Below are 230,686 nucleotides of genomic sequence, written 5' to 3' on the forward strand. Positions count from 1 at the left end.
GATGCCGGGCACTGTCCTCAGCTCGACGCGCCCCGCGAATTCCTCGACGCCGTCCTGCCCTTCCTCGACTGACCCGTAAGCTCACGGCGACCGCGGCACCAGCCGCACCCATCTCTCGACGACGCGGGGGTCCGAATCCGTGACAGCACCGTCAACGCAACCGCCGTACGGCACACCCGATCCCCGGGTGCCCTCGGGGGCACCGGGCGCGGGGATCGCCGTCCACGGCCTGAACAGGACGTTCGGTGACCACACGGCCGTATCGAATCTGTGGTTCACGGTGCCGCCGGGCTCGATCACCGGCTTCCTCGGACCCAACGGATCGGGCAAGACCACCACCCTCGGCATGATGCTCGGCCTCGTCCGGCCGAGCGCCGGGAACGCCTTCGTCGACGGCGTGCCGTTCACCTCCCTGCAGCAGCCTGCACAGGTCGTCGGAGCGGTGCTCGACGCGCGCAGCGCCCACCCCAAACACCGGGCGCTGACACACCTGCAGATCTACTGTGCCGCGATCGGCGTGCCCGACGAACGGGCGAGGCAGATGCTCGACCTCGTCGGCCTGGGGTCGGTCGCGCGGCGTCGCATCGGGGAGTTCTCCCTCGGCATGCGGCAGCGACTCGCCCTGGCGACGGCCCTGCTCGGACAACCGCGTTATCTCGTACTCGACGAACCGGCGAACGGACTCGACCCCGAGGGCATGGCCTGGCTGCGCGACTTCCTCCGCGCATTCGCCGCCAACGGCGGGACCGTGCTGATCTCGAGCCACATCCTGCGGGAGATCGAGCAGATGGCCGACCGCCTCGTGATCATCGCGAACGGTCACCTGGTCGCGGAGACCTCGATGACCGATCTGCGCGACGCCTACCGCTCGCGGGTGTTCGCCGCGGCCTCCGACCCGGCCCGCCTCGCGACCGCACTCGCCGCGGCCGGGCACACCGACGCGCAGGTGCAGCAGGACGGACGGCTCGCGGTCGTCGGTGTGACTTCCGACCGCATCGCCGAGATCGCCGCGATCGCGGAGGTGACGCTGTTCGGGACGAGTGTCGAGCACGTCGATCTCGAGCAGGTCTACCTGGCGATGACGGCCGGTCGCTACGCGGCCGCGCCGGTCGCGCAGTATCCGGGGCACGGAGCCCACCATCCGCCGGGCGGGCAGTATCCGCAGGGCCCGCAATACCCGAGTGCCCAGCAGCACCCGCAGGCCCAGCCGTATCCGAACGGCCAGCAGTATCAGCAGTACCCGACCGCACAGCAGTACCCGAACTCACAGCAGTACCCGAACTCACAGCAGTACCCGCAGTCGCAGTGGGGACAGCCGAACCGACCGCCGACCGGGCAAGGAGGTCCCACCGCATGACCGCGCTTCTCACCGCCGAGTTCCGCAAGGTCCTGAGCCTGCGCTACTGGTGGATCCTCGGCATCGCACCGCTGCTGGTGGGACTGTTCTGCGGGGCGCTGACGCTGCCGGTCGCGCGGCAACTCGAACTCGGCTTCGGTGACGGTTTCGCCGAGGCCGTCGCCGCCGCGGTCGGCATCTCCCTCTCGTTGTCGCTGGTGTTCCTGTTCGCCGCGATCTTCGGCGCGGTGGCGACGGGCAGCGAGTTCGCGCACCGAACGATCGTGACGACCTTCCTCACCGCGCGGGGACGCGACCGGGTCGTCGGGGTGAAGTTCGCGACCGTCGCCGTGATCGGGCTGCTGTACTGCATCGTCACGGAAGTCGCGGCGGCCGCGACGCTCGTGTTGTTCGGTGGGGGCTTCGACGGTGCCGACCTCGGATCGGTCGCCAAGGTGATGGGCATCGGTCTGTTCTGCGCGCTGATGTGGTCGCTCATCGGAGCGGGGCTGGGTCTGCTCACACGGTCGACGACGGGCAGTGTGCTCGCGATCTGCGCGTGGGTGCCGTTCGGGGAGCTGATGGTCTCGGTCGTCCTGCACGGTCTCGGTCTCGGCGCGATCGCGTCGTACCTGCCGGCGCAGGTGACCTGGTACGTGCTGTTCTCCGCGGTGTCGATGCCCGAGGACGTGACACTCGAGATGACGTGGCCGGCGGCCCCGCTGCTCCTGCTCCTCTGGACCGTGGTGCTGGGCGGCCTCGGCTGGTGGCGCGCCCGCACCGCCGACGTCGTCTGACACGTTCGATCACCTGCGTCACCGGCCCTCCCCGGGCGGCTCCGACGTGCCCTGTCGTCGCTCGGCGCTAATGTCGGTTCGATGGCACACGACCCGATTCCGCGCTCGCCGGGATGGATTTCCCGGCTCGTCGCCGAATGCCTGAAACACCGCAGAACAGCCGTCGGGGCGCTGGCCGTCACCGTCGTCGCCGCCCTGATCGACATCACCTTCCCACTGCTGACGAAGGTCGCGGTCGACAGCGCGACCGGGCAGGGCGACGTGCCCGCCGACGACCTGCGCCTGATCGGGCTGGCCGCGGCTGCGATCGCGGCAGGTGCGGTGATCCGGTTCGGCTGCCAGTACGGGCGCCGCATGCTCGCCGGACGCCTGTCGCTCGACGTGCAGCACGACCTGCGGTTGCGCCTGCTCGGCTCACTCCAACGTCTCGACGGCCACGGTCAGGACCGCATCCGCACGGGTCAGGTGGTCTCGCGGTCCATCACCGACCTGCAGCTCGTGCAAGGGCTGCTCGCGATGGTGCCGATGTCGGCGGGTGCGCTGCTGCAATTCGTGCTCGCGCTGGTGATCATGACGACCCTCTCGCCGCTGCTCACGCTGGTCGCGGTGGTCATCGTCCCGATCATCGCGGGTCTCGTGCGGGTCGTGCGCCCGAGGCTGTTCGCCGCGACCTGGTCGGCGCAGCAGCGCGCGGCCGATCTCGCCCAGCACGTCGAGGAGACGGTCACGGGCGTGCGGGTCGTGAAGGGATTCGGGCAGGAATCGCACGCGGTCGACCAACTCGAGGAGCACGGTCGCAGGCTGTACGCGGAGCGTCTGCGTGCCGCCCGAATCAACGCGTGGTTCTCGGCGCCGATGGGTGCGATCCCGCAGTTCGGGCTCGTCGCCACCATCGCTCTCGGCGGCTGGCTCGCCCTCGAGGGCGGAATCACCGTGGGCACCTTCGTGGCGTTCACCGCCTATGTGGCGACGATGACGGGGACGACCCGCACCCTCTCGCAGGTCGTGATCATGGCGCAGCTGTCCCGCGCCGCCGTCGAGCGGGTGTACGAGGTGATCGACACCGAACCCGACGTCGCCGATCCCCCGCATCCCGTCGAACTGCCCGACGGTCCGCTCGGGGTGCACCTGGAGGACGTGACGTTCGGCTTCGACGACGACCGGGACGTACTGCGCGGCCTCGACCTGGAGATCGCGCCCGGCGAGACCGTCGCGATCGTCGGCCCGGCCGGGTCGGGCAAGACCGTGCTGTCGCTGCTGCTCCCCCGCTTCTACGCGCCACACCGCGGGTCGGTGTGCCTGACCGCGGACGGCCGCGACATCGACGTCGCCACGCTCCGCGCCGACGATCTGCGCGGGGCGGTCGGCCTCGTCTTCGACGAGCCGTTCCTGTTCTCCGACACGGTCGCGTCCAACATCGCGCTCGGCCGGCCCGACGCGTCGGACGACGAGATCCGCACCGCGGCCGCGGCGGCACGCGCCGACGACTTCGTCGAGGCCCTCCCCGAGGGTTACGACACGGTCGTCGGTGAACGCGGCCTGACACTGTCCGGTGGGCAGCGGCAGCGGGTCGCGCTGGCGCGGGCACTGCTCGTCGATCCGCGGGTGCTGATCCTCGACGACGCGACCTCTGCGGTCGACGCCGAGACCGAGGCTGCGATCTACGGCGCGTTGCGGGCGGGTCGGCGCCGCACGACCCTCGTGCTCGCCCATCGGCGGTCGACGCTCGCACTCGCCGACCGGGTCGCCGTGCTCGACGAGGGACGCATCGTCGACATCGGGACGGTCGACGAACTCGAGGAGCGCAGTCCCGTCTTCCGGCGTCTGCTCTCGACCGACGACGACGCCGCACCGGCACCGGAACGCCCGGTTCCCGCCGGTGAGTTGTGGCCCGAGGAACCGGACGACGATGAGCCGTCCGGTACCGTCCGGAATCCTCCGGCGGTCGGTGGAGGTCGCGGCGGACCGGCGGGCAGTGGTGGCCGCGGCGGGCCGGTGTCCGGGGCGCTCGGCGCGGTGGCCCCGACCCCGGAACTGCGCGCGGCCGTCGACGCGCTTCCCCCGGCCACCGAGACCCCCGGACGCGATCCGGCCCTGCGGTCCGAGGCCCTGCGCCTGCCCGACCCGCAGTTCCGATTGTGGACGACGCTGCGCCCGGTGCGCGCACTGCTGGCGGTCGTCGTGCTGTGCCTGGCGGTGGAGTCGCTGACGAGCATCGCGTTCCCGTCGCTGGTGCGGTACGCCGTCGACCGCGGGGTGACCCCGGGCGATCCGTCCCGGCTGTGGCAGGCGACCGCCGCGGGTGTGTTGCTCGCGCTGCTCGGCTGGTTCGTGGTCGCGATCCTCACGGTGCTCACCGCGCGGGCGGGCGAACGGGTGTTGTTCGGGCTGCGCGTGCGCTCGTACGCGCACCTGCAACGGCTCGGGCTCGACTACTACGAACGCGAACTGTCGGGCCGGATCATGACGCGGATGACGACCGATGTGGACGCGCTGTCGCAGTTCATCCAGACCGGCCTGTCCACCGCGGTCGTGGCGGTGCTGACGCTCACCGGTATCTCGATCGCGCTGATCGCCACCGATCTGTCGCTGGCCCTGGTAGTGCTGGCGGTGCTGCCCGTGCTGGTCGGCGCGACCCTGTGGTTCCGGAAGGTCTCCGGGACGGCGTACGCGCAGTCCCGCGAACGCATCTCCCTGGTGAACGCGGATTTCCAGGAGAACGTCACGGGTCTGCGCGCCGCCCAGGCCTACCGCAGGGAGGAGACCGCGGCGCGGCGGTTCGCCGAGCGCGCGGAGGCCTATCGGCGCAGTCGCCTGCGGTCGCAGCGGGCCATCTCGCTGTACTTCCCCTTCATCACTTTCCTGTCCGATCTGGCGCTCGCGGCGGTCGTCTTCGTCGGCGCCCGCGAGGTGGCGTCGGGCGCGGTCGGCCCCGGTGTGCTGATCGCGTTCGTGCTGTATCTGAACCTGTTGTTCGCACCCATCCAGCAGTTGTCGCAGGTCTTCGACGGTTACCAGCAGGCGCGCGTCGGTCTGCGCCGGATCGGCGACCTGCTGCGGACCGAGAGCTCGCTCGAGTCTGCCGAGGAGGGCACGGTCGCCATCACCGGGCACCTCCGCGGCGACGTCGACCTGCGGCAGGTGGGCTTCCGGTACAGCGAGGCCGACCGTGACGCGTTGAGCGATGTGGACCTGTCGATCCCGGCCGGTTCGACGGTCGCCCTGGTGGGCCGCACCGGTGCCGGGAAGTCGACGGTCGTCAAACTGCTCGCCCGGTTCTACGACCCGACCTCCGGTTCGGTGCGGGTGGACGACACCGATCTGCGCCGTTACCGTCTGCGCGACTATCGGGGCCGGCTCGGGGTGGTGCCGCAGGAGGCGCACCTGTTCACGGGCACGGTGGCGACCAACATCGCCTACGGCCGGCCCGAGGCGACGCGCGAGGAGATCGAATCGTCCGCGCGCGCCGTGGGGGCGCTGGACATGATCGCGGGACTCGCCGGCGGCATGAACCATCCGGTGGGTGAGCGCGGCCAGGGTCTGTCGGCAGGGCAGCGTCAGCTCATCGCACTCGCGCGCGCCGAACTGGTGGACCCCGATCTTCTGTTGCTCGACGAGGCCACCGCGACCCTCGATCCCGCCACCGAGAAGGCGGTGCTCGAGGCGGGTGCGCGGGTGGCCCGCTCGCGGACGGCCGTGGTGGTGGCGCACCGTCTCGCGACCGCCGCACGCGCCGATCTCGTGGTGGTCGTCGACGACGGCCGTATCGTCGAGTGCGGGCCCCACGACGAGCTCCGCCGAGCGGGAGGTCTGTACACCACTTTGTGGCAACTCGCTACCGGTGGTCTCGTTCCGGAGGAGCCCGAGGTCCTGCTCACTTCGACGACGGAAGGATCGAACATGAGATCGTCCTCACGTTTGTAACGGGGTGCGCGCTGCGCCGATGCACCTTAGAGGGAATAATCGGCTCTCGAGAACCGTCATCGATGGAGACCCCATCGCACCAGATTGTGAGGTAGCCCACCGACATGCGCGGTCAGTTCGGATCGTCACATGCCACGGGCTAGCCTCATATTCACAGGCGCTCCGATCGGGTACCGAAGAAAGAAACGAGGCGAACAACTGCCGTGAGCAGCAGCTCTACATCACAGTTCGGACAGAACCAGTGGTTGGTTGACGAGATGTACCAGCGCTTCCAGGACGACCCTTCGTCCGTGGACGCGAGTTGGCACGAATTCCTCACCGACTATTCGCCGGAAGCCGCGGTGGCCGGAGGCACCAACGGCTCCGACACCGCCACGACCGAGAAGCCCGCGCCGAGCACAGCATCTGCGCCGAGTTCCTCCGCTTCGGCCCCCACCAAGCCTGCACCGAAAACCGAGACCGCGTCGGCGAAGCCCGCACCGCAGGCCGAGGCCGCGCCGGCCAAGCCTGCACCGAAGGCGGAGACCAAGCCTGCGACGCAGCCGAAGGCCCAGGCCGCGCCCGCGAAGCCGGCTCCCAAGCCCGCCGCGGCCCCGTCGGGCCAGGCCACCGAGGAGAAGAAGGTTCTGCGCGGCGCCGCTGCTGCCGTTGCGAAGAACATGAACTCCTCGCTGTCGATCCCGACGGCCACCAGTGTTCGCGCGGTGCCCGCGAAGTTGATGTTCGACAACCGCATCGTCATCAACAACCACCTCGCCCGCACCCGGGGCGGCAAGGTCTCGTTCACCCACATCCTCGGTTACGCGATCGTCCAGGCGGTCAAGGCGTTCCCGAACATGAACAACCACTTCGCCGAGGTCGACGGCAAGCCGAACCTCGTCGTGCCCGCGCACACGAACCTCGGTCTCGCGATCGACCTGCCCGGCAAGAACGGCCAGCGTTCGCTGGTCGTGGCGGCCATCAAGAACTGCGAGACGATGAACTTCGCGCAGTTCTACTCGGCCTACGAGGACATCGTGCGCCGCGCCCGCGACGGCAAGCTCACCGGCGACGACTTCTCCGGCGTCACGATCTCGCTGACCAACCCGGGCGGTATCGGCACCGTGCACTCGGTCCCGCGTCTGATGCAGGGCCAGGGCGCGATCATCGGCGCCGGCGCCATGGAGTACCCGGCCGAGTTCCAGGGTGCGTCCGACGCGCGGCTCGCCGAGATCGGCATCGGCAAGCTGCTGACGCTCACCTCCACCTACGACCACCGCGTGATCCAGGGCGCGGAGTCGGGTGAGTTCCTGAAGAAGATCCACGAGCTGCTCATCAGCGACGACTTCTACGACGGCATCTTCCACACCCTGCACATCCCCTACGAGCCGGTCCGCTGGCGCAAGGACGTGCCGGAAGGTCTCGTCGACAAGCACACCCGTGTGCTCGAGCTCATCGCCGCCTACCGCAGCCGCGGCCACCTCATGGCCGACACCGATCCGCTGCAGTTCGTGCGCGACAAGTTCCGGTCGCATCCCGATCTCGACGTCACGACCCACGACCTGACGCTGTGGGATCTCGATCGCGAGTTCAATGTCGGTGGCTTCCACGGCCGCCCGAAGATGAAGCTGCGCGACGTGCTGTCGGTGCTGCGCGACGCGTACTGCCGCCACGTCGGTGTCGAGTACACCCACATCCTCGAGCCCGAGCAGCAGCAGTGGCTGCAGGAGCGGGTCGAGGCGCACCACGTCAAGCCGACGGTCGCCCAGCAGAAGTACATCCTGAGCCGCCTCAACGCCGCCGAGGCGTTCGAGACGTTCCTGCAGACCAAGTACGTCGGTCAGAAGCGCTTCTCGCTCGAGGGCGCCGAGTCCGTCATCCCGATGATGGACGCGATCATCGACCAGGCCGCCGAGCACACGCTCGACGAGGTCGCCATCGCGATGCCGCACCGCGGTCGCCTGAACGTGCTCGCGAACATCGTCGGCAAGCCGTACTCGCAGATCTTCTCGGAGTTCGAGGGCAACCTGAACCCGGCCGCTGCGCACGGTTCCGGCGACGTGAAGTACCACCTCGGCGCCGAGGGCACCTACATCCAGATGTTCGGCGACAACGACATCAAGGTCTCGCTCACCGCGAACCCCTCGCACCTCGAGGCGGTCAACCCGGTGCTCGAGGGCCTCGTCCGCGCCAAGCAGGACATCCTCGACAAGGGCGAGGACGGCTTCACCGTCCTGCCCTTGCTCCTGCACGGCGACGCTGCGTTCGCCGGTCAGGGCGTCGTCGCGGAGACCCTCAACCTTGCGCTGCTGCGCGGCTACCGCACCGGCGGCACCGTGCACATCGTCGTCAACAACCAGGTCGGCTTCACCACCGCGCCGGAGCACTCGCGTTCGTCCGAGTACTGCACCGACGTGGCGAAGATGATCGGCGCGCCGATCTTCCACGTCAACGGCGACGACCCCGAGGCCTGCGTGTGGGTCGCGAAGCTCGCCGTGGACTTCCGCGAGAAGTTCCACAAGGACGTCGTCATCGACATGATCTGCTACCGCCGCCGCGGTCACAACGAGGGCGACGACCCGTCGATGACCCAGCCGGCGATGTACGACGTGATCGATACCAAGCGCAGCGTCCGCAAGAGCTACACCGAGGCCCTGATCGGCCGCGGCGACATCTCGCTCAAGGAAGCGGAAGACGCCCTGCGCGACTACCAGGGACAGCTCGAACGGGTCTTCAACGAGGTCCGCGAACTCGAGAAGTACCCGCCGGAGCCGTCGGAGTCGGTCGAGCTCGACCAGACCCCGCCGAAGCGTCTCGACACCTCCGTCGACCGGCCGGTGCTCGAGCGGATCGGCGACGCCTTCGCCGAGGCGCCCGAGGGCTTCACCGTCCACCCGCGCGTCAAGCCGGTGCTCGAGAAGCGTCGTGAGATGTCACGCAACGGCAAGATCGACTGGGCGTTCGCCGAGCTGCTCGCGTTCGGTTCGCTGGCCGAGGAAGGTGCCCTGGTGCGCCTGGCCGGTCAGGACTCGCGTCGCGGCACGTTCACGCAGCGCCACTCGGTCATCATCGACCGCAAGACGGGCGACGAGTACAACCCGCTCGCCTCGCTGGCCAACCAGGCCGGCAACGGCGGCCGCTTCATGGTCTACGACTCGGCGCTGACCGAGTTCGCGGGTCTGGGCTTCGAGTACGGCTACTCGGTGGGCAACCCCGACGCGCTCGTGCTGTGGGAGGCGCAGTTCGGCGACTTCGTCAACGGCGCGCAGCCCATCATCGACGAGTTCATCTCGTCCGGTGAGGCCAAGTGGGGTCAGCTCTCCGACGTCGTGCTGCTGCTGCCGCACGGCCACGAGGGCCAGGGTCCCGACCACACCTCGGGCCGCATCGAGCGCTGGCTGCAGCTGTGCGCCGAGGGTTCGATGACGGTCGCGGTTCCGTCGACCCCGGCGAGCTACTTCCACCTGCTGCGCCGCCATCACCTCGACGGCATCCGCCGCCCGCTGGTGGTGTTCACGCCCAAGTCGATGCTGCGCAACAAGGCCGCGGTCAGCAACATCGAGGACTTCACGCAGGGCAAGTTCCGCTCGCTGCTCGAAGAGGTTCCTTACGAGGAGGGCACGGCCGACCGGTCGAAGGCCACTCGTGTGCTGCTCACCTCCGGCAAGATCTACTGGGAACTGCTGGCGAAGAAGCAGAAGGAAGGTCGTGACGACGTCGCGATCGTGCGCATCGAGCAGCTGTACCCGGTGCCGCGTCGCCGCATCGCCGAGACGCTCGAGCAGTACCCGAACGCCACCGAGTTCTTCTGGGTCCAGGAGGAGCCGGCGAACCAGGGTGCCTGGCCGTTCCTCGGCCTCGCGCTGCCGGAACTGCTGCCCGACAAGCTCAGCGGTATCAAGCGCGTGTCGCGTCGCGCGATGTCGGCACCGTCGTCCGGTTCGAGCAAGGTCCACGCTGTCGAGCAGCAGGAGATCATCGAGAAGGCCTTCGGTCGCTAGAAGCTCCGTTTCGGATCCTTCGGGTCCTTGACGGTTCTCATGTGAGCCGGGTCGGTTCGTCCCCGCGAGGGGCGATCGACCCGGCTCACGCCTTTTTCCGGTGTGTTTCGGACCGGGCACGACGGGCACCCTCCGGAGGACCCCCGATCGTGTCCTGCGAGGAGCTACCGATGGCAAATCCGACCGTGGCCGACTACCTGTTGCACCGCCTGCGCGCGTGGGGGGTGGACCACGTCTTCGGATATCCCGGCGACGGCATCAACGGGATCCTCGCCGCCTGGACGCGCACCGGCAACGATCCGGTCTTCGTGCAGTCCCGGCACGAGGAGATGAGCGCCTTCGAAGCCGTGGGCTATGCGAAGTTCACGGGCCGGTCCGGGGTGTGCATGGCGACCTCCGGCCCGGGCGCGATCCATCTGCTCAACGGCCTGTACGACGCGAAACTCGACCACGTTCCGGTGGTGGCGATCGTGGGCCAGACCGACCGTTCAGCGATGGGCGGGTCGTACCAGCAGGAAGTGGACCTGCACACGCTGTACAAGGATGTGGCGTCGGCGTTCGTGGAGACGGTGACGGTGCCCGAGCAGTTGCCGAACGTCCTCGACCGGGCGATGCGCACCGCCATCGCGTACCGCACTCCCACGGCAGTCATCATCCACGGCGACGTGCAGGAACTCGAGTACTCCCCGCCCGGCCACGAGTTCAAGATGGTGCCGTCGAGCGTCGGCTTCGACCGTCCCCGGATCGCACCGGACGACGACGCGATCCGGCGGGCCGCGGAGATCCTCAACGCCGGGGACAAGGTGGCGATACTCGTCGGCAGCGGCGCCCGCGGTGCGCGGGTGCAACTCGAGCAGGTCGCGGATCTGCTCGGCGCCGGGGTGGCGAAAGCCCTGCTGGGCAAGGACGTGCTGTCGGACGAGTTGACGTGGGTCACCGGATCGATCGGGTTGCTGGGCACGCGGCCCACCCACGAGATGATGACCGGCTGCGACACGCTGCTCATCGTCGGTTCGTCCCTCCCCTACAGCCAGTTCCTGCCCGAATACGGCCAGGCCCGCTGCGTGCAGATCGACATCGACCCGAACATGATCGGGATGCGCTATCCGAACGAGGTCAACCTCGTCGCGGATGCCGCCGCCGCGCTCGACGCGCTCGTCCCGCTGCTGCAGCGCAAGGAGGACCGGTCATGGCGTGAGGGCATCGAGCAGAACGTGCAGCGCTGGTGGCAGACCATGGGACAGCAGGCGGAGGTCGAGACGGAGTTCGTCAATCCGCTGCGGATGTTCGCCGAGGCCTCACCACGACTGCCGGACGATGCGATCTTCACCGCCGACTCGGGTTCGGCCGCCAATTGGTATGCGCGCCAATTGCAGTTCCGCGGTGACATGCGCGGTTCGCTGTCGGGCACCCTCGCGACGATGGGTCCGGCGGTGCCGTACGGGATCGGCGCGAAGTTCGCGCATCCGGGTCGTCCGGTGGTCGCGTTCGCCGGCGACGGGGCGATGCAGATGAACGGCATGGCCGAGCTGATCACCATCCAGCGGTACTGGCAGCAGTGGACCGATCCGCGGCTCGTCGTCGCGATCATCCACAACAACGATCTCAACCAGGTCACCTGGGAGATGCGTGCGATGGGTGGGGCACCGAAATTCGCGGAGTCCCAGTCGCTTCCGGACGTCGACTACGCTGCCTTCGCGCGCAGTCTCGGACTGGGCGGCGAAACCGTGAAGTCCTCGGACGAGATGGGCTCGGCCTGGGATCGCGCGCTGGCCGCGGACCGTCCGACGGTGCTCGACGTGTACACCGATCCGGACATGCCGCCGATCCCGCCGCACGCGACGTGGGAGCAGTTCACCGATGTCGCCAAGGCCGTGCTCGCCGGTGACGAGAACCGTTGGGGCTTCGTGAAACAGGGCGTCAAGACGAAGCTGCAGGAGTACCTTCCCGGAAACGATCGCTGAGAAACCCACCGGCCGGAGCAGCGTCACCGGCCGATGAGTGGAGCGAATGTGCCGCCAGCGCAACGCCGGACAGCGCCGCGATGGCCAGTTCGACGAACTCGTCGCGGGTGAGTTCGGGATCGCGTAGCCACGCGATGGTCGTGTCCTCGACGAAGGCCACCCAGCCGCGCACGGCGAGCCGCACGGCGGGCGTCGGCTCGATCCCGATGGCGGGCAGGTGCGCGACAGTCCGGTCGACGAGCGCTGTGCGGGTGTCCTCGAAGGCCGCCCGCATGTCGGGGTCGCCGCTGGTGGCGCCGCGCAGGATCGAGACGTACATGTCGCGGCGCCGGGTGACGTAGTCGACGTACGCGACGAGCGTGCCGCGCAGCATCTCGATCGGTTCGAGACCTTCGTCCGGTGCGGTGTACTCGACGAGATCCTGGCCGACGCATCGCACGAGTTCGACGTGGTAGTCGTGCTTCGAGGCGAAGTAGTGGAACAGCAGCCCCTTCGATACCCCGGCCCGGTCGGCGACCTCGTCGACGGAGATCTGCTCGAGGGGCCGGTCGGCGAGCAGTTCGAGACCCTGTTCGATCAGCTGGGCCCGGCGTTGGGCGGGACCGAGGCGGGTCCGGCGGGGTCCGGGACTGTCGTCTGTCACGTCCACCATGCAAACACCGTTATTGAATTATGGTCAACAAGTGTTGACCAGGTCACTGGAACGCTCTAACCTCGAGTACATGAGTCTTCCGGTTACAGATACCGTCGCCGACGCGGAGATCCGTCAGGTCGACACGCTGATCATCGGCAGCGGGTTCGCCGGGCTCGGTGCGGCCATCCGACTGTCGCAGGCGGGCAAGGACTTCCTCGTGCTCGAACGCGCCTCCGAGGTGGGCGGCACCTGGCGCGACAACACCTACCCCGGCGCGGCGTGCGACGTGCCGTCGAACCTGTACTCCTACTCGTTCGCCCTCAACCCCGGCTGGACGCGCTCGTTCTCGCCGCAGCCGGAGATCCAGGAGTACATCCGCTCGGTCGCCGACCGATACGACGTGCGGCGACGCACTGTCTTCGGGTGCGACGTGCAGACGGCCCGCTGGAACACCGCGACGCACCGCTGGGACGTGGCCACCACGCGCGGGAAGTACAGCGCCAAGGTCGTGATCTCCGCGGTGGGCGCCCTGTGCGAGCCGTCGCTGCCCGACATCGAGGGCATCTCCGGTTTCGAGGGCGAGATCTTCCACTCGGCACGGTGGAACCACGACGCCGACCTCGCCGGCAAGCGCGTCGCGGTCATCGGCACCGGCGCCTCCGCCATCCAGATCGTGCCGGCCATCGCCGGCACCGTGGGCCATCTCGACGTCTACCAGCGCACGGCACCGTGGATCCTCCCCCGCTTCGACCGCGAGTACACCGCTCCCGAGCGGTTCGCCTTCCGGTTCATCCCCGGCTTCCAGCGCCTTTCACGCGCCCTGCAGTACACCGCCCGCGAGACGCAGGTCGTGGGTCTGGCCAAGGCGCAGGCCTTCATGAAGCCGCTCGAGCTCGCCGCGCGCATCCAGGTCCGGCGGCAGATCCGCGACAAGGAACTGCGCCGGAAGGTCACGCCGAACTACGGTATCGGCTGCAAGCGCATGCTGATCTCGAACAACTACTACCCCGCGCTCGACCGGCCGAACGTCGACCTCGTCACCGACGGCATCGAACGCGTCACCCCGCGCGGCATCGTCACGAAGGACGGCACCGAACGCGAGGTCGACGCGATCGTCGTCGCGACGGGCTTCCACGTCACCGACTCGCCGACCTTCGCCGGCATCTTCGGCAAGGAAGGCCGTTCGCTCGCCGAGGTCTTCGACGAGACCGGCATGCGGGGGTACAAGGGCAGCTCGGTCGCCGGATTCCCGAACCTGTTCTTCCTCGTCGGACCGAACACCGGACTCGGGCACACCTCGATGGTGTACATGATCGAGTCGCAGCTCGAATACGTCGTCGACGCCGTTCGCACGATCGATCGCAACCGCATCGGCACGGTCGAGGTCCGCGAGGACGTGCAGGACGAGTACAACCGCGACCTGCAGCGCGCGATGCGGTCGAGCGTGTGGAACAACGGCGGGTGCGCGAGCTGGTATCTCGACAAGCACGGCAACAACACCACGCTGTGGCCGGGATTCACCTTCGAATTCCGCCGTATCACCCGCAGATTCGACCTCGAGGCGTACCGTAGCGTCGCCGAATCGGATCTCCCCGTCGCCACCGACCGTCCCGCGCAGGAGCGCACGTCCCGAGAGGCAGCAGTTCGATGAGTGATGTCGCAGGCCGGGTCGTCGTCGTCACGGGCGCGGGTTCCGGGATCGGCCGGGCCCTCGTCCTCGCCCTCGCGGCCCGAGGCGCCCGCCTGGCGATCTCGGATGTCGACACCACAGGGCTCGAGGAGACCGCGCGTCGCGCACGGGAACTCGGCGCCGAGGTGAAGGCCGACCATCTCGACGTCACCCAGCGCGAGAAGGTCCTCGAGTACGCCGAGCAGGTCGCCGCCCACTTCGGCGCGGTCCACCAGGTGTACAACAACGCGGGCATCGCCTATCACGGCGACCTCGAGCGCACCGAGTTCAAGGACATCGAGCGCGTGATGGACGTCGACTTCTGGGGAGTCGTCAACGGCACCAAGGCTTTCCTGCCGTATCTCATCGCGTCGGGCGACGGCCACCTGATCAATGTCTCGAGCCTGTTCGGTCTGCTGAGCATCCCGGGTCAGGCGGCGTACAACTCGGCGAAGTTCGCCGTGCGCGGCTTCACCGAGGCGGTGCGGCAGGAGATGCTCGTCGCGCGGCATCCCGTGCAGGTCACGTGCGTGCATCCCGGTGGTATCAAGACCGCGATCGCGCGCAACGCCGCCGTCCCCGACGGCGACGACCAGGCGACCTTCGCGGAGTTCTTCGACCGCAAGCTCGCACGCACGACCCCCGAGGACGCGGCGAAGACCATCCTCACCGGTGTGCGGAAGAACAAGGCGCGTGTACTGATCGGCGCCGATGCGAAGCTGCTCGACGCCTTCGTCCGCGTTGCCGGACCGGCCTATCAGCGTGTCGTCGCCACCGTGACCTCCCGGGTCGTGCCGAGGGGATAGGCTGCGGCATGCCTCCGACACCGCAGTTGTCACCGCGGGTGGCGCGTACCGCCCTGCGTCCTCTCTTCCGTGCCCTGCTGTCGCCGCGCTGGTCGTTCGCCACGCAGCGCCGGTTGCTCGACCTCGCGGCGCCGTTGCAGTTCCTCCCGAAGGACACCGTGGTGCGCCCGATCCGTCTGGGAGGACGCCCCGCCGAGCGGATCACGGTGGGCGCCACCGAGCGGACCACGGCGATCCTGTACCTGCACGGCGGGGCATACACCGGCGGGTCGCTCGCCACGCACCGCTCGCTCGCGGCGCATCTCGCCGCCGCGTCCGGAGCGGCCGTGTACGTCCTCGACTACCGGCTCGCGCCCGAGCATCCCTATCCGGCGGCGTTGAACGACGCCGAGGCGGCCTATCTCGAACTCGTCAGCGAGCACGGCTTCGAGGTGTCGAGCATCGCGATCGCCGGCGACTCGGCCGGCGGTGGCCTCGCCGCGGCCACCACACACCGGCTCGTCGACCGTCACGGGATCACCCCGCCGGCGCTCGGATTGTTGTCGCCGTGGACCGATCCGGCCGCCCGCGACCTGCCCGACGTGAACGACGTCGTTCTGAACAAGGGCTGGGTGTATTCCTCGGCCGAGGCGTATCTCGCCGGAGGCGATCCCACCGATCCCGGTTACGCGCCCATCCACGCCGATCCCACGGGTCTGCCGCCGACGCTCATCCAGGTGGGCACCGCGGAGATGTTCCACCCACAGGTGCGGCAGTACGCCGAGAAGCTCCGGGCGGCGGGCGTCGAGGTCACCCTCGTCGAACAACCCGAGCTGTGGCACGTCGCGCCGTTGCAGGCGTCGCTCGTTCCCGAGGCCGCCGCGGCGATCTCCGACTTCGGTGTGTTCCTCCGCGACCGGATGGGCACCCGCGCGGGCTGAGTACTCGCGGGGTGCCGTTCACGCTCCGGCGTGTTCGTCGATCCATTCGCGGGCCACGGTCTCGGGATCGTCTCCCTCCTCGACACGCGCACGCAGTTCGGTGAGATCGCTCGTGGTCAGTTCACCCGCGATGGTCCGCAACGCGTCGAGTTGTGCCTCGTCGAGGGTGCCCTTGCGGAAGACCGGGACGACGTTCTGGGCCGGCAGGACCGGGGCGGGCGCATCGTCGGCGTTCGTGTCGTCCTGCGGGCTGCGGTCGGGTGCGTCGGGCACGGTGCTCACGGGCGAATCCGCGTCGATCTCCGCGAGGGCGGACGACGTCGTGGTGGTTCCGACGACCGTGTCGGGTTCCGACGCGACGGCGACGGACTGTGCATCCTCGATCCGTCGCACCTCGCGCGGGCGGCAGTCGGCGCGTTCGAGGGCGGTGAGTCCACCGGCGGTGTCGAAGTCCTCGGTCACCGCGAAGGTCAGGTCGGCGCAGCGGCCGGCGAGGTCGGCCACGCGGCTCACCGACCATTGCGTGAGCCGTTCGCGGTCGGCGAGCAGCACCGCGCGGTCCTGCGCCGAGGCGTAATCGGAGATGGTCAGTTCGTCGGGCAGTGCGCGCGCCAGCGCTTCGAAGACGTCCTCGGCGTCGGTCGCGTCGGCACCGGGATCGTAGGACGCGAGCAGCCGTCCCGTGTAGCCGGGGATCAGCGTGAGGCCGGCGGCGTCGAGCGCTGGGGTCGGATCGGCGACACCGGAGCGGACCTGCACGTCGATCCCGCTACTGCGCAGCGCTCCCGCGTACAGCTGCGCGAGCAGTTCCTCGTCGGGCCGCTCCCCCGCCCCGACGATCACCGTCGTCGACGGTGCCGCCTCGTCGAGAACGGGCGACGCACACCCCTGGAGCACGGCCGCCGCCGCGCATGCGGTGAGCACCGTCGCCGCGACCGGCCGGATCCGTCTCGCTTCGTTCGCCACGGCGGTCATTGTCGCCCACCGGTGCGCCACGGTCCGCACGTGCCCGACCGTCCGGCCCGCCGAGACGCCGAACGCCCCGGTCCGGAACCCTTGTGCGGTTCGGATCGGGGCGTTCGGTGCGATCTCGCCGGGAGCGAATCCCTAGTCGGTGACGCCTTCGGCCTTCGCCGCGGCCGCGACGGCCTCGGCGACGGCGGGCGCCACGCGCGGATCGAGCGGGCTCGGGACGATCTTGTCCGCAGCCAGTTCGTCACCGACGACCGAGAGGATGGCCTCGGCGGCGGCGAGCTTCATGCCCTCGGTGATGCGGCGGGCACCTGCGTCGAGAGCGCCCTTGAACACACCGGGGAAAGCCAGCACGTTGTTGATCTGGTTCGGGAAGTCGCTGCGACCGGTCGCCACGATCGCGGCGTGCTTGTGGGCGATGTCGGGGTGGATCTCCGGATCCGGGTTCGACATCGCGAAGATGATGGCGTCGTCGGCCATCGTCGCGACGATCTCCTCGGGCACGGTGCCCGACGACACGCCGAGGTAGACGTCGGCGCCGTCGAGCGCCTCGGCGATGCCGCCCTTGCGGCCCTCCGGGTTGGTGCGGGAGGCCAGATCGGCCTTGATCTCACCGAGATCGGTGCGGTCGGAGGAGATGATGCCCTTCGAATCGAGCACCACCACATCGCGCGCACCGGCGGCGAGCAGGATGTTCGTGCACGCCACGCCGGCAGCTCCGGCGCCGGAGATCACGATGCGCAGGTCGGCGATGTCGCGGCCCTGCACCTTCACCGCACCCTTGAGGGCGGCCAGGGCGACGATGGCGGTGCCGTGCTGGTCGTCGTGCATGACCGGGCAGTCGAGCGCCTCGATGACGCGCTTCTCGATCTCGAAGCAGCGCGGAGCCGAGATGTCCTCGAGGTTGACGGCGCCGAAGGACGGACGCAGCCGGATGAGGGTCTCGACGATCGCGTCGGGATCGGTGGTGTCGAGCACCAGCGGGATGGAGTTCAGGCCCGCGAACTTCTTGAACAGCGCGGACTTGCCCTCCATCACCGGCAGCGAGGCACGTGCGCCGATGTTGCCGAGACCGAGGACCGCGGTGCCGTCGGAGACGACGACGACCAGGCGGTTGGTCCAGGTGTAACGGTCGACGAGGGTCTCGTCGGCGGCGATGGCCCGGCAGACCTGGGCGACACCGGGGGTGTATGCAATGGACAGATCGCGCTGGTTCTCGAGCGGCGCGGTCAGTTCGACCGACAGCTTGCCGTCGACGTGACTCGAGAAGATCTCCTCGTCCGTCAACTCGAGCTTCTGAGGGGTAGGTGCATCAGACACAATTGACACGATGACACTCCTGCGTGTTCCGAGTCGACCTCTGGACTCGGTTGCTGCGAAAACACCGCAGTTCGATGCATCTCACACACGTGCATGCATCGAGTTGCAGCGCTTCGCCAAGGACATTGGATTGAAGCTTCCGGGCGCGATCACGACTGCCGCTGTACAACGCTGTACGGCTTCCGGAACGTGATGGAGCCGGGGCGGGTGGCCCTGGCATCGAGCCCTGGGTGATCTAGCCCTGGGTGGGTCTGCCATCCTTCGTCCGATTCCGGGGTATTCCGGCTTTCGGATTGCCGCAAGTTTGCCACCTTCGCAGACGAACAATCAAATCGGCATCGATTGCGAAGGTCTCACGGTTTTGTCGCCTCACCTGTGAGTTTACGTGCCGTGAACACCGCGCCGCGGGCGCACCGCGATGAATTTCCGCAGTTACACGATGGCTACCGACGGGTAGCCGAGACGGCACTCGGGGCCGTCATCCCCACCACTGAGTGATCATCAGAATCGATGCAGTGAAGATCACCACAAGGCTCGACAGGAGTGCTGTGCCACCCGAGCGTCGATCCGCCGTCACCTGGGCGATCACGGCCACGAGCGCGGCGACGACGTGCGCGGCGACCGAGGTGGCGCCCGGGCCGGGGAAACCGCGGTCGCCGGCGAGGTACTGGGCCCCGCACACCACGAACGTCAGGACCAGCACCGCCCCGCACACCACACCGGAGAGAGCGCGGAGGGCGCGGACGGGCAGACTCGCGCGGCGCGATGCGGGTTCGTACGGATCGGCGTAGTACCCCTCGTCCGGGTAATACGGTTCGTTGTAGTACTCACTGTCGTAGTAGTTTTCGTCGTTCGGCGACCCGTACTCCTCGTCCGGATACCGCGCACCCCGTCGCCTCATCCCTCGAGCACCTCCACACCGGTCGCGCAGTCGAGCAACGCCTCGTACGCCGCCGGAGCCGTGGTGAAGCTGCCGAGCCTGATGGTCTTGTTGTCGCCGTGATAGTCGGACGATCCCGTGACGACGACCCCGAGCGACCGCGCGAGATCGCGCATCGTCCGCACATCCTGCTCGTCGTGATCGGGATGATCGGCCTCGACACCGCCGAGCCCGAGTTCGGCGAGTTCCTCGATGTGGTCGAGGGCGAGGAGCCGCCCACGCGCACGTGCCCGGGCGTGCGCCACCACCGGCACACCGCCCGCGGCCGTCACCATCTTCACGGCGTCGGCGAGCGGGGTATCAGCCTTCGGTACGTAGTAACGGCCGCGCGGCGACAGCAGCTCGGTGAAGGCGTCGGCCACCGTGGGCACCACACCGGCGGCGACGAGCGCCCGCGCCAGATGGGGCCGGCCCGCGGCGGGGCCCGCCTCGGCGAGCACTGCGTCGATGTCGATCGGCAGACCATCGTCCGCCATCCGCACACCCATCGCCCGGATCCGCGACACCCGTTCACCACGGAGCCGCTCGAGTTCGGCGACGAAGACCGGATCGTGCGGGTCGAACAGATAGGCCAGCAGGTGCACGGCGACCGGGGCGCCGTCCTCCCCGCGTCCCGTGCAGGACATCTCCATTCCCCGGACGAGACGCAGGCCCGTCGGCAGGGCCGCTGCGGCCTCGTCCCATCCCGCGGTCGTGTCGTGGTCGGTCAGGGCCACGACGTCGAGACCCGCCCGGGCAGCGGCACGGACCAGTTCCGCGGGACGGTCGGTGCCGTCCGATGCGGACGAGTGGGTGTGGAGATCGATACGCACGCCACCAGTCTGTCAGGTCGGCGGGCTAGCATGATTGGAGCTGCCCCGCCCGGTCCCCGTCGACGGGCGACCGCCGCGCCGCGGGCCTGCGACCGGGCCGCGTCCCAGCGGCATGCCGTGAGGAAGGACAACATGCCGCACCAGCCTTCTCGTGCCACCCGTCGCGGCCCCACTCCCCCGGTCCCCACCGAGCAAGCGGTGGTCGACTGCGCGGTCTACGTCGACGGGCACCGCCTGCCCGGCCGCTACAGCCACACCGAGGCGGTGGCAGAGGTACGTCGGCGCGGTACGGGATTCGTGTGGCTCGGGCTGCACCACCCCGACGAGAAGCAGATGACGAACGTCTCGCACACCTTCGGACTCCACGAGCTGATGGTCGAGGACGCCGTCCACGCCCACCAGCGCCCGAAGCTCGAGCGCTACGACGACGTGCTGTTCCTGGTGCTGCGCACCGTCAGTTACATCGAGCACGAGTCGGTGACGACCACCAAGGACATCGTCGAGACCGGCGAGATCATGTTGTTCACCGGCCCCGACTTCATCGTGAGCGTGCGGCACGGCGACCACTCCGAGCTCTCGCACGTGCGCAAGCGCCTCGAACGCGACCCCGATCATCTGTCCCGCGGTCCGGCGGCCGTGCTCCACGCGATCGCCGACCACGTGGTCGACTCCTATCTCGCCGTCACCACGGCCGTGCAACCCGACGTCGACGACATCGAGGAACTCGTGTTCACCCCCGACACGCGGATCGCGGTCGACCAGATCTACATGCTCAAGCGCGAGATCGTGCAGTTGCGCCGCGCCGTCGTGCCGCTCGCCGAACCACTGCAGCAACTCATCCGGGCGCCGGGCAACCCGATCCCGAAGGACGTCCGGCGCTACTTCCGCGACGTCGCCGACCACCACACCACGGTGTCCGACCGCATCGCGGCCTTCGACGAGACGCTCGGCACGCTGCTCGACGCGGCGATCGCGAAGGTCACCGTGCAGCAGAACACCGACATGCGCAAGATCTCCGCGTGGGTCGCGATCGCCGCCGTGCCGACGATGATCGCCGGGATCTACGGCATGAACTTCGATCGCATGCCCGAACTGCATTGGCAATACGGCTATTACGTCGTGCTCTCCGCGATCGTCGCGATCACCGTGGGACTGTTCGTCACCTTCAGGCGCAACAACTGGTTGTGACCACCGAACTCGACCGCCCCTCGACACGCGCTGCGCAGGCTGCGCGATCTCCTCGGCGCCACGTGCTCGCCGTCGCCCTCGCGCTGATCCTGCTGCAGACGATCCTCCGGACCGTGGTGGCCGCGACCGGCGAGTTCTACTGGGACGACCTGATCCTCGTCGGGCGCGCGGGGTCGTATCCGCTGCTGTCCGACGCCTTCCTGCGGTACGACCACGACGGTCACCTGATGCCCGCCGCCTTCCTCGTGGCGGGGATCGCCACGGCGATCGCGCCGCTGGAATGGTGGCCGGCGGCGGCCTCGCTCGTGATCGGTCAGTTGCTCGCCTCGCTGGCGGTGCTGCGGGTGCTCTGGTTGCTGCTCGGCCCGCGACGCGCTCTGTGGGGACCGTTGCTGTTCTATCTCCTCACGCCGCTGACGCTTCCGGCCTTCGCGTGGTGGTCGGCCGCGCTCAACGCGTTGCCGCTGCAGGCCGCACTGGCCTGGGTGGCGGGAGATGCGCTGCAGCACAGCAGGACCGGCCGGCGCCGTCATATCGTGAGCGCCCTCGTCGTCACCGCTGTGGCGCTGGTGTTCTTCGAGAAGTCGGTCCTCGTTCCGTTCGCCGCGTTCGCGACGGTCGCCCTCGCACACCACGTCGACGGACTCGTTCGGCCGATCCGCAGCACGTGGGCGCAGGCCCGGCCGTTGTGGCTCGGCTCGGCGGCCGTGCTGGTCGTGTGGGCGGTCTGTTACTCGACGATCGTCGAATCCCGGTTCGGGATCCCGCCGTGGTCGATGGTGGCCGGGTTGACCCATCACGGCATCTCCTACGGGCTGTTGCCGTCGCTGCTCGGGGGTCCCTGGGAATGGGAGCGGTGGAATCCGAGCCCGCCCTGGGCCGATCCCCCGCTCGTGCTCGTCGTGGTCGCGTGGCTCGCTGTCGCGGGCGCCGCAGCGTGGACGGTGCGCCGGCGACGGCGGACCGGGCCCGTGTGGTTCGCTGTGATCGCCTACATCCTGGCCTCGCTCGCGGCGATGATCAGCACCCGCTTCGGCCCGGAGACCACCTACGAACTCGCGCGCACTCTGCGCTACTTCGCCGACTCCGCCGTGGTCGTCGCGATCGCCGCGGCGCTGATCCTGCGCGCCCCGCGACGAGGCACGACGTCCCGTCCTCGTGCCGTGCGTGCGGCCGCCTGGACCTGCGCGGCCGTGTTCACCGTCGGCTCCCTGTGGTCGACCGTGACGTTCGCGCGCAGCTGGTCGGACAATCCGACGGGCGATTATCTCGGGGCGGCGAAGGCGGCGCTCACGGCCCGGCCCGACGAGCCCGTGCTCGATCACCCGGTGTCGGTATGGATCCTGCTGCCCGTCACCTACCCGCACAACCTGGTGGGGTCCGTCTTCTCCGCGCTGCCCGTCCGGTCCGACATCCGCGACCACGCGACCGACCTGTGGGTCCTCGACGATCTCGGCCACCGCGCTCCCGCCGACCTGCTGCCGCTGCGCCTCGTCCCGCCCGGCCCCGAGCCCGACTGCGGCCATCGCGTCACCACCGACGCCGTCACGGCCGTGCCGCTCGATTCCCCCGCGGGCGACTGGGAGTGGACCGTGCAGGTGAACTACCGGGCCTCCGCCGACGGCACGATCGACCTCGGCTTCCCCGGCCGCGCATCCGTTCCGGTCCCCGTCACCGAAGGACTCGGGACGGTGTACGTCCGCGTCTCCGGGGACGGGTCGGCGTTGCAGGCGCGCTCGTCCACCCCCGGCACGACCGTGTGCCTCGGTGCCGGATCGCTCGGAGTGGTCGTGCCGCGGGGGTGACGGCGGGCCAGCGTGGCGCGTCCGAGCGCGCGGTCCGTGAGAACCGGGACGGTCACAGACGTGCTTGCGCCCGGCGCGGGTCGCTCAGGTCGATGCCCGCTTCCTCCCACGCCTCGCGCAGCGCCTCGGTTCCCTTCAGCCGCTTCCAGGCCGCCTCGGTACCGGTGATCGGGCGGGCCTCGAAGAAGTGGACCGGATCGGAGGGCTCGGGCAGTTCCAGCGACGGCACGTCGGCCGTCTCGAGCAACACCGCGGTGAACGGAGCGCCCGGCCACAGCGGCTCCCCGAGATCGAGCAGGGCGTCGTCGGTGAGGACCACGCCCTCCACGGCGGGCAGCGCAGCGAGCACCGCGAGGGTGCGGTGGACACCGGCGGTGACGCCCTCGTTGTCGCGCAGGCTGAGGACCAGTTCGGCCCGCGGCCCGCGCGTCGGGTCGGCCACCATGTCGGTCGGATCGCCCATCGGATGCCGTGAGCACCCCAGAGTGGCGTACCGCAGGAGCTCTGCACCACGGAAGCGGAGGACCTCGATCGGTTCGAGACCGAGGAAGGTCACCGACGCCGATTCCGGCTCCGGATCCCCCGGCACGGTCAGATGCTCGGTGAGGTGGCTGCGGACGGTGGCGAGAACTGCGTCGGTCACCCCTGCAATGTAGTCCCCGTCCCCGCACATGCGGTTCACACCCGGACCTGTGCACCGCGCGGTACCGTCGACGCGTGGCTCGCGACACCGGTTTTCCGGTCTCCGATGCCGGCGACGATTTCGCCCGGCAACGCCGGCGCGCCGAGTACGCCCGGCTGATCGCATGGCTGCGCCGCGAACCGGCCGACGTCAACACGGTGCTGCCCTTCGACGACGTCGTCGCAGCCCTCGGACGCCTCGGTGAACGGCGACTCGGGTTGCAGATCATCGAGGTCGCCTCGATCGTCGGCAGCGTCGACCGTGCCGACGACTTCGACCGTCGTTTCCGCCCCACCTCGGCACGCCTGCGCGCCAGGTGGGAACGCATCGCGGCCGCGCGGCGGCGCGGCGAGGCCATGCCCCCGATCTCCGTGTACCGGGTGGGACCGATGCATTTCGTGCAGGACGGGCACCACCGTGTGTCCATCGCCTACGCGCAGGGCGACCGCACCATCGACGCCTACGTCACCGAGATCACCACGAAGGTGCCCGCGGAGGGCATCACCGCCCGTCCCGATCTCGTGCGCAAGGACCACTTCAGGATGTTTCTCGGCCGCGTTCCCCTGCACGGCGCGGCCCAGGACACGATCCGCGTGTCCGACCCGTGGGGATACGCCGAACTGGCCGAGGCCGTCGAGGCGTGGGGTTTCCGCTTGATGCAGGATCTCGGCGAGTACCTCACCCGCGAGGAGGTCGCGCGGCGCTGGTACGAGGAGGAATTCGTCCCCGTCGTCGCGATGGCCCGGGAAGCGGGGATGTTGCGCTCACGCACCGACGCCGAGGTGTATCTGTGGATCGCGAGCGAGCGGTACCGGCTCGTGCGGCGGCACGTGTGGAGCGAGGAGATCGTCGACGAGCTCCGTAGCCGCGCACCCCGCTGACGGCTTCGGTGGATCCGACCCCGTTTTCCGGGGTCGGATCCACCGAAGCCGGTTTGTCAGAGGGTGACGTTCGCGCCGGTCTCCTGATCGAACAAGGCGATCTTCGCCCTGTCGAACCACAACTGCACGGTCCCGCCCTTGGTGGCCTGCGATTCCACCGACAATCGCGCGACCAGCGATTCGGCCGACATGTCGGCACCGGCGTCGGCGGCGAGTTCGTCGAGGTCCTTCGAGTGCACGCCCGGCCCCTCGGCCGTGAAGTACGCGAACTTGTCGGAGCCCATCGACTCGAGCACGTCGACCTCGGCGGAGAAGGTCACGCCCGTCTCCCGTTGGGTCGGGTCGAGCAGGTCGGTGTCCTCGAAGTGCTCCGGACGGATACCGACGACCACCTCGCGCGACGGATTGTTGCGACGCACGGTCTCCCACCGCTCGTCGGGCAACCGGAACTCGCCGAACGAGGTGCGGATCGAACCGTTCTCGATCTGCCCCGGAACGAAGTTCATCGACGGCGATCCGATGAAGCCGGCGACGAACAGGTTCCGCGGATGGTCGTACAACTCCTGCGGCGCCCCGACCTGCTGCACGATCCCACCGCGCATCACGACGACGCGGTCGCCGAGCGTCATCGCCTCGGTCTGGTCGTGCGTGACGTACACCGTCGTGGTCCCGAGACGCTTCTGCAGGCGCGCGATCTCGGTGCGCATCTGCACGCGCAGCTTCGCGTCGAGATTCGACAGCGGCTCGTCCATGAGGAACGCCTTGGGGCTGCGCACGATCGCACGACCCATGGCCACGCGTTGCCGCTGACCGCCCGACAGGTTGGCGGGCTTGCGGTCGAGATGCTGTGTGAGATCGAGGATCCGGGCCGCCTCGTCGACCTTGCGGGCGATCTCGTCCTTGGACACCTTCGCGAGGGTGAGCGGGAACGCGATGTTGTCGCGCACCGACATGTGCGGGTACAGCGCGTAGGACTGGAAGACCATCGCGATGTCGCGGTCCTTCGGTGCCCGCTCGTTGACACGCTCACCCGCGATGCGCAGCTCGCCGTCGGAGATGTCCTCGAGACCGGCGATCATGTTGAGCGTCGTGGATTTTCCGCACCCGGACGGGCCGACGAGAATGATGAACTCGCCGTCGGCGATCTCGAGATCCACGTCGCTGACGGCCTTCGCTCCGTCCGGATATTCCTTCGTCACCTTGTCGAGCACGATCTCGGCCACGATAGTTATCCCTTCACTGCGCCGGAGGTCAGTCCGGCGACGATTCGACGTTGGAAGATCAGGACGAACACGATGATCGGGATCGTGATGACGACGGCCGCCGCCGCGATCGAGCCGGTCGGTTCCTCGAACTGCGATGCACCCGTGAAGTTCGCGATCGCGGCGGGTGCGGTGATGGACCGCTCGGTGGAGGTCAGCGAGATCGCGAACAGCAGGTCGTTCCAGCAGAAGATGAACACCAGGATCGCCGCCGTGATGATGCCGGGAGCGGCGAGTGGGGCCACGACCTTCCGGAACGCCTGACCCGGTGTCGCGCCGTCCATCTTCGCGGCCTTCTCGAGTTCCCACGGGATCTCCTTGAAGAAGGCCGACAGGGTGTAGATCGCGAGCGGTAGCGAGAAGGTGATGTACGGCAGGATCAGCGCCGCCCACGTGTCGAACAGTCCGAGGCCGCGCATGATCTCGAACAGCGGGCTGACGAGGGAGATCTGGGGGAACATCGCGATGAGCAGCGCCACGCCCATCAGAATCTTCTTACCGGGGAAGTCGAGCCGGGCGATCGCGTAGGCGGCCATCGTCCCGAGGATCACCGCGATGACCGTGGCGATCAGGCCGATGCCGATGGAGTTGATCAGCGCGCTCGTGAACGCGTCGGTGCGGAAGATGCCGCGGTAGTTGTCGAGCGTCCACTGCTGCGGGATGAACCGGCCGTCCTGGATGGTGCCGGGCGGCTTGAACGACAGGCTCGCGATCCACAGCACCGGGACGAGTGCGTAGAGCAGGACGATCAGGTTCACCGCCGACCACGACAGGGTCCGTTTCCTGGTCTCGGCCATCATCGGCCCCCTTCGTCCGAGCCGGGCGCGGATGCACCGAACAACTTGATGAACACGAACGCGATGATCGCGACGCACAGGAAGATCAGGACGCTGATCGCCGACCCGATGCCGAGGTTGAAGGCCCGGAACAGATTGTCGTAACCGAGGATCGACACCGATCCGGTGCCGTTGGCACCGCGGGTGAGGACATAGATGTTGTCGAAGATGCGGAAGGCGTCGAGCGTGCGGAAGAGCAGGGCGACGAGGATCGCCGGTTTCATCAGCGGCACGATGATCCGCACCAGACGTGTCCACGCTCCGGCGCCGTCGACCTGCGCCGCCTTGAGCAGATCGTCGGGGACGAGTGCGAGGCCGGCGAGGAGCAGCAGTGCCATGAACGGCGTTGTCTTCCACACCTCGGCGAGCACGATGATCGCCAGGGACGGGATCTGGTCGGTGAGCGGGGCGCTGCCGTCGGGCAGCAGGTTCGCGAGATAGCCCGTGCCCGGGGTCCACGCGTAGTACCAGCTGTAGGCGGCGGCGACGGTGACGATGCCGTACGGGATCAGCACCACCGTGCGCACGATGCCCTTGCCGACGATGGTGCGGTGCATGACGAGTGCGATCGCGAGGCCGAGCACGAACTCGATCGCGACGGAGACCAGGGTGACGAGCGAGGTGACCATGAAGGCCTGCCACCAGAATCCGTCGCTGAGCACCGCGACATAGTTCGACAGTCCGACGAAGCGCCGTTCGTCGGGGAAGCGCAGATCGTAACGCTGCAGACTGAGCCAGACGGCGTATCCCACCGGATAGGCCGTGACGGCGAGCATCACGATCGCGGCGGGTGCGACGAGCAGCAGACCGAGTCGCCGTTCGGCCTTCTTCCCCTCGGACAGCGCTGCTTTCGTCTTCGTCGACGGTTCCTTCGGGGTCTCGTCGGTCGGTGTCGATTCGACGGCGGTCACGGGATCAGTCCTTCCGAATTGACCGCCTTGCGCACCTGCTCGGCGAGTTCCTCGACGGTGCGGGGCGGATCGATCTGGTCGACCGGGTTGAGGGTGGCCGTCACCAGTGTCGAAATGCTCTGGTAGGCCGGTGAAGCGGGACGCACCGCGGCGTTCTCGAGACCGGCGCGGACCTCACGCCAGGCCGGATAGGCCTCCTGGAAATCGGGGTCGTCGTACAGCGCCGCGAGCGTCGGCGGCACGCCGCCACCGATGGCGTTGTTGCGCTGGTTCTCCTCGTTGCGCAGGCACTGCATCGCTTCGAACGCGAGATCCGGGTGGGTACTCGTGCGGGCGACGGCGATGTTGAACCCGCCGATGGTGACCTGGGCGGGCTCGCCGGGGATCACCGAGGGGTACGGCGCGGGAAGGAAATTCTGCTCACCGTCGACGGTGAGGACCGTGTTGCCGGTGTTCTCCGAGGTGACATTGCCGTTCTCGTCGATGAAGGGCAGGGCCTCCTCGTTCTCCATGATGCCCGGCAGGACGAACGGCCAGTTGACCTGGAACGCGGTGCGCCCGCTCTCCATACCGAGACGGACGGCCGCCTCGTCGGCCTGGTTCAGGGAGGGATCGGCGCCGGGCGCGGTCGCAACGCGCTTCATGATGTCGAGCGCGGTCACCGCCGCGTCGTTGTCGGTGAGGGTGACGGTGACACCGTCCTCCCCCACCACCGAGCCTCCGGCGCTCGAGAGCAAGGTGTTGAACCACACCATCAGCCCCTCGTACTGCCGGCCCTGCACACCGATCCACGACGGCCGGCCCTCCTCGGCGAGGCCGCTCGCAATCTCGATCATCTCGTCCCAGGTCTCCGGAGGTTGCCCGTCCGGCATGAGATCCTTTCGGTACCAGAGCAACTGGGTGTTGGTGTTGAGCGGTGCGGCGTACAGCCGGTCCTGCCAGGTCGCCGATTCGAGGGGACCTTCGAGGGTGCCCTCGGAGACCGCGGCTGCAACATCGTCGGGCAGCGGCAGCGCCCACCCGGCCTCGGCGAACTCGGCCGTCCACACGACGTCGAGGGTCATGAGGTCGAGCCCCGGGTCGTTACCCGTCAGCCGCCGCGCCAACTGCAGTCGCTGGTCGTCGGCGTTCTTCGGAAGTGTCCTCTGCTGCACGCGATATCGGCCGCCCGCCTCCGCGGTGCACACCTCCGCGGCCTGCGCGTACTGCTCGGCACCGTCGGCGGCCGTGTAGAAGGACAGGACGACACCCTCGTCGTCGCTGCCGCACGCGGCCAGCCCCGACGCCAAGAGCACAGCAGCCGCGGAAGCTGTGACCGCTCGGCTCGTCCGCCGGCTCTTGCCCGACCGTCTCATGCGTGACTCCGCTCGCATCGGGGACCTCGTGATCCGACGATAACGCCCGTACCGGCCAGCCGTAGCAAAACGAGCAGGGCGTACATCCGGAACGGAATCGGCACGACGACGAGGTCAGAAGGAGGTCCCCGAGAAGGGCGCCTGGGGCCAGGAGAACAGCAGGTCAGCGGTGTCGACGGCCTCGGGCCGGTGCACCCGGGCGCGCCCCGCGTCGACCATCCGGTGCCAGCCCTGCCGGCCGAGCAGGAGCGCACCGAGGTCGGCGATGTCGATCATCAGGTCGGCCGGTCCCGCGGTGCGCGCCACGCCGTCGGCGGAGATCTCGAAGACACCGGCGTTGTCGGTCAGCACCGGATCGGTCACCTCCACGGTCACCGAGCCGAAGCCTCGGTAACTCCGCGCCGACAGCGCCCGATCGAGGTCGAGGATGCGCAACCACGTCTCGTCCGAGACCGAGCGGAAGTGCACGGCACGCGCGTCGCCGAGCATGAGCGGGAGTTGGTCGTCCTGCGGAAGTGCCGCGAACCGCAAGGTGTCGACCAGGTCGAGGTCGAGCAGGAACCGGATCAGGCCGGCGTACGCCGCGGGCGAGGGGGCGAAGAAGTCGTCGACCACGACGGTGCGGTTGCGACTGGTGAACCACCCCTGCGTGTCGACGGGGTGGTACCGGACGAAACCGTCCTCCTGTCCCGGTTCGCCGTGCACCGCCACGTACATCGGATCGGTGAGCGAGTCGGCCCGCCACCGGCGTGAGTTCCACCAGTACTCCGACCGATCGATCATGCCGGGGCGCGGCGGCAGATGACGGGAATGGATCTGCGCCAGCACGTCCCACGCCTCCGGATAGGTCAGCAGACGCACCGCTCCGGACTCGGGCACGTCGGGACGCAGTGCGGCACCACGCACGTCGACGTCGACGGACACCGAAGTCGAGGCGACGCCGTAGCCGAACCGGCCGTAGATGGTCGCTTCGGAGGCACGCAGCGTCGCGAGGATCTCACCGCGGTCGCGCGCGTCGCTCAACTGCCGGTGCACGAGTCCGGAGATCACGCCGCGACGCGTGTGGGTGGGCAGCACACCGATGTGGGTGACCGCCGCGTGCGGCACCCGGGCGCCGCCGGGCAGGGTGAGATTTCCGCTCGTGGCGTCGACTGTCCCGACGAGCATGCCGTCGAGGAAAGCACCCCACGTGCGGCCGGCCTCGAGGTAGCGGCTCACCGTCCCGTCGGGAACCTCGGGCCACGAGGGCAGACCCACCATCGCCGTGCGGAACAGCGCGGACGCCTCCCGCAGTTCGGCTTCCGACTCCAGAACTCTGATCTCCGGTTCCGTTCGCTCACCCATGGAACGACACTATCGACCGCGAACTTGCACCGCGGGTGAACGGCCGTGACGTTCGGTACACCGACTCCGGGCGGGTAGGTTTCCAGCGTGCGACGCGAGTGGGATCCAGCAGACACCGGGGTGCTGCAGCTGCCCTCCGGCCGACTCGTGCGGGGACGCGGGATGCGCAGACCGGTGTTCGGCGAGCCGTTTCCCGACTTCGGGGTGTATCTCCTCGGCCGCCCCCCGGCAGCACCGTTCGAGTGGGAGTCGCGGTGGATCCACTGGCCCGACTTCCGCACGCCACGCGACCCGGAGGACGCTCTCGCCATCCTGTACGAGGCGTGGATCCGCGCGGGAAGACAGCGGGTGGAGATCGCGTGCGGGCGTGGACGCGGCCGCACCGGCACCGCACTGGCGTGCCTCGCCGTCCTCGACGGGCTCTCCCCGGAGGAGGCGGTCGACTTCGTTCGGCGGCACTACCATCCGCGCGCGGTCGAGACGCCCTGGCAGCGCAAATTCGTCGCGCACGCGAAGGCGCATACCTGACAGCTCAGTTCTTCGTCCGGGCGAGGTCGACCTCGGCGGCCGAGACGGCACGTTCGGCGGCGACCACCCGCTTCTTCGCCTCGGCGGCGGCGCGGCGCGCGAAGGTGCGTTGCTGCTCTGCGTGTTCGAGCTTCGCCCGCAGCTCGGCGACCTCCTCCTCGTGACGGGCCAGCTCCTGCTCTGCCGCCGACGCGGCTTCGCGCGCTTCCTCGGCCGCGTTGTGCGCCGAGTCGAGAGCGGCAGCGGCCTCGTCGATCTCCGCCTCACGAGCCGCCTGCTCCGCCTTCTCGCGCTCCGTGGGTTCGCGCTCGCCCTTGCTCTTGCGTGCAGACTTGCCCGCTGCCGTCCGGTCGTCCTCGTCGTCCTCCTCCGACCCTCCGCGGACGACGGTGAGCGGCATGGCCGACAGGTCGCCGAAACCGTCGGACTCGACGATCGCGTCGAGTCGGCCCTGCCGGACCTGCTCCCCGATGCCGGGATCCGACAACGCGGCGTTGAGGGTGCGCCCCACCTCTCGCAGTGCGCTCTCCGAGACGGTGCGGCCGCGGTCGGCGGCGAGCCGACCCGCGTCGCGCTCGAGCGCGGCGACCACCCGGCGACGCTGCTCCGACAGTTTCCGCATCTCGCTGCCGGACAGTCGTCGTTGCGCGGTGCGCAGGGCGGATCCGATGTCGAGCAACGCCGCGAGTTCGTCGGCCCGTTCGCGGGCGAGCAGGTTGACCATCCAGGCCGCGACCGTCGGTTTGCGCAGTCTGCCGATGGCCGCCGTCAGCTCGCGGTCGCCCGCTTCGCGTGCCTGCGCCGCGAATTCGGAGCGGGCCGCCACGAAGTCTCCTGGGTCGAGGCCGTAGAGGGCATCGGCCACCGAATCGATGTCGGGCATGGGATCGACAGTAGTGGCGCGAGGCCGATCACGACGAGTGCCGTTCTCGGCGAACGCGCGACCGCGAGACGATCAGATGGCGAGCTTGGCGAGGATGTCGCGCGCCTTCTCGGCGGTGGGCGGCTGGCACAGCACGTCGTAGCGGCCGGCGACGAGCTGCATGGTGGACGAGAAGTCGCGCTGACCGCGGGTCGCGGCGTACGGGATGCTCGCCGAGATGAGGCCGAAGATGATGCCGCCGACGAGGCCGACGAGCAGCGGGCCGAGGAAGTCGGTGGAGAAGATGCCGAGCAGGAGACCGAAGAACACGCCGAGCCATGCGCCCGAGACGATGCCGCCGCCGATCACCTTCGGCCACGTGAGCCGACCGGTGACCCGTTCGACCTGCATGAGATCGACACCGACGATGGTGACGTCCTCGACGGAGAAGTTCTGATCGGCCAGGTGGTCGACCGCCCGTTGCGCCTCGGCATAGGTCGGGTACGAACCGACGGGCCAGCCCGTGGGAGGTGTCGGCAGACCGGGTACCTGGCGACCGGGTCCGAGGGGATTCGTCATGTCGTTTCGGCTCCTTCGCGATGCACGCCGACGGTCGCGGCGCCGGTCTCCATTCTGCCTCGACAGGGACCGGCACGCCGCGATGGTTCGCCCGATATGTTCTTTTCCCTGGTCGTTCCCGTCAGGAGGCCGGCGGCTCGAACTTCTGGGTGCGCTGCAACCCCGCGGCCCGGCCCTTCGCGGAGATCACGAGGGCCATCTTCCGGCTCGCCTCGTCGATCATCTCGTCACCGAGCATCGCGGCACCGCGGGCGCCGCCCTCGGCCGAGGTGTGCCACTCGTAGGCGTCGAGGATCATCTCGGCCTTGTCGTAGTCCTCCTGCCGGGGGCTGAAGACCTCGTTGGCCGCGTCGATCTGGCTCGGGTGCAGCACCCACTTGCCGTCGAAGCCCAGGGCGGCGGTGCGCTGCGCCGACCGGCGGAAGGCGTCGACGTCGCGGATCTGGAGGTAGGGACCGTCGATGGCCTGCAGCCCGTGCGCACGCGCGGCCATGAGGATCGTCATGAGGATGTGGTGGTAGGCGTCGCCGACGTCGTAACCCTCGGGCTGCTCACCGACGACGAGGGTGCGCATGTTGATGCTCGCCATGAAGTCTGCCGGACCGAACACGAGTGTCTGCACGCGCGGGCTCGCCGTCGCGATCTCGTTGATGTTCGTCAACCCGATGGCGTTCTCGATCTGCGGTTCGATACCGATCCGTCCCGCCTCGAGACCGTGGGCCTTCTCGACCTGCGTGAGGAGCAGGTCGAGCGCCTTCACGTGGCTCGCGTCGGGCACCTTCGGCAGCAGGATCGCGTCGAGATTCGCGCCGGCACCACCGACGACCGTCGCGACGTCGAGATAGGTCGCGTCCGTGGTCCAGTCGTTGACGCGCACGACCTTGATCTGGTCGCCCCAGCCGTCCTCGTTCAGAGCTTCGACGATGGTGCTGCGGGCCTGCTCCTTGGCCAGCGGCGACACCGCGTCCTCGAGATCGAGGAAGATCTCGTCGGCGGGAAGGCCCTTGGCCTTGTCGATCATCTTCCGGCTGCTGCCGGGAACCGCGAGTACCGATCTTCGGGGCCTGAACGAAAACGACATGACCTGACCAGACCTCCGAGTTCCGGGAACAGCGTGGGCACGCTCTAGCCTGGCAATCATGGCAGCAGTGAGCAAGGTTTTCGTCGCGCGGCTGGCCGGACTGGTCGTTCTCGGCCCCGACGGCGAGTCCATCGGCCGCGTCCGCGATGTCGTGCTGACCATACGAGTGGGACGTCAGCCGCCTCGTGCGCTGGGGCTCGTCGTCGAACTGCCCACCCGCAAGCGGATCTTCGTCCCGATGCTGCGCGTGACCGCGATCGAACCCGGCGCGGTCACCCTCGTCACCGGCAACGTCAGTCTGCGCCGGTTCACGCAGCGACCCTCGGAGGTGCTCGCCCTCGGTCAGGTCCTCGATTCGCGTGTGCGCGTCGACGACCCGGAGCTGCCGGACCTGATGGGTGTCGACGCCGTCGTGGTGGATCTGGGGCTCGAGCTCATGCGCACCCGCGACTGGGTCGTCGCCCGCGTGGCGGTGCGTCGCCATCGCGGCCGGCTCGCGCGCCGCTCCCCCATCCACATCGTGGAATGGCCGCACGTGCACGGACTCACCCAGCAGGCACTGTCGATGCCCGGACAGGGTGTCGCGCAGTTGCTCCTGCAGTTCGAGGACATGCGCCCGCCGGACGTCGCGAACGCCCTGCGCGACCTGCCGATCAAGAGACGCACCGAGGTCGCCGCGGCGCTCGACGACGAACGCCTCGCCGACATCGTGCAGGAGCTACCCTCCGACGACCAGACCGACCTGCTCACCCAGCTCGGCCTCGACCGGGCGGTCGCGGTGCTCGAGGCGATGGATCCCGACGACGTCGCCGACCTCCTCGGTGAGCTGCCCGCAACGGACGCCGAGTCGTTCCTGCAACGCATGGACCCCGAGGACTCCGAGCCGGTGCGCCGCCTGCTAGAGCACTCCCCCGACACCGCCGGTGGTCTGATGACCCCCGAGCCGGTCGTGCTGACGCCGGCGACCACGGTGGCCGAAGCGCTCGCCCGCGCCCGTAATCCGGATCTGAGTCCCGCCCTGGCGTCGATGGTCTTCGTCGTGCGGCCGCCCACCGCGACGCCCACCGGCAAGTACCTCGGCTGTGTCCATCTGCAACGATTGCTCCGGGAACCGCCTGCGAGCCTGGTGGGAGGGGTCGTCGACGACGACCTGCCGCGCCTGGCCCCCGACGACGCCCTGACCACCGTCACCCGGTACTTCGCGACGTACAACCTGGTCTGCGGTCCGGTGGTGGACGACGAGGGGCACCTGCTCGGCGCGGTGAGCGTCGACGACGTGCTCGACCATCTGCTGCCGGAGGACTGGCGCGAGGAGGACATCGAGGATGAGTGACCGCAGCACGCAGGGCCGCTCGCGCCTCGAGACCCCACAGGCGTCGAGGTTCCGCTTCAACTTCGACGCCGAGGCGGTGGGCCGGGTCAGCGAGTCGATCGCCCGGTTCCTCGGAACGGGCCGTTATCTCGCCATCCAGACGATCGTCGTCATCGTGTGGATCGCCCTCAACATCGCCGCGGTCGGACTGCAGTGGGATCCCTATCCCTTCATCCTTCTCAACCTGGCCTTCTCGACGCAGGCCGCCTATGCGGCGCCGTTGATCCTGCTGGCGCAGAACCGGCAGGAGAACCGCGACCGCGTATCTCTCGAGGAGGATCGCGCCCGCGCCGAGCAGACCAAGGCCGACACCGAGTTCCTGGCACGCGAACTCGCGGCTCTGCGACTCGCGGTGGGTGAGGTCGCGACCCGCGACTATCTGCGTCGCGAACTCGACGATCTGCGCGCCCTGCTGATCGACGACGAGAACGAGGACGACGCCGGCACTCCACGCACCCGCGGGCCCCGTCACTGAGGGACCCCGTCCTGTTGTCCGCCACGCCCCGTTGCACACAACCCGACACCCTTCTGTAACCTTCGTCACATCAGTCGGACGGACGATCGGAGGAGGGTGATCGCGTGCGGTGGAAGGTCGCGCTGGCGATGCCGGTGATCGTCGCTGCCGGACTCGCGGCGACAGCGTCGTCGGCGACGGTGGTGGCGGAGACGACGTCCGCCGAGACCGAGCCGAGCGCCGCTCCGGCGGTGGGCGTGCTCCCCGGCGAGGTGCGCGAGGCGCAACCGCTGCGCAGCCCGAGCGACCCGCTCACCCAGCTTCCGCCCGAAGCCGTGGCCGCGGCAGGGGGTGCGGCGGCCCTCGGCGACGGGCCGCTCGCGATCCCCGAACTCGTCTTCTACGCCTATCGCGCGGCCGAGATGCAGCTGGCCATCGACTCTCCCGAGTGCGGCCTGCCGTGGAATCTGCTCGCCGCCGTCGGGCGCCTGAACTCCGGACACGCGGACGGGGGACGCACCGACATCCTGGGCACGCTGACCGCGCCGGTCGTCACCCCGGAGGGGCTGCTCGGGCCGATGCGCCTGGCCCCCGCGGTGTGGGAGCAGTACTCGGCCGACGGCAACGCGGACGGCACCGCCGATCCACAGAACATCTTCGACGCGACCCTGGCCGCCGGTGCCCGGATGTGCGCGGAGGGCGGAAACCTGCGCGAGCCGGACGGGGAGGCGCGGGCGGTGGCGTCGGTCGATCCGTCACCGGACTATCTGGCGAACGTCCGGCACTGGTCCGGTGCGTATTCGAAGGCCGCCGAGGTGGCTCCCGCCGATCTCGCTCCGATCCCGGCGCGGCCCGTTCCGAACGCCGCGGATGTCGCGGCCCCCGCGCCGGCTCCGGCGGTCACCGCGCCCGCTCCGGAGGCGACACCTCAGCCGGCCCAGCAAGCGCCCGCCGACACTCCGGCTCAGCAGGCACCCGAACAGAACATCCCGGCTCCGCCGCCGATGCCGGAGTTGCCCGAACTCCCCTGCCTGGTGCCCGCCTTCTGCGAATAACTCCCGGCACACACGTGAGGTGACGCCACGCGCGACACGCGTGTCGTCATCTTTTTCTTTCACCCCACCCGACCTACCGGACCAGCACGGACGGGCCACAGCAGTACGCATACACCCCCGTTACATCACGTTTGAGTAACGGAAAGGCATCGAATGCTGTAGCCTCGGCCCGGCACGTAACGAAGGTGTCTCGTTCCGAGGCACCCGAGGGAGGGTTATCCATTGGGCCGCCACGCCAAACCGTCGGATTCGAAGCTTCGGCGAAATTCCGTCATCGCGATGACCGGACTCGTTCCGGTCGGACTGGTCGCCGCAGCCGCGACCACCGCGGGTGCGTCGCCGCGAGCGCTGATGGGTGCAGCTCACCACGAGACCGAGCCGACGGCGTCGTCGACCGACTCGGCCGACCTCGCGAACGCGATTCCCGAAGCGGTCGCCGCCGTGCAGACGATCATGCTCGAGCCCGAACCGGCACCCGTGCGCACCTTCAAGGCCGCCCCCCAGCCGGAACCCGAGCCCGAGGTCCTCCACGAGGGCCCCCTCGGCATCCCCGGCATCAACTACGCCGCCTACCGCAACGCCGAGCGCATCCTCGCCGAGGAGAATCCCGCCTGCGGCATGCACTGGACGCTCCTCGCCGGCATCGGCCGCGTCGAGTCCGGACACGCCAACGGTGGTCATGCCGACGCCAAGGGCAACCTGCTCGAGCCCGTCATTGGACTGCCGCTCAACGGCAGCCTGCCCGGCCAGGCCGTCATCCACGACACCGACGGCGGCGCCCTCGACGGCGACACCGTCTACGACCGCGCGGTCGGGCCGATGCAATTCATCCCCACCACGTGGAACCAGTACGCGGGCGACGGCAACGGCGACGGGGTCTCCGATCCCCAGAACCTGTACGATTCGACGCTCACCACCGCGAAGTACCTGTGCGACGGTGGCCTCGACATGCGCAACCTCGCGCACTCGACGAAGGCGATCCACCGCTACAACAACTCGATGGCCTACGTGGCGAACGTGCTCGCCTGGTCGACGGCCTACTCCACCGGCATCGACCCGAGCCCCGCGGATCTCCCCCGCATCCACTGAGGTCCGGAGAGGGTCGTCGGGTCACCCCGGACCGAAGGCGGTCGTCGGGTCACCGTCGACCCGTATCCGGTCGCGAGCGGCGTGCCGCCTACCATGGGCGTCATGGCAGTCAGTGAGTCCGACGTCCGCAGTGCGCTCGCACGGGTCCAGGACCCGGAGATCCGCAAGCCCATCACCGATCTCGGAATGGTCAAGAGCATCGAGATCGGCGCCGACAGCAGCGTCGATGTGGCGATCTATCTGACCACCGCCGGGTGCCCCATGCGCACCGAGATCTCGGAGCGCGTCACCAAGGCCGTCGCCGACGTCGCCGGCGTGGGCGAGGTCCGGGTGACCCTCGACGTGATGAGCGACGAGCAGCGCACCGAGCTCCGCAAGTCGCTGCGCGGCGACTCCACCGAGCCCGTCATCCCGTTCGCCCAGCCCGGTTCGCTCACGCGCGTCTACGCGGTGGCCTCCGGCAAGGGTGGTGTCGGCAAGTCGTCGGTCACCGTCAATCTCGCCGCGGCGATGGCCGCGCGCGGACTGTCGGTGGGTGTGCTCGACGCCGACATCTACGGTCACTCGATCCCCCGCATGCTCGGCACGTCCGCCAAGCCCACGCAGGTCGAGCGGATGATCATGCCGCCGATCGCGCACGACGTGAAGACGATCTCCATCGCCCAGTTCACCGAGGGCAACACCCCGGTGGTGTGGCGTGGCCCGATGCTGCACCGCGCGCTGCAGCAGTTCCTCGCCGACGTCTTCTGGGGCGACCTCGACGTCCTGCTCCTCGACCTGCCGCCCGGCACGGGTGACGTCGCCATCTCCGTCGCGCAGCTGATCCCCAACGCCGAGATCCTCGTCGTGACGACGCCGCAGCAGGCAGCCGCCGAGGTCGCCGAGCGCGCCGGTTCCATCGCGCTGCAGACGCGTCAGCGCATCGCCGGCGTGGTGGAGAACATGTCGTGGCTCGAGCTGCCCGACGGCACCCGAATGGACGTCTTCGGCAGCGGCGGCGGTCAGGCCGTCGCCGAGCGGCTCACCCGCGCGGTGGGCGCGACGGTGCCGCTGCTCGGCCAGATCCCGCTCGACCCGGCAGTGCGCGAGGCCGGCGACTCCGGTACCCCGATCGTCCTCGCGGCGCCCGACTCGGCGCCCGCGGTGGCGCTCGAGGAGATCTCCGACAAGCTCGCCGTGCGCAGGCGCGGACTGGCCGGCATGTCGCTGGGAATCGACACCACGCGTCACCTGTAAGAACCCGATATCGATCGAGCCCCCGCCGTGCTTCACGGCGGGGGCTCGATCGTAGGAAAGCTGTCAGGTGGCGTCGGGATCGATCGGCGGCTTCTCGTCCGGAGCGAGCGGCTTCGACAGGTTCGGCCGGGCCGCGCCGTTGGTGGGCGTTCCCGGAGCCGCCGAGGACGGCTTGTCGAAATTGCCGGTGAGAATCGAGTCGTCGCCGTCGAGCAGATGCTTCGTGATCACGGCCCGCGGTGTCATGCCGCGCAGCTGGTTCAGCTCGGACAGCGGTTGCCGCAGGTCGTCGAACTCCGGTCCGAATTCCTGCTCGAGCTGGTCGCGCGCACCCGTGGCGTAGTCGCGTACCTGACGCAGCGACTTGGCCACCCACGAGACGGCGCCGGGGAGGCGCTCCGGGCCGAGGACCACGAGGGCCGCCACGATGAGTACCAGGAACTCGCCCCAACCGATGTTGCCGAACACGCATCCAGGGTACGTGGTCTCGTCCGGATCGCAGCACCTACGTGGAAGGTCACATCACACGGCTGGGACGTTCTGTCCGAGACAGGGGCCGCTCAGTCAGAGACGGGGGTGACCTCTACGTCGACGAGACGGCCGTTGCGCACGAGCTGGACGGTGATCGGTTCGTCGATCTCCTGCTGCTGGACCGCCACGACGAGCTCGTCGGCGCTGGTGACTTCGCGGTCGCCGACCTTGACGATGACGTCGCCCTCGACGATGCCGGCGCGCTGGGCCGGGCTGTCCTGACGGACGTTGGCGACCTCCGCGCCGCTCGCGACGTCGTTGACCACCGAGCGTGCGTTCACGCCGATGTCGGGGTGCCGCATCTCGCCGGTGCGGATCAGCTCCTGCGCCACCTCGGTGACGTCGTCGATGGGGATCGCGAAGCCCAGGCCCACCGAACCGCCGGTCTCCGACTTGATCGCGGAATTGATACCGATCACGCGACCCTCCATGTCGATGAGGGGGCCGCCGGAGTTGCCGGGGTTGATCGAAGCGTCGGTCTGGACGGCGTCGATCACCGCGTCGGTGTCGGTGCCCTGCCCGCTGAGCCGCATGGGCCGGTGCAGCGCGCTGACGATGCCGCGGGTGACGGTCTTGCTCAGGCCGAGCGGCGAACCGACCGCGACGACGTCCTCGCCCACCTGGACGTCCTCGGAGCGGCCCAGCTCGGCGACGACCAGGTTGTCGACGTTCTCGACGGCGAGCACGGCCAAGTCGGTCTTGATGTCGCGTCCGACGATCGAGGCGGGCACCTTCGTGCCGTCATCGAAGGTGACCTGTACCTTCGCATCGGGATTGCCGGCGGCCATCGAAACGACGTGGTTGTTGGTGACGATGTAACCGGCACCGTCGATCACCACGCCCGAGCCGGTGCCGGCGTCGCCGCCGACGGTGGTCTGGATGGAGACGACCGCGGGCAGCACGGTGTCGGCGACACGCGCGACCGCGCCGGTGGGCAGTTCCTCGTCGGGACCCGACTGGCTCAGCGTCACTCCGCGACTGGTCAGCGAACCGTTGTCGGCGGTCGCGAGCGCGACGACGAGTCCGCCGACCATGCCGATCACGACAGCCACAGCGGCCAGGGTCGCGAGTGCGCGGGGTTGGACGCGGCGGTCGAACAACACCTCACGCAGGGTCAGTCCGGGAGCCGGAGGAAGTTCCTTCTCCTCGGTCTGCCCGGCCAGGGGCGGACCGAGCCGCACCGCTGAGTCGGGGTCGCGCCAGGGATCGGGTTCGGTGTCGTCCTCGGTCTCGGCCGCGGGCTGCGAAGGGGGACGCTGGAGCGTCTCGTCGACGTCGGACGGCCGTCCGTAGGCCTCGGCCAGGATCGCATCGGTCGGAGGTGCCTGCTGGACGCGCGGGTCGACGACGCGGGGATGGGCCGAGGAGTCGAACGATCCCTCGGCGCCGGCCGGGCGCCCGAAGACACGGGCCGATGCCGGGTCGACGGTGGGCCGGTAGACGGGCCGCGGTTCGAGACGGGGAGCGTCGTCGGGGCGCGCGATCGCTCCGTCGGGGAGACCCGACGAGGCGTTGCCGGACGAGCCTCTGCCGGACGAGTCTCCGCCCGAGGAGTCCTTACCCGACGAGGCATGGGGCAGCTCGTCGTCGCGACGACGATCGTCGCCGCCCCGCCGTCCGGTGTGCTGCGCAGATTCGGCCGTCACGCGTGCCCGTCTCCCCCGTCTAGGTCCGTCACGCAGCCCAGTATCACCGATGGCATCGGATCACCTGTTACCGCCCGTCCGGTCACCGGCGCCGGAGAATCGACCAGCGGCGCGCGGCGAAGCCTTCCTCCGCCTGAGGGCGCGGGGTCGGGTCGCACAGGTGGGACGGGATGTTGCTGAGCGTACCGCGCAGTGAACTCGGCATACGCGGTATGTGATCGGCAGCGGACCGCAGTGCGTGGCGGGCCTGCTGCTGGGCTTCGACCTCGGCGGCACACTCCGGACACATCGACAGATGCTGGGCGGCCCGCATGTAGGCCGCCATGCGCAGTTCGCCGTCGACGAATGCGGCAATTGCCTCGCTGGCGAGGTGTTCCGTGGAGCCGAACCTGCGAGGTGGTTGCACCATCGTCATCACTACCTCCCGGCGGCTACCCCGCATCGACGCGACCGTTTTCGACCTTTCCATGCTCGCGCAGGTACTCGCGGAGTGCCTGGCGGCCTCGGTGGATACGACTACGCACCGTACCGAGTTTCACCCCCAGTGTGGCACCGATCTCCTCGTAGGACAGACCTTCGATGTCACAGAGCACCACCGCGGCACGGTACTCGGGTCCGAGCGAGTCCAGAGCGGACTGCAGGTCGGCGCCGAGACGCGCGTCGTGGTAGATCTCCTCGGGGTTCGGCCCTGCGGCCGGTACACGATCGTAGTCCTCCGGGAGCGCTTCCATCCGGATGCGGTTCCGGCGGCGCACCATGTCCAGGAAGAGGTTCGTGGTGATGCGATGCAACCAACCCTCGAAAGTGCCGGGCTGGTAGTTCTGCAACGACCGGAAGACGCGGATGAAGGTCTCCTGCGTGAGATCCTCGGCGTCCTGGGCGTTGCCGGAAAGACGGTAGGCGAGGCGGTAGACGCGGTCGCCGTGCTCACGAACGAGTTCGTCCCACGACGGCATGGCCGCGTGGTCCCCGGTGGCGTCGAACGCCGCGGTGCCGCTCAGGTCCGCCTCGAGCGCCGCGGTGCCGCTCAGGTCCGCCTCGAGCGCCGCGGTGCCGCTCAGGTCCGCCTCGAGCGCCGAGGCGTCGTTCTCGGGAACAGTGTGGGCTCGGGTCATGTGGATCGGTGGATCCTCCTCGTCGGGACCGCAGTGGTACTTGCTTCAGGGCCTATCAACACTCGATCTGCAGGGAATATTCCTTCACAGGAGCGTTCCCCGAGAGCGGTGCGTCCTCGAAGTCGTGAACCGGTGCGATCGTCCGGTTCGCCGATTGTCAGTTTTCCTCGCGGCGATGTGGCCGCCGTATGAGTAACCTGAAACGTCCCTGAGAAAATCGGTTCGGGCGTGGTCATCCGCCTGAATCACACAACTGGCGGCACCACTCCGTGCGCGCCTGCCTGCGCGAACGAATCGCCGAGGATAGCCTCAGTGAGGTGCAGACCAACGCCGATCGCATCCTGACCCACGCCGAGAACATCGTCGTCGAGGACGACGAGCTCGCCGCGGCGCGTGACCGTGCCGAAGATCTGGGCGCCGACCCGGTGTCCCCCTCCGTCGGAGCCGCCCTCGCGATGTTCGCCCGCATGCTCGACGCCAGGACGGTAGTGGAGATCGGGACCGGTGCGGGTGTGAGCGGACTGTGGTTGCTGCACGGCCTCCGCGAGGACGGCGTGCTCACCACCATCGACAGCGAGCCGGAGCATCAGCGGGCCGCGAAGATCGCCTTCCGCGAGGCGGGTGTCGTGGCGTCGCGCACCCGGCTCATCAACGGCCGCGCGCTGGACGTGCTGCCGCGACTCGCCGACTCCGGCTACGACATGGTCTTCGTCGATGCGACCCCGGCCGACCATCCGCACTTCGTGCGCGAAGGGGTGCGTCTGCTCCGGCCGGGTGGGGTGATCGTGCTGCACAACGCCCTGCTCGACGGACGCGTCGCCGACCCCGCTGCCCGCGACGCAACGGTGCTCGCGGTGCGCGAGGCGACCCGCGCGGTGTCCGACGACGAGCGTCTCGCTCCGGTGGTCCTGCCGCTCGGCGACGGCCTGCTCTGCGCGGTGCGCCTCAGCTGATCCGCGCAGCCGCCTCCGGGCGGGCAGCACGCTCTCAGATCCAGATGCCCTTGCCGATGGCGACGACACCGCCGTTGCTCACCGCGAACCGCTGACGGTCGCGCTCGAGGTCGACGCCGATGATCTCGCCGTCGCCGACGACGACGTTCTTGTCGAGGATCGCTCGTCGCACGACCGCACCCTTGCCGATGCGCACACCGGGCATGAGCACGCTGCCCTCGACGGTCGCGCCGTCGTCGACCATGACGTTCGAGCTGAGCACCGAGTTGCGGACCGTGGCGGCCGACAGGATGCTGCCGGCGCCGACGATCGACTCCTGCGCCAGACCGCCCTGCACGAACTTCGCGGGCGGCAGGTTCTCGGCGGCACCGCGGATGGGCCAGCGCCGGTTGTAGAGATTGAAGATCGGGTGGACCGACACGAGGTCCATGTGAGCGTCGTAGAAGGCGTCGAGCGTACCGACGTCGCGCCAGTAGGCACGATCGCGTTCGGTCGCGCCCGGGACGACGTTGTCGTTGAAGTCGTAGACGTGAGCCTCGCCCCGCTCGACGAGCGCGGGGATGATGTCGCCCCCCATGTCGTGGTCGGAGTCGGGATTCTCCGAGTCGGCCCGCAGCGCCTCGACGAGGACCTTCGTGGTGAAGACGTAGTTACCCATGGACGCGAACGTGACGTTGGGGTCGTCGGGTGTCCCGGGCGGATGAGCGGGCTTCTCGAGGAACTGGGTGATCCTGCCGCTCTCGTCGCTGTCGATGCAGCCGAACGCGAATGCCTCGCTGCGCGGGACGCGGATACCGGCGACGGTGACACCGGCGCCCGACTCGATGTGCTGGCGCACCATCTGCTCGGGGTCCATCCGGTACACGTGGTCGGCGCCGAAGACCACGATGTACTCGGGATCCTCGTCGTAGACCAGGTTGAGCGACTGCAGGATCGCGTCGGCGCTGCCGGTGTACCAGCGTGGACCGAGCCGCTGCTGGGCCGGCACCGGGGTGATGTACTCACCGGTGAAGCCGGAGAGGCGCCAGGTCTGCGAGATGTGCCGGTCGAGGGAGTGCGACTTGTACTGCGTGAGAACGCAGATGCGCAGGTAACCGGCATTCACGAGATTGCTGAGCACGAAATCGATGAGGCGGTATGCGCCCCCGAACGGCACTGCCGGCTTGGCTCTGTCCGCGGTCAGCGGATACAGACGTTTGCCCTCGCCGCCGGCGAGAACGATTCCAAGCACATGGGGCTGGCTCCTCACACGCTTCAACCTATCCCCCGACCCAGGCCGCCGCCAGCGAAGCGCGATCTCGACGCCCTTCGGAGTGTCGGGGCCGGGTGGCCGGAACCTGCGCGGCCCGCTACTTTGAGGCGGTGAGGGTGGCAATGATGACGCGGGAGTATCCGCCTGAGGTGTACGGCGGGGCCGGGGTCCACGTCACCGAACTCGTCGAACAACTGCGTCGACTGGTCGAGGTCGACGTGCACTGCACGGGCGCACCGCGCGATACCGCGTTCGTGCACTCCCCCGACCCGGCACTGCGCGATGCCAATCCTGCCCTGACGACCCTGTCGGCCGGGTTGCGCATGGCGCACGCCGCGGCCGGAGTCGACGTGGTGCACTCGCACACCTGGTACACCGGGCTGGCCGGTCATCTGGCCGCCGAACTCCACGACGTCCCGCACATCCTCACCGCGCACTCCCTCGAGCCCCGACGGCCGTGGAAGGCCGAGCAACTCGGGGGCGGTTATCGCATCTCCTCCTGGTCCGAGCGCAACGCCGTCCGGTACGCCGACGCGATCATCGCGGTCAGCGACGGGATGCGCCTCGACGTGCTCGACGCCTATCCGTTCGTCGATCCCGCTCGGGTCCACGTGGTGCGCAACGGGATCGACACCACCGTCTGGCATCCGGGCCCGGCCGAGCCCGGCCACGAGTCCGTCGTCACCCGCATCGGTCTCGATCCGGATCGTCCGATCGTCGTATTCGTCGGCCGCATCACCCGGCAGAAGGGCGTCGGGCACCTGATCGCCGCGGCGCACCATCTCGACCCCGACATCCAGCTCGTCCTGTGTGCCGGCGCGCCCGACACCCCCGAGATCGCCGCGGAGACCGAACGGGCGGTGACCGCCCTGCAGGACGCCCGTGACGGGGTGCACTGGGTACGCGAGATGCTGCCCACCGAATCGGTCCGCGAACTACTCTCGATTGCAACGGTTTTCGTCTGTCCGTCGGTGTACGAGCCGCTGGGGATCGTCAACCTCGAGGCGATGGCCTGCGAGACCGCCGTGGTGGCGTCCGACGTCGGAGGCATCCCGGAGGTCGTGCAGGACGGGGTCACCGGGCGACTGGTGCACTACGACGCCTTCGACACCGAGACCTACGAGCGTGCGCTCGCCGATGCGATCGACGACGTCGCGCGCGACCGCGACCGTGCCGCCCGGTGGGGCCGGGCCGGACGCGACCGCGCTGTCAACGAGTTCTCGTGGGCGCAGATCGCCCGCCAGACCGTCGCCGTCTACCAGCAGGTGCTCACGACGCGCTAGGTTCGTCGGCCGTCTCGACCCGTCGCCACGAGGTGACGGTGACCGAGACCGTCACCTCGAACGGATCGGGCAGGGAGGCCAGCAACTCCGCACGCCGGTCGGACGTCACATGATGGGCGGACGGTCCCATCCCCGCGACGAGACCGAGCGCCTCGCACGGGAGTGCGGCCGTGAAGCGCACGTCCGTCCGTCCCGTTCGCTCGAAACGTCCCGACAGCGCGGACGAGAGCCGCTCCGTCTTCCGGTCGTCCACGCTCACCATGCCGGGCAACGCGACCAGTTCGCGCAGATGCTCCGAGGTGGGTGTAGCAACGACGAGCGTGCCTCCGGGGACGAGCACGCGATGACTCTCGGCGGCGTTGCGGGGCGCGAACACCGACAGCACGTGGGTGAGCGATGCCGACTTCACGGGCAGTCGTTGCCACGCATCGGCGAGGATCGCTCCGGTCCGGGGATGACTGCGGGCGATGCGCCGCACCGCGGGCTTGGAGACGTCGAGCCCGATGCCGCGCGCCGCCGGCAGGGCGTCGAGCACGGACGCGAGGTACTGCCCCGTACCGGCCCCGACCTCGAGGATCGCAGCGTCGGCGGCTGCGACTACCGCATCGGTGTCCACCGTATCGGCGGTGTCGAGGCATGCGTCGGCCACCGCGCGCCGGATCGGGTCGTAGTGCCCGGCACCGAGGAAATCGGCGCGGGCCGCGATCATGTCGGCGGTGTCGCCGGTGAACGGCGTCGAACCGCCGGCGAGCAGCGACACGTAGCCCTGGCGTGCGACGTCGAAGCTGTGCCCGCGATCGCACACCACGACGTTGTCGTCGAGGTCGAGCGCGGACTCGCAGTGAGGGCACGCGAGAAGATCGATCACGTCGGCGAGCATCGCGCCTCCGATCCTGCTCTCAGGACGACACCGGGCCCCGCGCGCCGAGGAGCGCGGGGCCCGGAGTGCCCTGAGAGGGGCCGATCAGCTGGTGACACTCTTGAGTTCGTCGCCGAGTGCCGCAGCCTCTTCCGGCGTGAGCTCGACGACCAGACGTCCGCCGCCCTCGAGTGGAACCCTCATGACGATTCCTCGTCCCTCTTTGGTTGCTTCGAGGGGACCGTCCCCGGTCCGGGGCTTCATGGCCGCCATCCTCTGCTCCCTCCAAATCTGCACCCGACCGCCGGGCGCGTGGGTTACCGTGTGGTTGCATCGCCGGTCGCGGCGACGCGCACCTTCTCATTCTTCCCTATCCGGAATACGTGCGCGTAGCTGACTCCTGGGTAAGACACTCCTCCGGGTTCTACGAGTCGAGTGACACCCAGCACGATTCGAGGTGATCGTCGACCATTCCGGTAGCTTGCATCAGCGCATACGCAGTGGTAGGGCCCACAAAACGGAAGCCGTGACGCTTCAGCTCACGGGCCATCGCCGTGGACTCCGGCGTCACCGCCGGAATCTCCTCGACCGTTACCGAACGTCGCGCGCGTCGCGGCGGTGCGAACGACCACAGCAGCTCGTCGAGATCGGTGGACAGTTCGAGCACGGCCCGCGCGTTGGCGATCACCGCCTCGATCTTGCGGCGGTTGCGCACGATGCCGGAGTCGGCAAGCAACCTCTCGACGTCGGCCTCCGTGAAGTGGGCGACCGCCTCGACGTCGAAGCCGTGGAAAGCCGCGCGGAAGGCCTCCCGCTTGCGCAGGATCGTCAGCCACGACAGTCCCGACTGGAATGCCTCGAGGGAGAGCCGCTCGAACATCTCGTCGCGGCCGTGGAGCGGCCGACCCCACTCGTAGTCGTGATAGTCGCGGTAGAGCGACGAACCGGGACCGTCGACGGCCCACGGGCACCGCACGCGGTCGTCGGTATCGGTTACAGGACCCTGCCCGTCTGCCGTCATCGTGACTCCCCCGTCGACTCCGACGAAGCCCGCTCGGCGACGTTCTCCCCATCGACGTCGGCTGCTCCGACGTCCTCTGCTCCGCCGCACTTTCCGGTGCCGTCGCCCTTTCCGGTGCCGTCGCCCTTTCCGGTGCCGTCGACCGGCGGCTCCTCTGCGCGGGCCTCGGCGTCGGCGAGGCGGACCCGCAGATCGTCGACCTCGCGGGCGAGACGATCGAGCGCCCAGTCGACCTCGCTCATCTTGTAACCCCGCACGGTCTGTTGGAACCGCAGGTCGCGGATGTCGGTGCCGGTGACGTCGGTGGCCGGCAACACCGTGACGGTGGTGCCCGGAGGCAGCGGCGCCAACGTCTCGCCCCGGCCGAAGACGGCGCTCGCGACGAAGAACAGCACCGCGGCGACGCCCGCCATCACGAGCACGTACAGCAGAACCGTGAGCATGCTCCGATCTTGGCACGAGCGGCCGACACCGGCCGGGACCGGTGCCGGACGGTCGGGTCAGCCGGTGACCGTCGCCATCGGGGGGCGGTCGGTGAGATCGACGGAGGTGTCGAACGGCACGAACGCATCGCCCTCCACCAGGAACTGGGTGAGCGGCGCACCCGAATCGGGGATCCCGCAGCGCGCGAGCATCGTGCCCACGATCTGCCGGCTCATCGCCCCGAGTTCGGACAGCGGCCGGTTGCGGTGCTTGCGGACCCCGAGGTTGACCTGCGCGATCGCGTGGAGACCGAACCGGTCGTAGGTGTCGAGCAGCAACCCGATCTCCACCCCGTAACCCGGTGCGAACGGGACCGACTCGAGCAGTTCCCGCGTCCCCGCGTACTCACCGCCGAGCGGTTGCAGCACGCAGGTCAGCTCCGGTCGCAGTGCCGCGAGCAGCGGCCGTGCGACAAGCTCGGTGACGCGGCCACCGCCGTGGGCGTCCTCGCCCCCACCGGTGCGCAGCGGGCGCCGGTAGTACCCCTTGACGAGGTGCACACCGTCGCCGAGCAGCAGGGGTCCGAGCAGTTTCGGCACGAAGGCCGGATCGGGATCGATCAGATCGGAGTCGACGAAGGCGATGATGTCGCCGGAGGTCGCCGCGAGCGACCGCCACAGCACCTCCCCCTTGCCGGGGACCGGTTCGATGCCCGGCACCGCTTCCTCCCTGGACATGACACGGGCACCCGCCGCCCGCGCCCGGGTGGCGGTCTCGTCGGTGGAACCCGAATCGAGGACCACCAGTTCGTCCACGAGACCACCGAGCAGCGGGTGGATCGTGTCGATCACACTCGCGACGGTCTCCTCCTCGTTGAGGGCGGGCAGCACCACGGTCACTGTGCGGCCGGCCTTGGCCGCGATCAGCTCGTCGATCGCCCAGGCGGGCCGATCCCAGCTGTTGGCTTCGTTCCACGTGCGTGCAGGTGCACTCATGCCAACCCCCTCACCGTGCGCGCCGGCGGGCGTGTGCCCGCGATCGCCGCGACCATGTCGACCACCCGACGTGTGGCTGCCACCTCGTGTACCCGGAACATTCGTGCGCCGGCCGCTGCCGCCAGAGCTGTCGCTGCCAATGTGCCCTCCAACCGGTCGGCGAGTTCGACTCCCAGAGTCTCCCCCACGAAGTCCTTGTTGCTCAGCGCCATAAGCACAGGCCACCCGGTTTTTACAAGAACGTCCACGTGCCGCAACAGAGCGAGTCCGTGATGGGTGTTCTTTCCGAAATCGTGGGTCGGGTCGATGAGGATCGAGTCGCTCGCGACGCCGGCGCGGGCGGCGGCATCCGCGGCCGCGACGACCTCCCGCACCACCTCCCCGACGACGTCGGTGTACCGCACACGGTGCGGGCGGGTGCGCGGGACGGCGCCGCCCGTGTGGGAGCAGACGATGCCGGCCCCGAGTTCCGCGGCGACCGCGACGAGCTCGGGATCGGCACCGGCCCACGTGTCGTTGATCAGATCGGCGCCTTCGCCCACAGCGCGACGCGCGACCTCGCTGCGCCAGGTGTCGACGCTGATGAGCACATCCGGATAGCGCTCGCGGATCGCGGCGACGAACGGCACGACGCGCCGGATCTCCTCGTCGCTGTCGACGACCTCACCCGGCCCGGCCTTCACCCCGCCGATGTCGACGAGGTCGGCACCCTCGGCCACTGCGCGGTCGACGGCCGCGAGCGCCATGTCGTCCTCGAAGGTCGCTCCCCGGTCGTAGAACGAGTCCGGGGTGCGGTTGACGATCGCCATGACGAGCGCCCTGTCGGTGGCGACGGGGCGCCCGCACAGGGTGGACGGTGCCGGACCGGGACGGGTCACGGGGGTCTGCTCGTCGACATCGGTCGCGGGGCCGCTCATGATCCCATCCTGACATGCTCAGCGACCGGGCAATTCTCCTCGCGCGACGCCGTCGACGAAGCCGTCGAAGATCGGCCGGTAACCCTCGCTGCGACTCGCGAGGACGTACACCTCGTCCTCACCGGTCTCGCTGTAGCCCTGCTTGCGCAGATCGACCTTCCTGCTCTTGAAGGTCGTCGTGTACTCGAGCTCGTCGACGATGCGGACGAACAGCGGAACCGCGTAGTCCGGCAACGCGTCGTGCAGCGACTTCGCGAGCGCCGCTCCGTCGAGCTCGGCGCCCTCCTTCAAGGTGATCGCGGCCATCCCGGTGCGGCCGTCGGCCCCGTCGACCTCGACGCCGTAGACGACGGCCTCGGCGATCGTCTCGTGCGACGACACCGCGGCTTCGACCTGCGTGGTCGCGACGTTCTCGCCCTTCCACCGGAAGGTGTCGCCGAGCCGGTCGACGAACGCGACGTGCATCCATCCCTGGTTGCGGACGAGGTCGCCGGTGTCGAACCAGACGTCGCCGTCGGAGAACGCGTCGCGGAGCAGCTTCTTCTCGGTGGCCTCGGGATCGGTGTACCCGTCGAAGGGTGCGCGGGAGGTGACCTTCGCGAGGAGCAGTCCGACCTCGCCCTTGCCGACCTTCTTCAACCGGCCGTCGTCGCCGCGACGTGCCTGGCCCGAATCGGGGTCGTACTCGACGACGGCGTAGGGCAGCGGGCAGATGCCGGCGGTGCGCTTCTGGTCGAGCGCGTTGATGAAGGCGATGTTGCATTCGCTCGCACCGTAGAACTCCGCGACGCGGTCGATACCGAAGCGTTCGGTGAACTCGTCCCACAGTTCTGCGCGCAGACCGTTGCCGACGGCGAGGCGGATCCCGTGGTCGGCGTCGTCCTCCCGCGGCGGCTGGTTGAGCAGGTAGCGGCAGATCTCGCCGATGTAGATGAAGGTCGTGGCGCCGTTGCGCTCCGCGTCGTTCCAGAAGTTGGACGCCGAGAACTTCCGGCCGAGCCCGAGCGTGGCGCCGGCGGCGAGCACCGAGGACAACGCGACCGTGAGGGCGTTGTTGTGATAGAGCGGCAGGCAGGAGTACAGGACGTCGGTCCGGCGCAGGCGCACGCCGAGGCTGCCCAGGCCCGACATCGATTTCAGCCACCGGAAGTGCGTCATGCGGCTGGCCTTCGGCAGTCCTGTCGTGCCGGAGGTGAAGATGTAGTAGGCCGTCTCGGACGCTTGCAGCTCCTCGGTGACTGCGGGATTCGACGCGTCGGCGTCGCGGGCGGCGGTGTCGAGATCGTCGAAGCGCAGCACGGTGCGGGCCTGCGGCTCGCCACCGAGAGAGTCGACGGCCTCCTCGCACTCCTCCCCGATCACGAGGGCGGCGCTGTCGAGCAGCGACAGGCTGTGCTCGAGCACCTCACCACGCTGGTTGATGTTGAGCATGCCGGCGGCCGCACCGAGCTTGACCGCGGCCAGCGCGACCAGCAGGGTCTCGGGCCGGTTGCCCATGAGTATGCCCACGACGTCGCCCATGCCGACACCGCGATCGGCGAGCACCGCTGCGTACCGGTTGACCTGCGCGTTGGCCTCGCCGTACCCGATGGAGGCTCCCTCGAACCGGATGAAGGGCCGCTCCGGGTGACGCTCGGCGAGCTTCTGGAAGACCGACCCGATCGTCTCGCGGGCGGTCGGCTTCCGGGTCATCCCGGCTGCTCCGCGCAGCACGATGGGGAGATCGGTAGCCATCCGGGGCAGTTTCGAGACGAGTCCGGGCAGGGACACGACGGGGACATTGCCTCGATCGGATCGAGTGGTCACGACAGATTTCCTCACGGCGACGTTGGGGACGGGCGGGCTCGCTCGGGCGACACCCACGGCGTTCCCCCGAACTTACCGAAGAGTAGATAAGCGCGCGGCGAAGTGGAACACCTCAGACCGTCGCGTACGGCGCAGCGCAACGGTCGAGCGCGTCGGCGAGGTCGGTGGTGACCGCGAGACCGTCGAGTGCGCGTTGCGCGACGAAGCCGGTGTCGACCATCGACCCGAGCCAGCCGAGCAGGCCGTCGAAGTGGCCCGTGGGATCGAGCAGGACGACCGGCTTGTCATGCATACCGAGATACCCCGCCGTCCACGTCTCGAACAGTTCCTCGAGGGTCCCGATGCCGCCGGGCAGGGTCAGGAAGGCGTTGGCGCGGTCCTCCATGATGCGTTTGCGCTCGCGCATCGTCTCGGTGACGATCAACTCGTCGGCGTCGACGTCCGCGACCTCGCGGTGCACGAGTGCCTTCGGAATGACCCCGATCGTGTGCGCGCCGGCCGCGCGGGCCGCCTCGGCGACCGCGCCCATCATCGATACGTTGCCGCCGCCGGAGACCAGCTGCCAGCCCCGTCGGCCTATCTCGGTACCGACAGCGGCGGCGAGTTCGAGGAACTTCTGGTCGACAGGGCCCGACGCGCAGTACACACAGACCGACAGAGCTTCGGTTACCATCCACTCCCGTTTCCGTACAGTTCGTTCTCGTCCTCGCCGCGATGCGCCTCGAGGATGATGTCCACCGTCTCCTCGACGCTGTCGGTGACGAAGAGCAGGTCGAGATCGGCGGGCGAGATCTTGCCGCCGCGGACCAGGGTCTCGCGCAGCCAGCCCACCAGACCGTTCCAGTACTCCGAACCGAACAGCACGATCGGGAACTGCGTGATCTTGCGGGTCTGCACGAGGGTCAGTGCCTCGAACAGCTCGTCGAGCGTCCCGAAACCCCCGGGCAGGCACACGAACGCCTGCGAGTACTTCACGAACATCGTCTTGCGCGCGAAGAAGTACCGGAAGTTCAGGCCGAGATCGACCCACTCGTTGAGGCCCTGTTCGAAGGGCAGCTCGATCCCCAGTCCGATCGACAGTCCCCCGGCCTCGCTGGCACCGCGGTTGGCCGCCTCCATCGCGCCCGGACCGCCACCGGTGACGACGGCGTATCCGGCATGGACGAGTGCGGCGCCGAGCTCGCGGCCGATCTCGTACTCCTCGTGACCGGCCGGGGTGCGCGCCGATCCGAAGACGGTGACGGCGCGGGGCACCTCGGCGAGCGCACCGAAGCCTTCGACGAACTCGCTCTGGATCCGCAGCACACGCCACGGATCGGTGTGCACCCAGTCGGACGGGCCGCGGCGATCGAGCAGCCGCTGGTCCATCGTCGTCGCCTCGCGGGCGAGAGAGCCGCGCAGTTGCACCGGGCCCTGGTGCACGACCTCGCGCCGGGAGCCGCGTTCGGAGGAGGAGTTGTCGCCGGACATGGCGGCCACGTTATCGGGTGAGATAGGAGCGCAGAACGGAGGTCACCTCGGTGATCCGCCCGACCTCGACGTGCTCGTCGCGCTTGTGCGCGAGGTTCGGGTCGCCCGGCCCGTAGTTGACAGCCGGGATCCCCAGCGCGGCGAACCGCGAGACGTCGGTCCAGCCGTACTTGGCCCGGAACTTCCCGCCCGCGGCCTCGACGAGCGCCGCCGCGGCCGGGTTCGACAGTCCGGGCAGCGCGCCGGGTGACATGTCGGTGAGTTCCATCGAGATCGCGAGACCGTCGAAGACCTCGCGGACGTGCGCGAGTGCGTCGTCGGGGCTGCGATCCGGGGCGAACCGGAAGTTCACGTCGAGCGCAGCGGCGTCGGGCACCACGTTGCCGGCGACACCGCCCTCGATGTGCACGGCCGACAGTCCTTCCCGGTACACACAACCGTCGATGTCGACCGACCGTGCCTCGTAGCGGGCCAGACGGTCGAGCACGGGAGCGAGCTTGTGGATCGCGTTGTCGCCGAGCCAGGAGCGCGCCGAATGCGCCCGCACACCGTCGGTCGTGATGCGCACCCGCAGGGTGCCCTGGCAACCGGCCTCGATCTCACCCGAGGTGGGTTCGCCGAGGATCGCGACGTCCGCGTCGAGCCAGTCGCGCAGTTCGGTCTCGATCCGTCCGAGCCCGTTGTACGCGGCCGCGATCTCCTCGCAGTCGTACATCACGATCGTCAGGTCGTGAGCGAGATCGGTGACGGTCGCCGCGAGGTGCAGGAAGACGGCGTCGCCGGCCTTCATGTCGGAGGTGCCGCAGCCCCACATCAGGTCGCCGTCGCGCCGCGACGGCACGTTGTCGGCGATCGGGACGGTGTCGAGGTGGCCGGCGAGCATCACACGGCTGCCGAGTCCGCGGTTCGTCCGCGCCAGGACACAGTTGCCGTTGCGCACGACCTCGAAGCCGTCGGTCTGCTCGCGCAGGGCCGTCTCCACGGCGTCGGCGATGAGCGTCTCGTTCTGCGACACGCTCGGGATGTCGACGAGCGCGGCGGTCAGTTCGACGGGGTCGGCGTGCAGGTCCAGCTGCGGTACGGGCATACCTGCACGATACGAAACGCGCCTGCTCCTCAGACCCCGCACACGATTTTCTCAGGGGGGACACAGGCGCAGGACCGCCTCGCGTACGCTTCTCACCCGTGAGTGCACACGGAGCATCAGCAGTAGGCATCGCGAACATCACGGAGGACGGGACCGTCCTCGACACGTGGTACCCGGCACCCGCCCTCGGCGAGCCGAGCGAAACCGGAACGACGCGACTCGAGGGCACGGACATCCCGTCCGATCTCGCCCTGCTCGCCGGTCACGACGAGGCGCGCGAGGTCCAGCAGGTCGTGGTGCGCACCGACATCGCGGACCTGTCGAAGGCGCCCGTCGACACTCACGACGTCTACCTGCGCCTGCACCTGCTGTCGCACCGTCTCGTCCAGCCGCACGGGCTCAGCCTCGACGGCATCTTCGGCATGCTCGCGAACGTCGTGTGGACCAACTACGGCCCGTGCTCGCTCGAGAACTTCGAGACCGTGCGCTCCCGTCTGCGCATCCGCGGACCGGTGACAGTCTTCGGTGTCGACAAGTTCCCCCGCATGGTCGACTACGTCGTTCCGGCCGGTGTCCGCATCGCCGACGCCGACCGCGTCCGCCTCGGTGCGCACCTCGCGTCCGGCACCACCGTGATGCACGAGGGCTTCGTCAACTTCAACGCCGGCACGCTCGGCAACTCGATGGTCGAGGGCCGCATCTCCGCGGGTGTCGTCGTCGACGACGGTTCCGACGTCGGTGGAGGCGCCTCGATCATGGGCACCCTCTCCGGTGGCGGCAAGGAGGTCATCTCCGTCGGCAAGCGCTGCCTGCTCGGTGCGAACGCGGGCGTGGGCATCTCGCTCGGCGACGACTGCATCGTCGAGGCCGGCCTGTACGTCACCGCCGGTACCAAGGTCACCGGCCCTGACGGCACCGTCGTCAAGGCCGCGACCCTCAGCGGCGCGTCCAACCTCCTGCTGCGACGCAACTCGGTGAGCGGCGCGGTCGAGGTCGTGCCGAACAAGGGCAGCGGAGTCGAACTGAACGCGGCTCTGCACGCCAACGACTGACTCTGCACCCACAACAGATTCGGAACCGAGAAACTGTGAGTGAAACCCAGCGGCCCGCGTCCGAGGCCGAACATCTCGGGAGCGGCCTGAAGGTCCGCCATCTGACCATGATGGGACTCGGCTCCGCCATCGGCGCGGGCCTGTTCCTCGGTTCCGGAGTGGGTATCGCCGCAGCCGGTCCGGCCATCATCGTCTCGTACCTGCTCGCCGGCGTGATGATCATCTTCGTGATGCGCATGCTCGGCGAGATGGGTGCCGCGCTGCCGGTGAGCGGTTCGTTCTCGCACTACGCGCGCATCGGAATCGGCCGCTGGGCCGGATTCAGCATGGGGTGGCTGTACTGGTTCATGCTGATCATGGTGCTCGGTGTCGAGATCACCGGTGCCTCCGCGATCGTGCAGTCGTGGCTGCCGGGCGTACCCCAATGGGTGGTCGCGCTGGTGTTCGTCACCTTCTTCGCGGTGGTCAATCTGGCGAGGGTCGCCAACTTCGGTGAGTTCGAGTTCTGGTTCGCGGCACTGAAGGTCGCGGTCATCCTCGGGTTCCTGGTGATCGGCATCCTGCTCGTGTTCGGTCTGCTTCCGGGCACCGAACCCGTCGGCACCACGCACCTGCTCGGCGACGGCGACGGTTTCGCGCCCAACGGGATCGCCGGTGTTGCGGCCGGTCTGCTCGCGGTGGCCTTCGCGTTCGGCGGCATCGAGATCGTCACGATCGCCGCGGCCGAATCGAAGGATCCGGAACGGTCCATCGCGACGGCCGTGCGCAGTGTCGTCTGGCGGATCTCGGTCTTCTACCTCGGGTCGATCTCGATCATGGTGCTCGTGCTGCCGTGGACCGCGGCGAGCGGTGAGACCTCCCCGTTCGTCTCGGTGCTCGACATCGCCGGCATCCCCTACGTGTCCGGCTTCATGGAACTCGTCGTGGTGATCGCGCTGCTGTCGGCGTTCAACGCCAACGTCTACGGCACCTCCCGCATGGCCTACTCGCTGGCACGCGGCGGCGACGGACCGGCCTGGCTCAGTAAGCTCACCCACCACGGAGTGCCCCGCAACGCGGTGCTCGTCTCGGTGTTCTTCGGCTTCGTCAGCGTGTGGCTCAACTGGCTGCTGCCCGACACCATCCTCGGGATCCTGCTCAACGCGGTCGGATCGGCGCTCATCGCGATCTGGTTGTTCATCGTCGTCTCGCATCTGCGGCTGCGCCGCAAGTTCGAGCGCGAAGGCACCATCCGCCTGCGCATGTGGCTGTTCCCCTATCTCAGCTGGTTCACGCTCGCGATGCTCATCGGCTTCATCGTGCTGATGCTGTCCGACAGCGCGGCCCGGGTCCAGCTCGCGTCGACCTTCGTGCTGTTCCTGATCATCACGGCGCTCGGCTTGCTCTGGCACCGCACCCACGACGACAAGATGGTCAGCCACCCGTCCGATCGGCCAGCGCAGTGAGCACGAGCTCGGTGATGTCGAGCGGATCGCTCGTCCGGTAGCTCACCCCTCCGGTCGCCGCGGCGATCTGCTCGAGGGTTGCGGTGTCCACGTCCTCACCGAGTCCGATCGTCACGATCCGTACCGGCCTGGACGGATCGTTCTCGTTCGAGAGGACCGCGAGCAGTTCGTCCTTCGACATCGCGGAACCGTTGTCGGCGCCGTCGGTCACCACGACGACACTGTTGGCCGCGCGCGGATCGTAGCTGTCCTGCACGTACCGGAAGGCCGCGAGGATCGTGTCGTAGAGCGCGGTGGTCTCGTCGGCCGTACCGGCCATCTGCGCGACGAGCGAGGTGAGCAGGTCGCGTTGGGTACCGTCGTCCACCACCGCATCGAAGCGCCGGATCGGTGCCGCCACGATGTAGTCCCCCGTTGCCTCGGCGCGGTCGTTCGGCAATGTGGCGTAGTCGCTCACTCCCCCACCGAAGAACCACAGGCCCGCTGAGACGTTCCCGGGCAGGACCTCGTTGGCGGCGATCGCGGCGCGCCGGACCAGTTCGATCCGACTCTCGTCGCCGAGATCACGGTTCATCGACGCGGAGACGTCCACCGCGAACACGGTGCGCACGGGAAGCGCCTGCAACGCCCACACGTTCATCGCCTCCTCGGCGACGGTCTCGTCGTCGAGTTCGAGCACCGGCACCGCTCCCACACCGCGGCCGTCGGGCAGGGGTCGTCCGCCTCCGTCCCGGAAGCCGTGACGGGTCAGCCTGTCGAGTCCTTCGGACGTGTGCAGCGCGTCGGTCAGCGCCGTGGCGGCCGCCGCCGCGGCGTCGTGCCGTTCTCCGCGCGCCGTCACGACCACCGGATAGTCCACGAGCAGCGTCCCGGTGACGGGTACCTCGATGCCCAGTTCGCGCTTGTGGACGCTGCGATAGGTCTCGACCTGCTGTTCGGTGCTCACCACCGTCCCACCATCGGCGACGGTCTCCTCGAGCAAGGTCGATCCGGTAGGTACCTCCTCGTCGCGAACCCCCTCCCGCTCGGCGAGCGGCGCCATGACGGGACGGACCGTGCCCATCGCGACGGGATCGTCGGCGGCCTCGGCCAGCACGGCGCGGATGGCACCTGCCGCGGGACCGGAGCGCAATGGATTGCCGAAGACGAGACCGGGATCGGACAGGGCCTCCTGCCAGTCGGCCGCCGGTTCGACGGTGCCCGGCGCACCCGCGATCACGAGCGGCGTGGTGGCCAGCGGTGTCGACACCGTGCGCACCGGGCCCGTGGCGGTCTCACCCGCCCACGACGCCCACCAACCGCCCGCCGGGAGCCACAGGTCGGGAACGTCGTCGGTCGCCAGTCGCGCCGACACCTCCCCCGGTTCCTGTTCGACTACCTCGAACTCCGTACATGCGGATACCGAGGTCCCCTCGATCACCGGTGCGAGGTCGGCGGTGACCGCCACGGTGTAGCGCTCGGAGTCGTCGCACCCACTCCGCCGCTCCACGAACAGGAAGGCGACGGATCCGGCAGCGAGGACGAGGATCACGGCGACGACGAACCAGCGCGCCCGACCCCCGCCCGGCCGTGCATCCCCACTCACGCCGCCACGACGGCTCGACGGATCCGACTCGGACGGTCCGGACTCCCCCGCCATGCGTCGGCCCCCTCGTGCTCACTCCGGGTGACGACCCTCGGTCGCCCGAGACCGATGATATAGACCGGCACGCCTCGGGAAGCCGAATCCGACGCGATATCAGCCCTGTTCGGAGCTCTCCAGTTCGAGTCGTCGAGCGATCAACGCCGCCTGCAGCTGGCGCAGTCCGGAGGGCCGGGTGGGGTCGAATCCGGTGAGTTGCGCGACCCGCTTGAGGCGGTAGTCGACAGTGTTCGCGTGGACGTGCAGGGTCTTGGCCGTGAGCTGGCGGCTCAGGTCGTGGGCGATGTGCGTTTCCAGCGTCTCGACGAGTTCGGGTGATTCGTCGAGCGGGTCGAGGACGCGTGCGAGGTGACGGCGCGCCGGTCCGGGCCGCGTGAGCTGGTATTCGAGGGCCAGATCCTGCATACCGTAGGCCCCGACCGCACGGCCGAGCCGTCGCACCAGATCGAGCAGTTCGTGGGCCTGCTTCGCCGCGGTGGGCACCTCCCGTACGGGGGCGTGGACGAGAGCGATCGTGACGGACACGCCCGCGACGGTCTCGATGCGCTGCCGGAATTCCTCGATCGCCTCGGTCGAAGGCGATTCGGGGAGCAGGACGGTGCCGCCCTCGGGGCCGAGCATCGCGAGGTGGCGGCCCTCGCAGATCGCCTCGAGTTCGGTCTCGACCCGGCGCAGGGTGCGCCGCGCGACGACCTCCGGCCGCACGTGCGGATTGCGTTCGTCGGGATGTCGGGTGAGCGAGACCGCGAGCACGGTGTAGGTGTCGGCGAGCACCAGCCCGGAGCGTTGCGCCACGGCCGCGGCGTCCTGCCCGCTCAGCAGCGCGGCGACCAGTTCCTGCGCGGCGACGTCGCGTTCACGGCGGATGGCGTCGAGTTCGGCGACGAAACCGGTGGTCGCGGCGACGGTGACCTTCTCGAGCAGCGCCATCCACAGGCGGGACGCGTCGGCGACGGAGGAGACATCGCCCTCCCGGGCCCGATCGGTGACCAGCTCCCACCCGAGACGGATGCCTTCGTGATAGATCCGGAGCATGTATTCGAGCCGGAAGCCGGCGCGGGCCCACTGGGCTGCGCTGCTGCGCAGGTCGGCGAGTTCCGCGTCGGAGGGTAGTTCTCCGGAGTCGAGGAGATGGATCGCGATGCGCAGGCAGCGCACGGTGACCTCGGTGACGTCACCGCGCAGCGATTCGCCCGGTCGCAGCGAACACGGCGCCACGTTGTCGGCGAAGTGCGCCACGAGTTTGCGAGCCACGGCGGGCAGATCGCGCAGCGGAACGGACGCGGGCTTCCCGTCCACCAGGAAGAGCGGAGCGTTGTCACCGTCCCCCCGACGATCGTGCCCGGTCACCCGGACCTGATCCGTTACAGACATCCCTCGAACCCCCATCGAAGTGAGTAGATCTACATACGGTGCAGTAGAGAATCCGCCTCGCAGTGTGACACATGCAACCCCTGTGACCGATTCTCCACGAAGTTCCGGTGACAGGAACCTGCCCGCGGGCGCCCCCCACCGACCCTGTCAGCCCAGTTTCTTCTTCTGCACCTTGCCCATCGCATTGCGTGGAAGGTCACCCACCACACGCACCTCCCGGGGCCGCTTGTGTACGGAAAGCTGTTGTGCGACAAGGTCGATCAGTTCCGACCCGTCGACTTGGGGGCCGTCGGCGGCGGGCACCACGAACGCGACGATCCGCTGACCGAGGTCGTCGTCGGGCAGGCCCACCACGGCCACCTCCCGCACCGCGGGATGACCGAGCAGAACGGTCTCGATCTCCCCCGCACCCACCCGGAACCCACCGGTCTTGATCAGATCGGTCGACTCGCGACCCACGATGCGGTGGAATCCGCCCTCGTCGACGGCCGCCACGTCGCCGGTGACGAACCATCCATCCTCGGTCCACGCGGCCGCGGTGGCCTCCGGCCTGTTCAGGTAGCCGTCGAAGAGCATCGGTCCACGCACCTGCAAGACGCCGATGCTCTCCCCGTCGTGGGGCACGTCGCGGCCCTGCTCGTCGCGCAGGCGCGTCTCGACCCGGGCCACCGGCGTGCCGACCCAGCCGGGACGGCGCTCGCCGTCGACGCGCGTGCTGAGCGTCAGCATCGTCTCGCTCATGCCGTAGCGCTCGATCGGAACCAGTCCCGTGAGCTCACGCAGTCGTTCGAAGACCGGCACCGGCAGCGGCGCGCTGCCGGAGACGAGCAGTCGCGCGCCGCTGAGCGCGCGGGCGGAGTCCTCGTCCTCGACGACGCGTGTCCACACCGTCGGCACCCCGAAGTAGAGGGATCCCTGCGCTTCGGCGTAGGCCTGCGGAGTGGGCTTCCCGGTGTGGATCAGCCGGCTGCCCACCCGCAGGGCTCCGACCACACCGAGCACGAGTCCGTGCACGTGGAACAGCGGCAGCCCGTGGACGAGCGTGTCGCGCTCGGTCCAGGCCCACGCCTCGGCGAGCGCGTCGATGCCCGCGGCGATCGCCCGGCGGCTCAGCAGCACACCCTTCGGAGCGCCGGTGGTCCCGGAGGTGTAGAGCACGAACGCGATTCGCGCCGGGTTCGGCTCGGGCAGGTGGTGCCAGTCGCGGGCGTGCAGGCGGACCGGCAGGCTCGGCAACTGCGGAACGTCGGGATGCTGCACCTCCGGCGCCGGACCGAGCCAGGCCTGCGCGTCCGAGTCCGTCAGGATGTGGGCGAGTTCGGCGGGCCCCGAGTCCGGTGGCACCGGCACCACGGTCGTCCCGGCGAGCAGGGCACCGGTCACGGCGACGACGGTGGTCGCGCTCGGAGTCGCGAGCACGGCCACCCGATCGGCGCGCGCCACCCGCGCCGCGACGGCGGTGGCCGCGCCGAGCAGATCGCTGCGGGAGAAGGTGTGGCCGTCGATACGGACGACGTCCGGGAGATCGTCGCCGCGCGCGACGGCCAGCGGATTCAGCGAACGAAGCAGTGCAGACACGACAGCCACGATTCCATATCGATGCCGCAGCCTCGCGGGGGCGGTCGGGTGTGGCGGTCAGGTGTGGATGTCGCCGCGCGCCGCGGACATCGATGTCCGCGCCAGATGTGCCGGGGGAAGCACGGTGGCCAGGACCGCGCCCAGCAGCATTCCGACGAGGACGGCCACGCCGTGCGCATCGCCCACGATCACGAGGACCACACCGAGAAGGAAGGTCGCCGCGGAGGCGACGAGCAGCGAGCGTGTCGCTCCGACGACCGGCCACAGTCCCGCGAGAGTCGCGGCCGCCGCGAGCGTCGCGCCGGTTGTTCCCGCGCCGTCGGACGGGAAGACGAAGGTGGTGAACAACCCCCACAGCACCTGGCCGACCAGGAACAACCCGAGTGCGCGGTACCACCCCCACACCCGCACGATCGCGATGGCGACCACCGCGAGCAACAGCAGGTTCACGACGGTGAGGAGCACGCCGCCGTCCTCGATCAGACCTGCGGTGAGGACACGCCACCACTCCCCCGAGTCCCGGGTGCGGACCGGCTGCCGCCGGAAGACGTCGAGCAGTCCCGGGAAGACCAGTCGCGCGAGCGAGGCCACCGCGACCACCGACCACAGGATCGTCGCCGCGACCGGCGGAGGCCACCAAAACGATCGCGTCGTCGCGTGCACGGAACTTCCCGCATGGGAGCGTGACGCGCTCACCGCAGCGATGGCCACCACGGCGACGTAGAGCACCCACAGCAGCGGATCCTCACCGGACGAACTCACGGGGCCAATCTACCGGCGAGCTGCTCGCTGAGCGGTGCGTCGGCGCGCTCTATCGGCGCAGTCGGGCAGCGGCGGCGTCGATGGCGTCGTCGGTCGCGGTGAGCGCGATCCGGACGTGCAGGACACCTCCGGGACCGTAGAACTCGCCGGGTGCGACGAGGATGCCGCGGTCGGCGAACCAGTCGACGGTCGCGCGGCATCCCTCACCGCGCGTCGCCCACAGGTACAGGCCCGCCTCCGAATGGTCGACGGTGAAGCCGGCGCCGCGCACGGCCCCGAGGAGCACCTCGCGACGCTTGCGGTACTTCTCGCGCTGCGCGTTCTCGTGCTCGTCGTCGTTCAGTGCCGCGGTCATCGCGGCCTGGATCGGCAGCGGCAGCATCATGCCGGAGTGCTTACGGACCTCGAGCAGGTCGGCGACGAGGTCGGCGTCGCCGGTGACGAAACCGGCCCGGTAGCTCGCGAGATTGGAGGTCTTCGACAGCGAGTGCACCGCGAGGAGGTTGGTGTGGTCGCCCCCGCACACGTTCGGGTGCAGGATCGACAGGGCCTCACACTCCCAGGTGAGCCCGAGATAACACTCGTCGGAGACGACGATCGCGTTGCGGCTGCGCGCCCAGTCGACGACCTTGCGCAGGTGGTCGGGTCCGAGCACCTTGCCGGTGGGGTTCGACGGCGAGTTCACGAAGACCAGCGACGCGACCTCGGGGCCGAGGCGGGTCAGCCCGTCGGCGCGGATGATGCGGGCACCGGCGAGCAGCCCGCCCACCTCGTAGGTCGGGTACGCCAGTTCGGGGATCACGACGAGATCGTCGGCACCGAGGCCGAGCAGCGACGGCAGCCAGGCGATCATCTCCTTGGTGCCGATCGCCGGCAGGATCGCCGAGTCGTCGAGACCGGTGATGCCGTAGCGACGTTCGAGCGCACCCACGGCCGCCCGCCGCAGTTCGGCGGTGCCGTGCGTGGTCGGGTAGCCCGGCTCCTCCGCGACGGAGACGAGCGCCTCCCGGATCACGGGGGCGACCGGGTCGACCGGTGTGCCCACCGACAGGTTGACGATGCCGTCGGGATGCGCCGCTGCCTTCGCCTTCGCGTCGGTCAGGGAATCCCAGGGGAAGTCCGGCAGGCTCTTCGCCACCGAACGGCGGACACGCGTGCTCACGAAAGTTCCACCGGTCCGTTCGTCACTCTTCGCCCATGGGAGGGAGATTCTTGACGAACGGCGGGTCGTAGTCGACCTTGCCGAGCTTCGCGGCGCCACCGGGCGAGCCGAGATCGTTGAAGAAGTCGACGTTGGCCTTGACGTACTCGGACCACTCGTCCGGGACGTCGTCCTCGTAGAAGATCGCTTCGACGGGGCACACGGGCTCGCACGCACCGCAGTCGACGCACTCGTCGGGGTGGATGTACAGCATGCGACCGCCCTCGTAGATGCAGTCGACGGGGCACTCCTCGATGCATGCCTTGTCCAACACGTCCACGCACGGTTCCGCAATCGTGTACGTCACTGCTGTTCTCCCTGCCTCTCTGTAAGCCCGCCGACCTGCGCGGTCTCGCCCGAGCGGGCACCCTCGGCGCCCACGGTCCTCCAGTATCCCCCGTGCCCGTGCCACACACCGGAGTAAGGGTCCCCTACTTCAGAGTGCAGACCGTCGAGGCGGGTCAGCCCGCGGTGACCGGGAGCTCGATCGGCGTGTACGCGGTGGTCCGTTGGCGCGCCGGCCGCCCGATGCCCTCGGCGATCGCGACCAGTTCGGCGACGGTCTTCTCCGAACCGTGCTGCGAGCCCGCCATGCGCGAGATCGTCTCCTCCATGAGCGTGCCGCCGAGATCGTTCGCCCCGCCCTCGAGCATGGCCTGCGTCCCGGCGACACCCAGCTTGACCCAGCTGGTCTGGATGTTGTCGATCCGGCGGTGCAGCATGACCCGGGCGAGGGCGTGCGCGGCACGGTTGTCGCGCATGGTCGGGCCGGGACGCGACGCGCCGGCCAGATAGAGCGGCGACGACTGGTGCACGAATGGCAACAGCACGAACTCGGTGAATCCGCCCGTGCGGTCCTGGATCCCGCGGATCACCTCGAGGTGGCCGACCCAGTGGTGCGGCTGGTCGACGTGCCCGTACATCATCGTCGAGCTCGATCGCAGGCCCACCTCGTGCGCGGTGGTCACCACCTCGATCCACTCGGCGGTCGGGAGCTTGCCCTTCGTGAGCACCCACCGCACCTCGTCGTCGAGGATCTCCGCGGCGGTGCCCGGGATGGTGTCGAGCCCGGCCTCACGCAGTTCGGTGAGCCAGTCCCGGATCGACGTGCCGCTGCGCGCGACACCGTTGACGATCTCCATCGGCGAGAACGCGTGGACGTGCATCGACGGCACCCGTGCCTTGACGGCGCGGACGAGATCGGCGTAGCCGGTCACCGGCAGTTCCGGATCGATACCGCCCTGCATGCACACCTCGGTGGCGCCGGCGACGTGCGCCTCCCACGCCCGGTCGGCGACCTCGCTCGCCGAGAGGGTGAACGCGTCGGCGTCGCCCTTGCGCTGCGCGAAGGCGCAGAACCGGCAGCCGGTGTAGCAGATGTTGGTGAAGTTGATGTTCCGGTTGACGACATAGGTGACGTCGTCGCCGACGGTGTCGCGGCGCAGCTGGTCGGCGAGCGCCACGAGTGCTTCGAGACCGGCGCCGTCGGCGTTGGCGAGGGCGATGTACTCCGCTTCGGTGCAACCGCCCGGATCCCGTTCGGCGGAGCGCAGCGCCGAGAGCACGTCGCTGTCGAGCCGCACCGGTGCTGAGGCGCCCAGCTGGAGCACCTGTTCGCGGACGGTCTCCCAGTCGCCGAAAGCGCTCCCGAGATCGGACCGGTGCTCGGTGTTGCGTCCGGTCACGTCGATCTCGGAGTTCAGATCGACGCGACCCGACGACTCCCAGTCGATGTCGGGTTCCTGCCAGGGCAGTCCGGACGGGATCACCTCGCGCGCGAGGCCCGTGGCCGGATCGGCGAGGGCGTGCACGTGCGCGGTGATGCGCGGATCGATCCACGGCTGCCCGGCGAGCACGTACTTCGGCTGCGCGGCGATCCGCTCGGTGAGCTCGAAGCCGGCCTCGGAGCTCAGGCGCGCCAGGGTGTCGAGATTCGGCCAGGGCCGTTCGGGGTTGACGTGATCGGGCGTCAACGGCGAGACACCACCCCAGTCGTCGACACCCGCCCCGAGCAGCGCGCGGCACTCGTCGAGCGAGACGAGATTCGGCGGGGCCTGGATGCGCATTCCCGGCCCGAGGACGAGCCGCGCGACGGCGATCGCGGCGAGGAACTCGTCGAGATCGGCGTCGTCGTGCTCGCGCATCGCGGTGTCGTCCTTGGCGCGGAAGTTCTGGACGATTACTTCCTGGATATGACCGAATGCCTTGTGCGACTTACGGATCGCGTGGATCGATTCGGCACGCTCGGTGAAGTCCTCACCGATGCCGACGAGGATGCCGGTGGTGAACGGCACCGCGAGTCGGCCCGCATCGGTGAGCACCCGCAGCCGCACCGCCGGATCCTTGTCGGGGCTGCCGTAGTGGCACTGCCCCTTCTCGGTGAACAACCGTTCGGAGGTGGTCTCGAGCATCATGCCCATCGACGGGGCGACCGGCTTCAGCCGCGAGATCTCGGCCCAGCTCATCACCCCGGGATTGAGGTGCGGCAGCAGACCGGTCTCCTCGAGGACGCGGATCGCCATCGCTCGCACGTAGTCGAGGGTGGAATCGTAGCCGCGCTCGTCGAGCCACTGCTTCGCTTCGGGCCACCGGTCCTCGGGCCGGTCGCCGAGTGTGAACAAGGCTTCCTTGCAACCCAGTTCGGCTCCCTGACGGGCGATCTCGAGGATCTCGTCGGGTTCGAGATACATGCCGTGACCCTCGGCGCGGAGCTTGCCGGGGACGGTGACGAAGGTGCAGTAGTGGCATCGGTCCCGGCACAGCCGGGTGATGGGGACGAAGACCTTGCGCGAATAGGTGACCGTGCCGGGTCGACACTCCGCGAGAAGGCCGGCATCGCGCACCCGCGCCGCCGACGCACAGAGATCCTCGAGATCGGCACCCCGGGCCTGCAGCAGGACCGCCGCTTCGTCGACGTTCAGTGCGACCCCGTCGCGAGCCCGGCGCAACGCTCGACGCATTCCCGAGGGAGTCGCCGTGGATCGGTGCGCAACGCCGGGACGCACGGTGGGGGTCGGGAGCATCGCGGACTGCGGGGTGTCGTCTGCGGAATCGGTCATGGGCCCGATCATGCGCCTACGAGCACCCCCATGCCACTTCGGGGTCTATCCGCGCGGGTAGTCGTCGTCCGCCGGGACTTCGCGGGACTGCTCGTAGGTGTCTGCCGGGTCGGCTTCGAGGGGCACGTCCGAAGGCAGGTCGTCGGCAGGATCGTCGTAGACGGGAATGGCCTGCTCGAGCCGGTCGGCCTCGGAATCGTTGTCGGACTGGATCTCGATGCCGAGCGCATTCGACTCCGTCATTGCGATCTCCTCCTGATAGGGCCCGATCGTGAGATCGGATCGGGCGAGTCCGGCCGGGTTCTACGGATCCCAGCCTAGCGTGGAACCGGACACGGGGCCCGATGGAGCAGGAGGTGCGGGTGGAGGACGACGAGAGTTCGCCGGCGGGGTCGGCCGACAACACGGCAGCGACGAGCGTGGTGATGAGGGAACCGTCGTGGCGGCCGAGCCCGAAGGCGCGTGTGCTGTGGGCCGTGAGTGCAGCGCTGATGTGGTTGCCACTGGTCGTCGCGCAGGTCGTGTGGGTGCTCGTCACGCCGGTGGGCGCCGGGTGGCACGTCGCCGCCGCGGCCGCGACCGTCGTCCTCGGTGGACTGCACGTCGCGGTGGTGCCGGTCTGGCGATACCGCGTCCATCGCTGGGAGATGGACGAGACCGCGGTCTACACGCGTTCGGGTTGGTGGACGCAGGAGCACCGCATCGCACCGATCTCCCGGATCCAGACCGTCGACACCGAGCGTGGACCGCTCGACCGGTGGCTCGGCCTGACCACCGTCACCGTCACCACCGCCTCGGCGGCGGGTGCGGTGGAGATCGTCGGGCTCGACAGCCGGGTCGCCGACGAGACCGTCGCTCGCCTGACCGCACTCGCGGCGAGCTCGGAGACGGACGCGACATGAACGACGCCCTCGTGGCCGGGACGGACGAGGAGGTGCCGTGGTCGCGTCTCGATCGCCGGATGCTGCTGATCCACCCGATCGAGGAGATCCTGCGCCTGCTGCCCGTCCTCGCAGGCTCGTTCGTCATCGGGTCCACCAGCGGCAATCCCGTGTGGGGCCTCGCGGCGACGGGCGTGCTCGTGCTGGTCGGTCTGCTGCGCTGGTTCACCACCACCTACCGCGTAGGACCAGAGCACGTCGAACTCCGCCGCGGCCTGCTGCAACGACGCGAGTTGTCGATCCCCCGCAGCCGCATCCGGTCGGTGGACGTCGAGCAACGCCTCCTGCATCGCGTGCTGGGCCTCGCGGTCGTGAAGATCGGCACGGGTCAGAGCGGGGGCGCCGATCGCAACCGGTTCGAACTCAACGGCCTTCCGATCGCAGCAGTCCCCGAGCTCCGTGCCGTTCTCCTGAGGGGTGGGCAGCAGGACGACGTGCCGGTCGAGACGACCTCGACCGCTGCCGTCACCGAGCGTCAGCTGGCGCGATTCGACCCGGCCTGGGTGCGCTACGCGCCGTTCTCCACGACGGGACTGCTCGCCGTCGCGGCCGTCGCCGGTGCCGCCTTCCAGTTCGGGCTCGGCCGGTCGATCGCCGAATCGCAGGTCGTCCGCCGCGCGGTGGAGACCGCGGAAGACCTCGGCCTGGTGGTCGCGCTCGTGATCCTCGTGCTGGTCGTCGTGCTCGTCGCCAGCCCGGCCGCGTGCGTGCGGTACCTGCTGCTCTACGGCGATCTGCGGGTGACCGACGACCAACGGGTCCTGCGCATCGCGCACGGCCTGCTCACGACCCGTCACACCACCCTCGACCGGGCGCGGCTGCGCGGGATCGCGCTGCACGAACCGCTGGCGCTGCGGCTCGTCGGCGCCGCACGGCTCGACGCCGTCATGACGGGCAGAACCGCGCAACAGGGCGGTTCGTCACTGGTCCTGCCGTCGGCGCCCGACGGGGAGGTCCGGCGGGTCGCGGCCGAGGTGCTCACCGGGGGGCTGCCGCTCGACGTTCCGCTGCGCAGTCACGGTCCCCGTGCCCGTCGTCGCCGCTACACGCGGACGCTGTGGCCGGTGGCCGTCGTGGTCGCCGCCGGGCTCGTCGCCCTGACCGTCACCGACCGGCACGTGCCGGTCGCCGTGATCGCCACGATGGTCGTGGTGCTGGTCGCGGGGGCGTGCGCGCTGGCGCAGGACCGCTACCGGGGTCTCGGCCACGCCGTCGTCGACGGACATCTCGTCGCCCGCAGCGGTTCGATCGACCGGCAGCGCATCTGTCTCGATGCGGACGGTGTGATCGGCTGGACGGTGCGGCAGACCTTCTTCCAGCGCCGTGCCGGTCTCGCGACCGTCGTCGCGGCGACGCCGGCGGGTGCGGGACGCTACGAGGTGATCGACATCCCCGTGGACGAGGCGTGGGCGCTTGTCCAGGAGGTCACACCGGGTATGGGAGAAGCATGGATCGACCGATGAAGCCGACATCCGGCAAAGGCCCCCTGCACGGCACTCCCCCGGCGACGCTGGCCGAGCTCGACGACGCGCTCGTCGACTGCCACGCGTGTCCGCGGCTGGTCGCATGGCGTGAGCAGGTCGCGCGGGAGAAACGAGCGGCCTTCCGCGACGAGGAGTACTGGGGCCGGCCCGTCCCGGGCTTCGGCCCGGCCGATGCGTCCCTGCTGATCGTCGGGCTGGCGCCCGCCGCGCACGGCGGGAACCGCACAGGACGGATGTTCACGGGCGACCGGTCGGGCGACGTGCTGTACGCGGCCCTGTACGACGCGGGACTGGCGTCGCAACCGACCGCGACGCACATCGGCGACGGCCTCGAACTGTTCGGCACGCGCATCACGTCGCCGGTGCACTGCGCGCCACCGGCCAATCGCCCCACCGTCGTCGAACGCGACACCTGCCGGCACTGGCTCGAACAGGAACTCGACCTGCTCTCCCCCACGCTGAGGTCGGTCGTCGTGCTCGGCGGGTTCGGTTGGCAGGCACTACTGCCGGTCCTGTCGGCGGCGGGGTGGACGATTCCGGTTCCCCGCCCCAAGTTCGGGCACGGCGCACATGTGCTGCTCGCTCCCACCGAGGCGCGGGAGCACCCGTTGCACCTGTTCGGTTGCTATCACGTCAGCCAGCAGAACACCTTCACCGGCCGGTTGACGAAGGAGATGGTGACCGAGGTGCTCAGGGACGCGGCGCGGGCTGCGTCCCTCCCACTGCCTGGGTGATCTCCCTGATGCGGGCCGAGAACAGGTAGCCGCCGGCGGGGGCGAGCGCGGCCACGGGCAGCAGCAGGGTCCGCCAGTCGCCGAGCGCGAGCTGGTCGCCGCCCGGACCGCCCACGAGGCAGACGAGGAAGACGACGGCCCAGGCCAGCAGCGGTAGGGTCGCGCTGCGCAGGGATCCGGTCTCGGCGCGGAGGGCCATCACCAGCAGCAGGTTGACGAGGCCGGCCAGCAGGATGGTGATCGGGAAGGGCACTCCGGCGATGTACACGCCGAGATAGAAGACCGACAACAGGGCGCACAGCGCACCGTCGAGCACGAGCAGCGCGACGAGCCCCCGGCGGGGTTGGACGTCCACCGGTGACGCGAGGGGTGCAGCGGTTGCTGGATCGACCGTCATGCTTCGATGGTGCGCTACCGGACTCGCCCGAGCGCAACCGGGGTCCGCGGAACCATCCGCGACCCACGCACGGGACGTCAGGGAACCGGCGGGTATCCGAGCATGGTGAGCAGCGCGCTCTGCTGGTCGGCGAAGGAGTACAGAGCGTGCCAGTAGTCGGCCCGGATCTCGTCGGCGTACGGCCTCAACGACTCCACGAACGCGACGATCTGGTTCTGGACGGACCAGTTGTACATCGACAACCCCCTCTGACGGTGTGCCTGCGTGGTACGCGAGGCCGGGTGACGCGAACCACCCACAGCCTCGTTGATGACTCGGGTCACACTAGCCGATGCCGGAGAAGAGGTCGTCCTCTCGTCCCGTGGAGTCGGTCAGGCCGAGCTGCCCGCGCACGAGCACGAAGTGCTCCTGGTCGAAGACGGGCTGGGCGACGAGGTTGGAGAGCACGAACTGCTCGCCGTCCTCCGCGACCAGCACCTGGGTCGTGTGCGCGGCCATCGCGGTCCGCTTCGCGTCGAGAACCGAGCGGACGTCGACGACGGTGGTGACCTCGTCGTCGGGCACGCTCGGCAGTTCGCCGGCCTCCGGTCGGCGCCAGCCGTCGGGCAGCGTGCCCATGGCGGCGATGCCGCGTTCGAGCGCGGACCGTTCGGCGACGGTCCAGTACACCTTCGCGGGGGTCCACGCCGCCCCGGCGGACGGATAGTCCTCGGTGCCGGCCGCTTCGACGGCCGCGGTCACCCGTTCGTGCACCGCGATGTGGTCGGGATGCCCGTAGCCACCGAACGGGTCGTAGGTGACGACCACGTGCGGACGCGTCTCGCGGATCACGGCGACGAGCGCCTCGATCGCCTCGTCGCGGTCGGCGTTGACCCAGGCGCGAGGATTGTCGGCGGACGGGGTGCCCGCCATCCCGGAGTCGCGCCAGTGCCCGGCACCGCCGAGAAAACGCGGTCGCTCGACGCCGAGCGCGTCGAGCGCCCGGGTGAGTTCGAGGATGCGGTATCCGCCGAGCTGATCGGCGCGGTCGGCGGTGAGCTGGGCCCACTCGTCGCCGATCACTTCGCCCTCCTCACCGAGCGTGCAGGTCACGACGGTGACCTCGGCGCCCTCGGCGACGTACCGGGCGATGGTGCCGCCGGTGGTGAGGGTTTCGTCGTCGGGATGGGCGTGGACGAGCAGAAGTCGTCGATCCGCAACGTCGGGGAGAGCTCCCGGAGCATTGGTCACGGTGTGGTCCTTCCCCACAGATGGGCGTCGCCGAGAATACCGGTGGCGACGGCGGCTGTCAGCGAGACGTTCTCGACGCCCGGACCGGCGGCGACAACGGCCCGGTCCTGCAGGATCGGCAGATTCACCGCGAGATCCCACAGCCTGGCCTGCGCGTCGGCGACGACCTTCGCCGGGTCGGTGGTGCCGTTCAGTGCAGCGAGCAGATCGGGTTCGAGACCGGGATCGCACGCACCCGAGAGGTTGCTCGGAGCCTCGAGCTGCGCTGCGAGCGCATCACGTTCCTCGACGTCGTCCTCGTCGAGCGTGGTGGTCGCGGGGTCCGACGACTGTGCCGCCTCCGCCGTCCCGGGGGCGTCGGGCTGCGCCGGGAGGTCGGACTCGGGCACGGTCGGCAGGTCCTCCCCCGCCACGGTGGGTGCTGCGGCCACCGGGACGCATCCGAATCGGGACAGCGCGGCGGTGGCAAGGTCTCCACCGGCACGCATCCAGCCGACGACCGCGTGCACGGTGCCCTCGACGAGGGCTTCGCCGTACAGCTCGTCGGGGGGAAGTTCGTCGACCGATGCGTCGATCCCGGCGCCACGCCACAGGTCGACGGCGGTGCGTGCGACGGCGCGGGCGGTCTCGTCACCCTCCGGCACGCCCACGACCAGCGTCAACGGCACGCCAGCCCGGGCCAGGGTGCCCTCGGGCAGGGCCGGCCCGTCGGGGGTTCTCGGTCCGGGAGTCGCGCTCGTCGGCGCCGCCGTCTCGGATGCCGCCGTCTCGGATGCCGCCGTCTCGGATGCCCCCGTCTCCGGTGCAGCGGCCTCCGGCGCTTCGGGGCCGGGTGCGCCGGGGTCCGTCGGCACCGGGGGCACCGCAGGCGGGACGGGTAGATATCCGGCCTCGGCGAGACGTCCGAGGGCCTGCTCCCGGGACAGACGCGCCGGCATCGTGTCGGTGTATCCCGGATCGGACGGCGCGAGCACCTGGGCCCGCGCCCGCACGACCCCGGTGCTGTTGGCCGTGGCGACAAGTCCGAGCAGCTCGGGGTCGAGCAGGTCGAGCATGCCTCGCCGGACGACCGGGTCGGCGAGTTCGGCGGTGCGCGTGTTGAGGGTCAGATCGAGGGTGCGCGGCTGGAGCTGGACGCCGGTCCGCACACCCGGCACGGCGGCGAGCTGCGCCTCGAGAGCGACACCGCCCGCGCTCTGGACCACTTGGGCGTCGTCGCTGCGCACCGATTCGGTCACCTGGGCGTCGGTGCCGGCGCGGCGCATGATCAGTTCGTCGGGTCCGGCCGGGGTGCCCCAGAACCGGTCGTTGCGTTCGAGCAGCACCTCGGCGCGCCCCCGATCGACGTTGTCGACGTGGAATCGCGCGCCGGACACGGGAATCGTCTCGGACAGGCCGGTGGAAAAGCCACCCGGAGTGTCCTTGACCAGGTGGGCGGGCAAGAGATTCGTGAACAGTTCGCGCCAGGCCGGATACGGCTCGCGCAGGGTGACGGTGACAATCTTGCCTCCGCCCGACGATCGGATGTCGTCGATGAGGCGGTAGCCGGCAGGATCGACGACGCCGGGCTGGGTGATCATCTGCCGCCACAGATACCGGAAGTCCTCGGCAACGATCGGCGCTCCGTCCGACCACTGGGCCTCGTCGCGCAGGCGGTAGGTGATGGTGAACGGCGCCTCGTCGGTGACCTCCGCGGACAGCAGCAGCGAGTCGTCCGGAACCCACAGTGCTGCAGCGGGATTCTCCGGATCGGGCACGGCCCGGAAGGCACTCGGGAGCACGAGTTCGGCAACGGCGTTCGCGACGGGCGACTGGTCTGCGAGCAGGTGGGGGTTGAAGCCCGAACCGACCTCGTCGATCGCGACCACCACCGTGCTGCGCTTCGGAGCGGGAGCCGGGGTCGTGGTCGGCTCCGTCTGCTCGATGGGCGGCGGCGGGTCGGCGGTGCAACCGGTGAGGACCAGCGCAGCCACGGCCAGGCCGGCCGTCGCCCCGATCAGTCGGCGACGAGCGCGCGTACGCGACACTCGGGCTCCTTCCGTGAGGCAGGTGGTACGTGGGTGGCCCCGGCCAGCATGCGCTCGCCGGGGCCACCCCACACCTGGACTACTTGTTACGGGCCTTCTCCCGCGACCGCGCACGCGCACGGTCGGTCTGCGAGAGGTGCAGCTTGCGCACGCGCACGTCCTCCGGCGTGACCTCGACGCACTCGTCCGCAGCACAGAACTCGAGCGCTGCCTCGAGGGTCAGCTCGATCGGCTTGGCGAGGGTCTCCATCACGTCGGCGGTCGAAGAGCGCATGTTGGTGAGCTTCTTCTCGCGGGTGACGTTGATGTCGAGGTCCTCGGCGCGCGGGTTGATGCCCACGACGTGGCCCTCGTAGGTGTCGCTGCCCGGTTCGACGAAGAAGGTGCCGCGGTCGGCGAGCTGGATCATCGCGAACGGGGTGACCGAGCCTGCACGGTCGGAGACGAGCGAACCCGTGTGGCGGGCGCGGATCTCGCCGGCCCACGGCGCGTAACCGTGGAAGATGGCGTTGGAAATGCCGGTGCCGCGGGTCTCCGTGAGGAAGTCGGTACGGAAACCGATCAGACCACGCGACGGGATGATGAACTCCATACGAACCCAGCCGGTGCCCTGGTTGGTCATCTGGACCATCTTGCCCTTGCGGTTCGCGAGCAGCTGGGTGATGGCGCCGAGGTGCTCCTCGGGGCTGTCGATGGTCAGCTCCTCGTAGGGCTCGTGGAGCTTGCCGTCGATGGTGCGGGTGACCACCTGCGGCTTGCCGACGGTCAGCTCGAAGCCTTCACGGCGCATCTGCTCGACGAGAATGGCGAGGGCGAGTTCGCCTCGGCCCTGCACCTCCCACGCGTCGGGGCGTCCGATGTCGAGGACGCGCAGCGAGACGTTGCCGACGAGCTCGGAGTCGAGCCGCGTCTTCACCATGCGAGCGGTGAGCTTGTGGCCCTTGACCCGGCCGACGAGCGGCGAGGTGTTGGTGCCGATGACCATCGAGATGGCCGGCTCGTCGACGGTGATGCGCGGCAGCGCCACCGGGTTCTCCGGATCGGCAAGCGTGTCGCCGATCATGATCTCCGGGATGCCGGCCACGGCGACGATATCGCCGGCGACCGCGACCTCGCCCGGCTGCCGCTCGACACCGACGGTCTTGAGCAGCTCGGTGATCTTGACGTTCTTGACGCCGTCGGCGTGCATCCACGCGACGGTCTGGCCCTTGCGCAGCTCACCCTGGTGGATGCGCAGCAGCGCGAGACGACCGAGGAACTCGGAGGCGTCGAGGTTGGTGACGTGGGCCTGCAGCGGCGCCGACGGATCACCCTTGGGTGCGGGGATGCACTCCATGAGGACCTCGAAGAGCTCGTCGAGGTTCTCGGCGTCGGGGACCTGGCCGTTCTCGGGCTGCTTCTTCGAGGCCTTGCCCTCACGACCGGAGGCGTAGAGGACGGGCAGCTCGAGGGCGAGCTCGGCGGCTTCGGCGGCCTCGTCGTCGAGGTCGGACGCGAGGTCGAGCAGCAGGGTCTGGCTCTCCTCGACGACCTCGGCGATGCGGGCGTCCGGGCGGTCGGTCTTGTTGACCACGAGGATCACCGGCAGCGACGCGGCGAGCGCCTTGCGGAGCACGAAGCGGGTCTGCGGCAGCGGGCCCTCGGAGGAGTCGACCAGCAGGACGACGCCGTCGACCATGGACAGGCCGCGCTCGACCTCACCGCCGAAGTCGGCGTGGCCGGGGGTGTCGATGACGTTGATGACAGTGACGGTGCCGTCCGGGTGGTGACGGTGCACCGCGGTGTTCTTCGCGAGAATGGTGATGCCCTTCTCGCGCTCGAGGTCGCCCGAGTCCATGACCCGGTCGACGAGTTCCGCACGTTCGGCGAACGCGCCCGACTGGCGCAACATGGCGTCGACGAGAGTGGTCTTTCCATGGTCGACGTGCGCCACGATGGCGACGTTCCGAAAATCAGCGGTGCTCACGCGATAGCTCTCCTGGCTGTAGTCCGGCCACACGGCACTGGACCCGGTCGGCACCTCGCCCGTACGGCGTTCGTCTCGATGGCCGCGACGCGAGATTGCGAGCTACCTGCCCCGTCCGATTCTCGGCGTGCAGGCACTGCGGCCGTCAATACACTTTACAGGCCGTTCGTCGGTCGCCGCTTCTACCTCATCAGATACCCGCAGGTCGGCGACGATCGGGGTGACGCTCGACACTCCCCCAGGAGACGTAACCGCCGAATCCGGCACCACATGCACCCCTGGGTCCGTGAGTAAGGGGATGCTAACCTTCGCCCGCCGGTGATTCGCCGCGCGCAGGACCGTGGAAGGCAGGCGGGACGTATGGGGAAGGTGAAGGCGAGCAAGGTCGCAGGCCTGAAGCCGAAGAAGAAGTGCTGCCGCAAGAAGACGCGGTGCCTCAAATGCCCCGTCGTCGTCATGCGCATGAAGAAGGTCGAGAACGACGGGCTCAGCAAGAAGGAACTGCGCAAGTATCTCGACAAGGCCCGCGCCGCCTGACCACCAGGCATGCGCCGTATGACCTCAGCGCCGCAGATGTTCGCGTAGATCGGGAATCCACGCACGATCGGCCGGGACGAGATCGACCTCCCCGAGTTCGTCCGCGTCGACCCACCGCAACGCCGCGTGGTCCAGCGGCTCGGGATCACCCGAGACGAGTTCGACCCTGTAGGCACACAACTCGCGACCTCCGGCCAACGGCACCGCGACCCCCAGTCGCTCCGCACCGCGCACCTCGACACCGAGTTCTTCCCTCAGCTCCCGCACGAGCGCCGCCTCCACGCTCTCCCCCGGTTCCGCCTTGCCTCCGGGCAACTCCCACAGGCCCGCGAGGTCGACGGGCCGCGTGCGCTGGGCGAGCAGCACGCGTCCGTCCCGGATGACGGCGCCGGCCACGACGTGCCCGTCGGGCGCCGGTGTACTCGCGGACGATGTGCTTGCAGACATGACGTGCATCGTCCCAGAATGAGTCATGTCCCAGCTGCTGACGGACGGAGAGATCGACGCCGCGCTGGCCGAGTTGCCGCACTGGCACCGCGCGGGACAGTCGCTGGTCCGCACCATCGAGGCGCCCACCTTCCCCGACGCGATCGCACTCGTCGACCGGGTGGCCGTCGTCGCCGAGGAGGCGAATCACCATCCGGACATCGACATCAGGTGGCGGAAGGTGACCTTCGCGTTGAGCACGCATTCCGCCGGTGGCATCACGGAGTCGGATCCGGCTCTTGCGCGTCGGATCGACGAGGAGGCACGGCGCTCGGGTCTGTAGTCACCCGTTCGTCCTGCCCCTCACGTCCCCGGGCCGCGAGGATCACGACGACGTAGACGGCGAGGACACCGACCACGTTGACGGCGCCGAGCCAGGCGAGCGGAGCGGGACGTTCGACATCCCAGATCGAGTTCTGCGCCGTACTCAGTACCCACGGAACGCCGATCAGCGTGACCGCGGCCCAGCACGCGGCGACGATGCGGGCTCCGAGCGACCGCGCCAAGGGTCCGTAGAGAAGCCACAGCAGCAAAGGGACCACCCACACCCAGTGGTGGACCCACGAGATGGGCGAGACGAGCAGGCCGAACAGCTGCACGATCAGCAGCGTGCCGAGACGGTCGCGCGTTCCGTCGGGCAGCGGTTCCAGCGACCGCCACGCCGCGAACGCGAGGACCGCGCAGACCACGACGCCGACCAGCCACACCGGCCCGAGTCCGACGTCCTCACCCGCGATACGACCCAGCGCTCCGCGCAGCGACTGGTTCCACACCGACACGACCGGCCCGATCCGATCCGCGTCGCCGAAGAGGGACCCGAAATAGGTGGCGGCTTGGGAGCCGAGCACGAGCAGGCTCACCAGGACGGTCCCCACGAAGACGACCGCGGAGAACACCGCCTCGCGCCAGCGTCGCTGCGCGAGGAAGTACAGGCCGGTGATGGCAGGCGTGAGCTTGATCCCGGCGAGCACGCCGACGAGCCCACCCGACAGCCACCACCGGGAACTGCGGGCCGCGAGCATCACGCCGAGGACGAGAAAGACGTTGATCTGGCCGTAGTCGAGGGTCGTGCGTACCGGCTCGGTCCATATGCCCGCAGCCGTCCACAGCATCGCGACACCGACCCACGACCGGCTCCGTGCCCGCGCGTCCACGACGAGTTCGAGCGAGATCCACACGACGGCGAACAGCGCCGCGACCGTCAGCAGCTGCCAGGCCACGCCCAGGATTCCGAACGGGATCAGGTGCAGGGGCAGGAAGACGAGCGCGGCGAAGGGCGGATAGGTGAACGGCAGGGGGAAGTCGGGGGTGTCCTCCGAATAGGTGAACCCGTAGAGGTCGCCCTGCAGCAGAGCGGCCGATCCGTCGACGTAGACGTGCAGGTCGACGAGGTTCATGCCGTTGGGAGTGATGAATCCCCAGGCGATCCGGACGACGACGGACAGCGCCAGTAACGCCGCGCACCACCACATCCGGTGCGAAGGAAACCCTCGTGGCACTGCGGTGCGGCCTCTCCCGTCGAACGTCCGTCCGGTGAACCGGACCCGGCGAAGGAGATTACCGTTCCGATAGGCATGCAAACGAACCGGAGTTCACTCCCGTAACGATTTCATCTACAGTCACAATCTTCTCAGGTCGAACGCGTTATGTTCGACAGGATCCGAGGGACGGAACACCCCGTGGTTAGAATCCCGAACCAGCGATGGGCGCGCCGTTCCGAAACGGCAGGCTTGTCCCGTGTGCGGGGGGTCCATAGAGTGTCTCCTCGAGCCGTCAGCATCCGGTCGTTCGTCCCGAACAACCGGATGCTTCAACGACAAGGATGGGGAACAGTGCTTCGTACTCGAGGAATGCGACGGGCGCTCACGCTGTGCGCACTCGCCGCCACCGCGGGATTGGCCGTGCCTACGCAGGCCGTCGCGCAACCGGCGCCACCCGTACTGCCGGACCTGGCAGGGCTCATCGAACTGCCCCAGTTCGAGATTCCCGCTGATCTTTCCGTAGAGTCGTTGACCGACCTGCTCGCCGGGGTCCGGGCGAACCCCGAAGAGGCCGAGGCCCTGGCTTCCCTCGCGCCCGCGATCATCGGTGCGGCCGCGGGCCCCGCCGATGTCGCCGACGCGGCCGACGGCAAGAACGACCTGCTGGCGCAGGCCAAGGAACTGCTCGCGAACTCCGAGCTCCCCGAATCGGTGAAGAGCACGCTCCAGCGCGTCATCACCTTCCTCGATGGCAGCGGCGGCGGCGGACCCGAGATCCCCGAGCCCGGCGCCGTGGTGATCTCGCAGTTCCTCTACCCGACTATCGGCAAGGGCTGCATCGGCGACAGCCAGGACTCCGTGGGCACCGCCCTCGCGGTCGCGGGTCCGTCGCACCTTCCCCCTCCCGGACCGGGCGCAGGCCAGACCGGCTTCGTCTTCACCGCGCTGGGCACCGCACCCGCCGCCGGCGAACAGCAACAGCCGCTCACCCTGAGCTGGGTCAACGTCTCCAACGGACGCACGGGCACGCAACCGCTCACCAACGACGCGAAGATCAACCCCGACGGCCCGACCACGCTGAGCGCGATCGCCGACACCGGTTCGGGTCAGGTCCTTGCCGTGATCTCCGGCGGAATCACCACGCAGGACGAGGGCGCCGATCCGCGTTCGTGCACCTTCCTGCCCACCGTGGGTCTCGTCGCCGTTCCCTGATTCACGTACTCACGGAAGGCCGCCGGGAGTTTCTCCCGGCGGCCTTCCGCCGGGCGTGATAGACCGGAGCATGGCCTTCACCGCGGCGCGCATCCCGTCGAAGCAGAGTCGTCTGCGGCACCTGGCCGGCGCCGCGTCCGTGAACTCCCGGCGCTCGCTCCTCTCTCACCGCTCGATCCTGTCGATCGCCTCGGAGCGGTCGATCCTGTCGATCGGTTCCTCGTACTCGATCCTGTCGATCGGTAGCTGCGGGTCGGTCCTGTCCATCGGCTCCGTCGGGTCGTTCGGTTCGGCGTTGTCCTCACTGTCGTTCGCGAGTCTCGGTTCGGCGTTGTCCGGGCTGTCGCGCTGGTCGCTGCTGGCGTGGCGCGGCGATCATGCCGCCCCCGACGAGCATCCGCCGCTCTCGATCACCGTCGACGAATCCGAGCCCGACAAGCATTGTCAGTCCTGACACCGGACGCCGGTCGAACGGCCACGCAGGACCGGACGGGGTGAGGGTACTAGGGATCGACGGCCCTGCCGTGTTAGACAACGATGGCAGCGTCGTTCGTATTGCGCCCAAATTGTTGTCGTAGGCCGCGTCACCCCGGCCCCGGACCGAGGAGCCGCATGGCCGTAGAGACACCGCTCTCCACCAGGGAGGTTCCTGCCCCGCGCGGCATCGTGCCGGTCCTCGCGACCGTCGGTATCAGCGTCGCGCTCATGCAGACCCTGATCGTCCCGATCCTCCCCCGACTGCCGGTGCTCGTCGGCGCGACTCCCGAGGACACGTCCTGGGCCGTGACGGCGACTCTGCTCGCCGGCGCGGTGGTCACCCCGATCAGCGGTCGCCTCGGCGACATGTTCGGCAAACGCCGGATGCTGCTGACCTCGCTCTCGCTGATGGTGCTCGGTTCGGCGGTCTGCGCGCTCGCGGCGACCCTCGTCCCGCTCGTGGTCGGGCGGGCGCTGCAGGGCGCCGCGATGGGCGCCATTCCGCTCGGGATCGCGATCCTGCGCGACGAGCTGCCCTCCCGACGACTCCCGGGCGCCATGGCCACCATCAGCGCCACGATGGGTGTGGGCGGTGCGATCGGGTTACCGGCCGCGGCCTTCGTCGCCCAGGCGACCGACTGGCACATGCTGTTCGTCGCGTCGCTGGTCCTCGGCCTCGTCGGTATCACCGCGATCCTGTTCGTCGTGCCCGAGTCGTCGCACCGCAATCCGGGACGTTTCGACATCGCCGGGGCGCTGCTGCTCTCCGTCGCCCTCGTGTTGTTGCTGCTGCCGGTCACCAAGGGCAACGACTGGGGTTGGACCGCCCCGGCCACCCTCGGGATGCTCGCCGGGGCACTCGTGGTGTTCGTCGGCTGGGGCCTGTACGAACTGCGGATATCGCGTCCGCTCGTGGACCTTCGATTGTCGGCCCGCCGACCGATCCTCATGACGAATCTCGCGTCGGTCGCGATCGGCTTCTCGATGTACTCGAACATCCTGGCGTTCCCGCAGCTGCTGATGGCACCGACGGAGACCGGCTACGGCTTCGGGCAGACGATGGTCACCGCCGGTATCGCGCTCGCCCCCGCGGGGCTCGTCATGATGGCGCTGTCCCCCGTCTCGGCGCGCATCACGACGCGGTTCGGCGCGCGCGTGACCCTCGGTTGCGGCACGGTGCTCGTAGGCCTCGGATACCTGATGGCGTACGTGCTGTACCAGGAGGTCTGGCACATCGTCGGCGCGTCGATGCTCATCGGCGCCGGCATAGGCCTCGCCTACGCCGCGATGCCCGCACTCATCATGGGTGCCGTGCCGCTACGCGAGTCCGCCGCGGCCAACAGCCTCAACACCCTGATGCGGTCCATCGGCACGACGAGTGCCGCAGCGGTGGTGGGCGTGATGCTGGCAGTGATGACCCAGCGCATCGGCGACTCCGTGGTGCCCGCACTCGAAGGGTTCCGCGCCACCTTCCTGGTGGCGACGGGGGCGGCGGTGGTGGGACTGGTCTTCACGATCCTCATCCCGCCGCCGGGCCGCTCCGTGCGACCCGTCGACGACACCCGACCGGATCGCTAACTGCCCGGCAGTCCTGGGTCGGAACTCGGTGCGCTGCCGGCGAGCGACCACTGGCCGTAGTCGGGCGTGAGCACGTGGTTGATGTCGACGCCGATGCCCTCGATCCGAACCTCGCCCGGAATCTGGTGCAGGTTCGCCCGCGGATGCACGTAGCCCTTGGGCGTGCCCCAGTCGTGCTGCCAGTAGAAGGACCCGAGGGAGACCGCCGACGCCCAGTCGATCGTCGGCGAGTTGGCATACACACCGAGATTTCCAGCGCCGACCACTTCCTGCCAGCCCAGCAGGTACGGCACGACCTGGAGCGTGAACTGCTCGAAGGTCGGGTTGTCGTCGATCGAGGCGTAGATCGGCCGGTTCTCCGGGCCACCGGCCGCGTAGTGGAGGTCGAGGCCGCGCCGGGCGTGCTTCAGCCCCGCCTCGTAACCACCGAGCCAGTCGGCGGTCGCGGCCTTGCCGTACTGGTAGCACGAGACCACTTCGAGTCCGCTGTCGAGCAGCGCATCCGCTTCCCGTCCGGTGAGCGGCTTGGCGCGCATCCAGGCGGCATCGGGTCGTGCATCGGACACGTACCGGATGGCGCCGATATGGCCGGCGGCGCGGATCGACGACGGCGACGGTACGGCGGCCGAGTAGTCGATGATGGTCCCGAGCACCGGGCGTCCCTGAGCCAGACCCGGTGCGCCGAGCGCAGAGATCAACGCGACGCCCGATCCGAGCGTCGCGTACCGCAACATGTCCCGCCGCGAAAGGCTCATCGCAACCTGTCCTTCGTATTGCCGTCTGTACGTCCGCCGTATTGCATCACAATCACAGGCGTCCCACCGGCCACACCGAGAATTCGACAGGTCGCGGCAGGCGATATCCGCAACGGCGCTACGAGGTCAGCGGCCGGACAGTTCGGCGAAGAAGGCCGGCACCAGGGAGACGTCCTCGACCGTCCGCACCGTGGAACGGACACCGAGACCGTGCTCCTTGAGCAGATCGCACAACCCGTCGCCGTCGACGAGATCGATCGGCGGGGCGCCGTGCCGGTGGGCTTCGGCGCGCGCGTCCTCGGTGAACGATCCGGTGGCGACGAGCAGACCCTTCTCGCCCCGCCCGACCATCGCGGCGCGGAACTCGCGGACCACGTCGGCACCCGCCTTCTCCGGTGCCCGCAGGAAACGGAAGAACACCGAGAAGCTCAGCAGCGATACGCGCAGGACACCGGCGCCCTCGACGTGACCGGTGCCCTCGGGAGCGTGGGATCCGCCCGGGGCCGGAATCGTCAGGGTGGTGAATCCGGCCGCGCGCAGTACCGCGGTGGCGAGCCGTTCGAAACCGTCCTCCGACAGGTCGGCGACGGCACCGAGGACGGGTTCGCGCCACAGTTCGGGATCCTCGGGGGCGGCTGCGAGCGGCACGACCTGGGCACCCTGCGAGACGTTCCGCACCATGCGCTTGCGACGCTTCTCGGCCGTGTACGCGACCTGCATGGGCTTGATCTCCGACTCGCGCACGGCGCGGCCACGGTCGGTCACGCTCCACACACCGCGGCGGGTATTCGACAGCAGACCCATGCCCTTGAGGTAAGTCCGGGCCCAGGCCAGCCGGTATTCGATCTCCGTTCCGGGGCCGTCACCGTGGAGTACCGCCTGTGCGGCCTCGGACAGTCCCGTCCGGGAGATCACGGCGGAATCGATCTCCTCGATGACACCGGATCCGCCGAGTTCGATCACCGCCTGCACGGTCGGCCAGAGAAGATCCGTGTACGGCGGCAACGTGGCCTCGTCACCTCCGGTGTTCCGGACGGAGTTTCCGATCGCGTTCCGGCGCTGCACACCTTCCCCTAACGTCGCGGCCGTGCGGCCGCACTATCAGTCCTGCACGTAGGCAACAACCCTATCCGATGCACGGTCCCCGTCCGTGGGTGTGGGATCGGGCGCGCCGAATCACGAACCGATCGCCCTTCCTGGTCCTACGATTGCCCCACAGAAGAATCGCCTCCACCGAAGCGAGTCGTCATGCAACGTCCGGCGCCTGTCGACCTGGCACACCATCCGCATCTCAGTGGCCTGTTCGCGCCTCAACGCGAGGAAGTGGACGTCCGCGAGCTGGAGGTCCACGGGGAACTGCCCGCAGATCTGCACGGAAGCTACCTCCGCAACGGACCCAATCCGCGCTTCGACCCGATCGGTCACTACGTCTACCCGATCGACGGCGACGGCATGGTCCACCGCGTGCAGATCGCCGGGGGCACCGCGCGCTACACGAACAGGTTCGTGCGGACCCCGCAGGTCGTCGCGGAGGAGAAGGCCGGTCGCGCGCTGTGGGCCGGCATCACCGATCCGTACTTCCCTCCCGAGGAGGAGGTCGGGCCCGACCTGGCGAACACCATGCGCGAGCTGCCGGACATCAACATCGTCCGGCACGGCGGGCGGCTCATGGCGATGGCCGAAGCGGCGCCACCGTACACCCTGGGTTCCGACCTCGAGACGCTCGGACGCGAGACCTTCGACGGAACCCTGCCGGTCGGGCTGACGGCGCACCCGAAGATCGATCCGCACACCGGCGAGATGGTCGCCTTCTGCTACATGCTCGACCCGCCGTATCTGACCTGGTCGGTGGTCGCACCGGACGGGACGGTGACGCGCGCGCCCACCCCGATCGACGGCATGGACCGGCCGTTGATGATCCACGACATGGCACTGACGCCGACCTATGTCGTTCTGGTCCTGGCCCCGCTCGTGTTCGATCTCTCGCAGATCTTCTCCGGCGGGTCGCCGCTCGACTGGAAGCCGGATCTCGGAACGCGTGTCGCGCTCGTCCCCCGCGACAGCGGCGCGGTGCGGTGGTTCTCGACCGACACGTTCTGGATGTGGCACACCGCCAACGCCTTCGACCTGCCCGACGGCGACGTCGCGCTCGACTACGTCGAATGGTGTTATCCCGGCGGATTGACTCGGCAGAGCGAACCGAACCGGTCCACCCTGAGCCGTGCGGTGATCGGACGGAACGGGATCACGCGGACCGTCCTGTGCGAGCGCGACATGGAGTTCCCGCGCATAGACGACCGGTCCACAACCCTCGGTCACCGCGTCGTAGCGACGATCGGCAAGAGCGGATCCTCGAACCTACCTCCTGGATCGGCCGATTCGTTGTGCTGGTTCGACGTACAGGCGGGTACGGAGTCGGTGTGGACGCACGACAGTCTCGCTCCCGGCGAGCCGATCCTGATGCCGGGAGACGCGGCGGACCACTGGGGCACCATCGCCACCGACCGCGAGGACATGTCGAGCTGGTTCCTGATCTTCCCCGCATCCGACCCGGCATCGGGCCCGATCGCGCGGGTCCGTCTGCCGATCCGTGTCCCGGCCGGCTTGCACGGAGCCTGGCTCCCGCCGGACTGAGCGTCGCTCCGGCTAGTTTGGGTGGATGGGTTTCACGCGAGCCGAACTCGAGTCCTTCCGCGATGCGGTGATCCCCGATCTCGTCGCGCCCGGTTGCCGCCTGTTGTTCGTCGGCATCAATCCGGGATTGTGGACCGCGGCGACGGGAGCCCACTTCGCGCGGCCCGGAAATCGCTTCTACCCCGCCCTGTTCCGTGCCGGCATCGTCGACCGGCCGATCGACGCGTCGTCCGGTATGAGCGACGCCGACCGCGATCACCTGCTCGAGCGGGGTGTCGGCATCACGAACCTGGCGCCGCGTGCGACGGCCCGCGCCGACGAGCTCACCGACGAGGAACTGCGTGAGGGCGGACGCCATCTGGCGCACGTGGTGGCGGAGTTCCGCCCTCGCGCCGTGGCGGTCGCGGGCATCACCGCCTACCGCGCGGCCTTCGGCCGGCGCAAGGCGAAGGCCGGGCGGCAGGACGACACGATCGGTGACGTCCCGTTGTGGGTGGTGCCCAATCCGAGCGGGTTGAACGCCCACGAGACGGTGGAGTCGCTGGCGCGGGCCTACGCCGAACCGGCCCGGGCGGCCGGCATCCTGTCCTGAACTACCGCTGAGCGCCGAACACCTTGTCGAGGAAGTGGGTGGCGCGGTAGCCGGGCGGTGTGCCCTGCACGACGACCGCCCATCCCTCGGAGTTCTCGGTGCGCAGCGGGAGGATCGCCTGGTACTCCGGGGATTCGTACCAGGACCGGGCACGGTCGACGTCGGGGAATTTACCCCGGAAGTAATGGTGACCGTTCCCCGCTGGCTCTACTGTCGGGTGCATGACCACGGTCGACACTCCCCACGCCGGCGCCCTGCTGCGGGCATGGCGCGAGCGCCGCGGCCTGAGCCAGCTCACCCTGGCCCATACCGCCGGCATCTCGTCGCGGCATCTCAGCTTCGTCGAGACCGGCCGGTCCCGCCCGTCACGCGCGACCGTGCTGAAGCTGAGCGACCGGCTGGACATCCCGCTGCGCGAACGCAACACCATTCTGGTCGCGGCGGGACATGCGCCTGTCTACCCCGAGCATCACCTCGGCGATATGCCGATGGCGGCGATCTCCGACGCGATCACGCGAATCCTGTCGTCGCACCACCCCTTTCCCGCACTCGTCGTCGACCGGCATTGGACGATGGTCGATTCCAACGACGCCGTCGGGGTGTTCGTCGAGGGGTGCGCTCCGGAACTGCTGGAACCGCCGATCAACGTGCTGCGACTGACTCTGCACCCGCGGGGACTGGCGCCGCGCATCGTCGATCTCGGGCAGTGGCGCGGTCATCTGCTCGCCCGGCTGCAACACCAGATCGGTGCGACCGCCGACCCTGTCCTGCTGCGCCTGTACGACGAACTCGCCGGTTATCCCTGCGACGATCCGGTGGAGGAGATCGAACCGCATTCGCTGGTCGTGCCGATGCGGTTGCGGACCGAGGCCGGCGAGTTGTCGTTCTTCAGCACGACCACCCTCTTCGGGACCCCGCTCGACGTGACGGTGTCGGAACTGGCGATCGAGGCGTTCTATCCCGCCGACGAGGCGACGGCCCGGGTCCTGAACGGATCGTGATCGCCGAATCGGCCGATCACGAACGGTTTCCGCGCTAACGTGGGAGGTGCGCGTCTGCCGAGCGGATCATGCGGAGGACACCGACATGAGCACTGCGAAATGGTGGGTTCTCGATCAGCGGGAGTCCGGCTTCGCCCTCGAACACCGCCCCAGCGGCGACCTCGTACTGATGAACACCGCGACGTCGGAAGAACACGTCCTGCACGGCTACGTGTGGAAGCACTGTCCGCACTTCGGCCTGCAGATCCAGAGCGAGGGCCCACCCCCGTACGGACCGTGGGTGGAGAACCCCGAGGAGTGAGTTTCCCTCACGGGATCATCCGTAGCGGCGTGTGCTCGCCGGTGGCGGTGTCGATCAGCACCGCGCGATCGAGTGTCGCTTCGATGGGCAGCACGTCGTAGACGACCGCGCCCAGACGATCGAGTTCCTCACGCCGGGTTCGGGGACTCAGCGAACAGTGCGGGGTCCAGCGTCCCGGGACGTAGTAGCGGTGCAGGTCCGCTCCCGTCGTCTCCACGACCCGCACGACGCGGTCCTGTCGCTGCACGAGTTCGGACGAGGGGGCGGGCACGAGCGACGCCCGGCCGCGCCGGAACAGTCCGAGCGTGTCGATGTAGACCGGGACCGGTCCCCCGTCGGGCACGCCCTCGAGGGCCGAGACGACGGCGGCCCGGTCGTAGGTCCGCAGTACCGCGTACGACAGGTGCGGCACGTGCTTGCGGTGCGTGTGGGTGAGCAGGGTCGGGATGCCGCTCTCCTCGAGCCGGCCCCACAGGCGCCGGATCGCGCGGTCGGTCTCGGTGTCGAACAGGAGACAGACCGCCAGCGCCATCAGTTGAGTGTGGCGTGCCAGACGAGCGCGGCGGCGAGGGCACCGGCGCCGTTGAGCGACCAGTGCAGGGCGATGGGCGCGAGGATGCTGCCGCTGCGACGACGCAGCCACGTGAAGACGAAGCCCGCGGCGGCGGTCGCGATCACCGCGCCGACGATGCCGGCGATCTGCGCGAGCAGCCCGGCACCGAGGAAGGCGCTGAGGCCGGCGTTACCCGCCGTGAGACCGAACGACGAGGCGACGTGCCACAGCCCGAACAGCAGGGATCCCGCGGCGAAGACCCCGCGTGCGCCCCACACTCGCTCGAGGGTTCCGTGGAGCACCCCGCGGAAGGCGAGTTCCTCGGGGATGACGGTCTGGAGCGGGATGATGATCATCGAGGCGACGAGGGCACCGGAGATCGTGGCGTAGCGCTCGGAGAGGAAGAACTGCCTGGTGAACGGCAGGGCGATGCCGATCGCCACCACCGCCAGGACGAGGGCCACGGCTGCTACCGAGTAGAGCGTCCCCTTCTTCCAGTGCCGGGGTGAGAGGCCGAGTTCCGACCAGCGCATGCCGCGTCGACGCATCATCGCGACCAGCACGCATGCTGCGATCGGCACGGTCGCGATCGACGCCCACGCCGTGGTGAAGTGGGCGATCAGGTTGGTGGTGACGAGCACCGCGATCACGACGGCGAGATCGATCCAGGCGTGGAAACGGGAAAGCCAGGCCAGCGACGGCAGGCGTCCGGTCTCGGGCGAGGGCAACCGTTCGATTTCTACGGTCACGTGCGATCCCTCCGGAAACTCTCGAACATCCGGTCAAGTGTACGGATCGGGGCCTGCCGGCCGCCGTGACGGCGAACACTCCGGCCTCGACTTCCTTCCGGGATTTCCGGTCGTCGGCGACATAAACACGCCGCCGAAAGTCGCGAGACGCAGGTCACATCGAGTTTGCAGGTCGAGTCCGTCACATGCCCCGTTGTCAAGGCCTTGCGCCGGCGCCGCTAACGTGTACGGCGATCACCAGCCCTCTTCCAGGAGAAACAATGGCCGACTTCCTCTACGAGGACCTGCTGCCGATCGGGGAAGACCCCACCGAGTATCGGTTGCTGACCACCGAGGGGGTGTCCACCGTCGAAGGACCCGACGGCCGCACCTTCCTGAAGGTGGAACCCGAGGCCCTGCGCCTGCTCACCGAGACCGCGCTGCACGACATCTCCCATTACCTGCGCACGGATCACCTGAAGCAGCTGGCGAGCATCCTCGAGGACCCCGAGGCGTCGAACAACGACAAGTTCGTTGCGCTCGACCTCCTGAAGAACGCAAACATTGCCGCCGGCGGCGTGCTGCCCATGTGCCAGGACACCGGCACCGCCATCGTCATGGGCAAGCGCGGCCAGCAGGTGCTCACCCCGGGTGACGACGAGGAGTCCATCGCGCGCGGTGTGTACGACGCGTACACGAAGTTGAACCTGCGGTACTCGCAGAACGCCCCGCTGACGATGTGGGACGAGAAGAACACGGGCAACAACCTGCCGGCGCAGATCGAGCTGTACGCGGACACCGCGAAGGGCCACGAGAACGCCTACAAGTTCCTGTTCATGGCCAAGGGCGGCGGATCGGCCAACAAGTCGTACCTGTACCAGGAGACGAAGGCCATTCTGAACCCGGACTCGATGATGCAGTTCCTCGAGGCCAAGATCCGGTCGCTCGGCACCGCGGCGTGCCCGCCCTACCACCTCGCGATCGTTGTCGGCGGCACCTCCGCCGAGTTCGCGCTCAAGACGGCCAAGTACGCCTCGGCGCACTACCTCGACGAGCTGCCCACCGAGGGTGCCATCACCGGCCGCGGCTTCCGCGATCTCGAACTCGAGAAGAAGGTCTTCGAGCTCACCCAGAAGATCGGCATCGGCGCGCAGTTCGGTGGCAAGTACTTCTGCCACGACGTCCGCGTCGTCCGCCTGCCGCGCCACGGCGCGTCGCTGCCCGTCGCGATCGCCGTCTCCTGCTCGGCCGACCGCCAGGCCAAGGCCAAGATCACGCCCGAGGGTGTCTTCCTCGAGCAGCTCGAGTTCAACCCCGGTCAGTTCCTGCCCGAGGTCACCGACAGCCAGCTCGACTCCGAGACGTCGGGCGTCTCGGGCACCGGCAAGGGTGCCGCGGTCAAGATCGACCTCACCCGGCCGATGCCGGAGATCCTCGCCGAGCTGTCCAAGCACCCGGTCAAGACGCGCCTGTCGCTCACCGGTCCGCTGGTCGTCGCGCGCGACATCGCGCACGCGAAGATCAAGGAGCGCCTCGACCGTGGTGAGGAGATGCCGCAGTACCTGAAGGATCACCCGGTCTACTACGCCGGTCCGGCGAAGACCCCCGAGGGTCTGGCGTCGGGTTCGTTCGGCCCGACGACGGCCGGTCGTATGGACTCCTACGTCGACCAGTTCCAGGCCGCCGGTGGCTCGATGGTGATGCTCGCGAAGGGCAATCGCTCCAAGCAGGTCACCGACGCATGCCACACGTACGGCGGCTTCTACCTAGGTTCGATCGGCGGTCCGGCCGCGCGTCTGGCGCTCGACTGCATCAAGAACGTCGAGGTCGTCGAGTACGAAGAGCTCGGCATGGAAGCGGTCTGGAAGATCGAGGTCGAGGACTTCCCCGCATTCATCGTCGTCGACGACAAGGGCAACGACTTCTTCGCGCACACCGGCGAGGTCACGCTCACGGTCGGCAAGCGACCCGGTCTGTAGACCCGACTCGCTGTAGACGCACTATCCCGAACGGCCCGGCAGGATTTTCTGCCGGGCCGTTCGCGTTCGGGTGGATGTGCGCACCGTGCGGACAGAAACACGCTGCCGGAGCGTGTGCTCATGTCCACAGGACGAGCAAATTCGGACTCAAGCAGCGCAAGTGTGCGTCCGCGCGAGCACCGCGGGCGACTGCACGACCACCTGCTGCAGGAAGTCGAGGACGATGCCTGGTGCCGGTTCGGCGCCGGGTGTGAGCACCGCGCACAGTGCGCGGTACTGGTCGTCGCTCATCACGGGCGCGATACGGAAATGCGTGGTCATCGCGAGCGTGAAGTCGATCCCGAAGTCGCGGGCGCGGACCTGCAGCTGCGGACCGTGCTCCCCCGCGATCAGGCAGACGTCGAAGACGGCCCGTCCGGCGGTGTGCTCGAACGATGCGGCCGGAACGTTGTTGCGGACCATCTGCCGGTAGAGAGGTCGCAGTCCGCCGAGCACGACCGGCGGAAGCGTCACTGCTCGAGGACGGTCGGCGGTGAACATGTGATCACTCCTTCAACCCTGCGACCCCACCCGGGTCGCCCACTTCTTCTGGAATAAATCCAATAACTGGAACTATTCCAGAAAAACGTTCAAGACGCAACCACCTCGTTGGCCGATCATCCAACCGGCGCACCCGCGGCGAACCGAACTCTGTAGCGCTTGCACCTCCCCCGCCGCACGCCCACCGGACAGTATCGAATGCACCGACGAAAGGAGGGTCCGTGCAGCTCACAACGGCCCGGTTCGATGCGATGCCCGAGGACGAGGCCATCGCACTGTTGCTCGACTGCTGCTCGAGCCGGACATGGGCACACTCCGTCGTCGCAGCGCGCCCGTTCGGTTCGCGCACCGTGCTGCTCACCGCCGCCGCTGCCGCGGCCGAGAACCTCGACGGTGACGACCTCGCCGACGCCCTCGCCGGCCACCCGCGCATCGGCGAACGCAGCGAACACGCTGCTTCCCGCCGCGAGCAGTCCGCCGTCACCACGTCCGACGCCGACATCCTCGACCGGCTCGCCGCCGGCAACCGCGAGTACGAGGAACGGTTCGGGCACGTCTACCTCGTCCGCGCCGCCGGCCGCACGGCACCGGAACTGCTGGAGATCCTCGAGCGTCGCCTCCGCAACGACCCGGAGAGCGAGAAGGCCGAGATGCGTGCAGCGCTCGCCGAGATCACCCGACTCCGCCTCGAGCGGATCGTCACCGAGACCGCAGGGAGCCGCGCATGAACACCCTGAGTACCCACGTGCTCGACGCGACGGCCGGAGCCCCCGCGGTGGGGTTGCACGTCATCCTCACCGACACGCACGGAACCTCGTTGGGCGCCGGTGTCACCGACGACGACGGTCGTCTCACCGGTTTCACCGATCCATTGCCCGAGGGCACCTACCACCTGACCTTCGCCACCGGTGACTGGTTCTCGCGCCGCGGAGTCGCGTCCTTCTATCCGGAGGTGACCGTCACCTTCCGTATCCCGGAGGGCAGCAGCCACTTCCACGTGCCGCTCCTCCTGTCGCCCTATTCGTATTCCACCTACCGCGGGAGCTGACCACCATGACCGAACTGACCGGCAAAATCGTCCTCGGACCGCACCGCTACGGCAAGGCCGAGAATCGGGTGGTGCGCATCGTGCGCGACACCGACCGGCACGAGATCCGCGACCTGAACGTCTCGTCCTGCCTGCACGGCGATTTCGACGCCGCACATCTCGAGGGAGATCAGGGCACGGTGCTGCCCACCGACAGCCAGAAGCAGACCATCTACTCCTACGCCAAGGAGAAGGGCGTCGAGTTCGTCGAGGAGTACGGCCTCGCGCTCGCGCGGCATTTCGTCGACGACGTCGAACCCGTCCGCTCGGCGCGCATCGAGATCGAGGAGTACGCCTGGGAGCGGGTCGTCGTCGACGGCGCCGAGCACGACCACACCTGGACGCGCAAGGGATCCGAGGTCCGCACCGCCGCGATCACCGTCGAGGGCACCGGGACCGACCGACGCGAATGGGTGGTCGGCGGCCTGAAGGATCTCGTCGTCCTCAAGTCCACCGGCTCGGAGTTCCAGGGCTTCCTCACCGACCCGTACACCGTTCTCGAACCGGCGGAGGATCGCATCATGGCGACGAGCCTCCAGGCGCGCTGGCGGTTCGCATCGACCGACGTCGACTGGGACACCGTCTACGCGGGCGTGCGCGCCACCCTTCTCGAGGTGTTCGCGAACCTGCATTCGAAGGCCCTGCAACAGAGCCTGTACGAGATGGGCCGCGCCGTGCTCGAGCGGTACCCATCGATCGCCGAGATCCGCCTGTCCGCACCGAACAAGCACCACTTCCTCTACGACCTGGCACGTTTCGGAGTCGAGAACGCCGGTGAGGTCTTCCACGCCGACGACCGGCCCTACGGACTGATCCAGGCGAGCGTGCTGCGCGAGGACGCCCCCGATGCCGGCATCGCCTGGGAGCCCTACACCGGCGCCATGTGACCACTCACGCGGCACGACAACGGATACCGCTCACGCGAGAGCGGGTTCCAACGAACGCAGCGCGAGATACAGATCGAAGCGGTCACCGGTGCGCGCGAGGGAACGCCCGGTGAGCGCTTCGACCCGCCCGATGCGGTAGCGGACCGTGTTCAGGTGCACGTGCAGTCGATCGGCCGTGCGCCGCCACGATCCGTCGCAATCGAGGAATGCCTCGAGGGTCGCGAGCAGACCCGCGTCGGTGCGTCGGTCGTGTTCGACGACGTCCCCGAGCAGCCGGTCGGCGTAGGCGCGACGCAGTTCGTCAGGCAGGGTCGACAACAGGTCGAGCGCCGAATCGAGTTCGGCACGTCGCACCGACACCGGACCCGGATCGTTGTGTGCTGCAGCGCATGCCGATGCCGCCGCGCGGACCGCGCCGGCCGGGTCGTCGTCGGAACTCTGCCCGCCGACACCGACGAACATCCGGTCGCCGCGCAACGCCGGCGCGAGACGCCCGAGGCGTCGGCTCAACAGCCGTGCCACGTCGACGTCGCTGCCGATCGCCGGGGCGACCACCCTGTTCGCCGCGTCGATCGATGTGACCGCTCCGTCCAGGACGTCCTCGACGAGACCGCGTAGGACGTCCGGCGAGATCCGGCCCTCGGCTTCGGCCGCCACCGCGACCCGCGAGTCCGCAGCGCGCACGGTCGGGGTCCGGTCGGTGATCTCCCATGCCACCCGGCGCCGTTCGTCGCGCCGGATCCGATCGAGAGCGACCACCGCGGCGAGTTCGGAGAACGCCTCGACGCACTCCGGTCCGCTCTCGTCGTGCCGGATCACCAGGAACCACGCGTCGATCCGGTCCGTCAGTCCGCGTCCCACCGGCAGGACGGTGAAGTCACCGTCGAGCCGCAGTGGAAAGCGGTCGGCGGTCAACGCTGCTGCGGTGATCCGGTCGAGTTCGGCGTCGTCGAGCTCTGCACCTCCTGCGACCGTCACGCCTGTGGAGGTGATCAGCGCCGATTCCACCCCGAGCTGCTGCGCGAGTCCGTCGAGCAGCTCCCCCACACTCCGACCGTCGGCGACGGCGGCGAGCCATTGCCGCTGCCGTGCCAGTCCCGTCTGCAGACGATCCATCCGGGCTCCGGCCATCTGCCCGGTCATGTATTCGATGACCCGGCTGAACGGCACCTCGTCGGGCACGACCAGCAGCGGCATGCGATGTCGTGCACACGCCTCGATCACGTCGTCGGGTACCCGGCCGTGCAGGGCCTCGCCGGCGGCCATCGCCGTCACCCCCGCTCGGACGAGCCGTTTGACGAACAGGTCGGAGTCCTCGACGGAACGTCGCCACACCAGGCCGGTGAACACGAGCGAGCCTGCGCTGACGTAGCGCGTGGGGTCGGGCATGTCGGTGGTGCACGCGCGCAGCACGGGACGGCTCAGGGCCTCCGCGTCGCCGTGCAGTACACCGATTCCCAGCCCCGGCGCCTCCACCACATCTCGAAGAAGCACGATGTTCACCTCCTGGTGACGGTCTTGGACGATCGCACAGTACGAGCCGCGGATTTCCGAGGTGTTTCGTGCGTGCTGCCGCAGAGGTACATCTGTTCGGCGCAGTTGACTGAAGACTCCCGACGATCCGAGGAGTCGACTATGCACGCGCATCCCACCACCCGGCCGCTCGTCATCCGCGGCGCACACGTGGTGAGCATGGACGCCGCCCGCGCCGAACACCGCGACGGTTATGTCGTCGTCTCCGGCAACCGGATCGTCGCGGTCGGGTCGGGCGAACCGACCGGCTACGACGATGCGCAGATCGTCGACGGCACCGGTTGCGTGCTCACCCCCGGCCTGATCAACACCCACCACCACCTGTACCAATGGATCACGCGTGGGCTCGCCGCCGACCACACCCTGTTCGAATGGCTCACCACCCTCTATCCAGTCTGGGCCGGCATCGACGCCGACGCCGTGCACGTCGCGGCCAAGGGCGCACTCGCGCATCTGGTGCGCACCGGATGCACGACCAGCACCGACCACCACTACGTCGTGCCCCGCGAGGGCGGTGACGTCTTCGGCGCGGAGATCGCCGCAGCGGCCGAGGTCGGTATCCGCTTCCATCCCTGCCGCGGGTCGATGGACCTCGGTGCGAGCGCCGGGGGTCTGCCGCCCGATCACATCGTCGAGGACATCGACGCGATCCTCGAGGGCAGCCGCGAGGCCGTCGACCGCTGGCACGATCCGTCGTTCGATTCGATGTTGCGGGTCGCGCTCGCGCCGTGCTCGCCCTTCTCGGTGACCGGTGAGCTGCTGAAGCAGTCCGCGTTGCTCGCCCGCGATCTCGGGGTGCGGCTGCACACCCATCTCGCCGAGACCCTCGACGAGGAGGACTTCTGCCTCGAGAAGTTCGGATGCAAGCCCGTCCAGTACATGGAGTCGCTGGGCTGGACCGGACCCGACGTCTGGTACGCGCACGCCGTGCACCTCGACGACCGTGACATCGGTGTGCTCGCCGCGTCGGGTACAGGTGCGGCCCACTGCCCCACCTCGAACGCCCGGCTCGGTGCCGGCATCGCCCGCGCCGCCGACCTCTACGCCGCGGGCGTACCGCTCGGCCTCGGTGTCGACGGTGCCGCGAGCAACGAGTCGTGCTGCATGCTCGAAGAGGCCCACCACGCCGCACTGTTCGCCCGTGCCCGCAGCGGCCCCCGCGCCATGACCGTGCGCCAGAGCCTCGAACTCGCCACCATCGGCGGCGCCCGGGTCCTCGGACGCGAGAACGAGATCGGATCGATCGAACCCGGCAAGCTCGCCGACCTGGCGCTGTGGCGCATCGACGGCCTCGCCCACTCCGGCATCGCCGACCCGGTCGCGGCCCTCGTCCTCGGCAGCACACCGCCTCTCGAACTGCTCCTGATCAACGGTCGTGAAGTGGTCGTCCGAGACGAGGTCCGCACCGTCGACGAGGACGTCGTGGCACGGCAGGTCGCGGCGGAACACGCCGCGCTGGTCGCCAAGGCGGGGTGAAAGCGATGGATCTGCACAACATCACCGACTACGACATCGCCCGCGACCGCGCCGATCTGACCTTCGAGGACGGCGCGGCTCCGCTCGGCGGCGGCACCTGGCTGTTCTCCGAACCGCAACCGCACCTGCACCGACTCGTGGATCTGTCCGGTCTCGACTGGCCCGCAGTGACCCGGCATCCCGACGCTCTGGAGATCGCCGCGACCTGCACGGTCGAACAGTTGGCCGCACTCTCGGACGAAGCGGAACATCCTGCGGCACCGCTGTTCCGGCAGTGCGCCGAGGCACTGCTGGCGTCGTGGAAGATCTGGAAGCGCGCCACGGTCGGCGGCAACATCTGCCTGTCCTTCCCCGCCGGCGCCATGATCTCGCTGGCGACCGCACTCGACGCGGACGCGGTGATCTGGACGACCGACGGCGGCGAGCGGCGGCTCCCGGTGGCCGACTTCGTTCTCGGAGTCGCCTCCAACGCCCTCGCACCCGGCGAGATCCTGCGGAGCATCCGGATCCCGTTGCACGCTCTGAACTCCCGCACGGCCTTCCGCAAGATCGCCCTGTCGCCACTGGGGCGATCGGGAGCGGTCGTGATCGGTCGACGAGATCTCGACGGCAGTGTCACGCTCTCGATCACCGCGTCGACGGTGCGTCCCTGTCTCCTGCGGTTCACGGAAGTCCCGTCGGCACAGGCGTTGTCCGACGCACTGGCCCGTCTCGTCCCGACGACCAGCTACTACACCGATGCGCACGGCGCAGCCGACTGGCGACGTGCCGTCACCGCGGTTCTCGCCGAAGAAGTGCGCACAGAACTGACCGACACTGCGCTGTCGACCACTGCGTCGTCGAATTCGGAGGTTCAGCCGTGAAACTCACCGTCAACGGCCGCGAATGCGACGTCGACCCCCGGCCCGGCCAGTGCCTGCGCACCCTGCTGCGCGAGACCGAACACTTCGAGGTCAAGAAGGGCTGCGACGCCGGCGACTGCGGCGCGTGCTCGGTCCTGCTCGACGGCGAACCCGTCCACTCGTGCGTGGTCCCGGCCGTGCGGGTCGAGGGTCGTGAGGTCACCACCGTCGCGGGTCTGGGCACCCCCGACGACCTGCATCCCGTCCAACAGCAGTTCGCCGACGCCGCCGGTTTCCAGTGCGGCTTCTGCACCGCCGGCATGATCGTCACCGCGTCCACCTTCAGAGACGAAGATCTCGACGACCTGCCGAAACGCTTGAAGGGCAACCTGTGCCGGTGCACCGGCTACCGGTCGATCGAGGACGCCCTGCGGTCGCGCACCAACGTCGAACAGGTCGACGGCCCGTCGTGCGGCCGCTCGCAGCGCGCACCCGCCGCGACGCGCGTCGTCACCGGCACCGAGCCGTACACCCTCGACACCACCGTCGAAGGCCTGCTGCACATCGCCGTCCTCGGCAGCCCGCACACCCATGCGCGGATCGTCTCCGTCGACTCTTCGGCCGCCGAGGCACTCCCCGGTGTCCACGCGGTGCTGTACCACCGCGACGCCCCCGCCACCGCCTACTCGACGGCCCGTCACGAGAACCGCAACGACGATCCCGACGACACCTACCTGTTCGACCGGGTCGTGCGCTTCCGGGGACAGCGGGTCGCCGCGGTGGTCGCCGAGAGCCCGGCGATCGCGCACCAGGCGCTCGCGTCGATCCACGTCGAGTACGAGGAGCTGCCCTTCGTCCTCGATCCCGACGAGGCCCGGCAGCCGGGGGCTCCCCTGCTGCACGCCGACAAGTCCCCCGACGCACGCATCGCCGATCCCGGACGCAACGTCGTCGCCGCGATCCACGGCAGCAGCGGGGACGTCGACGCGGCGGTCGCCTCCGCTGCGGCGGTGGTGCAGGGACGCTGGCAGACCCACCGGGTCCAGCACACCCACCTCGAAACCCACGGGGCCATAGGGTATCTCGACGAGACCGGACGGCTCGTCATCCGCAGTTCCACCCAGGTTCCGTTCCTGGTGCGCGACGAGCTGTGCCACATCTTCGGACTCGAACGGGACCGGGTGCGCGTGCACACCGCCCGGGTGGGCGGGGGTTTCGGCGCCAAGCAGGAGATGCTGGTCGAAGATGTCGTCGCGGCGGCGGTCCTGAGGACGGGCCGTCCGGTGCAGTGGGAGTTCACCCGCTCCGATCAGCTCACCGTCGCTCCGTGCCGGCATCCCATGCGGGTCGACGTCACCCTCGCCGCCGACACCGACGGTGTCCTCACCGCCCTCGCGATCGACGTGCTGGCCGACGCCGGCGCCTACGGCAACCACAGCCCCGGGGTGATGTTCCACGGCTGCACGGAGTCGATCGCGGTGTACCGGTGCCCGAACAAGCGCGTCGACGCCGAATCCGTGTACACGAACAACCGGCCGTCGGGTGCCTTCCGCGGTTACGGTCTCGGCCAGGTGATCTTCGCGGTGGAGTCGGCCATGGACGAACTCGCCGGCAAGCTCGGCATCGACCCGTACGAGTTCCGGCGCCGCAACATCATCCTGCCGGGAGATCCGCTGGTCGCCGCGCATCCCGAGGGCGCCGACCTGACGTACGGCAGCTACGGACTCGACCAGTGTCTCGACCTTGCCGAACGGGCGATGGCGCGCACGGGTGGCCGGCCCGCGCCGACCGGTGATCACTGGCGGATCGGCGAGGGTATGGCGCTCGCGATGATCGCGACCAACCCGCCCAACGGGCACATCTCCGAGGCGTCGATCGAACTTCTGCCCGACGGCCGGTATCTCGCCCGGGTGGGCACCGCGGAGTTCGGCAACGGCACCACCACCGTCCACACCCAGATCGCGGCCACCGCGCTCGGCACCACCCCCGACCGGATCGTTGTCCAGCAGTCCGACACCGACGTCACCACCCACGACACCGGCGCGTTCGGATCGTCGGGCACGGTCGTCGCGTCGAAGGCGCTGCTGGCAGCCTCCCACGAGCTGCGACGGCGGATGGCCAAGGCCGCCGCAGAGCTGACCGGCACCGACCCGGAGAAGGCCGAACTGCAGGCCGACGGCGTGCGGTGCGGCGATCGTCTCGTCACACCGGGAGAGTTACTGCAGGTCGCGGGTGGCCGGTTGCGCGCCGAGGGCCGGCACGGCGGACTGCCGCGGTCGCTGTCGTTCAACGTGCAGGCCTTCCGCGTCGCCGTCGACATCCGAACGGGCGAGGTGCAGATCCTCCGCTCGATCCAGTCCGCCGATGCGGGCACCGTCCTCAACCCCGAGCAGTGCCGCGGGCAGATCGAAGGCGGCGCGGCGCAGGCACTCGGCGCGTCGATGTACGAGGAGATCATCTCCGACGACGCGGGTCGTGTGACGACGGATGTGTTGCGCAACTACCATATTCCGCAGTTCGCGGACGTCCCGCGCACCGAGGTCTACTTCGCCGACACCTACGACGAACTCGGGCCGATGGGCGCGAAGTCGATGAGCGAGGCCCCGTTCAACCCGGTGGCCCCGGCGTTGGCGAACGCCGTGCGCAACGCCATCGGGGTGCGGCCGCACGAGCTGCCCCTGTCCCGCGACCGCATCTGGCGACTCATGCAGTGAGACCGATCCGTCGAGACCGGTGTTGTGTGCGATTTCCGGCCGGATTTCGCACACGACATCGGTCTCGTTCGTTGTACGGCCGGACACGCAACGCAGCCGTAACACGAAGTTGATGCAGCGGGGTCGATTCGACCCATCGCGCTGTGTAAAGTACTGAACCACATCGGGAATCGAACCGATGATGTCCGTCCGGCCCAGGGCCGGTGAACGATCCGGAGCTCCCCTCCGGAGGAGGACTCTCCGGTGACGGGCGCGAGGGCCGTCGCAGACGAAGCACCCCACGTCCCCGGAGGTTTCCATGCGATGTTCCCCGACACCGAGCCCCTTCCACGGCCGGCGCACCCACTGCTGACATGTGCGGCACGATCTCGTCCACCCTCACGCTGGTAGGACGATTCGATCCGGGCGCCATGGCGCACTTCGTCGCCGCCCGCGCCGACCTGCTGCAGGTACGTGCCACCGTCGTCACTGCGACCCGGCATCGCATCGAGCTGCGCACCGAGGGCGACCCCGACCTCGTCGACGCCCTCGAAACGGCCTGCGCTCTCGCCCCCGGCACCAATGTCGTCCTCGATCTCACTTCGACCGAGAGGAACCCGACCCCATGACCGTCTGGACTCCCGTCGCTCTCGCCCGCGACATCGGGCCCGGCACCGCGACCGGCACCACCGTCGACGGGGACTCCGTCGCGCTGTGGCGCGGCACCGACGGCGCCGTGCACGCGTGGGCCGATCGTTGCCCGCACCGCGGCATGCGCCTGTCCTTCGGATTCGTCCGCGAGGACCGCCTCGTCTGCCTCTACCACGGGTGGCAGTTCGACGGCGCCGGCGCGTGCAGACACGTCCCTGCCCACCCGCGGATGGAACCGCCGAAAACCGTGAAACCGCAGCAGTATCGGACCGTCGAGAGCACCGGATTCGTGTGGGTGGCCCCCACCGATGCCGACGGCGCACCCGACGTTCCCGACACGGCGATCACCCCGGTGCGATCGGTGTGGATCGACGGTGACCGGGACACCGCCCTCGCCCTCCTCGGCCTGGACGGAACCGGTGCCGTCGCCACTGGCACGATCGACGGAACCGACGTGATCGCCGGCATCCAGACGATCGACGCGCACACCACGGCCGTGCACGTCGTCGCCGCCGGCGTCGTCCCGGCCGACACCGTGAACGCCCTCGTCCACCGACTGCACGAACTCCGCGACTCCGTGTCGTCCGCGCGAGAGGTAGTGGTCTCATGAACATCCCTGTCCTGCACGACTTCCCGCTCGACCCGCGGTGTTACTCCGTACGACTGGCACTGGCGCTGCTCGGCGTCGAGCATCGCGTGCAACCGGTCGACGTGTTCCCCGGTGGCGCCCACCTCGAACCGCCCTACCGCGAGCTGACCCCCACCGGCGTACTTCCGGTGTTCGAGACCGGAACGGCGACCCTCGTCGGATCGATCGACGTCCTCGTCCACATCTCCGGCGGAACCGCATGGGCCGCACCGTCCGACGACTGGATCGACTTCGCGACCGGACCGCTCGAACAGTTCTACTCCTGCCGGGAACGATCGCTGTACACGACGGATCCCGTCGACACCACGGCCGCTCGCGCGGTGGTGCAGTCGCTCGACGACCTCCTCGCGTCCCGCACGACGGACGACGCATGGGTGGCCGCCGACCGGCCGACCGTCGCCGACATCGCCCTGTTCCCCGCCGCTGCCCTGAGCCGGGACATCGCAATCGACCACGACCGCTACCCCGCCCTGCGCAGCTGGATCCGGCGCATCAAGCAACTTCCCGGCTTCGTGGAGATGCCCGGAATCCCCGTCTTCCCCTGATCTTTCCGACCGCCCACATTCCGAAAGGACGCCACATGCAACAGTCCACCGTCGACGCGGTGATCCGCGGCCTGGAGAAGGCCGGCGTCACCACCGTGTGCTACCTGCCCGACTCCTTGTTCAAGGAGCTCTACCCCGCCCTCGACGCGCACCCCACGATCCGCACCATCCAGGTCACCAACGAGGGTGAGGGCGCCGCGATCTGCGGCGGAATCTTCCTGTCCGGCAAGCGTGCCGCGCTCATCATGGAGAACTCCGGCCTGCGTGCGTCCGTCGAACCCCTCGCCCGCATGGGCCTCGGTGCCGGCATCCCGGTGATCATGCTCATGAGCTACCGCGGCGAACTCGGCGAGAACAACTGGTGGGCCGTGCCGCACGGCATCACGATGGAGCCGATCCTCGATGCCCTGCGCATCCCGTACCGCATCGTGCGGGAGGAGGACGCGATCGAACGCGCCATCCACGACGCGTTCGAGTGGTCCTACTCCGCCTACCACCATTCCGCCATCGCCCTCGGAGGAGGACTCGTCCGATGACCACCATGCGCATGACCCGATTCGAGTGCATGCAGGCACTCGCCGCCCGGCTCGAGAACGAACTCGTCATCCTCTCCCTCGGCGCGAGCGTCGACGAGTGGTACAACGCCGCCCCGCACATGCGCGAGGCCAGCCTGTTCCAGCAGCAGCTCGGCTGCGTGACCCCGCAGGCGTTCGGTCTCGCGGTGGGCCTGCCGCACCGACGCATCGTCTCGCTCGACACCGACGGCGGCATGCTGTTCAACCTCGGCATCCTCGCTACCCTCGCCAACGAGCAGCCCCGCAACCTGTTCACGGTGGTGTGGGACAACGAGTGCTACCAGTCCATCGGTGGGCCGCCGACCCATACGGCGAAGGGCAAGGTCGACATCGCCGCGATCGCCCGCGGAGCGGGAATCGAGAAGGCCTACACCGCGGAGACCCTCGAAGAGTTCGACAAGCACTGCGTCGCAGGGTTGTCCGCGGACGAACCGTACGTGCTCGTCGCGAAGGTCTCGAGCGTCGTGCAGCCGGGCATCAAGCGCAAGCACAGCGACGGCCGGGAGGACAAGTACATCTTCGTTCGCCACGTGGAGGCGACGGAAGGCATCACCATCATGGGTCCCAGTGAACACAACTGAAGTGAACACAACCGACGGATTCGACTACGTCGTCGTCGGCGGCGGGTCGGCGGGGTGCGTCCTCGCCGCCCGTCTCACCGAGGATCCCGACACCACCGTGCTGCTCCTCGAGGCCGGACCGGACCACGCCGGTCTCGCCTCGATCGACGCGCCGGCGACCTGGGCGGGACTGCTCGGCGGCGACTACGACTGGGGGCACAGCTACGCGCCCAACCCGTTGCTCGACGGTCGCGCCGTGCCCATCCCCCGCGGCCGGGTTCTCGGCGGATCGAGCAGCCTCAACGCGATGCTCTGGTATCGCGGGCACCCCTCGGACTACGACGCGTGGGAGACCGCCGGCGCGAAGGGCTGGAACTTCGCGTCGCTGCTCCCCTGGTTCCGCCGTGCCGAGGACTGGGAGGGCGGCGCCACCGCCTTCCGCGGCGCCGGAGGCCCGGTGCGCATCACCCGGCCCGCCGACCCGCATCCCATCGCCACCGGATTGCTGAACGCCGCAGCCGAACTCGGCATGGCCGTGCTCGACGACTGCAACGGACCGGACATCGAAGGCGCCTCCCTGGCGAACCTCACGATCGACGACGGCCATCGCGTCAGCACGGCTCGTGCCTATCTCGATCCGGCGCGGACCCGGCCCAATCTCACCGTGCGCACCGACGTCACGGTGTCGGGGTTGGTGTTCGACGGCGACCGGTGCGTCGGTGTGCGGTACGGCAGTGGAAGCACGGACACCGTGGTCCGTGCCGACGCCGAGGTCCTGCTCTGTGCCGGTGCGATCTCGAGCCCGCACCTGCTGCTGCTCTCCGGGATCGGCGATCCCGCGCACCTGCAGGAACACGGAATCCCTGTCCACACCGCACTTCCCGGTGTCGGACGCAACCTTCAGGACCATCCCCTGCTTATGGGTGTGAACTTCCGGGCCCGCAACCCGCTCGGGCCGGTCCGCGACAACAGCGGCGGCGCGATCCTGAACTGGCGCTCGGACCCGTCGCTGGACCTGCCCGACCTGCACGCCTTCGTCGTCCAGGGTGCGCACGCCACCCCGGAGGTGGCCGCACGCTACGACGTCACCGGCGACGTCTTCGCGATCTCCCCGGGTCTCATGCGCTCCTACAGCGTCGGACAGCTGAGCCTGCGGTCCGCGGATCCGGGCACAGCACCGATCATCGATCCGCGCTATCTGTCCGATCCCCGCGACCTCGACGCCCTCGTCGCCGGCCTCGACCGCATCTTCGACCTCGCCGAGACCTCCGCGCTACAGGAACTGGTCGAGGCACCCGCCGCACCGGACCGTCGTCTCGGCCGCACCGACGCCGAGGCCTTCGTCCGCTCCAGCTGCGCGACCTTCTTCCACACGGGTGGCACGTGCGCGATGGGCGTGGGACCCGACGCCGTCGTCGACCCGGACCTGCGTGTCCACGGCGTGGACGGACTGCGCGTCGTCGACGCCTCCGTCATCCCGGTGCTCCCGTCGTGCAACACGAACGCCCCCGTGATCGCCCTCGCCGAGCGCGCGGCCGCGCTGATCACCGGAACCGAGAGGAGACTGTCGTGACGACCAGCATCACCACACGCTGCGACGACCCGGTCGTGCTGAACCAGTGGTATCCGGTCTGTTCCGAACAGGAGGTCGCCGAGGGCGTCGTGCGCACCCGCCTGCTCGGCGCCGACATCGAGTGCAGCGTCGACGCCGACGGCGAACCGACGGTGCGCGACGGCGACGCCGTGCTTCCGGTGCAACGCCGATACGGGTTCGTGTGGACCACGCTCGGCACCCCCGACAAGGACGTCTTCCCCATCGACGAGGCCGACGAACCCGACCGGCGCTACGTGCCGTGCGGGTGGGTCACGCTGCGGTCGTCGCCCGGCCGGGTGGTCGAGAACTTCCTCGACATGGCGCACTTCCCGTTCGTGCACACCGGCATCCTCGGAGGCGAGGCCGCCACGGAGGTCGCACGCTACAAGTGGGAGATCCGCCGGGAGACCGACGAGGTGTGGGCCACCGACTGCACGTTCTTCCAGCCGCAGATCTCCGCGGCCTCCGAAGGCACGTTCGCGCAACTGACCTACCGCGTCCCGAATCCGTATCAGGTGATGCTCTACCGGGTCTCGCCCTCCGATCCCACCCGTCTCGACGCGATCGCCCTGTTCATCCAGCCGATCGACGAAACCCTGTGCCGCGCACAACCGGTGATGTACCTCGTCGACCCGGATTCCACGCACACCGAACTGGTGCAGTTCGAGCAGGTGATCTTCCTGCAGGACCGCATCATCGTCGAGAACCAGCGTCCGCTGCTACTGCCGCTCGATCCGCGCGACGAGATCCCCACCCGCGCCGACGCCTCGTCGGTCACCTACCGGCGCTGGCTCAAGGCCAAGGGACTGCGTTGGGGCGCCCTGCCGTTCCGTCCCGTCCATCCCCGAGGAGCAGACACGTGATCACCTCCGCCCTCCCCCGGTACTGCGCCGACTTCCTCCGCGACGGCACGAAATCGCTGCTCGTCGACGGCCGGTGGATCCCCGGTTCCGGCGAACCCTTCGAGACGATCGACCCGGCCACCGGCGTGCCGCTCGCGACGCTCGCGTCGGCGGGAGCCGGCGAGGTGGACACCGCGGTCGCCGCCGCGCGCCGCGCCCTGCAGAACGAGTGGGCGTCGTGCACCCCCGCGGCCCGCGCTCGCGTGCTGTGGCGGATCGCCGAGACCATCGACGCCCACGCCGACGAACTCGCCGAACTCGAGACCCTCGACCAGGGGAAAGCCTGGGCGACCTCCCGTTTCGCGGAGATCCCCTCCGCAGCCGAGCAGTTCCGTTACTACGCGGGTTGGGCCACGAAGATCACGGGGACCACCGTCACGCCCTCGATCACCTACGCACCTCCGGGACGGAAGGTCGTCGCGCACACAGTGCGCGAACCGGTCGGTGTGGTGGCTGCGATCGTGCCGTGGAACTCACCGCTGCTCATGGCCGCGATGAAGCTGGCGCCGGCGCTCGCCGCGGGATGCACCGTCGTGCTCAAGCCGGCCGAGGACACCTCGCTGACCGCCCTGCGGTTCGGCGAACTGCTCGCGCAGAGCGGAATTCCCGACGGGGTCGTCAACATCCTCACCGGTGGCGGCGAGGTCGGGCGCATGCTGGCCGAACACTCGGGGGTGGACAAGGTGACGTTCACCGGGTCCACGGAGGTCGGGAAGAAGCTCGTCGCCTCGGCCGGAGCCCGCAATCTCTCGCGGCTCACCCTCGAACTCGGCGGAAAGTCCCCGGCGGTCGTCTTCGGCGACACCGATCTGCCGCTGACGATCCCCGGTCTCGCGCGCGGTATCTTCGCCAACTGCGGGCAGGTGTGCGTTGCCGGTTCCCGGATCTACGCCGAACGGCGCGTCTACGAGCAGGTCGTCGACGGTCTCGCCGCTGCTGCGGACACCCTGCGGCTCGGCCACGGACTCGACGACGACACCGACCTGGGGCCGCTGGTGAGCCTGCGGCACCGCGAGACGGTGGCGTCCTACGTCGACGACGGAGTCCGCGCGGGTGCCACGGTCGTGACGGGTGGTCGCATGGTGGGCGAGACGGGCAGCTTCTACGAGCCCACCGTGGTGGTCGACGCCGCCCCGGATCTGCCGATGATGCGCGAGGAGATCTTCGGCCCGGTCGTGACGGTGACACCCTTCGACGATCCCGACGAAGTGATCACCTGGGCCAACGACACCGACTACGGTCTCGCGGCGAGCGTGTGGACAGCGGATCTGTCGCGGGCCCACAGGGTGGCCGACGCGATCCGCGCCGGCACCGTGTGGATCAACTGCCACTCCTACTTCTCCCCCGAACTGGTCAAGGGCGGCCACAAGCAGTCCGGCTGGGGTTACGAGAACGGCGCCGCCGGGCTGGAGAACTACTTGGAGACCAAGACGGTGTGCTTGTCGATCTGATCGTCGGTCGGGGCCCCGAGGTACGCGTGCGTCGCTTCGAACCGCGACTGCAGGTACTCGCCGGCCCCGATCGGTGGATGGATCGGCTCCGCACCCGGTTCGACACAGGTCGGGATCGCCTCGATCACGGCGTGGTAGTCCGGAGTGACGAAATAGGGCAGCGAATAGCGGTGTCCGTGCGTGGGATTGAGCACGCGATGACGGGTGGAGACGTAGCGGTGGTTGGTCCATCGGGCGATCATGTCGCCGAGGTTGACGATCAGCGCGTCGGGCGGGGTCACGACGTCGATCCACCCGCCGCCCCGCGCGGCGACCTGCAGCCCGCCGATGTCGTTCTGGGCGAGCAGCGTCAACGAGCCGTAGTCGGTGTGAGGCGCGATGCCGAGTGCGGTGTCGCCGACGGGAACGGGTGGGTAGTGCAGCATACGGAGCGACGCGAGCGGGTCGGTGAACATCGGCACGAAGGCGTCGGCGTCGAGACCGAGAGCGAGTGCGAGACCGCGCATGAGGTGAGCGTTGATGTCCAGGCATGCCTTCGCGTACTCGTCGGCGACGCTCTTGAAGCCGGGCATCAGCGAGGCCGGCCACTGTGCCGGACCGTGCAGCGGCGTGCCCGCGATCACCTCCGGATGATCGGCCGCACGGTCGGTGGTGATGTCGAAGGCCTCCTTGCCGTCGGCTCCGACGGTGGGGTCGAGTGTCTCGGTCTTCGACGGCACGTATCCGCTGTGGCAGGTGGATTTCGCGATGGCGATCTCCATCTTCTCCTCGAAGGGCAGCGCGAAGAAGCGCCGCGCCTGCTCCATCGTCGCCGCACGGAGGTCGGGGTCGAGTCCGTGACCGGTGACGACGAAGAAGCCGAGGTCGGTACACGCGGCGTCGAGCGCGTCGGCGACGGCATACGGGTCGCTCCCGTCGCGCAGCGGATGCAGATCGATGAGAGGCAGGGATTCCATGGGTGACTCCTGGCAGGAACGGACCGATGATCGCTCTGAGTTAATTCCTGCGATGCTGCGGGTCCGTCTCGCTGCGGTGAGGACCGTGTTACGGATCCTGGGAACGCGCTCCGACGCAGAGCACCAGGCGAGCCGGCACCGAACCCCGATGGCGCCACTGCATCTCGGTCCCCGCCGCGGCGAACAGGCAGTCCCCCTCCGCAAGCTCGACCGCCGGGCGTCCGCGTACCTCCACCTCGAGCCGTCCGCCGGTCATGACCAGCACGAGATCGTCCGAGCGACGGAACCAGCCGGCGATGTCGTCGTCCGGGCCGATCTCGTACTGGTACACCTCGGCGATCGCTCCGTTGCCGCGGGCCATCCAGGTCACCGGTGCCGCAGGGGTTCCCGTCACCGCCCGCGCGAGGCGTCCCTCGGCGCGCACCACCAGTACGTCGTCGGCAAGCGCCGGATCGAGGAAGTCCGACGGCGACCGTCCGAGCGCGTCGGCGATCCTGTACAGCGTCGCGAGCGAGGGCGCGTTGAGGCCCCGTTCGACCTGACTGAGGAACGCCTGGCTGACCCCGGCGCGCGAGGCCAGCGCCCGCGCGGTGAGTCCCTCCTGTCTGCGAACGGCGCGGATGACGCTGCCCACCCGGGCGACGCGATCCTGTTCCGGCACTGCATTCTCCGTCGGCATCACGAACTTCATTCCCTTCCGCCGCCCGAAACACAATCGTCATGAATCGGACACGACCGCTCAACTACCAACCTGGATCGTCTCGACTCGACACATAGCGATTACTCGGAAGGCCCCACCGTATGGTGACAGCAACTTCGACCGCGAGCATCACCACCACTGCGGGAGTGACAGAATCGGTTCCCGCCGAGGGCGTCGTGATGCGCGGTATCCACCGGTCCTTCGGTGAGAACACCGTCCTGCGCGACGTGTCGTTGCATGTGCGCCCCGGCGAGGTCTACGCACTGCTCGGCGAGAACGGCGCCGGCAAGTCGACCCTGATGCGCATCCTCACCGGGCTTCTCCCGCCCGACTCCGGTTCCATTGCGGTGGACGGAGAGTCGCTCATCGACGGAGGCCGGGAACGGATCGCGATGGTCCACCAGCACTTCATGCTCGTGCCGAGCATGACGGTTGCGGAGAACTTCCTGCTCGGCCGGTCCCGCGGAGTGATCGGCCGGAAGCGCCTGCGGCGCAACGAAGCCGAGATCGCCGCCCTCGCGAAGAACACCGGTCTCGCCTGCGACCCCACCGCACGCGTGGAGAACCTGTCGGTCGGCGAGCAGCAGCGCGTCGAGATCCTCCGAGCCCTGCACCTGGGCGCCCGTTACCTGCTGCTCGACGAACCGACCGCGAATCTGGCTCCGGCCGAGGTGCACTCACTGCTCGCACAGGTCCGCCGACTCGCCGCCGAACGCGGCGTCGGGATCGTGCTCATCACTCACCATCTGGAAGAGGTCCTCGAGGCCGCCGATCGGGTCGGTGTGCTGCGGGGAGGACGGCTCGTCGCCGAACGCCCCATCCGCGGGAACGGCGCCGAGAGGGTCACCACCGCCGAACTCGCCCGCGACATGGTCGGCCGTGAGGTCGGGCTCGGTATCCGCCGTGCGGCCACCGAACCGGCCGGGAACCGGATGCTCGAACTGGTCGGTGTGTCCGTCCCCGGTCAGTTGCACGACGTGACCCTGCGGGTCGCATCCGGGCAGCTCGTCGCCGTCGCCGGAGTCGAGGGCAACGGCCAGTCCGCCCTCGAGGACGTCCTGTCCGGGCTCTCCCCCGACTCCACCGGTGCGGTGGTCGTCGCCGAACGGGAGATCGACTCCTCGTCCCCCCGCGCGATGCGCGAGGCCGGTGTCGGCATCGTCCCCGCCGACCGCTACACCCGGGGACTGATCAAGTCGTTGGGAATCGACACCAATCTCGCGATCGACAGCTACACCGATCCCCCGCTCGCCCGTCGCTGGGGCCGCCTGTCGCGGGCAGCCGTCCGCGAACGCGCCGAGCGCATCATCGCCGCCCTGTCGGTCAAGGCCCAGAGCCCGCGCACGCTCGCCGGCACCCTGTCCGGTGGGCACGCCCAGCGCGTGGTGCTCGGCCGGGTCCTCGACGGTGAGCCGGACGTCCTCGTCGTCGCCCAGCCCACCCGCGGTCTCGACATCGGCGCCACCGAGTTCGTCTGGGACACGCTCGTCGACCATCGCTCCCGGGGCGCCGCGATCCTGCTCATCTCGTCCGATCTCGACGAGATCTGCAGCCTCGCCGACAGGATCGTCGTGCTCTACCGCGGACGGATCGTCGCCGAGTTCGACGAAGGCCCGTTCGACCGCGAAGCCCTCGGCTCGGCCATGGGCGGATTCCAGGAGGCTGCAGCATGACCGCCACGCTCAGCCCACCGGTGATGACGCCACCCGAGCCGCCCACCGCGTCGCGGATCCGGAGTCTCACGACCACTATCGGGGTGCCGCTACTCGCCGTCGCCGTCGGTCTCGCGGCGGGCGGGATCCTCATCGTCCTCGCGGGCGGTGATCCGGGGCAGGCCTACGCGACGATGCTCGACGCCGCTCTCGGCGGCGATACGCAGCTCGGCCGCCTGCTCACGGGTATGACGCCGCTCGTCCTCATGGGTCTCGGCTACGCGATCGCGTACCGCACCGGCTTCATCACCATCGGCGCGCAGGGCCATTACGACGTCGGCGCGATCACCGCGACGGCCGTGGTGCTGAGCATGCCGTTGGGGACGAGCTGGATCGCGATCCCGATCGTCGCCGTCACCGCCGCGGCCGCAGGTGCGTGCATCGGCGGCATCGCAGGCGTGCTGAAGGCGCGGCTCGGGGTCAACGAGATCATCTCGTCGCTCATGCTCAACTACCTCGTCTTCTACACATTGGCGTGGGCGGTGCGCAAACCCCTCGCCAATCCCAACGGTTTCACCCCCGAGTCCGAGCGCATTCCCGACTGGGCCGCACTCGCGACGATTCCCGGCACCCGCATCCACATCGGTGTGTTCGTCGCGATCGCGGCGGTGCCGCTGGTGTGGTGGCTCATGCGTTCGACCCGGTTCGGTTTCGCGTCGCAGATCGTCGGTGGGAGCCCGAGCGTCGCCGAGGCCAATGGCATCTCCGTCGCCCGCACCGTGGTCACCTCCGCTCTGATCAGCGGCGCACTCGGCGGTATCGCCGGCGCGATCATGTTGCTGGGCAGCGAGTTCCGACTGTCGCTGGCGATCTCCTCCGGGATCGGGTTCACCGCGATCGTGGTAGCACTGCTCGGGCGTCGCAATCCGTTCGGCATCGTGCTCGCAGCAGCATTGGTCTCCGGGCTGACCCTCGGCAGTCAGGCGGTGCAGCGTACCCAGGAGATCCCCGCGTCCATCGGCACCGTCGTCCAGGCAGTGATGATCCTGACGGTGCTGCTCGCCAACCGAATCGTGGAGCGTGCTCGATGAACTGGTCCGATGTCCTGGGCGCCGGTGCGCTCGTCCCGCTGTTCACCGCTGCGCTGCGGCTGGCGGTGCCGATCATCCTCGCCGCCGCCGGCGCGTGCCTCGCCGAGCGCTCGGGGCTGATGAACCTCGGTATCGAGGGACAGATGATGGTCGGCGCGATCATCGCGTTCGTGACGGTGTACTACACCGGGCAACCGATGCTCGGCGCCGCCACCGGCGCCGCCGCGGGCCTCGTGATCGCCGCGATCGTCGGCTACCTGACGATCACGATGGCCGTCGACCAGATCATCACGGGGATCTCGGTGGTGATCCTCGGGACCGGACTCGCGTCCTTCCTGTACCTGCAGGTGTTCGGCATGACCGGTACACCGCCGCGCATCCAGGGCACCATTCCCCTCGACCTTCCGGTGCTGTCCGACCTGCCGGTGCTCGGCCCGATCGTGTTCTCGCAGTCCCCGCTCGTCTACCTCGCGCTCGCACTCGTCGTCGCCCTGTGGTGGGTGCTCACCCGCACGGCCTTCGGCCTGTCGATCCGCGCGGCCGGGGAAAGCCCCGAGGCCGCCGACTCGGTGGGCGTCTCCGTCCCCCGCACCCGATGGAGCACGCTGCTGATCTCCGGCGCCGCAGCAGGTATGGCCGGCGCGCTCGTCATCGACAGCCTGGGCTTCTTCCAGGACGGCATCACCGGTGGTCGCGGCTGGATCGCGCTCGGTGTCGTCATCCTCGCCCGGTGGAATCCGCTCGGCGCCATCGTCGGTGGCTTCATGTTCGGTCTCGTCGACGCCTTCCAGCTGCGCGTACAGGCCGCGTCCGGTGGACAGGCCACGTCGGTACCGTACGAGCTGTTCCAGGCCATGCCGTACGCGGTGACGTTGCTCGCGGTCATCGCCACAACCGTGTGGTTCTCGCGCAGCAATTCCCCGAAGGCGCTCGGCATCCCGTTCGTGCCCGCGAAATAGCTTTCCGTCAGCTTTCCCGTCAGTCCTGGGGTTCGCAGTCGCGAGCCCTCCCTTCCCCGAGGAGAACCACGTGAAGAAATTGGGTACCGCTGTGGCGGCCGCCGCCGTCGTCGGAGCCGCCGTGACCGGGTGTTCGAGTTCCGACCCCGGTGGGAGCGGCTCGGCCGACGGGGTCGTCAAGGCCGCGATCATCACCTCGGGTCCGGTCAACGACGTCGGCTGGAACCAGGGCATGGTCGAGGGCGCCGAGAAACTCGAAGCGGAAGGTCTTATCGACCTGACCGTGGTGCAGCAGGATTCGGGCGCGACCTCGGAGCAGATCGCCCAGATCGTCACCGACCTCGCGGAGGACGGCAACCAGCTCATCGTCGGCCACTCGTTCAATTACGGCGAACCCATCAAGGGCATCATCGCCGACTACCCCGACGTGCTGTTCGCCTATCCCGGCGGCTTCGGCGACATCACCGCCAACCTCGCCGACTACAGCCAGCCGTTCTATCAGGGTTCGTTCCTCACCGGCATCCTCGCCGGCGACCTGACGGAGACCGGCATCCTCGCCGGCACCGCCGGTTTCGAGATCCCGGTGTGCAAGGCCCAGATCGAGGCGTTCGCCGACGGCGCGCGCCTGACCTACAAGGGCCCCGGTGAGATCCAGTTGCGTCCGTCCTACATCGGCGGATGGTCCGACGCGGCGGCCCAGACCATCGAGGCCGTCAACGCCCTCGTCGACCAGGGCGCCGACCAGTTCTCCACGTGCGGTGTCGACGCGGCCACCATCGAGGGCGCCAAGCAGCGCGGTGTCGGCGTCGCCGGCTACACGATGGATCAGACCCCGCTGGCACCCCAGAACGTCGTCTCCTCCGTCGTGTGGAATCTCGACGAGGTCCTCCGCGCGATGATCGCCGACGTCGAGGCCGGCAACGTCGACCCGGCGAAGTACTACGAGGTGGACATCACCGAAGGCGGCCTGGACGTCGTCATCAATCCGGCCTTCGCCGACAAGATCTCGCCCGAGGCGATGGCGCTGTTCGAGGAGTACCGCGAGAGGATCATGGCCGGCGAGTTCGAGGTCGAGTACAAGGGCGGCGACTGACCCGGAGCACCTCCTGTAGAACGAACGAGACCGACCTTGTGCGCGATTTCCCACCGGATTTCGCACACAACGTCGGTCTCGTTCCGTAGCTTCGACCTTTGTGAAGATCCGACCTATGTTCGGACGCGCTCCGCGCACCACTCCACCAGCGCCGCCGCGAGGTCGTCGCGGGCGGACAGCTGTGGCGCATGGTCGGACTCGAGCGACACGACCTGCGCACCCGGGGTGAGGCGTTGCATCCCCCGTTGGGTGACGAGGGGAACCGAACGATCCAGTGTCGCTTCGACGTACAGGCGTGGCAGGCGCCCGAATCGTTCCGGTGTCCAGCTGGGCGCCATGAGCCGGGTGGTCTCGAGTTGCGGCACGAGTCGGCGCGCGGCACCGATCGCGTCGGCCGAATCCGCCTCGTGGAAGAACACCGCCGCACCGGCCTCCGGGGGCACGATCGTCCCGCGACCGTCCTCGGTGGGTTCGAGCCATCGCGAGATGCCCACCGGCGATTCGAGACCGATTCCGTCGCAGAGCATCCCGAAGTCGACCCCGGACGGAAGCATCATCCCCGCCACATAGGCGACCCCGGTGACACGCTCGGGTAGCATCTCCGCGACCTGCGTGACGACGATGCCGCCACCGGAATGGCCGACGAGGATCACCGGACCGTCGAGTCCGGCAACGTGGTCGGCCACGACCGCGGCGACGTCGTCGAGCGTCACGTCGTCGGCACCCCACGATCCGACACCGGGAAGCTCGAGCGGATGTGGGACGTGCCCGGCCCGACGGAGCGGTTCGAGCAGTGTGTCCCACACCCAACTTCCGGCCCACGCGCCGTGCACGAGCACGACATGACTCACTCGCGGTTCTCCCCCGTCGCCGCCAGCACCCGGGCGGCTTCCCGCACAGCAGCGGTGTTGGCCTTGCCGTGCCGCGACCCGGCGAGCTTCGCTTTGATGTGATCGCGGATCAGGATGGGTTCATAGGGTTCCAGGCCCGCATATTCGGGCAACGTGGAGACCACCGCATCGACGTTGCCGTCGTGGAAGAACGCCACCGAACGACGGCGCCGGATCCTCCCGTCGACGATCGGCGGCTTGACGCGGTGCAGCGTCGACATCCACCGGTCGTCGGTGATGCGGGCGGTGAGATCGCCGAGATTGACCAGCAGGGCGCCGGGCAGCGGTTCGACGTCGTGCCAGACACCGTCGGAGCCGAGCACCTGCAGCCCCGCGACCCGATCGGCCCACAGCACGGTGACGATCCCGAAGTCGGTGTGCTCACCCATGCCGGTGAGATCGCCGTCGAGGTCGACGGTGCCCTCGGGCAGCGCGTAGTTGTTCATCCGCAACACGTCGATCGAGTGGTCGGTGAGCCGTTCGAAGTAGTCGGGGGCCTGCCCGAGGGCGTCGGCGAAGATCCGGGTGAGGGTCCGCGCGACCCGCGAAGCCTCGGTGAAATAGGTCTGCACACGGTCCTCGAAGCGGGGGACGTCGGGCCAGACGTTGATTCCGTAGTCGTCCTCCGACAGGTCCAGGTGGGCGAACGACCGGGCCTCCACGCCGACGTTGTACGCCTCGAAGAAATCGTTCATGCGGCTGGCGGATTCGACGCCGAGGCTCAGGCTCAGCGACTCGCTCTTCGGCGGGCTGTACCCGCGGTTCGCACCCACCACCCGATACTGCTGCTTGTCGTCCATCGGCAGACCGAAGAAGTCGTCGAGGGCATCGGCGAGGCCGTCGACCACCGGATCGGAAATGCCGTGTCCGAGAATCTGAACGAATCCCACACGGCTGCAGGCTTCGTCGATCTCACGGGCGACACGAGCTCGTTCGGCCTCGTCGCCGGCCCGAACGTACGGGCCGATGTCGACGGCGGGAACGACGAAGGCGTCAGACGGCGACTGGTTCATGGGCAACTCCGTTGGGAGAGATGGTACCGGCCGAGGTGACGGGGGCCGGCGTGCCGGACCGGGACGCGCGAGCCAGTGTCCCGAGACGAGTGTGGTTCAACAGCAGGTTCAACGAGAATGCCGCGATCGCGGCGAGCGTGATGCCGCTGCCGAGCAGGATCTGCGCAGCGGACGGGAAGCGCTCGAACATGCCCTCGGCGAGTTCGGGCAGCAGACCCACACCCACCGCGACGGCGGCGATCGTCGAGTTGATGCGGTCGGACAGGTCCACCGAGCGCAGCGTGTTGATGCCCACGAGGGCGACGGTGGCGAACAGGATCAGGCCGACACCGCCGACCACCGGCTTCGGCAGCGCCGCGACCACCGAGCTCACCTTGGGCAACGCGCCGAGGACCACGAGGATCGCACCCGATGTGGCGGTGACGTAGCGGCTGTAGACGCGGGTGGTGGCGACCGCACCGACGTTCTGGGTGAAGACGGTGTCGACGAAGGCATTGAAGACACCCGCGAGCACGGCGGACGCTCCGTCGCCGGCGAGTCCACGAGCGATGTCGCCCTTGCTGACGCGCTTGCCGGTGATCTCGGCGACGGCGAGCATGCTCGCGGTGGACTCGGCGAAGACCACTGCCATGACGATGCTCATGGCGACGACCGCGGTGATCGGGAATTCCGGCGCACCGAAGTGGAAGGGCGCGGGCAGACCCACCCACGACGAACCGGTCACGCCGCCGAGGTCGATCAGGCCGAGCGGGACCGCGACGACCGTGCCGACGGCGAGGGCGATCAAGACCCCGAGCTGGGCCCAGATGCCGCGACCGAGGCACAGGAAGGCAACGGCGACGCCGATCACCAGCACGGCCAGGGCGATGTTGGTGGGCGAGGCGAAGGTGGGCGACGACGGGTCGGTACCGACGATCAACCCACCGGCCACGCCGATGAGCGAGATTCCTACGACGGTGAGAACGGCACCGGTGACGAGCGGCGGGAAGAAACGGATGATCCTGGCGAAGGGCCAGGCCAGGGCGAGACCGACGATGCCGCCGATCAGCATGGAGCCGTAGACGGCCTGCAGGCCGTATTCCTTCGCGATGAGGATCATCGGCGTCAGGCCGGCGAAGGTCGCACCGCAGACGATGGGTAGGCGGACACCGATGAGTTTGCCGACACCGAGGCTCTGGACGATGGTGATCAGACCGGCGATCAACAGGTCGGCGCTGATGAGCATCGCGATGGTGTCTCGGTCGAGTCCGACGGCCGCGCCGAAGACCAACGGGACGGTGATGCATCCGGTGTACATGATCAGGACATGCTGGAGGCCGAACGCGAACTGCCGGAGGAACGGTAGTCGCGCGTCGACGGGGTGCGGTGAGGTCATGTGATCGCTCCCATTTCGGATGCAGTGCTGTATACGGTGCCGGATACAGCTTGGGGGCCGAAGTTTTCGGGCTCGAGTCATCGTGTTTCGCGCGGGTAAGAAACCGCTCACCGCACCCGCATCGGAGCTAGGCCGTGTTTCGAAAGTGATCTTGAACCGAGATGGTGCCAGCAGGAGTGTCGCAACAACTGAATGAGTGAAGTCTCCGGTATCGGGGTTTAGCGACCAAGCAAAACCTTGAATACCGGAGACCTCGTGCCCAGCGTAGCCGTCCAGCGGCGCGCGGACCTGACCGACGCCCAGTGGGCGCGGTTGGCGCCGCTGCTGCCCTGTCCACAGAAGACCGGCCGTCCACCGAAATGGACGAAACGCCAGCTCATCGACGGAATCAGGTGGCGCATCCGCACCGGCGCACCGTGGCGGGAGATGCCGACACGATATGGACCGTGGCAGACGGTCTACGGACTGTTCCGCCGGTGGCAACGCGCCGGGGTGTGGACGCAGATCCTGACCGCGTTGCAGGCCCTGGCCGACGCTGCCGGTGAGATCACGTGGGACGTAAGCGTCGACTCGACGATCGCACGGGCCCACCAGCACGCCGCTGGCGCCCGCAAAGACGGTGATCTCCAGCGTGAGCCACCCGGCGGGGTAGAGACCGAACCGGACGACCACGCCTTGGGTCGTTCGCGGGGCGGGTGGACCACCAAGGCGCATCTGGCCTGCGAACAGGGCCGCAAGCCCTTGTCGATCGTGATTACCGCCGGTCAATACGGGGACAGCCCGCAGTTCACGACGGTTCTCGCTGCGATCGAGGTGCCTCGCCTCGGTGGTGGCCGGGCTCGGACGCGACCGGATCGAGTGTTGGCGGACAAGGCGTACAGCAGCGCTGCCAATCGCGCTCACCTGCGTAAACGCGGGATTCGGGCGACGATTCCGGTCAAGTCGGATCAGGTGGAACATCGCCGACGCAGAGGATCGGTCGGCGGTAGGCCGCCGGAGTTCGATCCCGCACTCTACAAGCAGCGGCATGCTGTCGAGTGCGGGATCAACCTGCTCAAGCAGAATCGTGCTGTGGCAACGAGATACGACAAGCTCGCGGTCCGTTACACAGCGGTGGTGCGTATCGCTGCGATCAATATGTGGTTGCGGAGCGCTTGCTTATGAAACAGGGCCTAGTAGGACTTTGTTAGGTTCACCACTTCCTGGTGTGAGGCCTCGAGATTCGGCGAGATGTCCGAGACGATAACCAGGTGGATGCCGCAGCCCTGACCGATGTCGGTGAACGTCTCGATGCGTTCATCGGCGAGGTGTTCTCCTCGCTCAAACGCAAGGACCAGCGAGCAACGGCCGGGGTATATGCGCGAGGGTTGATGCTCGACGGGCGCCGCAAGTCGATGCAGCCGATGGCCGACCGCCTCGGGATCGATCACCAACGCCTGCAGCAGTTCGTCACCACCTCACCGTGGGATCCGGTACCGGTCCGGAAAACACTGTCCCGCAAAGCGTGTGATTTGATCTCCCCGGATGCGTGGGTGATCGACGACACCGGATTCGCCAAGGACGGTGACGCCTCGCCGTGTGTGGCCCGGCAGTATTCGGGCACCCTCGGCAAGGTCGGAAACTGCCAGGTCGCGGTCAGTGTGCACGCCGCCACCGATACCGCGTCCGCACCCTTGGATTGGCGGCTGTATCTGCCTGAGAGCTGGGACGATCAGCGGTGCGACGATCCGGAGACGGCCTCGGCGATCACCGCTCGCCGGCGACGCAACGCGATCCCGACCGAGGAGCGCTATCGCACCAAGGCGGTGATGGCTCTCGAGATGCTCGACGAGCTGATCGCGTGGGGCCGGATCCCGCCGGTGATCGTCGCCGACGCCGGCTACGGCGACTCGGCGACCTTCCGGCAGGGCCTGACCGACCGCGATCTGGTCTATGTCGTGGCGGTCAAGGGCGCCACCCTCGCGCACCCCGCCGATGCAGTCCCGGCCGCCGCCGCGTACTCCGGGCGCGGGCGGCCTCCGACCCGACGCTACCCACCGGCCGTGACCTGCAGGGATCTCGTTCTGGCGGCCGGAGTAGGCGCGCTGACCGAGGTCACCTGGCGCCGCGGAACCAAGACCGGTCCGGGCAACCCGACCGCGGTGATGCGCTCACGGTTCGTGGCGCTGCGGATCCGCCCCGCGAACCGCACCATTCCCCGCGACGAGGATGGAACCCTGCCGCAGGCGTGGCTGCTCGCCGAATGGCCGGCGGGCGCGGCGCAGCCCACCGACTTCTGGCTGGCCACCCTGCCCGAGGACACCCCGCTGTCAGAGTTGGTGCGCCTGGCCAAGATCCGCTGGCGCATCGAACACGACTACCGGGAACTGAAAACCGGTCTCGGACTCGACCACTTCGAGGGCCGCTCCTGGCTCGGCTGGCACCACCACGTCATCCTCGTCACCGCCGCACACCTGTTTCTCACCACCCTGCGGCTGACCGACCCAAAAGCGATCGGGCGGGACTGACCCTCTACGGCATTGTGCGCGAACTCCAACGCACACTGGCCTATTGGATCGGTACCTGCCCGACCTGCCATCACACCTTCCCAACCTAACAAAGTACTACTAGGTCAGTCGTCCGTTCACGCGCAGACGGGCGATGCCACCGTCGGGATAGACGTCGAGCCGCACGAACTCCACCGGCGTCGGCGAATCGACGCGGAAACGGTGCCGGCAGTCCGGCAGCAGTGCGGTCCGCGGGACGAGTTCGACCCAGGACGATTCGTCGGACATCGCGTCCCCGCTGGGGATTCCGCTCAGGCGCGCCGCTCCCGGTGCGTTGCCGACGAAATAGGAGGTGTCGACCTCGACGTGGTCGACGCATCCCTGCCCGGCGAGACGGATCACCACGTAGTCGTTGCCGTCGTCGCGGCGCCGGGCGTTCTCCCAGCCCTCCCCCATGTGCCGCGAGCGACCGAGGCCGATGATGTTGCGCGGCGACGAATAGAAGCGGTTCGAGCACGCGACGACGTCGCCACCGTTCTCGAGGGCCGCGAGATCGATCGTGCCCGTGAGGAAGGCCGGGTCCGGGCGTGCATATCCGTGCACCCGGAAGCGGGCCACACCGCCGTCAGGAAAGATGTTCAGGCGCAGGTGCGTCCAGCGCCGGTCGTCTTCCACCGCGAAGGCGTTCGCGGTGTCGCCCTTCAGGGCCACGCGCTCGAGGACCGGTTCCCACGGCGCGTCCAGCAACTCCTGATCGGTCGGGTAGCCGTCGAGGTTCACCCCGTCGACGGACGCGAAGGGCGGGTAGTTGCCCGTGAACCAGGCGGTGTCGATCACGACACCCTCGACGACACCGGGAACGCCTAGCCGGACCACCGCGAAGTCGTGCCCGGGTTCGCGGCGACGCCGGGTCTCCCACCCGTCGTAGACCTTTCCCTTGTGCCCGAACTCGGAAGGATCGAAATCGGGTGCGCCCGGCGAGATCAGGTTCTCGCGACTCGCGAAGAACTCGTCGTTCGCGTACACGACGGCTCCGCCCAGCGATCGCGCGGCGAGATCGGGCAGTTGCAGGAAATCTGCTTCGGTCAACGGTTTTCCTTTCGGGAGAGCAGCGCACCACGCGGTGCGGGGTCGGTGGCGCCGAGGGTGACGGTGAGTGGTTCACCGGCGAGCCAGGTCTGCCGCACGACCCCGGCCAGTGCACGTTCGGCGTAGGGCGTCACCGCGTTGCGGTGGTGCAGTCGCTCCGGGAAGACCACGAAGGCGTCGTCGGGCGCGAAGACGCACAGGTCGGCACTGTTGCCCACGGCGATGGCACCGCGGTCGGCCAGGCCCACGAGGTCGGCGGTGCGACCGGCCATCCAGCGCACCACGTCGACGAGTGTGTGCCCGCGCTTGCGCGCCTCCGACCACACGATGGGCAGTCCGAGTTGCAGCGACGAGATTCCGCCCCACGCCTCGCCGAAGTCGCCGGTGACGAACTTCTTCAACTCCGGCAGGCACGGCGAGTGATCGGAGACGATGCAGTCGAGTGTGCCGTCGGCCAGGCCGCGCCACAGCGCTTCCCGGTTACGGGCCTCGCGGATCGGCGGGCAGCACTTGAAATGTGTGGAGCCGTCGAGTATCTCCTCGCTGAACAACGACAGATAGTGTGGGCAGGTCTCCGCGGTGACGTGTAGCCCCTCGGCCTTCGCCGCGGCGACGAGCGGAAGGCTTCCCGCATCCGACAGGTGCAGGATGTGCACGCGGCATCCGGTCTGCCGCGCGCCGTCGATCACCTGGGCGACAGCGCGGGACTCGGCGACCGGTGGTCGCGAGTACAGGAAGTCGTCGTACCGGCGTCCGGCCGGCGGGTCCTGAGCGTCGAGGGTCGGCTCGTCCTCGGCGTGCACGATGAGCAGGCCGCCGAAGCCGGCGATCACGCGCATCGCCTCGATCATCTGCTCCCGGTCCAGCGGTGGGTACTCGTCGAGACCCGAATACGCGAGGAAGCACTTGAAGCCGTACACTCCTGCGTCCCAGAGCGGTTCGAGATCGGCGAGGTTGCCGGGGATCGCACCCCCCCAGAATCCGACGTCGACGGTGACCTGCTCGGCCGCGACCTTCTGCTTCACCTCGAGGGCCGCCACGTCGACGGTGGACGGGATGGAGTTGAGGGGCATGTCGACGATCGTCGTCACTCCCCCGGCCGCGGCGGCACGTGTCGCCGTCGCGAAGCCCTCCCATTCGGTGCGGCCGGGTTCGTTGACGTGGACGTGCGTGTCCACCAGTCCGGGGAGCAGCACCTCGCCGTCGGTGAGGACGATCTCCCGCGCACCGGCCGGAGCGGCACCGTCGTATTCCTCGATCGCGACGATGCGGCCGTCGCGCACATGGACGGCGCAGCTGCGTTCCTCGTCCCCCACCACAGCGCGTCGCGCGCGGATCACGGTGGTCATCGCGTCACCGCCGTCGGTCGACCCGCGAGCCGGGCCAGGTGGTCGAGATTCGTGCCGGTGCGATCGCATACTTCCTTCTCGGTGAGGGCTCCGCAGCTCGTTCCCCGCAGGAGGAAGTCGGCGAGAGCACGGGCGGTGGCGGGTTCGTCGAGATATCCCGACGACAGGGCCGGGTCGAGGTAGGCCGCGACGCGTCCCGCGGCGGTGGACAGCGACCGGCGGTAGAACGCGAAGGTCGCGGCGTAGCGGGTGGGCAACTGCGCCGGGTGCAGATCCCAGCCCTGGTAGAAGCCGCGGCGCAGCGACCGGTCGATCAGGCGGGCGTGCAGTCCCCATGCCGCACGGATCTCGTCGCGGGTGCCGACGGGAAGGCGGTTGGTGGACCCGTCGGACAACCGCACCCCGGTGCCCGCTGCCGCGACCTGCATCGTGGCCTTGGCGTGGTCGGCGACGGGGTGGTCCATCGCCTGGTACTCCGCGGCGATGTCGCACGCGGCCGAGTAGTCGTAGGTGCCGTAGTGCAACCCCGAACAGCGTCCGCGGGCCGCTCGGATCATCGTGGCGACGGCCGCGGTGCCGTCGGGTCCGCAGATCGCCTGTGGCGTCTCGATCTGGATCTCGAACCGCAGGGGTGCGGCGAGGGGGTAGGTGGCCTCGAGGTATTCGCAGACCGTCACCATGGCGGCCACCTGTTCGGGCGCGGTGACCTTGGGCAGCGTCACGACGAATCCGTCGGGGAGAGCACACTTTCCGGTGAGTTCTGCGACGAAGGTGTCGAGCGTGCGCAGTCCGCGGCGCCGGGTGGCGGCTTCGAAGGACTTGAACCGGATGCCGACGAAGGGTGCCGCGGTGGGATCGGTCGCGAGCGCGGCGGCGGCGCGGACGACGTGGGCGTCCTCGTCGGCGTCGCGTTCGTGCTCGGGAATGCCGGGGCGGGTGAACCCGTCCTCGAAGTCGATGCGCAGATCCTCGATCGGTTCGGTGTGCAGTTTGGCCTCCACGAGCGGGAGGACCGTCTCGGCCAGTTCGGGTTCGATGCCGGTGACCGCGGCGAGGTCCGCGGGTCCGTCGATGTGGGTGTCGAGGACGTCGAGCGCGTCGGCTCCCCACCCCGCCACGATCCCGGCATCGTAGCGGTCGGCCGGGACGTAGACGGTGTGTACCGGTTGGCGGGCACCGTCGGTCCCGGGATAGGTCGCGGCGTAGGCCGCGTCGGTGTCCGCGAGCTGCGCGTCGAGCGCAGCCGCAAGCCTGTGCAATCCTGTCGGCACCCGAACTCCTGTCCTGTATCCACGGCTGTATACGTCGTGGTGCGCCGACGTTATCGGCGCCAGGTCATGTGTTCGGTTAACTGCGGTTACGGGCCCGTTACACATCTGCCGGGGCGGTGTTCGTCCTCGGCAGAACCCGGCCCGATGCCGCCGGATCGACGGCACAATGGTCGGCATGGAGCCGGAGCAGGGTCGCGTGATCGATTTCGCCACTGCCGCGAAGGCGGCACGTGTGACTGCCGCGAAGGCGGCACGTGTGACTGCCGCGAAGGCGGCACGTGTGACTGCCGCGAAGGCGGCACGTGTGACTGCCGCGAAGGCGGCACGGACTCCCGTGCGGGGAGCCGACAGCACCGAGCCCCGGCTGCTCCGCCAGATCTACGGCGAGATCCTGCGCGACGAGCGTCGCGATCAGGACCGCAGCCTCGAGGACGTCGCCCGCACGGTCGGGATGTCGAAGCAATATCTGTCGGAGGTCGAACGTGGGCGCAAGGAGGCCTCCTCCGAGATGCTGCGGTCCGTGTGCGATGCGCTGGAACTTCCGATGGAGCAACTGCTCGCGCGCGGGATCCGCCGGATGACCGCGCATCGCACACTTCGGACCACGGGTCACGCCGGCGTCGAGTTGTGCGCGGCATGACGGTATGACTGCGTCACAGTGTGACCACGTGACTGCGTGACGGGTCATCCGTCCCGATCGACGACGACGTGATCGGCCAGGCCGTAGGCCACCGCCTCCGTCGGTGAGAAGATCCGGTCCCGGTCGGTGTCGCGGCGCAGTCGGTCGATGTCACGTCCGGTGTGCGCGGCGAGGATCTCCTCGGTCTGGGCCCGTACCCTCATCACCTCCGCTGCCTGCAGGGCCAGATCCGAGATGGTGCCCTGCCCCTGCGCCGACGGCTGGTGCAGCAGCACCCGCGAATGGGCGAGCACGTGCCGACGGCCGGGCGCTCCGGCCGCGAGCAGCACGGCGGCCGCCGAGGCGGCCTGTCCCATGCAGTAGGTCGCGACCTTCGGGCGCAGGAACTGCATGGTGTCGTAGATCGCGAGCATCGCGGTGGACGATCCGCCGGGCGAGTTGATGTAGAGCCCGATCTCCCGATCGGGGGATTCGGCCTCGAGGTGCAACATCTGAGCCATGACGACGTTGGCGACCCCGTCGTCGATCTCGGTGCCGAGGAAGACGATGCGTTCGTTGAGCAACCGGCTGAAGACGTCGAACGACCGCTCCCCCGCCGGTGTGCGTTCGATGACGTTGGGGATCGTGTAGGTGCTCATCGTCCCAGTCCCATCTGCCGTCCTGCGGCGAACGGCGCCAGTTCGGCGAGCGACCCGACGACGGTGTCGACGATGCCGTACTCGCGCGCCTGTTCGGCGGTGAACCACCGGTCGCGGTCGCTGTCGCGTTCGATCTCCTCGAGTGAATGCCCGGTGGCGTCCGAGAGGATCTGCTGCGACTGCAGTTTCATGTATTCGAGATTCTCGGCCTGGATCGCGATGTCGACGGCCGTCCCCGAGAATCCGGCCGACGGTTGGTGCATCATGATCCGGCTGTGGGCAAGGCTCGCGCGTTTGCCCTTGGTGCCCGCCGCGAGCAGGACCTGCCCCATACTGGCGGCGAATCCCGCTGCCACGGTGACGATGTCGTTGGGAACGAGTTGCATCGTGTCGTAGATGGCGAGGCCGGCGAAGACGGATCCGCCGGGTGAGTTGATGTGCAGGACGATGTCGCGCCGGTCGTCGGCGGAGGCGAGCAGGACGAGTTCCGAGCAGACGCGCTCGGCCATCTCGTCGTCCACCTCTCCGGTCAGTCGCAGGATGCGCTGACGGAAGAGCCTGTCGGCCAGTTGGTCCCGGTACGAGAATGGTTCGGTGGTCGTCATGCAGCCAGCCTGACCCCCGATGGGTGCGAACCGGCGGTTCGTCTGCTCACGGCAGACGGACCGGTCGTTCCGGCAGATCAGTCCCCCGCGGACCGGACGGCGCTGATCACCACCGCGACGAGGACGGCCAGCAGAAGGAGCACGAGCAGGACCGGTCCGAGCAGCAGCACCAGCGTGATCACGACGGCCAGGCCGATCTTCGCCTTGGTGCTGAGTCCGGAAATCAGCCCGCCCAGCGCGGCGAGGGCCGGATTGCGACCCTCCAGCGCGGCTCGGATGCCGGCGAGGACCGCCTGCAATCCCACGCCGCCGCTGGTGACCTCGCCGAGGAGCGAGTCCACCCATCCGCGGATCTTCCGGATCAGTCTCGCCCCGAGTCCCCGGAGTTCGGCCAGTGCGCTGCGGACACCGGCCCGCAGCGCATCCTTCAACCTCTCGAGGAGCGATGTGGGTTCCGGCTGTGCCTGCTCGGGTCGGGTCTGCTCGGATCGTGTCCGCTCACGTCCGGGGCGGGTGGGTTTCCCTGCCCGGGCGTCGTTCGCCGGCGGACGCGGTCGTCGTCTCTCCTTCGGAGGCGCCGGCTTCACACGAGAGCGGGGCGTGGCGTCCGAACGGGTCGATGTCCGAGTGGTCGATCGGGATGAGGTTCGGGTCGAGGTGCGCCGCGAGCCGGTTCCGGGGTCGCGGTCCCGACGCCGTGCAGCGGGTTCGGGTTCGCGGGTGCGACGCCGCGCGGTGGGCTCGGGCTCGCGAGGTCGACGGCTGCGCGTCCGCACAGGCTCGACGGGAGTCTCCGTCTCCGTGGCCCTCGCGCGCGTCGCGGTCGGCCGCCGCGCCGGACGGGAGGTTCGGCGGGCTTCGTTCTGCCGAGCACTCATACCACTCGCCTTCTCTCGTGGACGAGCACGGTGCCTCTCAGTGAACGCCGGATTCCGGGTCCGGTCAACGGCAGACGGAGCGTTCAGCCGGTACGGAAAAGGGGTGGACCCTGTTCAAGATCGGTAACGGCTCTTGGAAGAATGGTCATCGCCCTCACAGCACACGGGGAGGTGTGCGCATCATCGTTCGCGATGGGGAGTGCGCGCGCGACGTAATCCGAAGGAGCACCGACAGACGTGACCGAGCAATTCAGTTTCGAAACACTCACGCCCACGGCATTTCTCGACCGCTCCGCCCGGGTCTTCCGTGACGACCTCGCAGTGGTGGACGGCGACATCCGTCGCACCTATGCCGAATTGCGCGATCGGTGCCTGCGACAGTCGGGCATGCTGCACGCTCTCGGTGTCGAGCCCGGCGACCGTGTCGCAGTACTCGCGCCGAACACCTCGCTGATGCTCGAGGCGCACTACGGTGTGCTCTACGCGGGCGCCGTGCTCGTCTCACTCAACACGCGCCTCACCGCGCCGGAACTGCGGTTCATTCTCGAGCACTCGGGCAGCCGGGTCCTGCTCGTCGAGGAGTCGCTGGCCGACCTGGCCCGCGAGGCCACGGCCGATCTGCCGTCGATCACGGTCGTCGGCGACGACTACGAGGACAAGCTCGCCGCCGCCCGTCATCGGTGCGTGCCGCTCGCCGACGAGCGCACCATGATCGCCCTGAACTACACGTCCGGCACGACGGGTGATCCGAAGGGCGTGATGTACCACGCGCGCGGCGCCTACCTGCAGGCCCTGGCGATGGTCGCGCACTTCGGGCTCGACAGCGGATCCACCTATCTGTGGACGCTGCCTATGTTCCACTGCAACGGCTGGACGTTCACCTGGGCCGTCACAGCAGCCGGTGGCACGCACGTGTGCCTGCCCAAGGTCGACCCCGAGCGGATCTGGGATCTCGTGCGCACCGAGAACGTCACGCACCTGTGCGGCGCGCCGACCGTTCTCGCGTCGCTGGTCGACGCCCCGAATGCGGGCGGCATCGACCATCGTGTCGTCGCGGCGATCGGTGGCGCACCGCCGGCGCCCGCCCTCATCGAGCGGTGCACCGCGCTCGGACTCGACATCACGCACCTGTACGGGCTCACCGAGACGTACGGCCCGGCGGCGATCTGCGAGTGGCGTTCGGAATGGGACGTCCTCCCCGAGGACGAGAAGGCACGGCTGCGCTCGCGGCAGGGCGTGGGCAACGTCGTGGCCGGCGAACTCCGCATCGTCGACCCGATGGGATCCGACGTTCCCGCCGACGGTGAGACGACCGGTGAGATCGCGCTGCGCGGCAACAACGTGATGCTCGGTTACTACAACAACCCGGACGCGACCGCCCGCGCCGTGCCGGACGGCTGGTTCCGCACCGGCGACATCGGCGTCATGCATCCGGACGGCTACATCGAGATCCGCGACCGCGCGAAGGACGTCATCATCTCCGGTGGCGAGAACATCTCGTCCGTCGAGGTCGAAGCGGCGCTCATCAGCCATCCGGCCGTTCTCGAGGCCGCCGTCGTCGCGGCGCCGAGCGAGAAGTGGGGCGAACGTCCCGTCGCCTACGTGGCACTGCGCAGCGGCGCGAGTGCCGACGAAGCGGAACTGCGCGCGCATGTGCGTTCGCAGCTCGCCGGTTTCAAGGTTCCCGACAGCATCGTCTTCGGTGCCCTGCCGAAGACCGCCTCGGGCAAGATCCGCAAGGTCGAACTGCGCGAGCGTCTCTGAGCACCGGCCGGGGCGGTTCCCGACGTCACCTCTCGTCGAGAACCGTCCCGGCCCGCTCGGGCAGCGTGAATGCCGCGACCGCGGCGACGACGAACGATGCCGCGAACGCACCGAAGACGAGACCGTTGCCGCCGGCGCCCAGCAGCACCGGCACCAGCAGCGGCGCGATGATCGACGCGAGCCGCCCGAAGGCCGCCGCCGAACCGGTGCCCGCGCCCCGCACCGGCGTGGGATACAGCTCGGGTCCGATCGCGTACAGGGCACCCCACGCGCCCAGGTTGAAGAACGACAGCGCCATGCCCGCCGCGACGATCGTCGACGGAGTCTCGGCGAGCCCGAACAGCCCCGCCGAGACTGCCGATCCGGCGAGGAAGACCCCCAGAGTCAGGCGGCGTCCCCACACCTCGATCAGCCACGCCGCGACGCCGTAGCCCGGTAGCTGGGCGAGCGTGATGAGCAGCGTGTAGCCGAACGAGGTGACCAGGTCGAAGCCCTGCGCGACGAGCAGGCTCGGCAGCCAGATGAACGCGCCGTAGTACGAGAAGTTGATGCCGAACCACACGATCCACAGCGCCGCCGTGCGGCGGCGCAGGTTCGGCGCCCACACCGAGCCTCGGGGTGCGCGCTCGACTTCCGCGACGGTCCGGACGGGCTGTTCGTCCTCCGGAACGGACGTGACACCGGCCGAGCGCTCGTAGTCGCGCACGATCGCCTCGGCTTCCGCGTGCCGTCCGCGACTCTCGAGATAGCGCACCGATTCGGGTAGGCCGAACCGGACGACGAGGGCGTAGGCAGCCGGGACGAGCCCGACGGCGAGCGCCCACCGCCACCCGTTGTCGCCGGCAGGAACGACGAGATAACCGACGAGAGCGGCCAGGAGCCAGCCGACCGCCCAGAACGCCTCGAGGGCCACGACCACGCGTCCTCGCACCTTGCGGGGCGCGAACTCACTGACCAGCGTCGACGCGACCGGCAGTTCGGCGCCGAGACCGAGTCCGACGACGAACCGCAGGACGATGAGCATCGCCACCGAGGTCGACAGCGCCGCCGCGCCGGTCGCGAGACCGTAGACGAGCAGCGTCGCGGCGAAGACCTGCCGGCGTCCGATGCGGTCGGCGAGCAGACCACCGAGGGACGCACCGATCGCCATGCCGACGAAGCCGATGGATCCGATCCACGAGAGCTGGGTCGACGACAGATCCCACTGCACGGCCAGGGCTGCCATGACGAACGAGATCAACCCGACGTCCATGGCGTCGAGGGCCCAGCCCACGCCGGAGCCGGTCAGCAGGCGGCGATGTCTGCCGGTGAACGGCAGGTCGTCGAGCCGCTGGGTGCGAGTGGTCATGCACCGAAACGTACCGCAGCGCTCGGGCGCCGATCAGCCGCGCGCGGCGGCCTCCAGCGCCGACACGTCGATCCGGCGCATCTTCATCATCGCGGCGGTCACGCGCTTCGCGACCTCCGGATCGGGGTCGGCGAGCAGTTCGTTCAGCCGTTTCGGTACCACCTGCCACGACAGACCGTACTTGTCCTTCAACCATCCGCAGGCGGATTCCTCGCCGCCGTCGGCGGTCAGCGCGTACCAGTAGTGGTCGGCCTCCTCCTGATCGGCGCAGTCGATCTGGAGGGACACCGCTTCGGAGAACCGGAACTGCGGTCCCCCGTTGAGTCCGTAGAAGACCTGACCGTCGAGGAAGAACTCGACCGTCATCGGGGTCCCGGGCGGGACCGGGATGTCGCCTCCGGTGGACTCTTCGGTGTAGCGGGTGATCTCACCGATCTCGGAGTTGGGGAAGATGCCGATGTAGAAGTTCGCGGCCTCCTCGGCGTTCATGTCGAACCACAACCACGGAGTGATCCTGGGCATCGTGACTCCTCGTGTCGTCGAATGTGTTCCACTGTTACGAAGGCAGACCCTGTCCGGCCCGGATTCTCATCGCCGTGCGCACTCGCAGGCCGAGCCGCAGGGCTCCCGTGCTCGTAGGGGGAACGCATGCCCCAACGGTTATGACCGGAGGCACGTCGGGTTTCGGGGCGATCGCCGCCGAACGGATCCCGGGCGCAGACGGGATTCGCCTCGTCCACAGTGCCCGGCACGCCGCATCCACCGGAGAGGCACTACCGCTCGATCTGTCCTCCCTCGATTCCGTTCGTACCTTCGCGGCGACGGTTCGCGAGCGGAGCGACCGGATCGACGGGCTCGTGCTGAACGCCGGGATGATCCGGAGCGACGTCGCCGCGCGGACCGTCGACGGTTTCGAGACGACCTTCGTCGTCAACCATCTCGCCCACTACCTGCTGCTGCGCCAGTTGCTTCCGGCTCTGGCGGACCGGGCCGTCGTCGTTGCGACCAGCAGCGGCACACGCGACCCCGCGACCGGTGCGGGACTGGTACCGCCACGACATGGCGACGCCGGGTTGCTCGCCCACCCTGAACGGGATCCCGACCTCGATACGCATCCCCGCAAGGCCGGACAGCACGCCTACACCGCCTCGAAACTGTGCACCGTCCTCACGATGCGGAGGTTGTCGAAGAACGACACGGTTCGAGCCGGACGGATCACCGCGGTCGCCTTCGATCCCGGCCAGGTCTTCGGAACCGGTCTGGCACGAGCACTTCCCACTCCGATGCGACTGGCGTGGCGCGGCCTCGGGACGCGGGCCGGCATGTTCCTCCGCATCGTGCAGGACACCTTCAACACGCAGACCGAAGCCGGGAACACGCTCGCAGACCTCGTTCTCGGTGACATCGACGTTCCGGACGGCCGGGGTTATCTCGCACTGCGCCGCGGCGAACCGTCGGTGCTCGCTCGCAGCGACGAGCAGGCCGAACGGTCGTGGCGCGAGAGCGCACGGCTCGTCGGACTGCCCGACCGTTAGGTGTAGGTCCCCCGGGCGTAGTATCGGGTGGCATGGGGAGCGCCTCGCGGTCCTCACGGCCTCTCAGCGATCGTCTCGCCGCACGGGCGCGACGTGTGTTCGTCGGTCGCGATGCCGAACTCGAGATCGTTCGCTCCGCACTGGACTCCCCCGAACCCTCGATCGCCGTGCTGTACCTGTACGGTCCGGGAGGCATCGGCAAGACCTGCTTGCTCGGCGCGATCTCCGATCTTGCGGAACGGAGCCATCGCGCGGTGACTGTGATCGACGGGCGCAACACGGATGCGTCGCCCGGCTCGGTCCTCGCGTCGGTGGATCGCCACATCGGCGACCGGCCGAGGGTGCTCCTCCTGGACTCGTACGAGCGGCTACGCGTGCTCGACGACTGGATCCGAACCGATTTTCTTCCCGGCCTTCCTGCGACGACGCTGACGGTGATCGCCGATAGGTCACCGCCCTCCGCGGGATGGCGCACCGATCCGGGTTGGGGTGATCTGCTCCGGATCGTGTCTCTCAGGAATTTCGACCCCGCTACGAGCGCTGCCTACCTCACCGCTGCGCGGGTTCCCGAGGAACTGCACGACGAGATCATCGGGGCAACGCACGGACATCCGCTCGGGCTCGGTCTGCTCACGGATGTCTTCGCCCGAGGAGGCGATGTACGTGTGCCGTGGCCTCCGGATCTCGTCGGGATGTTGCTCCGACGGTTTCTCGATACCGAGCCGGGGATCGCACATCGCCGCGCCCTGGAAGTGTGTGCGCTCGCCCGGGTGACCACCGAAGCCCTGCTGCGTGACGCCCTCGAGCTCACCGATGCACACGCCGAGTTCGAATGGCTCCGTGAGCTGTCGTTCGTCGAAGCAGGGCCGGATGGATTGTTTCCCCACGATCTGGCACGCGATGTCCTCGACGCTGATCTGCGCTGGCGCGATCCCGATGCCTACCGGTACACCTTCCACCGCGTGTGGAAGGGCATTCGCCGCGGTCTCGATTCTGCAGGAGAATGCGAACAGCAGCAGGCCATCGTGGACTTGAAGTTCGTGTTCCGCAATCTCCCCGGTGTGCTGTCGCCGGTGGATTGGCAGTCGTGGGGAAGCGCGCAACCCGAACGTGCGGAGCAGGCCGATCACTCCGCGATCGTCGATCTCGTGCGGACGTCGGAGGGAGACGAATCCGCGGTGCACGCGCGACGATGGCTCGAGCGACAACCCGAGGGTTTCTTCGTGTTGCGCGACACCGACGGATCGATACGTGGTGTGCTCGGTCTGTTGGAACTCTCGCGAGCGTCACCCGACGATGTCCGTGCCGACCCGGCGACGCGAGCCGCGTGGGATTTCGCCCGGCGGACAGCGCCTTCCCGTCCCGGCGAGTGTGTCGCGATCACACGCATCGTCATCGACCGCGCTGACTACCAGAATCCTTCTCCGACAATGAACTCGGTTCCGGTGCTCACCTTCCAGCGCTATTTCACCCTGCCGCATCTGTCGTGGGACTTCCTGGCGCTGGCGGAGCCCGACCGGTGGAACGAGTACTTCGCGGTCGCAGATCTCCCCCGTGCCGAAGGAGCGGATTTCACGGTCGGCGATCGTCACTACGGACTGTTCGCCCACGACTTCCGCCGACGGGATGTCGACGAGTGGCTCACCGTCGTCACCGATCGTGCTCTGGCTCAGGGGCACAGCGGTCCCGAACCCACGATGTCCCCACCTCTCACCCTGTCGGAGAGAGAATTCGCGGAGGCGGTCCGAAGTGCGTTACATGACCTCCATCGGCCCGATCTCCTCTCTCGTAATCCCTTGTTGCATACGAGGGTCCTCCACAAACGGTCCTCTCCCGACGATCCCGATCCGGCGGTGCTGCGCGCGCTCCTTCGTGAGGCGATCGACTCCTTGGCGAGCGACCCTCGGGACGACAAGCTCTTCCGTGCGGTGGACCGCACGTACGTGCGCGGTGCTGCAACACAGGAAGCAGCGGCAGCCAGACTCGGGCTGCCGTTCAGTACCTACCGCCGACATCTGACCCGCGGCGTCACCCGCGTCGTCGGATGGCTGTGGGATCTGGAGGTGTACGGCGAGGCACCGTCCGCCAGTGAGCACATGTGAGCAGATTCCGGCCTGTCGCCCGAGCACCTTCCGCAGCGACGATCGATTCCGCGGAGGAGGTGTGATCATGTCGATCGGAGAGCGCGCCGTGGTTCTCGGCGCGAGCATGAGCGGATTGTCGGCGGCCCGTGTCCTGTCGGACAGGTTCGCCGAGGTGACGGTGATCGATCGTGACCGGTTGCCGTCCACGGACGAACCACGCCGTGGGGTGCCCCAGGGACGGCACATCCACGTGCTGATCTCACGGGGACAGCAGCTCGTCGACGAGATGTTCCCCGGGTTGTCACAGGAGCTGACCGCTGCAGGTGTTCCCACCCTCGACCACCTGGGCGACGTACGGTGGATTCTCAGTGGTCACCGGATTCGTCAGGGGCCGAGCGGTCTTCGAGTACTGGCAGCCGGCCGTTCGCTGCTGGAGCGCCGCATTCGTGACCGTGTGGCCGCGTTGGCGAACGTCGAGATCGTCGAACGGTGTGATGCCGCAGGTCTCGTCACGACCGCGGACCGCAGCCGGGTGGTCGGTGCGCGGATCATCCGCCATGCCGACGGAAGCGCCGAGCAGGTGCTCGATGCCGACCTCGTCGTCGATGCGACCGGGCGCGGATCTCGCGCCTCCGAATGGCTCGGGAGACAGGGCTGCCCGCGGCCCCGGGTCGACACCGTCGAACTCGATGTCGGCTACGCCACCGCGGTGTTCCGCGCTTCGTCGGTTGCACTCGGCAGCGACCGGGGCATCGTCATGGCGCCCACGCCCGAACATCCACGCGGTGCCGCCCTGCTCACCCTCGAATCAGATCGGTGCATGGTGGCCCTGATCGGGGTCCGCGGCGAAACCGTGCCGGCGACCCGGAGGGACTATCTCGAATTCGCACGGTCCCTGAGGTACCCGGACGTGTACGACGCGATCGCGGATGCCGAATGGGTCGAGGATGTCGTCCGGTATCGCTTCCGGGCGAGCACATGGCATCGCTACGACCTTCTCGACGGATTTCCCGACGGATTCCTCGTCCTCGGCGACGCGTTCTGCAGTTTCGATCCGATCTATGCCCAAGGGATGACGGTCGCCGCTCTCGAAGCCACCGCGATGGGCCGCCTCCTCGACGACCACGGGCCGTCCGCTGCCGTGCAGCGGAAGCTCGCGCGTGTCGTCGACGATGCCTGGGCGATGTCCACCGGTGGCGATCTCGCGTTCCCCGGTGTCGAGGGCCGGCGGGACCCGAAGACGAGGATCGGCAATGCATACGTACCGATGGTGCACGCGGCAGCCGCATACGACACCAGGGTGGGCACAGCGTTCGCCCGGGTGTCCGGACTGCTGGATCCCCCATCGGCATTGATGCGCCCAGGAATCATGGCACGTGTTGTCCGACAGAACATTTCGCATTCGGTCGCGTGGCCGTGGCGCCGAGCCGACGGATCCGCGATGCCGCCTCGCCGGTCGTCTCCGGGACCCGCTGGTCCGGCGGCACGATCTTCGTCCCTCTCGCGGGCCGGGCGCATGCACACGTAGTCGTCGGAGTGGGTATACATCGTCCGTGACGAAGAAGACGCGCGATCGCAGGAAACCGGGGCGGCAACGGCACCGGCCGCCGAGCACCGCGCCCCCACCACCGGCGCGATACGTCGAGGATCCGACGCTGCCGGCGGCCTGGCTCGTCGACATCGACGGAACGCTCGCGCACATGAGCGACCGGAGTCCCTTCCACTGGCACAGGGTGGGCGAGGACACCGTCTCCCCGGCGGTCGAGGCCGCGGTGCGAGCGTTCGCCGCCGCACCCGACAGGGCGGCGATCGTGCTGCTCTCGGGACGCGACGGCGTGTGCCGGCCGGAAACCGAGGAGTGGCTCGCCCGGCACGACATCCCCTACGACGAGCTGTACATGCGTCCGGCCGGCGACAACCGGAAGGATTCGATCGTCAAGGCCGAGCTGTTCGACCGTCACATCCGGCACCGCTATCGCATCATCGCGGTGCTCGACGATCGCGATCAGGTGGTGCGCATGTGGCGACGGATGGGACTGGTGTGCTTCCAGGTCGCCGAGGGCGATTTCTGACGGGAATCTGCACACGCCCGGCTCTCGCCCCGGTGACTCAATCGTTCGGGGACACTTCGGTACTCAGCGCGGTCGGCGGAACGAACGGCGCCCCACCGAGATCGACGCGCCGGGCCCCGCACCCGACGCAGCGCACGTACAGCACCTGTCCGATCGACGTGGCGTGGCTCGACTCCACACTCCATGCGTGTTCGTGAGGACGGGTCGAGGTCGGGCATTCCTGTGGGTTCCGAGCTTCGATGGCGGTCATGCCCACCACCATGATGTAATGCCCTTATGCATCTCAACCCTTACGGCGAGTATGCGGTCCTCCTCGCGGCGTCGCTGGCCGGCGACTGGCCCGACGACCGGGCCGGCATCATGGCCCGTACGCGCGAGGTGGGCATGACCATGGACTTCCCGACCGCGCCCGACGACCATCAGCGCACCCGTGAGGTCATAGACGACTGGCTCGCCGTCGTCGACGCGTCCGACCCCAGGGAACGTGCGCGCCTGCTCAACGAGCAGATGGCTGCCGCAGCGGCTTATCCCCGGCTGACCGATCACGACGGCGAGGGGTGGCACCTGCACTACCGCGACGAGGTCCAACCGCTCCCCGACGTACTGCGCGCGGTGATCAGCGTCGGCACGGCACTGCACCTCACCACTCGTGGAATGCACCGCCTCCACCGGTGCGCCGCAGCGGACATCCCGACCAACCCGTGCTCGGCCGTGGTCGTCGACATCACCCGCAACGGCCGCCAGCAGTACTGCTCCGTGCGCTGCGCGAACCGCGCTGCAGTGCGCCGGCACCGAGCGCGAGCGCTACACCGATGCGGACCTGACGGGCCGTGATCTGACGGGGGCCGTCCTGTCCGAATGTTCGCTCGTCGCACCGATCGTCGCCGACAGCGACCTCACGAGCGCACGCCTGCGCGACACTCTCGTCGAGCGTATGCAGGCACCGAATCTGTTCGCGCCGCGCAGCAGCCTGCACCGCGTGCACATCCGGGACAGCCGGATCGGTGCGCTGGACCTCTTCGACGCGGATCTGCGCAGTGTCACGATCGCGGATTCGAAACTCGGCCTGGTCGATCTGCGTGGCCTGCGGATCGACACGATCCGCAGCATGGGCGGGATGAAGGGCGCGACGATCGACGCCCACCAGGCCGTAGCCCTGGCAGGGCAGTTCGCCTCCCACCTGTGTCTGCGCATCGAGGACCTCCCCTGAGCACTGCGTCTCAGCGGTCCGTCAGGTCCCGCACCTCCGCGTAGCGCTCCCGCACGTGCGGGGTCGGGTCGGCCTCGTAGCGGCGTGTCGCGCCGGATTCCCACGCCGGGGGCTCGTCGCCTCCGCGCAGCACCCACGCCGCCTGCCTGGCGGCGCCCCGCGCCACATACTCCCCCGGTTCGGGAACGTCGACAGGCATGCCCAGCACCGCCGGCGCCATCTCGCACACCGCCTGCGAGCGCGCCCCACCGCCGACGAGCAGCACCCGCCGGACCTCGGTGCCCTGCGCCCGGATGTGGTCGATGCCGTCGGCCAGCGAACACAGCAGGCCCTCGAACGCCGCGCGGGCGACATGCGCGGGCGTCGCCGTTCCGAGCCGCAGCCCGTGCAGGGCACCCGTCGCTCCGGGACGGTTCGGGGTGCGCTCCCCTTCGAGATACGGGATCAGCACGAGTCCGTCGCTGCCGGCCGGCGCCGAGAATGCGAGCCGCGTGAGCTCGGTGTGGTCGACCCCGAGCATCGTCGCGGTGGCGTCCAGTACCCGGGCCCCGTTGAGCGTGCACACCAGTGGCAGATGCCGGCCGGTCGCGTCGGCGAATCCCGCGACGTAACCGTCTGCGTCGCGGGCCGGTGTCGTGGACACCGCGCACACCACGCCCGACGTGCCGATCGAGACGACCACATCGCCTTCGCGGACGTCGAGAGCCAGCGCGCTCGCCGCATTGTCGCCGGCCCCCGGACCGAGCAGGGCACCGGCGACCGTCTCCCCGACACTCTCGGCCGGCCCGGCGACCCGAGGGAGGAATGGGCTCGGCCGGCGCAGGGCCTGTTCGAGCAGATCGTGTCGGTAGGTGTCGGTGGATGCGTCGAAGTAGCCGGTGCCGCTCGCGTCACTGCGATCGGTGGCGAGCCGGTCGAGGTCGCGGTCGGTGCGCATCGTCCACGTCAGCCAGTCGTGCGGCAGGCACAACGCCGCCGTGCGGTCGGCATTGCCGGGTTCGTGGTCGGCGAGCCAGCGTGCCTTCGCGACGGTGATCGCGGCGAGCGGGACCACCCCCACGGCCTCGGCCCACGCGCCCGCGCCACCGGCCTCGTCGACGAGATCGGTCGCTGCCGCTGCGGATCTCGTGTCGTTCCACAACAACGCGTCGCGGACCACGTCGCCGCGCTCGTCGAGGCACACCATGCCGTGCTGCTGCGCTCCCACCGAGATCGCCGAGACGTCGTCGAGTCCGCCCGCTTCCGAACACGCCCGCTCGAAGGCAGCACGCCACTCCAGCGGGTCGACCGCGGTGCCGGACGGATGGGGAGCGCGACCCTCGCGCACGACGGCCCCGGTGTCGGCGTCGCACACGACGACCTTGCAGGACTGGGTGGACGAATCGATCCCGGCGACGAGCGTCATCGCGCCGCCTCCCGGGCCGCGGTGCGGTCGGCCAGCGTGGGCAGGTCGGCACCGGCGCGGGCCACCGTCAGACCGGACGTCCACGCGGCGATGTCGAACACATCGCGCACATCGTCGATGCCGATGCCACGCAGTCGTTCCCGACGGTCGGCCCCGAGGAGACCGCAGGTCCACAATCCGTCGAGCAGACCGGTGGTGAAGGCGTCGCCGGCGCCGACCGTGTCGACCACCTCGACCCGCACGGCGGGTACCTCGACGGTCCCGGCCGCGCACAGCGCCACCGCACCTTGTTCTCCACGGGTCACCGCAACGATCGCCGGCCCTCGCGAGAGCCAATCCCGCGCGGTGTCGAGGGGATTACGATCGGGCGCGAACCACGTCAGGTCCTCGTCGCTGGCCTTGACCACGTCGGCGAGCGAGACCAGACGTTCGATCCGTTCCCGTCCGCGCGCCGGGTCGTCGATCAGCGCCGGTCGGACGTTCGGATCGAAGCTCACCGTGGATGTTCCCGCCTGCTGCGCAACGAGTTCGGCGACGAGATCGCAGCCGGGTTCGAGCACCGTCGCGATGGACCCGGTGTGCACGAGCACGGCGTCCACCGACGGCGGCGGCTCGACAGGATCCCAGACGATGTCGAATTCGTATGTCGCGGAACCCTTCTCGTCGATCTCCGCCTGCGCGGTTGCCGTGCGCTCGGCTGCTGCGCTCCCCGGCGTCAGCGACACCCCGGAGGCCGCGAGGTGATCGACGATCCGCCGTCCGCGGGCGTCGGTGCCGACGCGTGTCGTGAACTGCACGGGCCGGCCGAGCCGGCCCAGACCGAGCGCGACGTTGAGCGGACTCCCGCCCACGTGCTCGACGGGTTCGGCGCCGCCGCGGTGGACGATGTCGACGAGGGCTTCTCCGACGACGAGGGCGTGGCCGTTCATTCCGGCTCCCCCGGAAGTTCCTTCAGGGTGGCGCGTGCGCCGTCGCTGTGCAGGGCGTTGAGCGCCCAGGTGTAGGCGTCGACGAAACGGTGGTTCTGCGCGAGATCGCCGAAGACCTCGGCGTTCTCGATGAAGGCGGTGGGATGCGTGAGTTGTCCTCGCGCGATCGGGACGAGCGTGTCGGCGAGCCGGTCGACCACCTCGATCGGTTGTCCCTGTTCGTCGATACCTTCGGCGTAGCGCGCCCACGAAGCGACGATCGCCGCGGACAACCGCACGTGCCCATCGGCGGCAAGGTTCTCCCGGATCACGGGCACCAGCCACTTCGGAATGCGATCGGACGACTCGGCGCACAGGCGTGCGATCGTGTCCCGGATCTCGGGGTTCGCGAACCTCTCGATCAGGGTGGTCTTGTACTCGTCGAGATCGATGCCCGGCACCGGTTTCAGGGTCGGTGTCGCTTCGGTGTCCATGTACGCACGGACGAATCCGGCGAGGAGCGGATCCTGCGCGGCCTCGTGGACGAGGCGGTATCCCATGAGATACGCGAAATAGCAGAGTCCCTGGTGACCGGCGTTGAGCAGACGCAACTTCATCAGCTCGTAGGGAGCGACGTCGTCGACGATCTGGACTCCCGCATCCTCGAAGGGCGGTCGTCCGTCGGCGAAGTCCTCCTCGAGCACCCAGGAGGTGAAGGGTTCGGCGGCGACCGGCCAGCGGTCCTGCACGTCGAAGCGTTCGGAGAGCGCCGAGACCACCTCGTCGGTGGTCACCGGGGTGATCCGGTCGACCATCGAGTTGGGGAAACGGACGTGCTCGGTGATCCATTCTGCGAGATCGGGATTCAGAAGGCGCGCGTATTCGGTGAAGACGCGACGCGCGACGGTTCCGTTGCCCTCGATGTTGTCGCACGACATCACCGTCGGAGCGCGCAGCCCCCGCTCCCGGCGCCGGGCGAGAGCCTCGGTGACGAGACCGAAGACGGTGGCCGGGGGTTCGCCGGACCGCAGATCGTGTTGCACGGCCGGATCGTCGACGTCGAACTCACCGGTGTCGTGACGGATGTTGTAACCGCCCTCGGTGACGGTCAGCGAGATGATCCGGGTGGTCGGGGCCGCGAGGAGCTCGATGACCGCCTCGGGATCGTCTGGGGCGTAACGATAGTCGACGATGGAGCCGATCACCCGCGGCTCCCAGGTGCCGTCGGGGTGGGTGAGCACCAGCGTGTACAGGTGGTCCTGGACGGCGAGCGCCTCCTGCATACGGCGATCACCGGGGAGCACCCCGACGCCGCAGATACCCCATTCCTTTGCCTTCCCCTGTTCGAGGAGCCGGTCTACGTACATCGCCTGGTGCGCGCGGTGGAATCCGCCCACACCGAAGTGCACGATGCCGACGGAGACGTCGTCCCGACGGTAGGTCGGGACGGGCACACCCAACTCGGGAAGCGTCTGCTCGTTCACGTGCATGGATCTTCAGTCCTTTCCCGCCGGATCGGTCACGTCCACGACGGCCTTGATGTTTCCGGGTGTCCGATCGGATTCGAGTGCGTCGGCGGTCTTGTCGAGGGGGAACCGGGCGGTGACCATCGAGTCGAGATCGACCCGTCCCGCCCCGAGGAGCGCGAGCGCGGTCGGCCACGTGTTCGCGTAGCGGAACACGCCGGTCAGGATCAGTTCGCGGTTCTGGACCCACTGCACCGGCAGGGTCATCGTCTCGGCGCCGGATCCGACGAGGACGACGGTGCCGCCGGGACGGACCGCGCGGATGCCCGAATCGACGGCGGAGGGGGCGCCGGACGCGTCGACGTAGGCGTCCACACGCAGGGCCGACGGGTCGTCGACGCGGGGATCGAGCGCAGCGCTCGCCCCGAACGACAGTGCGGTCTCGCGTCGTCGCTCGTCGAGGTCGGTGACGACGACCTCGACCGCACCGAAGGCGCGCGCGACCTGTGCGACGACGATGCCGACGGGCCCGGCACCGGTGACGAGGACTCGTGAGCCGGCGGTGACACGGGCCTTCCGGACGGCCGCGATACCGACCGACAGCGGCTCGCACAGGGCGGCGGCATCGTCGGACACGGTGTCCGGAACGGGATGCGCGAAGGCCGCCCCGATGGTGACGTACTCGCACAGCGCGCCGTCGACGGGCGGTGTGGCGTAGAAGCGCATGTGCGGGCACAGGTTGTAGTCGCCGCGGCGCGTCTCCTCGGTGAGCGGGTCGGGGCGTTGCGGTTCGATCGAGACCCGCTCGCCGATCCGGCTCTGCGGAACACCGTCCCCGACCGCGACCACGACCCCGGACGCCTCGTGGCCGAGCACGATCGGATCGGTCACGACGAACTCGCCGATACGTCCTTCGCGGTAGTAGTGCGCGTCCGAACCGCACACCCCTACGGTGATCACCCGGACGAGGACGTCGCCGGGCTCCGGTGCAGGTAGTGGCCTTTCCTGCATCTCGATGCGGCCCGGTTCGAGAAGTACGGCGGCACGCATCGTGTCCGGGAGCGGCGGGCGAACTGTTGTGTGGGTCACACTGTGATGCTAACGTACTGAGCAGATGCACGCACCCCTGAGCAGATGCTCACGAAGCGTCCGAATACTGCTCACACCAAGGAGAGCTCGTGACCGCCCCCGGCCCCACCAACATCCCCGACACGGAGAGCCCGGTAGCCACCGATGATCTCCGTCTCGCCGTGCGGGCCGCGACGCTCTACTACCTCGACGGACTCACGCAGGCCGAGGTGGCGCAGCGTCTCGGCGTCTCCCGTCCCACCGCCGGCCGGCTCGTCGCGCGCGCTCGCGCCCAGGGCCTGGTGCGCATCGAGGTCACCGTGCCACCCGCCTGGCGCGACGACCTGCACGCCGAGACCGAACGGGCACTCGAGGAGCGCTACGGGCTCGTCGAGGCCGTGGTGGTCGGGCGCCGGGTCGACGACGCGGGTCCGATCGAGGACTCCGCAAGCTTCACCGCCCTCGGGCGCGCCGCCGCCGGCCTGCTCACCCGCCGTCTCCGCCCCTCCGACACCCTCGGATTCACGTGGGGTCCGGAGACCGTCGCCGTGGCACAGGCCATCCCGTCGGGTGTCGCCAGTTGCGCCACGATCGTCCAGCTCGACGGCTCCCTCTCCACGAGCGCCTACCAGACCGGCACCGAGTTCGTCCTCGGCCGCTGCGCCGAACAGCTTCGGGCGCAACCGCTCCGGCTTCCCACACCGCTGTACGCCGATCCGTCCACGGTCGCGTCGATGCGCGCCGACTCGTTGATCTCCCGCACGCTCGAGGTCGGGCGCCGCGCGGAGGCGATGATCTTCGGTGTGGGCGCCGTGTCGACCTCGACCACCCTGTTCGAGGGCAGCTTCCTCGACACCACGATGCTCCACGAACTCGACGGCCTCGGTGCGGTCGGTGAGATCGGCGGCCGGTTCTTCCGTGCCGACGGCACCGCCGTGCACGGCGAACTCGAAAGCCGCACCATGTCGGTACCTCTCGACGACGTCCGCGACTGCCCCGCCACGATTCTCGTCACCGGCGGACAGTCCAAGCACCGCGCTGTACTCGGCGCTCTCCGAGGCGGTCTCGCGAACATGCTCGTCTGCGACATCGCGTGCGCCCAGTACCTGCTCGACCATCCCGACCAACGCCCTCGAGAACGGCACCCCGAAGGACGAGGCACCACCGAAATGAGGTAGACCATCGTGCCTACAGCAAGAAGATCCATCCGCGCGGCCGCGGCAGGATCCGTGGCCCTGAGCGTCGCACTGACCGGTTGTGCCGGTGCAGGATCAATCGGTACGTCCGGCCGCACCGTCACCATCGCGATGGTGTCGAACTCCCAGATGCAGGACGCACAGCAACTCGCGTCGCAGTTCGAGGCCGAGAACCCGGAGATCGACCTGAAGTTCGTCACCCTCTCCGAGAACCAGGCCCGCGCCAAGATCACCGCGTCCACGGCGATGGGCGGTGGCGAGTTCGACGTCGTGATGATCAGCAACTACGAGACTCCCCAGTGGGCGGAGTACGGCTGGCTCACGAATCTGTCACCGTACATCGAGCAGACCGACGGCTACGACGCCGACGACATCATTCCCTCGCTGCGCGAAGCACTCTCGTACGAGGGCGATCTGTACTCGGTGCCCTTCTACGGCGAATCGTCGTTCCTCATGTATCGCAAGGACCTGTTCGAACAGGCCGGCATCACGCTGTCCGACCCGCCGACCTGGACCGAGGTCGCCGAGGCCGCAGCGCAACTCGACAGCCCCGACATCAACGGCATCTGCCTGCGCGGCAAGCCCGGCTGGGGTGAGCTGCTCGCACCGCTCGACACCGTCATCAACACCTTCGGCGGACGGTGGTTCGACGAGAACTGGAACGCACAGCTGAACAGTCCCGAGGTACGCGAAGCGGTGCAGTTCTATGTCGACCTCGTCCGCGAGTACGGTCAGCCCGGTGCCGCGACGAGCGGATTCAGCGAGTGCGCCACGCAACTCGCGCAGGGCCGGGTCGCCATGTGGTACGACTCCACCTCCGCCGTCTCGACCCTCGAGGATCCCGCGTCGAGCAACGTCGTCGGGAAGATCGGCTACGCGGCCGCGCCCGTCCAGGAGAAGGGCCCCTCGGGCTGGCTCTACACCTGGTCGCTCGGCATCCCCGCGAGCAGCGAACACACCGAGGACGCCTGGAAGTTCATCTCGTGGATGACCGACCAGCAGTACCTGCGCACCGTCGGCGAGCAACTCGGCTGGGAGCGGGTGCCGCCGGGCAGCCGACTGTCGACCTACGAGATCCCCGAATACGCCGAGGCTGCCGCGGCCTACGGCCCGATCACCCTCGAATCCATCGAGGGAGCCGACCAGCAGAACCCCACGGTCGACCCCGTCCCGTACACGGGCATCCAGTTCGTGGCCATCCCCGAGTTCCAGGATCTCGGCACCCGGGTCAGCCAGCAGATCAGCGCCGCCATCGCCGGACGGCAGAGCGTCGAGGACGCCCTCGACCAGGCACAGAAGTACGCCGAGGCCGTCGGCGCGACCTACCGGGAGAAGACGTCATGACCGCACCTGCAGCGCAGCGTCCCGCACCGGACGCCGACGAGCGCATCCGCGCCGTACGGGAAGCGAAGGAGGAGCAGATCTCCCGCGCCGAGGGATGGCGCCGGCGCGGCCCCCTGCTCCCGGCCCTGATCTTCACGATCGTTGTCACACAGATCCCGTTCCTGTTCACGCTGTACTACTCGACCCAGTCCTGGAACCTCGTCAGCCCCGGCTCCCGCCGGTTCGTCGGACTCCAGAACTACGTCGACGTCTTCCAGGACAGCCAGTTCTGGCAGGTCACCCTGAACACGGTGATCCTCATCGTCGGCACGGTCCTGATCTCCGTGATACTCGGGCTGCTTCTTGCGCTCCTGCTCGACCGGGCGTTCCTCGGCCGCGGTATCGCACGGACCCTGCTCATCACGCCGTTCCTCGTCACCCCGGTCGCCAGTGCACTGATCTGGAAGACGTCGATGTTCGATCCCGTTTTCGGCATCGTCAACTTCGTTCTCTCCCCCTTCGGATTGGGAGAGGTGGACTGGATCAGCCGGTTCCCGCTCCCGGCCGTGATGGTCGCGCTGGTGTGGCAGTGGACGCCGTTCATGATGCTGCTCATCCTCGCCGGCCTGCAGTCGATGCCCCGCGACATCCTCGAGGCCGGCCGCGTCGACGGCGCCGGAGCCTTCGCACTGTTCCGCGAACTGACGCTGCCGCATCTGCGCCGGTTCATCGAACTCGGCACCGTTCTCGGCGCGATCTACCTGGTGAACACGTTCGACGCGATCTACATGATGACCCAGGGCGGACCCGGCACGGCCAGCTCCAACCTGCCGTTCTACATCTACCAGCGCGCGTTCCTCGGCTTCGACATCGGCCAGGCCGCGGCAATGGGTGTCGTGGTCGTCATCGGCACGATCGTCATCGCCACCTTCGCGCTGCGCCTGATCTTCACATCGTTCACCGGCAAGGAGGAAGCGGCATGAGCACCACGGCCACGCAGCCGCAGGCTTCGGACACCACGGCACCCACCGGCCGTGTCATGCGCACGGCCCGGAAGCGCAAGAACCGCAAGTTCAATCCCTGGGGTGTGGTCGCGTGGATCGCCGCCATCGGATTCTTCTTCCCGGTCTTCTGGATGGTGCTCACCGCCTTCAAGCAGGAGGCCGACGCCTACTCCGACCCACCGAAGTTCTTCTTCACGCCCACCCTCGACCAGTTCCGGGCGGTGTTCGAGACCGGAGTGGGCACGGCCCTGCTCAACTCGGCCTTCGCCACGATCGTCTCGACGGTGCTGGTCCTGCTGCTCGGCGTGCCGGCGGCCTTCGCGCTGTCGCTGCGGCCGGTGAAGAAGACCAAGGACGTGCTGTTCTTCTTCATCAGCACGAAGATGCTGCCCATCGTCGCGGCGATCATCCCGCTGTACGTGATCGTCGCGAACGTCGGCCTGCTCGACAACATCTGGGCACTGATCATCCTGTACACGGCGATGAACCTGCCCATCGCGGTGTGGATGATGCGGTCGTTCTTCCTCGAGGTCCCGGGCGAGCTGCTCGAGGCGGCGAGCATGGACGGCGCGAGCCTGTGGACGGCGGTGCGCGAGCTGATCCTGCCGCTCGTCTCCCCCGGCATCGCTGCGACCGCCCTGATCTGCGTGATCTTCTCGTGGAACGAGTTCTTCTTCGCCGTCAACCTGACCGCTGTTCAGGCGCAGACAATTCCCGTCTTCCTCGTCGGCTTCATCACCGGTGAGGGCCTGTACTGGGCCCGGCTGTCCGCCGCCGCGACGATGGCGGCGCTGCCCGTCGTGCTCGCGGGCTGGCTCGCCCAGAACAAGCTCGTGCGCGGCCTGTCGTTCGGCGCCATCAAGTAGACCCGATTCCTTTTACCAGCAAGGACTTCCATCATGGCCGACATCACCTACCGCAACGCCTCGTGCATCTACGAGAACTCCGACACCTTCGCGGTCGATTCGTTGAACCTCGACATCGAGAACGGTGAGTTCGTGGTCCTCGTCGGACCGTCCGGATCCGGCAAGAGCACCGCGCTGCGCATGCTCGCCGGGCTCGAGGACATCGACGAGGGGTCGATCTCCATCGGCGGCAAGGACATGACCGGTGTGCCGTCGAAGGACCGCGACATCGCGATGGTCTTCCAGAACTACGCGCTGTACCCGAACAAGACGGTCGCCGAGAACATGGGCTTCGCTCTGAAGATGCGCGGTGTGAGCGCGGACGAGCGGCGCCGCAAGGTCGAGGAGGCGGCGAAGATCCTGGACCTGACCCAGTTCCTCGACCGCAAGCCCGCCAAGCTGTCCGGTGGTCAGCGCCAGCGCGTCGCGATGGGACGCGCGATCGTGCGCGAGCCACAGGTGTTCTGCATGGACGAGCCGTTGTCGAACCTCGATGCGAAGCTGCGCGTGCAGACTCGCACCGAGATCGCGGCGCTGCAACGCCGTCTCGGCACCACCACCGTCTACGTCACCCACGACCAGGTCGAGGCGATGACGATGGGCGATCGCGTCGCCGTCCTGAAGAACGGAGTGCTGCAGCAGTTCTCCAGCCCCACCGAACTCTACGACCGTCCCGCCAATGCGTTCGTCGCCGGTTTCATCGGCTCACCGTCGATGAACCTGCTCCGCGCGAAGGTCGTCGACGACGGAGTCGTCGTGGGCAGCACCGTCATCCCCGTCGAACGCGACCGCATCGCGCGACTGCACTCTGCAGGCATCGAGGAGGTCACCGCCGGGATCCGGCCGGAGGACTTCGAGATCGCCGACGAGGGCGTCGAAGCCGTCGTCGAACTCGTCGAGGAACTCGGCAGCGAGTCGTACCTGTACACGCGGGTGCCCGGCACCGGCAATCAGGTGGTCGCGCGGGCCCTCGTCCGCACCCCCGCACGCCTCGCCGACACCGTGCACCTGCGCAAGCGCGAAGGTACGGTGCACCTGTTCCACGTCGACACCGGAGAGCGAGTGGGCGACTGACCCGGCGACGGAAGGATCCTCGGTGGGCGAGCAGAAGGAACGGATGCTGGCCGGCGAACTCTACATCGCCGACGACCCCGAACTCGCCGCCGACGCGCTGCGGGCAGCGCTGCTGACCGAGAAGTACAACGCGTCGAGTGCAGCGGATACGGATGCGCGTCGCGCACTCCTCGAGGAGTTGTTCGACTCGATCGGTGACGACGTGGAGATCCGGCCGCCACTGCAGGTGGACTACGGGTATCGGATCACCGTGGGGGACGGGACATTCGTCAACTTCGGCGCGATCATGCTCGACGTCGCGCCGATCACGATCGGCTCGGACGTGCAGATCGGCCCGAACGTGCAACTCCTCACCCCCACTCATCCCCTCGATCCCGATCTCCGCCGCGCGAAGTGGGAATCGGCGCAACCCATCACGATCGGCGACAACGTGTGGCTCGGCGGTGGCGCAATCGTCGGACCGGGCGTCACGATCGGCGAGAACACGGTCGTGGGAGCCGGCGCGGTGGTCACCCGCGACCTGCCGCCGAACGTCGTGGCGACGGGCGTACCTGCTCGGGTGACGCGCCGGCTCTGAGCCGATCGAAGCCACCGCCTCCGAGTCGATCGGAGCGGAACTTGCGTCGATCCCGACGCTCGCTATGCTGCCCCGCATGATCAGTCGCCGCGCACGCCTCGTCAGCTTCGTCGTCGTCGCGGGTGCGGCACTCGTCGCGGCAGGGTGTTCGCGCAGCGTGGAGGGTAAGGCCACCGCATCCGAAGCACCCCCCGAGCCGTCGAGCACCACGGCGACCTCGTCGGCGCCGACCACGACCGCGACCACCACGGCCGCACCGAAGCCGGTCGACCCCGACGACTACGCGGCGACCAGCGAGGGCGTGTACTACTTCGCCTCGCCGGGCGGGCAGTTCGGATGCGCCATCCTCGTCCACACCGCCCCCCTGACGGGCTGCCAGGGCACGATGCCGGCGAGTGCACCCCGGGTCCCCGGCAGCGGCGCGCCCGACGTGCTGGTGCCCGCGAACGCCCTGATGCTCGAAGGGGACGGCCCCGGAGAGTGGGTCAGCATCGGCGACATCGCGTTCACGGATCTCGGAGGTGCCCCGAATACGCTGCCCCACGGCAGCACTCTCACCGTTGATCCGTTCACGTGCACCGTCGACGAGAAGACCGCTGTCACGTGCGAGACGGACACCCATGGCTTCACCGTGTCGGAGACCGGTGGCGAGGTGTGGTGACCGCATCGGCGATCAAGGAGCGCGGTCAGGGCAGGTCGTCCCGCGCCATCGGCATCATGAAATCGCCGATCTCGTCCCGCATCCACCACTGGCGCGTCGCGCGTCGTTCGGCGCGCGTGGCGAAGCGGTAGCGGAACAGGCGGGCCCGCACCAGACGGGGCGGGTCGTCCGGGAACGGGTTGTGCCGGAGCAACTTCACGGTGGCCGGATCGTTCTCCAGCAGTTTTCCCGCGAACCGCGGGAACCACCCCGCGGCGTAGTCGCGCGAGATCCCCGCGAACCACATCAACCAGTCCAGACGCAGGTGGTACGGCGCGTACTGACGAGGCCTGCGATACACGTCGCCCGGTTTGCCCTTGAACTCGTACTCGCGCCACTCCGTCGCCGGTGTCACCACCGCATCGGTGGTGCCTTCGACGATCACTTCCCGCCGGGTGCGTGTGACGGTGCCGAACGCGCCGTAGGTGTTCACGAAGTGCCACTTGTTGAACGAGGCGTTCATCGCCTGCCGATGCGACATCAGATTCGACACCGGCCAGTAGCTGAGCACCGCGACCAGCACGGTCAGCGCCACCACGGCGACGGTGAACGCGATCGGTGTCGGACCGTAGGTCGTGGTGGAGTCGATCAGCAACCCGTAGAAGCTGTCGGGCACCACCGACAGCGCGATGACGATGGTGATCCAGTTGAGCCACGCGAAATTGCCGCTCGTCACCAGCCACAACTGCGTGACGATCATGATCAGTGCGGCGATCCCGGCGACCGGTTGCGGCAGGAACAATCCGAACGGCACGACGAGCTGGGTGAAGTGGTTACCCGCCACCTCCACCTTGTGCAGCGGCCGCGGGATCAGGTGGAAGTAGCGGCTGAGCGGGCCGGGCATCGGCTGGGTTTCGTGGTGGTAGTACAGGCACGTCAGATCGCGCCAGCACCGGTCGCCGCGCATCTTGATCAGTCCGGCACCGAACTCCAGGCGAAACAGCAACCAGCGCAGCAGAATCAGCACGAGCAGCGGAGGCGCGGTATCGGCGTTGCCCAGGAAGATCGCGAGCACACCGCCCTCGAGCAGCAGCGACTCCCAGCCGAACGAGTACCAGACCTGGCCGACGTTGACGATCGACAGGTACAGCAGCCACATCACGAACCACACGAGCATGCAGACCACGAGCGGCAACTGCTCGGTGACACCGAGCACCGTCACCACCGACAACACGAGACCCACCGCGGCAACCGCGGTGAACAGAGCGTCGGAGTATCTCCAGTGGAACAGGCTCGGCGACTGCCGGAACGATGTGAGCGCCAGGAAGCGCGGGGCGGGAAGGATGCCGCGTTCGCCGATCAGCGCCCGGAACTGCAGCAGGGCCGCGAGGAAAGCCACGGCGTACAGCACCGCGAGTCCACGGGTGACCAGCAGCCGCCCGATCGTGTACCCGTCCGCGTCCAACCAGTCCATCGCTCGGCTCGTTCGTCGTCTGTCGTGCGCGCCATCTCGAGCATGCCACGTCCGGTTCGCCGACGGAGACAGTGTTGCGACGATGGGTCGACGGGATCGGGCCTCGTCCTCACTCGATACGGGTGCGGAGACGGACCGGCTACACGCGGATCTCCCGCCGCAGCCCACTCGCTCGGAGCACCTGCCGTGCCACGCCCGCGCGTACCGCATCCTCGGTCCCGATGATCCGCACGTGCGACCGCGCACGCGTGATCGCGGTGTACAGCAGTTCGCGGGTGAGCAGCGCCGATCCGGAATCGGGCAGCACCACCGAGACGGTGCCGTACTGACTGCCCTGGCTGCGGTGGATCGTCATCGCGTAGACGGTGCTCACCGCCGGGAGCTGACTCGGGCGCAGTTCGAACGGCGTCTCGCCGCGTGCGAACGCCGCGACGAGTTCGTCGCCGCGCCGCACGACCACGCCGGTGTCGCCGTTGTAGATCTGCATGTCATGGTCGTTCGCGGTGACGAGCAACGGCCGGCCCGGATACCAGCTCTCGGGATCGAGTCGCTGCCCCGCGGCCTCCCCGATCCACTCGGCGGCCTGCCGCGCCCACCACTGCACACCGGCCGGGCCGTCACGGTGCGCGCACAGCAACCGATGTTCCTCGAACCGCTTCAGCGCCGTCTCGACGTCCCCCGTCTCGGCGGACTTGGTGACCTCGGCGGCGGAGCGGACGATGTCGTCGCGCAGGGCGTCGAGGTCGGAGGGGGCCACGAACGAGACCTCCGGGTCGCCCCTGCGCAGGATGTCGAGCACCTCGTCGCCGGCGCCCTTACGGACGGCCACCGCCAGCTCGGCGATCGCACCACCGAAGCGGCGGCCGCGGCTCAGCCGCACGACACCGCCACCGAGCCGGGCGCGTTGGGCCGGAGTGAAGGCCGCCTCGGCGGGGTCGTCGGCGGCCGCCACATCGCGGGCGACGACCCGCTCGAAGACCGGATCGAGGGTGCCGCTGACCGGGCGCCCCACGAGGTCGGCAAGCACAGCACCGGCGTCGACCGAGGCGAGCTGGTCGGGGTCGCCCACGAGGACGAGCCGGGTGTCGGGCCGCACCGCCTCGAGCAGGCGGCACATCATCGTCAGCGACACCATCGACGTCTCGTCGACGACGATCACGTCGTACGGCAGGTGGTTGCCCGCGTGGTAGCGGAAGCGGGTGCGGCCGCGCTGCCAGCCGAGCATCCGGTGCACGGTCATGGCGGTGAGATTCGGCGGCAGACCCAGCTCGGTCTCCTGCTCGCGCACCGATTCCTGGAGGCGCGCAGCGGCCTTGCCGGTGGGAGCGGCCAGGCCGATGCGCAGTTCGTGTCCGTACAGGCGGGTGAGCAGCGCGAGGATCCGCGCCACGGTGTGGGTCTTGCCGGTGCCCGGCCCGCCCGCGATCACCGTGGTCGGTCGGGTGGCGGCGAGTGCCGCCGCGACGCGCTGACGATCGGGTGCCGGCGCGGGCCGGGAGGGATCCTCGGGATGGTGGAACAGCTCGTCGAGTGTCGCCGCGATGCGCTCCTCGTCGAGGTCGGGGAACGTCGCCGTGCGCTCGGCGAGCACCCGGCGGATCGTCTGCTCCTGCCGGAAGTACCGGTCGAGATACAGCAGCGGACCTTCCGCGGTATCGACGAGACGCAGCGGACGCAGAGGTCCGCGGTCGCCACCGACCACGAGGGGGCTGCGACGCAGCGCCGCGAGCACGTCCTCGTCGCGAGGCCACGGCAGGCTCGCGGGGTCGACGACGGGATGGCCGTCCGCGTCCTCGTCGACCGTGACCTCGCGGAAACGGGTGAGGTCGAGGCACACCGACCCGGATCGCACGGCACGCACCGCCAGCGCGGTGGCGAGATGCACGTGCGGGTCGTCCTCGCCGCCGAGCGCCGCGAGTCGCAGGGCGACGTGCACGTCGGCGGCGGAGAGTGCGCCCACCTCGTTGAACTGCCGCAGAGCGCCCTTGCCGCGCTGGGCGATCCGAACGTCGGTCATGGACTCGATCACGAAATCATGGCCTTTCCGGCGAGGAGGTCGGACAGGTCGGTGACGAGATCGGCCGGCGGATGCCAGTCGAACACGCCACTGCCGGGTGGACTGTCCGGTCCGGCCATGCCGCGGACGAACAGGTACTGCACACCACCGAGGTGGACGTGCGGGTCGTAGTCGCGCATCCGCCACCGCAGATAACGGTGCAGGGCAACGGAATAGAGCAGAGCCTGCATCGGATAGTGCGCGCGGAGCATCTCCGCCGCCATCGACTCGCGGGTGTAGTGGACGGTGGTCAGTTCGTCGACGGGCGCGAGCCGGTTGGTCTTGTAGTCGACGACGACGAATCGCGGACCGTCGGTGCGCAGCACGGCGTCGATACTGCCGTTGAGGTAACCCCGCAGCGGCACGGACTCGAGGGTGCGCACCAGATCGGCGTAGGTCGCCATCGGATCGTCGGCGGGCAGGTGCCGGCGCAGCAACCCACCGACCGCGTCGAGGGTGACGGTGACGGGCACCGGGCTGTCGCCTCCGGTGAGCGGCAACTCGAAGTCGAGTTCGGAGAGCCGGTCGGACGGCGTGAAGTCGGCGAGGGTCCGGCCGAGTGGCCCGAGCGGGGTGCGCATCACCGGGAGCAACGCCGCCGCGAGCTGGACGGGGTCTATCGGCGACATCTGGCGTCGCACCGTCTCGTGGCAGCAGTCGAGCAGTTCGGCCTCGAGGTCGGCGGCGGAGGTGTCGACGACCTCGAGGACGGCGTGCACCAGCGTGCCGAAGATCGTGCCGCCGGGCAGTCCGTTCATCGGTGACGGAATGCCTTCGCGCGCCGCTTCCGGTGCGCTCAGCGGAGGCTCGGCAGGCTCGTCGGTCGTCACCGGTTCCTCCACCTCACCGCTCACCACGGGCGCATCGTGCACCGAGGCGGTGAGCGCCGAATAGGAGGTCCTGCGCCAGTTCTCGTCGACGACCCGATCGAAGCGCGCGGCGGCGAGTGGGCCGGTCTCCACGCGGGGGCGGGTCCAGCGCAACACCGGAATCGGGTGCGGCCCGACCGCTTCGGCGGCGATGACCCCGTCGGCGCGCGCGGCCCACCGGTCGAATTCCTCGGCCATGGCCTCGTCGTGGCCGATCCGGCCTTCCGCGGAGACCTCTGCCGAACCGGGATCGCGGGCGAACAGCAACCGGTGCAGCGGAGACCGCGAGGTGGGGGTGGACGGCGCCCACCAGAGAGTGAGCGCACACTGCGCGCGCGTCACCGCCACGTACAGCAGGCGCAGTTCCTCTCCCGCCTCCTCGAGTTCGTGCTGACGCCGCCGCGCGACATAACCGGGACCGCTCTTGCCGCCCACATCGAGGATGCGTCGGCCGTACTCGTGCAGCAGCAGCTTGTCGGGCTCGGGGTTCTTCGCGGCATCCCACCCGTACGGGACGTGGACGACGGGGAATTCGAGTCCCTTGCTGCCGTGCACGGTGAGGATCTGGACCGCCGCGGCGTCGCTGTCGAGGCGCCGGATCCGGTCGGCTCCACCTCGGTCGGGGTCGTTGATGCGATCCTCGAGCCAGCGGGTGAGTGCCGCCAGCCCCAGCGACTGTGCCGAGGCGACGTCCTCGAGCAACTGTGCGACGTGCCGGATGTCTGTGAGGGTGCGTTCCCCGGACGGCTGATCGAGGAGGCGGGCCTCGACCGAACCGAAGGACGCGAGGCGTTCGAAGACGGCGGCGAAGCCGGTGCGGGCGTAGACGTCGTTCAGTTCGCGGAGCAGTCCGCCGACCTCCACGACCAGCGCTTCGCCCTCCGAATCGATGTCGGTCATCGTGCGGCCGAGCAACGGGGTGAGCGCGGCGAGCCGGACGCGATCGGCGCGATGGGGCTGCTCGAGCGCATAGAGAACCCACAGCCAGTGCTGTGCGGACGGTGTGGCGAACACACTCGTGCCCCCGGAGACCACGCACGGCACGTTCGCCTTCGTCAGCGCGTCGTGGACGAGCGTCACCTGTTTGTGTTTGCGCACGAGGACCGCGATGTGCCCGGGTTGCACACGCTCGGGCCCGGAACCGAGGTCGACGGTGACGTTCTCGTCGTCGAGCAGGCGCACGATGTCGGCCGCCACGTCGCGAGCGACCCGCCCACGTAAGCCGTCGAGGTTCTGCGGGAAACCCCAGTCGTTGAGCGGACCGGCACCGGCGCGGGGCAGGTGACGCACCCGCAGGGGCGCGATACCCGAGAGCCGGGAATCGGCGGCTGCCGCCTTCACCGGGTTCACCACGATGCGGGGATCACCGAGAGCCGCACCGAGATGGACGTGTTCGAGCGCCCGGACGAGATCGCCGTCGCTGCGCCAATTGGTGGTCAGCTCGCAGTAGGTGTCGGATTCGGAGACGGCGTCGAGATAGCTGAGCACCTCCGCGCCGCGGAAGGCGTAGATCGCCTGTTTCGGGTCGCCGACGAGCACGAGCGTGCTGTGCCCGTGGAACGCCCGGCGCAGGATCTCCCACTGCTTGGGGTCGGTGTCCTGGAACTCGTCGACGAGGACGACGGAGAAGCGCGCACGCATCCGCCGGCAGGCGGCGTCGCCGTGCTCCGGATCGCCGAGCACCGCGTGCAGTAGGGACAACTGGTCGTCGAAGTCGCGCAGTCCGAGCCGGCGCTTGCGCCGTTCTACCTCCTCGCGGACCGCACGCGCGAATTCCACACGCTCGCCTGCCGCGGTGCCGTCGGCGTCGTTCGGTGCGAGTTCGGCCTGCGGGTCGAAGATCGCCTCCTTCGCGGCGACGGCCGCCTCGGCGTAGGTGATGGGGGCCTGTCCCCTGCCGTAGCGCCGCAGGTAGAGATCGTCGACGACCTCCACCCGCAGGTCGTCGACGTCCTCGACGACCGTGACGTCGGGTTCGCGTTCACCGGCGATCCCGAGTTCGTCGAGCATGCGGCGGCAGAAGCCGTGCGTGGTGGAAATGGTGCCGGAGTCGAAGTCGGACAACGCCTGTCGTAGGCGGGCCCGCCGCGCGTCGACGTCCTCGCTCGCGAGATGACGGACGAGCATGTCGGTGCTCGCCCGCGCACTCTCGGGATCGGCGAGGGCGGTGGCGACCTGCGCGAACCGGTTCCGGGTACGTTCGCGCAGTTCCTGCGTCGCAGCCCGGCTGAAGGTGACGAGCAGCAGATCCGACAGGTGGGCGCGCCCTTCGGCGACGAACCGGGTGGCGAGCCCGACGATCGCGTACGTCTTCCCCGTTCCCGCGCTGGCCTCGAGAACGGTGGTGCCGCTCGGGAGCCGGCCGAGCAGATCGAAGCCTGCCGGCGGCGGACCGCCCGCGGCGCGCGGATCGGTGATGGCGGTATCGGGCACGCTGCGTCCTTCTCTCACGGGCGTCCCTGGTTCTCGGAGGCGAGCAGGGGTTCCCACAACCGTCGGGCGAGCACACCGAAACGGGTGGGGTCGTCGAACCAGCCGGCCTCGACACCCTCCGGTGCGTCGGCGGTGAGCTGCCCGAACGTGACGTCGGGCCCGTACAGATACTGCACGTGACGGTCCTTGCCGTCGCCGAACGCGCCACCGAACGCCTTCCCGGCGGCCGACAGTGCCATCTCCACGGAATCACCGCGGTGGCGGCGATCGGCGTACTCGGCCGACGCGCCCGTCACGAGCGGCAGCGGCCGGCACAGTCCACGATCGCGCAGATCGACGAGTGCGGCGAGCAGCGCGACGGGATCGGCGGGAGCCAGAAGGGTCGAGCGCCAGGCCGGATACGAGCGCGAACGGCTGCGCCCGGTGGTCACCGCACGCCACTGTCCGGGATGACCCGAGGCGACGACGGCGAGCAACCGGATCCATGCTTCCAGCCGGTGTTTCGGGGACAGCTTGGAATAGGTGCTGCGGGCCAGTACCTCGCCGTGTACACCTCCGACGGTGCCGGTGAGCCGACGACCGTCGCCGAGATCGACGCGGATGTCGACGGTGCGGGCCTGCCCGGTGTGCACACCGGCGCAGGCGTGCACGAGGCGGTCGACGTTGTCGCTCACCGCGTCGAGGGTCCTGCGGCCGAGCGCGAACGGCGGGAGCGTGCCGCGACGCCATTCCGCGTCCTGGAAGGCACCCGCGGACATGCCCGCCAATCGCGCTTCGAGCATGCGGTCGCCCAGTTGCCACTGAGCGAGACCGTCGAGTTCGACGTCGAGTGCGTCGGCGATGCCCTCGTCGGTGTCGGGGATCCGCAGACCGAGTCGCTGCCGGAGGAATCCCTGCGTCGGATGTGTCAGGAAGGAAACGAGTTCGTCGAGATCGACATCGGTGCGTGCCGGGGCCGGAAGGTCGTCGACGAGGAGCGCACCCGACCGGTCGCGCTCCACCGAACCTCCTTGTCCGGCACGGGCTCCCGCGAGTGCGGTGACACCGAACCCGAACGGGTCGTCGGCCCGGAAATTGCGCGGATCGAAGGGCTGCAGGGGATGTCGCCGCACGATGCGCTCGTCGTCGACGTCGACTCCCGTCATCGTCGACACCACGTCGCGCACCTCGGTGAGCGGAATCGCCGGTGGGCGCAGTGCTCCGGTGACGGCGTCGGCGCCGGTGTGGAACAACAGCACACGCTCCTCCGCGGCCATCAGCGCGTCGAGCAGCAGCTGCCGGTCCTCGCTGCGCGGATCACGCTCTCCCACACAGGGATTCTGGGTCAGGACATCGTCGCCGTCGATGTGGGCCGTGCGGGGGAAGACGTCGTCGTCGAGACCGAGGAGAACCACCACGCGATGGGGCACCGAGCGCATCGGCACCATCGTGCACACGGTCAGTTCGCCGGTACGGAAGTTCGAGCGCGACGGACGCCCGGCGAGCCGGGAGGAGAGCATGGACCGGACGTCGCTCAGGGACAACTGCGTGTCGCCGGCGTGCGCGACGGCGTCGCCGATCTCGCGCCGCGCGCGGGTGAGCTGCCATGCGTCGGCGGCGGGAACGTCGGCGAGCAGATCGATGCCGTAACCGAGTTCGTCCGACCACCGCCCCGCCGGGTGCGGGCCGCGCAGCCGGAGCAGCACCACCGTCAGCCGGTCGATGAACTCGGCGAACCGCCCGGCGAGGTCGATGTCGTTGCTGTCGACGTCGTCGAGGGGCAGCGACAGGGACAGCCACTCCCCGTCCGCGCCGTCTGCGGCGACACCGAGCAGGATACGGTCGAGTGCCGCACCGAAAGTGTTCTGCATGAAGTCGCCGAGACCGAAACTCTTGCGCTGCCACGGGCCGAGACCCCAACGGGCACCGGTCTCGGTGGTCCACTCCTGCAGGCGTTCGAGTTCGTCGTCGTCGAATCCGAACTTGCGGCGCACCGGAGCCGACGCGGCGAGGTCGAGGACTTCGCTGGCGGTGACCCGGCCGTCGGCGAGCGCGAGCAGTTCGGACACCACCGCAAGGATCGGATCGGTGCGGCGCAGGCCGCGATCGGCGAGACGGACCCGCAGCGTGTGGCCGGGATGCTCGCCGACCCCGGCACCGAAGGCGGCATGGACGAGCGGCGCGTACGTCTCGACGTCGGGGCACATGACGACGACGTCGCGCGGTTCGAGCGTGGGGTCGTCGCGGAACAGGTGCAGCAGGCACTCTCGGAGCACCTCGACCTGCCGGGTGGGGCCGTGGCAGGCATGGATCATCACGGTCCCGTCGGGCGCGGCCGATCCGTGTGCGGGGGCGCGGTCGTCGCGGAGATCGGCCTGCAACCGGCCGAGGAGCGTCGCCGGCGGCCGGGGTGAGGGATGCGGAAGGTCGGTGCACTCGAGGCCGGAGAGCCGGCTCTGAAGTTCGCGTACGTCGCGGCCGAGCGCGGCCAGCAGCGGGTGCTGCACCCCGAGAGCGCTGTGGTCGTCGGCGCGACGCGTCGACTCCGGACGCCGGGTCAGTCCGTCCCACATCACCGGGCTCGGGTGCGGGAGCCAGATGTGCACGTCGCGGTGGTGCCCGAGCGCGGTCAGCACCTCGACGAGGACGGTGTCGAGCCGGGTCGGACCGAAGATCGACAGTCGTTCGGGCAGGTCGACGACGTCGGGGTCGTTGCGCAGCCGGCCGCACAGTTCGTCGAGTCGCTGCGACGGGCTGTCGACGCCGATGCGGGCGCGCAGCCGTCGCCACAGCTCGGCTTGCCAACGCAGATGGTCGTCGAGAGGCGCACCCGTGCCGTCGGTGTCGTTCCCCGCCGCCCACTGGGAGATCATCCCGGGGCGCTGGAGTCCGTAACTGCGGAGAAGGCCGGTGAGATGCGCTGCGGTGGCGTACCGGCGTCCGGCCCGGTGGTCGTCGGCGCCGTGACCGAGATGCCGCGCGAGGGTGGCGCACCACGGTTCGCCGACGCACTCGTCGATCACCCCGAGCAGCGACCACAACATGCGGGAGGGATGCCACGGATCGTCGTCGGCGGTGATGCCGGAGGCCGCGGCGAGCGCTTCGTCGACGAGGCGGGACGGGGACGGGAAGTCGATGTTGGCGGCCACCCCGTCGCCGGCGGAGGAACCGAGCATTCCCGACAACCGCTGGGTGAGCCATCTTTCGACACCGCGCGCGGGCACCGCGACGACCTCCCGCGCGAACGGATCGTCGAGGGGCTCGGCGAGCACCTCGGCCAGCGCATCCGCCAGGATGCCGGTGCGCTCGGCACGGTGCAGTATCAGCACGCGTCGCTCCCCCTCGTCGTCGCTCGTTCCCGTCCGGTACGGCTTATCACACCGCCCGGACAGGCGACTGCGTCGCAGGTCGCGAGTGCTCCGTGCCGGAGGTTGCGGGCGCTCCGTGCGACGGACGAGCTACAGGGCGGGACGAACCCCGCCGGGAGAGACGCCGAAGACCGCCATCGATCGCGTACCCGCGATCGAGACGACGTCCCCGGCACGAAGTGGAGTACGGGGACTGCGGACCTGGCGATGATTGACGCGGACGAGACCTTCCATGAGCAGCGCCGCCGCTTCACCGCCCGAGCCGGCCAGTCCGCTCTCCTGGAGGAAACCGAACAGGGAGTCGCGCACGAGTGCCTCCATGACACCTACGGTCCCCTCCGGAGGCGACGATGCCTCCTCACACGGGGTCCGTGCGGGTGCACATCCGATGAACACACGGCGAACACCGGCGGCCGGGATTCAGGTCTCGGTCGAGATGTCGAACAACGACAACTGGTTCTTCGTCATCTCGGCAGTGATATCCGCGCGGTAGCGCTCCCCCAGATTCTGTGCGACATGGGCAGGACAACCGAGTTCGCTGCCGATCTGCTCCCAGGTGTATCCGGCCTCGCGGCGTTCCCACGCGTAGCCGCCGTCCTCGTCCCACGGCATCGACATGATCCGATGGTGGCCTGGGTCACACCCCTCTTCAACGACCTGACCCGGTGTGTCGCCGACGAATCCGGCGGGAACGACGATGCCGCCGTACCTCGGAAGAGGAACGACGGCATCGGACCAGATGATCCGTCGATCGGAAGCCGATCGATCGGGCGCCCCTGCGAATCAGTTCTCCGTGAGCCACTTGTCGAGGTCGGTCCGATCGTTCTGGACGATGTTCTCGACGAGCTGGACGATCAGGCCCTCGATCTGCCCACCGACGACGGGAACCTTGACGGTGGCCTCGCCACGCACCTCGATCTCGGTACCGCCGTCCGCGTTGCCACGAAGCTCCGAACGGCCCGCGATCGTGATCGGCAGCCCCGACGTGCTGCCGGCGAGGGTTCCCTGCGCCGTACCGTCCTCGAGTCCGCCCCATTCGTCGGTGCGCTCGATGATCAGAGGTCCTCGCACCACGCCCCGGACGACCGCGGGCAGCGCGGAGGTGTCGATCTGGTCGGAGACCTTCGCGCGGAAGGTCCCGGGACCGGAGCCGACCTCGAGCTGCGCCACGCCGGTCTGGCTCGCAGCCAGTCGGCTGTTCCAGAAGTCCTCGCTGGTCAAAGCGCCGTGGACGCGTTCGACGCTGTGGTCGAGCGTGGACGTGAAAACGAATTCCTTGGACATGACCGGAGACGATATCCTCCCGCTCGGATCTGGACGAAACGGGCCTACCGGTGTCGTTCTGCCACGTCAGAGAACAGCGACGAGGGTCGCCGCCGCTCCTCCGACGACACCCACCAGAGCGAGCCCGGCCGCCAGGGATCCTGCGACCACCGCGGCGGCTGCGAATCCGCAGACGGCGAGGACGACGAACATCAGCATGCCCGCGATCGGGTGCTCGAGCAGGGCCGGCATCTCCTCCGTCACCGGAGGTTCCACCTCCCTCGACGCCACGGCGGCCGACGGCGGGACCTCGACGGACCGCGCGTCGATCGTCTGCGCCGGAATGTCGGCCGACTGCGACGGAGCAACCGTCGCCGGAGCGGTGATCACGTCCGTGGGCATGACGGGTGCTGCCGTGGTCATCGTGTCGTCCCCGCTTTCCTTTGTGCTGCTTGCGGCCGTCTCACGGTCGCCGATCACCTGAGGAGTCAGGCGGACCGCGTCTCGTCCCGGCCTCGATCTCTCACGTCAAGGTGTGCTCCGAAGTTTCCCCGCGAGCAACCGGCTCAAACCGAGACCCGTGCGACTCGCGTGCGCCGAGTGGTCACTGCAGCAACGAACCCGACCAGAGGGTGTGTTATGGATCACATAGACGTTAGCAGTTACGGGGGTCGGGTAGCCGACAGTTGTCACGTCATTTCTCGATGGATGTGAATTCGTCGGTAGATCACCGACTCTTCCAGTGCGAAGGAGGCGAACGCACGATGACCGAGAACCGAACTCCCGCGTTGCTCACCCAGTTGCGCACTCTCCACGAACTGACCCATGCAGAGACCCAGGTCGCCGAAACGCGTGTCGCGCAGGCCCGAACCGAAGCGGTACGCAAGGAGCTGACCGAGAACGCCGAGAACTGCCGCATCCGTGCGGTGGCGATCGAAGAGGCGATCCGCGATCTGGGCGGACTTCCCGATGTGGTCGGGCCGTTCATCGGCCGCGCCGCCATCATGGTGAAGACCCTCACCGAGCAGGCGCAGCCGTTCGACGAAGCACTGCTGTCGGACCTCGCCCTCGAACATCAGCTCCTCGACCGTGCCCGCTACGTGAAGGCACTGGCCATCGCGGGCGGACACAAGTCGATCGTGTCGCTGGCGGACCGTCTGATCACGGCTCACACGGCGACGGTCGAGTGGCTCACCACCGTCATCGCGGAGGAGGCGCTCGGTGGTCCTGCCGCTCTGCGTCGCACTCCCCTGCAGGCCGCGGCCGGCGCAGCGGTGCGCCTGGTCAACACGCCGGTCACCTGGTCGGCGCGCAGCATCGATCGAGCGATCGATGTCGCCCGCTCGACGCGTCCCCGCATCGAGTCGCTGCTCTCGCGCGGCGCGCATGCCGGTGACGTCGCAGCCAAGACCATCGGTGCCTCGCGCGATGCGGCTCTCGAGACGGCCGAGCGCGTGAGCCGTCGTGAAGGCGCCGACGGCACCGCCGACGCTCTGCACAAGGCACGCAGCGCCTCGGGTGTCCTCACCGAGGAGGAGTTGCCGATCCGGAACTACGACGATCTCACCGTCCCGAAGGCCGTGGCGGCGGTCAAGGAACTGACCGAGCCCGCGGACATCCGGGCGATCGTCGCCTACGAGGAAGCGCACAAGGCACGACACGGTGTTATCTCCGCGGCCCAGACCCGTCTGGCCGCCATCGCGCAGGAAGTGGTCGGCATCTGATCCGCCGCACCCAGTCACGTCACACGATCGCCGGGTCCCTCGTGGGCCCGGCGATCGTCGTCACTGTCGCGGGCCCGGCGACCCATCGTCACCGCCGGTGTCGGTCCCGCTCACAGCGGGTACCCGGCCTCTGCGTTCATCAGAGAGGACACACCATGACCCGCATCTTGTTCGTCGTCAGCTCCGCCGATCATTGGACGTTGCAGGACGGCACCCGCCATCCCACGGGCTTCTGGGCGGAGGAACTCGTCGAGCCGTACACCGTCTTCGACGAAGCCGGCTACGACATCACCGTTGCCACTCCGGGCGGCCGCACGCCCGTCGTCGACCAGGCCAGCCTCGAACCCGACGCCGCAGGCGGTGAGGACCGCGTGGCCGAGTTGAAGTCGTCGCTCGAGAAGCTGCAGCCGGTGCTCACCGGTGCGGCGGTGCTCGAGGACCAGCGGGCCGAGGACTTCGACCTGCTGTTCGTGCCCGGTGGCCACGCCCCGATGGAGGATCTGGCCGTCGACGAGCGGTTCGGTGAACTCGTCCGGCACTTCGTCGAGGCCGACAAAGTGGTCGCGATGGTGTGCCACGCCCCGGCTGCCCTGCTTCCCGCCCACGAGTCCGGCGGTCGCTGGTTGTTCGAGGGTTACAGCCTGACGGCGTTCACGAACGTCGAGGAGGTCCAGGCGGGACTGGCCGACAAGGCACCTTGGTTGCTGCAGGACCGCCTGCAGGAGGCCGGGGCCGTCTTCTCGTCCACGGACGCCTGGCAGCCGCACGTGGTGGTCGACCGCGTCCTGTACACGGGCCAGAACCCGGCCTCCTCGCGGCCGCTCGCCGAACGCGTCGTCGCCGAGATCCCCGCGCGCGCTACGTCGTGACCTTGCGGACGAAATCGATCGTCCGCTCGAGCGCGGCACGCGCATCCGGTGTCGACAGATCGAACTGGTACTCGTGTGCCAGTTCCGGTGTGTGGTCGTCCGGATAGAACAACGCATCCACCTGCACACCCAGTCCGGTGAGACGCTGCGCGAGCCTCTCGGACTGGGTGGCGGTGAGCGGATCGGCGTTGCCACCGGAGATGTAGGTGGCCGGGAAGTTCTCGGTGACCGAGTTCAATACCGACATCTGGCCCGCCGCATCCGAAGTGGCGAACTCCCGGGCGCCGGTGTAGGCCCACATCGCCTGCTCCACGCCCCATCCGGTCAGCCCGCCGCTCCCACCGATCGCGGACACGTCGTAGATGCCGCAGTTGAGCACGACACCGCGAACGTTCTCCCGAGTGAACGCCGGGTCGACACCGAGGGTCGCGGCGTAGTCGGGGTCGGTGATCGCCGCGGCGATCTGCGCGGACAGTTGCGCCCCGGCCGAGTCACCGGCGAGCACGATCCGCTCGGTGTCGATGTGCAGTTCGTCGGCGTGCTCGAGCAAGTAGCGCTGTGCATCGACGAGTTGCCGCACCGGGGTCGGATAGCGGTGGCCCGGTGCGAGCGAGTAGCCGACCGACACCACGGTGAATCCGGCGGCCGCGAGACGCCTGTAGTAGCCCGCGTAGTTGGTGCGGTTACCCGACAACCACGCGCCACCGTGCGTCCACACGATCGTCGGCAGCGCCTCGGTGGTCCCCGGCGGTGTGTACACGTCGAGATAGGCGTCCGGGTCGTCCTCCCCATAGTGGAGGTCGGCGACGAAGTCCGTCTCCGGAGCGTGCACCGCGAGCTTCGCGGTCTGCTCCCGCGCGTCGCGTTCGAACACCTTCCGCACCACCAGTGATCCCGGCACGGGGGTGAGGACGAACGCCGCCGCCACGACGACGAGCACCACGACGAAGACGATCAGGATCCATCGACCGACGCGCCGACGCGGCGCTCTGTCCGTACTGCCCTCCGACACCTGTCACTCCTACCCGGGTCACGACGCGCCCGGGCGGATCCGGACCGAACGATCATGTCAAACAGTGCGGCGGGATGCGGGTTCTCGGGCGGGGCGTCCGCGCCGCGAGACGACCGTCAGGGTTGTTCGCTCAGCGCCTGCAATCGGGTCTCCTCGAGGTCGAGGCGGCGCTGGGCCGCATCGAGCGTCTGCGAACTGTAGGTACCGCGCGCCCGGCCCTCGAGCAGTGCCCCGCGTTCGGCCGCGATGGTGAGCAGCCGCAGTGGTCACGACGACGAGAAGGACCGCGAGTCCGCTGATGGCCTTGATGTTCCGGCGGAAGTCCTGGGCCGGCATGCTCAGCGCGGCCGAGTACAGCCGCGATGCTCACGGTGCCGGCGATGCCGACCACTGCCATGAGGGCCAGTTCCATTCGGATCATTGTGCTCGCTCATGACCCTTCGGCCGCGGAGCGGTGCACGTGGTGTTCGTCGTACGTAGACGGATATCGCGAGCTTTCTCGTTGAATGAGAAGAATCGATCCTACGAGCCGTCATCGCTCCCACACTCGTGGAACACATCGGTGTCCCACGCGCGCGGGACGGCGACGACCACGCTGAGGAGAACCCTATGGCCTTGCTCGACGAAGCCCTGTGGACGGGAAAGATCCATCTCGACGGCTGGCGCCCCGGCAACGGCGGCACCACGAAGGTCACCAACCCCGCGACCGGGGAACAAATCGCCGAGATCGGCCTGGCCGACCCCGATGACGTCTACGCCGCCGCCCGCGCCGCCGCCGCCGCGCAGAAGTCCTGGGCCGCCACGGCGCCGTCCGAGCGTGCGGAGATCCTTCGTCGCGCCGGCGAGAAGTTCCGTGAGCACGCCGACGAACTCATCGGCTGGGGACTCCGCGAGGCCGGGTCCATTCCGGACAAGGCCGCCATGGAGGTGTTCGGTTCCGCCACCGAGTGCTTCGAGGCGTCGGCGCTGCCCACCCATCCGCACGGTGAGTACCTGCCCTCGGACAACGGTCACTGGTCCATCGCGCGCCGCCTGCCCGCCGGCGTCGTCTCGGTGATCGCGCCGTTCAACTTCCCGTTGCTGCTCGCGATGCGCTCGGTTGCCCCGGCTCTCGCCCTCGGCAATGCGGTGCTGCTCAAGCCGGATCCGCGGACCACCGTCATCGGTGGTGTCGCCGTGGCCCGGATCTTCGAGGAGGCCGGACTACCCGCCGGTGTGCTGCAGGTGCTACCCGGTGGGGGTGACGTCGGCGCCGCGACCGTCGATGCTCCCGAGGTGCGGGTGGTCTCGTTCACCGGATCCACCGCCGCCGGACGCCACGTCGGCAAGGCCGGCGCGGAACATCTCAAGCGCACCCACCTCGAACTCGGCGGCAACAACGCGATGATCGTGCTCCCCGGCGCCGACGTCGATCTCGCTGCCGGTGTCGGAGCGATGGGATCGTTCTTCCACCAGGGCCAGATCTGCATGACCACCGGCCGGCACCTGGTGCACGAGTCCGTCTACGACGACTACGTGCGCGCCCTCGCCGCGAAGGCGGATGCGCTCGTCGTCGGCGATCCCGCAGGCGGCCCGGTTCACCTGGGCCCGATCATCGACGAGCGTCAGCTGGCGAACATCGACACGATCGTGCAGGACACCGTCGCCGCGGGCGGCACTCTCGCTGCCGGAGGCACGCACGAGGGGTTGTTCTACCGGCCCACCGTCCTGACCGATCTGACCACCGAGATGCCCGCCTGGGGCCAGGAGATCTTCGGTCCCGTCGCGCCGGTGCTGAAGTTCTCCGACTCGGACGAGGCCGTCGAACTGGCCAATGCGTCCGAGTACGGCCTGTCGGTGAGCATCGTCGGCGACGTGGGACAAGCGATGAAGATCGCCGACCGGATCCACTCGGGCAAGATCCACATCAACGAGATGACCGTCGCCGACGAGGCCAACGCTCCCTTCGGCGGGGTCGGGGCATCCGGTACCGGTTCCCGTTTCGGCGGTCCGGCCGCGAACATCGAGGCGTTCACCGAGACCCAGTGGGTCACGGTGCGTCCCGACATCGCGCCCTACCCGTTCTGACGCAGATCGCGAATCGGCCGGGCGAGCGTGTGCTCGCCCGGCCGTTCTCGTATGCCCGACAGGACTATTCGGCGAAGGTGAGTCCGCGGGCGGCTCGTTCCTCCACCGCCGCGGCCGTCTCCTCCGCGATCAGGTCGGCGTTCACGGCCGCCCCTGTCATCACGCCGGCGCCTGCAGCGACCACGACCACCGCGGAGAGATCGGCGGAGTTGCCCGCCGCCCACACGCCGGGCAGAGCGGTCTTCCCCGTCGGATCGGTCTCGATGAGGGTCCCCACGGGATGGTCGGTGACCGTTCCGCCGAGCTGCTCGTACAGGTCGGCGCGGGCGACGAAACGCGGTGCCACCACCACGGCGTCGACCTCGACCTCGGTGCCGTCCTCGAGCACCACGGCACGGACCTCCTCGCCGTCCGCTCGCAGTTCCGCGACGGTGCCGTCGACGATCCGCACGTCGCGCGCCTCGAGCTGGTCGCGGGCCTCGCTCTCCAGGGCGGGCGCCGAGTGGGTGAAGAAGGCGACGTCGTCGCTGAGCTGACGGAACAACAGGGTCTGGTGCACGCTCATCGGCCCCGACGAGATCACGCCGACGCGCCGGTCCCGAACCTCCCAGCCGTGACAGTACGGGCAGTGCAGGACACTCTTCCCCCACAGTTCGCGGACTCCGGGCAGGTCGAGCAGCTCGTCGACCAGTCCCGTCGCGAGGATCAGTCGACGTGCCTGCACGGTGGTGCCGCCGGAGAGACCGATCTCGAATCCCGTGTCGCTGCGACGAGCGGATTCTGCTCGTGCGGACAGGATTTCGGCGCCGTATCCGGCGGCCTCCTTCCGTCCGAGAGCCAGCAGTTCGGTCGGCGCGATGCCTTCGTGTCCGATCACGTTGTGCGCGGCCGCGGCAGGGGCGTTGCGCGGTTCTCCGGCATCGACGACAAGCACCGAGCGGCGTGAGCGTGCCAGCGCTGTGGCGGCACTCAGTCCGGCCGAGCCGCCGCCGATCACGACGACGTCGTAACCGTCCTGTGTGGGGTTCTCCTGGGTGTTCATCGGTTCTCCTCCTTGATTGCCCGTGCGATCCACACGGTTCGGGATCCACGCACCACCAGATCTGCCCGGTGCAGCACCGAATCGGGGCCGTCGCCGACGAGCCGATCGAGCGTGTCGAGATCCTCGTCGGACACGGCGTTGTCGAGGCCGGTCCGCATCCAGCTCAGCACCGCGTGGGCGTATCGGCGTGAGGTGTCGTCGACGTCGGCACCGAGTTCGTCGCGGCGCATCTCGACCATATCGAATCCGGCGCGACGCAGGTTGTCGCTCCAGTCGGGCCATCTGTTCCACCCTCGGGACGCCGCGGCCTCGTGACATCTCGCTTCGAGTCCCGGCGTACCGATACCGATGTCGTCGGGCAGGAATCGTGGTTGCGACTCCATCTCGGTAACGACCACCGTCCCCCCGGGTGCCATCGCCTCGGCGAGTTGCCGGAGCGTCGCATCCGGATCCTCGATGTGGTGCAGGGACAGGGCCGCCCAGGCGAGGTCGATCGCACCGACGGTCGGCAGTCCTGCATCGAGGTCCGCCTCGACGGTCCGGATCCGATCACCGAACCCGTTGTGCTCGGCGGTCTTCCGGAGTCGATCGAGCATCCCGGCGGACCGGTCGAGGGCGACGAGCTGCGCGTGGGGGAACCGGCGCGCCAGGGCGAGGGTGCCCGTTCCTGTGCCGGCGCCGATGTCGACGACGCTGCGCGGTTCGCGCTCGAGCTGTCCGGCGACCCGGTCGAGCAACGACTCGAAATAGGGCCGGTTCATCGCGGCGTCGAGGTCGAGCACCTCGGCCATCGACTCGTCGTGCGCGTGGTCGTGCGGTGCGTGGTGGGCGTGGTGGTGCATGACTTCACGTTAGGTCGCGTCATCCAGTTTCGGCATACACTCTTGCCTATGGAGCAAGAATCGTCCGATCTGGACCAACTCATCCGTCAGCGCATCCGCAGCCTGCGGCTCGCGCGGGGGTGGACCCTCGACGCTCTCGCAGGCCGGTGCCACATCAGCCCGTCGAACCTGAGCCGCATCGAGACGGGCCGGCGCAGGATCGCACTCGACCAGCTCGTTCCCATCGCGCGGGCACTCGACACCACGATCGACCAGCTCGTCGAATCCGGTGAGGATCAGGACGTGGTGATCAGGCCCCAGCCGTGCGACACCCCGGGGTACACGACCTGGCTGTTGTCGCGGGAACGATCACTGGGCGGCGTCACCATCGCCAAGATGCGGATCACGCGGCAGGAGCCGATGCCGGCGGACACGCTCCCCGTGCACCCGGGGCACGAATGGTTCACCGTCCTGACGGGCACCGCCCGGCTCCAGCTCGGCGAGCGGACGATCCTCATCCAGGAGGGCAACGCCGCCGAGTTCTCGACGATGACGCCACACGCGATCAGCGCGCACGACGGACCGGCGGAGATCCTCACGATCCTCGATCAGAACGGGGAGCGTGCGCACCTGCGCAACCCCGGATCGCACTGAAGCAGCCGGGTTCGCCGATCAGGCGTACAGGCGGTCGACGAACGCCCGGAGATTCTCGCGGACGCGTTCGGCCTTCTCCTCCGGCTCGAGATCCTCGCGGTACCGGCTTCCCAGAGCGGGCTTCTTCTTGCCGCGCGCGTACAGCGAACACTGCAGGTCGATGCACATGTACGTCCCGACAGCGTTGCCCGCTCGCCCCGCATCGCCGACCTTGTTGGCCGTCATCAGGGCGATGCCGCCCCGGGTGTGGGTGGTGAGGCAGATCGTGCACATCTGCGTCTTACCGGAGCCCTGCTGCTCGAACCGCATGGCGACACCGACGAGTTCGCCGTCGCGAGGGACGACGATGTAGCCGCGCCCGGGGAACGACGGATCGGTCCAGCCGAGGAAGTCGAGTTCGTCCCACGGCCGGTCGTCTAGATCGCGCGGCACCGGAAGTCGCTTCGCATCACCCTTGGAGCAGTTGACGAAGGATGTTCGAATGTCCCGTTCGGTGAGCGGGTCCATGGCCGGGGCCACCTTTCGTTCGCATATGTACCGACCCGAGGACGGTACGCGCCGCGCTCACACCCGACAAACGATTTTCGCGGCCCTCACGCCGACGAACGCGGCGCTCCGATACCCGGATCGATCGTCACCGGGCCGGATGCGGTGGGCGCGACCGGGAAGTCGAAGATCGCCGTCGGAAGATATACCGTGGCACACGAATTCGGAATGTCCACGACACCCGACAAACGTCCCTCGATGGGTGCAGCCCCGAGCAGGAGATACGCCTGCTCGGGGCTGTAGCCGAATTTCGTCAGATAGTCGATGGCGTGCAGACACGCCCGCTGGTACGCCAATTGCGAATCCAGATACCGCTGTTCGCCGTCGAGCGTCACGGACGTGCCGGAGAATGCGAGCCACTCGGAGTACTGCGGGTCGGTGTTGCCCGGCATGAAGATGGCGTTCTCGCTCACCCCGTAGGTCTCCATACCACCGGGGATCAGGTCGACGCGCAGGTCGATGAACCCGCCCATCTCGATGGCGCCGCAGAAGGTGATCTCGCCATCACCCTGGGAGAAGTGCAGGTCGCCGACCGACAGATTCGCCCCGTCGACGAACACCGGATAGAAGATCCGGCTTCCCTTCGTGAGGTTCTTGATGTCCTGGTTGCCGCCGTTCTCCCGCGGCGGAGCGGTGCGCGCCGCCTCCGCCGCGACCCGGTCGAAATCGGCGCCCGACAGGCTGCCGAGGATGGCTCCGTTCGGTTCGGGCGGCAGCGCCAGCGCCGGTTCGCGGTCGGGATCCGTCGCGATCAGCGCTGCTTCCCGGGTGTTCCACGTCGACAGCAGTTCGTGCGACGGCGCCGTCCCCATCAGGCCGGGATGCACGATGCCGGTGAACGACACGTGGGGCACGTGGCGGCTCGTCGCCTTCTGCCCGGAGAAGTCCCAGATCGCCTTGTAGGCGTCGGGGAACTGGTCGGTGAGGAATCCCCCGCCGTTCGTCTTCGCGAAGATGCCCGTGTAGCCCCAGCCCTGCCCGGCGAGCGGACCCGAGTCCTCCTGCGGGATCGGGCCGAGGTCGAGGATGTCGACGATGAGCAGGTCGCCGGGCTTGGCTCCTTCCACCGCGAACGGTCCCGACAACGCGTGCACGATGTGCAGCGGGGCATTGCGGATGTCGTCGGCGGAGTCGTCGTTGTGGATCTCACCGTCGAACCATTCGCGGCAGTGCACGCGGAAGGAATCCCCCGGTTTCAGCGTCGCGACGGGCGGGATGTCCGGGTGCCAGCGGTTGTGGCCGATCTTCTCCTGATCGGTGAACCGGCGGGTAGAATCGAGGGGGAACACGACGTCGGGCACGGGACCTCCTGGAGCGGTGTCTGATTACGGGCGGTGTCGGATCACGGGCGGGGCAACGTTCGATGTCGGGGATCGGTCGTGACCGGCCGCGACGGACGCCTCGACACGCCTGGGAGGGAACCCGAGACGACGTCGGGCTCGGAAGCGGTACGGGCCGTCGCGTCGTGCAGGCGCATCGCTGCCGAACCTCCCCGACCGAGACGCGGTGGGGTGAGAGAACGACGAGACTGTTGCTCGCACCGCGGGCACGGAGCCGATGCGGAGACTTCACTCATGGGAACGGAGACGTCGAAGGGCCCGCAGTCGGCACATCGGAACTCGTACAGCGGCATCTGCATCGCCTCTCGCGCGTCGGTGCACCGACCATAACGGACCGAGCGGAAACCCGCGTGTCTACTTCGAATCTTCCTGCCGTCCGGATCTATTCGGTGACGCGCTCCCGTTTCGTCAGCACCAGCGGTTCACCTTCGGTGATCGCGATCGTGTGTTCGCTGTGCGCGGTACGCGAGCCGTCGGCGGAGCGGATGGTCCAGCCGTCCGGGTCGTAGACGATCTTGTCCGTCCCCGCCGCGAACCACGGTTCGAGGGCGAGCGTCAAGCCGGGACGCAGCACGAGCCCACGCCCCTTACGCCCGGCGTTCGCCACGTGCGGATCCTCGTGCATGGTGCGGCCGAGACCGTGACCACCGAATTCGGTGTTGACGGGATAGCCGTACTCGGCGGCGACGGCGCCGATCGCCGCGGAGATGTCGCCCAGGCGGTTGCCGGGGAGCGCGACGGCGATACCCGCGGCCAGCGCCACCTCGGTCGCCTCGACGAGATGCCGGTCCTCGGGACGCTCCGCGCCGACGATGATGCTGCGCGCCGAATCGGCGACCCAGCCGTCGATCGAGACCGCGATGTCCATGCTGAGCAGGTCGCCGTCCCGGAGCACGTAGTCGTGCGGGAGTCCGTGCAGCACTGCGTCGTTGACGGACAGGCATATGACGTTGCGGAACGGTCCGCTCCCGAACGACGGCGCGTAATCCCAGTAGCACGAGACCGCGCCACGTTCCTCGATCATGTCCCGTGCGCGCTGTTCGAGGTCGAGCAGGTTCACGCCGGGACGGGCGCGGCCCGTCAGGTCGTCGAGCAACTCGGCGATGAACGTACCGGTCACATCCATTGCCGCGATCTCACCGGGGGTCTTCAGTTCCAACACGTGGGCACTCCTCAGGATCACGAGACGGTATTTAAATACCACCCTATCGCGACGATCGGTATTTTCATACCGACGCGGTTAGACTGCGGGTCATGGTGCGACTCCCCCTGACCCCGGAACAGCTGGCCGCCGGCAAACGCCTGGGTGGACGGCTGCGCGATGCCCGAGGCAGCAGGACGCTCACCGAGGTGGCTCAGGCCGCCGACATCTCGCCGGAGACCCTTCGGAAGATCGAGACCGGACGACTGGCGACGCCGGCCTTCGCGACGATCGCCGCCCTCGCACGGGTGCTGCCCGTCTCCCTCGACGATCTGGCCGAACTGACCCTTCCCTGTGACGACCTGCAGCAAACCGGGTGATCCCACCCCGCATGACGTAACAGCAGCAGACATCGGCAGCGATATCAGGAGGCGTAACACCGCGACAGCGAAGGGACCCGAATGTCGATGCAGCCTCCGCCGGACGGATACGGCTACGGCTACGGCGCTCCCCCGCCACCCTGGCCCACCCCGACCCCGCCGCGACGACCGAAGTGGCCGTGGCTCGTGGGCGGTGCCCTGCTCGTCGCCGTCGTCGCCGCAGTCGCCGCCCTGGTCGTCGTCCTGACCCGCTCGTCCGATCCGGGATCGGAGAGCGCCGTCGCCGCGAGCCCGTCCCCGTCGACCGTGACGGTCACCGTGTCGCCATCCGCAGCCCCGCAGACCGAGGCGGATCCGCCCACCCCGCGAGCGCAGACGAGCCGGCCTGCCACCCCGAGCGGCTTCCCGACCAACGGCACCCTGAAGGTCGGAGTCGACATCACCCCCGGCGAATACGCGCTACGCCCGACGGATTCGCTCGGCGGCTACTGGGAACGGCTGTCGTGCCTCACGGGCGACTTCGAGTGCATCACGGCCAACAGCATCGTGCAGGGCAACAGCTACGTCACCGTGCTGCCGGGCGACCTGGCCCTGCGGATCGAGGATCTCGAACTCACAGCAACCGGCAATCCCGCGCCCGCGACCGGACCCGCACGTCCACTACCGCCCGTGTCGGCCTCCGAGGACACCGACCCCCAGGGTTTCGTCGGCATCCCCGAGGCGCGGTGCAACCACACGAATCCCGCCGTCGCCATCGGCCAGACGGCCGACTCGCTCGTCGTGGTGTGCGAGACCGGGGCCGGCCGGTACTACTACAAGGGCGTTCGTACGAACGACGGTGCGGCGATCGAGATCGACGACCCCGTGCCCTCGGGAGACGGTTTCACCGCCACGAACGCCGGTGTGCAGTACAGCATCTCGTCGCGTGCTCTCGTCATCTCCGAGGGGTCGACGGTGCTCGCCGAGGAGCCGATGCTGCAGTACTGGTCGCAGTGATCGGCGGTACCGGTGATCACCGGTACCGCGAGGCCGCCCGCCCCGCGCCGCTCTGCCACACACCGTGCACCCCGCTCGGCCCGATGCCTCGATCAAGAGCGAGCAGCAGGACGGCACATCCGATTCCCGACAGCACCAGGCTCGTGCCGAACAGCGCGGGATAACCGAACACGTCTCCGACCACACCGGCGGTGAAGCCCGCGATGCCCTGCACCACGACGATCGCGCACGCGAGCAGGGTGTAGTCGCTGCCGGCGTGGTCCCTGTCCGCGGCGTCCATCATGAGCGTGAACACCGCGACCGTCGCGGCGCCGCCGAGGACGTGTTCGGCCAGGCTCGCGGAGACGATGAGCCCGAACCCGCCGTAGCCGAGCGACGCGACGACGTACAAGGCGAGGCTCGCCGTCTGGGTCACGCCACCGATCAGCAGGGCTTGCCGACGACCGCGACGGAAGCACAGCCACCCACCGAGGGCGGCACCGCCGAGAGCGCCTGCCGAGGACAGCACACCCTTGACCAGCGCGATCTGCCCGAGGGTGAGTCCCGAGTCGGACATGAACGGACCGACCATCGCCGAGCCCATCGAGTCACCGAACTTGAAGCCGCCGATGAGCAGGATGAACGCGAGCATCCCGGGGCGGCGCAGACGCGTCCACCACGCGACCGTCATGCGGGTCGCGCTTCGCGGTTCCCGATCCGTCGTGGCCGGTCGCTCCGTGCGCGGCAGTCGCCACACCGGGATCGTCGTCAGCACCAGCAGGAATGCCATCGCGAGGAACAGGCTGCGCCAACCGGCGAGGGAGAACACCCACAGCAGCGCTCCTCCGCCGACGATCATGCCGATGCGATACGCGCCGACCTGGATGCCGTTCCCCAGCCCGCGCTGTGTCGGTCCGAGCAGTTGCACGGCCAGACCGTCGGTCGCGACGTCCTGCGTTGCCGAGAGGGCGTTGACCACCGCGATGCCGACGAGCAGCCACCGCAGCGTCGACGACAGGTCGAGGCACGCCAGGATCAACGACACCGCCGACGCCGCGAGCTGGAGCGAGAGCAACCACTGCCGCCGGGTCCCGTAGTGGTCGACGTACGGCGCCCACAGGAACTTCAGCCCCCACGGCGCGAAGAGCACACCCGTCGCGCTGATCGCGATCAGCGAGAAACCGGACTCGCGGAGTACCACCGGAAGCGCTTGGGTGAAGAACCCGTACGGCAGACCCTGCGCGAAGTACAGGGCGGCCAGCAGCGCGAGCGTGCCGGTCGGGATGCCGAGCCGGGCCGGTGCAGTCATGCGGACATGGTGGCAGAACGGTGTCGCCCGTCCCCGACGAGCATCTGTGAACCGCGCCTCGCTCTCCGATCGCGCCACCGCCGATCACCCGAGGCGCAGCTCACGTTGCAGCCGATGGGAGGATGGTGCCCGTGCCGATGCCCTCACCCTTGCCCGTCAGGAACGGGGTCGGGCCCACGCGACTGCGTGTTCCGACCTCCGGTCCGTGGTCGACGGTCGCCGAGTACGTCGTCGCACGCTTCGACCATCTCGACGCCGACGATCTCTACCGCCGATTCGACGACGGCGAGATCGTGGGCATCGACGGAGAACCGATCGGTCGCAGCACCGAACTCCGAGAGCACCGGTTCGTCTGGTACTACCGCGATCTGCCCGTCGAGGAACCGGTGCCGTTCCACGAGGAGATCCTGTATGCCGACGACGACCTCGTCGTGGTCGACAAACCGCACTTCCTCCCGACCACTCCGGGCGGGCGCTACCTGCGCGAGTCGGCGCTCGTCCGGTTGCGCACCCGCCTCGACAACCCGGATCTGACACCGATCCACCGGCTCGACCGGGCGACCGCCGGGCTGGTGATGTTCTCGGCCCGGCCCGAGACCCGTGGCGCCTACCAGTCGCTGTTCGAGAAGCGCCGGGTCACCAAGGTGTACGAGGCGGTGTCTGCACTGCCGGCGGAATGGGATCCGGCAACGCCGGAGATCGCGGGACGCCCGCTCCCCGTGCTGTACCGCAATCACATCGAGGCGCGGCGCGGTGAGTTGCGCGTCGTCGTCGACGACACCCGCGAACCCAACTCCGAGACCCTGATCGAGGTGCTCGGATCCGGGGTGAGCAGGTCGGGACGGGCCGTCCTGCACACCCTGCTGCGCCCGCGCACGGGTCGGATGCATCAGCTGCGAGTACACCTGGCGGCGCTCGGTATCGGGATCCTCGGCGACCACTGGTATCCCGTCCTGCTGCCCGAGACACCGGACGACCATTCGCTCCCCCTCCAATTGCTCGCGCGGGAACTCGAATTCGTCGACCCCTTGTCGGGGGTCGAGCGTCGCTTCTCCACCCGACGCAGCCTGGCCGAAGCACCGACCTCGCAGGACTGAGTGCGCCCGAGTGGATCCTGATCGATCCTCCGAAAACTCCGACATGCCCGGCTTCACGAAATACGCTGGTAGGCATGACCAAGGTCGTCGACGGTTACCTCCGGTCGCCACTGTCGGGCATCGCACCGTGGATCCTCATGTCCGTCCTGTCGGCCCCGGGACGGTTCGAGGAAGCGGTGTGTTTCGCTCTCGGTCTCGTCCTGCTGACGATGTGGGTGGGCACGCGACGCGGGGTCAAGGTCCACGCCCTCGACGTGTTCGGCGCGGCGTTCTTCGTCGTGCTGGCCGCGGTGGGCCTCATCGCGTCGGACGGGGTCATCGACTGGATGGAGATCTGGGCCGGTGAACTCACCAACATCGCGCTCGCGGTGTTCGTCGTCGCCACCCTGATCGCGCGCAGGCCGTTCACACTCCCCTACGCGAAAGAGGAAACGCCCCAGGAATACTGGACGTCTCCTCTGTTCATGAAGATCAATTACGTGATCTCCGCGGTCTGGGCCGGTGCGTTCACCTTCTCCGCGATCGTCGGGTTCATCGGCGACGCCGTGATGCGCGACCCGGGCAACTTCTGGACCGGCTGGGTGCTCCAGCTCGCGGCGATCTTCTTCGCGGTCTCCTTCACCGAGTTCTACCCGGACTACGCCGGAGCGAAGTTCGCGGCGTCGCAGGGCGAGTCCGAACCCGCCCCGTCGCTCCTGAAGCTGATCGACTGGATACCGACGTTCGTGCTGGTCGCGGGCATCTTCGGGTGGGTCACCGACTCCATACCGGACGCGGTCGGGATCGGCATGATCGTCGTCGGCATCATCGGAAGCGCCGTGATCGGCAGACTCTCGTCGAAGACCGAGAAGGCCTCGAAGACATAGCGGACTCGGGAGCAGCAATTCGGTCGATCGGCGGACGGGGCCGTTCGAGCCGGTGAGAATGGGGCGAACCCGACCGGCACCCGAAGGAGACCCTTGCGGCGCCCTCGAACGGCTGCGGCGATCCGGCAGGCGCTGGCGTGACCTCGGCGCACCCTACGAACGTGCCCGGGTACGAGTGCTGCAGGGTCGATGCTGCGCCGCACTCGGCGACGACGATGAGGCCCGCCTCGAATTCGACTCGGCAGCATCGATATTCCACGGCCTGCACGCGTTGCCGGATCTACGTGAGCTCCGCGTTCCCGAACTCGCCGACGCACCGAACGGACTGACGCCCCGGGAGGTCCAAGTGTTGCGCGCCGTCGCCACCGGCAGGACGAAATCGAGCCATCGCCCACGAGTTCGTCATCAGCGAGAAGACGGTGGCCCGGCACCTGAGCAACATATTCACCAAGCTCGACGTGTCCTCACGAGCAGCGGCGACGGCCTATGCGTACGAGCATCGCCTGCTCTGACTGGTAGAACCGCCCATACGCCGCCACCTTCGATTGCACGCTCCTCCCGACGCGGCCGACGGACCGCGGTAGCTAACGTCGTCGGTGTAGTTCCCTCACTTCGGGGAGTCGTCATGACCGTCCACAGCGCACCCCAACAGATCGACACCGTCGTCATCGGCGCAGGTCAGGCGGGGCCTGTCCGCCGACTACCATCTGGCTCGTCGCGGTCGTCCGTTCCTCATCGTCGACACGAACCGACGCATCGGCGACAACTGGCGCTGCCATTGGAACTGCTGCGCCTGTACAGTCCCGCCGGCTACGACGGACTGCCCGGCATGCCGTTCCCGGGCGACCCCACACCGCTCCCCCACCAAGGACGAGCTCGCTGACTACCTGGAGTCCTACGCTTCCCGATTCGACCTGCCCGTATTCGGTACAGGACGCGCTACACGTCGAAGCGGAGCTCCACCGCGTCGCCGTCGGCCACGACGTAGTCCTCGGCCATCGAGTCGGCCGACGTCAGAGCGCCCGCTCGAGTCCAACCTGGGTGCAGCCGTAGCCGAGCCGCGCGCCGAACGCTCGGGCCTGCTCGTCGGCCGGGTCTATGGCGATCTGTGCGAGCGTGGCACCCCGGTTCCGGCCGTGATCGTGGGCCCACTCGAGCACGGCTGTGCCGATGCCTCGGGAACGTTCGGACGAGGCGACCCGGATTCCTTCGACGAGCAGGCGGGTGGCACCGCCACGGAACAGACCCGGCACGATCGTCAATTGCATTGTGCCGACGATCCGGCCGACCTCGTCGCGTACCACCGCAAGATAGTGCGAAGGGTCGCGAGCGACGGCGTCGTAGGCCTCTTCGTAACGGGCGAGTTCCACACCGTCGCAGGCGCTCTGCTCGTCGCCGGAGAGCAACCCGACGATCGCCGGTACGTCGGGTCGGCCGGCACGTTGCACCCGATAAGTCCTGTCGCCCAAGCGGATCAGCCCACCGACCGATTCACGGGCGCGTGCCTGCAGCCGGGCGACGAGCAGGTCCAGCCAGCCACCGACGTGCCGTCGGGCCTCGACGGTGTCGGGATAGCGGCACCGCAGGTGCAGACCCGACTCGTCGAGGATGAACCACAGCATCACCCCGTCGGTGCGGATGGTCGCGCCGACGTACTGCGCCTCGAGGCCGGTGGCGTCGACCCGGACGGGAAGCCTGCGCAGGTCCAGCCAGGAGATCGCGAACATGCCCGGGGCTTCCGGCATGCAGTCCCACGGGCGCAGGATGTCCTCGAGGGGCCAGGATCCGAGCCGGACCGCCTCCTTGACCGCGTCCGCGGCCGCACGAGGTTCGGGGACGGACGATTCGAGCACCGAGTTGGTGATGAACCAGCCGACGGAGTCGTGCCAGGTGGCGTCGTACCGGCTGTGCACCGGGAACACCGCCCGTAAGGGGGATCCGGCCAGTTCGAGGGTCACCTCGGTCATGGCCGCGACCACCAGCGCGAGAGTGGAGACCCCGTCGTCCTTGGCCTGGGCGGAGAAGGCGGCGCTGTCGTCGACGTCGAGCACGTCGCGCACCTCCACGCGTTCGCGTTGGAGGCTCGCCACTCCGAGGGAGAGCGGGAAGCGCGGCATCACGTCGCCGCTGGCAGCGAGCACCTCGGCCCAGCGCTCGTGGACCTCGGCGGGTGCGGCCGGACGGTCCTGCAGTGCCCGGGTGTGTTCCGCAAAGGCCGGTGTCGGCGGCAGGGACGGTTCCCGTCCCGCGCGCACGGCGGCGAGGGCGGCGAGCAGGTCGCGGGCGATCACCAGCATGGACCACATGTCGACGTGCGAGTGATCGGCGGCGACCACGACGGTCGGTTCCGTGGCGGTCTCGAGCACGCACAACCGGTGCGACGGCCGGTTGTAGGGCGAACATGCGCTGTCGAGGACGTCCCGGAGGGCGTCGTTGACGGCCTGACCGGGGCCGATCGGATGTTCGACCCAGCCGCCCGGGCGGATCTCGGCCTCGTGCAGGCGCGGCTCACCGTCGTCGCCGTGGGTGAACACCGAGCGTAGAGTGCCGTGCCGCGCGATCACGGCCAGCCATGCTGTCGCGAGGTCGTCGGGCGAGACCGGCTCGAACAGACGGAAGGACAGAGCCATCCAGGAGCCGGGACGATCACCCGCGCCGACGTGCCGCCGCTGGTCGAACGACACGGGCAGCGCCCGGCCGAGCCCCGCGACGGTGACGTCGTAGCCGAGCAGTCGGCCGAACGGCAGGCGCAGGTGCGCCACATTTGTCAGCCGCATGCCGGGTATCCTAGGCGCCTTCTCCAGCAACTGCTTTCCGACATCGGGAGACGACGTGCCGACCTTCAGTGTGCCGGGGGCCGAACTCGACGTGGAGCTGAGCGACGAGGGTGGTCACCCGGTCGTCCAGCTCCACGGACTGACCTCGAGCCGCCACCGCGACCGCCTCATGGACCTCGACCTGGGCCGCGGGCTCAGCGGCACCCGACTGCTGCGCTACGACGCGCGGGGGCACGGCCGCTCGACCGGTCGTGCGGTGCGGGAGGACTACCGCTGGCCGGTGCTCGCCGACGACCTGCTGCGGCTGCTCGACCACTACTTCCCCGGCGAGCGGGTACACGGGGTGGGGCCGTCGATGGGCACCGGAACCCTGCTGCACGCGGCGGTGAAGGATCCGGAGCGCTTCAGCAGCCTCACCCTGCTGGTGCCGGCGACCGCCTGGGCCACCCGCGCCGCGAAGGCCGCCGAGTACCGGGCCGCCGCCGATCTCATCGAGCAGCAGGGACTCGCGGCGTTCCTCACGCGCGATCTGACCGCGCCACGACCGCCGGCCACCGTCGACGCGCCGGAGACCGTCCCCGACGTCACCGAGGAACTGCTGCCCTCGCTGTTCCGGGGCGCCGCGCTGAGCGACCTGCCCGATCCGGAGGCCGTGTCCGACATCGACATTCCGGTGACGGTGCTGGCGTGGATCGACGATCCCGCGCACCCGGTGTCCACGGCGGAGTCGCTGGTGGGTCTGCTCCCTCACGCGAAGCTGGAGATCGCGCACACCCCGGCCGATCTCGCACAGTGGCCGAGCATCCTCTGCGAGGACGTCGCCCGGCACGGTTGACTCGCGGTGACGACGTTCGTGCCTACGTGCCCCGACTTGGATTTCGGTGTTCTCGACTGCAGCACGCGCAGTCGAGAACACCGAAGTGTCAGGCGGCTTCCCGGATCACGGTGAAGTGCCGCACGGTTCCGGACAGGCCGGGAAGTTCCTGCCGCGGCGACCAGGTGTTCAGATCCCGGCTGTCGGAGTAGTAGTACTTGCCCTCGTCGTAGGCGTCGAAGAACAGCCGCCAGGTGCCGTCGGGCAGCTGGATCACCGACGGCCCTCGACGAAAGTTCCCCAGTCCCCGGGTTCGACGAACCGGTAGGGGCCCGTCACCGACGGGGCGACGGCGTGCTCGATGACCTTCCGGTGCTCGTTCTTCGTGAAGGCGTGATAGGTCCCGCCGACCTCCACGACCGTGGTGTCGATGCGGTCGGCGCCGATGCCGTCGAGCGGCACGGGAAAGCTCCACCGCTGCAGCGACGGGTCGAGGGCGGTCATCAGATAGGGCACGAAGCCGCCGCCGGTCGACATCGACAGGATCACGTGGACGCGGTCGCCCTCCACGAACCATTCGGGGGCCCAGGCCTTGGTGGTGAACGGCGACAACGACGGTCCGTCACTCGACCCCGCTGACCCCGACGACCCCGGCAGGCTCGCGGAGCCGGTGCCGTCCCCCGTTCCCGGCAGGAAAGCACAACAGAACGGGACGGGCCATTCCCCCACGTGTGTCCACGCGACGCGGTCCGGGCTACGGGCGAAGCCGACACTTGCGCCGTCCGCCGTCGTGTAGGTGACGTAGTAGAAGCCATCGGAATGCCGGAAGATACTCGGGTCGCGCACCAGTCCGGACGGCGGCCGGTAGGCCGAGGCCTGGACGAGGTCGAACCGTGTGCCGTCCACGGACTCGTAGACGTCCATGTCTCGGTCGCTGGTGCTGCTGAACCCGACCATCGTGTACCGCAGGCCGAGCGGTGCGGCGGTACTGCTTCCCGACGTCGCGACCAGCAGGCTCGCGATCACGAACACCACCGTCGATACAACGGAGAGACCGGTTCGGACGGGGCGCATACCGGAGGAGTATTCACGAGGGTGGTCCCGCGCCGTAGGAATTTCGACCGCACAGGTACTGAGGCGATGCCGATACCCCGATCGCGTAGGGATAGGCGGGGCCGGAACCATCGACATCTGATGATGTACGACTGCCGATCCTGCCCCAACCGGCTCGTCGCACCCCACCGATAGACTCCTCGCGGATTGAAAGGTGGGACATGGTCGATCACACGGAAATCGACGCGCGCGAACTCGAGTTTCGACGTCGATGGCACATGGCCCACGTCGAGCACGCACAAGGTGCGCTCGATTTCCGTTCGGGCTGGCGTGCCAGGAATCTGACTTCCCACGCAAACGAGGCCCGTCTGCTGCTCGACACACTGCGGCGAACCCGCAACCTCGGCGCGTTCCAAGCCGAGAACTCACGATGGGTGGGAAGCTTCGAGTCCGGGTACAGCGGTGCGGCCGGGCAGATGATCATCAACCAGATCAACAAGATGTCGCCCGCTCCGGAGACATCCGTCGCTGTGTTGGTCGACGCACTGGCGACCCCAATAGACCTCGACGATGCTGAGCGGAAGATCCGGGTCCTGGCCGACCATCTGGAAGAGATTCGGGTGGGCGCGCACCCGAGCCCGAAGCGCGCACCGTTCGTCGCGTCGTACTACTGGGGTCTCGTCGCCCCGGAGACCTGGCCGGTAGCGTGGCCAAAATCCACAGAGTATGTGGACTTCTGCACGGGAAAGTCTGAATATCCCGATCAAGGTGAGCGCTACGCTGAACTGTATCGCTTCGCGAGGGAGTTGGACGGCGACGTAGTCCGGTTCGAGGAAGTCGCAGCCTGGTGGGCCGATACCAGACCAGCGGTGATCGACGAGGTCCTGTGCGATCGTGCGCTTTTGCGTGAGGGCGCCAAGGAACGTGGCGACGATCCCGAACTGTACCGTGACAACGCCCGGGTTCTGGTCTCCGTTGCGCGCCATATCGGTGCTGCCCTCGAAGGCGATGTCGCGCAGGCCGCGGGTCGCACACTGAAAGCATTCAAGCCAACGCCGATGTGGGACGAGATCTGGCCCCGCGGGGACATGTGGGTCGACTGGCGGGTGCCCGGAACCTACGGTCTTGCCGTTCGTATCTGGCTCAACGGTCACGGACTCGCTGTGGGGCTGCGTCCCTTCCCGCACGCCGAATCAGGAGCCACCGAGGAAGCGGTAGGAATCATCGAGAGTCACCCCCTCCCAGATTACGAGATCATCGCCGGTGGCCGGTCCATCGTCGGTACGGACCGGGGTTTCGTGGGTGGCGGATCGGGCGAGATCGTCTACGCGCGCTGGTTCGACCGCAGCGAGTTGTCGTCGCTGGACCTGCCTGCGGAGATCCTGCGTACCACCGAGCAAGTGGCTCCGCTGATCGCCGAATTGAACGGCGAAGCCACGAGTACCTCTACCCAGGACGACGAATTGGCAACGCTCGTGGCGGAATTCAAAGAGGCGGCGGGATATCCGACTCCCGGTCACGAGCAGGACATCGCCGACCGCCGGGACTTCGCCCGGTTACTCGACGTCGACGAGTTGCAGGTTGCCGATCCCGCGGAACTCCGGCGCATCTGGAATTCCGGCCGCTACGGCAGCACCGGGCCGATGTCGGTGCTCAACACCAGCATCCGCGACGCAGACGAGGCCGAGTACCGCCGGATCATCCAAACCTTCAAGTACCTTTGCTGGGGCGGCGATCCGCCGGCTACCCGCATCGACCGTGTTCTCGACGACGAGGCCCTGCGTGTCCGAGGGCTCGGCGAGTCGGTAATCATGAAGATGCTGGCGATCACACATCCCGAACGTTTCATCACCGTCTATCCGTACACGGGTCCTCGGGGGAAGCTGAAGATGCTCAAGCTGCTTGGACTCGAAACACCACAGCTGTCGTCCCGCGGCGAACTGCAGGTGAATTCCAACGACGCTTTGCGCGCACGCCTGGACAATCACTTTCCCGGTGATCCGCTGGGCGTCGGGTCCTTCCTCTACTGGCTGGCCGAACGCGACGAACAGCCTCAGGACGAGACGGATTCCGATCCTCTCGACGCGCTGGCCGAGGAACTGCTCGTCGAGCGGTCCTTCCTCGACGACATCGTGGCGCTGCTCGAGGACAAAAAGCAGGTCGTCTTCTACGGCCCGCCGGGAACTGGCAAGACCTACTTCGCGCGCAAGCTCGCCGAGGCACTGGTGCCCGACGCGGAGCGGCGCCCGATCGTCCAGTTCCACCCGTCCACCTCGTACGAGGACTTCTTCGAGGGGTACCGTCCCGAGACCGACGCCGACGGGGTGATGACCTATCGCCTCAAGAGGGGTCCTCTCGCCGAGCTTGCGGCGCGGGCGCAGGACGCACCCGGTCGCCAGCACATCATGATCATCGACGAGATCAATCGTGCCAACCTGCCGAAAGTACTGGGTGAACTGCTGTTCCTCTTCGAGTACCGCAACACCCCGGTGCGCACCCTCTACCGCCCCGATGATCCGTTCGAACTACCGAAGGACATCTGGTTCATCGGCACCATGAATACGGCGGACCGCTCCATCGCCCTGATCGACGCGGCACTGCGGCGGCGGTTCCACTTCATTCCGTTCTTCCCGAACCGCGGGCCGTTGAAGGGGGTCCTAGATCGATGGTTGGCATGTGAAGGCGAGCCGGCGTGGGTGGGCGAGCTCGTGGCACAGGTGAACGACGAACTCGAGCGCGAACTCGGTGGACCTCATCTGCAACTCGGCTCGAGCCACTTCATGAAGCACAATCTCGACCGCGACGCCCTTCGCCGTATTTGGGAATACAACGTCGAGCCGTTCATCGAGGACCAGTTCTTCGGCGATCCCGAACGGATCAACAGGTTCCGCTTCGGTCAGGTCTGGAGCCGGTTCAGCTATCTGGCAGCCGAGTCCATCAGCGAAGGTGAGTCCTCCGGAGAAGTAGGGAGCTGACGGACGTGTCGGTCCTCTTCGAACATCAATCGGACGAGAGCCTGAGTCTGACCCGGCGCCAGGCCGAGGAACTCCAACAGACCGGTTACGTCGACGTCCAGCCCCTACCCGGGGATCGTTGGCGGGTGAGTGCGAAGAACTACGTCGGCACGCTCGTCTCGGACGGACTCGAACTGCTGATCAGACCGAAGATCGAGCCGGATAACCTCTTTCTGCTGCTCGAGCCGGGCCTGCCGGCCAACGCATGGCGGAATGAGGCGTTCGAGTACGGTGCGTCGTCGAATCTACTGCCGGCGGTGATCTCGTTCTTCGCAAGAACGGTGGAGGGCACCTTACGGCGCGGGGTGCTTCGCTCATACGAACAGAGAGAGGAGGCACTAGTCGCTCTCCGCGGGCGGCCGAACCTCACCGGGCAGTTCCGGAATCCGGGTGTGCTGACCCCGACTTCCTGTTCGTTCGACGACTTCTCGGAGAACATCGCCGAGAACCGGGCACTTCGCTCCGCCGTGCGGGCAGCGCTGCGTGTTCCACTGATCGACGCGGGCACTCGTCGACGGCTCATGCAACAGTTGATCGCCCTCGAAGGCGTAGACGACATCCACGTCCACCCCGAGTCGATCGACTCAATTCCGTTCACGCGGCTCAACCGGCACTACGCACCGGCGTTGCGGCTGGCTCGTCTCGTGCTCGCGAACCTCACGCTGACCGACGTCCACGGGAAGGTGCAGGCTTCGTCGTTCATGGTCGACATGAACGACCTGTTCCAGCGATTCATCACCGAGCGGCTGCGGCGCATGCTGCGCGGCACGCTCGACGTCATCGGCGAGCCGACCGTACATTTGGGCACCGGCCGCAGCGTGACCATGCTCCCGGACATGGTCTTCCGTACACCCGGCGGACGCCATGTCTACGTCGCGGACATCAAGTACAAGCTCACCGACGATGCGCGCGCCCGCAGTCAGGACTACTACCAGCTTCTCGCGTACACAACAGCAATGGACCTGCCCGAAGGCATGCTGATCTACTGCCGCCGGCAGGACACCACCGCTCTCCGCACGGTGACGGTGCGCAACGCCGACAAGCGGCTCGTCTGCTGCCCGATCGATCTGACAGGGACCCCTGAGGACGTCGAGCGGGAACTCACCGCTCTGGCCGAAAGGATCGCCACCACCGCGTTCGGGGGCGATAGAAACGAACTTCGGTGGTTTCAACCCCGCTGAGCGGGGTTGAAACCACCGAAGTGTCGTGGTGCTAGACGTTGAAGCGGAACTCCACCACGTCGCCGTCGGCCATGACGTAGTCCTTGCCCTCCATGCGGACCTTGCCCTTGGCCTTCGCCTCGGCCATCGAACCGGCCGCGTCGAGGTCGGCGAACGAGACGATCTCGGCCTTGATGAAGCCGCGCTCGAAGTCGGTGTGGATCACGCCGGCCGCCTTGGGGGCGGTGTCACCCTTGCGGATGGTCCAGGCACGCGATTCCTTCGGACCCGCCGTCAGGTAGGTCTGCAGGCCGAGCGTGTGGAAACCGGCGCGCGCGAGCTGCTTCAGACCGGCCTCGGTCTGGCCGATGGATTCGAGCAGCTCCATCGCCTCGTCCTCGTCGAGCTCGAGGAGCTCGGACTCGACCTTGGCATCGAGGAAGACGGCGTCGGCCGGTGCGACGGCCTTGCGCAGCTCCTCCTTGCGCTCCTCGTTGGTGAGGACGGCCTCGTCGGCGTTGAAGACGTACAGGAACGGCTTGGCGGTGAGCAGGTGCAGGTCGCGCAGCAGCTCGCCCTTCACCTCCGCCTGGGCGGAGAAGATGGTGCGACCGTCCTCGAGGATCGCCTGAGCCTTCTTCGTCTCCTCCAGCTGAGCGACGAGTTCCTTGTTCTTCCGGGACTCCTTCTCGAGCCGCGGCAGCGCTCGCTCGATCGTCTCCAGGTCGGCGAGGATCAGCTCGGTCGCGATGACCTCGATGTCGGCCATCGGGTCGACCTTGCCCTCGACGTGGACCACGTCGGGATCGTCGAACACGCGCACGACCTGACAGATGGCGTCCGCCTCACGGATGTTGGCGAGGAACTTGTTGCCCATGCCCTCACCGGCGGAGGCCCCCTTGACGATGCCGGCGATGTCGACGAACGACACCGTGGCCGGGAGGATGCGCTCGGAACCGAAGATCTCGGCGAGCCGGTTCAGTCGCGGATCGGGCAGTTCGACGACGCCGACATTGGGCTCGATGGTGGCGAACGGATAGTTCGCTGCCAGCACATCGTTCTTGGTCAGCGCATTGAACAGCGTCGACTTGCCGACGTTGGGAAGACCGACGATTCCGAGGGTAAGGCTCACGGAATCGGTATTCTACGCGGCCGTCCGCCGCTCATTTCACCCGCACGCCACCCGCACCAGTTGTGCGATGCGCGCTGCCTGGTCCCCGTCGGGCACGGTCGATCCGTTGGCCGCGACTTCCTGAACCTTCGCGTTCACTTCCTGGTCGGATGCACCATCGTCGATGAGAGGGCAGGTCTCGGTGACGATGGACTCGATGTCCTGCGTCTCCCGGTCGGCCGACAGCTGCGGGTAACCGGTGCGGAAGGCCGCGACGAAGACATCGAGCTTCGCCTTGTCGAAGATGTCGCCGGCCCGCTCGGCCGCGCTGGACGCGACGCTCTGCACCGACGAGATGGCGCCCTCTGCCTGCTCCTGAACGCTCGTGACCGCGACATCCGCCGAGGAGCGCACGTCCTCGTCGCTGGGAGTGTCGTCGGAGCTGCACGCGGTGAGCGCGAAGGCGGCGGCGATCGCCACAGTCGCAGCGGACACACGCAGGAGTCGGGTCGTGCTCGTTCGGTTCGTCACGTTTCGAGAATGCCACGGCAGGGGACCCTTCAGCGCCGTTTCCGGCGTGTCGTCCGGACCACGCGCGGCGCTCGGTGACCGTAGATTGGCGACTGTCGATCGGTATCGAGCTCGATACATGTCGGAAGGACCGTCGTTGACCGAATCGAAGACCGCGCCCAGCGGAAACAGCAGTGGGAAGCCGTCGGCTGAACCCGACCGCGGAAGCCTGCTGGGCACGGGCGGAATCTGGCTCGCCAAGTGGTCGGCCTGCCTGGTCGTCATCGCCGCCGGTGCGGTGGTGATCGGCTGGATCATCGAGAAGATGTGGGTGATCGTGCTGCCGGTCGCCCTCGCGATCGTCGTCTCCACGATCCTGTGGCCGCCCACCCGCTTCATGACCAAACGCGGCGTTCCTCCGGCTGCTGCGGCCGGCCTGACCCTCGTGATGTTCTTCGCGATCGTCGGCGGCATCATCGCCGGCATCGTCCCGTCGGTGGTCTCCCAGATGCCCGACCTGGCCAACAAGGCCACCGAAGGCATCAACACCGTGCAGGAATGGGTGAAGGGACCCCCGATCAACCTGCGCGACGAACAACTCGACAACGCCGTCCACGCGGTGGTCGAACGAGTGCAGGGCAGTGCTGCCACCATCGCGGGCGGTGTCTTCTCCGGTGTGAGCACGGCGGGCTCGCTGCTCGTCACACTCGCTCTCGTCCTCGTGCTGACCTTCTTCTTCATCAAGGACGGCCCGCGCTTCGTGCCGTGGCTGCACCGTGTGAGCGGCGGCCGCGCCGGACGTCACCTCGAAGCGGTACTCGGCCGCATGTGGGACACGCTGGGCGGGTTCATCCGCACGCAGGCCCTGGTGAGCTTCATCGACGCCCTCTTCATCGGTATCGGCCTGCTGATCCTCGGAGTCCCGCTCGCACCCGTCCTGGCGATCCTCACCTTCATCGGCGGGTTCATTCCCATCGTCGGTGCGTTCGTCGCGGGTGCGTTGGCAGTCCTCGTGGCGCTGGTCGCCAACGGTTTCACGACCGCGATCATCGTGCTGGTCCTCATCATCGCGGTGCAGCAGATCGAGGGGAACGTGCTGCAACCGGTGCTGCAGTCGCGGTCGATGAACCTGCACGCGGCCGTGGTGCTGCTCGCGGTGACGGCCGGCTCGTCGCTGTTCGGGATCGTCGGTGCGTTCCTGGCGGTGCCGGTCGCGGCGGTGGCCGCGGTGGTCATCCGCTACATCGGCGAACAGATCGACGAGCGCGCCAGTGAAGGCGAGGACGACGAGACGAAGGCACTCCCGGCTCCGGGCGACACCTCGGTGCCCGATCCGAAGCCGGCCTCTCCGGCACCGGCCGCCTCCGAGGACTGAGGGGCGGTCAGCTCGCGACGCGGACGGTCGATCCCGAGCGGCCACGGATGACGTGCAGCCTGCTCGGGATCCGCTGCCGCATCTCGTCGACGTGACTGACCACGCCCACCACGCGGCCTCCCGCGCGCAGTTCGTCGAGCACCCCCATGACCGCTTCGAGGGCGTCGGCGTCGAGTGAACCGAACCCTTCGTCGATGAACATCGTGTCGAGCACGAGCCCGCCGGCCTCGGCGGCGACGACGTCGGCGAGGCCGAGGGCAAGGGCGAGGGACGCCTGGAAGGACTCGCCGCCCGACAGTGTCTTCGTCGATCGCACGGCGCCGGTGTACTCGTCGTGGATGTCGAGACCGAGACCGCCGCGACGCCCCCTGCTTTCGGCCGCGTCGGAGTGCACGAACTCGTAGCGACCGCCGGACATCCTGCGCAGGCGTTCGGAGGCGGCGTCGGCGACCTCCTCGAGTCGCGCCGCGAGCACGTACGAGCGCAACGACATCTTCTTGGCGTTCGACCCCATTCCGGCGACGACGTCGGCGAGCGCGGAGAGTTCGGCGTGTTCGTCGAGCAGCGGGACGAGTTCGGCGCAGGCACGCTCGAGTCGCCGGGAGTAGTTCTCGATGTCGAGGTGCCGGCGCTCGGCCTCGGTGGCCGCGCTCAGGGCGGCCTCGACCGCCGCGGCACCGTCGTCCACCGCTGCGCGCGCGGCCGTCACGTCAGCGACCTCGTCGCCGGTGAGGGCCGCGATCGCCGGGTCGTTCAGCGTGGAGGTAGCCACCGCGCGTTCGTCGTCGGCGGCGCGCAGGACGCGGTCGATCTCGGCGAGCCGCTCGGGTGTCCGGACAGCTGCGCGGGCGCTGTCGAGGTCGGTGAAGCCCGCCTCCGCGGCTGCGGTGCGGGCGTCGGCGGCGCGTTCGTCGGCGGCCGTGCGCGCCTGCAGGGCGGCGGTGCGGGCGTCGAGCAGCGCGGTGGCGGCGGCGGACAGTGCCGCGACCGTCCTCCGTCGCGGGGCGAGCAGGTCGAGGTCGCCGACGGCCTCGACGATGCGCTCGCGGATCTCCGTGATCTCGGCCGCGCGGACCGCGTCCTCGCGGGCGAGTTCGGACAGTTCGGCGTCGAGCCGCTTCTCCTGTTCGGCCAGCACCGTGTCGAGTTTGCGCAGGTCCTCGACCGTCGCGCGCAGATGGTCGAGCCGACCGGCGACGGTGGCGGCCTCGTTGTGGGCGCGGACCGCCTCGGCGTGGGCGGTGGTGAGTTCGGCGAGTTCGGCGTCGCCGCAACGCTGTCGGAGGACGGCGACGATCCCGGAGAGTTCGGTGACGGCCTCGCGTGCTTCGCTCAGCGCGGTGGCGGCGCGTTGCTCGGCGGCGTGGGCGCGTTCCTCGTCTGCCTTCGTCGCAGTGTCGGGAGCCGGGCGCGCGGGCTCGGGATGTTCGGTGGAACCGCAGACCATGCACGGTTCGCCGTCGGTGAGACGCGCGGCGAGTTCGGCTGCCATTCCGTCGATCCGGCGCTGCCGGACGTCGAGGTGCGCGTCGCGTGCGTGGTTGTGTTCGGAGTGCAGTTGCAGTACCCGGGCTTCGAGCCGTTCGAGTTCGTTTCGGCGCGAAGCGAGTTCGGTGGCGGCGTCGAGCGCGTCGGCGGCACGGTCGCGTGCGGTGGACAGGCCGGGGAGCATCGCGGCTGCGCGTTCGGCCTCGGCGACCGCATCAGCAGCGGCGGTCGATCGTTCGGGCAGCGCGGCGCGCTCGTCGATCACCTGCCGACGCTCGTCGGTGAGGGCACGGCGACGTCCGGCGAACTTCTCGCGTTCGTTCTCGAGCTCGGTGAGACGACGACGGCGATCGAGTAGGACGTCGAGTCGCGCTGCCTCCGAGGACCATTCCTCGCATCGAGGTCGGATGATGTCGCGGTCGGCGGCGGACGACATCGGCCCGACAGCGTCGAGGAGATCGCGTCCTTCGTCGTCGTTGCGGAGCGGCGCGGCGGCCGTCTCGGCGCGCGCTGCGGCGGCATCGGCCTCGCGTGCAAGACGGTCGGCCTCCCGATCGACGACCGCGACGCTCACCGCGCGATGCGCGGCGTCGCGTTCGGCTGTCACGGCGACGCGCTGCGTCTGCGTCTGCTCGAGTTCGGCAAGGATGTTCAGGGCGTCGCGGCGGCGGCGGAGTCGGTCGGCGAGAGCGACGGTCTCGTCGAGCCTGCGCCGGTTGACCTCGTCGACGGCGCGGACTCGTGCAAGCGCTGCGGCGGCGTCGTCGCGGCTCTCGGCGGCCTCGGCGAGCAGGCGGCCCGCCCATTCCACCGGATCGGCGTCGGCTCCCGCCTCGATCCCGGCCGACGCGGCCACCTTCGCCGCGAGCACTTCGACCTTCTTTTGTTGCTCGGCAAGCAGTTTCGTTCCGGCACCGCGCCGATCGCGGAACCACTGCTCGACGTCGCCGAAACGGGTGGTGTCGAACAGACGGTCGAGCAGCCTGCCGCGCTCCTCGCTGTTCGCACGCAGGAACCGGGCGAAGTCGCCCTGCGGAAGGAGCACCACCTGGAAGAACTGTTCGGCGCTCATCCCGAGCAACGACTTGACGACGTCGCCGATCTCCTGGGCGCGGGACAGGTTCTCCCCCGACCCGTCGAGCCAGGTGAGATTCGCCTTGGCCTGCTGCTTGATCGTGCCGGTGCCGCGCTTCTTCGGGCGTTCGAACTCGGGGCTGCGTTCGATGGCCAGACGGCGACCCGCGATGGTCGCCTCGAGCCGGACCGTCGGCACAGCACCCACCCGTGCGTGGTCGGACAGCAACCGGCGCCCCTCGGAGCGAGCACCGGGGACGGTGCCGTAGAGCGCGAACGCGACCGCGTCGAGGATCGACGTCTTGCCCGCGCCCGTCTGCCCGTGCAGTAGGAACAACCCATCGGCGCCGAGCTCGTCGAAGTCGATCTCGACGGTGTCGGCGAACGGACCGAAGGCCGTGATCTCGAGGTGGTGCAGTCTCATGCCGGCACGTCCGTCCGCCACTGCGTGTCGGTCTCGTCGCCGATGCCACGACGACGGTCGACCTCCCTCAACGCTTCGTCGATCCAGCCGCGCTCGCGTTCGGACGGCTCGGAACGCACATCGGTGAGGAACGACGCGGCGATGTCGCGATCACTGCGCCCGCGCACCTTGTCGCGGTAGCTGCCCTCCGTGGACCCGGCCGGTCGCTGCCATTCGACGTGCACGGCGTACGGGAACCGCTCCTGCAGGCGACGCATGGCGTCGAGCGGGCGGATCGCGTCGGTCAGCACCGCGGAGACGTAGTGCTCCTCGACGGCGGCATGCGCCGGATCGGCGAGCAGATCGTCCAGTTCGCCTTCGAGACGAGTCAATTCGCGGATCACCGGGAGATCGACCCGCTCGACGGACGCCGCACCCGAGGCGTCGAGGTCGACGACGAAGACCGCCTTGCGGTGCGAGCGCTCGCCGAAGGAGTACGGCAACGGCGATCCCGAGTACCGGACCGTCTCGCTCACCGTCTGCGGGGAATGCAGGTGACCGAGCGCGACGTAGTCGACACCGTCGAACGACGACGCGGCGACCGTCTCGACCCCGCCGACGGAGATGGACCGCTCGGAGTCGCTGGGCTCGCCACCGACGACGAAGGCGTGCGCCAGGACGACCGTGCGGCCGTGCCGATCCGCGACATCGGCGCGCACGCGTTCCATCGCCGCGTCGAGGATCTGCTGGTGCGAACGGGCCTCGGGCACGCCGAGCTCGGCGCGGGTGATCTCGGGTTCGAGATACGGGATGCCGTAGAAGCGGACCGGGCCGTGCTCGTCGTGCAGGACGACAGGGCTGTCGATCTGAGATACGCGGGTGATCAGGTGCAGACCCCCGTGCGCGGCGAAGGCAGCGCCGGCACCGAGCCGGACCGGCGAGTCGTGGTTGCCGGAGGTGGCGACGATGATCGCCCCTGCCTCACGGATGGCCTCGAGGCCGGCGTTGCACACGGCGACCGCGTCGGAACTCGGGATCGATCGGTCGTACACGTCGCCCGGCACGACCACCACGTCGATCCGGCGTTCGGCCACCAGATCGGCGATGGCCCGCAGCGCACGCGCCTGGTCGGCGAGCAGGTCGACACCGTGGAAGGTGCGGCCGATGTGCCAGTCGGAGGTGTGCAGGATCCGCATGGGACAGACGGTAGAGGAGAGGACCGACATCCCCGGATGTCGGGTGGATGTCGCATCGATGAGGCATCATCCGCCACATGACAGCACTCACGGCACTCGGCCTGCTCGTCGCGCTCGGTCTCGGGGTGGTGCTCGGCTGGCTGTTGCGGGCCACCCGCGACGGCGAACGCGCAGCCCGTGCCGAGGCGCAGCTGGCAGCCCTGCGGGACAACGAGGAGCAGCTGCGTCAGTCGCTGGCAGCGGTGAGCGAGGATGCCGCGCGCCGGCAGTCCGGTGCCATCGGCGACCAGGTCTCGCGGCTCGTCGGCCCGTTGAACGAGGCCGTCGGAGCGCTGGCCCGGCAGGTCGAACACGTCGAACGCAACCGCGTGCACGCCTACGCCGGGCTGAGCGAGCAGGTCGAGGGCATGCACCGCGCGTCGCAGCTGCTGTCCACGCGGACCCAGCAGCTGGTCACCGCGCTGCGCGCGCCGCAGATCCGCGGACGATGGGGCGAGATCCAGCTCGAACGCGTCGTCGAGCTCGCCGGGATGGTCCGGCACTGCGACTTCGACACCCAGGTGAGCAAGGACGGGGTGCGCCCCGACCTGCTCGTCTACCTCGCCGGTGGCAAACAGATCGTCGTCGACGCGAAGGTGCCCTTCGCCGCCTATCTGGATGCCGCCGAGGCCGAGGAGCCCGACGAGCGCGACCGGCACCTCACGCGCCACGCACGCCAACTGCGCACCCACATCGACCAACTGGCGGCGAAGGCCTACTGGGAGTCGTTCGACCCGACGCCCGAGTTCGTCGTGTTGTTCGTCCCCGGCGATCCGTTCCTCGATGCCGCGCTCGGCGCCGATCCCGATCTGCTCGAGCACGCTTTCGCCCGGAACGTCATCCTCGCCACACCGACCACGCTCGTCGCGTTGCTGCGCACGATCGCACACACCTGGCGGCAGGAGGCGCTCTCCCGCGACGCCGCGACCATCCACCGATTGGGCCGTGAACTGTACCAACGGCTCGGTGTGGTCGGTTCCCACCTCGATCGGCTCGGCAACCAGCTCGGCAAGGCCGTCGATTCGTTCAACATGACGGTCTCGTCGATGGACACCCGGGTGGGCGTGACGGCCCGCAAACTCCACGACCTGGAAATATTCGACGGTGAGGTGCCCGAGGTGCAGCGTGTCGACGCTTGGCCGCGACGCAGCACTCTGGCAGAAAGAGCAGTGGCGGACGGTCCTGTCGACGAAGCGAGCTGACATCGCCACGCTAATGTCTACGTTGTGTCTGCAACCCAACGTGCACGTTCGGCGGTGCCGCTCGACATGCGGTCGTTGGCGCCTACGGTGCCCGGTGTGCCCTGGTGGGGTGCCGTGGCGATCGCAGCCGGAACGACGCTTCTCGGGGTGCTGCTCGACAGCGCACGCGGGAACGAGCTGACCTCTGCGTTCACTGTCTTCTACGTGCTCGGCTGCGTCGCGGCCGTGGTGGCGGTGCGCTATCGCGGACTGTTCACGGCCATGGCCCAGCCGCCTCTGCTGCTGCTCCTCGCGGTGCCGATCGGTCAGGAGATCGTCTCCTCCGCCAGCACCGGCGGATTGAAGGATCTCGCGCTCAACGTCGCCTATCCGCTGGTGAACCGCTTCCCGGCGATGCTGGTGGCGACACTCCTGGCACTGGCCATCGGCGGTTTCCGGATCTTCGTGACCCGACAGAACACGGGAGTACGTGCCCGTGCGCCGCGAGAGCGGGCGAAGCCGCGGGCAGCGAAGACCGGAACCGCGAAGGACCGCCCCGCTCGCGCCGCGGGCGACCGGCCGACACGCGCTGCAAACGACCGGCCGACCAGGCGTGCGGGCCGGGGGCGACCGGCGACGGCCACCCCTGCGGATGCACGTCGCACCGCTTCGGGTCGCGGGACGCCGGCCGCGAAGGCGTCGGTCCGGGAGGTCGCCGACACCCGATCCCGTCGCCGCGTCCGTCCCGAATCCCCGACCGCCGAGCAGCCCGCTCCCCGGCGTACCCGCGCTCCCCGACCTGCGGACCCGGTGCAGCCGGAGGTCCGCGAGCCGCGGCGCCGTCCCGCACCCGAGCCGGACACCGGTCGACCGGCGCCCTCCCCCGCACCCACGCAGGGCTACGAGCCGCCGCGCGTGCGGTACCGCGACCGCTACGAGGACTGACCCACACGACGAAGACGACCGGTCACGTGCCGATTCACGGCGGTGACCGGTCGTCTTCGCTCTACGGAACTACCCGGTTCAGCGACGCGACGCGCGCAGTTCGCGCGGGAGAGCGAACACCAGGGTCTCGTTGGCGGTCGTCACCGACTGCACGTCGTGGAAACCGCGCTCGTCGAGGAACTGGACGACGCCCTGAACGAGGATCTCGGGGACCGACGCGCCGGAGGTGATGCCGACGGTCTCGACACCCTCGAGCCAGGCCGGATCGATCTCCTTGGCGTAGTCGACCAGGTGCGCTGCCCGGGCACCCGCACCGAGGGCGACCTCGACGAGCCGCACGGAGTTCGACGAGTTCCGCGACCCCACGACGATCACCAGATCGCACTCGGGCGCCATCGCCTTCACCGCGACCTGGCGGTTCTGCGTGGCGTAGCAGATGTCGTCGCTCGGCGGATCCTGCAGCTCCGGGAACTTCTGGCGCAGACGCTGCACGGTCTGCATCGTCTCGTCGACGCTCAGGGTGGTCTGGGACAGCCAGATGACCTTCGACGGATCGCGCACGGTCACCGAATCGACGGCGTCGGGACCGTCGACGAGCTGCACATGGTCGGGGGCCTCACCTGCGGTGCCCTCGACCTCCTCGTGGCCCTCGTGACCGATGAGCAGGATGTCGAAGTCGTCGCGGGCGAAGCGCTTGGCCTCCTGGTGGACCTTCGTCACCAGCGGGCAGGTCGCGTCGATGGTGCGCAGCTGCCGGGCAGCGGCCGATTCGTGGACCGCGGGCGACACACCGTGCGCCGAGAACACGAGCACGGCACCCTCGGGCACCTCGTCGGTCTCGTCGACGAACACCACGCCGCGGTCGGCGAGCGTGTCGACGACGTGGCGGTTGTGCACGATCTCCTTGCGGACGTAGATCGGCGCACCGTACTTGTCGAGCGCCTTCTCGACGGTCTCGACGGCGCGGTCGACGCCGGCGCAGTAGCCGCGCGGCTCGGCGAGCAGGACGCGCTTTCCGGAGGTGGAGAGACCGGCGGACCGTGTGATCCCGACTTCGAGAGGAACAGGCGCAGACATACCTCCAGAGTACGGGGCGCGTCGGAGTGTGGCTTTCCAGCTCGCAGCCGACGTGCTCCCCGGCTACCAATCACGCCGATCATCGGGCAGTCTTGGGGCATGATCCGTCCACCGTTCCTGGCACGGGTGGCTGCCGGCGTTGCTGTCACCGCGTACGAAGAGACCCTCAAGCTGCCGAGCACAGCCGTTTCGTTGCCGATGACGACGGTGAGCCAGATCCTGCAGACGACGATGCGAGTGCAGCAGATCATGACCTCGTTCGCCATCAAGGGCGACCAGTTCTTCGAGATCTTCGGAGCGGAGCCCGCCGAGACCGCACAGTGGGCGACCTTCGACGACGACGGCTCGACCCCTTCGGACGAGACCGCGACCTCGACGAACAGCGCCGCGAACGGCGCTCCCGGCCGGTTCGCCCTGTACTCGATCCCGCCGGCCACCGAAGCCGACGCACCCGTGGCCGAGCAGGCCGCACCGGTAAAGGCCGGCACCGCGACGACGAAGGGGCCCGCGAAGAAGACGGCAGCCGAGAAGTCTGCTCCGAAGAAGGCCGCCGCGAAGTCCGCAGACGCCGAGGTCACGAAGATCGGCGAGACCACGGACACGAAGGTCGCCTCCGACGATCGTTCCGAGATCGTCGAATACCTCGACTACGACTCGCTGACCCTCGCCCAACTGCGTGCCCGCCTGCGCGCACTGTCGGTGGACGAGCTCACAGCGGTGCTCGAATACGAGAATGCTCACGCCGCGCGTACTCCGTTCGTGACGATGCTGTCGAACCGGATCACGAGCGCGCGTAACAAGTGACGGCCGGACAGAACGCGGCACGCCCGAACTCCGCGGAGCAGCCCTGGCCCGTCCGCACCGTGGCGCAGAAGGTCGCCGGGTGGATCGACAAGCTCGGCACCATCTGGGTCGAAGGGCAGATCACGCAGATCAACGCCCGCCCCGGGACGCGGACGGCGTTTTTGACCCTGCGCGACCCGTCGGTGGACATGTCCCTGCAGGTGACCTGTTCACCCCAGTTGTTGCAGCAATCGGGGGTGCCGCTCACCGAGGGCAGCCGCGTGATCATGTTCGGGAAGATGACCTTCTGGCCCGGCCGCGGCAGTCTGGCGCTGCGAGTCACGGAGATCCGGGCCGTCGGTATCGGTGAACTGCTCGCGCGGCTCGAACGACTGCGTGCGTTGCTCGCGGCCGAGGGACTGTTCGACCCGCGGTTGAAGCGCCCCCTCCCCTTCCTGCCGCGCCGCGTCGGTCTGGTCACCAGCCGCGGCAGCGCGGCCGAACGCGACGTGCTGTCGGTCGCGCAGCGTCGCTGGCCGGCCGTGCAGTTCGACGTCCGCCACGCGACGGTGCAGGGCCCGACCGCGGTCACGCAACTCATCGACGCCATCGAAGCACTCGACAAGGACCCGGACGTCGACGTGATCGTCCTCGCCCGCGGCGGCGGCAGCGTCGAGGATCTGCTGCCCTTCTCCGACGAGGCGCTGTGCCGCGCGATCGCCGCGTGTACGACGCCCGTGGTCAGCGCGATCGGCCACGAGCCCGACAGTCCGCTCTGTGATCACGTCGCCGACCTGCGGGCCGCGACCCCGACCGACGCCGCGAAGCGCGTCGTACCCGATGCGGTTGCCGAACTCGATCTCGTCGACGAACTGAGAGCACGGTCGGCGGCGGCGCTGCGCAACTGGGTCCGGCGCGAGGAACACGTGATCGCACAGTTGCGCGACCGTCCCGTCCTGGCCGATCCATTCCGCGATCTCGACCGGCGGAACGAGGAGATCGAGCGGTTGCAGCACGCGGCACGACGCGACGTCACGCGATTGATCTCGTCGCAATCGTCGACGCTCGAACATCTGCGGGCACGGTTGGCGACCCTCGGGCCCGCGGCGACCCTGGCGCGTGGCTACGCCGTGGTCCAGCGGATCGTGCCGGGCAGCGCCCCCGAAGTGGTACGCACACTCGACGAGATGCCCATCGGCACCCAGCTGCGAGTGCGCGTGGCGGACGGCGCGGCCCGCGCCGCCGTCATGGGACACGAACGACAAGGAAGATCAGGACAGTGACGAACGCGGGAACCGACGACGCCAACGCCGATGTGCGGGAGTTCGGCTACGAGCGAGCTCGGGACGAACTCGTCAACGTCGTGAAGATGCTCGAGCAGGGCGGACTCGACCTCGACGACTCGTTGCAGCTGTGGGAGCGCGGCGAGGCACTCGCGCAGCGCTGCGAGGAACATCTCGCCGGCGCCCGCGAACGTGTCGAGCAGGCGCTCTCCCTCACGGACGACGAGGACGAAGACGACGAGTACGAGGACGAGGACGAGGACTGACCTCGACCGAGCTCACGATCAGGGCTCGGTCGCTCCGACCCGGATCAGGGTTCGAGGGGCTCGGCCCTGCCCGCGGCGGTGGCCAGGGTCGTGAACTCGGCCTCGTCGCCGGAGCCACCGATCAGGATGCGCACGTCGCCGAAGTCCGACACCCAGAGCGCTTCGACGCCCTCGCCGCCGTAGACCACCCAGTCGTGGCCCTCGACGGACCTGGTGTCGGTGGCGGTGCGGGCACCTCCGGCGACGAATCGCACCAGTTCGTCCTCACCGGCATCCGATTGGGTGAAGCGCACGTAGCGACCTGCAGGAGTGATGAAACCGACGGTGCTCGAATCGCCGCCCTGGTTACCGGAAACGATGCTGCGGCTACCGGAGTTGGGCTGCCAGTCCTCGGGCACCTCGGGGTGGCGGATCGGGAATCCGAGTTCCGCCGCGTCGTACTTCAGGCCGGCATCGATGTCGAAGCTCGGCACGGGACCCGCCGTGGGTCCGCCGGGCTTGAACTCGCACTGGCTGGCGATCGCCGCGATGAAGAGGATCAGCACGAGCAGCGGGATCAGCGACCACGCCATATCTCGACCGTCTTGCAGGATGCGAGGTTTCTTGGATGCCACCCGTCCAGTCTGACAGCTACGAAACGGGCAGGCTCAGGCCGGGCGGGTCCGACAGCCCACACCATCGGCCGTGATGAGACAATAGCCACGCGACACACACGGATCGTGCGGGCGCCCTCGGCGCCCGCTCCCTCTGCCGGCGCAACCCGCGTCGACCGAAAAGTCTCCAGGAGGCAGTAGCCCATGACGGCCAGCACCCCACGCCGCGAAGCTCCGGACCGCAACCTCGCGCTCGAACTGGTCCGCGTCACCGAGGCCGCGGCGATGGCGGCCGGCCGGTGGGTCGGACGCGGCGACAAGGAAGGTGGCGACGGCGCCGCCGTCGACGCGATGCGGCACATGGTCAGCTCCGTGTCGATGCAGGGTGTCGTCGTGATCGGTGAGGGCGAGAAGGACGAAGCGCCCATGCTGTACAACGGTGAGGAGGTCGGCAACGGCGACGGTCCGCTGTGCGACGTCGCGGTCGACCCCATCGACGGCACTACCCTCATGTCGAAGGGCGCTCCCGGCGCGATCGCGGTGCTCGCCGTGGCCGAGCGGGGCGCGATGTTCGATCCGTCCGCCGTGTTCTACATGGAGAAGATCGCCGTCGGTCCCGAGGCCGCCGACGTCATCGACATCACCGCCCCGATCGCGGAGAACATCCGCCGTGTCGCGAAGGCGAAGAACATCGCGCACGCCGACCTGACCGTGACGATCCTCGACCGTCCGCGCCACGCGCAGATCATCAGGGAGGTGCGCGAGGCGGGTGCCCGCATCCGTTTGATCTCCGACGGCGACGTCGCCGGCGCGATTGCCGCTGCACGTCCGGGTTCGGGTGTCGACATGCTGCTCGGCATCGGCGGTACCCCCGAGGGCATCATCGCCGCGGCCGCGATGCGCTGCATGGGTGGTGCGCTGCAGGGTCGCCTGGCACCGAAGGACGACGCCGAGCGCCAGAAGGCGATCGACGCCGGACACGATCTCGACCGTGTCCTCACCACCACCGATCTCGTCACCGGCGAGAACATCTTCTTCTGCGCGACCGGCGTCACCGACGGTGAGCTGCTCCGCGGCGTCCGCTACTCCGCCGGGGGCGCGGAGACGCAGTCGATCGTGATGCGCAGCAAGTCGGGCACGGTCCGCATCATCGAGGCGTACCACCGCCTGCAGAAGCTCAGCGAGTTCTCGTCCATCGACTTCCACGGTGTCGCCGGCTCCCCGCCGCCCATGCCCTGATCATCACTGCCCTGATCATCACTGCCCTGATCATCACTGCCCTGATCGTCACCGATCCTTCCGAGGAGGGGCACTGCACCGAGTTCTGGTGCAGTGCCCCTCCTCGTTCGTTCCGGCGGCATAACGTGGAGGACATGACCGACACCGAACAGTCTTCTCAGCAGTTCCGTATCGAACGCGACACGATGGGCGAGGTCCAGGTTCCGGTCGACGCCTTGTGGCGCGCCCAGACGCAGCGCGCCGTGGAGAACTTCCCGATCTCGGGCCGTGGACTCGAACGCGCACAGATCCGCGCGCTGGGTCTGCTCAAGAGCGCCTGCGCCCGGGTGAACAAGGACCTGGGTCTGCTCGACCCCGACAAGGCCGACGCGATCGTCGCGGCCGCCGATGCCATCGCCGCGGGTGAGTACGACGACCAGTTCCCGATCGACGTCTTCCAGACCGGTTCGGGCACGAGCTCGAACATGAACACCAACGAGGTCATCGCGTCGCTCGCCGCGAAGGCCGGCGTCACGGTCCACCCCAACGACGACGTCAACATGTCGCAGTCGTCGAACGACACTTTCCCCACCGCGACGCATGTCGCCGCGACCGAGGCGACGGTGAAGGATCTGATCCCCGCCCTCGAGCACCTGCACGGTGCCCTCGCCGAGAAGGCGAAGGAGTGGCGCACGGTCGTCAAGTCGGGTCGTACGCACCTGATGGATGCGGTCCCGGTGACCCTGGGCCAGGAGTTCGGTGGTTACGCCCGCCAGATCGAGGCCGGGATCGAACGTCTCCGCGCGACCCTCCCCCGCCTCGGCGAACTGCCGATCGGCGGTACCGCGGTGGGCACGGGCCTCAACGCACCGGCGGATTTCGGGGCGCGTGTCGTGGCCGTGCTCGTCGAGACCACGGGGCTCGACGAGTTGCAGGGGGCCCGCAACAGTTTCGAGGCTCAGGCCGCGCGTGACGCTCTGGTCGAGGTGTCCGGGGCGCTGCGCACCGTTGCCGTGTCGCTGACGAAGATCGCCAACGACATCCGCTGGATGGGGTCCGGTCCGCTCACGGGTCTGGCCGAGATCCAGCTCCCCGATCTGCAGCCCGGTAGTTCGATCATGCCGGGCAAGGTCAATCCCGTTCTTCCCGAAGCGGTTACGCAGGTCGCCGCACAGGTGGTGGGCAACGACACCACTGTGGCGTGGAGCGGCGCCGCCGGGGCGTTCGAACTCAACGTCTACATCCCGGTGATGGCCCGCAACGTCCTCGAGTCGATTCGTTTGCTCGCCAACGTCTCCCGACTGTTCGCCGATCGCTGCATCACCGGGCTGGTCGCGAATGTCGAACATCTGCGCACACTGGCGGAGTCGTCGCCGTCGATCGTCACTCCCCTCAACTCCGCGATCGGATACGAGGAGGCGGCCGCCGTCGCCAAGGAGGCGCTGAAGGAGAAGAAGACGATCCGTCAGACCGTCGTGGACCGCGGCCTCGTCGGCGACCGCCTGAGCGAGGAGGAACTGGACCGCCGCCTCGACGTCCTGGCGATGACGCGGGTGGACGAGGAGTCCTGACCCGCAGGGTCCCGGCCGGCCCCCGCCTGCATCCGCTACGAATTTCGCCATCCGCTACAGCAATTCGCTGGTTGTCAGGATGTTCGTGAGACACCTGGCAATCAGCGCGGGGATCGGAGCACACCAATGATCGACATCCCTGTTGGGCGGACCCGCACCGGCAAACGCGCGTTCTCCATCGCCTACAAGATCGAGTTCCTACGGCAGTGGGACCAATGCATCGAAGTCGGTGCCAAGACCCGCCTACTGCGCGAGACCAACCTCGACTACGCCACCATCGCACGTTGGATCCACGCCCGGGATTCGGGAGACTTGGAAGCGTCGATGGTGACCGCAGCAGACAAGTCGAGGGACCGAGTGGACAGTCGAGACCGTGCGGAGCTGGCCAAACTCCGCAAAGAGAACGAACGCCTCCGCGAGAAGGTCGCCCAGGGCGACGCCGCCGTGGAAATCCTGGGAAAAGCATTCGAGCTCTTGCAAGGGATCACCAAGAGCTCGACCGACGAGGACCCGCAGATCCCGCCGTCGTTGATGAGTGCCCGCGAGTACGCGCAATGGCTCGAACGCCGAGGACTGTCCTGACCGACACCGTCACCGCGTTGGCCGCAGCCGGCGTGCCGATCGTGCGTGGCTGCGCATTGCTGGGGATCCCCCGGGCCCGCTACTACCGGGAGGTGCGCGGGTATCGGCACTATCGGCCGGTGTCCGATCCGATCCGGCAGCGGGACCGGCACCAGCCGGCCGCGTTGTCACCGGCCGAGAAGGACACCATCGTCGAGGTGATCCTCGCCGAGGGGAACACCCATCTGTCTGTGTGCCAACTGTATTGGCGGTCCTTCGATGAAGGGCTGGTGGAGTGTTCCCAGTCGAGTTTCTATCGAGTGGCGCACTCGCAGAACCTGGTCGGGGACCGACGCCGCAGCCGCAGCGGCGGCCCGGGATCGGGGATCAGCCGCCGCAAACCGGTCGTTCCGGCTCCGGCGGTGGGCACATTGTGGTCGTGGGACATCACTGTGCTCAAGGGGCCACGCACCCAGGACCGGTATCTGCTGTATCTGGTGATCGATGTGTATTCGCGGTTCCCGGTGGCCTGGCGCATCGAGTACGCCGAGACCGCCGCTGCGGCGGTGGAAATGTTCACCGAAGCGTTCACCGCGTTCGGGGCACCGACGGTGCTGCACGCCGACAACGGGGCCTCGATGCGCTCGACCGCACTGCTCGATGCGCTCGACGAGCAGCAGGTCCTGCCCTCGTACTCACGGCCGCGGGTCAGTGACGACAATCCGTTTTCCGAGTCGTTGTTCAAAACCATCAAGTACGACCTGTCGTGTCCGCACCGGTTCGACAGCATCGACCATGCCCGGCGGTGGACCGAGGAATTCATGACCCGATACGCCCTCGAACACCGCCACAGTGGGTTGGGTCGACACACCCCCGCGTCGGTGTTCCTCGGCACCGCCGTCGAGGAACACCGACGCCGGCAGGACCGACTCGACCGGATCCATGCCCGGCACCCGCAGCGGTTCCAGCGCCGGCCGCTGGCACCACCACTACCTCGACCGACCGGAATCAACATCACCCATCTGTCTCAGACAGGTTGACAACTTCCGAATTGCTGTAGCGGATGGCGAAAACGTGAGCGGATAGCGAGGGCTCAGCGAGTCGGGGAGTCACCTCATTCCTGGACCACCTCGGTCCCGGCGCCGGGCGCCCACGTGATGTAACCGAATTGGAAGTTGCTTCGCGCACCGTCGGGGGTCTGTTCCTCGTCGGTGATCGGGAAGCCCAGGTCGCCACCGGCACCACCCGCGGCCTCCCAGGCCGTGCGGATCTCACCCCACACGATGTGGGAATCGGTGTCGGGGCTCCACGCGATGATGCCGCCCTCGAACTCCGCGACGTAACCGTCGCCGACTTCCTCCTGCTGGCCGGTCGCGGCGCCGAGCGGGCTGGACGCACCGCCGACCTCGGCGTACTTCTGCAGGATCGGCCCGCTGAGTTCGACCTGCTCGCCGTCCGGTCCCGGCACCGCACTGGACCGATCCGCCGCGGGCTCGTCGGCCTCGGGCGAATCGTCGCCCTGCGTGATCGATTCGACGGCGCTCTCCGCCCCGGATGCCACGCTCTCCGCGGCGGACTGGACCGCGCTGGTCGCGCTGCCCACCGTGTCCTCCGCGGATTGGTCGTCGCTGCAACCGGCGACCACCAGTCCGATCGCCGCTGCGGCCGCCACCAACGCTGCTCTGCGTCGGGGAATTCGATTCATCGGTTCGCTCCTGTCACTGAGAGGACGGGTACCTGATTTCAGGGTGCCCGACTCCTCGGCGACACAACCCGGTTTCCGGTGATTCCGTGCCGTGCACCAATCCGCCCCACCCCAGGTCTCCTGCCGTTACCATGCGACGCAGCCGACGCCGAGGAGAACGATGAGCACACAGACCGTCACCGCGCACGACGCCGTCGCCACGGTGACCGATTTCCTGGAGGCAACGGCCGCCGAGGACATCGACCGCGCCGCCTCTCTGATCACCGACGACATCGCGTGGCACAACACCTGGCTCCCCACCGTCCGCGGCGGCGCCCGGGTCCGGAAGATCCTTGCCGGTCTCGCGCGACCGTCGGTGGGCTTCGGCGTCGTCGTCCACCACATCGCAGCCGAGGGCGACATCGTGCTCACCGAACGCACCGACATCCTGCGCTTCGGGCCGGTGCGCATCGAGTTCTGGGTGTGCGGCACCTTCGAACTGCGCGACGGGCGGATCGCCTTGTGGGACGACCACTTCGACGTCCTCACCTTCCTCCGCGGAACCGTCGTGGGCGTCCTGCGCGCCGTCCTGCGTCGCTCCTGACGCTCCTCGCCCTCACCGCTTCCCGAGGCTGCCCGCATAGAATCCGTTCGTCGCCGAACCGTTCGGCGACGGATCAGCAGGGAGCGATGACATGTCCGACGCCGAGCACACTCCGGGATTCACGACGGGTCTGGAGATCCGGCGCGAAGTGATGGGTGACGACTTCGTCGAGCGGGCGTTCGAGCGTTCCCGTGGCACCGACTCCGAGGCGATGCAGGAGTTCGTGACCGAGCACGCCTGGGGCGCCGTGTGGTCGCGCCCCGGCCTGGACCGCCGCAGCCGCAGCCTGCTCAACCTGGGCATGCTCATCGCGTTGCGTGCCGAGAACGAACTGCGCGGACACGTCCGCGGTGCCCTGCGCAACGGACTCGACCGCACGGAGATCGTCGAATCCGTCATCCACTGCTCGGCGTACTGCGGCGCTCCCGCCGGACTCGCTGCGATGCGCGTCGTCCAGGAAGTGCTCGAGACCGAACTCGGCCCTCTCCCCGAGGACACCGACACCTCCGACGAGGCCTGACGACGACGGCGCGTCCGGCATTGCCGGACGCGCCGTGTCGGCCGTGCCCGGGCGTCAGGCGCCCGGAGCGAACTCCTCGAGCATCTCCGTCACCAGCGCCGCGATCGGCGACCGCTCACTGCGGGTGAGCGTGATGTGCGCGAACAGCGGATGTCCCTTGAGCTTCTCGATGACCGCCGCGACACCGTCGTGCCGGCCGACACGCAGGTTGTCGCGCTGGGCGACGTCGTGGGTGAGCACGACGCGCGATCCCGCACCGAGCCGCGACAGGACGGTGAGCAGCACGTTGCGTTCGAGCGACTGTGCCTCGTCGACGACGACGAACGAATCGTGCAGCGACCGGCCGCGAATGTGCGTGAGCGGCAGCACTTCCAGCATTCCGCGGCTGAGCACCTCCTCGAGCACCGCCGGGCTGGCGAGTCCTTCGAGGGTGTCGAAGACCGCCTGCCCCCACGGATTCATCTTCTCTGCCTCGGTACCCGGCAGGTAGCCGAGTTCCTGCCCACCCACCGCGTAGAGCGGCCGGAAGACCACCACCTTGCGGTGGGTTCGTCTTTCCAGGACAGCCTCGAGTCCCGCCGTCAGTGCCAGCGCGGACTTTCCGGTTCCGGCCTTGCCGCCGAGGGAGACGATGCCGACGGATTCGTCGAGCAGCAGGTCGAGGGCGACGCGCTGTTCGGCGGAGCGCCCGTGCAGTCCGAACGCCTCCCGGTCGCCGCGGACGAGCTGCACCCGCTTGTCGGCGGTGACCCGGCCGAGCGCGCTGGAGGAGCCACCGAGAAGCCTGATCCCCGTGTGGCACGGCAGATCCCGCGCATCGTCGATGTCGACGATGCCCTCGGTGAACATCTCGTCGATGAGGGTCCGGTCGACCTCGAGTTCGGTCATGCCCGTCCATCCCGAGATCACCACGTCCTGGGCGTGGTACTCGTCGGCGTCGAGGCCGACGGCACCGGCCTTGACGCGCAACGGGATGTCCTTGCTGACGAGCACCACGTCGCGTCCCTCGGTGGCCAGGTTCAGGGCGCACGCGAGGATGCGGGAGTCGTTGGTGTCGGTGCGGAATCCCGCGGGCAGGACCATGGGGTCGGTGTGATTGAGCTCCACGTGGAGGGTGCCACCCTCGTCCCCGATAGGGATGGGCTGGTCGAGGCGTCCGTGCCGCTGCCGCAGGTCGTCGAGCAGGCGCAGCGATTCGCGAGCGAACCAGCCGAGTTCGTGGTGGTGCCGTTTCCCTTCGAGTTCGCCGATCACGACCAGCGGAAGGACGACTTCGTGCTCGGCGAACCTGGTGACCGCCCAAGGGTCGGAGAGCAACACTGAAGTGTCCAGCACGTAGGTGCGTACAGCGGATTCTTTCGCAGCGGCGGTACCGGAGGCGTGGCCGGAGCGGGTGGGGACGGAGCGTGTTGCGTTCACGTGGGGCTCCTCGGCCCGGACGGCACCGCCCGGACGTATTCGGTGGGCCGGTGGGTCCCCGGTGTCGTCACGACCACGGAGGCCCGGTGCCGGCCCCCTCGCTCGGACTGTGTCAGCCACACGATCAGGGACCTCCCGTGTAGACGGCACCTGCGCCGCCTACACCCCCGACGCTAACCCCGATACGGGCGATTCGCTCGATGGCGGAGGAAGCGTGTCGGTGAAGATCGCGTTAACGACACCTCATAAGTACCCCTGAACCCCAGCAAACACGGTCGGCTCCGCTGCGTCAGGAACGCGAACCCGTGGATCGCGCGGCGTACGGTCACTCGACCGTCACCGGATGCGCGCTCGGTTCCACCGTCGCGCCGCGCAGTCGTCGCAGCACCAGGGTCACGAGCAGCGCGAGGACGGCCATCGCGGCGCTGTACCAGACGACCGCGTCCGGGGCGTCGAAGATGCCGCCGAACAGACCCGCGACGAGCGCACCGACCGACATGCCCGCGACCTCCTGGGCGGACCACAGACCGTTCACCCGGCCCAGCAGCGTGTGCGGCGTGTGCGTCTGGATCAGCGAGTAGCGCAGCACCTCCTGCACGGCCCCGAACACACCGACGATCACGAGCAGCACGACGGTGAGCGCCAGGACGGACGTGAAGCCGACCAGTGCCTGGACGACGAATCCGAGGACCAGGGCGGTGAGCAGCACGCGGCCGGGCCGCACCGAACGGCCGAGCCATCCACTGGTGACCGTGGCCGCGGCGGCGCCGAGCGCGATCGCCGCGTACATGACGCCGATGGCGACCGCATTGCCCTCGAAACGCGCGTCGGCAAAGGCCGGCACGAGCACGAGCACACCGCCGCCGAGCATCGCGACGACGCCGGCGATCATCACCCCGCCGACGACGCGTTCGCGGCGCAGGAAGCCGGTCACCGTCTCCGCGGGTGCGTCGGCGTCGTGCCCGGCGTCCGCCGTCGGTGGGTTCAGCGCCGGCAGGCCCGAGAGCAGGGTGACGGTCACGGCGGTGCCGATCGCGGCCACCCAGTAGTTCCACGCCACCGAGAACGTCGCGATCACGAGTCCCCCGAGCGCCGGGGACAGGACGGCTCCCGCGCGGGCGCTGAGCACGTTGAGCGCACCGACGGCGACGAGCTGGTCCTTGGGGACGAGCGTGGGCACGACTGCCAGCAGAGCCGCGATGCTGATCGACCCGATCAGGCCGTTGACGACCGTCAGGGCGATGATCGCCGGCACCGAGGGCGACGACAGACCGGCGTTGACGGCCAGTCCGACGAAGGTGAGACCGGAGACGGTGCGGGCGAACAGGATCAGGAACGTGCGGTTGTAGCGGTCGGCGAGCATGCCGCCGAGCAGCATGCCGCCGATCGCAGCGCCCCCTTCGAGCGCGGAGACCAGACCCACCATCGGCGACGATCCGGTCAGGTCGTAGACCTGGATCGGTACGCCGACCATGAGCATCCCGATACCGAAGATCGAGATGGTGCGAGCGATGAAGATCCGGCGGAAGGCCGCGCTCTCGCGCAGCGGCCGCAGATCGAAGAGGGCGCCGTTGCTCATTGCCGGGCCGTCACTCGGACTTCGCGGCGGCGTCGGCGAGCATCGGAGCGATCTCGTCGGTGGCCCACTTCAGCGACAACGCCGACGGGAAGCCCACGGCGTTCGGCATGCCGGTGTTGCGGGCGAGCGAGACGACCGCGCCGCGCTCGACGGCCGGAAGACGGTTCCACGCCTCGAACTTGGTCAGGTATCCGAGATCGCCGGTGGGCGAGACGACCACGAGCAGGTCGGCGTCGAGCTGCGAGATCTCCTCGTAGGACAGCACACCGCGTCCGTCCGCATCGACCTGCAGTGTGTTCGCGTACTCGCTGAGCTCGAGGCCGAGCGAGTTCAGGAACTGCCCGATGCCGCGGTCGTCGGCGGCGAGCACCGACAGCTGGCCACCGGTGTCGCCGATGATCGCGTTGTAGGTCGCGCCCTCGAGTGCGGGGTACTGCTCCTTGGCGGCGTCGAGATCGACCTCGGCCTGCTCGATGACCTCCTCGGCCTTCTCGGGGATGCCGAGGGCCGAGGCGATCTTGCGGGTGGAGTCCTGCCACGGCTCACCGTTGGCGCGGTAGTCGAAGTGGACGACGGGGAACTGTTCGGCGAGCTGGTCGTAGGTGTTCTGTTCGAGTCCCCAGAAGCCGGTGGAGACGATGATGTCGGGCTGCAGCGCGGCGATCTGCTCGGCGATCACCGTGGCACCGCCGTCCATGTTCAGCAGCGGCGGGACGTCGGCGCCGAGTGCTTCGGCCTCCCACGGCCACACGCCGGTGCCGCCGGTCGCCGCGAGGTTCTGGGCATCGACGGGGAGCGCGAGCGGGGTGACGCCCAACGACAGCAGGATGTCGGCGTCCTGCGGCGACAGCGGCAGGGCGCGGGTCGGGGCCGACTCGACGGTCGTGTCGCCGAACTTGCCGGAGACGGTGACCGGGAACTCGCCGTTCGCCGCCGTCGCGCTGCCGGACGAGCTGCCGCTGTCGGTGTCCGAGCCGCACGCCGTGACACCGACCAGCATGGCGGTGGCGGCGAGGGCGACGCCGATCCGGCGCAGTCGCTTGTGGATCCTCATCGATTCTCCTCTGCTGTAGAACTCTTCGTAGGTCCGTCGTCCGGGTGTCCGTTCCCGGCGCCGCGGATCTCGTCCTCGTGGAGGGTCGCGGCGAGTTCGCCGATCGACCCGGCGGTGAAGATCGACTCGGCGTCGATCACGTATCCGGCCGCCCGCAGTCCGCCGAGGATCCGCATCACCGAGATGCTGTCGCATCCGAGTTCGAGCAGATCGTCGTCGACGCCGACCTGCTCGACGCCGGTGACCTCGGAGGCGAGGGCGCACAGCAGCTCTTCGGCCGGTGTGGACGGTGCCCGGCGCGTTCGCGGGGCGAGTTCCGGTCGCGGCAGCGCTGCGCGGTCGATCTTGCCGTTGGCGAGCGTGGGCAGGGCGTCGAGCACGACCGTCGCCGACGGCACCATGTAGTCGGGCAGCACCCGCGCGACCGCGCGTCGCAGCGTCTCGGCGTCGAGGGTGTACCCGGCGGCCGGGACGACGTAGGCGACGAGACGTGCCGTCGCACCGAGATCGGTGCGGGCGAGCACCACTGCGGTCGCGACGTCCGGTCGCGACGAGAGCACGGTCTCGATCTCGGCCGGTTCGATCCGGTATCCGCGGATCTTGACCTGGTCGTCGCCGCGTCCGCGGTAGCGGATGTGTCCGTCGGGCGTCCACAGGGCCCGGTCACCCGTGCGGTACATGCGGTCTCCGGGGAATTCCGGATCGATCGTGTCCGCGACGAAACGGTCGGCGGTGCGACCCGGGTCGGCGAGATAGCCGCGGGCCAGTCCACGACCGGCGAGGTAGAGCTCGCCCTCCACACCGATCGGCGCGGGACGCATCCACCGGTCGACGATGTAGGCCCGGGTGCCGGCGACCGGTCGGCCCGCAACGGGCGCCTCGGCGTCCGAAGCCCGTGCGACGAGCGCGTCGACGGTGCTCTCGCTCGGCCCGTAGAGGTTGTAGGCGCTCACGCCGTCCAGCCCGCGCAACCGGTCCCACATCGGTTGGGAGACCGCCTCGCCGCCGAAGCCGAGCGAGGCCGGGCACCGTCCGTCGTCCGCGAGTCCGTGATCGAGCAGCTGCGCGAGGTGCGACGGGGTGACCTCGACGAAGTCCCAGCGGGATTCGTGGGCGACGCGGACCATCTCGGCCGGATCGCGCTGGACCTTCTCGTCGACGACGTGCACCGCGTGCCCGTCGAAGAGCCACAGCTGCGGTTGCCAGGACGCGTCGAAGGCGAACGACCACGCGTGGCCGACCCGGAGCCGGTCGCGTCCGGTCCGTGCCTGCGTCGGCGCGTAGAGGTCGGCGCGGTGGCTGTGGAACAGCGCGGTCAGGCCGCGGTGCAGGGCGAGGACCGCCTTGGGTGTGCCGGTGGAGCCGGAGGTGTACACGACGTAGGCCGGGTGGTCGGCGCGCAGCGGTGCGAGCCGGTCGGCGTCGGTCAGCGGGGCGTCGTCGTAGCCGGCGACCCGCGCCGCGAGCGTCTCGTCGTCGAGCGCGAGCACCGGCGCGTCCACCGCGGGCAGCGACGACGCGAGTTCTCGGGTGGTGAGCACGACGGCCGGCTCCGCGGTGCCGAGGATCGTCGCGAGACGCTCGGTGGGAGTGCGCGGTTCGAGCGCGACGTAGGCACCGCCGGAGACGAGCACCGCGAGCATCGCCGCGATCGTGTCGGCCGTGCGGGGCAGCACGAGCGCCACGCGGGTCTCGGGAGCGACACCGTGGTCGACGAGCAGTCGCGCCCACCGGCGGACCAGGGACGCGAGGTCGGCGAAACTCCATTCGAGATCGACTGCCACGAGCGCGGTCTCGTGCGGGTGACGGGCGACCGCGTCGTCGAACAGGTCCGCGACGGTGACGGCTTCGGCGACCGGTGCCGGTGTGGCCCGCCACTGTTCGAGCCGGGCGCGTTCGTCGGCCGGCAGGACGTCGATGGCGGACAGGCGCCGGTGCGCCTCTCCCCCGGCCAGCGTGCGCAGCACCCGGTCGAGTCCGGCGACGAGACGTTCGACGGTGCCGCGGTCGTACAGGTCGGAGCTGTACTCGACGACGCCGACGAGGGTGTCGGTGCCCACATACTCGACGAGGTCGAACGACAGGTCGAACTTCGAGGTCTCCATCGGGTGCGGTTCGGGGGTGACACCCGCCGTGAGCCCACCCGCACTGCGCGGATCGGGTTCGACGAGATAGACGATCATCACCTGGAACAGCGGGTGCAGGGCGCGCGAGACGGATCGGTCGGAGCCGAGCACCGCGTCGACGACCTGCTCGAACGGCAGGTCCTGGTGGTCGAACGCCTCGAGGTCGGTGCGGCGGATCCGGTCGAGCAGTTCGGCGACGGTCGGGTCGCCGGACAGGTCGGTGCGCAGCACGAGGGTGTTGAGGAAGAAGCCGACGAGATCCTCGAGTTGCGCGTCGCCGCGTCCGGAGACCGGGGTGCCGAGGGGGATGTCCTCGCCACCGCCGTAGGCGGCGAGCAGCACCGCGACGGCGGCCTGCACGACCATGAACATCGAGACGTCGTGTGCGCGTGCGACTTCCCGCAGTGCGCGCACGACCTCCGGGTCGAGCGCGAACGGCACGGCGCCACCGCGATAGGAGGTGCGGGCCGGACGGGTCCGGTCGGTCGGCAGCGGCAGTTCCTCGGGCAGGCCGGCGAGGGCGTCGCGCCAGTAGGCGCGCTGACGCGCGGCGAGCGACTCCGCATCCGCCGGGTCGCCGAGCAGGTCGCGCTGCCACAGTGTGAAATCGGCGTACTGCACGGCGGGCTGCGTCCACTCCGGTGCCTGCCCCATCTGCCGCAGCGCGTAGGCGGTCGCCAGATCGGTGAGCAGCGCCTTGGTCGACCACTCGTCGACGGCGATGTGGTGGATCACCAGCGCCACGACGGTGTCGTCCCCGGCGTCGAGGACCGACAGCCGCACCGGCAGCTCGGCCGACAGATCGAAGCGGTGATCGATCGCCTCGGTGAGCGCGCCGCGGACGTCGGCCGGGTCGACCGGGCGGTGGTCGGCGATCACGCGGACCTCGTCGGGCGTGAGCACCTGCTGGTAGGCCTGTCCGTCCTCGGTCGGGAAGACAGTGCGCAGCGCCTCGTGACGCAGGACGACGTCGCGCACGGCCGCTTCGAGTGCCGGGACATCGACGCGTCCGTGCACCCGCCACGTGACCGGCACGTTGTACACGCCGCCGCGGGCCCCGAGCTGGTCGAGGATCCAGAGGCGTTGCTGCGCGTACGACAGCGGCACCATCGCAGGTCGCGGGTCGGCCGCAACCAGCGCGGGTCGCGGCGACGCCTGACCCGCCGCCGCGCACCGCTGCGCGAGCGACTCCACCGTCGGGGCGTCGAAGACCGTGCGCAGGGCCAGATCGGCGCCGAGCTCCGAGCGGATCGCGTTCACGAGCCGGATCGCAGCGAGCGAATGCCCACCGAGCGCGAAGAAGTCGTCGTCGATACCGACCTCGTCGAGTCCCAGCGCATCCGCGAACAGTGTCGCGATCGTCGCTTCGAGCTCGGTACGCGGCTGCCGTCCGGATCCGGTGTCGAACTCCGGTGCCGGAAGGGCACTGCGATCGAGTTTGCCGTTGAAGGTCGTCGGGACCGCGTCGATCACGAGAACCCGTGCGGGCAGCAGATAGTCGGGCACACGTCCGACGAGTGCGTCACGGACCGCCACCGGATCCACCGCGACTTCCGCTGCGGGAACGATATATCCGACGAGCACCGAATCGCCTGCGGGACGGGGTTTGATCGCGGCCACAGCACGGGCGACACCGTCGACGGCATCGAGAGCCGCCTCGAGTTCGCCGAGTTCGATGCGCAGACCGCGCAGCTTGATCTGGTCGTCGCCGCGGCCGAGATATTCGAGGTCGCCGTGGGCGTCCCAGCGTGCGAGGTCGCCGGTGCGGTAGAGCCGGTCGCCGGGATCGCCGTAGGGGTCGGCGACGAACCGCTGGGCGGTGAGCGCCGGGCGCCGCAGGTAGCCCTGCGCAACCTGTACTCCCCCGATGTACAGCTCACCGGGGGTGCCGGCCGGCACGGGGCGCAGATACCGGTCGAGCACGTACAGGCACACGTTCGCGCCCGGCCGCCCGATGACGGAACCGCGGGTAGGCGAACCGATCCGGGCACCCGGGTCGGCGTCGAGGGTCACCTCCACCGCGGCTTCGGTCGGGCCGTACAGGTTGTGGACCTTCACCTGCGGGAGCACCGTCGCCGCGCGTGCGACGGTGCGCGGCGACAGTGCTTCACCGCTGCACACGATGCGGCGCAGGCTCGCGGCGTCCGCGGTGGCGGGCACGGCGAGGGTCTCCTCGAGCATCGACGGCACGAAGTGGGCGACGGTGATGTTCCCGTCGCGCAGCAGGGTCGCCGATTCGACGGGATCGCGGTGCGCGTCGGGTCCGCCGACGACGACGCTCGCACCGTCGACGAACGGCGCGAACAACTCCCACACCGACACGTCGAAGGTCGCGGGTGTGCGCAGCAGCACCCGGTCGTCGGGCGAGGCGGGCAGTTCGCGGTGCACCCATTCGAGCCGGTTCGCCACGGCGCGGTGCGACACGGCGACGCCCTTGGGCAGACCCGTCGACCCCGAGGTGTAGATGACGTAGAGCGGGTGGTCGAGGGTGAGCGGCGCGATCCGGTCGGTGTCGGTGACCGACTCCGGGCTGCGGGCGTCGATGCGGGCACGCACCTCGGTGTCGTCGAGGTCGAGTCGCGGATGCTCGCCGGGCAGTTCGATGTCGCTGCGCGTCAGCACGACTCGCGGATGCGCATCGCCGAGCAGGTACTCGATGCGCGTTTCGGGCAGCGTGGTGTCGATCGGCTGGTAGGCCGCACCGGACTTCACGACGGCGTGGATCGCGACGACCTGCCCCACGGAGCGGGGCACCGCGACCGCGACGATCGCACCCGGACCGGCGCCGAGCGCGACGAGTTCGCGGGCGAGGCGGTTCGAGGCGGCGTCGAGGGCGGCATGGGTGAGGGTGTGGTCGGCCGCGACGAGAGCCGGCCGTTCGGCGTGCTCGGCGGCGCTGCGGGCGAGCACCTCGCTCAGCGGGGCGAGAGCGAAGTCGACGCGCTCGCCGGTGCCGACGGCGAGTTGTCCCGCGGCCTCGTCGGCGTCGAGGATCGCGACGTCGCCGATCCGGGCCGCGGGTGCGCTCGCGACCTGATCGAGCAGAGTGAGCAGCGCGGCGAGAAGCGTGTCGGCCATGGTGGCGTCGAACAGGTCGGTCGCGTACTCGACCGATACGGCGACCTCGCCGGTGTCCGGGGCGTCGACGAAGGTGAGGTTGAGGTCGAACTTGGCGCGGACGTTGCTCAGCGGTTCCCAGCGGGTGGGCACACCGAGCAGGTCGGGCAGCTGCGCGGGGCGCTGCAGGTAGCTCATCATCACCTGGAACAGCGGGTTCCGTCCCTCGACGCGCGGCGGTGCGAGTCGCTCGACGAGCTGCTGGAAGGGCACCTCCTGGTGCGCCATCGCCGCGAGATCGGTCTCGCGCACCCGGTCGAGGAGTTCGGCGAAGGTGGGCTCGCCGGACAGATCGGTGCGCAGCACCAGCGTGTTGACGAAGAAACCGACGAGTTCGTCGAGTGCGGTGTCGGAACGGCCCGAGACGGGGGTGCCGACGACGATGTCGTCGCCCGCGCCGAGCCGGGAGAGCAGTGCCGCGACGGCCGCGTGCAGCGCCATGAACATCGTGCCGCCGCGGGCATCCGCGACCGCGCGCAGGCGGGCGGCGATGTCGGCGGGGACCGTCGCGGTGGTGTTGCCCGCCGCTCCGGTCGGCCGCGCGGGGCGGGGCCGGTCGGTGGGCAGGACGATCTCGTCGGGCAATTGCGCGAGAGTGTCGGTCCAGTAGTCGATCTGGGTGTCGATCCGGCCGGCCTCGATCAGTTCGCGCTGCCACAGCGTGTAGTCGGCGTACTGGACGGGCAGCGGAGACCATTCGGGTGTCGCGCCGGCCGACCGGGCTTGGTAGGCGCGGGTGAGGTCGCCGAGCAGCGGCGCATCCGACCATTCGTCGGTCGCGATGTGGTGCAGCACCACTGCGAGGACGTGCCGGTCGGGCGCGACGCGCACCAGCACCACGCGCAGCGGCGGGTCGGTGTGCAGATCGAACGACGCGGTGAGCCGCTCGGTGAGCAGCGCCCGGACGGCATCCTCGGACTCTGTCTCGTGCAGTTCGAAGCGCACGGCCTCGGGCGTGTCCAGGATCCGCTGGTAGGGCGTGCCGTCCTCGGAATCGACGACGGTGCGCAGGCTCTCATGACGTTCCACGACGTCGGCGACCGCCGCGACGAGGGCATCGGCGTCCACCGCGCCGTCGAGGCGGGCGACGTGCGCGTAGTGGTAGGCGAGGCTGTCGTCCTGCAACTGCTGGAGCAGCCACAGGCGTTCCTGGGCGGCCGACAGCGGCACCCGGTCGGGGCGCGTCCGCGCGGTGATCGGCGGGAGCGCCGCTGCGGCGCCGGGGATGCGGCGGGCGAGTTCCTCGACGCTGCGAGCCTCGAACAGGTCGCGGATGGTGACGTCCACACCGAGTTCGGAGCGGATGCGGCCGACGATCCGCATGGCGATCATCGAGTGCCCGCCGAGTTCGAAGAAGTCGTCGTCGGCGCCGACCTCGTCGACCCCGAGGACGTCGGCGAAGACCTCGCACAGGACCTTCTCGGTCTCGGTGCGCGGGGCGCGTCCACCGAGGCCCGTGGCGGCCTGCGGTTCGGGCAGGGCGCGGGTGTCGAGCTTGCCGTTGACGGTCATCGGCACGGAATCGATGAGCTGTACCCCGGCCGGGACCATGTAGTCGGGCAACTGGGCGCGCAGGTGGGCGACGAGCCGCGACGACAGGTCGGGCGGATCGCCGTCTCCGACCGGAACGGCGTAGGCAGCAAGTCGTTTCGTGCCGGGCACGAGCGGGTCGTCGACGGCGATCACCGCCGCGGTACCGACCTCGGGGTGCTCCTCGAGCACAGCCGCGATCTCGTGCAGTTCGACGCGGTAACCGCGGATCTTGACCTGGTCGTCGACGCGGCCGAGATAGTCGAGGTTGCCGTCGGTGCGGCGGCGCATGAGGTCGCCGGTGCGGTACATGCGGCCACCGGCCGACCACGGATCGGCGACGAAGCGGTCGGAGGTGAGCCCGAAACGGTTCAGATAGCCGCGCGCGAGACCCACACCCGCGATGTACAACTCGCCGACGACACCGTCGACGACGGGTCGCAGCCACGGATCGAGGATGTAGGCGCGGGTCGCGCGGATGGGGACGCCGACCGTGGGGGTCGCGCTGTCGTCGGTGCCGCCACCGAGGGTGTTGATGGTGTACTCGGTGGGGCCGTACAGGTTGTACCCGAGGGTGCCATCGGTCTCGCGCAGGCGCGTCCACACCGAATCCGACACGGCCTCACCGCCGAGCAGAACGAGCGGCGGGCGGTGCTGTCCCGGACCCTCGTCGAGCATGCCGTCCGCGATCAGCTGCGTCGCGTAGGTAGGGGTGACGTTGACGACGTCGATGGCGTGGGTGTTGCAGTACTCGACGAGCGCGGTGGCGTCGCGACGCAGGTCCTCGTCGCAGACGTGCACCTCGTGGCCCTCGACGAGCCAGAGCAGTTCCTCCCACGACATGTCGAAAGCGAACGACACGGTGTGCGCGACCCGCATCCGGCGTCCGTCCACCGACGAGACCACCGGATCGAAGATCTCGTCCTGGTGGTTGCGCTGCATGTTGGTCAGGCCCCGATAGGGGGTGACCACGCCCTTCGGCTTGCCGGTGGACCCCGAGGTGTAGATGACGTAGGCGGGGTGCTCGAGCCGGCCCGGGCGACCCGGGGCGAAGGCACCGAGTTCGGCGTCGGTCAACGGCGCGGTACTCGCGGCGAGGGGCCCGTCCAGGCGGATGCTGCGGTCGGCGGGCAGGCCGAGACGGTTCTGCACCGCGGTCGTGGTGAGGAACAGCGCCGGCAGCGCGTCGTCGATGACGGTGCGCAGACGCTCGTCGGGCTGGTCGAGTTCGAGCGGCAGGTAGGCGGCACCGGTGCGCAGGATCGCGAAGAGCGCGACGACGGTGTCGATGCTGCGGGGCAGACCGAGGCACACGATGGTCTCGGGTCCCGCTCCCCCGGCGATGAGGGTGCGGGCGAGCGCTTCGACGCGGCCGGCGAGTTCGCCGTAGGTGCTGCTCTGTTCACCGGAGACGAGGGCGATGCGGTCGGCGTCGGTCGCGGCGCGGGCGATGAGCATCTCGGCGACGGTGACGTCCTCGACCTCGGGGATCTCGGCGCGCAGCCGGGCGTCGGTGACGGTGTGTTCGGCGGCCGTCAGTGCGGGCACGGACGCGACCGGCAGATCGACTCCGCGGGCGACGAAGTCGAGCAGCGCCACGAAGCGGTCGTGCAGGGCCCGGGCACGCGCACCATCGACGACGTCGGGCCGGTAGTCGATCTTGACGTGCATGGTCCGCCCCGGCGACACGACGATCGCGAGGGGATAGTGCGTGTGGTCGAGGCTGTCCTCGGCGAGGATGTCGTGCCGCGCGGACTGCCGGGCCATCTCGTCGGCGTCCTTGAAGTTCTGCAGTACGAACAGGGTGTCGAACAGTTCGGAATGACCGACGGCACGGAGGATGTCGCCGAGTCCGAGATACTCGAACTCCATGCGGTCGGCGTACTCGTCCTGCATGCGGCGCAGCAGGTCCGCGACGGTCTCGGCGCCGGACAGGCGCACCCGCACCGGGACGGTGTTGAGGAACATGCCGACCACGCGGTCGAGTCCGACGATCTCGGTGGGCCGCCCGGCGACGGTGGAGCCGAACACGACGTCGGTGCTGCCGGATTCGGCGGCGAGCAGCAGGCCGACGACGGCGTTCATCAACGCGTTGAGGGTGACGCCCGTGCTGCGGGCCCGATCGCGCAGTGTCGCGGTGAGCGTCTCGTCGATGTACGACTCGATGCGCAGCGGCACGATGGCGGCGCGGTCGCGGGTGGATCCGGCGAGCAGCGTGGGCTTGTCGAAACCGGCGAACTCGTCGCGCCAGGCCTGCTCGGCGGCGGCGCGGTCGCGGGCGGCGAGCCACTGCAGGTAGTCGGTGAAACCCGCTTCGGGCGCCGCGATTTCGTCACCGGCGTAGCGGGCGAGCAGTTCGTCGACGAACAGCGCACCGGACCAGCCGTCCCACAGGATGAATTCGCGGTTGACGACGAGACGGTCGATGCCGTCGAGGTGCAGCAGCAGCATGCGCCACAGCGGCGGGGACGCGAGGTCGAACGGCTGCAGCCGATCCTCCTCGATGAGTTTCTCGGCGCGGGCCTGCTGCTCGGCGGGGTCGAGGTCGGTGAGGTCGACCTCGGTGAACGGCACCTCGAGATCCGCCGCGCCGATGAACTGCACCGGATCGGCCAGACCGTCGTCGGTGAAACCGGCACGCACGGTGGGGTTCTCGGCGAGCAGACGTGCGGCGGCGCGGCGCAGGCGCTCGACGTCGAGGCGGTGGCCGAAGTCGAGCGAGAACTGGGCGGTGTAGATGTCCTTCGACGAGTCGAAGACCGACTGGAAGTACAGGCCGCGCTGCAGCGGCGACAGCGGCCAGATGTCCTCGATCCGCACGGGCGCGATCCGTGCGACGCGGTCGATCTCGGTCTGCGTGAGCGTGACGTGCCCGAGATCGGACGGAGTGAGACAGGTCCGCCCCAAAGCTGCGTCGGCGCGGCCGAGGAGATCGTCGAATGCCGCGCGCCATGCCTCGGCGAGCCGGGCCACGAGATCGGGGTCGAGCGCCTCGTCGGCGGTCAGATGCACCGTGGCGCCGCCGGTTCCCCGTTCGACGTGGATATCGAGCAGGTAGTTGCCGATGCGGTCTCCGCCGCTCCGCACGAGCACCTGCGGCTGTCCGAGCGGCGCGAGGGCCGGTCCGGCCTGGACGTTGGCGTAACGCAGCATCGGCCAGCCGATGCCCCGGTCGGGGGCTGCGCGCAGGCGTTCCTTCGCGGTGCGCAGGGCGTCGAGCGGATCGGTGGCGAGCGCCAGCCGCACCGGCGTCGTCCAGTCGAGCGCGCCGACGGTGCGGGTGAGGTCGGCGTCGGGGGCCAGTGCGATGCGGCCGTCGCGGACGATGTCGACGAGCAGTTCACCGTCGCCGCTCTCGCGGGTGTTCGCGACCGCGGCTGCGGTCACCGCGGTCCACACATCGGTCGAGACGCCCGAGACGAGACCGGCCACTGCGGTGGTCGCCATGGAGAATTCGTCGTCGGTCAGGGTGAGGGTCACAGGCGTCCGTGTGCGGCCGGTGGCCACCGCTGCGGCGAACTCGGCACCGGGTGCGACGGTGGTCATCCAGTCGGGAAGCTCGGCGAGTCGCTGCGGGGAGGCGGCCTGCTCGGTGAAGACGCGGGCGTGGGTCGCGGGCGAGGTGGGCACGGGCGGCAGCACGATCTGCGTGCCGCGCCGGGCGGCGCGCAGGGCACGATGCAGGTCGGCGGTGACGATCGACCAGGACGTCTCGTCGACGAGCCCGGCGGGGGCGAGGAAGACCAGTTCCCCGGCGCTCTCCTCCGCAGCGGTGAGCCGCACCGCGGTCAGGACCCGGCCGGCGGTGGCGTCGGGGCGCAGGGGCAGGTCGGCGGTCGCGGTTCCCACCGGCAGGGCGGCGTTCGCGACGAGGGTCCGGGCGTCGACGGCGGCGGTATCGTTCACCGACAGCAGCCACAGCACCGGGGCCGGTGCGGTGAGGGTCGTCCGCAGCGCCGGGTGGTGCTCGACCACGGCGGCGACCGCGGCGAGCACGGCGTCGTCGGTGAGATCCTCCGGAGCCGGGACGCGGTATTCGCGCAGGTCGGCGTCCACGGAGAGTCCGGCGTCGCGGCGTCGCGCGGTGGCCGGCAGCAGCGCGAGCGGTCCGGCGGCGGTGTCCTCGTGGTCGGCCTCGGAGCTGTCGCCGAGGGCCGGCGCCGGGGCGACGTCGAAGGTGCCGAGCGGCGCGTCGAGGTCGTCGAGGATCGCGGCGAGGAAGTCGTCGAGATCGGCGGCGCAGCGCTGCGCGAGCGGTGCGTCGTCGGCATGACCGCGCAGTCCGATCTCGATCGGGTGCCCGGCCTTCTCGAGCACGAGGATGAATTCCAGTTCGCCGACCGGCCCGGAGGACAGCATGTGCGCCTGCGATTCCCGCCCGACCGAGTACCGCGAGGCAGCTGCGGGCATGATGTTCACGCCGACGGTCGGGGGCCGCCAGTCCGGGTCGATCTCGGCGAGTTCGCGACCGAGATCCTCACCGCGGTACCGGCCGTGTTTGAGCAGGCCGAGCAGTTTGCCGTCGATCACCTCGGCGACGTCGGCCAGGCGCGCGTCGTCGGGAACGTCGAAGCGCAGGGGCAGGACGCTGGCGACCATCGCGGGCACGGTGCGCAGTTCGCGGGTGCCGCGCGCGGTCGTGGGCAGGCTGATCACCACGTCACGGCGACGGGTGGCCCGGGCCAGATAGGCGCCGAGGAGGGCGATGAGCACGGTGGCGGGCCGGGTGCCGTGGGCCTTGGCGTACCGCTCGAGCCGGCCGCGTCCGTCGGCGTCGATGTGCGACCAGGCGACGAGTTCTCCGGGGCTCGACAGGCGACCAGAGCCGAGCAGGCGCGTCACCTGCGGGAGGTCGGCGAGTTCGTCGAGCCAGGAGCGGCGGTCGAGTTCGCGTTGTTCGCTCGCGACGTACTCCTCGTCGACGCGCACGTACCGTTCGAGCGTCCACTCCGCGGCGCGGTCGGGACCCTTGCCTTCGACGTACGCCCTGGTCATCGCGGTGGTCGCGAGACCGATGCCGTAGCCGTCGTTCACGATGTGGTGGTACTGCTGGTACAGCCGTACGGTGTCGTCGGAGAGGCGGTGGATGGCGAATCGGAACAGCAGGTCGCGGGCTAGATCCTGCGGTTCGTTCATCGTGGCGCGCATCCAGCGGTCGGACGCCGCGGCCGGGTCGTCCTCGCCGCGGAAGTCGATGACCGGCAGGTCCCACTCGCGGGTCGCGCGCGGGATCTGGACGACATTGCCGTCGGCGTCGACGTCGAAGTTGACGTGCAGGGTCTCGGCGGCGTCGAGGACCGAGTGGATCGCCGTGATCATCCGGTCGATGTCGATGTCGTCACCGATGGTCTCGGTGTACATGCCGGTGTTGTAGAGGTGCCCGGTGGCGTCGAGCTGATGACCGAAATAGATGGTCCGCTGCGCGCGCGTGACGGGATACACCGACTGCATCGAACTTCTCTCTCCCACGGATGCCGCGACGAACCGCAGGCGCATACCGACTAGCTAATGGTTAGGCTAACCATACTAGGCGCCCGAGGGGGTACTGAAACCTGCTCCCACCGGCGCGTTCATCGCCGTCGTCCAGGCCTCGGACAGCCCTCGGATCTCCTCGCAGGAAATTCGTCCGTCCGACCGCATCGTGGCTGTGAATATACGACCGCCCGCTTTCTCCTCGATCCGCACCGACAGCTCGAGGGCGCGCCCGCACGGGGTCCGCCGCTCCGTCGGCACCGTGTCGATCCGGACGAGAACGTCGGGCCGGGCCAGTGCCATGAAGGCCGGTGCGGCCTGGGCGTTGAGGTGCCGCAGCAGCGCGTAACCGGACCCGTCCCCGGGCACCGCGTCCACGGCGGCGGCCACACCGGTCGACACCGCGTCCGGATCGTCGGCGACGGGAACCCGCACGGGCACACCGACGGCGAACGGACCCACGGTCCGGGTGCAGTCCGGCTCGCCGTCGGAGAATTCACGTGCGTCGCGTTCGATCTCGACGAGCAAATGTGCCGGCGCGGCCTCGCGGACGCGTCCGACGGCGACTGCCAACGCGGTCACTGCCGCGACAGCGAGGTCCTGCCCACCGGACGGACCGGCGTTGACCTCGACTGCGGCGATCTCGACCGGATCGCCGACGGGGAGCACCGCGGTGCTCAGCGCGGCGCCCGGGGCGAGGACCTGCACCCAGTGCGCCAGTTCCCCGAGCAGCGCCGGGTCCTGCGCGCGCTCGTTGATGCGGGTCGCGAGTCCCTGCGCGGTGGCTGCGGGAACGGCAACCGGTCCCCCGGTGACCGCCGCAGCCAGGTCGGCGGCGAGCACGCCGACGGAGACACCGTCGGCGACGATCGGGTGGACCGCCACCACGAGTCGACCGGTCTGCCCGGTGGTCAGCCACACGGCCGAGAGCACCGGTCCGGCCTCGGGGTCGAGAGCCTCGGCGGCCTCGGTGCGGGCCTGCTGCTGCGCTGTTGCGAGGTCGGTGGTCTCGACGACCCGTACCGGTACCTCGTCGCCGGCGGGGTGGGTGTCGAGCGACCACAGCACCGAGGCCACGCGGGTGAGCCGCATGCGCAGCGCATCGTGAGCGGCGACCACCGTGCGCACGGCACCCGTCGCCTTCTCCTCGTCCGCCGGGGTGTCGACGGCGAACACGAGTGCGGCTCCGGCCGGCTCTGCACCGATCTCTCGCAGTGCGTGCACGGCCGGCGGCACGGGCACCGGGCCCGGTTCCCGGTCGTCCACGGGGCCCGTCGGCTGTTCCTCCGTCTCGGCGAACTGCGCGACGGCGGCGAGACCGGCCGGGGTGCGCCACCGGAAGATCTCGCGCGGGCCGAATTCGATGCCCTTGCGGCGCGCGGCCGTGACGACCTGCATCGAGACGATGCTGTCGCCACCGAGCGCGAAGAAGTCGTCGTCCGGTCCGACGACGTCGAGACGCAGTGCCTCCTCGAACAATTCGCACAGTGTGGCCTCGGCGGGGGTCTCCGGGTCGCGGCGCGTCGTCGCGGTCGGTTGCGGATCGGGGAGTGCCCTGCGATCGAGTTTGCCGTTCGGTCCGAGCGGCAGTACCTCGAGCACGGTCACGGTCACCGGGACCATGTGATCGGGCAGGGAGGTCGCGGCGTGCGCGAGTAGATCGGCCGGTTCGACGGTGCGCCCGGACAGGGGCACCACGTAGCCGGCGAGCATGCCGTCGCGCACCACGACGGCGCTCTGCGCGACGTTCGGATGCGCGACCAGCGTCGCCTCGATCTCCCCGAGTTCGATGCGCAGGCCGCGGAGTTTGACCTGCCCGTCGGCGCGGCCGATGTAGTCGAGTTCGAGGCCCGCGCCCCGGTCGCGCCACCGCACGAGGTCGCCGGTGCGGTAGAGCCGCTCCCCCGCGTCGCTGTAGGGGTCGGCGACGAACCGGCCCGCCGTCAGGCCCGCGCGCCGGTGGTAGCCGCGGGCGAGCTGGACACCGCCGAGATACAACTCGCCGACGACGCCCGGCGCCACGGGCCGGAGCCGCTCGTCGAGGACGAGGGTGCGGGTGTTGTCGATCGGCCGTCCGATCGGGACCCACGGAATGTCCTGCGCCGGAATCGGTGCCGCGGTGACGTCGACGGCGGCCTCGGTGGGGCCGTAGAGGTTGTGCAGTTCGGCGTCGACGAGGGTGTGGAAGCGGTCGCGATGGTCGGCGGTCAGCGCCTCACCACTGCAGATCACCCGGGTCAGGCGCAGTGCCCGGTCCTGCTCGGCGGCGAGCACGTCGAGCAACGCCGCGAGCATCGACGGCACGAAGTGCGCCGTGGTGATCGACTGCCGGGCGATCACATCGCGCAGATAATGCGGGTCGCGGTGACCGTCGGCGGTCGCGACGACGAGCGTGGCGCCGGTGATCAGCGGCCAGAAGAACTCCCACACCGACACGTCGAATCCGGACGGGGTCTTCTGCAGCACCCGATCCTCGGCGGTGAGACCGTATTCGTCCTGCATCCACCGCAGCCGGTTGGCCACGGCGCGATGGCCGACGACGACACCCTTCGGGGTTCCGGTGGATCCGGAGGTGTAGAGCACGTACGCCGCGCAGTCGAGGGGCATCACGGTCGGTGCTGCGACCGGATCTGCGGGATCGGTTCCGACGGAACCGGATTCGTCGACCTCGAGCACCGGCACACCGGAGTCGAAGGTCATCGCCACACCGGCGGCCGCCACGACCGCGACGGGCTGCGCGTCGGAGAGCATGTACGCGAGTCGCTCGGCGGGATAGTTCTCGTCGAGCGGCAGATAGGCCGCACCGACGCGGTGGATCGCAAGGAGGGCGATCACGAGAGCGGTGCTGCGCGGAATCGCCACGGCCACGACGGCATCCATTCCTACTCCGGGAACGGCACGCAGATGCCCGGCCAGCGCGGCGACGGCACGGTCGAGTTCGGCGTAGGTCCACCGCCGTCCGGTGGCGTCGTCGACGAGCGCGAGGGCATCCGGTGTCGCAGCGACCTGCTGCGAGAACAGCTCGGGGACCGTGCGATCGGGACCGTCGTCTCGGACCGTGCCGATCTCCGCTGCCACCAATGCCTTCCGGTCGTCGACGGTGAGCACGCTCAACTGCGACAGCGAGGCGTCCGGATTCGCCGCGATCTCCGCCAGCAGAGCCGTGAGCCGCTGCACGAATCCGTCGACGGTGCCGCGGTCGAACAGGTCGGTCGCGTACTCGATGCGACCGCGGATCCCGCCGTCGTCGGTCTCGGCGAGGTCGAAGGTCAGGTCGAACTTCGACGTGCCGGTCTCGACGAAGACCGGTTCGGCGTCGAGTCCGGGCATGCGGATCTCGTCGAGGCGGTCGCGGTACTGCACCATGATCTGGAACAGCGGCTGGCGTGCGAGCGACCGTGCCGGGGCGAGTCGTTCGACGAGCACCTCGAACGGCAGGTCCTGGTGAGCATAGGCGTCGAGGTCCACCTCCCGGACCTGCGTGAGCAGGTCGCGGACGGTGGGGTCGCCGGACAGATCGGTGCGCAGCACGAGCGTGTTGACGAAGAAGCCGACGATCCGGTCGAGGGCGGCGTCGGGACGACCCGCGACGGGAGTGCCGAGGACGATGTCGTCCCCGGCGCCGTGCGCGCGCAGCAGTACTGCGACGACCGCGTGGGTGAGCATGAACATCGTCGCGCCGGATTCGGCGGCGATGTCGGCGAGTGCTTCCCGGGTGCGCGGGTCGACGGTGAACGGGACCGCGCCGCCGCGGTAACTGCTGACGGCCCCGCGCGGCCGGTCGTGCGGAACGGCGAGTTCCTCGGGTGCGCCGTCGAGGACGCGTGCCCAGTACTCGGTCTGGACCTCACGCAGAGACTCGTCCCCGGTACCGAGACGTTCGTCCTGCCAGAGAGTGAAGTCCCGGTACTGCACCGGCAGCGGCGCAGGCGCGGGTGCCCCGGTGGTCAGGTGCGCGTACCAGGCGGACAGGTCGGCGACGAGCGGCGTGGCGGACCACTCGTCGGCGGCGATGTGGTGCACGAGCACCAACAGGCGCGCGTCGTCGGGAGCGGTGCGCAGGAGCGTCGCGCGGATCGGCAGGTCGTGGGCGAGATCGAACGGACGGCCCGCCTCCTCGGTGAGCAGCACGTCGAGATCCGCCGGGGCGGCGTCGACGATCCGCAGGTCGACGGTGCAGTCCTCGGCGGGCAGCACCCGCTGGTAGCCGATCTGCTCGACGTCGCCCTCGTCCGGCTCGGTGAACACCGTGCGCAGCGTGTCGTGCCCGGCGATCAGGTGCTGCAGGGCACCCCGCAGAGCGTCGACGTCGAGCGCGCCGCGCAGCCGCATCGTGTACGGGATGTTGTAGGTCGCCGACGCTCCCTCGAGGCGGAAGAGGAACCACAGCCGGCGCTGCGCCGCCGACATCGGGACGAGATCGGCGTGGTCGCGGCGCACGAGTTCGGGTCCGACGGCGGTGGCCGGGACCGTCGCCGCGAGTCGCGCGGGGGTGCGCAGATCGAAGATGTCGCGGATCGACGGGTTCCGGCCGGTGCGCATGCGCAGCGCCGCGGACAGACGTGTCGCGAGGAGCGAATTGCCGCCGAGGGCGAAAAAGTCGTCGTCGGGGCCCACCTGGCGGACACCGAGGAGTTCGGCGAGCACCTCGCACACGACGCGTTCGTCGTCGGTCGCCTCGCGCGTGCTGTGGCTCTGTGCGGGATCGGGCAGAGCCGCGCGGTCGACCTTGCCGTTGGGCAGGGTCGGCATGGCGTCGAGCACGTCGAAGACCGCGGGAATCATGTAGTCCGGCACCACGGTCCGCAGATGGTCCTGCAGGTCGATGGCCGCCGGACGCGGCGCGGCCGGATCGGCGACGACGTAACCGACGAGCAGATCGGTCCCGGACGCCGACGGGCGCACGGTGACGAGGGCCGCGGTCACCGCCGGGTGCCGCAGCAATGTGGCTTCGACCTCGCCGGGTTCGATGCGGAAACCGCGCAGGCTCAGCTGGTGGTCGGCGCGCGAGACGAACTCGAGTTCTCCGGAGGCGTTGCGCCGCACCAGATCCCCGGTGCGGAAGAGCCGGGTGCCGCTGCCGGTGGGGTCGGCGACGAACCGCGCCGCGGTCAGATCCGGGCGGCCGAGATAGCCGCGGGCGGACTGCACTCCCCCGACGTAGAGTTCGCCGGTCACCCCGTCCGGGACGGGACGCAGGTGCCGGTCGAGGATGCGCGCGGTCACGCCGTCGACTGGGGCACCGATGCGGACGCGGTCGACGTCGGAGCCCGGCGCCGTCCAGATCGTGACGTCGCCGGCGACCTCCGATGAACCGTACGAGTTGATCACCCGTGCGCCCGGCAGTGCCGCGATCACGCTCGTGCCGAGGGGTTCTCCACTGAGGAACCACGTGTCGACGAGTTCCGCGGCCTCGGGGCGCAGGGCGGCGAGGGTCTCGGCGAGGCTCGGCACCGCGGTGAGCATCCGGACGCGGTGCCGGACGACGAGATCGGCGAGGGTCTCGGCGTCACGGGAGGCGGCGTCGTCGGCGAGGACCATCGTCGCACCGGAGAGCAGACCGGCGAACAGCTCGGTGGATCCGTCGATGAAGCTCAGCGAGCTCTTGGCCAGGCGCACGTCGTCGCCGGCCGGGCGGACGCGTGCCGCCTGCCAGACCAACCGGTTCGCCAGCGCCGCAGCGGTTCCGACGACACCCTTGGGCACACCCGTCGAACCGGAGGTGTAGACGACGTACGACCCGTCCGCCGGATGCAGCGGGCGGCTGCGGTCGAGGTCGGTGATCGGTGCGTCCGAGTAGCCTTGCGCCGCTTCGGCCAGTGCGGCGAGGGTCAGCTCCGGTGCCTCTCCGGGCACGGCGCCTTCCGTATCCACAAGCACGAGATCGGGTGCGGCGTCGGTGAGCATGAACTCGATGCGCGCCGGCGGGTACGACAGGTCGACGGGCAGGTAGGCGGCACCGGAGACCACGACGGCGGCCAGCGCCACCACGGCGGCGTCGGACCGTGCCGCCGCGACCGCGACGACACTGCCGGGCCCGACACCCCGTTCGGCGAGCGCGCGAGCCGAACGGTGCACGCGCGCCCCGAATTCCCGATAGCTCGACGTCTCGGTGCCGAACACGAGCGCCGGGTGATCCGGGCGGGCGGCGAAGGCCGCCGCGAGCAGGTCCGGCAGCAGCTGCGTGGTGGCGGGCACCGTCGCGACGGTGTCGGCGGCGCGCTCTTCGTCGGTGCGCACGTCGATCGATGAGAGGTGTCGCGGTTCGGGGTCGGCGAAGGCCGCGAGCACCGACAGCAGACGCTGCCCGAGGGTCCGTACGCTCGTACGGTCGTAGAGGTCCTCGGCGTACTCGAAGCGGATCGACAGGCCGTCGGCCGCGTCGACGAAGTCGACGGTGAGATCGAACTTCGACGTGCCGGTGGACAGATACGACACGGTCGCGGTGGTGTCGCCGATCTGCGGGACGACCGGTTCGGTGCGGTACTGCACCACCGTCTGGAAGAGCGGGTGCCGCGCGAGCGACGGGGTGACACCGACGGCGTCGACCACCTCGTCGAAGGGCACCTCCTGGTGGGCCAGGGCGGTGAGGTCGGCGTGCCGTACGCGCGTCAGAATCTCGGCGGTATCGGGATCGCCGGACAGATCGGTGCGCAGGGCGATGGTGTCGACGAAGAATCCGACGATGTCCTCGAGTCCGCTGTCGGCGCGACCCGCGACGGGCGCGCCGAGCACGATGTCGTCGCCCGCCCCGAGCGCGGTGAACAGGGCGGCCACGGCGGCGTGGGTGAGCATGAACATGCTCGTCCCGGAACGGGAACACATATCCCGCAGGGCCGCAGACAGTTCCGAATCCACCTGCACGTGTACCTCGCCGCCGCGGTGGCTCGGCACCGCGGGTCGCGGACGGTCGTGTGGCAGGGCGAGTTCCTCCGGTGCTCCGGCAAGGGTGGAGCACCAGAACGCGAGGTCGCGGTCGCGGAGCACGGCGGCGGCGGGGTCGTCGGCGAGACCGCGCTGCCACACCGCGAAGTCCGCGTATTGGGGACGCGGCGCGTCGTCGGGCACACGACCCGCAGAGAGATCGGCGTAGGCGGCGGCGAGGTCGGCGAAGACCGTCTCGGCCGACCACTCGTCGCCGGCGATGTGATGCACGACGAGCAGCAGCACCGCGTCATCCGGCGCGCGTCGCACGAGATGCGCACGGAACGGACGGTCCTGTCCCAGATCGAAGGATGCCCGCGCGGCCGCGTCGAGAAGTGCCGCGGCATTCCCGTCGCGCGCCTCCGCGACCTGCAGGACCGTCGACGGCGTGTCGGCGACGACCTGCACGGGCTCACCGTCGACGACGTCGACGACGGTGCGCAGCACCTCGTGCCGGGCGACGACGTGCACCAGCGCACGGTCGAGCAGGCCGGCGTCGAGCCGGCCGCGCAGTTCGAGGGCGAAGGGGATGTTGTAGGTCGGCGACGGTCCCTGGGCACGGTCGAGGAACCACAGGCGCTGCTGGGCCGACGACAGCGGGATCCGCGCCGGTCGCGGTCCTGCGACGAAGCGGGGACGTGCCGGGCTCGCGCCGTCGACCACCACGGCCAATTCGGCCACGGTGGGAGCGTCGAAGACGTCGCGCAGCGACACCTCGACGTCCAGCGCCGAGCGGATCCGGGCGACGAGACGGGTGGCGGACAGCGACGTTCCGCCGAGGGTGAAGAAGTCGGCGTCGACACCGACGGCCGGGAGTCCGAGCAGGTCGGCGAAGACACCGGCGAGGGTGTGTTCGGTGGCGGTCTCGGGATCGCGACCGGTGTCGGGGGCGCCGATCTCCGGGGTGGGCAGTGCCTTGCGGTCGACCTTGAGGTTCGCGGTGAGCGGGAACTCGTCGAGCACGACCGTCAGCGACGGCACCATGTACTCGGGCAGACGTGTGCGGAGGAAGTCGTGCAGTGCTGCGGTGTCGACGTCGGTGCCGGTCACGTAGCCCACGAGGCGGGCCGCACCGGTGGCGTCGGGCCGGGCGACCACGACGGCCTGCGCCACACCGGCGAATTGCGCTGCGGCGGTCTCGATCTCACCGAGTTCGATGCGGTGTCCGCGGACCTTGACCTGGTCGTCGCCGCGTCCGAGATACTGCAGGGTGCCGTCGGCGGTCCAGCGCACGAGATCGCCCGTGCGGTACATCCGGCCGGCGCCGAAGGGATCGGCGACGAAGCGGGCCGCGGTGAGGTCGGGGCGGCCGCGGTAGCCGCGCGCGAGCTGCTGCCCCACGACGTACAGCTCACCGGCCGCGCCGACCGGCACGGGCTGCAACTGCCGGTCGAGCACGCGCACACCGGTTCCCGGATAGGGGCGGCCCACCGACCCGGTCCACGGCAGATCCGGTGCGACCGGAGCGGAGGTGCACCACACCGTCGCCTCGGTGGGGCCGTACATGTTGACGACCGAACACGCTCGCGCAGCGAGGGTTCCGGCCAGGACGGCGGGCAGGCCCTCGCCGCCCACAAGCACGCCCGTACCGGCGAGATCCAGACCGTCGTGTTCGACGATCGCGCCCCACAGCGACGGGGTGGCCTGGATGCAGTTCACCGACTCGGTGGCGGCGAGCGCGGCCAGGGCCGCCGGATCGCGCGCCTCGTCGTCGCCCGCGAGCACGACGGCCCCGCCGCGGCACAGCGGCACGAGCAGTTCGAGCACCGAGATGTCGAACGACAGGGTGGTCAGGGCGAGAAGCCGAGTGTGCGTGCCGATTCCGGCGAGATCGGTCGCGGCGTCGACGAAGCGGGCGAGTGCGCCGCGCGAGAGCACGACACCCTTCGGCCGGCCGGTCGAACCCGAGGTGTAGATGACATATGCCGACTGGTCGGGCACAACTCGCTCGGAAGGCGTGGTGCCGACGGGGACGTCGCCGCGCCAGTGCAGGACGCCGTCACGGAAGACCGCCGTGGCGTCCGGGGTCGATGCGCCGAGACGGTCGGCGAAGTCGTCGGTGGTGAGCAGGATCGCCGGTCGCGCGTCGTCGAGCATGTACTCGAGTCGCTCGGCGGGGAAGGCGGGATCGAGCGGCAGGTACGCCGCGCCCGTCCGCAGCACGGCGAGGAGCGCGACCACCATGTCGGCGGTGCGTGGCAGGGCGAGCGCGACCGTCACCTCGCACCGCGCACCAGCCCGTGCGAGTTCGCCTGCGACGGCATCGATGCGCGCGTCGAGCTCGGCGTAGGTGAGACGGTCGGCGCCGGCGACGAGCGCGGGTGCGGCACCGGCGGCGGCCACCTGCGCGTCGAACAGATCCATCGCGTCGGGCGCGACAGACTCGGATACGACTCCGTGCCAACGGGATTCGAGATCGGCGCGGAAATCCGGGTTCAGCAGGTCGGCATGGGCGAGAGGACGTTCGTCCGCGTCCTCCCGGGCGGCGAAGGTGAGCAGTCGCGCGATGGCCGCGGCGTGACCGGCGACCTCGTCGGCGGTGTACCGGTCGGCGTCGGCGTCGAGGGTCAGTTCGAGTGCGCGGGTGCTGTCGACACGACGGGCGACCACCGCGAGGTCGTGGACGGGACCGCGCGCGAGCGAGTGCACGGTGGCGGTCGCGTCGCCGAATCGCACGGTGTCGCCGAACGGCTTGATGTTGACCGTCGGGCCCACCGGACCGGGACTGGTCGCGGGCAGACGCAGGTCGCGGTGGATGTCCTCGCCCCGGTAGCGACTGTGGCGTCCCTGCGCAGCGACGGTGGCGCGCACGTCGGCGGCGAGCGCCGCGAGACTCGCCTCCGGAGCGACCTCGATGCGGAGGGGCACGACATTGACGGCGGTGGTGAGCACCTTCGCGGCGACGCTGCCCATCCGGTTCATGGCCGGGAAGCCGAGCACCACGTCGCGGACCGCGGTGACCCGGCCGAGATAGGCGGCGGTCGCGGCGGTGACGAGGTCGGGCCAGCCCACCCCGGCGCGGCGTGCCGCTACGTCGAGCGCCTCGGCGACGTCCCCGGGGACCTGCACCGATTCGGTGACCACCGCGCGGGCGAGCGAGGACGCGGCCGGCACCGCGGTCTCCGCGAGGCCGAGCGCGTCGGGTGCACCATGCAGCGTCTCGGTCCAGAAGTCGCGGTCGGCGACGATGCGCTCGCCGCTGCGGTACTCCTCGTCCTCGGCGACGACCTGCTCGACGGAGCCGAAGGTCGCGGGCGGGACGTCCTCGCCGCGCACGAGTGCGGTGTACACGACGACGATGCGGCGTTCGACCAGGCTGTAGCCGTAGACATCGAGCAAGGCGTGGTGGGCGCGCAGGAACAGCAGGACACGGTCCGGTCCGAGGACGAACACCCGGGCGCCGATGCCGGCTTCGGCCGTCGGATCCATCGGCACGCGCAGGATCGCGCGCATCGTGTCGACGGCCGTCCGCCGCGGATCGGCGTCGGCGGTGAGGTCGGTGACCTCGATCTCCGGCGACGGATGGGCACCGGGGAACTGGACGGGCACCTCGTCGACGACGGCGATCCGGGCGCGCAGTCCGGCGGATTCGTCGAAGACCGTGTGGACGGCGCGGGCGAGCACGTCCGGATCCATGGCGCCGTCGATCTCGAGGAAGTGCCCGGTGACGAGTGTCGCGTTCGAGGGGTCGATCGTCTGCGCGAACCACATTCCCGCCTGGGCAGCGGTCAACGGCAGAGGCACGATCGATTCCACGGGTACTCCTCGGCATTCCTGGACCCGCCCCCTCGGATCCGCCCCTCCGTCCGGATATAGTTAGGGCCGCCTAACCATACCAGCAGCGACGCGCCCGCCCGAATTGTCCGGCCGGTCCCGTCCGGAAGGAGCTCACCATGCCGGTGACGACGCCCCCGACCCGCGTCTCCCTGCCCATCGTCCTGCGGCGCCTGACCGTACTCCGCGCGGTGGACGTGACACCGCGGATGCGTCGGATCACCCTGGGCGGCGAGCAGCTCGGTGCCTTCCGCAGCGGCGACTACGATGCCCCGGCGTTCACCACCGAGGGTGCCGACGACTACGTCAAGATCTTCCTGCCCGAACCCGGCAGCGAGACCCCTGTCCTGCCCGAACAGCACGACGGGCACCTGCACTGGCCCCGCAAGCCCGCACCCGTGGCCCGCGCCTACACGGTGCGTCGCTTCGATCCCGTGGCCGGGGAGCTCGATCTGGACTTCGTCCTGCACGGACACGGCCCCGCCGGTAACTGGGCCCGCACCGCCGAACCCGGCAGCGTGCTCCACCTCGCGGGACCCAAGGTCGCGATCATCCCGCCGCAGGGCGCCGACTGGTGGCTGCTCGCCGGCGACGAGACCGCACTACCCGCACTGGGGCGCTTCGTCGAGACCTACGGTGGCACGGTGCCGATGCACGTCTTCGCGCTGGTCGACGGTCCGCAGGAGGAACAGTCCGATCTCGCAGGCGTGAGGTGGGTGCACCGTCGTCCCGGAGTCTCCGACGCCACCGTGCTCGCCGAGGCCGTCGAGTCGGGTGCGCCGCGCGGCGGTGAGGGCTGGATGTGGATCGCCGGCGAGGCATCGATCGTGAAGGAACTGCGCGCCGTGTCGAAGCGACTCGGCATCGCCAAGCCGATGCTCGACGCGTCGGGCTACTGGCGCAGCCCCGAGTCCGATCGTCCGCTGGCCCGCCTGCGGCTGCTGCGCGAGCAGGCCGTCGAGACGCTCGAGGCGCGTCGTCGCGGCACCACCTAGACGATTCCTGTGTGCTCTGTTTCGGTGTTCTCGACCGCGCCTGGCGACGTCGAGAGCACCGAAATCGCTTCCCGCGTCAGCGCGGTGAGAGTTGGTCGCGGTCGATCGTCACCGATCCGACGTAGTGCAGATCCGCGTGGGTGACGGTCGCGCGATGGATCTTGCCGGACAGAAGAATTCGCTGCATGTGCTGAAGTTCCCGATTCTCGGACCGTGTCGGTCAGCGCAGCGATGCGGTGAGTTCTTCGGTCTCGCGGTCGCGGCGACGCGCTGACGCGGTAATCGACTCGATCAGCGCGTCCGTGGTCTCGACCCGGCCGACCCGCTTGGCGACGTACTGGAGCGCCATGAGGTGCTCGTCGCGGGAGAAATCGGCGGTGGCGTCGAGGGCCATGAACGGCGCGACGTCGCTCATGAAGGCGTCGGCGGCGCTGAGCATGCAGCCCATGTGCGCGTAGACGCCGGTGACGATGAGCTGGTCGCGGCCGTTGTGCGCGAGCAGCTGACGGAAGTCGGTGCGCTGGAACGCCGAGTAGCGCCACTTGGTGACCTGGATGTCGTCCGGGCCGGGGGTGAGTTCGTCGATGACCTCGGTGTCGCGGCCCGTGCTCAGCCCCACGCCCCAGAAGTCGGCGAGGATGCCGCGACGCGACGGATGCTGGTCGCCGGGCTGCATCGTGTAGACGACGGGGATACCGGCGGCCAGGCACGCCTCGCGGAGGCGGACGATGTTGGGCACCACGGTCGCGAGCGGTTCGGCGTCGCGCTGGTAGGCGTCGATGAAGTACTTCTGCATGTCGTGGATCAGCAGGGCGCAGCGGGACGCGTCGAGCGTCCAGTCCACCCGAGCATCGGGAATCTCGTCGCCGGTGGGCAACTCGTACGGATCGATGCTCGGGATGGCCATGCGACTTCCTTCTGCTGTTCGGGGGTACGCGTGCGGGCACCGACAGTGTCGGCGTGCGTAGGCTACCCTAACCAACCCTGCGGTGGGATGTCTCGTCCCCCGGATACGCGACCGGCCCGCACCGGAGTTCGGTGCGGGCCGGTCGGCGACAGTAGGAAGCCGTCAGATCAGACGCCAGTCCTCGAGACCCTCGTACAGCGGCACGGACTGCGCCAGGGCGCTCACGCGGGTGCGCAGCGACTCGGCGTCGGCGCCACCGATGAGCGTCTGCGCGATGATCTCGGCGACCTCGGTGAACTGCTCGTCGCCGAAACCGCGGGTCGCGAGCGCCGGGGTGCCGATGCGCAGACCCGAGGTGACCATCGGGGGACGCGGGTCGAACGGCACGGCGTTGCGGTTGACGGTGATGCCGACCTCGTGGAGGGCGTCCTCACCCTGCTGGCCGTCGAGCTGCGAGTTGCGCAGGTCGACCAGGACCAGGTGCACGTCGGTGCCGCCGGTGAGCACCGAGATGCCCTTGTCGGCGACGTCGGACTGCGACAGGCGATCGGCGATGATCCGGGCACCGGAGAGGGTGCGCTGCTGACGGTCCTTGAACTCGTCGCTCGCGGCGATCTTCAGTGCAACGGCCTTCGCGGCGATCGCGTGCATGAGCGGGCCGCCCTGCTGGCCGGGGAAGACGGCCGAGTTGATCTTCTTCGCCCATTCCTGCTTGGCGAGGATCAGGCCGGAACGCGGGCCACCGAGCGTCTTGTGCACGGTGGTGGAGACGACGTCGGCGTACGGCACCGGCGACG

The 230,686-nt window shown here is 68.9% G+C and carries 193 protein-coding genes and 4 pseudogenes (2 of these 197 running past the window's edge); 96 read left to right on the forward strand and 101 right to left on the reverse strand.

What is annotated here, in order from left to right; translation table 11 throughout:
• The 6 genes from M3330_RS05075 to M3330_RS05100 all read left to right on the forward strand — a co-directional run.
• Positions 1 to 72 carry the 3' end of an alpha/beta fold hydrolase gene (locus tag M3330_RS05075; protein ID WP_200359705.1) on the forward strand. It extends 723 nt beyond the left edge of the window, so 72 of the gene's 795 nt are visible here — the last part of the coding sequence; its start codon lies beyond the left edge, outside the window; it ends in the stop codon at positions 70 to 72.
• Positions 73 to 229: 157 nt separating this feature from the next.
• Positions 230 to 1,357 carry an ABC transporter ATP-binding protein gene (locus tag M3330_RS05080; protein WP_255028828.1) on the forward strand — a complete coding sequence of 376 codons (1,128 nt, stop codon included), beginning with the start codon at positions 230 to 232 and terminating at the stop codon, positions 1,355 to 1,357.
• Positions 1,354 to 2,133, forward strand: a complete 780-nt coding sequence (locus M3330_RS05085; protein ID WP_024103462.1) for an ABC transporter permease — start codon at positions 1,354 to 1,356, stop codon at positions 2,131 to 2,133. The genes M3330_RS05080 and M3330_RS05085 overlap by 4 nt, the downstream gene beginning before the upstream one ends.
• A gap of 81 nt (positions 2,134 to 2,214) precedes the next feature.
• Positions 2,215 to 6,057 (forward strand): ABC transporter ATP-binding protein, encoded by a 3,843-nt coding sequence (locus tag M3330_RS05090; RefSeq protein WP_255027261.1) that lies wholly within the window; start codon positions 2,215 to 2,217, stop codon positions 6,055 to 6,057.
• A 203-nt stretch (positions 6,058 to 6,260) separates the two neighbouring features.
• Complete coding sequence (locus tag M3330_RS05095) at positions 6,261 to 10,037, forward strand: multifunctional oxoglutarate decarboxylase/oxoglutarate dehydrogenase thiamine pyrophosphate-binding subunit/dihydrolipoyllysine-residue succinyltransferase subunit (RefSeq protein ID WP_071934582.1); 3,777 nt, start codon at positions 6,261 to 6,263, stop codon at positions 10,035 to 10,037.
• A gap of 170 nt (positions 10,038 to 10,207) precedes the next feature.
• On the forward strand, positions 10,208 to 12,001 hold the full coding sequence (locus M3330_RS05100) for a thiamine pyrophosphate-requiring protein (RefSeq protein WP_255027263.1): 1,794 nt from the start codon (positions 10,208 to 10,210) through the stop codon (positions 11,999 to 12,001).
• Here M3330_RS05100 and M3330_RS05105 read toward each other — a convergent pair.
• Positions 11,958 to 12,653, reverse strand: coding sequence for a TetR/AcrR family transcriptional regulator (locus M3330_RS05105; RefSeq protein ID WP_033097304.1), 696 nt, complete (start codon positions 12,651 to 12,653; stop codon positions 11,958 to 11,960). The genes M3330_RS05100 and M3330_RS05105 overlap by 44 nt on opposite strands.
• Positions 12,654 to 12,723: 70 nt before the next feature.
• Here M3330_RS05105 and M3330_RS05110 point away from each other — a divergent pair, with 70 nt between their 5' ends.
• The 3 genes from M3330_RS05110 to M3330_RS05120 are packed head-to-tail and all read left to right on the forward strand — an operon-like array spanning position 12,724 to position 16,030.
• Entirely contained in the window at positions 12,724 to 14,286 is a 1,563-nt protein-coding gene (locus M3330_RS05110; protein ID WP_255027266.1) for an NAD(P)/FAD-dependent oxidoreductase, read from the forward strand.
• Positions 14,283 to 15,110: an SDR family oxidoreductase gene (locus M3330_RS05115; protein ID WP_019288078.1), complete on the forward strand. Its 828-nt coding sequence runs from the start codon at positions 14,283 to 14,285 to the stop codon at positions 15,108 to 15,110. Before M3330_RS05110 ends, M3330_RS05115 begins: the two co-directional genes overlap by 4 nt.
• An 8-nt stretch (positions 15,111 to 15,118) precedes the next feature.
• A complete protein-coding gene (locus M3330_RS05120) occupies positions 15,119 to 16,030 on the forward strand; it encodes an alpha/beta hydrolase (protein ID WP_052040056.1) in 912 nt (303 codons plus the stop codon).
• 18 nt (positions 16,031 to 16,048) lie between these two features.
• Here the strand turns inward: M3330_RS05120 and M3330_RS05125 are convergent, their stop codons facing one another.
• From M3330_RS05125 to M3330_RS05140, 4 genes are all read right to left on the reverse strand, one after another.
• Entirely contained in the window at positions 16,049 to 17,005 is a 957-nt protein-coding gene (locus M3330_RS05125) for a glycine betaine ABC transporter substrate-binding protein (protein WP_255027269.1), read from the reverse strand.
• Between the two features lie 132 nt (positions 17,006 to 17,137).
• Positions 17,138 to 18,331 (reverse strand): NADP-dependent malic enzyme, encoded by a 1,194-nt coding sequence (locus M3330_RS05130; RefSeq protein ID WP_033097302.1) that lies wholly within the window; start codon positions 18,329 to 18,331, stop codon positions 17,138 to 17,140.
• Between the two features lie 469 nt (positions 18,332 to 18,800).
• Positions 18,801 to 19,223 carry a hypothetical protein gene (locus tag M3330_RS05135; protein ID WP_006554312.1) on the reverse strand — a complete coding sequence of 141 codons (423 nt, stop codon included), beginning with the start codon at positions 19,221 to 19,223 and terminating at the stop codon, positions 18,801 to 18,803.
• Entirely contained in the window at positions 19,220 to 20,074 is an 855-nt protein-coding gene (locus M3330_RS05140; RefSeq protein ID WP_006554311.1) for a PHP domain-containing protein, read from the reverse strand. The genes M3330_RS05135 and M3330_RS05140 overlap by 4 nt, the downstream gene beginning before the upstream one ends.
• 132 nt (positions 20,075 to 20,206) lie before the next feature.
• Between M3330_RS05140 and M3330_RS05145 the strand changes: the two genes are divergently transcribed.
• Together M3330_RS05145 and M3330_RS05150 are read left to right on the forward strand one after the other, a co-directional pair.
• Positions 20,207 to 21,262: a magnesium and cobalt transport protein CorA gene (locus M3330_RS05145; RefSeq protein WP_037215783.1), complete on the forward strand. Its 1,056-nt coding sequence runs from the start codon at positions 20,207 to 20,209 to the stop codon at positions 21,260 to 21,262.
• Positions 21,259 to 23,067: a hypothetical protein gene (locus tag M3330_RS05150; RefSeq protein ID WP_255027281.1), complete on the forward strand. Its 1,809-nt coding sequence runs from the start codon at positions 21,259 to 21,261 to the stop codon at positions 23,065 to 23,067. Before M3330_RS05145 ends, M3330_RS05150 begins: the two co-directional genes overlap by 4 nt.
• A 52-nt stretch (positions 23,068 to 23,119) precedes the next feature.
• Here M3330_RS05150 and M3330_RS05155 read toward each other — a convergent pair whose 3' ends face one another.
• Positions 23,120 to 23,710: a suppressor of fused domain protein gene (locus tag M3330_RS05155; protein WP_024103453.1), complete on the reverse strand. Its 591-nt coding sequence runs from the start codon at positions 23,708 to 23,710 to the stop codon at positions 23,120 to 23,122.
• 74 nt (positions 23,711 to 23,784) lie between these two features.
• Here M3330_RS05155 and M3330_RS05160 point away from each other — a divergent pair, with 74 nt between their 5' ends.
• Entirely contained in the window at positions 23,785 to 24,630 is an 846-nt protein-coding gene (locus M3330_RS05160) for a hypothetical protein (RefSeq protein WP_006554307.1), read from the forward strand.
• 56 nt (positions 24,631 to 24,686) lie between these two features.
• Here the strand turns inward: M3330_RS05160 and M3330_RS05165 are convergent, their stop codons facing one another.
• The 5 genes from M3330_RS05165 to M3330_RS05185 form a co-directional block, all read right to left on the reverse strand.
• Positions 24,687 to 25,853, reverse strand: coding sequence for an ABC transporter ATP-binding protein (locus M3330_RS05165; protein ID WP_024103451.1), 1,167 nt, complete (start codon positions 25,851 to 25,853; stop codon positions 24,687 to 24,689).
• A gap of 5 nt (positions 25,854 to 25,858) precedes the next feature.
• Entirely contained in the window at positions 25,859 to 26,689 is an 831-nt protein-coding gene (locus tag M3330_RS05170; RefSeq protein WP_219130046.1) for a carbohydrate ABC transporter permease, read from the reverse strand.
• Positions 26,689 to 27,570, reverse strand: a complete 882-nt coding sequence (locus M3330_RS05175; RefSeq protein ID WP_094981110.1) for a carbohydrate ABC transporter permease — start codon at positions 27,568 to 27,570, stop codon at positions 26,689 to 26,691. Before M3330_RS05175 ends, M3330_RS05170 begins: the two co-directional genes overlap by 1 nt.
• A gap of 65 nt (positions 27,571 to 27,635) precedes the next feature.
• The gene (locus tag M3330_RS05180; protein ID WP_255027285.1) at positions 27,636 to 28,994 is read right to left on the reverse strand and encodes an ABC transporter substrate-binding protein; all 1,359 of its coding nucleotides are present in this window, start codon (positions 28,992 to 28,994) and stop codon (positions 27,636 to 27,638) included.
• A gap of 114 nt (positions 28,995 to 29,108) precedes the next feature.
• Entirely contained in the window at positions 29,109 to 30,338 is a 1,230-nt protein-coding gene (locus M3330_RS05185) for a GNAT family N-acetyltransferase (RefSeq protein ID WP_200359699.1), read from the reverse strand.
• Between the two features lie 87 nt (positions 30,339 to 30,425).
• Here M3330_RS05185 and M3330_RS05190 point away from each other — a divergent pair, with 87 nt between their 5' ends.
• Complete coding sequence (locus M3330_RS05190; protein WP_039586300.1) at positions 30,426 to 30,866, forward strand: protein-tyrosine phosphatase family protein; 441 nt, start codon at positions 30,426 to 30,428, stop codon at positions 30,864 to 30,866.
• Between the two features lie 4 nt (positions 30,867 to 30,870).
• On the opposite strand, the gene M3330_RS05195 is transcribed toward M3330_RS05190, so the two are convergent.
• The 3 genes from M3330_RS05195 to M3330_RS05205 form a co-directional block, all read right to left on the reverse strand.
• A complete protein-coding gene (locus M3330_RS05195) occupies positions 30,871 to 31,749 on the reverse strand; it encodes a hypothetical protein (RefSeq protein WP_255027288.1) in 879 nt (292 codons plus the stop codon).
• Between the two features lie 72 nt (positions 31,750 to 31,821).
• A complete protein-coding gene (locus M3330_RS05200; RefSeq protein ID WP_006554299.1) occupies positions 31,822 to 32,307 on the reverse strand; it encodes a general stress protein in 486 nt (161 codons plus the stop codon).
• 121 nt (positions 32,308 to 32,428) lie between these two features.
• Positions 32,429 to 33,388 (reverse strand): CoA ester lyase, encoded by a 960-nt coding sequence (locus tag M3330_RS05205; RefSeq protein WP_006554298.1) that lies wholly within the window; start codon positions 33,386 to 33,388, stop codon positions 32,429 to 32,431.
• 58 nt (positions 33,389 to 33,446) lie between these two features.
• Here M3330_RS05205 and M3330_RS05210 point away from each other — a divergent pair, with 58 nt between their 5' ends.
• The 5 genes from M3330_RS05210 (at position 33,447) to M3330_RS05230 (ending at position 38,594) form a co-directional block, all read left to right on the forward strand.
• The gene (locus M3330_RS05210) at positions 33,447 to 34,721 is read left to right on the forward strand and encodes a CBS domain-containing protein (RefSeq protein WP_006554297.1); all 1,275 of its coding nucleotides are present in this window, start codon (positions 33,447 to 33,449) and stop codon (positions 34,719 to 34,721) included.
• Positions 34,714 to 35,235: a DUF1003 domain-containing protein gene (locus M3330_RS05215; protein ID WP_006554296.1), complete on the forward strand. Its 522-nt coding sequence runs from the start codon at positions 34,714 to 34,716 to the stop codon at positions 35,233 to 35,235. The genes M3330_RS05210 and M3330_RS05215 overlap by 8 nt, the downstream gene beginning before the upstream one ends.
• Positions 35,236 to 35,339: 104 nt before the next feature.
• Complete coding sequence (locus M3330_RS05220; RefSeq protein ID WP_019288065.1) at positions 35,340 to 36,269, forward strand: hypothetical protein; 930 nt, start codon at positions 35,340 to 35,342, stop codon at positions 36,267 to 36,269.
• 222 nt (positions 36,270 to 36,491) lie between these two features.
• A complete protein-coding gene (locus M3330_RS05225; RefSeq protein WP_006554294.1) occupies positions 36,492 to 37,358 on the forward strand; it encodes a lytic transglycosylase domain-containing protein in 867 nt (288 codons plus the stop codon).
• Between the two features lie 102 nt (positions 37,359 to 37,460).
• Complete coding sequence (locus M3330_RS05230; RefSeq protein ID WP_024103442.1) at positions 37,461 to 38,594, forward strand: Mrp/NBP35 family ATP-binding protein; 1,134 nt, start codon at positions 37,461 to 37,463, stop codon at positions 38,592 to 38,594.
• 63 nt (positions 38,595 to 38,657) lie between these two features.
• Here M3330_RS05230 and tatB read toward each other — a convergent pair whose 3' ends face one another.
• The 4 genes from tatB to sigE all read right to left on the reverse strand — a co-directional run bounded on the left by tatB (position 38,658) and on the right by sigE (position 41,886).
• Positions 38,658 to 39,062 carry a Sec-independent protein translocase protein TatB gene (gene tatB, locus M3330_RS05235; RefSeq protein WP_006554292.1) on the reverse strand — a complete coding sequence of 135 codons (405 nt, stop codon included), beginning with the start codon at positions 39,060 to 39,062 and terminating at the stop codon, positions 38,658 to 38,660.
• Positions 39,063 to 39,154: 92 nt separating this feature from the next.
• Complete coding sequence (locus tag M3330_RS05240; protein ID WP_052227349.1) at positions 39,155 to 40,609, reverse strand: S1C family serine protease; 1,455 nt, start codon at positions 40,607 to 40,609, stop codon at positions 39,155 to 39,157.
• A 244-nt stretch (positions 40,610 to 40,853) separates the two neighbouring features.
• On the reverse strand, positions 40,854 to 41,186 hold the full coding sequence (locus M3330_RS05245) for an anti-sigma factor (protein WP_019288062.1): 333 nt from the start codon (positions 41,184 to 41,186) through the stop codon (positions 40,854 to 40,856).
• Positions 41,187 to 41,202: 16 nt separating this feature from the next.
• The gene (sigE, locus tag M3330_RS05250; RefSeq protein ID WP_231911966.1) at positions 41,203 to 41,886 is read right to left on the reverse strand and encodes an RNA polymerase sigma factor SigE; all 684 of its coding nucleotides are present in this window, start codon (positions 41,884 to 41,886) and stop codon (positions 41,203 to 41,205) included.
• A 317-nt stretch (positions 41,887 to 42,203) separates the two neighbouring features.
• Here sigE and M3330_RS05255 point away from each other — a divergent pair, with 317 nt between their 5' ends.
• On the forward strand, positions 42,204 to 42,839 hold the full coding sequence (locus M3330_RS05255) for an O-methyltransferase (protein ID WP_006554288.1): 636 nt from the start codon (positions 42,204 to 42,206) through the stop codon (positions 42,837 to 42,839).
• Positions 42,840 to 42,873: 34 nt separating this feature from the next.
• Here the strand turns inward: M3330_RS05255 and glgC are convergent, their stop codons facing one another.
• Positions 42,874 to 44,088, reverse strand: coding sequence for a glucose-1-phosphate adenylyltransferase (gene glgC / locus M3330_RS05260; protein ID WP_006554287.1), 1,215 nt, complete (start codon positions 44,086 to 44,088; stop codon positions 42,874 to 42,876).
• Between the two features lie 113 nt (positions 44,089 to 44,201).
• Between glgC and glgA the strand changes: the two genes are divergently transcribed.
• Positions 44,202 to 45,374 carry a glycogen synthase gene (gene glgA, locus M3330_RS05265; protein WP_006554286.1) on the forward strand — a complete coding sequence of 391 codons (1,173 nt, stop codon included), beginning with the start codon at positions 44,202 to 44,204 and terminating at the stop codon, positions 45,372 to 45,374.
• Here the strand turns inward: glgA and M3330_RS05270 are convergent.
• From M3330_RS05270 to dapE, 10 genes are all read right to left on the reverse strand, one after another.
• Positions 45,361 to 46,254: a putative RNA methyltransferase gene (locus M3330_RS05270; protein ID WP_019288059.1), complete on the reverse strand. Its 894-nt coding sequence runs from the start codon at positions 46,252 to 46,254 to the stop codon at positions 45,361 to 45,363. The genes glgA and M3330_RS05270 overlap by 14 nt on opposite strands.
• Positions 46,255 to 46,338: 84 nt before the next feature.
• On the reverse strand, positions 46,339 to 46,506 hold the full coding sequence (locus tag M3330_RS05275) for a DUF3117 domain-containing protein (protein WP_006554284.1): 168 nt from the start codon (positions 46,504 to 46,506) through the stop codon (positions 46,339 to 46,341).
• Between the two features lie 151 nt (positions 46,507 to 46,657).
• Positions 46,658 to 47,254, reverse strand: coding sequence for a DNA-3-methyladenine glycosylase I (locus tag M3330_RS05280; protein WP_255027312.1), 597 nt, complete (start codon positions 47,252 to 47,254; stop codon positions 46,658 to 46,660).
• Positions 47,251 to 47,697: a DivIVA domain-containing protein gene (locus tag M3330_RS05285; protein WP_255027314.1), complete on the reverse strand. Its 447-nt coding sequence runs from the start codon at positions 47,695 to 47,697 to the stop codon at positions 47,251 to 47,253. Before M3330_RS05285 ends, M3330_RS05280 begins: the two co-directional genes overlap by 4 nt.
• A 57-nt stretch (positions 47,698 to 47,754) precedes the next feature.
• On the reverse strand, positions 47,755 to 48,672 hold the full coding sequence (locus M3330_RS05290; protein WP_006550560.1) for a glucosyl-3-phosphoglycerate synthase: 918 nt from the start codon (positions 48,670 to 48,672) through the stop codon (positions 47,755 to 47,757).
• Positions 48,669 to 49,589, reverse strand: a complete 921-nt coding sequence (gene folP, locus M3330_RS05295) for a dihydropteroate synthase (RefSeq protein WP_019288055.1) — start codon at positions 49,587 to 49,589, stop codon at positions 48,669 to 48,671. The genes M3330_RS05290 and folP overlap by 4 nt, the downstream gene beginning before the upstream one ends.
• A gap of 18 nt (positions 49,590 to 49,607) precedes the next feature.
• Complete coding sequence (locus tag M3330_RS05300; protein WP_255028841.1) at positions 49,608 to 51,323, reverse strand: long-chain-acyl-CoA synthetase; 1,716 nt, start codon at positions 51,321 to 51,323, stop codon at positions 49,608 to 49,610.
• Positions 51,324 to 51,507: 184 nt separating this feature from the next.
• A complete protein-coding gene (locus M3330_RS05305; RefSeq protein WP_006550563.1) occupies positions 51,508 to 52,068 on the reverse strand; it encodes a TIGR00730 family Rossman fold protein in 561 nt (186 codons plus the stop codon).
• The gene (locus M3330_RS05310; protein WP_006550564.1) at positions 52,062 to 52,865 is read right to left on the reverse strand and encodes a TIGR00730 family Rossman fold protein; all 804 of its coding nucleotides are present in this window, start codon (positions 52,863 to 52,865) and stop codon (positions 52,062 to 52,064) included. The genes M3330_RS05305 and M3330_RS05310 overlap by 7 nt, the downstream gene beginning before the upstream one ends.
• Positions 52,866 to 52,875: 10 nt before the next feature.
• The gene (dapE, locus tag M3330_RS05315) at positions 52,876 to 53,952 is read right to left on the reverse strand and encodes a succinyl-diaminopimelate desuccinylase (protein ID WP_006550565.1); all 1,077 of its coding nucleotides are present in this window, start codon (positions 53,950 to 53,952) and stop codon (positions 52,876 to 52,878) included.
• A gap of 98 nt (positions 53,953 to 54,050) precedes the next feature.
• Between dapE and dapD the strand changes: the two genes are divergently transcribed.
• Together dapD and M3330_RS05325 are read left to right on the forward strand one after the other, a co-directional pair.
• Positions 54,051 to 55,004 (forward strand): 2,3,4,5-tetrahydropyridine-2,6-dicarboxylate N-succinyltransferase, encoded by a 954-nt coding sequence (dapD, locus tag M3330_RS05320; protein ID WP_255027317.1) that lies wholly within the window; start codon positions 54,051 to 54,053, stop codon positions 55,002 to 55,004.
• Positions 55,005 to 55,039: 35 nt separating this feature from the next.
• On the forward strand, positions 55,040 to 56,449 hold the full coding sequence (locus tag M3330_RS05325; RefSeq protein ID WP_071934570.1) for an amino acid permease: 1,410 nt from the start codon (positions 55,040 to 55,042) through the stop codon (positions 56,447 to 56,449).
• Here M3330_RS05325 and M3330_RS05330 read toward each other — a convergent pair.
• The 8 genes from M3330_RS05330 to M3330_RS05365 form a co-directional block, all read right to left on the reverse strand.
• Positions 56,418 to 58,034, reverse strand: coding sequence for a substrate-binding domain-containing protein (locus M3330_RS05330; protein WP_255027319.1), 1,617 nt, complete (start codon positions 58,032 to 58,034; stop codon positions 56,418 to 56,420). The genes M3330_RS05325 and M3330_RS05330 overlap by 32 nt on opposite strands.
• Before the next feature lie 153 nt (positions 58,035 to 58,187).
• Positions 58,188 to 59,441 (reverse strand): CdaR family transcriptional regulator, encoded by a 1,254-nt coding sequence (locus M3330_RS05335; RefSeq protein WP_006550569.1) that lies wholly within the window; start codon positions 59,439 to 59,441, stop codon positions 58,188 to 58,190.
• Between the two features lie 171 nt (positions 59,442 to 59,612).
• Positions 59,613 to 61,043, reverse strand: coding sequence for an acyl-CoA synthetase (locus M3330_RS05340; protein WP_039957868.1), 1,431 nt, complete (start codon positions 61,041 to 61,043; stop codon positions 59,613 to 59,615).
• Positions 61,044 to 61,100: 57 nt separating this feature from the next.
• Positions 61,101 to 61,805: a rhomboid family intramembrane serine protease gene (locus M3330_RS05345; RefSeq protein WP_255027320.1), complete on the reverse strand. Its 705-nt coding sequence runs from the start codon at positions 61,803 to 61,805 to the stop codon at positions 61,101 to 61,103.
• Positions 61,806 to 61,854: 49 nt separating this feature from the next.
• The gene (gene dapC / locus M3330_RS05350; RefSeq protein WP_019288047.1) at positions 61,855 to 62,967 is read right to left on the reverse strand and encodes a succinyldiaminopimelate transaminase; all 1,113 of its coding nucleotides are present in this window, start codon (positions 62,965 to 62,967) and stop codon (positions 61,855 to 61,857) included.
• A 22-nt stretch (positions 62,968 to 62,989) separates the two neighbouring features.
• Positions 62,990 to 63,313 (reverse strand): ferredoxin, encoded by a 324-nt coding sequence (fdxA, locus tag M3330_RS05355; protein ID WP_006550573.1) that lies wholly within the window; start codon positions 63,311 to 63,313, stop codon positions 62,990 to 62,992.
• 154 nt (positions 63,314 to 63,467) lie between these two features.
• Complete coding sequence (locus M3330_RS05360) at positions 63,468 to 66,065, reverse strand: bifunctional FO biosynthesis protein CofGH (RefSeq protein ID WP_064852944.1); 2,598 nt, start codon at positions 66,063 to 66,065, stop codon at positions 63,468 to 63,470.
• 45 nt (positions 66,066 to 66,110) lie between these two features.
• Positions 66,111 to 66,308, reverse strand: a complete 198-nt coding sequence (locus M3330_RS05365; RefSeq protein WP_006550575.1) for a hypothetical protein — start codon at positions 66,306 to 66,308, stop codon at positions 66,111 to 66,113.
• Positions 66,309 to 66,409: 101 nt separating this feature from the next.
• On the opposite strand from M3330_RS05365, the gene M3330_RS05370 reads away from it, so the two are divergent.
• From M3330_RS05370 to M3330_RS05380, 3 genes are read left to right on the forward strand one after another with little or no spacing between them, the layout of a single operon-like run.
• Positions 66,410 to 66,967 (forward strand): PH domain-containing protein, encoded by a 558-nt coding sequence (locus M3330_RS05370; protein ID WP_006550576.1) that lies wholly within the window; start codon positions 66,410 to 66,412, stop codon positions 66,965 to 66,967.
• Complete coding sequence (locus M3330_RS05375; RefSeq protein WP_255027325.1) at positions 66,964 to 68,469, forward strand: PH domain-containing protein; 1,506 nt, start codon at positions 66,964 to 66,966, stop codon at positions 68,467 to 68,469. The genes M3330_RS05370 and M3330_RS05375 overlap by 4 nt, the downstream gene beginning before the upstream one ends.
• Positions 68,466 to 69,224, forward strand: a complete 759-nt coding sequence (locus M3330_RS05380) for a uracil-DNA glycosylase (protein ID WP_024103423.1) — start codon at positions 68,466 to 68,468, stop codon at positions 69,222 to 69,224. The genes M3330_RS05375 and M3330_RS05380 overlap by 4 nt, the downstream gene beginning before the upstream one ends.
• Here the strand turns inward: M3330_RS05380 and M3330_RS05385 are convergent.
• From M3330_RS05385 to typA, 5 genes are all read right to left on the reverse strand, one after another.
• Positions 69,181 to 69,621, reverse strand: a complete 441-nt coding sequence (locus M3330_RS05385; RefSeq protein WP_006550579.1) for a hypothetical protein — start codon at positions 69,619 to 69,621, stop codon at positions 69,181 to 69,183. The two genes, M3330_RS05380 and M3330_RS05385, sit on opposite strands and share 44 nt — an antisense overlap.
• Positions 69,622 to 69,698: 77 nt before the next feature.
• Positions 69,699 to 69,857, reverse strand: coding sequence for a hypothetical protein (locus M3330_RS05390; protein WP_006550580.1), 159 nt, complete (start codon positions 69,855 to 69,857; stop codon positions 69,699 to 69,701).
• Between the two features lie 88 nt (positions 69,858 to 69,945).
• Positions 69,946 to 70,869 (reverse strand): N-acetyl-1-D-myo-inositol-2-amino-2-deoxy-alpha-D-glucopyranoside deacetylase, encoded by a 924-nt coding sequence (gene mshB / locus M3330_RS05395; RefSeq protein ID WP_303627223.1) that lies wholly within the window; start codon positions 70,867 to 70,869, stop codon positions 69,946 to 69,948.
• Complete coding sequence (locus M3330_RS05400) at positions 70,848 to 72,878, reverse strand: ABC transporter family substrate-binding protein (protein ID WP_255027331.1); 2,031 nt, start codon at positions 72,876 to 72,878, stop codon at positions 70,848 to 70,850. The genes mshB and M3330_RS05400 overlap by 22 nt, the downstream gene beginning before the upstream one ends.
• Positions 72,879 to 72,957: 79 nt before the next feature.
• A complete protein-coding gene (gene typA, locus M3330_RS05405) occupies positions 72,958 to 74,844 on the reverse strand; it encodes a translational GTPase TypA (protein WP_006550583.1) in 1,887 nt (628 codons plus the stop codon).
• A 360-nt stretch (positions 74,845 to 75,204) separates the two neighbouring features.
• On the opposite strand from typA, the gene M3330_RS05410 reads away from it, so the two are divergent.
• Positions 75,205 to 75,381 carry a hypothetical protein gene (locus tag M3330_RS05410; protein ID WP_006550584.1) on the forward strand — a complete coding sequence of 59 codons (177 nt, stop codon included), beginning with the start codon at positions 75,205 to 75,207 and terminating at the stop codon, positions 75,379 to 75,381.
• A 24-nt stretch (positions 75,382 to 75,405) separates the two neighbouring features.
• Here M3330_RS05410 and M3330_RS05415 read toward each other — a convergent pair whose 3' ends face one another.
• Positions 75,406 to 75,828 carry a (deoxy)nucleoside triphosphate pyrophosphohydrolase gene (locus M3330_RS05415; RefSeq protein WP_024103420.1) on the reverse strand — a complete coding sequence of 141 codons (423 nt, stop codon included), beginning with the start codon at positions 75,826 to 75,828 and terminating at the stop codon, positions 75,406 to 75,408.
• 25 nt (positions 75,829 to 75,853) lie between these two features.
• Here M3330_RS05415 and M3330_RS05420 point away from each other — a divergent pair, with 25 nt between their 5' ends.
• The gene (locus M3330_RS05420; protein ID WP_006550586.1) at positions 75,854 to 76,150 is read left to right on the forward strand and encodes a 4a-hydroxytetrahydrobiopterin dehydratase; all 297 of its coding nucleotides are present in this window, start codon (positions 75,854 to 75,856) and stop codon (positions 76,148 to 76,150) included.
• Here M3330_RS05420 and M3330_RS05425 read toward each other — a convergent pair.
• A complete protein-coding gene (locus M3330_RS05425; RefSeq protein WP_019288041.1) occupies positions 76,086 to 77,339 on the reverse strand; it encodes a mannosyltransferase in 1,254 nt (417 codons plus the stop codon). The genes M3330_RS05420 and M3330_RS05425 overlap by 65 nt on opposite strands.
• A gap of 378 nt (positions 77,340 to 77,717) precedes the next feature.
• Between M3330_RS05425 and M3330_RS05430 the strand changes: the two genes are divergently transcribed.
• The 3 genes from M3330_RS05430 to M3330_RS05440 all read left to right on the forward strand — a co-directional run bounded on the left by M3330_RS05430 (position 77,718) and on the right by M3330_RS05440 (position 80,615).
• Positions 77,718 to 78,560 (forward strand): hypothetical protein, encoded by an 843-nt coding sequence (locus M3330_RS05430; protein WP_019288040.1) that lies wholly within the window; start codon positions 77,718 to 77,720, stop codon positions 78,558 to 78,560.
• A 70-nt stretch (positions 78,561 to 78,630) separates the two neighbouring features.
• Positions 78,631 to 79,014, forward strand: a complete 384-nt coding sequence (locus M3330_RS05435; protein ID WP_019288039.1) for a hypothetical protein — start codon at positions 78,631 to 78,633, stop codon at positions 79,012 to 79,014.
• A gap of 158 nt (positions 79,015 to 79,172) precedes the next feature.
• Positions 79,173 to 80,615: an MFS transporter gene (locus M3330_RS05440; RefSeq protein ID WP_019288038.1), complete on the forward strand. Its 1,443-nt coding sequence runs from the start codon at positions 79,173 to 79,175 to the stop codon at positions 80,613 to 80,615.
• Here the strand turns inward: M3330_RS05440 and M3330_RS05445 are convergent.
• Both M3330_RS05445 and M3330_RS05450 read right to left on the reverse strand, forming a co-directional pair.
• Complete coding sequence (locus tag M3330_RS05445) at positions 80,612 to 81,370, reverse strand: DUF1906 domain-containing protein (protein WP_255027337.1); 759 nt, start codon at positions 81,368 to 81,370, stop codon at positions 80,612 to 80,614. The two genes, M3330_RS05440 and M3330_RS05445, sit on opposite strands and share 4 nt — an antisense overlap.
• A 126-nt stretch (positions 81,371 to 81,496) precedes the next feature.
• Complete coding sequence (locus M3330_RS05450; protein WP_019288036.1) at positions 81,497 to 82,435, reverse strand: winged helix-turn-helix domain-containing protein; 939 nt, start codon at positions 82,433 to 82,435, stop codon at positions 81,497 to 81,499.
• Between the two features lie 183 nt (positions 82,436 to 82,618).
• Between M3330_RS05450 and M3330_RS05455 the strand changes: the two genes are divergently transcribed.
• Positions 82,619 to 84,004 carry a carotenoid oxygenase family protein gene (locus M3330_RS05455; protein WP_037215772.1) on the forward strand — a complete coding sequence of 462 codons (1,386 nt, stop codon included), beginning with the start codon at positions 82,619 to 82,621 and terminating at the stop codon, positions 84,002 to 84,004.
• A gap of 25 nt (positions 84,005 to 84,029) precedes the next feature.
• Positions 84,030 to 84,596 (forward strand): G/U mismatch-specific DNA glycosylase, encoded by a 567-nt coding sequence (gene mug / locus M3330_RS05460; protein WP_019288033.1) that lies wholly within the window; start codon positions 84,030 to 84,032, stop codon positions 84,594 to 84,596.
• A 1-nt stretch (position 84,597) separates the two neighbouring features.
• Here mug and M3330_RS05465 read toward each other — a convergent pair whose 3' ends face one another.
• Positions 84,598 to 84,819, reverse strand: a complete 222-nt coding sequence (locus M3330_RS05465; protein WP_019288032.1) for a DUF1330 domain-containing protein — start codon at positions 84,817 to 84,819, stop codon at positions 84,598 to 84,600.
• On the opposite strand from M3330_RS05465, the gene M3330_RS05470 reads away from it, so the two are divergent.
• Both M3330_RS05470 and M3330_RS05475 read left to right on the forward strand, forming a co-directional pair.
• Positions 84,818 to 85,597, forward strand: coding sequence for a helix-turn-helix domain-containing protein (locus M3330_RS05470; RefSeq protein ID WP_006550596.1), 780 nt, complete (start codon positions 84,818 to 84,820; stop codon positions 85,595 to 85,597). The two genes, M3330_RS05465 and M3330_RS05470, sit on opposite strands and share 2 nt — an antisense overlap.
• Positions 85,598 to 85,682: 85 nt before the next feature.
• Positions 85,683 to 85,898, forward strand: a complete 216-nt coding sequence (locus M3330_RS05475) for a hypothetical protein (protein WP_026061451.1) — start codon at positions 85,683 to 85,685, stop codon at positions 85,896 to 85,898.
• A gap of 7 nt (positions 85,899 to 85,905) precedes the next feature.
• Here M3330_RS05475 and M3330_RS05480 read toward each other — a convergent pair whose 3' ends face one another.
• Together M3330_RS05480 and M3330_RS05485 are read right to left on the reverse strand one after the other, a co-directional pair.
• A complete protein-coding gene (locus M3330_RS05480; RefSeq protein ID WP_039586329.1) occupies positions 85,906 to 86,430 on the reverse strand; it encodes a 2'-5' RNA ligase family protein in 525 nt (174 codons plus the stop codon).
• Positions 86,430 to 87,179 carry a CPBP family intramembrane glutamic endopeptidase gene (locus M3330_RS05485; protein ID WP_228045102.1) on the reverse strand — a complete coding sequence of 250 codons (750 nt, stop codon included), beginning with the start codon at positions 87,177 to 87,179 and terminating at the stop codon, positions 86,430 to 86,432. The genes M3330_RS05480 and M3330_RS05485 overlap by 1 nt, the downstream gene beginning before the upstream one ends.
• A 281-nt stretch (positions 87,180 to 87,460) precedes the next feature.
• On the opposite strand from M3330_RS05485, the gene M3330_RS05490 reads away from it, so the two are divergent.
• Positions 87,461 to 89,158, forward strand: a complete 1,698-nt coding sequence (locus tag M3330_RS05490) for a fumarate hydratase (RefSeq protein WP_019288028.1) — start codon at positions 87,461 to 87,463, stop codon at positions 89,156 to 89,158.
• Positions 89,159 to 89,305: 147 nt separating this feature from the next.
• Here M3330_RS05490 and M3330_RS05495 read toward each other — a convergent pair whose 3' ends face one another.
• Positions 89,306 to 89,698 carry a hypothetical protein gene (locus tag M3330_RS05495; RefSeq protein WP_006550601.1) on the reverse strand — a complete coding sequence of 131 codons (393 nt, stop codon included), beginning with the start codon at positions 89,696 to 89,698 and terminating at the stop codon, positions 89,306 to 89,308.
• 221 nt (positions 89,699 to 89,919) lie between these two features.
• On the opposite strand from M3330_RS05495, the gene uraD reads away from it, so the two are divergent.
• The 3 genes from uraD to pucL are packed head-to-tail and all read left to right on the forward strand — an operon-like array spanning position 89,920 to position 91,672.
• Positions 89,920 to 90,426, forward strand: a complete 507-nt coding sequence (uraD, locus tag M3330_RS05500; protein ID WP_255027367.1) for a 2-oxo-4-hydroxy-4-carboxy-5-ureidoimidazoline decarboxylase — start codon at positions 89,920 to 89,922, stop codon at positions 90,424 to 90,426.
• Positions 90,423 to 90,746: a hydroxyisourate hydrolase gene (uraH, locus tag M3330_RS05505; protein ID WP_019288025.1), complete on the forward strand. Its 324-nt coding sequence runs from the start codon at positions 90,423 to 90,425 to the stop codon at positions 90,744 to 90,746. Before uraD ends, uraH begins: the two co-directional genes overlap by 4 nt.
• Before the next feature lie 5 nt (positions 90,747 to 90,751).
• Positions 90,752 to 91,672, forward strand: coding sequence for a factor-independent urate hydroxylase (gene pucL / locus M3330_RS05510; protein ID WP_255027370.1), 921 nt, complete (start codon positions 90,752 to 90,754; stop codon positions 91,670 to 91,672).
• 30 nt (positions 91,673 to 91,702) lie between these two features.
• On the opposite strand, the gene M3330_RS05515 is transcribed toward pucL, so the two are convergent.
• Positions 91,703 to 93,166, reverse strand: a complete 1,464-nt coding sequence (locus M3330_RS05515; RefSeq protein ID WP_255027372.1) for a PucR family transcriptional regulator — start codon at positions 93,164 to 93,166, stop codon at positions 91,703 to 91,705.
• Positions 93,167 to 93,307: 141 nt separating this feature from the next.
• Between M3330_RS05515 and M3330_RS05520 the strand changes: the two genes are divergently transcribed.
• The 11 genes from M3330_RS05520 to M3330_RS05570 all read left to right on the forward strand — a co-directional run bounded on the left by M3330_RS05520 (position 93,308) and on the right by M3330_RS05570 (position 105,143).
• A complete protein-coding gene (locus tag M3330_RS05520; RefSeq protein ID WP_255027374.1) occupies positions 93,308 to 94,681 on the forward strand; it encodes an 8-oxoguanine deaminase in 1,374 nt (457 codons plus the stop codon).
• A gap of 5 nt (positions 94,682 to 94,686) precedes the next feature.
• Positions 94,687 to 95,544 carry a xanthine dehydrogenase family protein subunit M gene (locus M3330_RS05525; RefSeq protein WP_255027376.1) on the forward strand — a complete coding sequence of 286 codons (858 nt, stop codon included), beginning with the start codon at positions 94,687 to 94,689 and terminating at the stop codon, positions 95,542 to 95,544.
• A complete protein-coding gene (locus M3330_RS05530) occupies positions 95,541 to 98,237 on the forward strand; it encodes a molybdopterin-dependent oxidoreductase (protein WP_255027378.1) in 2,697 nt (898 codons plus the stop codon). Before M3330_RS05525 ends, M3330_RS05530 begins: the two co-directional genes overlap by 4 nt.
• 353 nt (positions 98,238 to 98,590) lie before the next feature.
• Positions 98,591 to 98,845 carry a hypothetical protein gene (locus M3330_RS05535; protein WP_255027380.1) on the forward strand — a complete coding sequence of 85 codons (255 nt, stop codon included), beginning with the start codon at positions 98,591 to 98,593 and terminating at the stop codon, positions 98,843 to 98,845.
• On the forward strand, positions 98,842 to 99,477 hold the full coding sequence (locus M3330_RS05540; protein ID WP_255027389.1) for a Rieske (2Fe-2S) protein: 636 nt from the start codon (positions 98,842 to 98,844) through the stop codon (positions 99,475 to 99,477). Before M3330_RS05535 ends, M3330_RS05540 begins: the two co-directional genes overlap by 4 nt.
• On the forward strand, positions 99,474 to 100,061 hold the full coding sequence (locus M3330_RS05545) for a glutathione S-transferase family protein (RefSeq protein ID WP_255027391.1): 588 nt from the start codon (positions 99,474 to 99,476) through the stop codon (positions 100,059 to 100,061). Before M3330_RS05540 ends, M3330_RS05545 begins: the two co-directional genes overlap by 4 nt.
• 35 nt (positions 100,062 to 100,096) lie before the next feature.
• The gene (locus M3330_RS05550) at positions 100,097 to 100,597 is read left to right on the forward strand and encodes a thiamine pyrophosphate-binding protein (protein ID WP_016693649.1); all 501 of its coding nucleotides are present in this window, start codon (positions 100,097 to 100,099) and stop codon (positions 100,595 to 100,597) included.
• Entirely contained in the window at positions 100,594 to 101,217 is a 624-nt protein-coding gene (locus M3330_RS05555) for a thiamine pyrophosphate-dependent enzyme (protein ID WP_016693650.1), read from the forward strand. The genes M3330_RS05550 and M3330_RS05555 overlap by 4 nt, the downstream gene beginning before the upstream one ends.
• 1 nt (position 101,218) lies before the next feature.
• Positions 101,219 to 102,769 carry a GMC family oxidoreductase gene (locus M3330_RS05560; protein WP_255027396.1) on the forward strand — a complete coding sequence of 517 codons (1,551 nt, stop codon included), beginning with the start codon at positions 101,219 to 101,221 and terminating at the stop codon, positions 102,767 to 102,769.
• On the forward strand, positions 102,766 to 103,653 hold the full coding sequence (locus M3330_RS05565) for an aromatic ring-hydroxylating dioxygenase subunit alpha (protein WP_088896660.1): 888 nt from the start codon (positions 102,766 to 102,768) through the stop codon (positions 103,651 to 103,653). The genes M3330_RS05560 and M3330_RS05565 overlap by 4 nt, the downstream gene beginning before the upstream one ends.
• A complete protein-coding gene (locus M3330_RS05570; RefSeq protein ID WP_255027408.1) occupies positions 103,650 to 105,143 on the forward strand; it encodes an aldehyde dehydrogenase in 1,494 nt (497 codons plus the stop codon). The genes M3330_RS05565 and M3330_RS05570 overlap by 4 nt, the downstream gene beginning before the upstream one ends.
• Here M3330_RS05570 and M3330_RS05575 read toward each other — a convergent pair.
• Together M3330_RS05575 and M3330_RS05580 are read right to left on the reverse strand one after the other, a co-directional pair.
• Positions 105,107 to 106,099: an isopenicillin N synthase family oxygenase gene (locus tag M3330_RS05575; protein ID WP_255027410.1), complete on the reverse strand. Its 993-nt coding sequence runs from the start codon at positions 106,097 to 106,099 to the stop codon at positions 105,107 to 105,109. The genes M3330_RS05570 and M3330_RS05575 overlap by 37 nt on opposite strands.
• A gap of 88 nt (positions 106,100 to 106,187) precedes the next feature.
• On the reverse strand, positions 106,188 to 106,760 hold the full coding sequence (locus tag M3330_RS05580) for a helix-turn-helix domain-containing protein (protein WP_255027412.1): 573 nt from the start codon (positions 106,758 to 106,760) through the stop codon (positions 106,188 to 106,190).
• 140 nt (positions 106,761 to 106,900) lie between these two features.
• On the opposite strand from M3330_RS05580, the gene M3330_RS05585 reads away from it, so the two are divergent.
• The 4 genes from M3330_RS05585 to M3330_RS05600 all read left to right on the forward strand — a co-directional run bounded on the left by M3330_RS05585 (position 106,901) and on the right by M3330_RS05600 (position 111,594).
• The gene (locus M3330_RS05585; RefSeq protein ID WP_006550609.1) at positions 106,901 to 108,472 is read left to right on the forward strand and encodes an ABC transporter ATP-binding protein; all 1,572 of its coding nucleotides are present in this window, start codon (positions 106,901 to 106,903) and stop codon (positions 108,470 to 108,472) included.
• Positions 108,469 to 109,542: an ABC transporter permease gene (locus M3330_RS05590; RefSeq protein WP_255027422.1), complete on the forward strand. Its 1,074-nt coding sequence runs from the start codon at positions 108,469 to 108,471 to the stop codon at positions 109,540 to 109,542. The genes M3330_RS05585 and M3330_RS05590 overlap by 4 nt, the downstream gene beginning before the upstream one ends.
• Positions 109,539 to 110,501: an ABC transporter permease gene (locus M3330_RS05595; protein WP_006550611.1), complete on the forward strand. Its 963-nt coding sequence runs from the start codon at positions 109,539 to 109,541 to the stop codon at positions 110,499 to 110,501. Before M3330_RS05590 ends, M3330_RS05595 begins: the two co-directional genes overlap by 4 nt.
• 70 nt (positions 110,502 to 110,571) lie before the next feature.
• Positions 110,572 to 111,594 carry a BMP family protein gene (locus tag M3330_RS05600; RefSeq protein ID WP_228044946.1) on the forward strand — a complete coding sequence of 341 codons (1,023 nt, stop codon included), beginning with the start codon at positions 110,572 to 110,574 and terminating at the stop codon, positions 111,592 to 111,594.
• Between the two features lie 113 nt (positions 111,595 to 111,707).
• On the opposite strand, the gene M3330_RS05605 is transcribed toward M3330_RS05600, so the two are convergent.
• From M3330_RS05605 to M3330_RS05615, 3 genes are read right to left on the reverse strand one after another with little or no spacing between them, the layout of a single operon-like run.
• Positions 111,708 to 112,445, reverse strand: a complete 738-nt coding sequence (locus M3330_RS05605) for an alpha/beta fold hydrolase (protein WP_006550613.1) — start codon at positions 112,443 to 112,445, stop codon at positions 111,708 to 111,710.
• A complete protein-coding gene (locus M3330_RS05610; RefSeq protein ID WP_039586343.1) occupies positions 112,442 to 113,497 on the reverse strand; it encodes an isopenicillin N synthase family oxygenase in 1,056 nt (351 codons plus the stop codon). The genes M3330_RS05605 and M3330_RS05610 overlap by 4 nt, the downstream gene beginning before the upstream one ends.
• Positions 113,478 to 114,872, reverse strand: a complete 1,395-nt coding sequence (locus M3330_RS05615; protein ID WP_039586344.1) for a uracil-xanthine permease family protein — start codon at positions 114,870 to 114,872, stop codon at positions 113,478 to 113,480. The genes M3330_RS05610 and M3330_RS05615 overlap by 20 nt, the downstream gene beginning before the upstream one ends.
• A 255-nt stretch (positions 114,873 to 115,127) precedes the next feature.
• On the opposite strand from M3330_RS05615, the gene M3330_RS05620 reads away from it, so the two are divergent.
• A complete protein-coding gene (locus M3330_RS05620) occupies positions 115,128 to 116,036 on the forward strand; it encodes an IS5 family transposase (protein WP_071936740.1) in 909 nt (302 codons plus the stop codon).
• Positions 116,037 to 116,122: 86 nt separating this feature from the next.
• Positions 116,123 to 117,379, forward strand: a complete 1,257-nt coding sequence (locus tag M3330_RS05625) for an IS701 family transposase (protein ID WP_006554210.1) — start codon at positions 116,123 to 116,125, stop codon at positions 117,377 to 117,379.
• Positions 117,380 to 117,478: 99 nt separating this feature from the next.
• On the opposite strand, the gene alc is transcribed toward M3330_RS05625, so the two are convergent.
• Genes alc through M3330_RS05640 form a run of 3 tightly spaced genes read right to left on the reverse strand, consistent with a single transcriptional unit; the run spans position 117,479 to position 121,067 of the window.
• Positions 117,479 to 118,447, reverse strand: a complete 969-nt coding sequence (alc, locus tag M3330_RS05630; RefSeq protein WP_039586345.1) for an allantoicase — start codon at positions 118,445 to 118,447, stop codon at positions 117,479 to 117,481.
• Complete coding sequence (allB, locus tag M3330_RS05635) at positions 118,444 to 119,796, reverse strand: allantoinase AllB (protein ID WP_064852911.1); 1,353 nt, start codon at positions 119,794 to 119,796, stop codon at positions 118,444 to 118,446. Before allB ends, alc begins: the two co-directional genes overlap by 4 nt.
• Complete coding sequence (locus M3330_RS05640; protein WP_255027435.1) at positions 119,793 to 121,067, reverse strand: aldolase; 1,275 nt, start codon at positions 121,065 to 121,067, stop codon at positions 119,793 to 119,795. Before M3330_RS05640 ends, allB begins: the two co-directional genes overlap by 4 nt.
• Before the next feature lie 304 nt (positions 121,068 to 121,371).
• Here M3330_RS05640 and M3330_RS05645 point away from each other — a divergent pair, with 304 nt between their 5' ends.
• Positions 121,372 to 121,707 carry a helix-turn-helix domain-containing protein gene (locus M3330_RS05645; protein ID WP_369683118.1) on the forward strand — a complete coding sequence of 112 codons (336 nt, stop codon included), beginning with the start codon at positions 121,372 to 121,374 and terminating at the stop codon, positions 121,705 to 121,707.
• Between the two features lie 44 nt (positions 121,708 to 121,751).
• Here M3330_RS05645 and M3330_RS05650 read toward each other — a convergent pair whose 3' ends face one another.
• The 3 genes from M3330_RS05650 to M3330_RS05660 form a co-directional block, all read right to left on the reverse strand.
• Positions 121,752 to 122,345 carry an ATP-dependent Clp protease proteolytic subunit gene (locus M3330_RS05650; RefSeq protein WP_006550620.1) on the reverse strand — a complete coding sequence of 198 codons (594 nt, stop codon included), beginning with the start codon at positions 122,343 to 122,345 and terminating at the stop codon, positions 121,752 to 121,754.
• Positions 122,342 to 122,950, reverse strand: coding sequence for a ClpP family protease (locus M3330_RS05655; protein WP_006550621.1), 609 nt, complete (start codon positions 122,948 to 122,950; stop codon positions 122,342 to 122,344). Before M3330_RS05655 ends, M3330_RS05650 begins: the two co-directional genes overlap by 4 nt.
• 77 nt (positions 122,951 to 123,027) lie before the next feature.
• Positions 123,028 to 123,381, reverse strand: coding sequence for a hypothetical protein (locus M3330_RS05660; protein ID WP_006550622.1), 354 nt, complete (start codon positions 123,379 to 123,381; stop codon positions 123,028 to 123,030).
• Between the two features lie 646 nt (positions 123,382 to 124,027).
• Here M3330_RS05660 and M3330_RS05665 point away from each other — a divergent pair.
• Positions 124,028 to 125,592 (forward strand): annotated as a pseudogene (locus tag M3330_RS05665) (acyl--CoA ligase family protein).
• Between the two features lie 25 nt (positions 125,593 to 125,617).
• Here M3330_RS05665 and M3330_RS05670 read toward each other — a convergent pair.
• Entirely contained in the window at positions 125,618 to 126,940 is a 1,323-nt protein-coding gene (locus tag M3330_RS05670) for an MFS transporter (RefSeq protein WP_064060654.1), read from the reverse strand.
• A 33-nt stretch (positions 126,941 to 126,973) separates the two neighbouring features.
• Positions 126,974 to 127,462 carry a VOC family protein gene (locus M3330_RS05675; protein ID WP_019288011.1) on the reverse strand — a complete coding sequence of 163 codons (489 nt, stop codon included), beginning with the start codon at positions 127,460 to 127,462 and terminating at the stop codon, positions 126,974 to 126,976.
• A gap of 140 nt (positions 127,463 to 127,602) precedes the next feature.
• On the opposite strand from M3330_RS05675, the gene M3330_RS05680 reads away from it, so the two are divergent.
• The 6 genes from M3330_RS05680 (at position 127,603) to M3330_RS05705 (ending at position 133,841) form a co-directional block, all read left to right on the forward strand.
• Positions 127,603 to 128,475, forward strand: coding sequence for an SDR family NAD(P)-dependent oxidoreductase (locus tag M3330_RS05680; protein WP_217580027.1), 873 nt, complete (start codon positions 127,603 to 127,605; stop codon positions 128,473 to 128,475).
• A gap of 32 nt (positions 128,476 to 128,507) precedes the next feature.
• A complete protein-coding gene (locus tag M3330_RS05685; protein WP_255028844.1) occupies positions 128,508 to 130,577 on the forward strand; it encodes an ATP-binding protein in 2,070 nt (689 codons plus the stop codon).
• A 67-nt stretch (positions 130,578 to 130,644) separates the two neighbouring features.
• A complete protein-coding gene (locus M3330_RS05690; protein ID WP_255027459.1) occupies positions 130,645 to 132,087 on the forward strand; it encodes an NAD(P)/FAD-dependent oxidoreductase in 1,443 nt (480 codons plus the stop codon).
• 25 nt (positions 132,088 to 132,112) lie between these two features.
• Complete coding sequence (locus M3330_RS05695) at positions 132,113 to 132,631, forward strand: polynucleotide kinase (RefSeq protein WP_255027461.1); 519 nt, start codon at positions 132,113 to 132,115, stop codon at positions 132,629 to 132,631.
• Between the two features lie 276 nt (positions 132,632 to 132,907).
• The gene (locus M3330_RS05700; protein ID WP_033097271.1) at positions 132,908 to 133,465 is read left to right on the forward strand and encodes a CGNR zinc finger domain-containing protein; all 558 of its coding nucleotides are present in this window, start codon (positions 132,908 to 132,910) and stop codon (positions 133,463 to 133,465) included.
• A gap of 100 nt (positions 133,466 to 133,565) precedes the next feature.
• On the forward strand, positions 133,566 to 133,841 hold the full coding sequence (locus M3330_RS05705; RefSeq protein WP_019288005.1) for a hypothetical protein: 276 nt from the start codon (positions 133,566 to 133,568) through the stop codon (positions 133,839 to 133,841).
• Between the two features lie 10 nt (positions 133,842 to 133,851).
• Here M3330_RS05705 and M3330_RS05710 read toward each other — a convergent pair whose 3' ends face one another.
• From M3330_RS05710 to M3330_RS05725, 4 genes are read right to left on the reverse strand one after another with little or no spacing between them, the layout of a single operon-like run.
• Positions 133,852 to 135,246 carry a xylulokinase gene (locus tag M3330_RS05710; RefSeq protein ID WP_255027464.1) on the reverse strand — a complete coding sequence of 465 codons (1,395 nt, stop codon included), beginning with the start codon at positions 135,244 to 135,246 and terminating at the stop codon, positions 133,852 to 133,854.
• Positions 135,243 to 136,175, reverse strand: coding sequence for a carbohydrate kinase (locus M3330_RS05715; protein ID WP_064060665.1), 933 nt, complete (start codon positions 136,173 to 136,175; stop codon positions 135,243 to 135,245). Before M3330_RS05715 ends, M3330_RS05710 begins: the two co-directional genes overlap by 4 nt.
• A complete protein-coding gene (locus M3330_RS05720; protein ID WP_255027466.1) occupies positions 136,172 to 137,644 on the reverse strand; it encodes a mannitol dehydrogenase family protein in 1,473 nt (490 codons plus the stop codon). The genes M3330_RS05715 and M3330_RS05720 overlap by 4 nt, the downstream gene beginning before the upstream one ends.
• 6 nt (positions 137,645 to 137,650) lie before the next feature.
• Positions 137,651 to 138,670, reverse strand: coding sequence for an NAD(P)-dependent alcohol dehydrogenase (locus tag M3330_RS05725; RefSeq protein WP_255028845.1), 1,020 nt, complete (start codon positions 138,668 to 138,670; stop codon positions 137,651 to 137,653).
• A 128-nt stretch (positions 138,671 to 138,798) separates the two neighbouring features.
• Here M3330_RS05725 and M3330_RS05730 point away from each other — a divergent pair, with 128 nt between their 5' ends.
• The 7 genes from M3330_RS05730 (at position 138,799) to M3330_RS05760 (ending at position 145,428) form a co-directional block, all read left to right on the forward strand.
• The gene (locus M3330_RS05730; protein WP_006550638.1) at positions 138,799 to 139,866 is read left to right on the forward strand and encodes a sugar-binding transcriptional regulator; all 1,068 of its coding nucleotides are present in this window, start codon (positions 138,799 to 138,801) and stop codon (positions 139,864 to 139,866) included.
• A 51-nt stretch (positions 139,867 to 139,917) separates the two neighbouring features.
• Positions 139,918 to 141,228 carry a sugar ABC transporter substrate-binding protein gene (locus M3330_RS05735; RefSeq protein WP_197481805.1) on the forward strand — a complete coding sequence of 437 codons (1,311 nt, stop codon included), beginning with the start codon at positions 139,918 to 139,920 and terminating at the stop codon, positions 141,226 to 141,228.
• On the forward strand, positions 141,225 to 142,190 hold the full coding sequence (locus M3330_RS05740) for a carbohydrate ABC transporter permease (RefSeq protein WP_006550640.1): 966 nt from the start codon (positions 141,225 to 141,227) through the stop codon (positions 142,188 to 142,190). The genes M3330_RS05735 and M3330_RS05740 overlap by 4 nt, the downstream gene beginning before the upstream one ends.
• Positions 142,187 to 143,077 carry a carbohydrate ABC transporter permease gene (locus tag M3330_RS05745; protein WP_006550641.1) on the forward strand — a complete coding sequence of 297 codons (891 nt, stop codon included), beginning with the start codon at positions 142,187 to 142,189 and terminating at the stop codon, positions 143,075 to 143,077. The genes M3330_RS05740 and M3330_RS05745 overlap by 4 nt, the downstream gene beginning before the upstream one ends.
• A gap of 33 nt (positions 143,078 to 143,110) precedes the next feature.
• Complete coding sequence (locus tag M3330_RS05750; RefSeq protein ID WP_006550642.1) at positions 143,111 to 144,190, forward strand: ABC transporter ATP-binding protein; 1,080 nt, start codon at positions 143,111 to 143,113, stop codon at positions 144,188 to 144,190.
• Between the two features lie 22 nt (positions 144,191 to 144,212).
• Positions 144,213 to 144,767: a sugar O-acetyltransferase gene (locus M3330_RS05755; RefSeq protein WP_033097265.1), complete on the forward strand. Its 555-nt coding sequence runs from the start codon at positions 144,213 to 144,215 to the stop codon at positions 144,765 to 144,767.
• A 76-nt stretch (positions 144,768 to 144,843) separates the two neighbouring features.
• Positions 144,844 to 145,428, forward strand: coding sequence for a hypothetical protein (locus tag M3330_RS05760; RefSeq protein WP_255027482.1), 585 nt, complete (start codon positions 144,844 to 144,846; stop codon positions 145,426 to 145,428).
• A 25-nt stretch (positions 145,429 to 145,453) separates the two neighbouring features.
• Here the strand turns inward: M3330_RS05760 and M3330_RS05765 are convergent, their stop codons facing one another.
• The 8 genes from M3330_RS05765 to M3330_RS05800 form a co-directional block, all read right to left on the reverse strand.
• Positions 145,454 to 146,881 carry a lipase maturation factor family protein gene (locus M3330_RS05765; RefSeq protein ID WP_255027484.1) on the reverse strand — a complete coding sequence of 476 codons (1,428 nt, stop codon included), beginning with the start codon at positions 146,879 to 146,881 and terminating at the stop codon, positions 145,454 to 145,456.
• A 139-nt stretch (positions 146,882 to 147,020) separates the two neighbouring features.
• Entirely contained in the window at positions 147,021 to 148,898 is a 1,878-nt protein-coding gene (gene recD / locus M3330_RS05770; protein ID WP_037215769.1) for an exodeoxyribonuclease V subunit alpha, read from the reverse strand.
• Positions 148,899 to 148,906: 8 nt separating this feature from the next.
• The gene (locus M3330_RS05775; protein WP_255027498.1) at positions 148,907 to 152,239 is read right to left on the reverse strand and encodes a UvrD-helicase domain-containing protein; all 3,333 of its coding nucleotides are present in this window, start codon (positions 152,237 to 152,239) and stop codon (positions 148,907 to 148,909) included.
• A 14-nt stretch (positions 152,240 to 152,253) separates the two neighbouring features.
• On the reverse strand, positions 152,254 to 155,547 hold the full coding sequence (gene recC / locus M3330_RS05780; protein WP_255027500.1) for an exodeoxyribonuclease V subunit gamma: 3,294 nt from the start codon (positions 155,545 to 155,547) through the stop codon (positions 152,254 to 152,256).
• Positions 155,548 to 155,676: 129 nt separating this feature from the next.
• Positions 155,677 to 155,907 carry an RNA-binding S4 domain-containing protein gene (locus M3330_RS05785; RefSeq protein WP_255027502.1) on the reverse strand — a complete coding sequence of 77 codons (231 nt, stop codon included), beginning with the start codon at positions 155,905 to 155,907 and terminating at the stop codon, positions 155,677 to 155,679.
• Positions 155,908 to 156,006: 99 nt separating this feature from the next.
• Positions 156,007 to 156,204, reverse strand: a complete 198-nt coding sequence (locus tag M3330_RS05790) for a hypothetical protein (protein ID WP_255027504.1) — start codon at positions 156,202 to 156,204, stop codon at positions 156,007 to 156,009.
• Between the two features lie 165 nt (positions 156,205 to 156,369).
• Complete coding sequence (locus M3330_RS05795) at positions 156,370 to 156,870, reverse strand: DUF2505 domain-containing protein (RefSeq protein ID WP_255027506.1); 501 nt, start codon at positions 156,868 to 156,870, stop codon at positions 156,370 to 156,372.
• 66 nt (positions 156,871 to 156,936) lie between these two features.
• On the reverse strand, positions 156,937 to 157,272 hold the full coding sequence (locus M3330_RS05800) for a hypothetical protein (RefSeq protein ID WP_255027508.1): 336 nt from the start codon (positions 157,270 to 157,272) through the stop codon (positions 156,937 to 156,939).
• A 341-nt stretch (positions 157,273 to 157,613) separates the two neighbouring features.
• Here M3330_RS05800 and M3330_RS05805 point away from each other — a divergent pair, with 341 nt between their 5' ends.
• Positions 157,614 to 158,573, forward strand: coding sequence for a hypothetical protein (locus tag M3330_RS05805; RefSeq protein WP_006550653.1), 960 nt, complete (start codon positions 157,614 to 157,616; stop codon positions 158,571 to 158,573).
• A 155-nt stretch (positions 158,574 to 158,728) separates the two neighbouring features.
• Positions 158,729 to 159,442: a type 1 glutamine amidotransferase domain-containing protein gene (locus tag M3330_RS05810; RefSeq protein WP_033097260.1), complete on the forward strand. Its 714-nt coding sequence runs from the start codon at positions 158,729 to 158,731 to the stop codon at positions 159,440 to 159,442.
• On the opposite strand, the gene M3330_RS05815 is transcribed toward M3330_RS05810, so the two are convergent.
• On the reverse strand, positions 159,432 to 160,454 hold the full coding sequence (locus M3330_RS05815; protein ID WP_254583938.1) for an alpha/beta hydrolase: 1,023 nt from the start codon (positions 160,452 to 160,454) through the stop codon (positions 159,432 to 159,434). The genes M3330_RS05810 and M3330_RS05815 overlap by 11 nt on opposite strands.
• A 609-nt stretch (positions 160,455 to 161,063) precedes the next feature.
• On the opposite strand from M3330_RS05815, the gene M3330_RS05820 reads away from it, so the two are divergent.
• Positions 161,064 to 162,521 carry a benzaldehyde dehydrogenase gene (locus M3330_RS05820; protein WP_024103299.1) on the forward strand — a complete coding sequence of 486 codons (1,458 nt, stop codon included), beginning with the start codon at positions 161,064 to 161,066 and terminating at the stop codon, positions 162,519 to 162,521.
• Between the two features lie 64 nt (positions 162,522 to 162,585).
• Here M3330_RS05820 and M3330_RS05825 read toward each other — a convergent pair whose 3' ends face one another.
• On the reverse strand, positions 162,586 to 163,563 hold the full coding sequence (locus M3330_RS05825) for an NAD(P)/FAD-dependent oxidoreductase (RefSeq protein WP_064852931.1): 978 nt from the start codon (positions 163,561 to 163,563) through the stop codon (positions 162,586 to 162,588).
• Positions 163,560 to 164,405, reverse strand: a complete 846-nt coding sequence (locus M3330_RS05830) for a trans-aconitate 2-methyltransferase (protein ID WP_064852932.1) — start codon at positions 164,403 to 164,405, stop codon at positions 163,560 to 163,562. The genes M3330_RS05825 and M3330_RS05830 overlap by 4 nt, the downstream gene beginning before the upstream one ends.
• 48 nt (positions 164,406 to 164,453) lie before the next feature.
• Here M3330_RS05830 and M3330_RS05835 point away from each other — a divergent pair, with 48 nt between their 5' ends.
• Positions 164,454 to 165,038, forward strand: a complete 585-nt coding sequence (locus M3330_RS05835) for a helix-turn-helix domain-containing protein (RefSeq protein WP_255027521.1) — start codon at positions 164,454 to 164,456, stop codon at positions 165,036 to 165,038.
• 18 nt (positions 165,039 to 165,056) lie between these two features.
• Here M3330_RS05835 and M3330_RS05840 read toward each other — a convergent pair whose 3' ends face one another.
• From M3330_RS05840 to map, 4 genes are all read right to left on the reverse strand, one after another.
• Entirely contained in the window at positions 165,057 to 165,545 is a 489-nt protein-coding gene (locus M3330_RS05840; protein WP_016693916.1) for an FBP domain-containing protein, read from the reverse strand.
• A gap of 86 nt (positions 165,546 to 165,631) precedes the next feature.
• Positions 165,632 to 166,885: a formamidase gene (gene fmdA / locus M3330_RS05845; RefSeq protein WP_039586368.1), complete on the reverse strand. Its 1,254-nt coding sequence runs from the start codon at positions 166,883 to 166,885 to the stop codon at positions 165,632 to 165,634.
• 41 nt (positions 166,886 to 166,926) lie between these two features.
• Positions 166,927 to 167,223, reverse strand: coding sequence for an FmdB family zinc ribbon protein (locus tag M3330_RS05850; protein WP_100167888.1), 297 nt, complete (start codon positions 167,221 to 167,223; stop codon positions 166,927 to 166,929).
• 83 nt (positions 167,224 to 167,306) lie between these two features.
• Positions 167,307 to 168,086: a type I methionyl aminopeptidase gene (gene map / locus M3330_RS05855; RefSeq protein WP_019287982.1), complete on the reverse strand. Its 780-nt coding sequence runs from the start codon at positions 168,084 to 168,086 to the stop codon at positions 167,307 to 167,309.
• Between the two features lie 92 nt (positions 168,087 to 168,178).
• Here map and M3330_RS05860 point away from each other — a divergent pair, with 92 nt between their 5' ends.
• Together M3330_RS05860 and M3330_RS05865 are read left to right on the forward strand one after the other, a co-directional pair.
• Positions 168,179 to 168,445 carry a helix-turn-helix domain-containing protein gene (locus M3330_RS05860; protein ID WP_006550664.1) on the forward strand — a complete coding sequence of 89 codons (267 nt, stop codon included), beginning with the start codon at positions 168,179 to 168,181 and terminating at the stop codon, positions 168,443 to 168,445.
• A gap of 81 nt (positions 168,446 to 168,526) precedes the next feature.
• On the forward strand, positions 168,527 to 169,441 hold the full coding sequence (locus tag M3330_RS05865) for a hypothetical protein (protein WP_138842094.1): 915 nt from the start codon (positions 168,527 to 168,529) through the stop codon (positions 169,439 to 169,441).
• A 16-nt stretch (positions 169,442 to 169,457) separates the two neighbouring features.
• On the opposite strand, the gene M3330_RS05870 is transcribed toward M3330_RS05865, so the two are convergent.
• Entirely contained in the window at positions 169,458 to 170,729 is a 1,272-nt protein-coding gene (locus M3330_RS05870; RefSeq protein WP_255027538.1) for an MFS transporter, read from the reverse strand.
• 122 nt (positions 170,730 to 170,851) lie between these two features.
• On the opposite strand from M3330_RS05870, the gene M3330_RS05875 reads away from it, so the two are divergent.
• The 4 genes and pseudogenes from M3330_RS05875 to M3330_RS05890 form a co-directional block, all read left to right on the forward strand.
• Positions 170,852 to 171,826: a pseudouridine synthase gene (locus M3330_RS05875; protein WP_255027540.1), complete on the forward strand. Its 975-nt coding sequence runs from the start codon at positions 170,852 to 170,854 to the stop codon at positions 171,824 to 171,826.
• A 74-nt stretch (positions 171,827 to 171,900) separates the two neighbouring features.
• Positions 171,901 to 172,692, forward strand: coding sequence for a hypothetical protein (locus tag M3330_RS05880; protein ID WP_255027541.1), 792 nt, complete (start codon positions 171,901 to 171,903; stop codon positions 172,690 to 172,692).
• Between the two features lie 419 nt (positions 172,693 to 173,111).
• Positions 173,112 to 173,204 (forward strand): hypothetical protein, encoded by a 93-nt coding sequence (locus M3330_RS05885; RefSeq protein ID WP_255027543.1) that lies wholly within the window; start codon positions 173,112 to 173,114, stop codon positions 173,202 to 173,204.
• Positions 173,205 to 173,317: 113 nt separating this feature from the next.
• Positions 173,318 to 173,615, forward strand: a pseudogene (locus M3330_RS05890) (NAD(P)-binding protein); the annotation flags it as partial.
• A gap of 90 nt (positions 173,616 to 173,705) precedes the next feature.
• Here the strand turns inward: M3330_RS05890 and M3330_RS05895 are convergent.
• On the reverse strand, positions 173,706 to 175,469 hold the full coding sequence (locus tag M3330_RS05895) for a GNAT family N-acetyltransferase (protein WP_255027545.1): 1,764 nt from the start codon (positions 175,467 to 175,469) through the stop codon (positions 173,706 to 173,708).
• Between the two features lie 55 nt (positions 175,470 to 175,524).
• Between M3330_RS05895 and M3330_RS05900 the strand changes: the two genes are divergently transcribed.
• Positions 175,525 to 176,304, forward strand: coding sequence for an alpha/beta fold hydrolase (locus M3330_RS05900; RefSeq protein ID WP_006550675.1), 780 nt, complete (start codon positions 175,525 to 175,527; stop codon positions 176,302 to 176,304).
• An 88-nt stretch (positions 176,305 to 176,392) separates the two neighbouring features.
• Here M3330_RS05900 and M3330_RS05905 read toward each other — a convergent pair.
• A pseudogene (locus M3330_RS05905) lies at positions 176,393 to 177,357 on the reverse strand (arabinofuranosidase).
• Positions 177,358 to 177,557: 200 nt separating this feature from the next.
• Between M3330_RS05905 and M3330_RS05910 the strand changes: the two are divergent.
• Positions 177,558 to 180,311 carry an AAA family ATPase gene (locus M3330_RS05910; RefSeq protein ID WP_255027566.1) on the forward strand — a complete coding sequence of 918 codons (2,754 nt, stop codon included), beginning with the start codon at positions 177,558 to 177,560 and terminating at the stop codon, positions 180,309 to 180,311.
• 5 nt (positions 180,312 to 180,316) lie between these two features.
• On the forward strand, positions 180,317 to 181,531 hold the full coding sequence (locus M3330_RS05915) for an McrC family protein (RefSeq protein ID WP_006550678.1): 1,215 nt from the start codon (positions 180,317 to 180,319) through the stop codon (positions 181,529 to 181,531).
• A gap of 31 nt (positions 181,532 to 181,562) precedes the next feature.
• Here the strand turns inward: M3330_RS05915 and ychF are convergent, their stop codons facing one another.
• Positions 181,563 to 182,642 (reverse strand): redox-regulated ATPase YchF, encoded by a 1,080-nt coding sequence (gene ychF, locus M3330_RS05920; RefSeq protein ID WP_016693933.1) that lies wholly within the window; start codon positions 182,640 to 182,642, stop codon positions 181,563 to 181,565.
• A gap of 36 nt (positions 182,643 to 182,678) precedes the next feature.
• Positions 182,679 to 183,116, reverse strand: coding sequence for a hypothetical protein (locus tag M3330_RS05925; RefSeq protein WP_083543721.1), 438 nt, complete (start codon positions 183,114 to 183,116; stop codon positions 182,679 to 182,681).
• Between the two features lie 172 nt (positions 183,117 to 183,288).
• Here M3330_RS05925 and M3330_RS05930 point away from each other — a divergent pair, with 172 nt between their 5' ends.
• Entirely contained in the window at positions 183,289 to 184,506 is a 1,218-nt protein-coding gene (locus M3330_RS05930) for an AI-2E family transporter (protein WP_255027579.1), read from the forward strand.
• Between the two features lie 7 nt (positions 184,507 to 184,513).
• Here M3330_RS05930 and M3330_RS05935 read toward each other — a convergent pair whose 3' ends face one another.
• Both M3330_RS05935 and M3330_RS05940 read right to left on the reverse strand, forming a co-directional pair.
• Complete coding sequence (locus M3330_RS05935; RefSeq protein ID WP_255027581.1) at positions 184,514 to 187,492, reverse strand: AAA family ATPase; 2,979 nt, start codon at positions 187,490 to 187,492, stop codon at positions 184,514 to 184,516.
• Positions 187,489 to 188,667 carry an exonuclease SbcCD subunit D gene (locus M3330_RS05940; RefSeq protein WP_006553912.1) on the reverse strand — a complete coding sequence of 393 codons (1,179 nt, stop codon included), beginning with the start codon at positions 188,665 to 188,667 and terminating at the stop codon, positions 187,489 to 187,491. Before M3330_RS05940 ends, M3330_RS05935 begins: the two co-directional genes overlap by 4 nt.
• A 77-nt stretch (positions 188,668 to 188,744) precedes the next feature.
• Between M3330_RS05940 and M3330_RS05945 the strand changes: the two genes are divergently transcribed.
• Both M3330_RS05945 and M3330_RS05950 read left to right on the forward strand, forming a co-directional pair.
• Positions 188,745 to 189,908 carry a DNA recombination protein RmuC gene (locus tag M3330_RS05945; RefSeq protein WP_006553911.1) on the forward strand — a complete coding sequence of 388 codons (1,164 nt, stop codon included), beginning with the start codon at positions 188,745 to 188,747 and terminating at the stop codon, positions 189,906 to 189,908.
• A gap of 24 nt (positions 189,909 to 189,932) precedes the next feature.
• Positions 189,933 to 190,832: a DUF6542 domain-containing protein gene (locus M3330_RS05950; protein ID WP_255027585.1), complete on the forward strand. Its 900-nt coding sequence runs from the start codon at positions 189,933 to 189,935 to the stop codon at positions 190,830 to 190,832.
• 78 nt (positions 190,833 to 190,910) lie between these two features.
• Here M3330_RS05950 and M3330_RS05955 read toward each other — a convergent pair whose 3' ends face one another.
• Positions 190,911 to 191,909 (reverse strand): 4-hydroxy-3-methylbut-2-enyl diphosphate reductase, encoded by a 999-nt coding sequence (locus M3330_RS05955; RefSeq protein WP_255027587.1) that lies wholly within the window; start codon positions 191,907 to 191,909, stop codon positions 190,911 to 190,913.
• Positions 191,910 to 192,008: 99 nt separating this feature from the next.
• Between M3330_RS05955 and M3330_RS05960 the strand changes: the two genes are divergently transcribed.
• Genes M3330_RS05960 through M3330_RS05970 form a run of 3 tightly spaced genes read left to right on the forward strand, consistent with a single transcriptional unit; the run spans position 192,009 to position 194,241 of the window.
• Positions 192,009 to 192,713: a lipid droplet-associated protein gene (locus tag M3330_RS05960; protein WP_071934520.1), complete on the forward strand. Its 705-nt coding sequence runs from the start codon at positions 192,009 to 192,011 to the stop codon at positions 192,711 to 192,713.
• Positions 192,710 to 193,975 carry an exodeoxyribonuclease VII large subunit gene (gene xseA / locus M3330_RS05965; RefSeq protein WP_033097245.1) on the forward strand — a complete coding sequence of 422 codons (1,266 nt, stop codon included), beginning with the start codon at positions 192,710 to 192,712 and terminating at the stop codon, positions 193,973 to 193,975. The genes M3330_RS05960 and xseA overlap by 4 nt, the downstream gene beginning before the upstream one ends.
• The gene (locus tag M3330_RS05970; RefSeq protein ID WP_024103282.1) at positions 193,972 to 194,241 is read left to right on the forward strand and encodes an exodeoxyribonuclease VII small subunit; all 270 of its coding nucleotides are present in this window, start codon (positions 193,972 to 193,974) and stop codon (positions 194,239 to 194,241) included. Before xseA ends, M3330_RS05970 begins: the two co-directional genes overlap by 4 nt.
• Before the next feature lie 44 nt (positions 194,242 to 194,285).
• Here the strand turns inward: M3330_RS05970 and M3330_RS05975 are convergent, their stop codons facing one another.
• Positions 194,286 to 194,855, reverse strand: a complete 570-nt coding sequence (locus tag M3330_RS05975; RefSeq protein ID WP_024103281.1) for a DUF4245 domain-containing protein — start codon at positions 194,853 to 194,855, stop codon at positions 194,286 to 194,288.
• A gap of 183 nt (positions 194,856 to 195,038) precedes the next feature.
• Between M3330_RS05975 and glpX the strand changes: the two genes are divergently transcribed.
• The 4 genes from glpX (at position 195,039) to M3330_RS05995 (ending at position 199,224) form a co-directional block, all read left to right on the forward strand.
• Entirely contained in the window at positions 195,039 to 196,073 is a 1,035-nt protein-coding gene (glpX, locus tag M3330_RS05980; protein WP_229567435.1) for a class II fructose-bisphosphatase, read from the forward strand.
• Between the two features lie 134 nt (positions 196,074 to 196,207).
• Positions 196,208 to 197,623: a class II fumarate hydratase gene (locus M3330_RS05985; protein WP_255027597.1), complete on the forward strand. Its 1,416-nt coding sequence runs from the start codon at positions 196,208 to 196,210 to the stop codon at positions 197,621 to 197,623.
• A 126-nt stretch (positions 197,624 to 197,749) separates the two neighbouring features.
• Entirely contained in the window at positions 197,750 to 198,205 is a 456-nt protein-coding gene (locus M3330_RS05990; protein ID WP_039583527.1) for a hypothetical protein, read from the forward strand.
• A complete protein-coding gene (locus M3330_RS05995) occupies positions 198,178 to 199,224 on the forward strand; it encodes a DDE-type integrase/transposase/recombinase (protein WP_219129769.1) in 1,047 nt (348 codons plus the stop codon). The genes M3330_RS05990 and M3330_RS05995 overlap by 28 nt, the downstream gene beginning before the upstream one ends.
• Positions 199,225 to 199,298: 74 nt before the next feature.
• Here M3330_RS05995 and M3330_RS06000 read toward each other — a convergent pair whose 3' ends face one another.
• Positions 199,299 to 199,889: an LGFP repeat-containing protein gene (locus M3330_RS06000; RefSeq protein ID WP_232238033.1), complete on the reverse strand. Its 591-nt coding sequence runs from the start codon at positions 199,887 to 199,889 to the stop codon at positions 199,299 to 199,301.
• A 160-nt stretch (positions 199,890 to 200,049) separates the two neighbouring features.
• Between M3330_RS06000 and M3330_RS06005 the strand changes: the two genes are divergently transcribed.
• Together M3330_RS06005 and M3330_RS06010 are read left to right on the forward strand one after the other, a co-directional pair.
• Entirely contained in the window at positions 200,050 to 200,472 is a 423-nt protein-coding gene (locus tag M3330_RS06005; protein WP_019288723.1) for a limonene-1,2-epoxide hydrolase family protein, read from the forward strand.
• Positions 200,473 to 200,563: 91 nt separating this feature from the next.
• On the forward strand, positions 200,564 to 200,992 hold the full coding sequence (locus tag M3330_RS06010) for a carboxymuconolactone decarboxylase family protein (RefSeq protein ID WP_019288724.1): 429 nt from the start codon (positions 200,564 to 200,566) through the stop codon (positions 200,990 to 200,992).
• Positions 200,993 to 201,046: 54 nt separating this feature from the next.
• On the opposite strand, the gene M3330_RS06015 is transcribed toward M3330_RS06010, so the two are convergent.
• The 5 genes from M3330_RS06015 to M3330_RS06035 form a co-directional block, all read right to left on the reverse strand.
• Positions 201,047 to 202,411, reverse strand: a complete 1,365-nt coding sequence (locus M3330_RS06015) for a PhoH family protein (RefSeq protein WP_198162483.1) — start codon at positions 202,409 to 202,411, stop codon at positions 201,047 to 201,049.
• Between the two features lie 325 nt (positions 202,412 to 202,736).
• The gene (gene entS / locus M3330_RS06020; RefSeq protein WP_230811387.1) at positions 202,737 to 203,990 is read right to left on the reverse strand and encodes an enterobactin transporter EntS; all 1,254 of its coding nucleotides are present in this window, start codon (positions 203,988 to 203,990) and stop codon (positions 202,737 to 202,739) included.
• Between the two features lie 10 nt (positions 203,991 to 204,000).
• Complete coding sequence (locus M3330_RS06025; RefSeq protein ID WP_006553897.1) at positions 204,001 to 205,044, reverse strand: ABC transporter substrate-binding protein; 1,044 nt, start codon at positions 205,042 to 205,044, stop codon at positions 204,001 to 204,003.
• Positions 205,041 to 217,268 (reverse strand): non-ribosomal peptide synthetase, encoded by a 12,228-nt coding sequence (locus M3330_RS06030; RefSeq protein WP_255027607.1) that lies wholly within the window; start codon positions 217,266 to 217,268, stop codon positions 205,041 to 205,043. The genes M3330_RS06025 and M3330_RS06030 overlap by 4 nt, the downstream gene beginning before the upstream one ends.
• Positions 217,269 to 217,343: 75 nt before the next feature.
• Positions 217,344 to 227,969: a non-ribosomal peptide synthetase gene (locus M3330_RS06035; protein WP_255027609.1), complete on the reverse strand. Its 10,626-nt coding sequence runs from the start codon at positions 227,967 to 227,969 to the stop codon at positions 217,344 to 217,346.
• A gap of 137 nt (positions 227,970 to 228,106) precedes the next feature.
• On the opposite strand from M3330_RS06035, the gene M3330_RS06040 reads away from it, so the two are divergent.
• Positions 228,107 to 228,982: a siderophore-interacting protein gene (locus tag M3330_RS06040; protein WP_071934516.1), complete on the forward strand. Its 876-nt coding sequence runs from the start codon at positions 228,107 to 228,109 to the stop codon at positions 228,980 to 228,982.
• A gap of 85 nt (positions 228,983 to 229,067) precedes the next feature.
• Here M3330_RS06040 and M3330_RS06045 read toward each other — a convergent pair.
• The 3 genes and pseudogenes from M3330_RS06045 to glyA form a co-directional block, all read right to left on the reverse strand.
• Positions 229,068 to 229,169: pseudogene (locus tag M3330_RS06045) on the reverse strand (aspartate 1-decarboxylase); the annotation flags it as partial.
• A gap of 33 nt (positions 229,170 to 229,202) precedes the next feature.
• The gene (locus M3330_RS06050) at positions 229,203 to 229,889 is read right to left on the reverse strand and encodes an isochorismatase family protein (protein ID WP_071934515.1); all 687 of its coding nucleotides are present in this window, start codon (positions 229,887 to 229,889) and stop codon (positions 229,203 to 229,205) included.
• 162 nt (positions 229,890 to 230,051) lie between these two features.
• On the reverse strand, positions 230,052 to 230,686 hold the 3' portion of the coding sequence (gene glyA / locus M3330_RS06055; RefSeq protein ID WP_071934514.1) for a serine hydroxymethyltransferase. 661 nt of this gene lie beyond the right edge of the window; only the last 635 of its 1,296 coding nucleotides appear in the window; its start codon lies beyond the right edge, outside the window — the gene reads right to left on this strand; it ends in the stop codon at positions 230,052 to 230,054.

The organism is Rhodococcus sp. GA1 (assembly GCF_024321955.1).
In the GTDB taxonomy this organism is placed as follows: Bacteria; Actinomycetota; Actinomycetes; order Mycobacteriales; family Mycobacteriaceae; genus Rhodococcus; species Rhodococcus pyridinivorans.

Excerpts from the sequence above, each read along its gene's own strand:
- M3330_RS05085 (WP_024103462.1), top strand. The coding sequence starts at position 1,354 with ATGACCGCGCTTCTCACCGCCGAGTTCCGCAAGGTCCTGAGCCTGCGC.
- M3330_RS05090 (WP_255027261.1), top strand. The coding sequence starts at position 2,215 with ATGGCACACGACCCGATTCCGCGCTCGCCGGGATGGATTTCCCGGCTC.
- M3330_RS05100 (WP_255027263.1), top strand. The coding sequence starts at position 10,208 with ATGGCAAATCCGACCGTGGCCGACTACCTGTTGCACCGCCTGCGCGCG.
- M3330_RS05105 (WP_033097304.1), bottom strand. The coding sequence starts at position 12,653 with ATGGTGGACGTGACAGACGACAGTCCCGGACCCCGCCGGACCCGCCTC.
- M3330_RS05110 (WP_255027266.1), top strand. The coding sequence starts at position 12,724 with ATGAGTCTTCCGGTTACAGATACCGTCGCCGACGCGGAGATCCGTCAG.
- M3330_RS05115 (WP_019288078.1), top strand. The coding sequence starts at position 14,283 with ATGAGTGATGTCGCAGGCCGGGTCGTCGTCGTCACGGGCGCGGGTTCC.
- M3330_RS05120 (WP_052040056.1), top strand. The coding sequence starts at position 15,119 with ATGCCTCCGACACCGCAGTTGTCACCGCGGGTGGCGCGTACCGCCCTG.
- M3330_RS05125 (WP_255027269.1), bottom strand. The coding sequence starts at position 17,005 with ATGACCGCCGTGGCGAACGAAGCGAGACGGATCCGGCCGGTCGCGGCG.
- M3330_RS05135 (WP_006554312.1), bottom strand. The coding sequence starts at position 19,223 with ATGAGGCGACGGGGTGCGCGGTATCCGGACGAGGAGTACGGGTCGCCG.
- M3330_RS05145 (WP_037215783.1), top strand. The coding sequence starts at position 20,207 with ATGCCGCACCAGCCTTCTCGTGCCACCCGTCGCGGCCCCACTCCCCCG.
- M3330_RS05170 (WP_219130046.1), bottom strand. The coding sequence starts at position 26,689 with ATGGCCGAGACCAGGAAACGGACCCTGTCGTGGTCGGCGGTGAACCTG.
- M3330_RS05180 (WP_255027285.1), bottom strand. The coding sequence starts at position 28,994 with ATGAGACGGTCGGGCAAGAGCCGGCGGACGAGCCGAGCGGTCACAGCT.
- M3330_RS05185 (WP_200359699.1), bottom strand. The coding sequence starts at position 30,338 with ATGGGTGAGCGAACGGAACCGGAGATCAGAGTTCTGGAGTCGGAAGCC.
- M3330_RS05195 (WP_255027288.1), bottom strand. The coding sequence starts at position 31,749 with ATGCCCGACATCGATTCGGTGGCCGATGCCCTCTACGGCCTCGACCCA.
- M3330_RS05200 (WP_006554299.1), bottom strand. The coding sequence starts at position 32,307 with ATGACGAATCCCCTCGGACCCGGTCGCCAGGTACCCGGTCTGCCGACA.
- M3330_RS05205 (WP_006554298.1), bottom strand. The coding sequence starts at position 33,388 with ATGTCGTTTTCGTTCAGGCCCCGAAGATCGGTACTCGCGGTTCCCGGC.
- M3330_RS05210 (WP_006554297.1), top strand. The coding sequence starts at position 33,447 with ATGGCAGCAGTGAGCAAGGTTTTCGTCGCGCGGCTGGCCGGACTGGTC.
- M3330_RS05215 (WP_006554296.1), top strand. The coding sequence starts at position 34,714 with ATGAGTGACCGCAGCACGCAGGGCCGCTCGCGCCTCGAGACCCCACAG.
- M3330_RS05230 (WP_024103442.1), top strand. The coding sequence starts at position 37,461 with ATGGCAGTCAGTGAGTCCGACGTCCGCAGTGCGCTCGCACGGGTCCAG.
- M3330_RS05245 (WP_019288062.1), bottom strand. The coding sequence starts at position 41,186 with ATGACGATGGTGCAACCACCTCGCAGGTTCGGCTCCACGGAACACCTC.
- sigE (WP_231911966.1), bottom strand. The coding sequence starts at position 41,886 with ATGACCCGAGCCCACACTGTTCCCGAGAACGACGCCTCGGCGCTCGAG.
- M3330_RS05270 (WP_019288059.1), bottom strand. The coding sequence starts at position 46,254 with ATGCTCGCCGACGTGATCGATCTTCTCGCGTGCCCTCACTGCGAGTCC.
- M3330_RS05275 (WP_006554284.1), bottom strand. The coding sequence starts at position 46,506 with ATGGCGGCCATGAAGCCCCGGACCGGGGACGGTCCCCTCGAAGCAACC.
- M3330_RS05280 (WP_255027312.1), bottom strand. The coding sequence starts at position 47,254 with ATGACGGCAGACGGGCAGGGTCCTGTAACCGATACCGACGACCGCGTG.
- M3330_RS05285 (WP_255027314.1), bottom strand. The coding sequence starts at position 47,697 with ATGCTCACGGTTCTGCTGTACGTGCTCGTGATGGCGGGCGTCGCCGCG.
- M3330_RS05290 (WP_006550560.1), bottom strand. The coding sequence starts at position 48,672 with ATGAGTGCACCTGCACGCACGTGGAACGAAGCCAACAGCTGGGATCGG.
- folP (WP_019288055.1), bottom strand. The coding sequence starts at position 49,589 with ATGAGCGGCCCCGCGACCGATGTCGACGAGCAGACCCCCGTGACCCGT.
- M3330_RS05300 (WP_255028841.1), bottom strand. The coding sequence starts at position 51,323 with ATGGCTACCGATCTCCCCATCGTGCTGCGCGGAGCAGCCGGGATGACC.
- M3330_RS05305 (WP_006550563.1), bottom strand. The coding sequence starts at position 52,068 with ATGGTAACCGAAGCTCTGTCGGTCTGTGTGTACTGCGCGTCGGGCCCT.
- M3330_RS05310 (WP_006550564.1), bottom strand. The coding sequence starts at position 52,865 with ATGTCCGGCGACAACTCCTCCTCCGAACGCGGCTCCCGGCGCGAGGTC.
- dapE (WP_006550565.1), bottom strand. The coding sequence starts at position 53,952 with ATGCCCGTACCGCAGCTGGACCTGCACGCCGACCCCGTCGAACTGACC.
- M3330_RS05360 (WP_064852944.1), bottom strand. The coding sequence starts at position 66,065 with ATGACCGATTCCGCAGACGACACCCCGCAGTCCGCGATGCTCCCGACC.
- M3330_RS05365 (WP_006550575.1), bottom strand. The coding sequence starts at position 66,308 with ATGACGGAGTCGAATGCGCTCGGCATCGAGATCCAGTCCGACAACGAT.
- M3330_RS05370 (WP_006550576.1), top strand. The coding sequence starts at position 66,410 with ATGGAGCAGGAGGTGCGGGTGGAGGACGACGAGAGTTCGCCGGCGGGG.
- M3330_RS05375 (WP_255027325.1), top strand. The coding sequence starts at position 66,964 with ATGAACGACGCCCTCGTGGCCGGGACGGACGAGGAGGTGCCGTGGTCG.
- M3330_RS05380 (WP_024103423.1), top strand. The coding sequence starts at position 68,466 with ATGAAGCCGACATCCGGCAAAGGCCCCCTGCACGGCACTCCCCCGGCG.
- M3330_RS05385 (WP_006550579.1), bottom strand. The coding sequence starts at position 69,621 with ATGACGGTCGATCCAGCAACCGCTGCACCCCTCGCGTCACCGGTGGAC.
- M3330_RS05390 (WP_006550580.1), bottom strand. The coding sequence starts at position 69,857 with ATGTACAACTGGTCCGTCCAGAACCAGATCGTCGCGTTCGTGGAGTCG.
- M3330_RS05410 (WP_006550584.1), top strand. The coding sequence starts at position 75,205 with ATGGGGAAGGTGAAGGCGAGCAAGGTCGCAGGCCTGAAGCCGAAGAAG.
- M3330_RS05415 (WP_024103420.1), bottom strand. The coding sequence starts at position 75,828 with ATGTCTGCAAGCACATCGTCCGCGAGTACACCGGCGCCCGACGGGCAC.
- M3330_RS05420 (WP_006550586.1), top strand. The coding sequence starts at position 75,854 with ATGTCCCAGCTGCTGACGGACGGAGAGATCGACGCCGCGCTGGCCGAG.
- M3330_RS05425 (WP_019288041.1), bottom strand. The coding sequence starts at position 77,339 with ATGTGGTGGTGCGCGGCGTTACTGGCGCTGTCCGTCGTCGTCCGGATC.
- M3330_RS05430 (WP_019288040.1), top strand. The coding sequence starts at position 77,718 with ATGCGACGGGCGCTCACGCTGTGCGCACTCGCCGCCACCGCGGGATTG.
- M3330_RS05435 (WP_019288039.1), top strand. The coding sequence starts at position 78,631 with ATGGCCTTCACCGCGGCGCGCATCCCGTCGAAGCAGAGTCGTCTGCGG.
- M3330_RS05440 (WP_019288038.1), top strand. The coding sequence starts at position 79,173 with ATGGCCGTAGAGACACCGCTCTCCACCAGGGAGGTTCCTGCCCCGCGC.
- M3330_RS05445 (WP_255027337.1), bottom strand. The coding sequence starts at position 81,370 with ATGAGCCTTTCGCGGCGGGACATGTTGCGGTACGCGACGCTCGGATCG.
- M3330_RS05455 (WP_037215772.1), top strand. The coding sequence starts at position 82,619 with ATGCAACGTCCGGCGCCTGTCGACCTGGCACACCATCCGCATCTCAGT.
- mug (WP_019288033.1), top strand. The coding sequence starts at position 84,030 with ATGGGTTTCACGCGAGCCGAACTCGAGTCCTTCCGCGATGCGGTGATC.
- M3330_RS05470 (WP_006550596.1), top strand. The coding sequence starts at position 84,818 with ATGACCACGGTCGACACTCCCCACGCCGGCGCCCTGCTGCGGGCATGG.
- M3330_RS05465 (WP_019288032.1), bottom strand. The coding sequence starts at position 84,819 with ATGCACCCGACAGTAGAGCCAGCGGGGAACGGTCACCATTACTTCCGG.
- M3330_RS05475 (WP_026061451.1), top strand. The coding sequence starts at position 85,683 with ATGAGCACTGCGAAATGGTGGGTTCTCGATCAGCGGGAGTCCGGCTTC.
- M3330_RS05480 (WP_039586329.1), bottom strand. The coding sequence starts at position 86,430 with ATGGCGCTGGCGGTCTGTCTCCTGTTCGACACCGAGACCGACCGCGCG.
- M3330_RS05490 (WP_019288028.1), top strand. The coding sequence starts at position 87,461 with ATGGCCGACTTCCTCTACGAGGACCTGCTGCCGATCGGGGAAGACCCC.
- M3330_RS05495 (WP_006550601.1), bottom strand. The coding sequence starts at position 89,698 with ATGTTCACCGCCGACCGTCCTCGAGCAGTGACGCTTCCGCCGGTCGTG.
- uraH (WP_019288025.1), top strand. The coding sequence starts at position 90,423 with ATGAACACCCTGAGTACCCACGTGCTCGACGCGACGGCCGGAGCCCCC.
- pucL (WP_255027370.1), top strand. The coding sequence starts at position 90,752 with ATGACCGAACTGACCGGCAAAATCGTCCTCGGACCGCACCGCTACGGC.
- M3330_RS05520 (WP_255027374.1), top strand. The coding sequence starts at position 93,308 with ATGCACGCGCATCCCACCACCCGGCCGCTCGTCATCCGCGGCGCACAC.
- M3330_RS05525 (WP_255027376.1), top strand. The coding sequence starts at position 94,687 with ATGGATCTGCACAACATCACCGACTACGACATCGCCCGCGACCGCGCC.
- M3330_RS05535 (WP_255027380.1), top strand. The coding sequence starts at position 98,591 with ATGTGCGGCACGATCTCGTCCACCCTCACGCTGGTAGGACGATTCGAT.
- M3330_RS05540 (WP_255027389.1), top strand. The coding sequence starts at position 98,842 with ATGACCGTCTGGACTCCCGTCGCTCTCGCCCGCGACATCGGGCCCGGC.
- M3330_RS05545 (WP_255027391.1), top strand. The coding sequence starts at position 99,474 with ATGAACATCCCTGTCCTGCACGACTTCCCGCTCGACCCGCGGTGTTAC.
- M3330_RS05550 (WP_016693649.1), top strand. The coding sequence starts at position 100,097 with ATGCAACAGTCCACCGTCGACGCGGTGATCCGCGGCCTGGAGAAGGCC.
- M3330_RS05555 (WP_016693650.1), top strand. The coding sequence starts at position 100,594 with ATGACCACCATGCGCATGACCCGATTCGAGTGCATGCAGGCACTCGCC.
- M3330_RS05575 (WP_255027410.1), bottom strand. The coding sequence starts at position 106,099 with ATGGAATCCCTGCCTCTCATCGATCTGCATCCGCTGCGCGACGGGAGC.
- M3330_RS05585 (WP_006550609.1), top strand. The coding sequence starts at position 106,901 with ATGGTGACAGCAACTTCGACCGCGAGCATCACCACCACTGCGGGAGTG.
- M3330_RS05590 (WP_255027422.1), top strand. The coding sequence starts at position 108,469 with ATGACCGCCACGCTCAGCCCACCGGTGATGACGCCACCCGAGCCGCCC.
- M3330_RS05595 (WP_006550611.1), top strand. The coding sequence starts at position 109,539 with ATGAACTGGTCCGATGTCCTGGGCGCCGGTGCGCTCGTCCCGCTGTTC.
- M3330_RS05610 (WP_039586343.1), bottom strand. The coding sequence starts at position 113,497 with ATGAACCAGTCGCCGTCTGACGCCTTCGTCGTTCCCGCCGTCGACATC.
- M3330_RS05615 (WP_039586344.1), bottom strand. The coding sequence starts at position 114,872 with ATGACCTCACCGCACCCCGTCGACGCGCGACTACCGTTCCTCCGGCAG.
- allB (WP_064852911.1), bottom strand. The coding sequence starts at position 119,796 with ATGACCACCGTGATCCGCGCGCGACGCGCTGTGGTGGGGGACGAGGAA.
- M3330_RS05650 (WP_006550620.1), bottom strand. The coding sequence starts at position 122,345 with ATGAGCACCTACACGATCCCCAACGTCATCGAACGCACACCGGCGGGG.
- M3330_RS05655 (WP_006550621.1), bottom strand. The coding sequence starts at position 122,950 with ATGACGACCACCGAACCATTCTCGTACCGGGACCAACTGGCCGACAGG.
- M3330_RS05670 (WP_064060654.1), bottom strand. The coding sequence starts at position 126,940 with ATGACCACTCGCACCCAGCGGCTCGACGACCTGCCGTTCACCGGCAGA.
- M3330_RS05675 (WP_019288011.1), bottom strand. The coding sequence starts at position 127,462 with ATGCCCAGGATCACTCCGTGGTTGTGGTTCGACATGAACGCCGAGGAG.
- M3330_RS05680 (WP_217580027.1), top strand. The coding sequence starts at position 127,603 with ATGACCGGAGGCACGTCGGGTTTCGGGGCGATCGCCGCCGAACGGATC.
- M3330_RS05685 (WP_255028844.1), top strand. The coding sequence starts at position 128,508 with ATGGGGAGCGCCTCGCGGTCCTCACGGCCTCTCAGCGATCGTCTCGCC.
- M3330_RS05690 (WP_255027459.1), top strand. The coding sequence starts at position 130,645 with ATGTCGATCGGAGAGCGCGCCGTGGTTCTCGGCGCGAGCATGAGCGGA.
- M3330_RS05700 (WP_033097271.1), top strand. The coding sequence starts at position 132,908 with ATGCATCTCAACCCTTACGGCGAGTATGCGGTCCTCCTCGCGGCGTCG.
- M3330_RS05705 (WP_019288005.1), top strand. The coding sequence starts at position 133,566 with ATGCAGGCACCGAATCTGTTCGCGCCGCGCAGCAGCCTGCACCGCGTG.
- M3330_RS05710 (WP_255027464.1), bottom strand. The coding sequence starts at position 135,246 with ATGACGCTCGTCGCCGGGATCGATTCGTCCACCCAGTCCTGCAAGGTC.
- M3330_RS05715 (WP_064060665.1), bottom strand. The coding sequence starts at position 136,175 with ATGAACGGCCACGCCCTCGTCGTCGGAGAAGCCCTCGTCGACATCGTC.
- M3330_RS05720 (WP_255027466.1), bottom strand. The coding sequence starts at position 137,644 with ATGCACGTGAACGAGCAGACGCTTCCCGAGTTGGGTGTGCCCGTCCCG.
- M3330_RS05725 (WP_255028845.1), bottom strand. The coding sequence starts at position 138,670 with ATGCGTGCCGCCGTACTTCTCGAACCGGGCCGCATCGAGATGCAGGAA.
- M3330_RS05740 (WP_006550640.1), top strand. The coding sequence starts at position 141,225 with ATGACCGCACCTGCAGCGCAGCGTCCCGCACCGGACGCCGACGAGCGC.
- M3330_RS05745 (WP_006550641.1), top strand. The coding sequence starts at position 142,187 with ATGAGCACCACGGCCACGCAGCCGCAGGCTTCGGACACCACGGCACCC.
- M3330_RS05750 (WP_006550642.1), top strand. The coding sequence starts at position 143,111 with ATGGCCGACATCACCTACCGCAACGCCTCGTGCATCTACGAGAACTCC.
- M3330_RS05760 (WP_255027482.1), top strand. The coding sequence starts at position 144,844 with ATGATCAGTCGCCGCGCACGCCTCGTCAGCTTCGTCGTCGTCGCGGGT.
- M3330_RS05765 (WP_255027484.1), bottom strand. The coding sequence starts at position 146,881 with ATGGACTGGTTGGACGCGGACGGGTACACGATCGGGCGGCTGCTGGTC.
- recD (WP_037215769.1), bottom strand. The coding sequence starts at position 148,898 with ATGACCGACGTTCGGATCGCCCAGCGCGGCAAGGGCGCTCTGCGGCAG.
- M3330_RS05785 (WP_255027502.1), bottom strand. The coding sequence starts at position 155,907 with ATGGAGGCACTCGTGCGCGACTCCCTGTTCGGTTTCCTCCAGGAGAGC.
- M3330_RS05790 (WP_255027504.1), bottom strand. The coding sequence starts at position 156,204 with ATGTCGATGCCGTGGGACGAGGACGGCGGCTACGCGTGGGAACGCCGC.
- M3330_RS05795 (WP_255027506.1), bottom strand. The coding sequence starts at position 156,870 with ATGTCCAAGGAATTCGTTTTCACGTCCACGCTCGACCACAGCGTCGAA.
- M3330_RS05800 (WP_255027508.1), bottom strand. The coding sequence starts at position 157,272 with ATGACCACGGCAGCACCCGTCATGCCCACGGACGTGATCACCGCTCCG.
- M3330_RS05805 (WP_006550653.1), top strand. The coding sequence starts at position 157,614 with ATGACCGAGAACCGAACTCCCGCGTTGCTCACCCAGTTGCGCACTCTC.
- M3330_RS05810 (WP_033097260.1), top strand. The coding sequence starts at position 158,729 with ATGACCCGCATCTTGTTCGTCGTCAGCTCCGCCGATCATTGGACGTTG.
- M3330_RS05820 (WP_024103299.1), top strand. The coding sequence starts at position 161,064 with ATGGCCTTGCTCGACGAAGCCCTGTGGACGGGAAAGATCCATCTCGAC.
- M3330_RS05825 (WP_064852931.1), bottom strand. The coding sequence starts at position 163,563 with ATGAACACCCAGGAGAACCCCACACAGGACGGTTACGACGTCGTCGTG.
- M3330_RS05830 (WP_064852932.1), bottom strand. The coding sequence starts at position 164,405 with ATGCACCACCACGCCCACCACGCACCGCACGACCACGCGCACGACGAG.
- M3330_RS05835 (WP_255027521.1), top strand. The coding sequence starts at position 164,454 with ATGGAGCAAGAATCGTCCGATCTGGACCAACTCATCCGTCAGCGCATC.
- M3330_RS05840 (WP_016693916.1), bottom strand. The coding sequence starts at position 165,545 with ATGGACCCGCTCACCGAACGGGACATTCGAACATCCTTCGTCAACTGC.
- M3330_RS05850 (WP_100167888.1), bottom strand. The coding sequence starts at position 167,223 with ATGCAGATGCCGCTGTACGAGTTCCGATGTGCCGACTGCGGGCCCTTC.
- M3330_RS05860 (WP_006550664.1), top strand. The coding sequence starts at position 168,179 with ATGGTGCGACTCCCCCTGACCCCGGAACAGCTGGCCGCCGGCAAACGC.
- M3330_RS05865 (WP_138842094.1), top strand. The coding sequence starts at position 168,527 with ATGTCGATGCAGCCTCCGCCGGACGGATACGGCTACGGCTACGGCGCT.
- M3330_RS05870 (WP_255027538.1), bottom strand. The coding sequence starts at position 170,729 with ATGACTGCACCGGCCCGGCTCGGCATCCCGACCGGCACGCTCGCGCTG.
- M3330_RS05875 (WP_255027540.1), top strand. The coding sequence starts at position 170,852 with ATGGTGCCCGTGCCGATGCCCTCACCCTTGCCCGTCAGGAACGGGGTC.
- M3330_RS05880 (WP_255027541.1), top strand. The coding sequence starts at position 171,901 with ATGACCAAGGTCGTCGACGGTTACCTCCGGTCGCCACTGTCGGGCATC.
- M3330_RS05895 (WP_255027545.1), bottom strand. The coding sequence starts at position 175,469 with ATGCGGCTGACAAATGTGGCGCACCTGCGCCTGCCGTTCGGCCGACTG.
- M3330_RS05910 (WP_255027566.1), top strand. The coding sequence starts at position 177,558 with ATGGTCGATCACACGGAAATCGACGCGCGCGAACTCGAGTTTCGACGT.
- M3330_RS05935 (WP_255027581.1), bottom strand. The coding sequence starts at position 187,492 with ATGAGACTGCACCACCTCGAGATCACGGCCTTCGGTCCGTTCGCCGAC.
- M3330_RS05940 (WP_006553912.1), bottom strand. The coding sequence starts at position 188,667 with ATGCGGATCCTGCACACCTCCGACTGGCACATCGGCCGCACCTTCCAC.
- M3330_RS05945 (WP_006553911.1), top strand. The coding sequence starts at position 188,745 with ATGACAGCACTCACGGCACTCGGCCTGCTCGTCGCGCTCGGTCTCGGG.
- M3330_RS05955 (WP_255027587.1), bottom strand. The coding sequence starts at position 191,909 with ATGTCTGCGCCTGTTCCTCTCGAAGTCGGGATCACACGGTCCGCCGGT.
- M3330_RS05960 (WP_071934520.1), top strand. The coding sequence starts at position 192,009 with ATGATCCGTCCACCGTTCCTGGCACGGGTGGCTGCCGGCGTTGCTGTC.
- glpX (WP_229567435.1), top strand. The coding sequence starts at position 195,039 with ATGACGGCCAGCACCCCACGCCGCGAAGCTCCGGACCGCAACCTCGCG.
- M3330_RS05985 (WP_255027597.1), top strand. The coding sequence starts at position 196,208 with ATGACCGACACCGAACAGTCTTCTCAGCAGTTCCGTATCGAACGCGAC.
- M3330_RS05990 (WP_039583527.1), top strand. The coding sequence starts at position 197,750 with ATGATCGACATCCCTGTTGGGCGGACCCGCACCGGCAAACGCGCGTTC.
- M3330_RS05995 (WP_219129769.1), top strand. The coding sequence starts at position 198,178 with ATGGCTCGAACGCCGAGGACTGTCCTGACCGACACCGTCACCGCGTTG.
- M3330_RS06000 (WP_232238033.1), bottom strand. The coding sequence starts at position 199,889 with ATGAATCGAATTCCCCGACGCAGAGCAGCGTTGGTGGCGGCCGCAGCG.
- M3330_RS06005 (WP_019288723.1), top strand. The coding sequence starts at position 200,050 with ATGAGCACACAGACCGTCACCGCGCACGACGCCGTCGCCACGGTGACC.
- M3330_RS06010 (WP_019288724.1), top strand. The coding sequence starts at position 200,564 with ATGTCCGACGCCGAGCACACTCCGGGATTCACGACGGGTCTGGAGATC.
- entS (WP_230811387.1), bottom strand. The coding sequence starts at position 203,990 with ATGAGCAACGGCGCCCTCTTCGATCTGCGGCCGCTGCGCGAGAGCGCG.
- M3330_RS06025 (WP_006553897.1), bottom strand. The coding sequence starts at position 205,044 with ATGAGGATCCACAAGCGACTGCGCCGGATCGGCGTCGCCCTCGCCGCC.
- M3330_RS06030 (WP_255027607.1), bottom strand. The coding sequence starts at position 217,268 with ATGCAGTCGGTGTATCCCGTCACGCGCGCGCAGCGGACCATCTATTTC.
- M3330_RS06040 (WP_071934516.1), top strand. The coding sequence starts at position 228,107 with ATGCCGGTGACGACGCCCCCGACCCGCGTCTCCCTGCCCATCGTCCTG.
- M3330_RS06050 (WP_071934515.1), bottom strand. The coding sequence starts at position 229,889 with ATGGCCATCCCGAGCATCGATCCGTACGAGTTGCCCACCGGCGACGAG.